This window comes from Delftia sp. K82 (assembly GCF_002193035.1).
GTDB classification, from domain to species: domain Bacteria; phylum Pseudomonadota; class Gammaproteobacteria; order Burkholderiales; family Burkholderiaceae_C; genus Comamonas; species Comamonas acidovorans.
In genome coordinates this window covers 1,342,227-1,567,779 of the sequence record NZ_MYFL01000001.1, presented here as the reverse complement: position 1 = coordinate 1,567,779, position 225,553 = coordinate 1,342,227, and the positions used below count along the sequence as shown (strand labels likewise).

The 225,553-nt window shown below is 65.8% G+C and carries 210 protein-coding genes, 2 tRNA genes, 2 pseudogenes and 1 riboswitch (1 of these 215 running past the window's edge); of the genes and pseudogenes, 70 read left to right on the top strand and 144 right to left on the bottom strand.

Annotated elements, in window-relative coordinates; all coding sequences use genetic code 11:
* From KDK82_RS06775 to KDK82_RS06755, 5 genes are all read right to left on the bottom strand, one after another.
* On the bottom strand, window positions 1–268 hold the beginning of the coding sequence (locus KDK82_RS06775; RefSeq protein ID WP_088164356.1) for an ABC transporter substrate-binding protein. Its footprint begins 1,403 nt before the window's first position; only the first 268 of its 1,671 coding nucleotides appear in the window; the start codon lies at window positions 266–268; the stop codon falls past the left edge of the window.
* A 115-nt stretch (window positions 269–383) separates the two neighbouring features.
* Window positions 384–1,871, bottom strand: a complete 1,488-nt coding sequence (locus KDK82_RS06770; RefSeq protein ID WP_088164355.1) for a M17 family metallopeptidase — start codon at window positions 1,869–1,871, stop codon at window positions 384–386.
* 116 nt (window positions 1,872–1,987) lie between these two features.
* The gene (locus KDK82_RS06765; protein WP_088164354.1) at window positions 1,988–2,377 is read right to left on the bottom strand and encodes a thiol-disulfide oxidoreductase DCC family protein; all 390 of its coding nucleotides are present in this window, start codon (window positions 2,375–2,377) and stop codon (window positions 1,988–1,990) included.
* On the bottom strand, window positions 2,374–2,949 hold the full coding sequence (locus KDK82_RS06760) for a DUF4166 domain-containing protein (protein ID WP_088164353.1): 576 nt from the start codon (window positions 2,947–2,949) through the stop codon (window positions 2,374–2,376). Before KDK82_RS06760 ends, KDK82_RS06765 begins: the two co-directional genes overlap by 4 nt.
* A complete protein-coding gene (locus KDK82_RS06755; protein ID WP_034395709.1) occupies window positions 2,946–4,061 on the bottom strand; it encodes a saccharopine dehydrogenase family protein in 1,116 nt (371 codons plus the stop codon). The genes KDK82_RS06760 and KDK82_RS06755 overlap by 4 nt, the downstream gene beginning before the upstream one ends.
* 145 nt (window positions 4,062–4,206) lie before the next feature.
* Here KDK82_RS06755 and KDK82_RS06750 point away from each other — a divergent pair, with 145 nt between their 5' ends.
* The gene (locus tag KDK82_RS06750; RefSeq protein WP_034395706.1) at window positions 4,207–4,545 is read left to right on the top strand and encodes a DUF6616 family protein; all 339 of its coding nucleotides are present in this window, start codon (window positions 4,207–4,209) and stop codon (window positions 4,543–4,545) included.
* Window positions 4,546–4,600: 55 nt separating this feature from the next.
* Here KDK82_RS06750 and KDK82_RS06745 read toward each other — a convergent pair whose 3' ends face one another.
* Genes KDK82_RS06745 through KDK82_RS06735 form a run of 3 tightly spaced genes read right to left on the bottom strand, consistent with a single transcriptional unit; the run spans window position 4,601 to window position 7,246 of the window.
* Window positions 4,601–5,275, bottom strand: coding sequence for an RraA family protein (locus KDK82_RS06745; RefSeq protein WP_088164352.1), 675 nt, complete (start codon window positions 5,273–5,275; stop codon window positions 4,601–4,603).
* Window positions 5,276–5,315: 40 nt separating this feature from the next.
* Complete coding sequence (locus KDK82_RS06740; protein ID WP_088164351.1) at window positions 5,316–6,302, bottom strand: tripartite tricarboxylate transporter substrate binding protein; 987 nt, start codon at window positions 6,300–6,302, stop codon at window positions 5,316–5,318.
* Between the two features lie 47 nt (window positions 6,303–6,349).
* Window positions 6,350–7,246: an NAD(P)-binding domain-containing protein gene (locus KDK82_RS06735; RefSeq protein ID WP_088164350.1), complete on the bottom strand. Its 897-nt coding sequence runs from the start codon at window positions 7,244–7,246 to the stop codon at window positions 6,350–6,352.
* A gap of 188 nt (window positions 7,247–7,434) precedes the next feature.
* On the opposite strand from KDK82_RS06735, the gene KDK82_RS06730 reads away from it, so the two are divergent.
* Entirely contained in the window at window positions 7,435–8,091 is a 657-nt protein-coding gene (locus tag KDK82_RS06730; protein ID WP_088164349.1) for a GntR family transcriptional regulator, read from the top strand.
* Between the two features lie 6 nt (window positions 8,092–8,097).
* On the opposite strand, the gene KDK82_RS06725 is transcribed toward KDK82_RS06730, so the two are convergent.
* The 6 genes from KDK82_RS06725 to KDK82_RS06700 form a co-directional block, all read right to left on the bottom strand.
* Window positions 8,098–9,351 (bottom strand): MFS transporter, encoded by a 1,254-nt coding sequence (locus tag KDK82_RS06725; protein ID WP_088164348.1) that lies wholly within the window; start codon window positions 9,349–9,351, stop codon window positions 8,098–8,100.
* Window positions 9,352–9,435: 84 nt separating this feature from the next.
* Window positions 9,436–9,873, bottom strand: a complete 438-nt coding sequence (gene aroQ / locus KDK82_RS06720; RefSeq protein ID WP_016451445.1) for a type II 3-dehydroquinate dehydratase — start codon at window positions 9,871–9,873, stop codon at window positions 9,436–9,438.
* Between the two features lie 56 nt (window positions 9,874–9,929).
* Entirely contained in the window at window positions 9,930–10,988 is a 1,059-nt protein-coding gene (locus tag KDK82_RS06715; RefSeq protein WP_063325662.1) for a Gfo/Idh/MocA family protein, read from the bottom strand.
* Between the two features lie 11 nt (window positions 10,989–10,999).
* Window positions 11,000–12,151, bottom strand: a complete 1,152-nt coding sequence (locus KDK82_RS06710) for a porin (protein WP_088164347.1) — start codon at window positions 12,149–12,151, stop codon at window positions 11,000–11,002.
* Window positions 12,152–12,242: 91 nt separating this feature from the next.
* On the bottom strand, window positions 12,243–13,076 hold the full coding sequence (locus tag KDK82_RS06705) for a shikimate dehydrogenase (protein WP_088164346.1): 834 nt from the start codon (window positions 13,074–13,076) through the stop codon (window positions 12,243–12,245).
* A 48-nt stretch (window positions 13,077–13,124) separates the two neighbouring features.
* Window positions 13,125–14,519, bottom strand: coding sequence for an MFS transporter (locus KDK82_RS06700; protein ID WP_088164345.1), 1,395 nt, complete (start codon window positions 14,517–14,519; stop codon window positions 13,125–13,127).
* A 196-nt stretch (window positions 14,520–14,715) separates the two neighbouring features.
* Here KDK82_RS06700 and KDK82_RS06695 point away from each other — a divergent pair, with 196 nt between their 5' ends.
* Entirely contained in the window at window positions 14,716–15,486 is a 771-nt protein-coding gene (locus KDK82_RS06695; RefSeq protein WP_012206241.1) for an IclR family transcriptional regulator C-terminal domain-containing protein, read from the top strand.
* A gap of 17 nt (window positions 15,487–15,503) precedes the next feature.
* Window positions 15,504–15,941, top strand: a complete 438-nt coding sequence (locus KDK82_RS06690; RefSeq protein ID WP_256974402.1) for a nuclear transport factor 2 family protein — start codon at window positions 15,504–15,506, stop codon at window positions 15,939–15,941.
* A gap of 16 nt (window positions 15,942–15,957) precedes the next feature.
* Here KDK82_RS06690 and KDK82_RS06685 read toward each other — a convergent pair whose 3' ends face one another.
* The 14 genes from KDK82_RS06685 to KDK82_RS06620 form a co-directional block, all read right to left on the bottom strand.
* Window positions 15,958–16,983 (bottom strand): aldo/keto reductase, encoded by a 1,026-nt coding sequence (locus tag KDK82_RS06685; protein ID WP_088164343.1) that lies wholly within the window; start codon window positions 16,981–16,983, stop codon window positions 15,958–15,960.
* A 72-nt stretch (window positions 16,984–17,055) separates the two neighbouring features.
* Window positions 17,056–17,952: a sugar phosphate isomerase/epimerase gene (locus tag KDK82_RS06680; protein WP_088164342.1), complete on the bottom strand. Its 897-nt coding sequence runs from the start codon at window positions 17,950–17,952 to the stop codon at window positions 17,056–17,058.
* Window positions 17,953–18,017: 65 nt separating this feature from the next.
* Complete coding sequence (locus KDK82_RS06675; protein WP_012206245.1) at window positions 18,018–18,902, bottom strand: 4-hydroxyphenylpyruvate dioxygenase; 885 nt, start codon at window positions 18,900–18,902, stop codon at window positions 18,018–18,020.
* Between the two features lie 51 nt (window positions 18,903–18,953).
* Window positions 18,954–19,913 (bottom strand): Gfo/Idh/MocA family oxidoreductase, encoded by a 960-nt coding sequence (locus KDK82_RS06670; protein ID WP_088164341.1) that lies wholly within the window; start codon window positions 19,911–19,913, stop codon window positions 18,954–18,956.
* Window positions 19,910–20,782 carry a class III extradiol dioxygenase subunit beta gene (locus KDK82_RS06665; RefSeq protein ID WP_088164340.1) on the bottom strand — a complete coding sequence of 291 codons (873 nt, stop codon included), beginning with the start codon at window positions 20,780–20,782 and terminating at the stop codon, window positions 19,910–19,912. Before KDK82_RS06665 ends, KDK82_RS06670 begins: the two co-directional genes overlap by 4 nt.
* A 1-nt stretch (window position 20,783) precedes the next feature.
* Entirely contained in the window at window positions 20,784–21,239 is a 456-nt protein-coding gene (ligA, locus tag KDK82_RS06660; RefSeq protein WP_034395671.1) for a protocatechuate 4,5-dioxygenase subunit alpha, read from the bottom strand.
* Between the two features lie 135 nt (window positions 21,240–21,374).
* Window positions 21,375–22,292, bottom strand: a complete 918-nt coding sequence (locus KDK82_RS06655) for an amidohydrolase family protein (protein ID WP_088164339.1) — start codon at window positions 22,290–22,292, stop codon at window positions 21,375–21,377.
* Between the two features lie 10 nt (window positions 22,293–22,302).
* Window positions 22,303–22,986: a 4-carboxy-4-hydroxy-2-oxoadipate aldolase/oxaloacetate decarboxylase gene (ligK, locus tag KDK82_RS06650; RefSeq protein ID WP_013801814.1), complete on the bottom strand. Its 684-nt coding sequence runs from the start codon at window positions 22,984–22,986 to the stop codon at window positions 22,303–22,305.
* Window positions 22,987–23,019: 33 nt separating this feature from the next.
* Complete coding sequence (locus KDK82_RS06645) at window positions 23,020–24,048, bottom strand: amidohydrolase family protein (RefSeq protein ID WP_043821249.1); 1,029 nt, start codon at window positions 24,046–24,048, stop codon at window positions 23,020–23,022.
* 37 nt (window positions 24,049–24,085) lie between these two features.
* Entirely contained in the window at window positions 24,086–25,468 is a 1,383-nt protein-coding gene (locus KDK82_RS06640; RefSeq protein ID WP_088164338.1) for an aromatic acid/H+ symport family MFS transporter, read from the bottom strand.
* Between the two features lie 101 nt (window positions 25,469–25,569).
* Window positions 25,570–26,694 (bottom strand): 4-oxalomesaconate tautomerase, encoded by a 1,125-nt coding sequence (locus KDK82_RS06635; protein WP_043782284.1) that lies wholly within the window; start codon window positions 26,692–26,694, stop codon window positions 25,570–25,572.
* A 180-nt stretch (window positions 26,695–26,874) separates the two neighbouring features.
* The gene (locus KDK82_RS06630; RefSeq protein WP_088164337.1) at window positions 26,875–27,393 is read right to left on the bottom strand and encodes a hypothetical protein; all 519 of its coding nucleotides are present in this window, start codon (window positions 27,391–27,393) and stop codon (window positions 26,875–26,877) included.
* A 184-nt stretch (window positions 27,394–27,577) separates the two neighbouring features.
* Window positions 27,578–28,579 carry a tripartite tricarboxylate transporter substrate binding protein gene (locus KDK82_RS06625; RefSeq protein WP_088164336.1) on the bottom strand — a complete coding sequence of 334 codons (1,002 nt, stop codon included), beginning with the start codon at window positions 28,577–28,579 and terminating at the stop codon, window positions 27,578–27,580.
* Window positions 28,576–29,439: an amidohydrolase gene (locus KDK82_RS06620; RefSeq protein ID WP_088164335.1), complete on the bottom strand. Its 864-nt coding sequence runs from the start codon at window positions 29,437–29,439 to the stop codon at window positions 28,576–28,578. Before KDK82_RS06620 ends, KDK82_RS06625 begins: the two co-directional genes overlap by 4 nt.
* Before the next feature lie 121 nt (window positions 29,440–29,560).
* On the opposite strand from KDK82_RS06620, the gene KDK82_RS06615 reads away from it, so the two are divergent.
* The gene (locus KDK82_RS06615; RefSeq protein ID WP_088164334.1) at window positions 29,561–30,448 is read left to right on the top strand and encodes a LysR family transcriptional regulator; all 888 of its coding nucleotides are present in this window, start codon (window positions 29,561–29,563) and stop codon (window positions 30,446–30,448) included.
* A gap of 150 nt (window positions 30,449–30,598) precedes the next feature.
* Window positions 30,599–31,375 carry an SDR family oxidoreductase gene (locus KDK82_RS06610; RefSeq protein WP_088164333.1) on the top strand — a complete coding sequence of 259 codons (777 nt, stop codon included), beginning with the start codon at window positions 30,599–30,601 and terminating at the stop codon, window positions 31,373–31,375.
* Window positions 31,376–31,615: 240 nt separating this feature from the next.
* Here the strand turns inward: KDK82_RS06610 and KDK82_RS33090 are convergent, their stop codons facing one another.
* Entirely contained in the window at window positions 31,616–31,945 is a 330-nt protein-coding gene (locus KDK82_RS33090; RefSeq protein ID WP_088164332.1) for a contractile injection system protein, VgrG/Pvc8 family, read from the bottom strand.
* A gap of 654 nt (window positions 31,946–32,599) precedes the next feature.
* On the opposite strand from KDK82_RS33090, the gene KDK82_RS06600 reads away from it, so the two are divergent.
* Window positions 32,600–33,025: a Fur family transcriptional regulator gene (locus KDK82_RS06600; protein ID WP_012206260.1), complete on the top strand. Its 426-nt coding sequence runs from the start codon at window positions 32,600–32,602 to the stop codon at window positions 33,023–33,025.
* A 114-nt stretch (window positions 33,026–33,139) separates the two neighbouring features.
* On the opposite strand, the gene KDK82_RS06595 is transcribed toward KDK82_RS06600, so the two are convergent.
* The 6 genes from KDK82_RS06595 to KDK82_RS06570 form a co-directional block, all read right to left on the bottom strand.
* On the bottom strand, window positions 33,140–34,504 hold the full coding sequence (locus KDK82_RS06595) for a DUF3526 domain-containing protein (RefSeq protein WP_088164331.1): 1,365 nt from the start codon (window positions 34,502–34,504) through the stop codon (window positions 33,140–33,142).
* A complete protein-coding gene (locus KDK82_RS06590; protein ID WP_088164330.1) occupies window positions 34,501–35,928 on the bottom strand; it encodes a DUF3526 domain-containing protein in 1,428 nt (475 codons plus the stop codon). The genes KDK82_RS06595 and KDK82_RS06590 overlap by 4 nt, the downstream gene beginning before the upstream one ends.
* On the bottom strand, window positions 35,925–36,752 hold the full coding sequence (locus tag KDK82_RS06585) for an ABC transporter ATP-binding protein (protein WP_088164329.1): 828 nt from the start codon (window positions 36,750–36,752) through the stop codon (window positions 35,925–35,927). The genes KDK82_RS06590 and KDK82_RS06585 overlap by 4 nt, the downstream gene beginning before the upstream one ends.
* Before the next feature lie 8 nt (window positions 36,753–36,760).
* Entirely contained in the window at window positions 36,761–38,965 is a 2,205-nt protein-coding gene (locus KDK82_RS06580) for a TonB-dependent siderophore receptor (protein ID WP_088165445.1), read from the bottom strand.
* A gap of 117 nt (window positions 38,966–39,082) precedes the next feature.
* Window positions 39,083–39,469, bottom strand: a complete 387-nt coding sequence (locus KDK82_RS06575; protein WP_088164328.1) for a DUF2946 family protein — start codon at window positions 39,467–39,469, stop codon at window positions 39,083–39,085.
* Window positions 39,470–39,603: 134 nt separating this feature from the next.
* Window positions 39,604–40,218 (bottom strand): TetR/AcrR family transcriptional regulator, encoded by a 615-nt coding sequence (locus KDK82_RS06570; RefSeq protein ID WP_012206266.1) that lies wholly within the window; start codon window positions 40,216–40,218, stop codon window positions 39,604–39,606.
* A 134-nt stretch (window positions 40,219–40,352) separates the two neighbouring features.
* Between KDK82_RS06570 and KDK82_RS31795 the strand changes: the two genes are divergently transcribed.
* Together KDK82_RS31795 and KDK82_RS06565 are read left to right on the top strand one after the other, a co-directional pair.
* Window positions 40,353–40,745 (top strand): hypothetical protein, encoded by a 393-nt coding sequence (locus tag KDK82_RS31795; protein WP_143343402.1) that lies wholly within the window; start codon window positions 40,353–40,355, stop codon window positions 40,743–40,745.
* A gap of 241 nt (window positions 40,746–40,986) precedes the next feature.
* Entirely contained in the window at window positions 40,987–41,265 is a 279-nt protein-coding gene (locus KDK82_RS06565; RefSeq protein ID WP_012206267.1) for an H-NS family nucleoid-associated regulatory protein, read from the top strand.
* 54 nt (window positions 41,266–41,319) lie between these two features.
* Here the strand turns inward: KDK82_RS06565 and KDK82_RS06560 are convergent, their stop codons facing one another.
* From KDK82_RS06560 to KDK82_RS06525, 7 genes are all read right to left on the bottom strand, one after another.
* Entirely contained in the window at window positions 41,320–41,724 is a 405-nt protein-coding gene (locus KDK82_RS06560; RefSeq protein ID WP_012206268.1) for a RidA family protein, read from the bottom strand.
* A 4-nt stretch (window positions 41,725–41,728) separates the two neighbouring features.
* Window positions 41,729–42,181: a thioesterase family protein gene (locus tag KDK82_RS06555; protein WP_088164327.1), complete on the bottom strand. Its 453-nt coding sequence runs from the start codon at window positions 42,179–42,181 to the stop codon at window positions 41,729–41,731.
* Window positions 42,182–42,190: 9 nt separating this feature from the next.
* Window positions 42,191–43,831 carry an AMP-binding protein gene (locus KDK82_RS06550; protein ID WP_088164326.1) on the bottom strand — a complete coding sequence of 547 codons (1,641 nt, stop codon included), beginning with the start codon at window positions 43,829–43,831 and terminating at the stop codon, window positions 42,191–42,193.
* Window positions 43,832–43,872: 41 nt separating this feature from the next.
* A complete protein-coding gene (locus KDK82_RS06545; RefSeq protein ID WP_013801799.1) occupies window positions 43,873–45,042 on the bottom strand; it encodes an acyl-CoA dehydrogenase family protein in 1,170 nt (389 codons plus the stop codon).
* 2 nt (window positions 45,043–45,044) lie between these two features.
* Window positions 45,045–45,902, bottom strand: coding sequence for an enoyl-CoA hydratase family protein (locus KDK82_RS06540; protein WP_088164325.1), 858 nt, complete (start codon window positions 45,900–45,902; stop codon window positions 45,045–45,047).
* Between the two features lie 45 nt (window positions 45,903–45,947).
* Window positions 45,948–46,751 carry an SDR family NAD(P)-dependent oxidoreductase gene (locus tag KDK82_RS06535; RefSeq protein ID WP_088164324.1) on the bottom strand — a complete coding sequence of 268 codons (804 nt, stop codon included), beginning with the start codon at window positions 46,749–46,751 and terminating at the stop codon, window positions 45,948–45,950.
* 204 nt (window positions 46,752–46,955) lie between these two features.
* Window positions 46,956–49,304 carry a bifunctional salicylyl-CoA 5-hydroxylase/oxidoreductase gene (locus tag KDK82_RS06525; protein ID WP_088164322.1) on the bottom strand — a complete coding sequence of 783 codons (2,349 nt, stop codon included), beginning with the start codon at window positions 49,302–49,304 and terminating at the stop codon, window positions 46,956–46,958.
* A gap of 187 nt (window positions 49,305–49,491) precedes the next feature.
* Here KDK82_RS06525 and KDK82_RS06520 point away from each other — a divergent pair, with 187 nt between their 5' ends.
* Entirely contained in the window at window positions 49,492–49,746 is a 255-nt protein-coding gene (locus KDK82_RS06520) for a hypothetical protein (protein WP_017407498.1), read from the top strand.
* Window positions 49,743–50,489, top strand: coding sequence for an enolase (locus tag KDK82_RS06515; protein WP_088164321.1), 747 nt, complete (start codon window positions 49,743–49,745; stop codon window positions 50,487–50,489). The genes KDK82_RS06520 and KDK82_RS06515 overlap by 4 nt, the downstream gene beginning before the upstream one ends.
* 19 nt (window positions 50,490–50,508) lie before the next feature.
* On the opposite strand, the gene KDK82_RS06510 is transcribed toward KDK82_RS06515, so the two are convergent.
* The 17 genes from KDK82_RS06510 to KDK82_RS06445 all read right to left on the bottom strand — a co-directional run bounded on the left by KDK82_RS06510 (window position 50,509) and on the right by KDK82_RS06445 (window position 68,899).
* Window positions 50,509–50,910 carry a hypothetical protein gene (locus KDK82_RS06510; protein WP_088164320.1) on the bottom strand — a complete coding sequence of 134 codons (402 nt, stop codon included), beginning with the start codon at window positions 50,908–50,910 and terminating at the stop codon, window positions 50,509–50,511.
* On the bottom strand, window positions 50,907–51,563 hold the full coding sequence (locus tag KDK82_RS06505) for an RHS domain-containing protein (RefSeq protein WP_218827062.1): 657 nt from the start codon (window positions 51,561–51,563) through the stop codon (window positions 50,907–50,909). The genes KDK82_RS06510 and KDK82_RS06505 overlap by 4 nt, the downstream gene beginning before the upstream one ends.
* Window positions 51,564–51,795: 232 nt before the next feature.
* Window positions 51,796–52,275: a hypothetical protein gene (locus KDK82_RS31790; RefSeq protein ID WP_143343401.1), complete on the bottom strand. Its 480-nt coding sequence runs from the start codon at window positions 52,273–52,275 to the stop codon at window positions 51,796–51,798.
* Window positions 52,276–53,259 (bottom strand): RHS repeat domain-containing protein, encoded by a 984-nt coding sequence (locus tag KDK82_RS06500; RefSeq protein WP_088164318.1) that lies wholly within the window; start codon window positions 53,257–53,259, stop codon window positions 52,276–52,278. It abuts the gene before it with no gap.
* Between the two features lie 396 nt (window positions 53,260–53,655).
* On the bottom strand, window positions 53,656–54,171 hold the full coding sequence (locus tag KDK82_RS31785) for a hypothetical protein (RefSeq protein WP_143343400.1): 516 nt from the start codon (window positions 54,169–54,171) through the stop codon (window positions 53,656–53,658).
* A gap of 9 nt (window positions 54,172–54,180) precedes the next feature.
* Window positions 54,181–54,810, bottom strand: coding sequence for an RHS repeat-associated core domain-containing protein (locus tag KDK82_RS06490; RefSeq protein WP_088164316.1), 630 nt, complete (start codon window positions 54,808–54,810; stop codon window positions 54,181–54,183).
* A 209-nt stretch (window positions 54,811–55,019) separates the two neighbouring features.
* The gene (locus KDK82_RS31780; protein ID WP_143343399.1) at window positions 55,020–55,496 is read right to left on the bottom strand and encodes a hypothetical protein; all 477 of its coding nucleotides are present in this window, start codon (window positions 55,494–55,496) and stop codon (window positions 55,020–55,022) included.
* Window positions 55,483–59,499 (bottom strand): RHS repeat-associated core domain-containing protein, encoded by a 4,017-nt coding sequence (locus KDK82_RS06485; RefSeq protein WP_088164315.1) that lies wholly within the window; start codon window positions 59,497–59,499, stop codon window positions 55,483–55,485. Before KDK82_RS06485 ends, KDK82_RS31780 begins: the two co-directional genes overlap by 14 nt.
* Window positions 59,500–59,553: 54 nt before the next feature.
* Window positions 59,554–60,165, bottom strand: a complete 612-nt coding sequence (locus tag KDK82_RS31775; protein WP_143343398.1) for a hypothetical protein — start codon at window positions 60,163–60,165, stop codon at window positions 59,554–59,556.
* Window positions 60,166–60,194: 29 nt separating this feature from the next.
* A complete protein-coding gene (locus KDK82_RS06480; protein WP_088164314.1) occupies window positions 60,195–60,554 on the bottom strand; it encodes a DUF4150 domain-containing protein in 360 nt (119 codons plus the stop codon).
* 3 nt (window positions 60,555–60,557) lie between these two features.
* On the bottom strand, window positions 60,558–61,667 hold the full coding sequence (locus KDK82_RS06475; protein WP_088164313.1) for a DUF2169 domain-containing protein: 1,110 nt from the start codon (window positions 61,665–61,667) through the stop codon (window positions 60,558–60,560).
* Window positions 61,668–61,678: 11 nt separating this feature from the next.
* A complete protein-coding gene (locus tag KDK82_RS06470; protein WP_088164312.1) occupies window positions 61,679–63,988 on the bottom strand; it encodes a type VI secretion system Vgr family protein in 2,310 nt (769 codons plus the stop codon).
* Window positions 63,989–64,223: 235 nt separating this feature from the next.
* Window positions 64,224–64,937, bottom strand: a complete 714-nt coding sequence (locus KDK82_RS06465; protein WP_088164311.1) for an ABC transporter ATP-binding protein — start codon at window positions 64,935–64,937, stop codon at window positions 64,224–64,226.
* Entirely contained in the window at window positions 64,937–65,731 is a 795-nt protein-coding gene (locus KDK82_RS06460) for an ABC transporter ATP-binding protein (protein ID WP_179217862.1), read from the bottom strand. Before KDK82_RS06460 ends, KDK82_RS06465 begins: the two co-directional genes overlap by 1 nt.
* Window positions 65,728–66,690, bottom strand: coding sequence for a branched-chain amino acid ABC transporter permease (locus KDK82_RS06455; RefSeq protein WP_088164310.1), 963 nt, complete (start codon window positions 66,688–66,690; stop codon window positions 65,728–65,730). Before KDK82_RS06455 ends, KDK82_RS06460 begins: the two co-directional genes overlap by 4 nt.
* Before the next feature lie 2 nt (window positions 66,691–66,692).
* A complete protein-coding gene (locus KDK82_RS06450) occupies window positions 66,693–67,613 on the bottom strand; it encodes a branched-chain amino acid ABC transporter permease (protein ID WP_013801787.1) in 921 nt (306 codons plus the stop codon).
* Between the two features lie 110 nt (window positions 67,614–67,723).
* Window positions 67,724–68,899 (bottom strand): ABC transporter substrate-binding protein, encoded by a 1,176-nt coding sequence (locus KDK82_RS06445; protein ID WP_088165443.1) that lies wholly within the window; start codon window positions 68,897–68,899, stop codon window positions 67,724–67,726.
* A gap of 197 nt (window positions 68,900–69,096) precedes the next feature.
* Between KDK82_RS06445 and KDK82_RS06440 the strand changes: the two genes are divergently transcribed.
* Together KDK82_RS06440 and KDK82_RS06435 are read left to right on the top strand one after the other, a co-directional pair.
* The gene (locus KDK82_RS06440; RefSeq protein WP_088164309.1) at window positions 69,097–70,002 is read left to right on the top strand and encodes an alpha/beta hydrolase; all 906 of its coding nucleotides are present in this window, start codon (window positions 69,097–69,099) and stop codon (window positions 70,000–70,002) included.
* Window positions 69,999–70,487: a MarR family winged helix-turn-helix transcriptional regulator gene (locus KDK82_RS06435; RefSeq protein ID WP_088164308.1), complete on the top strand. Its 489-nt coding sequence runs from the start codon at window positions 69,999–70,001 to the stop codon at window positions 70,485–70,487. Before KDK82_RS06440 ends, KDK82_RS06435 begins: the two co-directional genes overlap by 4 nt.
* 22 nt (window positions 70,488–70,509) lie before the next feature.
* Here the strand turns inward: KDK82_RS06435 and KDK82_RS06430 are convergent, their stop codons facing one another.
* Window positions 70,510–72,135, bottom strand: a complete 1,626-nt coding sequence (locus KDK82_RS06430) for a sensor domain-containing diguanylate cyclase (RefSeq protein WP_088164307.1) — start codon at window positions 72,133–72,135, stop codon at window positions 70,510–70,512.
* Window positions 72,136–72,611: 476 nt separating this feature from the next.
* Between KDK82_RS06430 and KDK82_RS06425 the strand changes: the two genes are divergently transcribed.
* Window positions 72,612–72,842: a hypothetical protein gene (locus KDK82_RS06425; protein ID WP_088164306.1), complete on the top strand. Its 231-nt coding sequence runs from the start codon at window positions 72,612–72,614 to the stop codon at window positions 72,840–72,842.
* Between the two features lie 63 nt (window positions 72,843–72,905).
* Here the strand turns inward: KDK82_RS06425 and dbpA are convergent, their stop codons facing one another.
* Window positions 72,906–74,306, bottom strand: a complete 1,401-nt coding sequence (dbpA, locus tag KDK82_RS06420) for an ATP-dependent RNA helicase DbpA (protein ID WP_013801782.1) — start codon at window positions 74,304–74,306, stop codon at window positions 72,906–72,908.
* Between the two features lie 353 nt (window positions 74,307–74,659).
* Between dbpA and KDK82_RS06415 the strand changes: the two genes are divergently transcribed.
* Together KDK82_RS06415 and KDK82_RS06410 are read left to right on the top strand one after the other, a co-directional pair.
* Window positions 74,660–76,564, top strand: coding sequence for a DUF1800 family protein (locus KDK82_RS06415; protein ID WP_088164305.1), 1,905 nt, complete (start codon window positions 74,660–74,662; stop codon window positions 76,562–76,564).
* 43 nt (window positions 76,565–76,607) lie between these two features.
* Window positions 76,608–78,056, top strand: coding sequence for a DUF1501 domain-containing protein (locus tag KDK82_RS06410; RefSeq protein ID WP_063325694.1), 1,449 nt, complete (start codon window positions 76,608–76,610; stop codon window positions 78,054–78,056).
* A gap of 46 nt (window positions 78,057–78,102) precedes the next feature.
* On the opposite strand, the gene KDK82_RS06405 is transcribed toward KDK82_RS06410, so the two are convergent.
* Window positions 78,103–79,047: an oxidoreductase gene (locus tag KDK82_RS06405; protein WP_256974400.1), complete on the bottom strand. Its 945-nt coding sequence runs from the start codon at window positions 79,045–79,047 to the stop codon at window positions 78,103–78,105.
* A gap of 12 nt (window positions 79,048–79,059) precedes the next feature.
* The gene (locus tag KDK82_RS06400) at window positions 79,060–80,169 is read right to left on the bottom strand and encodes an SDR family oxidoreductase (protein ID WP_088164304.1); all 1,110 of its coding nucleotides are present in this window, start codon (window positions 80,167–80,169) and stop codon (window positions 79,060–79,062) included.
* A gap of 75 nt (window positions 80,170–80,244) precedes the next feature.
* Here KDK82_RS06400 and KDK82_RS06395 point away from each other — a divergent pair, with 75 nt between their 5' ends.
* The 4 genes from KDK82_RS06395 to KDK82_RS06390 all read left to right on the top strand — a co-directional run bounded on the left by KDK82_RS06395 (window position 80,245) and on the right by KDK82_RS06390 (window position 81,793).
* Entirely contained in the window at window positions 80,245–80,634 is a 390-nt protein-coding gene (locus tag KDK82_RS06395) for a MerR family transcriptional regulator (protein WP_071956285.1), read from the top strand.
* Window positions 80,635–80,652: 18 nt separating this feature from the next.
* A complete protein-coding gene (locus tag KDK82_RS32635) occupies window positions 80,653–80,799 on the top strand; it encodes a hypothetical protein (RefSeq protein ID WP_179217861.1) in 147 nt (48 codons plus the stop codon).
* Window positions 80,800–80,871: 72 nt separating this feature from the next.
* Window positions 80,872–81,426, top strand: coding sequence for a hypothetical protein (locus tag KDK82_RS31770; protein WP_143343397.1), 555 nt, complete (start codon window positions 80,872–80,874; stop codon window positions 81,424–81,426).
* Window positions 81,427–81,580: 154 nt separating this feature from the next.
* A complete protein-coding gene (locus KDK82_RS06390; protein ID WP_051940928.1) occupies window positions 81,581–81,793 on the top strand; it encodes a hypothetical protein in 213 nt (70 codons plus the stop codon).
* Window positions 81,794–81,878: 85 nt separating this feature from the next.
* Here the strand turns inward: KDK82_RS06390 and KDK82_RS06385 are convergent, their stop codons facing one another.
* The gene (locus tag KDK82_RS06385; protein ID WP_065347522.1) at window positions 81,879–82,313 is read right to left on the bottom strand and encodes a hypothetical protein; all 435 of its coding nucleotides are present in this window, start codon (window positions 82,311–82,313) and stop codon (window positions 81,879–81,881) included.
* A 306-nt stretch (window positions 82,314–82,619) separates the two neighbouring features.
* Between KDK82_RS06385 and KDK82_RS06380 the strand changes: the two genes are divergently transcribed.
* Both KDK82_RS06380 and KDK82_RS06375 read left to right on the top strand, forming a co-directional pair.
* Complete coding sequence (locus tag KDK82_RS06380; protein WP_034395560.1) at window positions 82,620–83,033, top strand: VOC family protein; 414 nt, start codon at window positions 82,620–82,622, stop codon at window positions 83,031–83,033.
* 126 nt (window positions 83,034–83,159) lie between these two features.
* Window positions 83,160–84,386, top strand: a complete 1,227-nt coding sequence (locus KDK82_RS06375; RefSeq protein WP_088164303.1) for a PQQ-dependent sugar dehydrogenase — start codon at window positions 83,160–83,162, stop codon at window positions 84,384–84,386.
* Window positions 84,387–84,455: 69 nt separating this feature from the next.
* On the opposite strand, the gene KDK82_RS06370 is transcribed toward KDK82_RS06375, so the two are convergent.
* Window positions 84,456–84,689 carry a hypothetical protein gene (locus KDK82_RS06370; protein WP_034395554.1) on the bottom strand — a complete coding sequence of 78 codons (234 nt, stop codon included), beginning with the start codon at window positions 84,687–84,689 and terminating at the stop codon, window positions 84,456–84,458.
* A 175-nt stretch (window positions 84,690–84,864) separates the two neighbouring features.
* Between KDK82_RS06370 and KDK82_RS06365 the strand changes: the two genes are divergently transcribed.
* Entirely contained in the window at window positions 84,865–86,247 is a 1,383-nt protein-coding gene (locus tag KDK82_RS06365) for a PLP-dependent aminotransferase family protein (RefSeq protein ID WP_088164302.1), read from the top strand.
* Window positions 86,248–86,371: 124 nt separating this feature from the next.
* On the opposite strand, the gene KDK82_RS06360 is transcribed toward KDK82_RS06365, so the two are convergent.
* The gene (locus KDK82_RS06360) at window positions 86,372–87,088 is read right to left on the bottom strand and encodes an aspartate/glutamate racemase family protein (protein WP_088164301.1); all 717 of its coding nucleotides are present in this window, start codon (window positions 87,086–87,088) and stop codon (window positions 86,372–86,374) included.
* A 95-nt stretch (window positions 87,089–87,183) separates the two neighbouring features.
* Between KDK82_RS06360 and KDK82_RS06355 the strand changes: the two genes are divergently transcribed.
* From KDK82_RS06355 to KDK82_RS06335, 5 genes are all read left to right on the top strand, one after another.
* The gene (locus KDK82_RS06355; RefSeq protein ID WP_088164300.1) at window positions 87,184–87,978 is read left to right on the top strand and encodes an AraC family transcriptional regulator; all 795 of its coding nucleotides are present in this window, start codon (window positions 87,184–87,186) and stop codon (window positions 87,976–87,978) included.
* 416 nt (window positions 87,979–88,394) lie between these two features.
* On the top strand, window positions 88,395–89,624 hold the full coding sequence (locus KDK82_RS06350; protein WP_088165441.1) for an EAL domain-containing protein: 1,230 nt from the start codon (window positions 88,395–88,397) through the stop codon (window positions 89,622–89,624).
* 293 nt (window positions 89,625–89,917) lie between these two features.
* On the top strand, window positions 89,918–91,027 hold the full coding sequence (locus tag KDK82_RS06345) for an acyl-CoA dehydrogenase family protein (RefSeq protein WP_088164299.1): 1,110 nt from the start codon (window positions 89,918–89,920) through the stop codon (window positions 91,025–91,027).
* 63 nt (window positions 91,028–91,090) lie between these two features.
* Window positions 91,091–91,957 (top strand): phosphate/phosphite/phosphonate ABC transporter substrate-binding protein, encoded by an 867-nt coding sequence (locus KDK82_RS06340; RefSeq protein ID WP_013801769.1) that lies wholly within the window; start codon window positions 91,091–91,093, stop codon window positions 91,955–91,957.
* Window positions 91,958–91,965: 8 nt separating this feature from the next.
* Window positions 91,966–93,219, top strand: a complete 1,254-nt coding sequence (locus KDK82_RS06335; RefSeq protein ID WP_088164298.1) for a ferritin-like domain-containing protein — start codon at window positions 91,966–91,968, stop codon at window positions 93,217–93,219.
* Between the two features lie 54 nt (window positions 93,220–93,273).
* On the opposite strand, the gene KDK82_RS06330 is transcribed toward KDK82_RS06335, so the two are convergent.
* The 3 genes from KDK82_RS06330 to KDK82_RS06325 form a co-directional block, all read right to left on the bottom strand.
* Window positions 93,274–96,132, bottom strand: a complete 2,859-nt coding sequence (locus KDK82_RS06330; RefSeq protein ID WP_088164297.1) for a midcut-by-XrtH protein — start codon at window positions 96,130–96,132, stop codon at window positions 93,274–93,276.
* A 564-nt stretch (window positions 96,133–96,696) separates the two neighbouring features.
* Window positions 96,697–97,101 carry a hypothetical protein gene (locus tag KDK82_RS31765; protein ID WP_143343396.1) on the bottom strand — a complete coding sequence of 135 codons (405 nt, stop codon included), beginning with the start codon at window positions 97,099–97,101 and terminating at the stop codon, window positions 96,697–96,699.
* Window position 97,102: 1 nt separating this feature from the next.
* Window positions 97,103–99,880 (bottom strand): RHS repeat-associated core domain-containing protein, encoded by a 2,778-nt coding sequence (locus KDK82_RS06325; protein WP_143343395.1) that lies wholly within the window; start codon window positions 99,878–99,880, stop codon window positions 97,103–97,105.
* Here KDK82_RS06325 and KDK82_RS32630 point away from each other — a divergent pair.
* From KDK82_RS32630 to KDK82_RS06310, 3 genes are all read left to right on the top strand, one after another.
* On the top strand, window positions 99,806–100,558 hold the full coding sequence (locus KDK82_RS32630; RefSeq protein ID WP_256974493.1) for a porin: 753 nt from the start codon (window positions 99,806–99,808) through the stop codon (window positions 100,556–100,558). The genes KDK82_RS06325 and KDK82_RS32630 overlap by 75 nt on opposite strands.
* Before the next feature lie 294 nt (window positions 100,559–100,852).
* A complete protein-coding gene (locus tag KDK82_RS06315) occupies window positions 100,853–102,337 on the top strand; it encodes a helix-turn-helix domain-containing protein (protein WP_256974399.1) in 1,485 nt (494 codons plus the stop codon).
* A 69-nt stretch (window positions 102,338–102,406) separates the two neighbouring features.
* On the top strand, window positions 102,407–104,200 hold the full coding sequence (locus tag KDK82_RS06310) for a methyl-accepting chemotaxis protein (RefSeq protein ID WP_088164295.1): 1,794 nt from the start codon (window positions 102,407–102,409) through the stop codon (window positions 104,198–104,200).
* Window positions 104,201–104,207: 7 nt separating this feature from the next.
* On the opposite strand, the gene KDK82_RS06305 is transcribed toward KDK82_RS06310, so the two are convergent.
* The 10 genes from KDK82_RS06305 to KDK82_RS06260 all read right to left on the bottom strand — a co-directional run bounded on the left by KDK82_RS06305 (window position 104,208) and on the right by KDK82_RS06260 (window position 115,839).
* Window positions 104,208–105,005: an SDR family oxidoreductase gene (locus tag KDK82_RS06305; protein ID WP_088164294.1), complete on the bottom strand. Its 798-nt coding sequence runs from the start codon at window positions 105,003–105,005 to the stop codon at window positions 104,208–104,210.
* A gap of 1 nt (window position 105,006) precedes the next feature.
* Entirely contained in the window at window positions 105,007–106,029 is a 1,023-nt protein-coding gene (locus KDK82_RS06300; protein ID WP_088164293.1) for an ABC transporter substrate-binding protein, read from the bottom strand.
* Window positions 106,030–106,067: 38 nt separating this feature from the next.
* On the bottom strand, window positions 106,068–106,829 hold the full coding sequence (locus KDK82_RS06295) for an ABC transporter permease (RefSeq protein WP_012206326.1): 762 nt from the start codon (window positions 106,827–106,829) through the stop codon (window positions 106,068–106,070).
* Entirely contained in the window at window positions 106,826–107,602 is a 777-nt protein-coding gene (locus tag KDK82_RS06290) for an ABC transporter ATP-binding protein (RefSeq protein ID WP_088165439.1), read from the bottom strand. Before KDK82_RS06290 ends, KDK82_RS06295 begins: the two co-directional genes overlap by 4 nt.
* 35 nt (window positions 107,603–107,637) lie before the next feature.
* Complete coding sequence (locus tag KDK82_RS06285) at window positions 107,638–109,134, bottom strand: acyl-CoA reductase (RefSeq protein WP_088164292.1); 1,497 nt, start codon at window positions 109,132–109,134, stop codon at window positions 107,638–107,640.
* Entirely contained in the window at window positions 109,131–110,249 is a 1,119-nt protein-coding gene (locus tag KDK82_RS06280) for a long-chain-fatty-acid--CoA ligase (protein ID WP_017406019.1), read from the bottom strand. The genes KDK82_RS06285 and KDK82_RS06280 overlap by 4 nt, the downstream gene beginning before the upstream one ends.
* 67 nt (window positions 110,250–110,316) lie before the next feature.
* A riboswitch (TPP riboswitch) is annotated at window positions 110,317–110,408 on the bottom strand.
* Between the two features lie 28 nt (window positions 110,409–110,436).
* Entirely contained in the window at window positions 110,437–112,185 is a 1,749-nt protein-coding gene (locus tag KDK82_RS06275) for a YncE family protein (RefSeq protein WP_088164291.1), read from the bottom strand.
* A 100-nt stretch (window positions 112,186–112,285) separates the two neighbouring features.
* Window positions 112,286–113,335 (bottom strand): DUF418 domain-containing protein, encoded by a 1,050-nt coding sequence (locus KDK82_RS06270; protein WP_088164290.1) that lies wholly within the window; start codon window positions 113,333–113,335, stop codon window positions 112,286–112,288.
* Entirely contained in the window at window positions 113,332–113,958 is a 627-nt protein-coding gene (locus tag KDK82_RS06265; protein WP_063325956.1) for a TetR/AcrR family transcriptional regulator, read from the bottom strand. Before KDK82_RS06265 ends, KDK82_RS06270 begins: the two co-directional genes overlap by 4 nt.
* A 51-nt stretch (window positions 113,959–114,009) precedes the next feature.
* Entirely contained in the window at window positions 114,010–115,839 is a 1,830-nt protein-coding gene (locus KDK82_RS06260; protein WP_088164289.1) for a CocE/NonD family hydrolase, read from the bottom strand.
* A gap of 354 nt (window positions 115,840–116,193) precedes the next feature.
* On the opposite strand from KDK82_RS06260, the gene KDK82_RS06255 reads away from it, so the two are divergent.
* Together KDK82_RS06255 and KDK82_RS06250 are read left to right on the top strand one after the other, a co-directional pair.
* A complete protein-coding gene (locus tag KDK82_RS06255) occupies window positions 116,194–116,481 on the top strand; it encodes a zf-TFIIB domain-containing protein (RefSeq protein ID WP_012206334.1) in 288 nt (95 codons plus the stop codon).
* Between the two features lie 81 nt (window positions 116,482–116,562).
* Complete coding sequence (locus tag KDK82_RS06250; protein WP_088164288.1) at window positions 116,563–117,063, top strand: MarR family winged helix-turn-helix transcriptional regulator; 501 nt, start codon at window positions 116,563–116,565, stop codon at window positions 117,061–117,063.
* A gap of 6 nt (window positions 117,064–117,069) precedes the next feature.
* Here the strand turns inward: KDK82_RS06250 and KDK82_RS06245 are convergent, their stop codons facing one another.
* Complete coding sequence (locus tag KDK82_RS06245) at window positions 117,070–117,957, bottom strand: 4-hydroxyphenyl-beta-ketoacyl-CoA hydrolase (protein ID WP_013801753.1); 888 nt, start codon at window positions 117,955–117,957, stop codon at window positions 117,070–117,072.
* Window positions 117,958–118,152: 195 nt separating this feature from the next.
* Between KDK82_RS06245 and KDK82_RS06240 the strand changes: the two genes are divergently transcribed.
* The 9 genes from KDK82_RS06240 (at window position 118,153) to KDK82_RS06200 (ending at window position 128,301) form a co-directional block, all read left to right on the top strand.
* Window positions 118,153–119,862: a tannase/feruloyl esterase family alpha/beta hydrolase gene (locus tag KDK82_RS06240; RefSeq protein ID WP_088164287.1), complete on the top strand. Its 1,710-nt coding sequence runs from the start codon at window positions 118,153–118,155 to the stop codon at window positions 119,860–119,862.
* Between the two features lie 182 nt (window positions 119,863–120,044).
* Complete coding sequence (locus KDK82_RS06235) at window positions 120,045–121,193, top strand: porin (protein ID WP_088164286.1); 1,149 nt, start codon at window positions 120,045–120,047, stop codon at window positions 121,191–121,193.
* Between the two features lie 49 nt (window positions 121,194–121,242).
* Window positions 121,243–122,235 carry a tripartite tricarboxylate transporter substrate-binding protein gene (locus KDK82_RS06230; RefSeq protein WP_034395494.1) on the top strand — a complete coding sequence of 331 codons (993 nt, stop codon included), beginning with the start codon at window positions 121,243–121,245 and terminating at the stop codon, window positions 122,233–122,235.
* A gap of 66 nt (window positions 122,236–122,301) precedes the next feature.
* Window positions 122,302–122,787: an Rrf2 family transcriptional regulator gene (locus tag KDK82_RS06225; protein ID WP_063325713.1), complete on the top strand. Its 486-nt coding sequence runs from the start codon at window positions 122,302–122,304 to the stop codon at window positions 122,785–122,787.
* Window positions 122,774–123,673, top strand: a complete 900-nt coding sequence (locus KDK82_RS06220) for an NAD(P)/FAD-dependent oxidoreductase (protein ID WP_088164285.1) — start codon at window positions 122,774–122,776, stop codon at window positions 123,671–123,673. Before KDK82_RS06225 ends, KDK82_RS06220 begins: the two co-directional genes overlap by 14 nt.
* Before the next feature lie 157 nt (window positions 123,674–123,830).
* Entirely contained in the window at window positions 123,831–125,984 is a 2,154-nt protein-coding gene (locus tag KDK82_RS06215) for a TonB-dependent siderophore receptor (RefSeq protein WP_088164284.1), read from the top strand.
* 79 nt (window positions 125,985–126,063) lie between these two features.
* Window positions 126,064–126,336 carry a hypothetical protein gene (locus KDK82_RS06210; protein ID WP_088164283.1) on the top strand — a complete coding sequence of 91 codons (273 nt, stop codon included), beginning with the start codon at window positions 126,064–126,066 and terminating at the stop codon, window positions 126,334–126,336.
* The gene (locus KDK82_RS06205) at window positions 126,317–126,655 is read left to right on the top strand and encodes a hypothetical protein (protein WP_013801745.1); all 339 of its coding nucleotides are present in this window, start codon (window positions 126,317–126,319) and stop codon (window positions 126,653–126,655) included. Before KDK82_RS06210 ends, KDK82_RS06205 begins: the two co-directional genes overlap by 20 nt.
* Window positions 126,652–128,301, top strand: a complete 1,650-nt coding sequence (locus tag KDK82_RS06200; protein ID WP_088164282.1) for a PepSY domain-containing protein — start codon at window positions 126,652–126,654, stop codon at window positions 128,299–128,301. Before KDK82_RS06205 ends, KDK82_RS06200 begins: the two co-directional genes overlap by 4 nt.
* Window positions 128,302–128,374: 73 nt before the next feature.
* On the opposite strand, the gene KDK82_RS06195 is transcribed toward KDK82_RS06200, so the two are convergent.
* The 3 genes from KDK82_RS06195 to KDK82_RS06185 all read right to left on the bottom strand — a co-directional run bounded on the left by KDK82_RS06195 (window position 128,375) and on the right by KDK82_RS06185 (window position 131,374).
* Window positions 128,375–128,593: a hypothetical protein gene (locus tag KDK82_RS06195; RefSeq protein ID WP_013801743.1), complete on the bottom strand. Its 219-nt coding sequence runs from the start codon at window positions 128,591–128,593 to the stop codon at window positions 128,375–128,377.
* A gap of 105 nt (window positions 128,594–128,698) precedes the next feature.
* Window positions 128,699–129,499, bottom strand: a complete 801-nt coding sequence (gene blaOXA / locus KDK82_RS06190) for a class D beta-lactamase (RefSeq protein ID WP_088164281.1) — start codon at window positions 129,497–129,499, stop codon at window positions 128,699–128,701.
* Between the two features lie 180 nt (window positions 129,500–129,679).
* A complete protein-coding gene (locus tag KDK82_RS06185; RefSeq protein WP_088164280.1) occupies window positions 129,680–131,374 on the bottom strand; it encodes a long-chain fatty acid--CoA ligase in 1,695 nt (564 codons plus the stop codon).
* A gap of 238 nt (window positions 131,375–131,612) precedes the next feature.
* Between KDK82_RS06185 and KDK82_RS06180 the strand changes: the two genes are divergently transcribed.
* Entirely contained in the window at window positions 131,613–132,152 is a 540-nt protein-coding gene (locus KDK82_RS06180) for a pyridoxamine 5'-phosphate oxidase family protein (RefSeq protein WP_088164279.1), read from the top strand.
* 1 nt (window position 132,153) lies between these two features.
* On the opposite strand, the gene KDK82_RS06175 is transcribed toward KDK82_RS06180, so the two are convergent.
* The 4 genes from KDK82_RS06175 to hrpA form a co-directional block, all read right to left on the bottom strand.
* The gene (locus KDK82_RS06175) at window positions 132,154–132,657 is read right to left on the bottom strand and encodes a hypothetical protein (RefSeq protein ID WP_088164278.1); all 504 of its coding nucleotides are present in this window, start codon (window positions 132,655–132,657) and stop codon (window positions 132,154–132,156) included.
* Window positions 132,658–132,659: 2 nt separating this feature from the next.
* Window positions 132,660–133,562, bottom strand: a complete 903-nt coding sequence (locus KDK82_RS06170) for a LysR family transcriptional regulator (protein ID WP_088164277.1) — start codon at window positions 133,560–133,562, stop codon at window positions 132,660–132,662.
* Window positions 133,563–133,623: 61 nt separating this feature from the next.
* Window positions 133,624–134,274 (bottom strand): cysteine hydrolase family protein, encoded by a 651-nt coding sequence (locus tag KDK82_RS06165; protein ID WP_088164276.1) that lies wholly within the window; start codon window positions 134,272–134,274, stop codon window positions 133,624–133,626.
* Between the two features lie 259 nt (window positions 134,275–134,533).
* Window positions 134,534–138,613: an ATP-dependent RNA helicase HrpA gene (hrpA, locus tag KDK82_RS06160; RefSeq protein WP_088164275.1), complete on the bottom strand. Its 4,080-nt coding sequence runs from the start codon at window positions 138,611–138,613 to the stop codon at window positions 134,534–134,536.
* A 214-nt stretch (window positions 138,614–138,827) separates the two neighbouring features.
* On the opposite strand from hrpA, the gene KDK82_RS06155 reads away from it, so the two are divergent.
* Complete coding sequence (locus KDK82_RS06155; protein ID WP_179217858.1) at window positions 138,828–139,994, top strand: metallophosphoesterase; 1,167 nt, start codon at window positions 138,828–138,830, stop codon at window positions 139,992–139,994.
* A gap of 27 nt (window positions 139,995–140,021) precedes the next feature.
* On the opposite strand, the gene KDK82_RS06150 is transcribed toward KDK82_RS06155, so the two are convergent.
* From KDK82_RS06150 to KDK82_RS06135, 4 genes are read right to left on the bottom strand one after another with little or no spacing between them, the layout of a single operon-like run.
* On the bottom strand, window positions 140,022–141,131 hold the full coding sequence (locus tag KDK82_RS06150) for a lactonase family protein (protein ID WP_088164273.1): 1,110 nt from the start codon (window positions 141,129–141,131) through the stop codon (window positions 140,022–140,024).
* Window positions 141,128–141,871, bottom strand: a complete 744-nt coding sequence (locus tag KDK82_RS06145; protein ID WP_012206352.1) for an ABC transporter substrate-binding protein — start codon at window positions 141,869–141,871, stop codon at window positions 141,128–141,130. The genes KDK82_RS06150 and KDK82_RS06145 overlap by 4 nt, the downstream gene beginning before the upstream one ends.
* Window positions 141,872–141,890: 19 nt before the next feature.
* Window positions 141,891–142,856, bottom strand: a complete 966-nt coding sequence (locus KDK82_RS06140) for a GntR family transcriptional regulator (RefSeq protein ID WP_034398788.1) — start codon at window positions 142,854–142,856, stop codon at window positions 141,891–141,893.
* Window positions 142,857–142,881: 25 nt separating this feature from the next.
* On the bottom strand, window positions 142,882–145,497 hold the full coding sequence (locus KDK82_RS06135; protein WP_088164272.1) for an aconitate hydratase AcnA: 2,616 nt from the start codon (window positions 145,495–145,497) through the stop codon (window positions 142,882–142,884).
* Between the two features lie 97 nt (window positions 145,498–145,594).
* On the opposite strand from KDK82_RS06135, the gene KDK82_RS06130 reads away from it, so the two are divergent.
* Together KDK82_RS06130 and KDK82_RS06125 are read left to right on the top strand one after the other, a co-directional pair.
* Entirely contained in the window at window positions 145,595–146,608 is a 1,014-nt protein-coding gene (locus KDK82_RS06130; protein WP_179217857.1) for a tripartite tricarboxylate transporter substrate binding protein, read from the top strand.
* Window positions 146,609–146,665: 57 nt separating this feature from the next.
* Entirely contained in the window at window positions 146,666–147,649 is a 984-nt protein-coding gene (locus KDK82_RS06125) for a tripartite tricarboxylate transporter substrate binding protein (protein WP_034395452.1), read from the top strand.
* A gap of 32 nt (window positions 147,650–147,681) precedes the next feature.
* Here KDK82_RS06125 and KDK82_RS06120 read toward each other — a convergent pair whose 3' ends face one another.
* The 3 genes from KDK82_RS06120 to KDK82_RS06110 all read right to left on the bottom strand — a co-directional run bounded on the left by KDK82_RS06120 (window position 147,682) and on the right by KDK82_RS06110 (window position 150,986).
* Entirely contained in the window at window positions 147,682–148,827 is a 1,146-nt protein-coding gene (locus KDK82_RS06120) for an AAA family ATPase (protein WP_088165437.1), read from the bottom strand.
* Between the two features lie 35 nt (window positions 148,828–148,862).
* The gene (locus tag KDK82_RS06115) at window positions 148,863–149,717 is read right to left on the bottom strand and encodes an RNA ligase family protein (protein ID WP_088164271.1); all 855 of its coding nucleotides are present in this window, start codon (window positions 149,715–149,717) and stop codon (window positions 148,863–148,865) included.
* A gap of 411 nt (window positions 149,718–150,128) precedes the next feature.
* Window positions 150,129–150,986 (bottom strand): LysR family transcriptional regulator, encoded by an 858-nt coding sequence (locus KDK82_RS06110; protein WP_088164270.1) that lies wholly within the window; start codon window positions 150,984–150,986, stop codon window positions 150,129–150,131.
* Window positions 150,987–151,101: 115 nt separating this feature from the next.
* Between KDK82_RS06110 and KDK82_RS06105 the strand changes: the two genes are divergently transcribed.
* Window positions 151,102–151,485, top strand: a complete 384-nt coding sequence (locus KDK82_RS06105; RefSeq protein WP_088164269.1) for a tautomerase family protein — start codon at window positions 151,102–151,104, stop codon at window positions 151,483–151,485.
* Between the two features lie 36 nt (window positions 151,486–151,521).
* On the opposite strand, the gene KDK82_RS06100 is transcribed toward KDK82_RS06105, so the two are convergent.
* On the bottom strand, window positions 151,522–152,406 hold the full coding sequence (locus KDK82_RS06100; protein ID WP_088164268.1) for a LysR family transcriptional regulator: 885 nt from the start codon (window positions 152,404–152,406) through the stop codon (window positions 151,522–151,524).
* A gap of 132 nt (window positions 152,407–152,538) precedes the next feature.
* Here KDK82_RS06100 and KDK82_RS06095 point away from each other — a divergent pair, with 132 nt between their 5' ends.
* Both KDK82_RS06095 and KDK82_RS06090 read left to right on the top strand, forming a co-directional pair.
* A complete protein-coding gene (locus KDK82_RS06095) occupies window positions 152,539–153,528 on the top strand; it encodes a tripartite tricarboxylate transporter substrate binding protein (protein ID WP_088164267.1) in 990 nt (329 codons plus the stop codon).
* Window positions 153,529–153,541: 13 nt separating this feature from the next.
* Window positions 153,542–155,173 carry a gamma-glutamyltransferase family protein gene (locus KDK82_RS06090; RefSeq protein ID WP_088164266.1) on the top strand — a complete coding sequence of 544 codons (1,632 nt, stop codon included), beginning with the start codon at window positions 153,542–153,544 and terminating at the stop codon, window positions 155,171–155,173.
* A gap of 15 nt (window positions 155,174–155,188) precedes the next feature.
* On the opposite strand, the gene KDK82_RS06085 is transcribed toward KDK82_RS06090, so the two are convergent.
* Both KDK82_RS06085 and KDK82_RS06080 read right to left on the bottom strand, forming a co-directional pair.
* A complete protein-coding gene (locus KDK82_RS06085) occupies window positions 155,189–156,184 on the bottom strand; it encodes a tripartite tricarboxylate transporter substrate binding protein (RefSeq protein WP_088164265.1) in 996 nt (331 codons plus the stop codon).
* Between the two features lie 26 nt (window positions 156,185–156,210).
* Window positions 156,211–157,095 carry an amidohydrolase family protein gene (locus KDK82_RS06080; protein ID WP_179217856.1) on the bottom strand — a complete coding sequence of 295 codons (885 nt, stop codon included), beginning with the start codon at window positions 157,093–157,095 and terminating at the stop codon, window positions 156,211–156,213.
* Between the two features lie 76 nt (window positions 157,096–157,171).
* Between KDK82_RS06080 and KDK82_RS06075 the strand changes: the two genes are divergently transcribed.
* Window positions 157,172–158,170, top strand: coding sequence for a LysR family transcriptional regulator (locus tag KDK82_RS06075; protein WP_088164263.1), 999 nt, complete (start codon window positions 157,172–157,174; stop codon window positions 158,168–158,170).
* Between the two features lie 51 nt (window positions 158,171–158,221).
* The gene (locus KDK82_RS06070) at window positions 158,222–159,427 is read left to right on the top strand and encodes an MFS transporter (RefSeq protein WP_088164262.1); all 1,206 of its coding nucleotides are present in this window, start codon (window positions 158,222–158,224) and stop codon (window positions 159,425–159,427) included.
* A gap of 12 nt (window positions 159,428–159,439) precedes the next feature.
* Here KDK82_RS06070 and KDK82_RS06065 read toward each other — a convergent pair whose 3' ends face one another.
* The 4 genes from KDK82_RS06065 to KDK82_RS06050 are packed head-to-tail and all read right to left on the bottom strand — an operon-like array spanning window position 159,440 to window position 164,300.
* Window positions 159,440–160,573 (bottom strand): ABC transporter permease, encoded by a 1,134-nt coding sequence (locus KDK82_RS06065; protein ID WP_088164261.1) that lies wholly within the window; start codon window positions 160,571–160,573, stop codon window positions 159,440–159,442.
* Window position 160,574: 1 nt separating this feature from the next.
* Window positions 160,575–161,789, bottom strand: coding sequence for an ABC transporter permease (locus KDK82_RS06060; RefSeq protein ID WP_088164260.1), 1,215 nt, complete (start codon window positions 161,787–161,789; stop codon window positions 160,575–160,577).
* 13 nt (window positions 161,790–161,802) lie between these two features.
* The gene (locus KDK82_RS06055; protein ID WP_016448246.1) at window positions 161,803–162,852 is read right to left on the bottom strand and encodes an HlyD family secretion protein; all 1,050 of its coding nucleotides are present in this window, start codon (window positions 162,850–162,852) and stop codon (window positions 161,803–161,805) included.
* The gene (locus tag KDK82_RS06050; protein ID WP_088164259.1) at window positions 162,849–164,300 is read right to left on the bottom strand and encodes a TolC family protein; all 1,452 of its coding nucleotides are present in this window, start codon (window positions 164,298–164,300) and stop codon (window positions 162,849–162,851) included. The genes KDK82_RS06055 and KDK82_RS06050 overlap by 4 nt, the downstream gene beginning before the upstream one ends.
* 283 nt (window positions 164,301–164,583) lie before the next feature.
* Between KDK82_RS06050 and argA the strand changes: the two genes are divergently transcribed.
* The gene (gene argA / locus KDK82_RS06045; RefSeq protein ID WP_012206372.1) at window positions 164,584–165,930 is read left to right on the top strand and encodes an amino-acid N-acetyltransferase; all 1,347 of its coding nucleotides are present in this window, start codon (window positions 164,584–164,586) and stop codon (window positions 165,928–165,930) included.
* 171 nt (window positions 165,931–166,101) lie between these two features.
* Here argA and bla read toward each other — a convergent pair whose 3' ends face one another.
* Window positions 166,102–167,013, bottom strand: a complete 912-nt coding sequence (bla, locus tag KDK82_RS06040; protein ID WP_012206373.1) for a class A beta-lactamase — start codon at window positions 167,011–167,013, stop codon at window positions 166,102–166,104.
* 109 nt (window positions 167,014–167,122) lie between these two features.
* Here bla and KDK82_RS06035 point away from each other — a divergent pair, with 109 nt between their 5' ends.
* The 3 genes and pseudogenes from KDK82_RS06035 to KDK82_RS06025 all read left to right on the top strand — a co-directional run bounded on the left by KDK82_RS06035 (window position 167,123) and on the right by KDK82_RS06025 (window position 169,498).
* Window positions 167,123–167,980 (top strand): LysR family transcriptional regulator, encoded by an 858-nt coding sequence (locus tag KDK82_RS06035; RefSeq protein ID WP_012206374.1) that lies wholly within the window; start codon window positions 167,123–167,125, stop codon window positions 167,978–167,980.
* A 93-nt stretch (window positions 167,981–168,073) separates the two neighbouring features.
* A pseudogene (locus tag KDK82_RS06030) lies at window positions 168,074–168,744 on the top strand (glutathione S-transferase).
* Between the two features lie 106 nt (window positions 168,745–168,850).
* Window positions 168,851–169,498: a LysE family translocator gene (locus KDK82_RS06025; RefSeq protein WP_088164258.1), complete on the top strand. Its 648-nt coding sequence runs from the start codon at window positions 168,851–168,853 to the stop codon at window positions 169,496–169,498.
* 35 nt (window positions 169,499–169,533) lie between these two features.
* On the opposite strand, the gene KDK82_RS06020 is transcribed toward KDK82_RS06025, so the two are convergent.
* From KDK82_RS06020 to rpiB, 7 genes are all read right to left on the bottom strand, one after another.
* Window positions 169,534–170,490 (bottom strand): sugar-binding transcriptional regulator, encoded by a 957-nt coding sequence (locus tag KDK82_RS06020; RefSeq protein WP_088164257.1) that lies wholly within the window; start codon window positions 170,488–170,490, stop codon window positions 169,534–169,536.
* Between the two features lie 45 nt (window positions 170,491–170,535).
* Window positions 170,536–171,657 (bottom strand): alcohol dehydrogenase catalytic domain-containing protein, encoded by a 1,122-nt coding sequence (locus tag KDK82_RS06015; RefSeq protein WP_034395413.1) that lies wholly within the window; start codon window positions 171,655–171,657, stop codon window positions 170,536–170,538.
* 48 nt (window positions 171,658–171,705) lie between these two features.
* Window positions 171,706–172,686 (bottom strand): ABC transporter permease, encoded by a 981-nt coding sequence (locus KDK82_RS06010; protein WP_012206379.1) that lies wholly within the window; start codon window positions 172,684–172,686, stop codon window positions 171,706–171,708.
* Window positions 172,687–172,734: 48 nt separating this feature from the next.
* Window positions 172,735–173,499 (bottom strand): GolD/DthD family dehydrogenase, encoded by a 765-nt coding sequence (locus tag KDK82_RS06005; RefSeq protein ID WP_088164256.1) that lies wholly within the window; start codon window positions 173,497–173,499, stop codon window positions 172,735–172,737.
* The gene (locus KDK82_RS06000) at window positions 173,496–174,551 is read right to left on the bottom strand and encodes a substrate-binding domain-containing protein (protein ID WP_088165436.1); all 1,056 of its coding nucleotides are present in this window, start codon (window positions 174,549–174,551) and stop codon (window positions 173,496–173,498) included. Before KDK82_RS06000 ends, KDK82_RS06005 begins: the two co-directional genes overlap by 4 nt.
* A gap of 63 nt (window positions 174,552–174,614) precedes the next feature.
* Window positions 174,615–176,117 carry a sugar ABC transporter ATP-binding protein gene (locus KDK82_RS05995; protein WP_088164255.1) on the bottom strand — a complete coding sequence of 501 codons (1,503 nt, stop codon included), beginning with the start codon at window positions 176,115–176,117 and terminating at the stop codon, window positions 174,615–174,617.
* 2 nt (window positions 176,118–176,119) lie between these two features.
* A complete protein-coding gene (rpiB, locus tag KDK82_RS05990; protein ID WP_012206383.1) occupies window positions 176,120–176,593 on the bottom strand; it encodes a ribose 5-phosphate isomerase B in 474 nt (157 codons plus the stop codon).
* A 294-nt stretch (window positions 176,594–176,887) separates the two neighbouring features.
* Here rpiB and dhaL point away from each other — a divergent pair, with 294 nt between their 5' ends.
* Window positions 176,888–178,684, top strand: coding sequence for a dihydroxyacetone kinase subunit DhaL (gene dhaL / locus KDK82_RS05985; RefSeq protein WP_088164254.1), 1,797 nt, complete (start codon window positions 176,888–176,890; stop codon window positions 178,682–178,684).
* 3 nt (window positions 178,685–178,687) lie between these two features.
* Here the strand turns inward: dhaL and KDK82_RS05980 are convergent, their stop codons facing one another.
* The 7 genes from KDK82_RS05980 to KDK82_RS05950 form a co-directional block, all read right to left on the bottom strand.
* Window positions 178,688–179,194 carry a disulfide bond formation protein B gene (locus KDK82_RS05980; protein WP_012206385.1) on the bottom strand — a complete coding sequence of 169 codons (507 nt, stop codon included), beginning with the start codon at window positions 179,192–179,194 and terminating at the stop codon, window positions 178,688–178,690.
* Between the two features lie 98 nt (window positions 179,195–179,292).
* Window positions 179,293–180,420, bottom strand: a complete 1,128-nt coding sequence (locus KDK82_RS05975; protein WP_013801698.1) for a sulfate/molybdate ABC transporter ATP-binding protein — start codon at window positions 180,418–180,420, stop codon at window positions 179,293–179,295.
* A gap of 37 nt (window positions 180,421–180,457) precedes the next feature.
* Window positions 180,458–181,456 (bottom strand): sulfate ABC transporter permease subunit CysW, encoded by a 999-nt coding sequence (gene cysW, locus KDK82_RS05970; RefSeq protein WP_083571227.1) that lies wholly within the window; start codon window positions 181,454–181,456, stop codon window positions 180,458–180,460.
* Window position 181,457: 1 nt separating this feature from the next.
* The gene (gene cysT / locus KDK82_RS05965) at window positions 181,458–182,363 is read right to left on the bottom strand and encodes a sulfate ABC transporter permease subunit CysT (protein ID WP_088165435.1); all 906 of its coding nucleotides are present in this window, start codon (window positions 182,361–182,363) and stop codon (window positions 181,458–181,460) included.
* A gap of 74 nt (window positions 182,364–182,437) precedes the next feature.
* Window positions 182,438–183,439 (bottom strand): sulfate ABC transporter substrate-binding protein, encoded by a 1,002-nt coding sequence (locus KDK82_RS05960; RefSeq protein ID WP_088164253.1) that lies wholly within the window; start codon window positions 183,437–183,439, stop codon window positions 182,438–182,440.
* A gap of 158 nt (window positions 183,440–183,597) precedes the next feature.
* A complete protein-coding gene (locus KDK82_RS05955; RefSeq protein ID WP_088164252.1) occupies window positions 183,598–184,257 on the bottom strand; it encodes an alpha/beta hydrolase in 660 nt (219 codons plus the stop codon).
* Between the two features lie 115 nt (window positions 184,258–184,372).
* A complete protein-coding gene (locus KDK82_RS05950; RefSeq protein WP_016453282.1) occupies window positions 184,373–185,302 on the bottom strand; it encodes a LysR family transcriptional regulator in 930 nt (309 codons plus the stop codon).
* Window positions 185,303–185,478: 176 nt separating this feature from the next.
* Between KDK82_RS05950 and KDK82_RS05945 the strand changes: the two genes are divergently transcribed.
* Together KDK82_RS05945 and KDK82_RS05940 are read left to right on the top strand one after the other, a co-directional pair.
* Window positions 185,479–186,117, top strand: coding sequence for an FMN-dependent NADH-azoreductase (locus KDK82_RS05945; protein ID WP_088164251.1), 639 nt, complete (start codon window positions 185,479–185,481; stop codon window positions 186,115–186,117).
* Window positions 186,118–186,452: 335 nt separating this feature from the next.
* Window positions 186,453–186,941, top strand: a complete 489-nt coding sequence (locus KDK82_RS05940) for a hypothetical protein (protein WP_088164250.1) — start codon at window positions 186,453–186,455, stop codon at window positions 186,939–186,941.
* A gap of 91 nt (window positions 186,942–187,032) precedes the next feature.
* On the opposite strand, the gene KDK82_RS05935 is transcribed toward KDK82_RS05940, so the two are convergent.
* The 4 genes from KDK82_RS05935 to KDK82_RS05920 all read right to left on the bottom strand — a co-directional run bounded on the left by KDK82_RS05935 (window position 187,033) and on the right by KDK82_RS05920 (window position 190,196).
* On the bottom strand, window positions 187,033–187,581 hold the full coding sequence (locus KDK82_RS05935) for an NADPH-dependent FMN reductase (protein ID WP_088164249.1): 549 nt from the start codon (window positions 187,579–187,581) through the stop codon (window positions 187,033–187,035).
* Window positions 187,582–187,687: 106 nt separating this feature from the next.
* On the bottom strand, window positions 187,688–188,518 hold the full coding sequence (locus tag KDK82_RS05930; protein ID WP_013801689.1) for a MetQ/NlpA family ABC transporter substrate-binding protein: 831 nt from the start codon (window positions 188,516–188,518) through the stop codon (window positions 187,688–187,690).
* Between the two features lie 62 nt (window positions 188,519–188,580).
* Entirely contained in the window at window positions 188,581–189,246 is a 666-nt protein-coding gene (locus KDK82_RS05925) for a methionine ABC transporter permease (RefSeq protein ID WP_012206396.1), read from the bottom strand.
* Window positions 189,247–189,314: 68 nt separating this feature from the next.
* On the bottom strand, window positions 189,315–190,196 hold the full coding sequence (locus KDK82_RS05920) for a methionine ABC transporter ATP-binding protein (protein WP_088164248.1): 882 nt from the start codon (window positions 190,194–190,196) through the stop codon (window positions 189,315–189,317).
* A 386-nt stretch (window positions 190,197–190,582) separates the two neighbouring features.
* On the opposite strand from KDK82_RS05920, the gene KDK82_RS05915 reads away from it, so the two are divergent.
* From KDK82_RS05915 to KDK82_RS05890, 6 genes are all read left to right on the top strand, one after another.
* A complete protein-coding gene (locus KDK82_RS05915) occupies window positions 190,583–191,323 on the top strand; it encodes an energy-coupling factor ABC transporter ATP-binding protein (protein ID WP_088164247.1) in 741 nt (246 codons plus the stop codon).
* 17 nt (window positions 191,324–191,340) lie between these two features.
* Window positions 191,341–191,934: an energy-coupling factor transporter transmembrane protein EcfT gene (locus KDK82_RS05910; protein WP_043820550.1), complete on the top strand. Its 594-nt coding sequence runs from the start codon at window positions 191,341–191,343 to the stop codon at window positions 191,932–191,934.
* 70 nt (window positions 191,935–192,004) lie between these two features.
* Complete coding sequence (locus tag KDK82_RS05905; protein ID WP_088164246.1) at window positions 192,005–192,598, top strand: biotin transporter BioY; 594 nt, start codon at window positions 192,005–192,007, stop codon at window positions 192,596–192,598.
* Entirely contained in the window at window positions 192,591–194,087 is a 1,497-nt protein-coding gene (locus KDK82_RS05900) for an AMP-binding protein (RefSeq protein WP_088164245.1), read from the top strand. The genes KDK82_RS05905 and KDK82_RS05900 overlap by 8 nt, the downstream gene beginning before the upstream one ends.
* Window positions 194,084–195,292, top strand: a complete 1,209-nt coding sequence (locus KDK82_RS05895; RefSeq protein ID WP_088164244.1) for a thiolase family protein — start codon at window positions 194,084–194,086, stop codon at window positions 195,290–195,292. Before KDK82_RS05900 ends, KDK82_RS05895 begins: the two co-directional genes overlap by 4 nt.
* A 4-nt stretch (window positions 195,293–195,296) precedes the next feature.
* A complete protein-coding gene (locus tag KDK82_RS05890) occupies window positions 195,297–196,022 on the top strand; it encodes a nitroreductase (RefSeq protein ID WP_088164243.1) in 726 nt (241 codons plus the stop codon).
* 184 nt (window positions 196,023–196,206) lie between these two features.
* Here the strand turns inward: KDK82_RS05890 and KDK82_RS05885 are convergent, their stop codons facing one another.
* The 4 genes from KDK82_RS05885 to KDK82_RS05870 all read right to left on the bottom strand — a co-directional run bounded on the left by KDK82_RS05885 (window position 196,207) and on the right by KDK82_RS05870 (window position 200,978).
* Entirely contained in the window at window positions 196,207–197,025 is an 819-nt protein-coding gene (locus KDK82_RS05885; protein WP_088164242.1) for a MetQ/NlpA family ABC transporter substrate-binding protein, read from the bottom strand.
* A 134-nt stretch (window positions 197,026–197,159) separates the two neighbouring features.
* The gene (locus KDK82_RS05880) at window positions 197,160–197,510 is read right to left on the bottom strand and encodes a single-stranded DNA-binding protein (protein WP_012206405.1); all 351 of its coding nucleotides are present in this window, start codon (window positions 197,508–197,510) and stop codon (window positions 197,160–197,162) included.
* Window positions 197,511–197,740: 230 nt separating this feature from the next.
* Window positions 197,741–197,817 (bottom strand) — tRNA-Pro (locus KDK82_RS05875).
* 107 nt (window positions 197,818–197,924) lie between these two features.
* Complete coding sequence (locus tag KDK82_RS05870; protein ID WP_088164241.1) at window positions 197,925–200,978, bottom strand: FAD-binding and (Fe-S)-binding domain-containing protein; 3,054 nt, start codon at window positions 200,976–200,978, stop codon at window positions 197,925–197,927.
* Between the two features lie 152 nt (window positions 200,979–201,130).
* Between KDK82_RS05870 and KDK82_RS05865 the strand changes: the two genes are divergently transcribed.
* On the top strand, window positions 201,131–202,030 hold the full coding sequence (locus KDK82_RS05865) for a LysR substrate-binding domain-containing protein (protein WP_179217855.1): 900 nt from the start codon (window positions 201,131–201,133) through the stop codon (window positions 202,028–202,030).
* 90 nt (window positions 202,031–202,120) lie between these two features.
* Here KDK82_RS05865 and KDK82_RS05860 read toward each other — a convergent pair.
* The 10 genes and pseudogenes from KDK82_RS05860 to KDK82_RS05815 form a co-directional block, all read right to left on the bottom strand.
* A tRNA-Pro gene (locus KDK82_RS05860) sits at window positions 202,121–202,197 on the bottom strand.
* A gap of 30 nt (window positions 202,198–202,227) precedes the next feature.
* Window positions 202,228–202,638: a MerR family transcriptional regulator gene (locus tag KDK82_RS05855; RefSeq protein ID WP_013801679.1), complete on the bottom strand. Its 411-nt coding sequence runs from the start codon at window positions 202,636–202,638 to the stop codon at window positions 202,228–202,230.
* A gap of 188 nt (window positions 202,639–202,826) precedes the next feature.
* Window positions 202,827–203,159: an integration host factor subunit alpha gene (locus KDK82_RS05850; protein ID WP_088164239.1), complete on the bottom strand. Its 333-nt coding sequence runs from the start codon at window positions 203,157–203,159 to the stop codon at window positions 202,827–202,829.
* Window positions 203,160–203,192: 33 nt separating this feature from the next.
* Window positions 203,193–205,640: a phenylalanine--tRNA ligase subunit beta gene (gene pheT, locus KDK82_RS05845; protein ID WP_088164238.1), complete on the bottom strand. Its 2,448-nt coding sequence runs from the start codon at window positions 205,638–205,640 to the stop codon at window positions 203,193–203,195.
* 75 nt (window positions 205,641–205,715) lie between these two features.
* Complete coding sequence (gene pheS / locus KDK82_RS05840) at window positions 205,716–206,768, bottom strand: phenylalanine--tRNA ligase subunit alpha (RefSeq protein WP_012206411.1); 1,053 nt, start codon at window positions 206,766–206,768, stop codon at window positions 205,716–205,718.
* 110 nt (window positions 206,769–206,878) lie between these two features.
* Complete coding sequence (rplT, locus tag KDK82_RS05835; protein ID WP_012206412.1) at window positions 206,879–207,238, bottom strand: 50S ribosomal protein L20; 360 nt, start codon at window positions 207,236–207,238, stop codon at window positions 206,879–206,881.
* Between the two features lie 26 nt (window positions 207,239–207,264).
* Entirely contained in the window at window positions 207,265–207,468 is a 204-nt protein-coding gene (rpmI, locus tag KDK82_RS05830) for a 50S ribosomal protein L35 (protein WP_012206413.1), read from the bottom strand.
* A 203-nt stretch (window positions 207,469–207,671) separates the two neighbouring features.
* Window positions 207,672–208,289 carry a translation initiation factor IF-3 gene (gene infC / locus KDK82_RS05825; RefSeq protein WP_012206414.1) on the bottom strand — a complete coding sequence of 206 codons (618 nt, stop codon included), beginning with the start codon at window positions 208,287–208,289 and terminating at the stop codon, window positions 207,672–207,674.
* 80 nt (window positions 208,290–208,369) lie between these two features.
* Complete coding sequence (gene thrS, locus KDK82_RS05820) at window positions 208,370–210,301, bottom strand: threonine--tRNA ligase (protein WP_013801676.1); 1,932 nt, start codon at window positions 210,299–210,301, stop codon at window positions 208,370–208,372.
* A gap of 308 nt (window positions 210,302–210,609) precedes the next feature.
* A pseudogene (locus KDK82_RS05815) lies at window positions 210,610–210,840 on the bottom strand (isocitrate lyase); the annotation flags it as partial.
* Between the two features lie 500 nt (window positions 210,841–211,340).
* Here KDK82_RS05815 and KDK82_RS05810 point away from each other — a divergent pair.
* The 3 genes from KDK82_RS05810 (at window position 211,341) to KDK82_RS05800 (ending at window position 213,945) form a co-directional block, all read left to right on the top strand.
* Window positions 211,341–212,237, top strand: coding sequence for a hypothetical protein (locus KDK82_RS05810; protein WP_143343394.1), 897 nt, complete (start codon window positions 211,341–211,343; stop codon window positions 212,235–212,237).
* 191 nt (window positions 212,238–212,428) lie between these two features.
* Complete coding sequence (locus KDK82_RS32625) at window positions 212,429–212,596, top strand: hypothetical protein (RefSeq protein ID WP_156493767.1); 168 nt, start codon at window positions 212,429–212,431, stop codon at window positions 212,594–212,596.
* Between the two features lie 29 nt (window positions 212,597–212,625).
* Complete coding sequence (locus KDK82_RS05800) at window positions 212,626–213,945, top strand: hypothetical protein (RefSeq protein ID WP_061287729.1); 1,320 nt, start codon at window positions 212,626–212,628, stop codon at window positions 213,943–213,945.
* Here KDK82_RS05800 and KDK82_RS05795 read toward each other — a convergent pair.
* From KDK82_RS05795 to KDK82_RS05755, 9 genes are all read right to left on the bottom strand, one after another.
* Complete coding sequence (locus KDK82_RS05795; protein ID WP_255247316.1) at window positions 213,942–214,076, bottom strand: DUF3418 domain-containing protein; 135 nt, start codon at window positions 214,074–214,076, stop codon at window positions 213,942–213,944. The two genes, KDK82_RS05800 and KDK82_RS05795, sit on opposite strands and share 4 nt — an antisense overlap.
* 259 nt (window positions 214,077–214,335) lie before the next feature.
* Window positions 214,336–215,508, bottom strand: coding sequence for a site-specific integrase (locus KDK82_RS05790; RefSeq protein WP_061287728.1), 1,173 nt, complete (start codon window positions 215,506–215,508; stop codon window positions 214,336–214,338).
* Window positions 215,509–215,793: 285 nt separating this feature from the next.
* Complete coding sequence (locus KDK82_RS05785) at window positions 215,794–216,417, bottom strand: DUF3631 domain-containing protein (protein WP_179217853.1); 624 nt, start codon at window positions 216,415–216,417, stop codon at window positions 215,794–215,796.
* 20 nt (window positions 216,418–216,437) lie between these two features.
* Window positions 216,438–217,001 (bottom strand): hypothetical protein, encoded by a 564-nt coding sequence (locus tag KDK82_RS31760; RefSeq protein ID WP_143343393.1) that lies wholly within the window; start codon window positions 216,999–217,001, stop codon window positions 216,438–216,440.
* Between the two features lie 1,035 nt (window positions 217,002–218,036).
* Window positions 218,037–218,513 carry a hypothetical protein gene (locus KDK82_RS05775; protein ID WP_061287725.1) on the bottom strand — a complete coding sequence of 159 codons (477 nt, stop codon included), beginning with the start codon at window positions 218,511–218,513 and terminating at the stop codon, window positions 218,037–218,039.
* A 120-nt stretch (window positions 218,514–218,633) separates the two neighbouring features.
* Window positions 218,634–219,002, bottom strand: coding sequence for a hypothetical protein (locus tag KDK82_RS05770; RefSeq protein WP_061287724.1), 369 nt, complete (start codon window positions 219,000–219,002; stop codon window positions 218,634–218,636).
* A gap of 141 nt (window positions 219,003–219,143) precedes the next feature.
* Window positions 219,144–219,767 (bottom strand): hypothetical protein, encoded by a 624-nt coding sequence (locus tag KDK82_RS05765; RefSeq protein WP_061287723.1) that lies wholly within the window; start codon window positions 219,765–219,767, stop codon window positions 219,144–219,146.
* A complete protein-coding gene (locus tag KDK82_RS05760) occupies window positions 219,764–220,252 on the bottom strand; it encodes a hypothetical protein (RefSeq protein WP_061287722.1) in 489 nt (162 codons plus the stop codon). The genes KDK82_RS05765 and KDK82_RS05760 overlap by 4 nt, the downstream gene beginning before the upstream one ends.
* Before the next feature lies 1 nt (window position 220,253).
* On the bottom strand, window positions 220,254–220,697 hold the full coding sequence (locus tag KDK82_RS05755) for a DUF4177 domain-containing protein (protein WP_223275331.1): 444 nt from the start codon (window positions 220,695–220,697) through the stop codon (window positions 220,254–220,256).
* 79 nt (window positions 220,698–220,776) lie between these two features.
* On the opposite strand from KDK82_RS05755, the gene KDK82_RS05750 reads away from it, so the two are divergent.
* On the top strand, window positions 220,777–221,109 hold the full coding sequence (locus tag KDK82_RS05750) for a helix-turn-helix domain-containing protein (RefSeq protein WP_074931555.1): 333 nt from the start codon (window positions 220,777–220,779) through the stop codon (window positions 221,107–221,109).
* A gap of 938 nt (window positions 221,110–222,047) precedes the next feature.
* On the top strand, window positions 222,048–223,634 hold the full coding sequence (locus KDK82_RS05745; RefSeq protein ID WP_088164234.1) for an NYN domain-containing protein: 1,587 nt from the start codon (window positions 222,048–222,050) through the stop codon (window positions 223,632–223,634).
* A 221-nt stretch (window positions 223,635–223,855) separates the two neighbouring features.
* Here the strand turns inward: KDK82_RS05745 and KDK82_RS05740 are convergent.
* Window positions 223,856–225,553 (bottom strand): ATP-binding protein (locus KDK82_RS05740; RefSeq protein ID WP_143343473.1); only part of this gene is annotated, 1,698 nt, incomplete at its 5' end.

The window sequence follows — 225,553 nt, the reverse complement described above, 5'->3', positions numbered from 1 at the left end:
CCAGGGTGGGCAGCAGCTTGCCATCGGCCGTGCGGATGATCAGCGGCTCGTAGATCTGGTGCAGCAGGTTGTGGTTGGGGCCGTTGTTCAGCGCATGCGGGTCCAGCGTGGATGCGTCGGTGGAGCGCGCCCAGCGCAGGGTTTCGGCCTGGGCGGGCGGTGCGCACAGCAAGGCTGCGGCCAGGGCGGGAAGCAGTGCGGAAGTTCGCAGGGTGCGCAAGTGGGTGCGCAGCAGGGAAAGGCGAGGCAGGAAGCGTCTTTGGGTCATGAAGTGTCCTGGCAGCCGGAACAAGATCGCAGGAAGGCGGCGGCGGGTGCCGCGCCGGCTGCACCAGACGGCCGATTGTGTGGAGCCACCGGCCCGCCGCAAAGCCTGATTGCGCCTATGCAAATGCGCTGCGGGCAGATGCAAAGCGCTGCGACAGCAGGGCGTACAGCGCGCGCAGGCCCTGGGCCTCGCCGCCCCTGGGCCGGCCGGGGCGCTCCTCCAGATTCCAGGCGAACAGGTCCAGGTGCAGCCAGGGCAGCTCGGGCGGCACAAAGCTCTCCAGGAACAGCGCAGCCGTGATGGCGCCGCCCTGCGGCGTGCTGGCGGCGTTGAGCAGGTCGGCCTGGTCGGAGCGGAGCATGCGGCGGTACGGGGCCCACAGGGGCAGGCGCCACAGCGGGTCGGCCTGCGCGCGGCCCTGGGCCAGCAGCGCATAGGCCCAGCCGTCATGGTTGCTGAACAGCGCGGGCAGGTCCGGCCCCAGCGCCGTGCGCGCAGCGCCCGTGAGCGTGGCCAGGTCGATCAGCAGCGCGGGCGGCGTGGGCGCGCTGCGAATGGCGTGGTGCAGCGCATCGGCCAGCAGGAGCCGGCCTTCGGCATCGGTGTTCTCGATCTCCACGCGCCGGCCGTCACCGGCCTCGATGATGTCGCCGGGCCGCAGCGCACCGGCACCCACGGCGTTCTCCACCGCAGGCACCAGCAGCTTCAGGTGGATGGGCAGGCCCGCCTGCATCAGCAGATCGGCCAGGGCCAGGGCGTGTGCGGCGCCGCCCATGTCCTTCTTCATCCAGCGCATGCCTGCGGCGGGCTTGAGGTCCAGCCCGCCGGAGTCAAAGCACACGCCCTTGCCGATGAGCACCACATGGGGCAGCGCGGCATCGCCCCAGGTCAGCTCGGCCACGCGCGGCGCCTGGGCCGCCGCCCGACCCACGGCGTGCACCAGGGCAAAGCCTGCGGCAGGCAGTTCGTCGCCCACCCATTGCCGGTAGCGCGCGCCATGGCGCGCGGCCAGGTCGGCCACGGCCTGGGCCAGCTGTTCGGGACCCAGCTGGTTGGCAGGCAGGTTGACCAGCCGCCGCACCTCGCCAATGGCGGCGGCCATTGGCGCAACAGCGGCCTGCTCATCAGGGCTTGCCACCAACTGAGCGAGTGATGGAGCGGTTGCCGCATCCGACTGCCGCGCCTGGCGGGTCGATGGCAGCGCGCCCAGTGCCCAGCCCAGGAGCAGATGCGGCCTCTGAGCCTCATCCGCATCGGCGAGCGCATAGGTGCCGGGCGGCAGCGCAGCCGGCAGGCCGGCCAGCTGCCACAGCGGCTGGTCCGGGTCCACGCCGACCAGCACGCCAGCGAGGGCAGTGCACTCGCCCTGCCCTTCCCTCTGCACTTCGGCCTGCACTTCAGCCTGCATGCCGGGCAACAGCAGCATGCGGCCCGGCTGCGCATCAAAGCCTGCGGCGCGCGCCCATCGGGCCTGGGTCGGGGGCAGTTGCTCAAGCACAGCCGCCAGAGTGGCGGGCGTGGCACGGTGCAACGCCGTGGCGGGTTGGGGGGAAGTGGCGAATGCGCCGGATGGGGAAGGGGAGCTTGTGGCAGGGCTGGACATGGTGCTGGCAAAGCGCGCCAGCCTAAGGGCCGACTCCGCTTGGAGCAAACACGCCTGTCGCATATGCAAAGCAGAAATGATTGGTGGACGTCTGCGTGCAGGCGGGCCGCAGCCGCTCAGTCCAGAAAGCGCGCGGCCACCTGCGGATCGGGCGCCATGCACTGCGCGCTGCGGCCAAACCAGCGGTAGCGGTTGCGGGCCAGCCAGCGGTACAGCCCATCGCGCAGGGGGCGGGGAATCAGCCACGCCGCCCATGCCAGCCGCCAGGGCCAGCCCAGGCCATGGAGCACGCGCAGGATGGCGTCCGTGTGCTGCCAGGAACGGTCCCCATCCACCAGCAGCAGCGTCTGCAGACCTTCGACCCGCAGGCCTGCATCGGCCAGCATCCTGCCGCCGGCCTCGCCCTGGATGGAGGCAAAGCGGAACCTGCCGCGCCTGTCGTGCCTCAGCAGAAACTGCACCCAGCCATTGCACAGCAGGCATTGGCCGTCGAACACCACAATCATGATTCGCCCTCCTTGGGCACTGAAGTGTCTTGCCGCACCGTGGGCAATTGCAGATGCCCGCTGTAGCTGGCGACCACGCCCACCCAGGGCACGGCTGCCTCGATGTGGAAATGCAGGCGATCCCCCTCGCCGCGCTCCTCGGCCACGATGCGCGGCTCCAGCCAGGCCGGGCAGGCCATGCCCAGAAAGCGCAACTTGCGCAGGCGCATCACCAGCCGATTGCCATCGGCCTCCAACCCGAAGCTCAGCCGCGCTGCGCCCAAGGATTCGATGATCTGCCCGTCCTGCAGGCGCAGGCTGGAACGCATGGTCTGCGCGGGAAAGTGGCGGGTCCAGACCTCACGCTGGGGCTGGGCCTGCAGCGCGAAGCGGATGGGCCCATCGCTGGCGCGCAGCGGCGTGCCCAGACACAGCGCCAGCAGCCGGGCCGCCAGGGACTGCGGCGCCTGGGTGCGGACCCAGCCATGAAGCTCATGGCGGCCCGTCAGGCGGTGGAAGGCCTGCACGGCGGGGTCCAGCCGGGCAAAGCGCTCGCCCATGGCCTGCTCGTACATGGACAGCCTCCGGCTCATGGATGGATCTCCCTCATGCGGATGTCCAGGCCACGGGCCTCCTGCTCGAAATCCTCCAGGGTCAGCAGGCCCATGCAGGGCATGGCGCCCACGGCGGGCAGTTGGCCTGCCGCCAGCTTCCGCGCCAGGGCCGAGGCGGCCAGCGTGGGCACATAGGGGCCGTCGCCCGACCCGGCGACCAGCACCCAGACGCGCTCCTGCACGAAGCCCTGTGCGTCCCGCCCACGCACGCACACATGCATGGCACCCGCATCGCTGCCCCAGTCCTTGAAGCAGTCCGCCGCGCGCTTGAGCCACGCGGCGTGCACCGACCAGTCGCGCACCAGGCCCAGGCGCGCCAGCCAGGCCATGGCATTCATGCCCCTGTGCAGAAATGCCAACTCCAGCCCCGCGCCAAAACGCACGCCAGGCTTGCCCGCATACCGGGGTGCCAGCAGTACCAGATCAGGCACATCGCAGGGCGACAGCAGCCGCGCCCCCACAGGCTCGGGATAGCGGTGGCGCCAGCTGCCCGACCAGCCGAACACCGGCTGCGGGCCAGCGGACGCGAGGCGCTTGCCGCAGTAGCTCAGGATGCCGGCCACCGTGGACAGGCCGCGCTCCGTGCGGTTGCCGGGGCTGATGCCTATGTCGATGGAATCCACGCAGGCCATGCCGCCTGCCAGCCGATCGGCCACCGCCGTGGACAGTGCGGGGACGGAACTGGCCCCGCTGGTCAGCAGCACGCCCCGGGCCAGCGCAGCGGCTTGCAGGGCGGTGATGCCGCCGACGAAGTCGCGGCCATCGGCCAAGTCCACGTAGTGCACACCCGCATGGGCGCAGGCCTGTGCCACGCGATGGTCCTGCCCCTGGAAAGGGCCTGAGGTATGGATGAGGAGATGGATGCCATGCTCCTGGAGCCGGGCCTGCAGCCCCGGGTCCATGGCGTCCACCGCCACGGCGGACAGCCCGGCATGGGCATCGGGCAAAAGCGCATCGACCAAGGCCTGTGCCTTGGCGCCCGAGCGGCCCACAACCACGATGTGCAGCGCCTTCTGCCGTGCCAGCCGGCGCACCAGCCGGCTGCCGAAAAAGCCATATCCCCCGACAACCATCACCCTGAATTCGTGCATGCGCCAGTGTAGGGCCGACCGGTCGCCAGGACGGCGGTGGCAGCATTTCCCTCCAAGGTGTTTCATCAGGAAAATATATGGTTAGCCACCATACAATATGCCGACACCACACCTGGCGCACAGCGCCTCAACCCCAGGAAACACCATGTCCCACTATCTGGTCGAGCTCTATTCCCCCAACCCCGCCTGGCTGGCCCTGCCCGCCGCGCAGCGCCAGCAGTTTCTGGAAGGGGTTGCCAGCGCCATGGGCGGGCTGGCTGCCATGGGCGTGCAGGTGCTGGCCCTGGCCGAGACCGACCGCGGCCTGGACCAGGCCAGCCCCCACCGCTTCCTGGGCATCTGGCGCTTTCCCGATACCGCCGCCCGCGATGCCCTGCTGGCGGGCATCAAGGCCAGCGGCTGGTACGGCTACTTCGACCATGTGAACGCGGCCAGCGGCACCGGTGGCCTGGAAAGCCATCTGAAGGCGCTGGCCGAGGCCTGAGGCGGACGGGCGACGGGTGCTGGATGGGTGCCGGATGGGTGATGCAGCGCCGGCGCTACGGCTGAATCGGGCAGCCCAGACGCTTGAGCGTCTCGTCTATCCATGGCGCGCTGTAGGTACCGGCAGCGATGTCGGCCACCATCCTGGCCTCAACGACCTGCTTTCCGTGTGCTGCATCCAGCAGGGCCTGCGCCTGCGCATACGGTACGCACAGCAAGCCATCGTCATCGCCAATCATGAGGTCACCGGGCTCGATCACCATGCCATCGATGGCGATCGGCACATTGATTTCGCCCGGGCCGTCCTTGTAGGGTCCGCGGTGCGTGACGCCCGCGGCGAATACCGGGAAGCTGCCAGCACGAATCCATGCCGCGTCCCGGATCGCGCCATTGATCACGATGCCGCCCAGCTGGCGACGCATGGCGTCTCCGACCATGATTTCTCCGATGAGTGCGTTGGTGAGGTCGCCGCCCGCATCCACCACGATCACGTCACCTGGGCTGGCCAGTTGAAGTGCCTTGTGGAGCATGAGGTTGTCGCCCGGGCGTGTCTTGATGGTCAACGCAGGGCCGGCCATGCGCCCGCCGCCGTGCATGGGGCGCAGCCGCGCGCCGCCCGCCGTCATTCGGGCCATGCAATCGCTGACGTTGGCAACAGGCACGTCGAGATAGCGCCTGGCAATATCAAGGCTGACAGCGCGTTGCCGCTTCAGAATTTGAAGACCGATCATGGTGTGGTACTCAGAGTGGATGGAATGAAAGCCGTGCTGCTCAATCCAGCGTGGTGCCAGAGCTCTTGACGATGGGTGCCAGGCGGGCGCGGTCGCTGGCGTAGAGCCTGGCCATGTCCTGCGGTGTGCCGGTGATGAGTTCGGCGCCCGAGTCGGCGATCTTCCTGGCCGTGTCGGGTGCGTTCACCACCTTGTTGATGGCTTCGTTGAGCTGCTTGACGATGGCGTCGGAGGTGCCGGCCGGGGCCATCACGCCCCACACGCTGGCCAGCTCCACGCCCTTGATGCCGGATTCGGTGTAGGTCGGCACATCGGGCAGCAGCTTGGAGCGGCTCGCGGTGGTCACGCCAATGGCGCGCACCTTGCCCGACTGGATGTGCGACAGCAGCGTGGGGACGGAGCCCATGTACATGTCGATGCGCCCGCCCAGCAGGTCGGGCATGGCCTGCGCCATGCCGCGAAACGGCACGTGGGTGAACTTCACATTCGAGCTTTTCTGCCAGGCCTCGCTGATGAGGTGCGAAATGGTGCCGGTGCCCGGCGTGGCAAAGCTCAGGCGCCCGGGGTCCTTCTTCGCCGCCTGGACGATGTCGTCCAGGGACTTGTACGGCGAATCGGCATTCACCACGAGCACGGCCGAGCCGGCTGCGACCAGGGCCACGGCGCGCAGGTCCTTGTCGGGGTTGTAGGTGAGCTTGGAGTACAGCAGCGGGTTGAGCACCACGTTGTCGGTCTGCGCCATCACCAGGGTCAGGCCGTCGGCGGGGGCCTTGGCCACCTGGTCCAGAGCCAGGTTGCCACCGGCACCGGGCTTGTTCTCCACCACGATGGGCCACCCATGGGCCTCGGTGAGCTTGGTGCCGACCAGCCGCGTGAGGTTGTCGGTGCCGCCACCGGCCGGAAAGGGCACGATGAACCTGATGGGCCGCTGCGGATAGGTGCCCTGGGCATGGGCCGGGGCCATGGCGGCAGCGGTCAGTGCCAGCAGGCCGGCGAGGGCCAGGCGGCGTCGGGTCGGGGTCGTCATTGCGGATGTCTCCTTTGGTGGTGTCGGTTGGCGCAGGGGTACGTTGATCAGGCTTGGCTGGCGAGCACGTGGCTGCCCAGCCAATCGATGGCCTCGTCGGTGGAGGTGCCGGTGAACGGCTGGGCCGCATGCGCCCGGGCCGTGGCGGCGAACAGCGCCTCGACGGCGGGCAAGGCGATGGGCGCCAGGCCGTTGCGGGCCATCTGCTGCCGGGCATCGGCCACCTCGTTGCGGCGGCGTGCGGAATGCGGGATGTGCGTGCGCACCATGGACTCCATCAGCGTGCGCAGCGGTGTCTCGTCGATGTCCTGCAGCACGGCATGCAGCTGCTCGCGCAGGCCCATCTGCTGGGCCGTCACCAGGCACTCCACGGCCAGTGCCTCGGTCCCCTTGGTGTAGATGCTGCGCAGGAGCTTGAGCGCGGCGGCATCGCCCGGCTGTCCGCCCACCACGCGAACGGAGCCGCCAAGGGGCAAGAACAATTCCTGTACAAAACCGGCCTTGCCACCGGCCACGAGCAGCGGCGTCTTGCTGCCGCCCAGGTTGACCGCGCCGGTGATGGCCACGTCCACGAAGTGCACCGCCCTGCCCTGGGCGACGCGCCGGGCCAGCTCGCCGCATTCGCGCATCTCCTGCGGGTCGGCCGTGGTCATGTCCACATAGACCACGCCCTCGGCCAGATCGCGCAGATCGCGCAGATGAGGCAGGCAGGCCTCGAACAGGCTGCGCGCCACGGTGCCGAACACGGCGCTCACCACCACGTCGGCCTCGGCCAGCCAGGCACCGGGCGCGGTATGCACCTGCGCACCAGCGGCCTGCACGGCGTCGGCCACCGCAGCGTTGGGCTGCAGGTCGCACAGGCCCACCAGGCTGTGCCCCTGCTCCACAAAGGCCTGCATGTAGCAGGCGCCGACCATTCCACCACCCAGTATTGCGAACTTCATAAAAGTACAAATTTAAAACATTGATCGCAGTCTATGGAGTGCAACTCCGATCCACTCATAGAGATTTCCCGTAGAACTGCGGATATTTGTACTTGTTTTGTATTTTTCTGAATGAAGCGCAGCGCGGCGAGCCCTTCCGTCGTCACCTAGAATCAGCGCACCATCCCCACCCACCTGGTGCAAACACAGTGCAAAACGTGAAAGACAAGGCGTACGAGGTTCTGCGGCAGCGGCTCATCGGCGGCCACTACCGACCCGGCGAACAGCTCAAGGAAGAGCCCATTGCCCGCGACCTGGGACTGAGCCGCACGCCGGTGCGCAATGCGCTGCACCGCCTGGTGGAAGATGGTCTGGCCACCGATGGCGCGGGCCAGGGTATCCGCGTGTCGGAGTGGAGCGACTGGGATGTGGAGGAGACCTTCCAGCTGCGCATGCTGCTGGAGCCGTACGCCTCGTTCCTCGCGGCCACGCGCGGCGGCGAGGGGCTGGCCAATGAGCTGGAGGCCAGCAACCAGCGCATGGAGGCCGGCATTGCCGCTGGCCACGACGGCATTGGCGAGGTGCAGTCAGCCAACCGGGATTTTCACCACGCGCTGATCGAGGCATCGGGCTCGCCGCGCCTCAAGACCATGCTGGCGACGATGATCGACATGCCGATCATCAAGCGGTCGTTCTACATCTACACGCCCGAAGAGCTGGTGCAAAGCCTGCACCACCACTGCGACCTGGTGATCGCCGTACGCGCCAGGGATGGCGAGCTGGCACGCCAGGTGATGCAGCTGCACCTGCGCATGTCCTACCACCGGTTCATGAAGCATCGGGGGGAATACCGCGCGGATGCATGAACAGTGTCATGACCGGGGCTGAACCCTTTGCGCTGACCGCACCCGGTACAGCCACGGCAGCCAGACAAAGGCGATGAGGACCAGCACAACGCCTGCCAGCGCCATGGGCAGCACCATCGGCCAGGCACCGTGGCGCATCGTCGGATCGACAAATTGCGCCGCCAGCTGGCCGGCGCAGAAGGCCACGCACATGATCGCGAAGCCCGAACACGACACGGCCCGCCCGGCCAGCTGCGGCGGCAGACCACCCACCGCGCCCGCCTGGCCGCAAGGCTGGTGCAGGCCATGGCCCAGTGCATACACCGCGTGCCCCAGCAGCAGTGGAAAGGGCGAGGCCGGCGCCAGCACGCAGCCGGCGATCTGGATGCACGGCCCCAGCAGACTGAGCGAAGCGCCCAGTTGCACCGTGCGCACCGGCCCGTGGCGCGACAGCAGGCGCCGGCACCATGTGATGCCCAGGATGTAGACCAGCGAGCCGCCCGCTGGAATCCAGCCGTAGAGCACGGGCGACAGGCCGAACAGGTCGACGTACACCATCGGCGACAGCAGCAAAAAGCAGAAGATGCCGCCGTAGGTGGCTGCGGCCAGCGCCGTCCAGGCGCAAAAGCCGGGGTCGGCGATCACCTGGCGCACACCGCCAGCGGATACGGATACGGGTACGGATGCGAGGACCGGGGCAGACTCCGCCGGCACTTGCCGCGTCTCGCTGAAAGTGCGCCAGCACAGTGCCAGCAAAGCCAGCGAGTAGACGCCCATCGCCACCAGCACCCAGCGCCAGCCGGTGGCCTGGACTCCCCATGCACCGGCAATCGGCGCCACCAGGGCCACCAGCCCCAGGCCTGTGAGGCCGCGGGCCATGATGCGCGGTCCTTCATGGGCCGGATACAGGTCGCGCACCGCAGCCCGTGCGCACACCAGGATGGCCGCCATGGCCGCGCCCTGCACGGCGCGCCAGGCCACCAGTGCGTCCGCGCTGCCCGCCAGCGCACAGCCTGCCGCCGCTGCCGTGTAGCAGGCCAAACCCGTCAGCAGAACCGGCCGGCGCCCGAAGCGGTCGGCCAGCGGCCCGCACACCAGCTGGGCGACACCGAACGCCAGCATGAACACGGTCAGGCTGCTGCTGGCCGAGCCCAGGTCGCGCGCGATCTCGGGCAACGCCGGCAGATAGCCATCGGTGGCGACCGGCTGCGCGGCCAGCAGCAGCGGCAGCAGCAGGAGGAAGGAAACGGAGCGGCGCGGGCCGGGATCGGCGAAGTTCATCTCAATGAAGCCTGGTCACTGCATGCAGCGCGTCGAGCGAGGGAGTTCGAAGGACGATACATGGCCAGTTGCGCGCCATGCATCCTATGCGACGGCGGACAGCACGGCCCGCAGGCCCAGCAGATAGCTGTCCGCGCCGAAGCCGCAGATCTGGCCCCGGGCGATGTCGGCAAACACCGAGTGGTGGCGAAAGGGCTCGCGCGCATGGATGTTGCTCATGTGGATCTCCACCACGGGCACGGTGAGCATGGCCAGCGCGTCGCGGATGCCGTAGCTGTAGTGCGTCCAGGCGCCGGCGTTGATGAGCACGCCATCGACGCCGTCCCGAAAGCCCTGGTGGATGCGATCGCACATGGCGCCTTCGCAATTGGTCTGGAAGCTGTCCACCTCGCAGCCCAGCTGGCTGCCCAGGCTGCGCAGCGAGGCGTCGATCTCGGCCAGCGTGACCGTGCCGTATTGGGCAGGGTCGCGCTGGCCGAACATGTTGTGGTTGATGCCGTGCAGCATCAGGATCTTTTTCATGGAGGCTCCGTGGCTTGATGTCATGGATGGAGGATGGCGCGCCGGTGGTGCCCGGGTCACGCCGTGGTGTCGATGGCGGCGCCCATGCGGGCAGCCTCTGCAATGGCCTCGGTGATCTGCAGGTTGCGCAGGCCGTCGTGCACGCTGACCAGCGGCTGTGCCAGGCCGCGCGCCACCTGCGCGAAATGCGCCATCTGGCGCACCAGCGGGTCTTCGCGCTCCACGGCGGCCACATCCAGGTCGAAGGGCTCATTCCAGGAGCGCTGGCCTGCCGATGCATAGGTCTTCAGCCGCATGCTCGGTATGGCCAGCGAGCCGAAGGTGCCCGCCACCAGGTAGCAGTCTTCGTCCTCATAGCTGGCATAGGCCTTGTTCTCCTGCGAGGTCTGCTCCCAGCTGCGCGCGCTGGCGGCCGTGTCCGAAAGCACAAAGCTGCCCAGCGCACCGCTGGCAAAGCGCAGGTTGATGGCCACCGTGTCTTCCACGGCAAAACCGCGCGTGGCATGCGAGGCGAAGGCCTGCACGGCCACGATGTCGCCGCACAGCATGCGCAGGTTGTGGACCTCGTGGATCATGTTGAGCAGGATGGGGCCGCCACCGGCCTCGCGGCGCCAGGGGCCTTCCTCGAAATAGGCGTCCGGCTTGTAGAACAGGGCCGCGCCGGTCACGGCCACCAGGCGGCCCAGCCGCCCCTGAGCGATGAGGGCTGCGGCCCGCGCCATGATCGGGCTGTGGGCGCGGTGGTGGCCCACCAGCACGCGGGCGCCGCTGCGCTCGGCCAGCGCGGCCAGACGCTGTGCCTCGGCCACGGTGGAGGTGACGGGCTTTTCCAGCAGGATGGGCAGGCGCGCATGCATGCACTGCGCCGCCTGCGGGGCATGCAGGCGGTTGGGCGTGGCCAGCACCACGGCGTCGGGCCGGTCATGGGCGATCAGCTCGCCCAGGTCGCGCCACAGCGGCACTCCGGCCCTTTGGGCAAGCTCCCGGGCTGCGGGCGCCGGGTCCACGATGGCGGACAGGCGGCAATCCGCCTGGGCCCCGATGGCGGCGATATGCGCCTGGCCGATCGCGCCGGCGCCGGCCACGGCAATGCGAAGCGGGTGCAGCTGCGCCATGGCATGCCCCCTCAGAAGCGGTGCAGCACGCCCAGCTGCACGCCCTTGATGGTGCGGCCGTTGACGTCGTCGGCCGATGTGAAGTTGGGCTTCATGCCGCCCGAGGCCGCCAGCCTGAAGCCCGCGTTGCGGTCGTTCTTCAACTGCTCGCCCACCGCGTAGAGCATGGTGCGCTTGGACAGGTCGTAGTAGGCCGCGATGGCCCCGCCCGATGCGCCGCGCCCGCTGTCCGAGCCATCCTGTATGCGGCCCCACAGCGCGCCCACGCGCAGTTGCGGCGTCACGCGGTAGTCGGCCGACAGCTGCCAGACGCGGTAAAAGCGCCGCACATCGGCATTCGTGCCCGCAACCAGCCCGCCCACATTGCCCAGCACCGTGCCCGTGTTGTTGCCCGCCGAGCCTGCCGTGCTGTTGTTGGACCGCACAAAGGCCAGCTGGACCTTGCCCTTGCCGTAGTCGTAGTTGGCGTAGAGGTTGTCGTAGCGGACCGCGTCGGTATAGGCCGCGTTCTGAGGCGCACGCGCATACAGCCCGGCATATCCCACGCGGTAGGGGCCGTTCAGGTAGTCCAGGCCCAGCTGGTAGATGGCCTGGCGCGCTGGAGCACCGGTCTCGGCCATGGCGTAGTGGGCCTCGAACAGGAAGCCGGCCATGCGCGGCGAGGTGTAGGAGATGTCGTTGTCGAAGCGCGAGGGCACACCGAAGTTGTTGACCATCGATCCCAACGTGCGCGAGGTGAAGTCGATGTAGTCGCCGCGCCCGAAGATCACGGTGTTCTGCCGGCCCAGCCGCACCTCGCCCCAGCCGCCGCCCAGGCCCACCCAGCTTTGGCGGTCGAAGCCGCGCGTGCTGTCGGCCTGCGTGCCGTTGTCGGCGTTGATGCCCATCTCCAGCTGGAACTTCGCGTACAGGCCACCACCCAGGTCTTCCTGACCGCGAAAGCCCAGGCGGCTGCGCAGCAGGGCACCGTCCTCCAGCGTGGTCATGGATGCGCCCGAGCTGCTGCGCATGTGGTTGACGTACTGGTCCACGCTGCCGTAGATGGTGACCGAGGACTGGGCGTGGGCACCCGCGCCCCAGGCGCCCAGCACGGTGGTCAGGGCCAGGATGCGAAGGGCCCCGCGCTGCGGCACTCGCGGTGTCTGGTGCATTTGCTGTTGCATGGTCTTGTCTCCTTCTCTGTGAAAAATGCTTTTTCGGGCGTGGCTGCGCCCTGCCCTGGACGCATTCAGGGCCGGTTGTCTGTCGACTGGATCAGTAGGAGATGTGGGCGGTGGCGCGCAGCTCGTCGGGCGTGGCGCTGCCGAAGCCGAAGAATTCGAGGTAGGCGGGAATCATCTCGAACAGCATGTCCGTGCCCACCTGGAAGTCGCAGCCCTTGTCGCGCACGGCGCGCAGCAGGGGCGTGAACTCGGACTTCATCACCACCTCGCCCACAAAGGTGGTGGGCGCAATGCGCTGCACATCGAAAGGCAGCGGGTCATCGTCCTTCATGCCCAGCGGCGTGGCGTTGACGACCACGTCAAAGCCCTGCGGGTCCCTGGAGCCCGTGCCCACCGTCATCCTCGGGTAGTAGGCAGCGAGCCGCCCTGCCAGGGCCTGCGCGCTCTCAGCCCGCGTGTCGAACAGCATCAGCTCGCCCACGCCGGCTGCCGCCAGCGAGGCGGCAATTGCCGACCCTACGCCACCTGCCCCGGAAATCAGCACCCGCGCGCCCTGCAGCTGCCGCCCCTTGCGCAGCACGCCGCGCACAAAGCCCGCGCCGTCGAACTGGTCGCCCAGCAGCGAGCCATCCTCGCGCCGCAGCACGGCATTGCAGGCGCCTGCAATGTGCACGGCGGGCGTGACCTCGTGCACCAGGTCCACCACGGACACCTTGTGCGGCATGGTGATCAGCGCGCCGCGCAGGTTGGTGAAACGCATGATGGCCGCGAAGTCCGGCGCGAAATGCGCCGCCTTCACGCCCATGGGCACGACGCAGGCGTCTATGCCCCGGCCGTCGAACCATGGGTTGTAGATCATGGGCGACTTGAAGGTCTCGGTGGGATCGCCGATGTGCGCGATGAGGGTGGTTTTTCCGGAAATCATTCCCTGGGCTTTCGGATGCTTGGGTTGGCGGAATGTGGCGTGTGCAATTCAGCGGCCGGACTGGGCCAGGGCCTGGGTGCGCAGGCGCTCGTACTCGGCTGGGTCCACAGGCTGCGCACCGGCCTCGCCCAGATCCTCCATGCGCACGCGGTAGGTCTCGCGGGCGCTCCAGGCGGCCAGCGCTGCGACCACGGTGATGCCGAAGGCGATCAGCCCCACCGTCAGCCAGATGTTCTGGGATCCCGGAGGCGCCACGGCCGTGAACAGCGCAGGCAGCATGGCGGTGATGGCCGTGCCCACGTTCTGCGAGATGGCCATGGCCGAGACGCGTGTGCGCGTCGGGAACAGCTCGGGGTAGAAGCTGGGGAACACTGCGTTGTAGCCCTGGTAGACCACGCCCCACATCAGGATGGACATGGCGAAGGCCAGCGGCATGTTGCGCGTGCTGATGGCGTAGAGGTAGCCGATGGCCAGCAGCCCGGACAGCAGCGCGCCGAAGATGATGGGCGGGCGCCGGCCGATGCGGTCGGACAGGTTGCCCACCAGGGGGATCACCAGCACCGCGACGATGTTGCCCACCACGGGAATCCACAGGTACATGTCCTTGGCGAAGCCGATGCCGTAGGCGGGCTGCACCGCATAGGCGGCACCGAAGATGGTGGCCACCACGGGGATCACGTTCATCAGCGCCATGCAGACCACGCGCAGCATGTCGGGCGAATGGTGGCGGAAGGCCTCGACCACGGGCGAACGCGGACGCGCCTCGCTGCGGCCTGCTGCCGTGAAGGCCGGGGTCTCGTTGACCTCGCGGCGGATGATCCAGCCCGCGATGATGACCACGAAGCTCAGGATGAAGGGAATGCGCCAGCCCCAGCTGTTGAACTGCTCGGTGGGCATGTAGTGCGCCAGCGGCAGGAACACGGCCGCTGCCAGGATCTGGCCGGCCTGCACGCCCTGCAGCGTGAAGCTGGCGAAGAAGCCGCGCCGCCCGAACGGGGCATGCTCCAGGATCATGGAGCTGGCGCCCGAGATCTCGCCTGCCACCGCAAAGCCCTGGATCAGCCGCATCAGCACCAGCAGCGCCGGTGCCCACAGGCCGACCTGGTCATAGGTGGGCAGCAGCCCCACGGCGATGGTGGAAAAGCCCATCAGGAACATGCACCACACCAGCACCTGCTTGCGCCCGTGCGTGTCGCCCAGGTGGCCCAGCACGAAGGCGCCGATGGGCCGCGCCACATAGCCCACGCCATAGGTGGCCAGCGAGGCGATGATGGCAATCGCCGGATCACCCTGCGGAAAGAAGATCTGCGGAAAGATCAGCGCCGCAGCCGTGGCGTAGATGAAGAAATCGTAGTACTCCAGGGCCGAGCCTATCCAGCCGCTGGTGGCGGCCTTCCTGGGTTGGTGCTGCGTTGACTGCGTATGTACCGGTGTTGCGCTCATGTGTTGTCTCCTCCAGGCAAAAGATCCCCGCTGCGGCACGTGATGGATGCTTGCGGCCAGGCCAGCGGGATGTAAAAAATGTAGTTCCCGCCTATGAATCTGCCCAAGCCAATTTCCAGGGGCATGTGCGCTGATCGCACCGCGCGGTTCGATAATCGCACGCACCCAGGGTTAATACGGAAAACTCAAGCTCGCCATGACAACACCTTCCACCCTCGCCCAGCGCGACTGGATTGCCGGACTGGAACGCGGCGTATCGATCATCGAAGCCTTTGACGACGCCCACCCGCGCATGACGGCCGCCGAGGCCGGCCAGCGCACGGGCATGACGCGCACCGCCGCGCGGCGCTATCTGCTGACGCTGCAGCACATGGGCTACGTGGCGGGGGACGGCAAGCTGTTCTGGCTCACGCCGCGCGTGCTGCGGCTGGGGCAGTCGTACCTGGAGTCGGCGCGGCTGCCGCGCATCGTCCAGCCGTTCCTGCAGCGCGTGGCGGCCGGCACCCATGAAACCGCCTACCTGGCGGTGCTGGACGACGACGAAGTGGTCTATATCGCGCGCAACGGCCCCAACCGCAACATGAACACCGGCTACGTGCTGGGCGCGCGCGTGCCGGCCCAGGTCACGGCGGCCGGCATGCTGATGCTGTCCATGCGCAGCGACGCCGAGCTGGAGCACTGGCTGGACAACCGCGCGCTGACGGTCTTCACCTCGCACACCATCACCTGCCCCGCCGAAATGCGCCGCGAACTGGCCCTGATCCGCACCCAGGACTGGGCGCTGTGCGAGCAGCAGCTCAACCTGGACTCGCGCGGCATTGCCGTGCCGCTGCGCGACCGCCACGGCGCGCTGGCCGGCGCCCTCAACATCACCATGCCCATGGGCCGCGAAACCGGCAAGGACGCCGTGGCGCGCGTGCTGCCCATGCTGCGCGAGACGGCGCAGGCCATGCGGGATCTGATCTGATGGTGAACAACATGGCCATGGCGCAACTTCCTGACCTGGACATGCATGGCGGCGACGACCATCTGCTGCAGCATCTGCAGGCACTGGAAGTGCGGCTGCACGATCCTCAGGTGCGATCGGATGCAGGCCAGCTGCAGGCGCTGCTGCACGAAGACTTTCTGGAATTCGGCCGATCGGGCGGCATGCACGACCGGGCCGCCACCGTGGACGGTCTGGCGGCCGCCTTGCCAGCAGGGGTCCCTGCCCGGCTGGTGTCAGGCGGCTTTGCGCTGGCGCGCCTGGGACCGGACAGCGCGCTGCTGACCTACCGCTCGGCCAGCGTGGCCGAGGATGGAACGGCCGGCCGGCATACGCTGCGCTCCTCGGTCTGGCTGCGCACGGCCCGGGGCTGGCAGATGCGCTTCCACCAGGGCACGCCCACGGCGCCATTCGACCTGGCCGCAGCCATGCCATGAGCGGCCTGCGGCGTGTTCAGACGGTCTCGAACGCGTATTTTTCCGTATCCACCTCGCGTTGCGAGGCCACGGCATAGCGGTCGCCCTGGATGCGCTCGGGCTTGAAGAGGTCGTCCAGTTCGGCCAGCAGGGCCGCATCCAGGCGCACGGCGCCGCCGCGCAGGTCTTCGTGCAGATGGTCCACGCTGGTGGTGCCCGGCAGGGCAATCACATGCTCGCCCTGGTGCAGCACCCAGGCGATGGCCAGCTCGGCAAGCGTGCAGTCGGCGCGCTCGGCAATGGACTGCATGGGCGCGAGCAGCTGCAGGTTCTTCGCATAGGCCTCGGGCGCGAAGCGCGGCATGGCGGCGCGGATATCGCCCTTGACCAGGCCCTCGACCTCCTGGAGCTTGCCGGTGAGGAAGGCGCGGCCCAGCGGGCTGAAGGCCACGTAGGCAATGCCCAGTTCCTTGCAGGCCTGCAGCGTGCCCAGCTCGGCATTGCGCGACCACAGCGAATACTCGCTTTGCAGCGCGGCGATGGGGAAGGTGGCGTGGGCGCGGCGCAGCGCGTCGGCGCCGATCTCGGACAGGCCCAGGGCGCGCACCTTGCCCTCTTCCACCAGGCGCGACATCTCGCCCACCGATTCCTCGATGGGCACGCGGCGGTCCCAGCGGTGCAGGTAGTAGAGGTCGATGACATCGGTGCCCAGGCGCTGCAGGCTGTCTTCGCAATTGCGGCGCAGGGTCTTGGGATGGCCATCGATCACGCGGCGCACCACGCCGTCGTCGCCGCGCACGCCGGCCATGCCGCATTTGCTGGCCAGGGTGATGTGGTTGCGGTGGGACTTGAGCACGGGGCCGACCAGGGATTCGTTGGCGCCGAAGCCATACAGCGCCGCCGTGTCGAACAGCGTGACACCGGCGTCCAGCGCCGCATGCAGCACGGCCCTGCCCTGCTCGGGCGACGGCGGATGGCCATAGGCGTGGCTGAGGTTCATGCAGCCCAGGCCGACGGCGCTGACGGAGAAGGGACCCAGGTGGCGTGTGGACAGGTTGGTCATGGTTTTCTCACAGGGAAAAGAAGCAAGGGAGCGGCCAGCGCTCCCTTGCAATGTCGAAGGCCCATTTTGCCGTCAAACCGACGTGCCCCTCACGCCCGTGCGCGCCCAGGCCGGCAGCGGCACGGGCCGGTGCAGCACGTCGTCGTTGAGCCACAGGGCGCTGCGGCGCGCGCGCTCGGCCACGGTGTCCAGCGGCAGTTGCTGGTAGTCGTCGTTGAAGACCTCGAAGCTGTAGTCGCCCCGGTAGCCCAGGCGGTCCAGACGCAGCACCAGGTCGGCCAGGCGCTCGCTGTGCACGCCCTCGCCCGGGAACACGCGGAAGGTGCGCGCCGTGGTCATGCGCTCTTCGAAGGTGGGAGCGTCGTGCCACATGAAGTCGGACAGCTGCACCAGGAAGATCTTGTCGCGGTCGATCAGCTCCAGCGCGTCCAGCGGCGTCTTGGCAGCCAGGATGTGGAAGGAGTCCAGGCCGATGCCCAGGTTGGACGTGTCGGCACGGCAGACCACGTCCCAGCTGGTGGTGAACTCATTGACGGAGCGACCCCAGGACAGGCCCTCGTAGGCGATCTTCACGCCCAGCGGAATGCCCAGCATGGCCAGCTTGCGCAGGTCGCGCGCAATCACGTCGAGATCGCCCGTGGCATGGCGCGAGGTGGACGAGCAGGCCAGCAGCACGGGGCTGCCGATCTCGGCGCACATCTCCAGCATGGATTTGGCGATGTCCACCTTGTAGTGGTGCAGGTGGTCGGACAGGCCCTCGAAGTCGCGCAGCACCTGAAAGCCCGTGGGCCGCAGGCCGCTGGCGCGCACGGCCGCCGCTGCCGCCTTGACGCCGCCCGGGTGGCCGGCCAGGTCGCGCGCACTGAGCATGACCTGGGTGAAGCCCGCGCGCCGTATGGCGTCGAGCTTGGCCTCCAGCGAGCCATTCAGAGTGATGGTGTCCATGCCATAGCTGTCCAGCAAGCCCATGTTGCCCTCCAGGATCGTTGTGTGTATCGGCGGTTGAATCGGACGGCGGCGCGCCAGGCTTTGCGCTAGGCGTCGCGGTGCACCAGCTCGAACACCACGGTGCCCATGGCGTTGCGCGTGAGCGCGCCGCGGTCATCGGGGTGCAGACGGCTCGATTCCACGAACTCCACGCCGCGCTGGCGCAGCGCCTGCACGGCGCCAGGCACGTCGGTGGTGCCCAGGCCGATGCGCTGCAGGCGCTCGGGCATGTCGTCCCACTCCAGGCCCGGATCGGGCTCGATGAGCTGCCACAGGAAGCGCTTGCAGGGGCTGCGCATGAGCTTGCCCTTGGGCAGGATGCCGAAGCGCTGCGCGTCGGGCAGCAGGTGGAAGTCGAACATGCGTTCGAAGTACGTGATCCAGTCGGCGCTGCGGCCACGCCCTATGTACTGGACCACGCCGAAATAGCCCAGGCCGGCCAGCGCCGGTGGATGTGGATCGGCCCCGGCGATGGGCTTGAAATCGATGTCATAGATGGAGAACTCCTGCCATCGATCGACAAAGTAGAAGCGGCTGCCACCCGGGCCGTGGATGGCCGGGATGTGCAGCTCCATCGCCTGGGCCTGGCTGGGCGCCGCCCAGGCTCCCAGCTCGATGCAGCGCGTATGCGCCTGCAGGGCATCCTGCACGCGCAGCGCCACGGCCGAGATGACGGGCTGCCCGTCCGAGGCGGCATTGGCCAGCGCATCGGCAGCGCCCGCATTGACCACCAGGTTCATGTCCCCCTGCCGGTACAGCGTCACCTCGCGCGAGCGGTGCCGCGCCACGGGGCGAAAACCCAGTCCCTCCAGCACCTGGCCCAGGGCCTGGGGCTGGCTGGTCGTGTACTCGATGAACTCTATGCCGTCGATCCCGAGGCGATTGGACGCCTCGGGCACGTCTTCCCGGCTGCTGGAGGAGGAATCGGTCATTGCGGTACTCCGGATGGAAACATGGTGCGCTGCGACGGCTCGCCGGGCGGGTCAGGCCTGCAGTTGCTGCTCGAGGTCGTGCAGGACCTGATAGCAGGGCAGCACCTGGGCCACGCTGGAATTGGGCTCGCGGCCTTCGCGGATGGCGGCGAAGAACTCGCGGTCCTGCAGCTCGATGCCGTTCATGGAGACATCAACCTTGGAAACGTCGATCTTCTCTTCCTTGCCGTTGACCAGATCGTCATAGCGCGCGATGTAGGTACCGGTGTCGCCGATGTAGCGGAAGAAGGTGCCCAGCGGGCCGTCGTTGTTGAACGACAGGCTCAGCGTGCAGATGGCGCCATTGGCGGCCTTGAGCTGGATGCTCATGTCCATGGCAATGCCCAGCTCCGGGTGGATGGGGCCTTGGACGGCATTGGCCTTCACGATGGGGCTGCCGGCCTGGTAGGCGAACAGGTCCACGGTGTGGGCAGCGTGGTGCCACAGCAGGTGATCGGTCCAGCTGCGGGCTTGGCCCAGCGCGTTCATGTTGGTGCGGCGGAAGAAGTAGGTCTGCACATCCATCTGCTGGATGTTGAACTCGCCGGCCGCGATCTTCTTGTGCACCCACTGGTGGCTGGGGTTGAAGCGGCGCGTGTGGCCGCACATGGCCACCAGGCCGGTCTGCTTTTGCAGATCGGCCACGGCCTGCGCGTCCTTGAGGCTGTCGGCCAACGGGATCTCCACCTGCACATGCTTGCCGGCCTTCAGGCATTCGATGGCCTGGGCGGCATGCATCTGCGTGGGCGTGCACAGGATGACGGCGTCCACCTCGGGCAGGGCCAGGCTGTCGGCCAGCTCGGTGGTCACATGCTTGATGCCGTACTTGTCGGCCACTTCCTGGGTCTTGGCCAGCTCGCGGCCCACCAGGGAGACGACTTCAACACCGTCGATGTTATTGATGCCGTCCAGGTGCTTGATGCCGAAGGCACCGGCGCCCGCCAGGGCGACTTTGATGGTCTTGTTGCTCATTGGGGGTTCTCCAGGATGAGGTGTCCCACGGCCGTATTGGACGCGGGCACATGGTAGAAGCGGTGGTTGACCTTGGGCAGCGGCGCAGGGCCATCCACATCGGCCATGGCACCGCGCGCGATCAGCCACATCACCAGCTCGATGCCTTCGGAGCCGGCCTCGCGCACGTAGTCGATATGCGGCATCTTGGCCAGGCCGGCAGGGTTCTCGATCAGCAGGTCCAGGAAGCGGTTGTCCCACTCCTTGTTGATCAGGCCGGCGCGCGCGCCCTGCAGCTGGTGGCTCATGCCGCCCGTGCCCCAGATCTGCACGTTCAGGTCTTCGTCGAAGCTTTCCACGGCGCGGCGGATGGCGCGGCCCAGATTGAAGCAGCGCTGGCCCGACGGCACGGGGTACTGCACCACGTTCACGGCAAACGGAATCACCGGGCAGGGCCAGGCGCCCGTGCGTGCGTCCTGCTGGCCGCACATCAGCGACAGCGGCACGGTCAGGCCGTGGTCCACGTCCATCTTGTTGACGATGGTCAGGTCGAAGTCCTGCTGGATCACCGACTGCGCGATGTGGCTGGCCAGCTCCGGATGGCCGACGACCTTGGGCACGGGGCGCGGGCCCCAGCCTTCGTCGGCCGGCTGGTATTCAGCGGCCGTGCCGATGGCAAACGTCGGGATGAAGTCCAGGCTGAACGCGGTCGCGTGGTCGTTGTAGACCAGGAAGATCACGTCGGGCTTGTTGTCCTTGAGCCATTGGCGCGAGTGCTCGAAGCCCTTGAACAGCGGCTGCCAATAGGGTTCGTCGGCCTTGCCCAGGTCCATGGCCGCGCCGATGGCGGGCACATGCGAGGTGTAGACGGATGCGGTGATGCGCGCCATGTCAGTTGCCTTCCTTGTTCTTGTTCGCTGCGCCGGCCAGGCCTTGCGGCTGGCGGTGGGCCTGGGCATCGCCCTCCTCGCCCACGCGGCGGTTGCCTTCGGCCGAACGGCCTCCGCCCACCATCATGTTGCGGTATTCCTCTTCGGACATGCCGGTCATGGAGCCTGCCATCTGCTGGAAGCTCTTGCCGTCCGTGGCGCCGATCTTGGCCAGGAAGTAGATGTTGCCGCCCGTGCGCATGCACCAGTTGAGGTCGCGGGCCAGCACGGCCTGCTTCTGCTCCTCGCTCATGGCCCATTCGTCCAGGTAGGCACGCTCGTCGGCCTTGAAGCGCTCGCGGTTCTCGGCCTTCATCAGCGACATGCAGAACTGGTTGAGCCAGTAGCCTTTGCGGGACTGCTCGGCATCAAAAATGATGGTGCCGGGCACGTCCAGATAGGGTTTGTCCAATGCCATGGATCTCTCCTTTTACAACCCTTGTCAATTACAGTTGGCGCCCGTGCAGTCCCTGGTCAGGGACACCGAGCAAGAGCCGCCTCGCGGCGAGGGTGTCGTCCCCTGGGGGAAGGCGCCGAAGGCGACTCAGGGGGATCAAACCTCTTCGGGCCAGTACAGACGCATGGGATTGTCGACCAGCAGCTTCTTCTGCAGTTCGGCCGTGGGGGCGATGTGCGGGATGAAGTCGACCAGCAGGCCGTCATCGGGCATATGGTCCTTGAGGTTGGGGTGGGGCCAGTCGGTTCCCCACAGCACGCGGTCGGGGAATTCCTCGACCACGCGGCGGGCGAAGGGCACCACGTCGCGGTAGGCATTTTGCTCGCCGTCCAGCGCCTTGGGGCCGGTGACGGACAGGCGCTCTGGGCAGCTGACCTTGCTCCAGACGTTCTGGTGCTCGCGCATGAACTTGAGGAACAGCTCGAACTCGGGGCCGTCCACGGGCTTGTTCACATCGGGGCGGCCCATGTGGTCCACGACCACGGTGGTGGGCAGGCTGGTGAAGAAGTCCCACAGCTCGGGCAGGTCCACGGCCTCGAAGTAGATGACCACATGCCAGCCGAGCTTGGCGATACGGCCCGCGATCTCCATCAGCTCATCCTTGGGCGTGAAGTCCACCAGGCGCTTGACGAAGTTGAAGCGCACGCCGCGCACGCCGGCGGCGTGCAGTTCCTGCAGCTCCTCATCGGTCACGCTGCGGCGCACCGTGGCCACGCCGCGTGCCTTGCCGTTGGCGGCCTTGCAGGCATCGACCATGGCGCGGTTGTCGGCGCCGTGGCAGGTGGCCTGCACGATGACGTTGCGCGCAAAGCCCAGGTGGTCGCGCAGCGCGAACAGCTGCTGCTTGCTGGCGTCGCAGGGCGTGTACTTGCGCTCGGGCGCGAAGGGGAATTCATCGCCGGGGCCAAAGACGTGGCAGTGGGCATCGACAGCGCCTGCGGGCACCTGGAACTTGGGCTTGGAGGGGCCGGCGTACCAGTCCAGCCAGCCGGGGGTTTTTTCAAAAGCGCTCATATTCCCTCCTTCAATCGATGTAACGAAGGCCGGCCTTTTCGAGCGGCTCGCGCATCTTGTACATGTCCAGGCCCAGCACGCCGGAAGCCAGCTTGGCGCGCTTCTCGCCCTCGAAGCTCTCGCGCTTTTGCGCGGCTTCCAGCGTGGCGGCGGCCTTGGCGGCGGGCACGCAGACCACGCCGTCATCATCGGCCACGATCACGTCGCCGGGCGTGACCCACATGCCTGCGCAGACCACTGGGATGTTGACCGAGCCCAGCGTGGCCTTGATCGTGCCCTTGGAGGAGATGGCGCGGCTCCACACGGGGAAGTTCATTTCCTGCAGCGTCTTTACGTCGCGCACGCCGGCGTCGATGATCAGCGCACGCGCGCCGCGCGCCTGAAAGCTCGTGGCCAGCAGGTCGCCGAAGTAGCCGTCCGTGCATTCCGAGGTCACGGCCGCGACCACGATATCGCCGGGCTGGATCTGCTCTGCGGCCACATGCATCATCCAGTTGTCGCCGGGCTGCAGCAGCACGGTGACGGCCGTGCCCGAGACCTGCTGGCCCGCATAGATGGGACGCATATAGGGCTTGAGCAGGCCCACGCGGCCCATGGCCTCGTGGACGGTGGCCGAGCCCAGGGCAGCCAGGCCATCGGCGGCCGCGCGGTCGGCGCGCTGGATGTTGCGGTAAACCACACCGAGTTCGTACATGGTGTTCTCCTTGGATCTGTGGTGGAGGCCTGCTTACAGGCCCTTTTGCTTGAGGGCGGCGTCCATGCGCGGGAACACGCGGCGCGCGTTGCCTTCGTAGACCTGGTAGCGCTCCTCTTCGGTGAGGTTGGCCGTGGCCTCGATGTAGCGCTTGGTGTCGTCGTAGTAGTGGCCCGTGGTCGGGTCGATGCCGCGCACGGCGCCGATCATCTCGCTGGCGAACAGGATGTTCTTGACGGGGATCACCTTGGTCAGCAGGTCGATGCCGGGCTGGTGGTAGACGCAGGTGTCGAAGAAGATGTTGTTGAGCAGGTGCTCGTCCAGCAGCGGCTTCTTGAGCTCCTGCGCCAGGCCGCGGAAACGGCCCCAGTGGTAGGGCACGGCGCCGCCGCCATGGGGGATCAGGAACTTGAGCGTGGGGAAGTCCTTGAACAGGTCGCTGGTCAGGCACTGCATGAAGGCCGTGGTGTCGGCATTCAGGTAGTGGGCGCCCGTGGTGTGGAAGCACGCGTTGCAGCTGGTGGAGACGTGGACCATCGCGGGGATGTCGTACTCCACCATCTTTTCGTAGATGGGATACCAGGAGCGGTCCGACAGCGGGGGCGAGGTCCAGTGGCCGCCTGAAGGATCGGGGTTCAGGTTGATGCCCACGTTGCCGTACTGCTCCACGCACTTGACCAGTTCGGGAATGCAGGTGGCAGGGTCCACGCCCGGCGACTGCGGCAGCATGGCGGCGGGGATGAAATGCTCGGGGAACAGCTCGCTGACGCGGTAGCACAGCTCGTTGCAGATGGCGGCCCAGGTGCTCGATGTCTCGAAGTCGCCGATGTGGTGGGCCATGAAGCTGGCGCGCGGGCTGAAGATGGTGAGATCGGAGCCGCGCTGCTTCATCAGCTTGAGCTGGTTGGTCTCGATGGTCTCGCGGATCTCGTCGTCGCTGATCTTCAGGTCGCTGGCCCTGGGGGCCTTGGACGGGTCCTTGAGGCCTGCGATCTGCAGGTCGCGCCAGGCGCCCAGGGCCGCGGGCGCGGTGGTGTAGTGGCCGTGTACGTCGATGATCATCGGATGGTCTCCTGCGTCTTTATGGGGTGGAAATGTGTCAATGAAGGGGCGTGGCAGGCACCGCGCCGCCCTGCGGCTCGGGACTGCTGTACTGCTTGATGATGAGGGCGGCCATGGCGATCACGCCCGGAATGGCCACCACGGCAAAGATCTCGCTGAAACCCAGCTGGCGCGCCGACAGCTCGGCCACCAGGAAGGAGCCCGCAATGCCGCCGAAGCGCCCAATACCCAGCATCCAGGCCACGCCCGTGGCACGGCCCCGCGTGGGGTAGTAGGCGGCGGCCAGCGCCGGCATGGACGACTGGGCGGTGTTCATGATGGTGCCGGCCAGGAAGACGGCCACCACCAGCCAGCCCAGGTGGCCGGCCGTCTGGCCTATCCACCAGATGGAGGCCGCCGTCAGCGCATAGCCGATGGCGATGATGCGGTTGGCATTGAAGCGGTCCATGAGCCAGCCGAACAGCACGGCGCCCACGCCGCCCAGCGGAAACAGCGCGGCCACCAGGGTGCCGGTCTTGGGGTCCAGGCCCGCTTCCTTGAACAGCACGGGCATCCAGTTCATCAGCGCGTAGAAGATGACCAGTCCCATGAAGTAGGCGATCCACAGCATGATTGAGCCCACCCGGTACTCGCGCGACAGCACCACGCCCATGCCGCTGCTGGCCTGGGATTCGGGCTGGGGCTTGGACTCGGTCATCACGAAGCGCTGCACGCCCTGCACGGCATCACCGGCAATGCGCGCCAGCACCTTGCGGATGCGTTCGGCCGGGTAGTTGTTGGCCACCATGTGGCGCACCGACTCGGGCAGCAGCACGACCAGGGCCACCAGCAGCAGCAGCGGCGCGGCACCGCCCAGGATGAGCACGCTGCGCCAGCCGAAATGGGGGATCATCCAGGCCGCCAGGAAACCGCCGAAGGCCGCGCCCAGCGGAAAGCCGCAGAACATGGCGTTGGTCAGCGTGGCGCGGCGCGAATCAGGGCAGTACTCACTCATCAGCGTGACGGCATTGGGCATGGCGGCGCCCAGGCCCAGGCCGGTGACGAAGCGCAGCACGGCCAGCGTCCAGATGTCGGGCGAAAAGCCCGAAGCCAGGCAGGACACGGCAAAGACCGCCACCGAACCCACCAGCACGGACTTGCGGCCCAGCCGGTCAGCCAGCGGACCAGAGAACAGGGCGCCAGCGGCCAGGCCGAACAGCGCCGCGCTGAGCACGGGCGCCAGCGCAGGCTTGCTCACGCCCCACTCGCCGATCAGCGAGGGTGCGATGTAGCCGATGGCCGCCGTGTCAAAGCCATCGAGCAGAACGATCAGGAAACACAGCGCAAAGATCACCCACTGGAATCCCGAGAACGGGTGCTCGTTGAGCAGGGTCTGCACATTGACGCCGGTTGCTGCGGCGTCCTTCTGGACGGATGTCATGACTTGTCTCTTCCACTGTCTCTCAGCCTGGCGGATACCGCATCTGCGCGCGCGACCCGCCCCTTGCACTGCAGGGGCCGGCAAGCCCCTGCGCTGTTTCTTCAGTCCTGCCTGCGGCCGTCCCAGGCCGAGCGCGGCACCATCACTTCGCCGCGCATCAGCAGGCGCGCCGTGCGCAGCAAGGCCGCCTTGGTCACCACCTCGGGATGGGCCGGGTCGCTGTCCAGCGTCACGCTGAATTCGCCCGTGGGATGCTCCACCGACACCGTGAGCGGGCCCGCGCCCTGCGTGAGCTGCGCCACGCCGTCGCACACGGTGCCCGGCATCTTCACGGCCGTGCCGACGGTGACGGCTGCCAGCACGCCGATGGCGTCATGGCAGACGTGGGGGATGAAGCTGCGCGTGGTCAGTGCGCCGCCATGCTGGGGCGGCGCGATCAGCGTCATCTTGGGGTAGTTCTTGGCCGAGACATCGCCCAAGCCCATGGTCCGGGAGATCTGCAGGCGCAGCGCCTCGATGCGGCGCTTGAGATCGGTGTCGGCGTTGAGCTCGGCCACGGTCTCCAGGCCGGTGGCGCCCACATCGGCGGCCTTGAAGATCACCAGCGGCATGCCGTTGTCTATGCAGGTGACGTCAAGCGTGAAGTCTTCGAAACCCTCGCCCGTCACCGTGACCGTGTCCCGGGGCTTGCCCGTGGGCAGCAGGCCCGAGCAGACCGAGCCGGCCGTGTCCAGAAAGCTGATTTCGATGGGTGCCGAGCTGCCCGGCGCGCCGTCGATGCGGGCCGAGCCTTCGTACTCCACCTGGCCGCCGGGCGTCTGCACGGTGATGTCGGCCGCCATGCCGGTGTTCAGCGTCAGCACGCGGAAGGTGCTGGTCTCGCCGCGCGAGGAGACCATGCCGGTCTCCAGCGCAAAGGGAACCACGCCGGCCAGCATGTTGCCGCAGTTGGGCGTGGTGTCCACCGTGTCCTTGTCGGGCTGCAGCTGGGCGAAGAGGAATTCGAGGTCGATGCCTTCCTTGTCGGAGAGGCTGACGATGCCGACCTTGCTGGTCAGCGGATGCGCGCCACCCACGCCGTCGATCTGCCGCTTGTCGGGCGAGCCCATGGCCGCGAGCAGCACGCGGTCACGCGTGGGCAGGTCGGAGGGAAGATCGGTGGCCCGGAAGAAGGGGCCCTTGGAAGTACCGCCCCGCATCAGCAGGCAGGGAATGGCCGTTTGCATGGCTGTCTCTATCAGTATGGGTATGACAGCTATTGTGAGCATGGCGCGGGCCAGGCACCACTGAGCAAGCCCGCTAGCAGCTATAGCAAACCGGCATAGCTCAACGCCAAGCCTGGGCCGCAGGCGGCGACGCCGGGGCGCCGCAACTGCTTGATACAACTTATTGAGGTGCGGTGCCGCTCAATCGCGGTCATGGCCCCGGCCGCGATCATGGCCATGCCCGCGGCCGCGGTGGTCATCACCACGCCCGCCATGGCGATCGTGGCGGTCGTCACGGTCCCAGCGGCGGTCATCGCGGCGGTGTTCCCATTCGCGGTGGCGGCGCTCCTCGCGCCAGCGCGGATCGGGACGCGGCGGCCCGGCATGCCAGTGCGGCGGCGGGTTGCGCAGGAAGTACACCGGGCGGCCGCAGGCGCCGTAGCGGGCGCAGTGCTTGCCCCAATGCTTGGCGTGGCCCGGGGGCACCCACATGTAGACAGGCGGCGGGGCCATGGGGGCCGGCGCAATGATCACGGGGCGCTGGTACAGCAGCGCTGGCGGCGGCGCGTTGCCGATGTCCACGGTGCCGTAGACGCCAGGTGCCAGCTGGCCCGAGACCGAGCCGCTGATGTAGGTCTGCGCCTGGGCCGCAAGGGCCGAGCAGGCCAGCGCAAAGGCGGCTGCGGCGCGCAAGGTGGTTCGCAAGGTGAGCAGGGCCATGTTCTTTTGAAGTGGGTGAAACAGGAAAGGCCCCGTTTCTACCAAGCGCGCGGGGCCGCGTGGGCCGCTGCGCCTGAAAAGGTGTAAGAACCCGTTCAGGCCAGCGCCCGTTCCTGTTCAACGCACCAGGGCTGCCTGCGGTGCACAGCAGACCGCAATGGTCCGCTTTCTGGCCTGCACGCGCTCAGTCCAGCTTGAGCCGGGAATCCTTCACCACCTTCTGCCATTTGGCGATCTCGGCGCGGCGGAAAGTCTCCAGCTCGGCCGGCGTGGAGCCTATGGGCTCGGCGCCTATGCCAGCGAGCCGCTCCACGATGGCGGGCTCGCGCAGCACCTTGGCCAGCACCGTGGACAGCCGGTTCACGATGGCGGGCGGCGTGCCGGCCGGCGCAAAGATGGCGTTCCATTCATAGGTCTCGTAGCCGGGCACGCCCGACTCGGCAATGGTCGGCAGCTCGGGCGCGGCCTTGGAGCGCTCCAGCCCGCCCACGGCCACCGCGCGCAGCTTGCCGGTCTTCACGTGCTGCCAGGCCGAGCCCATGCTGGCAAACATCAGCGGCACCTGGCCCGACATCACATCCATCATGGCCGGGCCGCCGCCCTTGTAGGCCACATGGTGCAGCTGCGTCCTGGCCAGCAGGTTGAACAGCTCGCCCGCCAGGTGCTGGGCCGAGCCCGGGCCTGCGGACGCAAAGTACAAATGCCCGCCCCCTTCGGAGCAGCCGGCCTGGATCAGGTCCTGCACGCTCTTGATGGGCGACGAAGGCGCAACCACCAGCACATTGGGCACGCGCAGCAGCAGCGAGACCGGCGCGAAGGCCTTGAGCGTGTCGAACTGCATGCGCGCGTGGATGGCGGGGTTCTGCGCGTGGTTGGAAGCATCGAGCATCAGCGTGTAGCCGTCGGGCTGGGCCTTGGCCACCTGGGCGCCGCCGATCATGCCGCCTGCCCCGCCCCGGTTCTCGATCACCACGGGCTGGCCCAGCTCGGCAGACAGCCTGGGGCCGATCAAGCGCGCCACCACATCGACGGTGCCGCCCGGCGGATAGGTCACGACCAGGGTGACGGGGCGCTCGGGGTAGTTGGCCGCTGCAGCCGCAGCGGCCGGCGCAGCCATGCCGGCAACAGCCGAAAGCAGGCCTGCTGCCGCCCACAGGCTGGCGGTGCGTCTGGACAGGGAATTCATGGTGTGTCTCCTTGGTTTGGCATGTCGTTTTGGAATCGGAACAGTTCGAAGGCGGTGCGGCCCAGCACGGCCTGCAGGGGGCCGGCATCGTCCAGCCAGTCCTGCAGCCAGCGCACGGCCGCCGGATAGCTGGCCTGGCCGGCGTGCTGCGTGTGCGGCCAGTCGCTGCCCCAGAGCAACCGCCCGGCCGTGAAGGCCTGCAGCAATTGCGCGGTGGCCTGCCGGCCCGAGGCGGCGCAGCCGGCGGCCTGCCAGATGCGGTAGGGCGCGGACAGCTTGACCCACACACGGCCGCTGTCGGCCTGCTGCAGCAGATAGCCAAAGCCCGGGTCGCGCACGCCCAGGGCCGGGTCAGGACGCCCGAAGTGGTCAACCACCACGCGGCAGCCGGCCGCCAGCAAGGCGGGCAGCAGGTCCTGCAAGCGCCGGGCCTGCAGGTGCAGCTCCACATGCCAGCCCAGGGTGTTGGCCTGCTCCAGCACGCGGAGCCAACCGGGCGCATTCAGATCGGGCAAAGGCAGGCCGATCAGGTTCAGGCGCATGCCCACCACGCCGGCATCGGCCAGGGCCTGCAGTTGTTCATCGCCCGTGCTCTCATCCACCACGGCCACGCCGCGCAGGCGCTGCGGCTGGGCGCGCAGCGCCTGGAGCAGGTAGCTGTTGTCCGTGCCCAGAAAGCTGGGCTGCACCAGCACGCCATGCGCCAGGCCGTGCGTATCCAGGTGGTGCAGATAGGTGCCCAGGAGCGCGTCCTCGTCGGGCGCGTAGCGGCGCGCATCCGGCATGGGCAGGCCACGCTCGAAGACATGGGCGTGGGTATCGACGCTGGACGCAATGGCGAACCGGGGCACGGCAGACACGGGCAGAACTCCTTGTGGGTTGCGCCACGCAAGACGCGGCGCGGGGGCATGGGGCCGGATTCTAGGAACGGGGGGTATATATTTCCATTCTTCAAAATGGATTTATTCATACCGGATCAATATGGAAACCCGGCATCTGCGCTACTTTCTCGCGTTGGTGGACCAGGGCAGCGTCAGCCGCGCAGCTGACTGGCTGGGCATTGCACAGCCGGCCCTGAGCCAGACCCTGGCCCGCATGGAAAAAGACCTGGGCGTGCAGCTGTTCCAGCGCTCACGCCAGGGCGCCCTGCCCACCCCGGCCGCCCTGGCCATGCTGGACGATGTGCGCACCAGCGTCGCCCGCATAGATGCAGCCGCCAGCCGCGCACGCGAGATCGCCAGGGGCAGTGCGGGCCAGTTGACCGTGGGCCTGGTGTCCTCGGCGCTTTTCGGCACCCTGCCCCGCGCCCTGCGCGCGTTGCGGCAGCAGGCGCCCGGCGTGCGCGTCATCCTGCGCGAGATGAGCAATGCCGAGCAGGCCGAGGCCCTGCAGACCGGCGCCATCGACATCGGCCTCATGCACACGCCCGTGGCCGTGGGCGGGCGCATGCGCGAGCGCCAGCTGCTGCGCGAGCGCCTGGTGGCCGCCGTGCCCGATGAATTCCAGATCGGCGAGGACGGCCGGGTCAGCCTGGCCCAGATCGCCGAGGCCGGGCTGGTGATGTACCCGCAGGCGCAATTGCCCGTGCTGCATGCCGGCATCCTCGACGCGCTGCGCAAGGCCGGGCACGAGGCCCATGTGGCGCAGGAAGCCAACCGCACCCTCACCGTGCTGGCCTGCGTGGCCGGCGGCTGCGGCGTGGCCCTGCTGCCCAGCTGGATACGCTCCATGGACTTTCGCGGCGTGCGCTTTTCCGAGGTGCGTGACGGCCAGGCCCTGCCCAGCCTGGACCTCAGCGCCATCTGGCCCGCACGCTCCACGCCCACGCTGGCCGACCTGTTCGCGCACCTGGATCTGGGCGACGACTGAGCTCTCCCTAGCCCGCTGCGACCATGTGCAGCCCGGCACAGCCCGGCACCACCGAGCGCGGCCCGGCGCCCGTGCAAGAAGCGGGATGCGCGTCCGCCTGCGCCGCACTACAAACCGCTTTCCCTCATTCACGGAAAGAAAAGGTGCGAGATGCAGCCATCGCCACAGCAACTCCACGGAAAAGTCGCCCTCATCACGGGCGCCAGCTCGGGCATAGGCCGCGAAGCCGCCAGGCTGTTTGCCCGCCACGGCGCCAGGCTGGTGCTCACGGCCCGCCGCCAGCCGGAACTGCAGGCCCTGTTGGCGGAGATAGAGCAGGACGGCGGCCAGGCCATCGCGCTGGCCGGCGACGTGCGGGACGAGCCGCTGGCACAGGCCCTGGTCGAGACCGCCAGGGCGCGCTTTGGCGGCCTGGACATCGCCTTCAACAATGCCGGCATGACCGGCGATCCCTGTGCCCTCCCCGATCTCTCGCTGCAGGCCTGGCAGGACGCCATCGCCACCAACCTCACCAGTGCCTTTCTGGGCGCCAAGCACCAGATACCGGCCCTGCTGGCACGCGGCGGCGGATCGCTGATCTTCACCTCCACCTTCGTGGGCCATACGGCGGGCCTGCCCGGCATGGGCGCCTATGCCGCCAGCAAGGCCGGCCTCGTCGGCCTCACCCAGGTTATCGCCGCCGAATACGGCCCCCGCGGCCTGCGTGCCAACGCCCTGCTGCCCGGCGGCACCGACACTCCCATGGGCCGCGCCAGCACCCCCACGCCCGAGGCGCGCGCCTTCGTCGAAAACCTGCACGCGCTCAAGCGCCTCGCCACGCCCGCAGAAATCGCGGCGGCGGCGCTGTTTCTGGCGTCGGACGCATCCAGCTTCATCACGGGGACGGCCATGGTGGTCGATGGTGGCGTGTCCATCAACCGGACTTGAACGAGACCCCTGACCGGTAGCATGCCCAGGCCAGGGGCCGCAGCGCCTGGACCGCATCTGTCCCTTGCGGCTTACTGGTACGTCCCGGCCATGCCTGCCCGTGCAACTTCGGGGCCATCGCTGCAATGGCGGCCCGGCTTGATTTCCTGCTCCAGCTGCCGGGCGTGGATGTTTTGCGGATCGCCTGCGCCGGCCTTTTCAGGAGGATAGAAAGGAATAGATTCATCCCCAGGCAATGCGCTAGAAGAAGTAGATGCCTTCGTGCTGCATCCACCGCGGGACAAGGTCGCAATCGCTTTCGTTGTATTGAACGCAGCAGTACCCGCTGCGATTGCCGCGCGTGAGTTTCTTTCGCAGCAGATGGCCATAGATGCCCAATACCTGCTCGATGATGTCGGGCACGGTCTGGTTCTGGAGGATGCAAAAGTCGCTCCTGCGCGTGGCCAGCCACAGCCAGGGGCTCAGGCGGGCCTTGCAGGCGTAGCGGCGGTGGTTCTGTCCCTGCATGCCCAGGCGGGCGACGATGCCGTAGATGTAGCGCATTGCGCCGCCCTGGATTTGTATTTCCATGGTGGTGCTTTACCCAATAGGGCCTTGGCGAAGATGCTTTCGCTGAGAATTTCCCAATCGAGGCTGAAAGGCCGGCTGATCTTTTTCCTGCCGCGTAATTCGCGAAAATGCACTTCATGGCCCAATGGCCTGTGGATCTCGACTCGGCATGTCATTGCGCAAACCACCCTGGGCGGCAGTTCCGGGGCGGCCTCCTTTCCCCTTTCAAGGAAACGGATCATGGACAAACGAAGCGCATTGAGGCAATCTACCCGTATTGGCAATACACTGTCCATGTAAGTAATTGCATCTCACCTTGGGCCAGCACCGCCTCTTGCAGCCCTGACGGCAAGCACCCCACACACTCTCATTTCAAGCACTCTTCAATCAATAGATCAATTACATCCCATTACAGCATTGTTGACGGCTATGGCATTTAACCAGCGCATAAGGTCCATCGAATGCTCACCACATATACTCGCGAAAACTGGCAAGAATGGAGCGTCTGGTGTCTGTCAAATGGAATTTCTTCTCCTTGGGGCAGAGATCCATTGCACACACTGCATCTCCATGCTTGTGGGACCCGCAGGTAAACACAGTGTAAATTTCAGCTGTGAGCGCTCGTGAGCACTGATTAATCGCGTCGAGATTGTTATAGTAAATAACGGAACCACCATGACTAGACACACTCAGCCCATCGTGGAGCGCTTGTTCAGGCCTATGGAACGCTCGACCCGTCAACGCAGTTCGATACGCACGGTCATGGAAGAGGCTGGACGCCCCTTGCTTCCGGCCGAGATCCTCGGCGCAGCGCAGCGCGAGGTGCCAGCCATCGGGCTGGCCACGGTGTACCGCAACATCAAGCAGCTGATGGAAGCGGGCGAAGTGCAGGCCGTGGACCTGCCCGGCGAGGCCACGCGCTACGAACTCAGCGGCCGCGCCCACCACCACCATTTCCGCTGCATGAGCTGCAACCGCGTGTTCAACGTGCCCGGCTGTCCGGGCGACATGCAGCGCATCGCCCCCGAAGGCTTTGTGGTGGAGCGCCATGAGATGACGCTGTACGGCGTCTGCAGCGACTGCCACCAGAACGTGCAATAACAGGGAGCCGTCCGCCTCAGGCTCAGCCTCGGGCCCACGGATCCAAGAAGATGACAGCCATGGTGCAGGCCCTGCCTGAACCATGGCTGTTTCTTTTTTCACCCGCCCTTTGCCTCAGCGCCTGCCCGGCCGCACGCGGCCTGCGGCAACACCGCCGGCCAGCAAGGCCAGCGCAGCCACCACCCACAGCATTGCCGTCTGCCCCCAGGCCTGCCGCGCAGGCCGTGGGCTGGCCGTGAAGACGGGCTGGGCTGCAAAATCCTGCGCACCGAATGTGCGGTCCTCAAACAGATAGGGATAGAGGAAGGCGCGCAGGCGTGCGTGAAAGGCGGCGATGTCGTCCTGATAGGCCAGTTGCGCCAGCAGGTCGGTGCCGGCCTGGCGGTGCAGCGCGGCCTGCACGCCCACGCCGGGCAGCAGCCAGCCCAGGCGCCCGGTCCAGGCCTGGCGTGCCTGCAGGCCGGCGCGGTAGGCGGCGAACTGGGATGCGACACTTTCGTCGCCGAGCTGCTGGAAGGCGTAGTACCACTTCCAGTGAAAGCCCGCAGGCAGCGGCGCGGTGTCGCGCCATTCGGGGTGGTTGCGGAAAAAGCGCTCCATGGTCTGCTCGCGCGGCAGGTCCCAGGCGCCATGCACGGTCTGGCGCTGGGCCAGCATCAGCTCCACGCCCTGGCTCACGGGGATGGCACGCGACAGCGCGGCATTGGCCAGCGTGGGCAGCACCAGGGTCAGCACGGCCCAGCAGCCCATGAGGGCCATGGCATTGGCGACCGAGCTGCCGCCCAGCGCGGCAACCACCAGGCACAGGCCGCTCCAGAAAACCACATAGGCCGTGGCGGACAGCAGCACCGTGGCAAGGGCGCCCGCCGCTGCCCCGCCGGCCAGTGCGCCTGCCAGGGCAGGCAACGCCACGCAGGCCAGCACCAGCACGGAACGCAGTCCCGCGCGGCGCAGCCACAGCCGCCGCCCGGTGCCAGGCATGGCCTGCAGCATGCCCAGGCGGCCCGATTCGCGCTCGCCCGAGACCAGGTCGTAGAGCAGCACGATCAGGAACAGCGGCACCAGGTAGACCAGCACAAAGGCGAAGTCGAAGCGGCCCGCCAGCGCCAGTTCCGGGTTGAAGCTTTCGCCTTCATGCAGCTGTGCCTGCAGCGCCAGGGCGCGCACGCGCAGCACATAGGGCGCGGCATCGCGCAGGCCCAGGGCAAGAAAGGCCGTGGACGATGGCGCATCCCAGGTGGCGTGAAAGCCGTAATAGGCCACCGAGCCTGCGTCGCCGGACTGGGCATGCCGGCTTGCCTGGGCCGCCATGTCCTGCTGCTGCAGTTGCGCAAGGCGGTCCAGGGTCAGGCGTTGCGAGGCGATCTCGCGCAGGCCAGACAGCACGGCCAGCGTGGACAGCAGCAACAGCAAGGCCAGGGCACACAGCGCCAGGCGCGAGCGCGTCAGAAGACGCCATTCATGCAGGAGCCAGCTCATCGCGCCACCCTCCCCAGCCGTTGCGTGGCCAGCAGCAAGGCCACTACCAGTGCAGCCAGCCATGCCAGCAGCACATAGGCGGCAGGCGCCGCGCGACGCAGGGCCGCCAGCGGTGGATCGGGCTCATGGTGGAAATCGGAGACGCCGCGCCAGTGCTCGTGGCCGATGCGGTTGTCGCGGCTCGATCGATCGCCCGCATAGCTGAGCTTGTCCACCTGCAGGCGGTTGAGGGCCTGCACCATGCGGTAGCGATGCTGCTCGGCCTGCTCCAGAAAGCGTCGGTAGCCTTGCAGGTCGGTCCCGGCCACGGCCATGGACAGGCGGCGCAGCGCGATCACGGGGCTGATCAGGGCAAATGCGTCAGCCCGGCGCAGTTGCTCGGCCTGCAGATCGAAGCTGGCCTCGGCATGGCGCCTGAAGAGTTCACTCGTCAGCCGCTCGCCTTCCATGCCGACCAGGCCCTTGTAGTTGATGGGCAGATCCTCGACGCGCGAGACACCGTACTGCGCCAGCACCCTGGCGCGGAAAGCGGCGAAATAGGGATCGTCGGGATTGTGGCTGTCGCCCAGCGCCGCCAGCTCGCGCGCGGTGGCGATGTCGGTCTCGAAGCGCGTGGGCAGCGCCAGGGCAGATCCCACCAGCTCAGGCACCAGACGGGGCAGCAGCACCACGGCGATGGCCCAGGCCGCCAGCAGGGCCAGCAAGGCATCGCGCCCGCGCCGCATGAAGGCCGAGACAGCGACGATGCCCACCGCCCAAAGCATCAGCCACAGCACATGGCCTGCCGCCAGCGTGGCCACCAGGCTGATGGGCACCGGCGTGGCCACGGCCATCCAGGCCAGGGCCAGCAGGGCCGGCAGCAGCACCAGGGCCGCCACGCCCGCCAGCGCCAGCAGCTTGCCGGCCACGAACTGCCGCGTGCCCACGCCCTGGGCCAGCAGCACGCGCAGGGTGCCGGCCTCGCGCTCGCGTGCAATGCAGGCATGGCCCATGAAGATCAGCAGCAGCGGCGCCAGCACCTGCAGCACAAAGGCCGGCGTGAGCTGGCCGAACCGCAGCAGCAGCGAGGACTGGCGCACATCGCCGAAGTTGGCGCTGTTCTGGCGGTGGCCCTCCAGAAACAGCGTATGGCCGGTGTAGGCGTCGATGCCCGCATCGAAGGCCGCCAGCGGATTGAGCGGGCGGAACACGAAGTGGCCGTAATGCACCATGCGGTGCGGATGGCGGTCGGGCTGGGCTTCGAACTCGCTGTCCACCTGGGACTGGTGGCGCTCGCGCTGGGCCTGGGCCGCGCTGCGCTGGTCCCAGGCGGTGAAGGCTGCAGCGGCGCTGAGCAGCAGCCACAGCGCCATCCCCAGCACGGCCACGCGGTCGCGCAGCAGCAGGCGCCATTCCTCGCGCGCAATGGTCCAGGCCGCGCTCATGCCGCCGCTCCCTGCGTGTCGGCTTCAATGTGCGTGTGCGTGTGCGTGTGCGTGTGCGTGCCCGTGTCCGTGCCCACCCCTGCATAGTGGCGGTGCAGTGCGCGCACATCGAAGCGCTCCTCTCCGCTGGCCGCCACTTCCTCGACCAGGCGCCCGCCTGCGATGAAGCCTATGCGGTCGGCCACATCGGCGGCGCCCAGCAGGTCGTGCGTGACCATGAGAATGGCCACGCCCTGCCCGCGCAACTGCATGAGCAGCCGGCTGAACTCGGCCGTGGCCTGCGGGTCCAGGCCCGAGGTGGGTTCGTCCAGCAGCAGCGCCGGCACCCTGCGCGCCAGCGCCAGCGCAATCGCCACTTTCTGGCGCATGCCCTTGGAAAAGCCGGAGACGCGCCGGTCGTGCGCAGCGGCGTCCAGCCCTGCGGCAGACAGCGCCTGGCCGATGGCGCCGGCCGCAGCCGGCTGGCCCGCCAGCTCCAGCAGGTAGGCCACGTTCTCGCGCGCACTCAGGTGCTCGTACAGCGCCACGTTCTCGGGGATATAGGCGATCAGGGCACGCGCCTGCGCAGGCGCCGTCACCGGGTCCACGCCCTGCACGCGCACCTGGCCGCTGCGCGGCCGCACAAAGCCCAGGAACAGGCTCAGCGTGGTGGTCTTGCCCGCGCCGTTGGCGCCCAGCAGCGCATAGATCTCGCCGGCATGCACGGCCAGGTCCAGGCCCTGGAGGATGGTGCGCTCGCCATAGTCCACCACGGCGCCCAGCGCTTGGAGCACGGGCGTGGAGGCAGAAGTGGGGTTGGAAGAAACAGGAAGGGATGAATGCATGGCGGGGCTCAGAACTTTGCTTGAAGGCCTACGGTGACGGTGCGGGCCGTGCCCGGCGTCACCCACAGCCGGCTGTACGAGCTGGTGTAGTAGGTCTTGTCAAAGAGGTTGTCCACGTCCAGCGTCAAGCGCAGCGTGGGGCTGATGCGCCAGTAGGCAACCAGCTTGGCCGTGGTGTAGCTGGGCAGCTCGAAGGCGGCCTTGCCGGCATCGGCCTCGGCCTGCGTGCGGGCCTGGCCCAGGCGCTTGCCCATGTGGGTGACGCCGCCGCCGATGCCGTAGCGCTGGCCGTTGGAGAAGGCGTTTTCATAGACGGCCAGCACGCTGCCGTTGACCTTGGGCACGTTGAGCAGGCGCCCGCCCACCTCCAGCGTGTTGTCGCGCGAGATCTCCACATCGTTGAGCACCAGGCTCGCATTCAGGCGCCAGCGCTGCGTGACCTGGCCGGCGAAGTCGAATTCCAGGCCCCGGCTGCGGATCTCGCCGGCCGAGACCGAGTAGCCGGCGTTGCCCGGGTCGGCCGTCAGCACATTGCGCTTGCGGATGTCGAACAGCGCGGCCGTGGCACCCATGCGCTGGTCGGCGCTTTCCCACTTGGCGCCCAGCTCCATCGAACGGCCGGATTCTGGGCTGAAGCCCGCACCGGCCACATCGATGCCCACGTTGGGCCGGAACGAGCGGCCCGCGTTGGCATAGAAGGTCCATTGCGGCAGCGGCAGCCAGCTCAGGCCCAGGCGCGGCGAGGTCGATGCCGGGTCCTGCTGCGTGGTCGCCCCCGTGCGGCGGTTGTGCAGCGACTGGTCGTAGCGGTCCATACGCAGGCCGGCCACCACACGCCATTGGGGCGAGAGCTTGATGGCGTCCTGCAGGTAGAACGCCGTGTTGCGCTGCCGCTCGAAGGTGTCGGTATTGGCCGTGGGCACGGGGCGCGCACCGCCGTAGATGGGGTTGTAGATGTTGATGGCGTAGGGATTGGCCGCCGTCGGGTTGGCGCGCAGCATCAGCGTATCCATCTCGAAGCGAAAGCTCTCCAGGCCCAGCAGCAGTTCGTGCTCGATGGCGCCCGTGCGCACCGTGCCCTGCAGTTCCGCCTGCACGGCGATATCGTCGGACTGGTAGTCGCGAAAGCGCCGCTGGCGCGTGAGGTCGCCATTGGCCAGCAGCGCGTGCGGCTCGGTGGAAAAGCCGTTGATGGAGGTTTCGCGATAGGACAGGCCCAGGCGGCTGCGCCACTGCGCGTTCCACTCGTGCGAGACGATGAACTGGTGGGTGCGGTTTTCCACCGTCACATCGCCGTCGCCCGGCTCGCCCAGGAAGCGGCTGCGCGAGATGGCGCCCAGCCGGTCGCCCACGGCCACCACGCCGCGGTCCAGCGGCGTCTTGTGGCGCAGCAGCTCGCCCGAGTACTCCAGCACCGTATCGCGCCCCAGCTTCCAGGTGAAGGCCGGTGCGATCACCTGACGGCTGGCGCCCACGAAATCGCGGAAGCTGTCGCGGTCCTCCACGGCGATGTTGAGCCGGTAGGCAAAGTTCTCGCCCACCGGTCCCGTGGTGTCCAGCGCGCCACGCCGCAGGCCGTAGCTGCCTGCATAGGCTTCCACGGAATGCGAAGGCGTCCACAGCGGGCGCTTGGAGACCACGTTCAGCGTGCCGCCCGGCTCGCTGCTGCCGTAGAGCGCGGCGGCCGTGCCCTTGAGGAACTCGATGCGCTCCACGCCGGCCAGGTCACGCGGCGCATTGAAGCCGCGCCCCGAGGAAAAACCGTTGAACAGGGTGGCCATGCCCACGTTCTGGTCGCCGGGCAGGCCGCGGATGACGATGTTGTCCCACAGCCCGCCAAAGTTGTTCTGGCGCGAGACGCCGCCCACGTAGTCCAGCACGTCGTCAAGCCTGGTGGCGCCCAGGTCGTCCATGGCCTGGCGCGTGATCACGCGCACCGACTGCGGCAGCTCGCGCAGCGGCAGGTCGGTCTTGGCGCCTGCCGCCTCGTCGGTGTGATAGGCGCCCGAGGCCGTTCGACCCACGACTTCCACGGCAGGCAGCAGCGCCTGCTCCTGCGCGGAAGCGGAAGCGGCGGCAGCGGGGCCGGGGCCGGAGGACGGATCCTGACCTTGGGCCAGCGCAGGCATGGACAGGAAGGCGGCAGCGCTCAGGGCAAGCGGCAGCGGGCGAAGGCGGGGAAGCGGCTTCGCGGGGAAGAAGAAGACAGTCATGGTGAAAACGGGCACAGGCGCATGCCGCCGGCATCCACAGCCGGAGCGCGCAAACACGGACATGCCGCCAGCACCAATGGGCACTGGCGGAAGAGAAGGAGAAAAGTGCTTGCGGGTTCAGCGCGGCGGGTCGCGCGATGCAAAGGCCCAGCGGTTCTGCGAGGGGATGGCGCCGCCCACGGTGCGCGGCGGCACCCTCTCAGGCGGCGCGACCACAGCCAGCGGCAGGCCGAAGTACGGCAGCCAGGCCGCCGCATGCGGTGCATGGCCCATGCACCATGCGCAGACGGCTTCGGCGGCTTCGACGACTTCAGCCTTTTCGCCAGCCTGGCCGCGTTGGCCGGCCTGGCCGGTCAGCGCATCTTCGCAGCCGTTGAGGCCCACAAAAGCCTGGGCAGGCCCGGCCACCGCTTGCCGGATATGCGTTGCGCCGTGAAGGGGCATGCCAATGGCCGTGTTGAAGAACACGGCCAGCAATAGCAGGCGCAAAACAAGCAGACGCATAAGACGGCGATCTTACTATTGACAATTAAATATCATTAACAACCCGCCGCCATTTTCTGCACAGGGCCGGGACAGCAGCGCGGGAATATGCCATCGGCATGTGACAGGCCGATTGGCGATTTTCAGCCTTGCGCCTATTTATCTGCCGGCCCCACGCCCCGGAAGAACATGTCGCAGATCTGGTCTGCCACCTTCTCCAGCGAGCCCTTGCGGGGGTTGAACCAGGACTGTATGGAGTTGATGCTGCCCAGGATCATGATGCGCGCCAGGTGGATGTCGGCGTCGGCCCGCAGGCGGCCTTCGGCACGCAGGTCTTCCAGCAGGCCGCTCCAGAATTTCTGGTGGCGCTCGCGGCGCTTGATCTGGCGCTCGCGCACCTTGTCGGGCAGCTGGCCCAGCAGCCGGCCGTGGGCCAGGGCGAAGTCGCCATGCTTTACCAGCCCCGCCATCTGGCCCAGCACGGCTGCGCGAAAGCGCTGCTCGGCCGTGGCGTCGGCGCCCAGCGCGGCAAGGCGCTCCTGCTGCTGGCTGATGATGCGGTTGCCGCCCTGCTCCATAACCTCGTCCACCAGTTCCTCCTTGGAGGCGAAGTGGTAGTAGATGCTGGCGGCCTCGATCCCGGACTGCTCGGCAATGTTGCGCATGGTGGTGGCAGAGTAGCCCTGCTCACCGAAGGTACGGGCGGCCAGCTTGAGAAGGGTCTCGCGGGTCTCGTTGCCGTCGTGGGCGCTGGTCTGCCTTCTTGCCATGTCTGCCAGGTGGTGGATCGTTGTAGTGCGGCGATCCTAACAGGCTGTTGGTAGCGCGCCAATCAAGCGTTCGGTGCCTGCCGCCCGCCGACTGCCGCATGGCCGGGCCGCGAAATCCGTTTCAAGAATCACCCTTGAAACAACTACAGGCTGCAATGGCTCCGGCAATCGGGAAACCGATGCGCTTGTCCTGTATCGACAGAAGGTGCCGCCATTCACCATTCGAAAAAGCGGTCTTTGACAATAAAAAAAACCTATCCTGCAAATCGATTATTCAAATGAAACCACAGGTATCAATCAATGCATTGAATAACTCGATCAAATCACATGTAATATATTTTATAAATCGCTTTCATAATTTGATTGATAAAATGCAAATGTTGATTGTTTTCCATACCCAAGGCGGAACTTTCGCGGCCAACGCTGCGCACTCCCCTGAAAAAATCATGACAGCACGTCGTCTCCAGAGGAGGAAGCGCCAACCACAGTGCTCTGCAAATGTAACAACGGCACAACAGCTTTTGTAAAGTGCCGGTTATCCAGATTGCCCTGGATATAATGCGGATCGCCTTGGAATATGCCCGGGCATGAGAAGAAGCGCCCTACCCCCCATAGAGCGCCAACATCATCAGTATTTGTACTTACGGTGAGTTCTTCATCCCCACTGCACATGCACCAGAATTGACCATTCTGCAAAGAGTCCTGGGTCCAGGCTCTTGCTGCGCAGTTTTCACACAAATAGCCGCACTTAGAAATTCTTCCATCAAGATGACTACATACCAAGAGCTGATTGCCCAGAAAAAATTGCTCGACCAGCAAATCGACGATGCCCGCAAGCTGGAGTCCAAAGCGGCCCTGGCATCGGTGCAGGAGCTGGTCCGTGAGTTCGGCTTCACGGCGCAACAGGTCTTCCCCTGGAAGCCCGATGGCAAAAAGAGCGCTCCCGCCAAATACCAGGACCCCGAGTCCGGCAAGACCTGGACCGGCCGCGGCAAGCCGCCGAACTGGATCCTGGGCAAGGACCGCACCCTGTTCGAAATCAAGTGAGTCCCTGCCGCGCATGTGCCCGCCCGCTCGGCGGCGCACATGCGCGGATGAGCGTCATGCAGGCACCACCGCCGTGACCTCGATCTCCACCTTGGCCCGGTCTTCCACCAGATCCGCCACCTCCACCGCCGTCATGGCCGGGAAATGCCGCCCGATCAGTTCGCGGTAGTGCTTTCCAATGGCCGGATAGGCAGCCACGTATTCCTGCTTGTCGGTCACATACCAGGTCATGCGCACGATGTGCTCGGGCCTGGCGCCGCCTTCGGCGAGGATGGCGACGATATTGGCCAGCGCCTGCCGCACCTGTTCCGCAAAGTCGTCCGACTCGAATTGCTGCTGGCCGTTCCAGCCAATCTGGCCGCCGACGAACACCAGCCGGGAGCCGACCGTCATCTCGGTCAGGATGCCATTGGCATAGCCTCGGGGCGCCAGCCAGTCCGGGGGTTGCAGAGTCTTCATTGCTTCATCCTGTTCTCGTTGAATCCATAAAACCGTCCTGCGGCACCAGATAGGCGTGCAGGCGCTCGCGCAGATCGGCCGGCAGTGGCGTGGCCTTCATGCTGCGCAAATCCATGGTGACGATGGTCATGCGCGCAGACAGCCGGCGTTGGCCGTCCGGCCCCTCGAAACGCACATCGAACTGGAACGATGCCCCGCCGATGCGGCGCACCTCCAATACCTGGCGCAGCGTGTCGTGCCAGCGGCTGGGCGCCGTGAAATCGCATTGCACCGACACCGTGGGCGTGCCCACCTGGCGCTGTACATGCAAGGTGTGAAAGGGCAGGCCCATTCCCCTGTCGAACCATTCCTCGACCAGGTCGTTGACCATCTCGAAATAGCGCGGGTAAAAGACGATGCCGGCCGGATCGCAATGGCGAAACAGCACCTGCACCTGGCTGAAGAAGGCGGAGGCCATGGCGCGCGCTCACGGCATCTTGCGCAGCACGAATCGCTGCAGCTTGCCGGTCTCGGTGCGCGGCAGGGCCGGCACGAAGACAATGGCGCGCGGGTACTTGTAGGGCGCAATGCTGGCCTTGACGAAGGCCTGCAGTGTGGCCGCCATGTCGTCGCCGGCCGCAAAGCCGGGCTTGAGCACCACAAAGGCCTTGACCACCTGGCCGCGCTCGTCGTCTGCCGCGCCGATCACGCCGCATTCGGCCACGGCCTCGTGGCGCAGCAGCGCATCCTCCACCTCGGGGCCGGCGATGTTGTAGCCGGCCGAGATGATCATGTCGTCATTGCGCGCCTGATAGAACAGATAGCCGTCGGCGTCGCGCACAAAGGTGTCGCCGGGCAGGTTCCAGCCGTTTTGCACAAAGCGCTTCTGGCGCTCGTCGGCAAGATACCGGCAGCCGGTCGGCCCCTTGATGGCCAGGCGGCCGGGCGTGCCGTCGGGCACGGGCTGCATGTCGTCGTCCACCACCTGGGCCACGTAGCCGGGCACGACCTTGCCGATGGCGCCCGCGCGCACCTCCTCGGGCGGGCTGGACACGAAGACGTGGATGAGCTCGGTGCCGCCGATGCCGTCGATCATCTCGATGCCCGTGGCCTGCTTCCACAGCTGGCGCGTGGCGTCGGGCAGGGCCTCGCCGGCCGACACGCTTTTCCTGAGCGACGACAGATCGAAGCGCGCTGCCTGCGCCGCCATCTGCCGGTAGAAGGTGGGCGCGGTGAAGACGATGGTGGTGCGGAAATCCTGCACCAGCTGCAGCAGCCCTTCGGGCGTGAGCTTTTCGGCCAGCACGGTGCTGGCGCCCACGCGCAGCGGAAAGCACAGCAGCCCGCCCAGGCCAAAGGTGAAGGCCAGCGGCGGCGTGCCGCAGAAGATGTCGTCCGGGCCCGGCCGGATCACATGGCGCGGGAACAGGTCGCACATGGCCAGCACGTCGCGGTGGAAATGCATGCAGCCCTTGGGCGCGCCCGTGGTGCCGCTGGTGAAGGCGATCAGGCAGACATCGTCTGCCGCCGTATCGCAGCAGGCGAAGGTGTCGGGCTTGGCTGCGGCCAGGGCATCCAGCGCATCGGCTGCGCCGTCGTTGAAATACAGCACGCGCGAAAGGTCCGGGCAATGGTGTTCATGGCCGGGCTGCAGGCACAGCTGCACCTCGTCCTTGAGGCGCACATCGCACAGCACGGCCTGCACCTGGGCCTTGGCGATGATCTGCTGCAGCTCCTTGGCACGCAGCAGCGGCATGGTTGGCACCGTCACCAGCCCGGCCTTGATGGCGGCCAGCCAGGACGCGGCCATCATGGCGTTGTTGGGGCCGCGCAGCAGCAGCCGGTTGCCGGGCACCAGCTGCAGGTCTTCCACCAGCACATGGGCGATGCGGTTGGTCAGCGCCTGCAGTTCGGCATAGGTCATGGCGGCCTGGTCGGCGCCCTGCCTCCAGCGCAGGGCAACGCGGCCGCCATGGCCGCGCGCCACCATGGCATCGACCAGTTCGGCCGCGCAGTTCAGGCGTTCGGGATAGGCCACGTCCGGCCCGTCGAGCAGGAACTCGGGCCATTGGTCGGGTGGCGGCAGGTTGTCCCGGGCGAAAGTATCGATGTGGGCGGAGGCTTGCATGCGATGTTCCCTGGCTTTGCGTTGAATGGGCAGCCTGCCGCTCAGGCCTTGAGCAGCTCGCGCGCGATGATGAGTTTCTGCACCTCGGTCGCGCCCTCGTAGATGCGCAGCGCGCGGATCTCGCGGTACAGCGTCTCCACCGGCATGCCCGAGACCACGCCCGCCCCGCCGAACATCTGCAGCGCGCGGTCGATCACGGCCTGGGCCGATTCGGTGGCCGTCATCTTGGCCATGGCCGCCTCGCGCGTGGTGCGCGTCTTCTTCACATCGCGCATCCAGGCGGCGCGGTAGGTCAGCAGGGCCGATGCGTCGATGGCAGTGTCCATGTCGCCCAGCGCCGCCTGGGTCAGCTGCAGGTCGCCCAGGGTCTGGCCGAACATGCGGCGCGACTTGGCGCGTGCCAGGCCTTCATCCAGCGCGCGGCGCGCAAAGCCCAGTGCGGCGGCGGCCACCGAGGCGCGGAAGATGTCCAGCGTCATCATGGCCAGCTTGAAGCCCTGCCCCGGCTCGCCCAGGCGCTGCGACACGGGTATGCGGCAGTTGTCGAAGCGGATGGTGGCCAGCGGGTGCGGCGCGATCAGTTCGATGCGCTCGCCGATCGAAAAGCCCGGCGTGTCCGCATCGACCACGAAGGCGCTGATGCCGCGCGCCCCGGGTGCCTCGCCCGTGCGGGCGAACACGCAGTAGAAGTCGGCAATGCCGCCGTTGGAGATCCAGGTCTTGGCACCGTTGAGCACATAGTGGTCGCCTTCGAGCCGCGCCTCGCAGGCCATGGCGGCCACGTCGGAGCCCGCATCGGGCTCGGACAGCGCAAAGGCCGCAATGGCCTCGCCGCGCGCCACGCGCGGCAGGTAGCGCTGGCGCAGCGCATCCGACCCCATGAGCGATATCGCACCGCTGCCCAGGCCCTGCATGGCAAAGGCGAAGTCGGCCAGGCCTTCATGGCGGGCCAGGGTCTCGCGCAGGATGCAGACCGCACGCGAGTCCACCTCGGGCAAGGCCCCGCCCCAGGCGCCGCCGGGGCCGGACGGCACGGCATAGCGCAGCCAGCCGGCCTGGCCCAGGGCCTTCACCAGTTGGCGGCAGGCCGCATCGGCATCGTGGTGGTCCACATCGCCCAGGGATTGGGCGCACCAGGCATCGGCCTCATGCGCCAGCGTGCGGTGGGCGTCGTCGAAGAAGGGCCAGTCCAGCCAGGAGGAATCACGCATTTTCAGTTTCCTTCAAAGACAGGCTTTTGCTTGGCCACGAAGGCCTCGTAGGCGCGGTGGAAGTCGCGCGTCTGCATGCAGATGGCCTGGGCCTCGGCTTCGGCCTCGATGGCCTCGTCCACGCCCATGTTCCATTCCTGGTGCAGCAGCTTCTTGGTCACGCCATGGGCAAAGGTGGGGCCGGCGGCCAGCTGGGCGGCCAGCGCATGGGCGGCTTCGCCGATCTGTTCGGCGCCATGCAAGGCATTGAAGAAGCCCCAGGCAGCGCCCTCCTCGGCCGTCATGGCGCGGCCCGTGTACAGCAGCTCGGAGGCGCGGCCCTGGCCGATCATGCGCGGCAGCAGCGTGCAGGCGCCCATGTCGGCACCGGCCAGGCCCACGCGGGTGAAGAGAAACGCCGTGCGCGCGGCCGGCGTGCCCAGGCGCATGTCGGCAGCCAGTGCCACCATGGCACCCGCGCCGGCGCAGATACCGTCCACCGCCGCCACGATGGGCTGCGGGCAGGCGCGCATGGCCTTGATCAGGTCGCCCGTCATGCGCGTGAAGTCCAGCAGCTCGGGCATGCTCATCTTGGTGAGCGGGCCGATGATCTCGTGCACATCGCCGCCCGAGCAGAAATTGCCGCCCGCGCCCGTGACCACCACGGCCTTGATGTCGGTGGCATAGACCAGGGCGCGGAACAGGTCGCGCAGCTCGGCGTAGGAGCCGAAGGTCAGCGGGTTCTTGCGCTCGGGCCGGTTCAGGGTGATGGTGCCGATCTTGCCGTCGGCCGATACCTGCCACACAAAGGTCCTGGCCTCGTAGCCGGCCAGGGGGCGCTTGTGGTGCTGCATGCTGTGTTCTTCGGGCTGGGTGCTCATGGTGTCTCCATCAAGAATTCAGAAAACGGGGGGAGTGGACCGGGTTCAGCCGGTCATCACCTCGCCGCCGTCGACGGCAATGGACTGGCCGTTGACCGAGGCCGATGCCGGCAGGGCCAGCCAGGCCACGGTCTCGGCCACTTCCTCGGGCTGGACCAGGCGGCCCTGCGGGTTGCGTTCGGCCAGCCTGGCGCGGGCCTCATCCGCCGTCATGCCGGTCTTGTCCACGATGTTGGCCACGGCGCCGCGCACGATGTCGGTCTCGGTATAGCCGGGGCAGACGGCGTTCACCGTCACGCCCTTGCCCGCCGTCTCCAGCGCCAGCGAGCGCGTGAGGCCGATCACGCCATGCTTGGCCGCGCAATAGGCGCTGACATAGGCATAGCCGATCAGCCCTGCCGTGCTGGCCACATTGATGATGCGGCCCCAGCGCGCAGCCAGCATGCCCGGCAGCGCGGCCTGCATGCAGTGGAAGGTGCCTGTGAGATTGACGGCCAGCATGGCCTGCCACAGTGCGGCATCGGTGCGCTCGAACTTCTGGCTGCTGGCCTGGCCCGCGTTGTTGACCAGCACCTGCACGGGGCCGAAGGCCGCCTCGGCCTGCGCGAAGGCCTGGCGCACCGAGGCCTCGTCGGCAATATCCGCCTGCACGGACTGCACCATCTGTGCTGTCTGGGCCGTGCCGTCCAGCTCGCGCACGGCAGCCTCCAGCGCCGCACCATCGCGTCCCAGCAGCGTGACCCGCGCGCCGCGCGCCAGCAGCGCCCGCGCACAGGCCAGGCCTATGCCGCGCGCCCCGCCCGTCACCAGGGCATGGCGCCCTTCAAGAAGATTCAAAGATATGGTCATTTCAATCACCCGTGGCGATGCGAGCCACCCGCAACCCATGAAACCGGTGCACCACACAGCGAGGGACGCCGAGGAAGGGCCTGGGCCGGCCGCGCCGCCCCGCACCGACGGTGTCGCCGGTGGCCCGTATGCCCCCCTCCCGCGAAGCGAGAGAGGGCGCCGTGCACACGGGGGAAGGCGCGAAGCGACTCAGGGGGTGTAGTTTCATTTCGCGTCCAACTGCGCCATGGCGGCGGCGCGTTCGAAGTTGGTTTCCAACTGGCGCTTGCCGGGCTGGTACTGGTTCGGCCAATCCACATCCTGCGCACCGAGGCGCGCAGCCTCGCGCAGCGTCCAGGCCGCATCGGCCAGGTGCGGACGCGCCAGCGCGCACAGGTCGGCGCGGCCCGAGGCAATGATGGCGTTGGCATGGTCGGCCTCGAAGATGGCACCCACGGCAATGGTCGGTATGCCGGCCTCGTTGCGCACGCGGTCGGCAAACGGCGTCTGGTACATGCGGCCGTACACCGGCTTCTGGTCGGGGCTGACCTGGCCCGAGGAGCAGTCGATCATGTCGGCGCCCGCCGCCTTGAAGCGGCGCGCGATCTCCACCGCATCGTCGGGCGTGATGCCGCCCTCCACCCAGTCATGGGCCGAGATGCGCACCGACATGGGCTTGTCCTGCGGCCAGGCTGCACGCACCGCCTCGAACACCTCCAGCGGAAAGCGCAGGCGGTTGTCCAGGCTGCCGCCGTATTCGTCGTCGCGCCGGTTGGTCAGCGGCGAGATGAAGCTGGACAGCAGGTAGCCGTGCGCGCAGTGCAGCTCCAGCCAGTCAAATCCCGCTGCCGCGGCGCGCCGCGTGGCGGCCACGAAGTCCTCGCGCACGCGGTCCATGTCGGCGCGGGTCATGGCGGCGGGCACTTGCGAGAGGCCCTCGATATAGGGCAGGGCCGATGCCGACAGCAGCGGCCAGTTGCCCTGCTCCAGCGGATGGTCGATCTTTTGCCAGCCCAGCTGGGTCGATCCCTTGCGCCCCGCATGCCCCAGCTGCACGCCAATGTGCGCACCGCCCTGCGCGTGCACGAAATCGACAATGCGCCCAAAGGCCTGCGCCTGCTCGTCGTTCCACAGCCCGGGGCAGCCGGGCGTGATGCGCGCGTCGGGCGAGGTGCAGGTCATCTCCACCATCACCAGGCCCGCGCCGCCCATGGCGCGCGCGCCCAGGTGCACCAGGTGGAAGTCGCCAGGCACGCCGTCGGTGCAGGAATACATGGCCATGGGCGAGACCACGATGCGGTTCTTCAGCCGCAGGCCGCGCGCCTGGTAGGGCGTGAGCATGGGCATGGGCGGGCGGCGGCCTTCGGGCACGGTCTCGCCCGCATGCTCGGCAATCCAGCGCTCGAAGCCCTGCAGCCAGGCGGCATCGCGCAGGCGCAGGTTCTCGTGCGAGATGCGCTGCGAGCGCGTCAGCAGCGAATAGGCGAACTGCTCCGGCTCCAGGCCCGCATAGCGCTCCACGTTCTCGAACCATTCCGTGGAATTGCGCGCCGCGTTCTGGATCTTGAGCACCTCCACGCTGCGCACCTCCTCGTAGTGGCGCAGGCCGGCCTCGATGCCCCCCGCAGACCGCAGGCTGCGCGCCAGCTCGATCGCATCCTCCAGCGCCAGCTTGGTGCCCGAGCCAATCGAGAAATGCGCCGTGTGCGCCGCATCGCCCATCAGCACCACGGGCACGCTGCGCGGGCCGCGCGGCGTGTCCAGCGCGTTCCAGTGCACCCAGGTATTGCAGATCACGCGCGGAAAGCGGATCCAGATGGCCGAGCCGCGCAGGTGCGTGGCATTGCTGACCAGGGCATGGCCGTCCAGCCAGGGGGCGAACAGCTTCTCGCAATAGGCAATGCCCTCTTCCTGGCTCATCTGCTCGATGCCGGCGGCCTGCCAGGTCTCCTCGGGCGTCTCCACGATGAAGGTGGACATGCCGTCTTCATAGCGGTAGGCATGGGCCTGGAACCAGCCGTGCTCGGTCTGCACGAAGGCGAAGGTGAAGGCATCGAACACCTTGGTCGTGCCCAGCCACACGAAGCGGCAGCGGCGCTGGTCGATATCGGGCCGAAAGGTATCGGCATAGCGCGTGCGCACCTGGCTGTTGATGCCGTCCGAGGCGATGACCAGGTCGGCGTCGTACTCGCGCGCCATCGCCTGGTCGTCCTGCACGAAGTTCTCGAACACCAGCTTCACGCCCACGTCCTCGCAGCGCGCCTGCAGGATGTTGAGCAGCTTCTTGCGGCCTATGCCGATGAAGCCATGGCCGCTGCTGCGCAGGCTGCGGCCCTTGAAGTGGATGTCGATATCGTCCCAGTGGTTGAAGGCGTCACCAATCGTGCGGGCCGACACCGGATCGGCCTCGCGCAGGTTGTCCATGGTGGCGTCCGAGAACACCACGCCCCAGCCAAAGGTGTCGTAGGGCCGGTTGCGCTCCACCACCGTGACCTCGTTGGCGGGGTCCTGCAGCTTCATCAGCAGGCCGAAGTACAGGCCGGCGGGACCTCCACCGATGCAAACGATCTTCATACCGCAAACCCTTTTCTCGCAGGGCGACGGCACAGGACGCCCCAGGTTCAGAATCCAGGCCCAAGAACTTTAAGCCTGAATAGTTTAGGTTTGAAATATATAGACGAAACGCCGGCACGAACCTAGGGAGAACACGCATGAGCTCCCCGACAGCCGCTACGATGCCGGATCGCCAGGAGGATCTCCCTTGGAAAAATACCGGTTCAATGTCTTCGGCCGCATCATCGCCATCGAACGCGCGCAGGCCCAGTGGCGCTGCTTCAACGTCGGCGCCGACGGCAAGCGTGCTCCCGCCCTGCTGGCCATTCCCTGCGATGTCACCCACGCCGAACTGGCGCAGTACCTCTACGACATCTACCACGAGAGCGCGGCCGCATCGGACCAGGACATCTTCGAGATCACCCCCGGCACCACTATCCCCTCACCCAGGAGTTCCTCTTGACCCAGCAAACCGAAGTCCGCGAACTGAAGCCGGGCCTCAGCCCCTTTCCCGCCGCCGCCGACATCTTCGTGGCCGACCAGCCCTGGCTGGCCGAGCACCTGCTGCCGCTGATCTCCATCGACCTGGGCTTGGTGCGGCCCGAACTGGCCGGCACCGTGGTCCACATGCTGTGCCCCGTCGAGCCCTTCGAGGGCTGCATCGGCGATGAGACCGAAGACCACCACAACGCCTTCACCGCGCCCAACTGGTTTGCGCTGGAGCTGACGCCCGACAACCGCTACCGCTTCCTGGGCAACGAAGGCTTCTTCCAGCGTGCGCCGCAGCATGGCGGCCAGTTCACCAAGGACGCCTTCGCCTGCGAGCACACCGACGAAATGCTGGCCAGCCACGCCAAGGCCAGTGCCTACTACGCCGAGCACGGCCGCCTGGCCAGCTACTCGCGCTACGGCAAGGGCGAGCCCATGGAGCACGACTACCTGGACAGCCTGGGCGGCGGCATCTGGTACGGCAACTGGACCAGCCACCCGCCCATTCCCCCGGCCTTCCAGCTGGACGAAGCGGAAAACGCCGGCATGGGCGATGAACTGGAAGACGACGGCATCCGCATCACCCGCGACGGCAAACCCTTCTTCCACGTGGCCAACGTGGCCGGCTACAACTGGTGCGCCACGGGCGCGGACAGCATCCTGCTGTTCTACGAGCCGGAAAGCCGCACGGTGCTGTTCACGTTCGACTGGACCTGAGTCGGCCGAGCAGCGCCGCTCAGACTCGCCCCGGCTCGGGCGTGACGATCAGATGCGCCAGCAGCGGCCGGATGCGATCGTCCTGGTAGTAGCCGCCGTATTCCGTGTAGCGCAGAAAGGCGGCATTGCAATGGTGGCAGCGCCAGAGCGTGCAGCGGTTGTACGGGTGCCAGCCCAGGGCGATGGGGGCATCCGGCGACCACTGGTTCGTGCCCTGGGGGTGGTATTCATCAAGCAATTCCCGTGTCTCCGGCGTGCCCAGCGCACCAACCTGCTGCAGATGCGAAGTCCTGTCCGCTCCCGACAAGGACTCCCAGCCCGGCCTCCACAGCACAGCGCAGTCTGCGCATCGCTGCTGCTCGGCCGCCGCCGCGGCGAAGGCTCTCAATTCGGGTTCGGGAAGGGGGGTTGAAGTTGTCATGGAACGGTGCCTCGGTTTCCATGGATTGTCCGGCAGGTTTGGGGGCGGGTTTGGCAGGGGTTCATATTCCGGGGCAAAGCGCTGCAGCGGGTGCTGCCCGTCTCAACGTCAAAATATTGGCCCTGGAATCTCAGGCGCTGCTCAGGCCGGCTGCCCTGGTCCTGCTCCACGCAATGCTGGGTCAAGGTATTGCCCATGCGTACCGTCTGCAGCACGGCGGGGTAGTCAATGCTGGCCGTAGCGCCCCAGGCCTTGTAGCTGGCGGCCCAGACGATGTGGCGTTCCGCGTTGGTCAATTCCCGCGGAGTGCCCAGATGGTCCGTGTGCACATGCAAGGTACGGCTTTCCAGCGCCTTGGGGGGTGCTTCCTGCGGCACCACGCCCTTCAGGCGCGATTGCAGTTTGCGCTGCAGCGGCAGGACCTTGGTGTTCCAGACCTTGTCGTCATTGCGCGCTTCGTGCAGGGCCTGCTGCACAAAGGGGTTGCCCAGGGCCTTGTCGCGCGCCTCCTGGTCTTTGTTCCAGAGGCTTTGTACCTGGGCCAGCGGCACGAAGCTGTCGGGCTCGTAAAGGTAGAGCCTGTGGCTTGTCGTGTCCTTGCCGTCCTTGTGCTGCAGGGCGTGTTCGGCCAGCAGGCGGTTGCCATCCCACAAAAAGTGGGTGATGGGGGAGGCCGTCCCTGTGCAGAGGCCGGACGCAACCTTTTCTTGTTGGGGCGCTTCCTGCCATTTGGCTATGCACCGGCCAAAGGAGTCGTAGGCATAACGCCAGGACGCCTGAGCGCTATTTTTGGCTTACACACATCTCCACAATCAAAAAGATATCTCTACAAGATTTTTGTAGAAGCCAAAAGAAAGTAAGCCACTCAAAAATATTATATTTTTATTATATTTTTGATATCTCCATAAAAAATTCTTCTAGATTGTCATATTTATAGTAATCCGACTGAGCGCAATGCCAGATCGTAGGCTCTTTCCTGGAATCGCTCCAGTCAATATATATCTCTTCTGGTTCATAAGGATTGAATGAAAAAATAGAGCAGAAAGAATCCCCCACACTTTCCGGAGGCACATGATCCCAATTTTCTTTTCTCAGACTTATCCACTCCACCAACTTCGCATTGTATGGGAAACTATTTATCTCATCCAAAGATAGCATATTTTGAGAAAGATAAAAATCATCCCATCTGTCGCAAAAAATAAATCGATCTCTCAGCATTGGACTTAGATCATATTTGGTAACTCCATCAATAGCATATATTTTATTTTCGTTAATAACTTTAGCTGCAGATGGGAAGCCAATCATTTCTCCTATATTTTTCATTTCCCTCTGGTAATTCAACATCAGAGAATGAATATTGGTCATTTAGCAACCTCCTAAACTGGAAACAATCTTAACAGTATCATATGAATATCCAACAGGTAATTTCGATACTATACCTCCAACATAGCTGTTTGTACTTGGAAGTTGCGCCATCCAATCTTTAGGAATAGCGGATCCGCCTGCCGCCGCATCTGGTACGTGACCAGCCACTTTGGTTGGACCACATTGGCATCGCATAGACCTCTTCCATTTATCAGAGTCCCTTTGCTCTTGTGCACTAAGTTTTCTTCTGGTAATGGAGCCACCATTACTATCAATTTGATTTTGCCATCGCTTGCCAAACTCCCTAAGTTCATTAGATTCTGGCGATCCTGCTGGAAATTTGTCTTTAATACAAAGAGTCTTTCCATTCATTTTATATGCTTCAGGTGCCAACCCCCAGGGATCTACGAACTCTGTAGGATTTGCAGCATAGCTATAAAAATTCAAGCTTCCAAGTAATTTAACAGGATCTTGATTAATAAACCTCCCCACATCCGGATCGTAGTACCTGAAGCGGTTGTAATGCAGCCCTGTCTCAACGTCAAAGTATTGGCCCTGGAATCTCAGGTGCTGCTCAGGTTGGCTGCTATGGTCCTGCTCCACCCAGTGCTGGGTCAAGGTATTGCCCATGCGTACCGTCTGCAGCAGGGCGGGGTAGTCAATGCTGGCCGTGGCTCCCCAGGCCTTGTAGCTGGCGGCCCAGACGATGTGGCCTTCCGCGTTGGTCAATTCCCTCGGAGTGCCCAGATGGTCCGTGTGCACATGCAAGGTACGGCTTTCCAGCGCCTTGGGGGGTGATTCCTGCGGCACCACGCCCTTCAGGCGCGATTGCAGTTTGCGCTGCAGCGGCAGGACCTTGGTGTTCCAGAGCTTGCCGTCATTGCGCGCTTCGTGCAGGGCCTGCTGCACGAAGGGGTTGCCCAGGGCCTTGTCGCGCGCCTGCTGGTCCTTGCCCCACAGGCTTTGCACCTGGGCCAGCGGCATGAAGCTCCAGATTTATAGAGACCTAAAAATATAATCTCTATCACTCAATTGATCTAATTTAAGCCTCTCCTTAAGAGACTTGATATATCCAACTTCCTCGCCCCTTTTTTCTCACATTCACCAGCTTCGCCTCATATCGATAATTATTTACCTCATTCAAGGAATGTATATTTTTAGAAAGCAAGATTCATCCCATCTGCCGAACAAAGCAAATCGATACTGAGCGATGAGCCCATACCATATCTTATAAATACATCAATAATATAAATTTTTCTTCAATTATTTTCCCGAAAATCGGGAGCAGCGAATTTACAGATTTAGGCGAGCAACATCAACCATCTGAAACCTTAGAATATCGGCAGAAATAATATAAATTGATCGACATATGAAATATCACTAAAGTACCTCCCTAACAGTATCCGTATCCTCCATCATCCCATTGATATACAATAGAAACCTTCTGAAAGAATTAAATCTATAGAATTCGGCACCAACATAATGCCACACCCTGGGCTCCAATCTACCCTCATCCCACACCAAATAGATCTCTTCGGGCTCATATGGGTTGATAGCAAAAATAGCCAAATTTCTCATTGGATAATCTTCCAAAGGATCTCCATCGTAGGAATTTTCTTTCCTCAGATTTACCCATTCATTTATTTTTTCATCATTTTCCCAATTATTTATTTCATCAATAGAAAGCCATTTCTGCGATAGATATGCATTCTCCCATGTCGAACAAAATTCAAATCTCTTTTTCAACATAGGACTTATCGGCCTAGAGAAACCTGGCTCAAAAGTCATTATACCTCCTGAGTAAGGAATGGATTTTTCAATCCTATGTGGACCAAGTTTTGGAATTTCAGCATCTCTTATATTTTTATATTTTCTCAAAAGATCTAGAACGTTCATATCTTCTCCTTAGCAGTTTGCTAAATCCGCAACAAGCTTCACATTGTCATAGGAATATCCAACAGGCAAATGTCGAACAAGTCCGCCTACATATCCGTTGGTTGCAGGGAACTGCGCCATCCAATCCAAAGGAACTGCCGGCCCACCAGCTGCAGCATCTGGAACATGTCCCGCGACCTTACCTGCCAGACATTGACACCGTATTTTTCGTTTCCACTCATCAGAATCTTTCTGCTCCTGAGAAGAAAGAACTCTTCGAGTCATACTGCCTCCATTGTTTTTTATTTGTTTATTCCATCGATCAACAAAGTTTTTTAGCTCTTTGGATTCAGGAGAGTTTGCCGCGAATTTATCTTTAATGCATAAAGTCTTGCCATTTCGTTGATGCGCAATCGGTGCCATCCCCCAGGGATCAACAAATGCAATAGGATTAGCTGCATAGAAGTAAAAATTTATACCGCCAACTAAGCGAACGACATCCTGGCTAACAAACCTCCCCACATCCGGATCGTAGTACCTGAACCGGTTGTAATGCAGCCCCGTCTCAACGTCAAAGTATTGGCCCTGGAATCTCAGGCGCTGCTCAGGTTCGCCGTCCTGGTCCTGCTCCACCCAGTGCTGGGTCAAGGTATTGACCATCCGTACCGTCTGCACCACGGCGAGATGGTCACTGCTGGCCGTGGCGCCACAGGCCTTGTAGCTGGCTGGCGGCCCAGACGCTATGGCCGTCTGCGTTGGTCAGTTCCCGAGAGGGCGCCTAGATGGTCGGCGTGTACATCTTTGCAGCGCCTTGGGGCTGATATTCCTGCGGCACAACGCCACCCTTTAGGTGCGATTGCAGTTTGTGCTCAAAGTCTATTATCCAGTCCAAAGCGCGTCCTAGAGAAATTCAAGAAACCATTTGCATACTCAAGATCGACCTTAGCCAAACTAATAATCATAAGATCCAGCAAATCCGTAGCCACATATTCTGGATAATTACTATAAGCCAGCATCTCCTGCTCGGTAGTTAGCGCTGTTATCAACAATCTAATAATTGATTTTATATTCTGCGGACTACCATCATTTTCCCGCCACAGCTCTTCTTTTAATTTTTTGTTTTTTTCATCAGAAAGTAATCTCTTCGAATTCTGTTCAGCATATTGCAAATATTTTTTAAAATCAAAATTGGTTAAAATGCTTATTTTTTCGTTAAACTTCGGCTTCTCATATAAATCATTCAAATATTTAACATATAGATCTATAATACAATAAAATCCAACATTTTCCCAATCGAGAATTTTATATATTTCTGCAATTATATCTTTTACATTAAGGTTTTCCATTTAATAACCTCGTAAAGCAACCCACACCCTGCTCATCAAGCAAATATTGACAACTAGAGCAAGGGTTCATTAACTTTCCTTTCTTGTCATTTCTGTGCGCTGAAATCTGCGACCCTTTGTTCATATTCTTTAGCTCCTCATCAGTTTTTACACCCGCTAAATTTGCAGCCTTACTCATTCCATTTGGCTCCGCACAATCTCCATGGAATGGTGAACGGAATTTTTCGGGCACCCTGTCCATTGCCCGCTGCACCGCTTCGTTGGTAATTCCTTCCCCTCCTTCCCCCGTACTCAATCCAGAAACCGTCCCCCCAGGAATATTGGGACCAGTTTGTATTGATCGAGCACCAGTCAAGCCATATGGATCGCTCCAGTTAATCGGATTAGGTGCATAAAAATAGTGATTCACGCCCCCAACCAACCCAATCGGATCCTGACTAACAAACCTCCCCACATCCGGATCGTAATACCTGAACCGGTTGTAGTGCAGCCCTGTCTCAACGTCAAAGTATTGGCCCTGGAATCTCAGGTGCTGCTCAGGTCGGCTGTCCTGGTCCTGCTCAACCCAGTGCTGGGTCAAGGTATTGCCCATGCGTACCGTCTGCAGCACGGCCGGATGGTCGATGTTGGCCGTGGCGCCCCAGGCCTTGTAGCTGGCGGCCCAGACGATATGGCCATCTGCGTTTGTCAGTTCCCGGGGGGTGCCCAGGTGGTCCGTATGTACATGCAAGGTCTGGTTTTGCAGCGCCTTGAGGGGAGCTTCCTGAGGCACCACGCCCTTCAGGCGCGATTGCAGTTTGCGCTGCAGCGGCAGGACCTTGGTGCTCCAGAGCTTGTCGTCATTGCGCGCTTCGTGCAGGGACTGTTGCACAAAGGGGTTGCCCAGGGCTTTGTCGCGCGCCTGCTGATCCTTGTTCCAGAGGCTTTGCACCTGGGCAAGCGGCACGAAGCTGTCGGGCTCATACAGGTAGAGCCTGTGGCTTGTCGTGTCCTTGCCGTCCTTGTGCTGCAGGGCGTGTTCGGCCAGCAGGCGGTTACCGTCCCACAGGAAGTGGGTGACTTGGAGGGCGGACTTTTTCTGTTCAGGCGTTTCCTGCCATTTGGCTATGCGCCGACCAAAGGGATCGTAGGCATAGCGCCAGTGCGCCTTCTCACCTTGGCGCTGGTTCTGGTTTTCCGTGTGGACGGCAATGAGCTGGTGCTCCGCATCCCAGGTGTAGTGCTGTATCTGGTGCTTGCCGCTGCGTTTGTCGGTGCAGTTGCCCCAGGTGTCGTACTCGTAGCGGTGCTCCTGCCAGACCTTGAGCCGGTTGCCCGCCACGCGATCCCATTGCGCAGGGTCGGCGCTGGCGATGAGCGCGTCGTCCCTCGCCTGGAGCAGGTTGAAGTTGGGGTCTGAGAGGTGCCCCCTGACGTAGCGCGCCCATTGTTCGTCCGGAGTCTCCGTGCCTGGCGGGCGCGGGCTGGCAGGGCTGGCTTGTTGTGGCGGCGGCTGATCGGGGTCGATGAGGTTGTGCGCCGGGTCGAAGGCGAAGCGCTCCGCCGCATGGCCCGCCAGGGCTTGGGTCAGGCGGCCGATGGCGTCGTACTGGTAGAGCGTGCGGCCCGTGCGACTGTCGTCGATGCTTTGCAACTGGCCTGCGGCGTCGTAGCTGTAGCGCCTTGCGATGCTTTGGCCGCTGGTAGTGTTGTGGGTGCTGGCAGCAGGCGCTGTGCTTGTCCCGTCTGAGGCGGGCCCGGCCTGGCTGGCCAGCAGGCGTCCCAGGGGGTCCAGGTGGTAGCGGCTGCGCAGGGTGCCTTGGCTGCGCTCGATCTCCCGATGCAGGGCGTCGCGTTCAAAGTCGCAGATGACTTCACCGTCGATATGGATCTGATGCACGTGGCCCGATCCATAGGTCAGCGTGTGGATGGTCCGGCCATCGGGCAGGCAGGTGGAGATGCGGTTGCCCAGCAGGTCGTAGCGGTGCGTGAGTGCACTGTGCTGGCCCAGGCGGGTGTGCAGGATTTCGCTGGCGATCTGGCCCACGGGGTTGTAGAGCAGTTGCACCCGTGCATTGGCATTGCGTGCCATGGTGAGCTGGCCCGCGGCGTCGTAGGCCAGGCGGGTGCGCGTGGATGGCTGCCCGCGCTTGTGGGCCCGGCGCTCCAGCATGCGCCCCACGGCATCGCGCTGGTAGTAGGTACGGATGGCTGATGGATCGCGCCCCATCCATGTGGCGCCCTGGGACAGTCCATCGACCATTTCCAGCAGATGGCCGACACGGTTGTAGCGGTAGTCCAGGCGCCGGCCATCAAAGCCCTGCTCCGCCAGGAGACGATCCAGGGCATCCCAGGCAAAACGGTAGTGGGCCCCGTTTTCGTTGATGAGGCGCGTAAGGCGACCGAAGCCGTCGTACTCGTACTGCAACGAATGGCCCAGCGCATTGGTGCGGGCGAGCGGGTTGCCGTAGACGTCGAGCTGGTAGCGGGTGTTCTGTCCCAGTGGGTCCTGGTGCGCAATCAGGCGGCCTGCCGGGTCATAGGCGAAGCGTTCCTCGCTGCCATCCGCTGCGCGCAGCAAGGTCAGGCGCCGGCCACGGTTGAGGCGCGTGTATCCGTGCAGCGTCTTGTGGCCCAGTGCGTCGGTGATGGACAGCACGTTGCCCTCAAGATCCCATAGCAGTTGCGTGGGCTGGCCGGAGCAGTCCGTGTATTGGACGAGCTGGCCCAGCGCGTTGTATTGCAGTTGCCGGGATTTGCCCAGGGCATCGGTGATGGTGACGGGCAGGCCGCGCTGGTCGTAGCGGTAGCGGGTGGTACTGCCGTCCGCAGCCGTGGTGCTCAGAAGGTTTCCGCGCTCATCCCATTCGAAACGGGTGGTCCGCCCCAGGGCATCGGTGATGGCGACAGGCTTGTCCTGGCCCTGCAGCCACTGCGTGGACTCCTGGCCGCCGTCAGGCAGGTGTGCCAACGTGGTCCGGCCCCGCGCGTCGTATTGGTAGGTGGTGATGTTGCCTTGGGCGTCGGTGTGTGAAAGCACGTTCCCATAGGCATCGCGTTCGAGCCGGGTAACGCCGCCCAGCGCATCCACCAATGCAAGAAGGTGGCCATCCGCATCGAAGCGTTGCTCGAAGCTGCGGGACATCGTGCCGCTGCTGTGCGTGACCTGGACCGTGTGCGCCGCGTCGTCATAGCGCATGTGCCACTGCGCGCCTGTGGAGTGCCGCATGGCCAGTACCTTGGCCTCTGGCTGGAGGGAACTCCATTCGTAGCGGACAACCAACCCACTGGCTTCCTGGCGCTCCACCAGTCGGTGGTCCACGTACGTGAACCGCTGGCAGACGACACCGGTGTCATCCACGACTTCGCTCAGGTCGCCATCCTTGCTGTAGCGGTAGCTGACCAACAGCGGCGCCTGTGCAGGCGCCGGCGCCTCTTCCTCGAGCTGACCATGCCATAGCACCTGCACCAGCCGGGGACTGCCCGGGACGATGGACCAGTCATAGGCGAAACCCACTTGGACGCCGTCCGTCCTGCGCAGTGTCACGGGCAGGCCGGCGGCGTCGTACTGCAGGTGGAAGCCGTTGCCGTTGCTGTCCTCCACTCCCGCCAAGGGGATATAGCGGGTGGCGGCCGCTGCGGCGGCCCCAGGCGCTTCGCCGCCACGGCCGAACAGCAGGCGCGTGCCATCCTGGCTGACCACTTCCCAGCTTGCACCCTCTACACACCGCAGCGTGATGTGCTCATACCGGGAGTAGAACTGCTGGCCTGCCTCCAGACGCGGAAACGAAATACGCCGGCCCTGCGCATCGATGAGGACCACTTCCTCGGGCATTGCGAGCAGATGTAGCGACATGGGCACAGTCCATCCCCTGCCAAGGAGGCCTGCATGCGCGTTGTCGGACAGGTAGGTACGCTGCCAATGCAGGGGCATGGCCCCGTCGATCACGAAGTCTCGCTCGTTGACCCCATTGAGCACGCATGCGCCATAGGCCAGTTGAATCGTTTCAGGATTGGCGCTCATGCGTTTTCCCTCTCTTTTTATCTATTTGTCTATTTTTTGCACTGCAGAATTTTTCTAGCAGGCGCAGTTCTTGTCGGATTTCCCCTTGCCCCTGCGCCGAATAAACGCCCCGGACAGGGAGGCAGCAAATACCGTAGTGAGCTGGTTGCGTGCATAGCTTCCCAATTCAGGGACATCCTTGGGATCAATGCTCTCCTTGCTGGCCCTTTCTTTGAAAAGTTCCAAAGCCACTTTCAGCTGCTCGCGGCGCGCATATTGTTCAGGCCCCCCACCAGGAATGGATCGCCCTGACCCATAGTCGCCAAGCTCAGTAAGAATCGCAGAAGTTTCCCCTCTTATCTTTTCACGAGGAACGCCATCGACATAGTTCTTCAGCCCATCGATGCCTTTTTCCCAGTCGGACAATGGTGGCAGCCCCGGCTTTGGTTCTGTCTTCTGCTGCGCAGGCGCTGAGCCTTGATATGTCTCGGTTTTTGGCGTGATGATCCCCGGGGCATTGGCATGGGTGCCAGGCTGCGGGAATCCGTTCGCTTTCTTCGTCGCGCGTTTGTAGACCTTATAGCTTTCATCGGGCTTGACCACAACTTCATGAAGAACCCATCCATCACCTTTTGGGCTTCTTGAATATTCGTAGCCATCACTGACTCGATTGCCGGAGGTGGTCATTTGCAATAATCCATTATTATCATGTCAGGTCAGGGTTTCTTGCGATTCATCCAGACCTTGTCACCGGTCCGCACCACATGGCGTTGGTTGACAAAAACGGTGGCGCTGTGCTGCTCGCTGCGGCTGATAGCTACATGCGTGCCGGAAACGATTCCCTTGCCTCCACCTGGCTCATCACCTTTCACGTTGTCCACGTAGCTCTCTTCGTGCAGGTAGGCAGGCTTTCCTGCAAAAAACACATTGGGAGAGCACTGCCCACTCTGATCCATGCTATGCATGATGGGATAAGGGATGGGTTTCCCTTTTTTGTTGGGCGTCAGGCATACATCCGGCAGTGTGTTGATCAAGACAAACTGGCCATCCTGGGCTGTTCCCATTTCCTTTGCCATAAATCACTCCTGGGTGCGCTGAAGAACTTCGATCATCTTTATTCCTGCATTGGCCGCGATGTTGGTGCGGTGCACGCAGGTCAGTGTCATCTTCTGCATGTCGAAAATCAGCGTATCTAGATGCATGGGGCGCTCCAGTACCGGGCCCGCGTGAAGCCCCACCAATGAATAAGGATGATTGCCTGGGACCTTTGCGCGCAAATATCCTCCGCCTGGCGTCAGTCCGAACAAGGTAATGCTCTCGCCACCTTTTGGATAATCAATCTGCTGGTCCGCAGGTGTACAGTTCCAGTAGGAAAAATCAAAATCCTTGGGCAAGGCAGGCCAACGGCTTTCAAGCCATTTGTGGTCATAGCTGCCTGTCAGCTGCACACGTGGCTGCCACCAGCGTCCGATAGGCCCCAGCCCGACCACAGGATAGTTCTGGCCGCGGAGCCATCCATCATCGAAGGCCTTGTTGAACACTTCGATCTGTGGTGCACGAAATTCATTTTTCCCGGTTTTTTTGACCCATGCCTTGTCCAGGAATCCGCATCCAATCGGATTGAGTTCATGACGCGAAAAAATCTCGGGATCGGCGTCTTCATCGTTTTTTTCCGGCCAACGACAGGTTCCACCAAACGCAAGTTCATGGCAGATAGGTACACGAGTGGCCTTTTCTGGCTCACTGAGCTGCCAGCCCAATAAACCGGAGCGTATGACGCGCGGGCCGCAAACCATCAACACCTTGTCCCATTTATCGATCTTGACACCGGCAGTCCAGCGATTGAAGGGCTTCTCCTCCGGAGAATATGCAAAGGCATGCGAGAAGATGACATCGCAGCGGGGCTTGTAGGGCGAAAAATCGCTCTCCTGGACAATCGAGCTGGTATGACGCCCGGTATAGAACTCGTCGGTTTGCACCAGTTCAACTTGCTGTTTTGCAAGACGTGGAAACCCGTTTTCATCCAGTCGATTCAGGTCATAGGTAATCCGGGTGACCATGACGTGAAATACGTGGTCATCGGTATCCAGCATCTGAAAATACTGGCTCGGGAAGCGGGTGCGATTTCTGACTTCGGGCAAGTCCGCAGTGGGCGTCGAAGATTCCAGAACATAGGAGGGGCTGCTCATTGCACCCCCCCTCAGTTCAGGTCTATCCGGTCGGATTCCATGCCTATGTGCTTGGACCCAACCACATCGATGGTGTTTCCATTGACGACAATGGTCCCATCCTCCTGCATCACGATCAGGCTTTTGCCCACCTTCAACGTAATGCTCTTGCAGTCCATGGTGATGGATGACCCGGCCGCGCCGCCGCCTTCCGAATTCGCGCTGCTGGGCGCGGTGATGTTCATCGCCATCCCGGAAGATGCACTTCCACTGCCGCCTCCTCCACTGCCCGCCCCGACTTTGAGCTCGTACTTGTCGCCCACACTGACATCCTGTGTCTTGCCGATCGTGTCCTTGCGGCTGCTGCCCACATTGGTGATCATGGTCATGCCCACGTTGAGGTTGTAGGCCACGCCAATATTCACCATCTTGGCGACACCCACGTTCTGCATGTAGGCGATGCCTATGGTCTCGGTCTTGAACCGGCCCACAGTGATGGACCAGTTGCGACCTATCTTGTCCTTCTCGTGTTTGCCAACGGTTTTGTTGCGTGACTGCCCGATCTTCACGGTCTCGTTCAGATCCACGGTCCGTTGGCGGTTCTGGTGAACGGTCAGCGTCTCATCCAGGTCCACCACTTCAGTGCGCCAGCCGTGGACATCGATCTTCTCGTTGCGGTCCACGGTCTCGGTGCGGTCCCGGTGGATGACGTTGGTCTCGTCCCGGTCCACGGTCTTGCGCCGGTCGTTGCCCACCCATTTGTCCTCGTCGTTCTCGACTTCGGTGAGCTGGTCCTTTTGCGCGTGCAGCCACAGCTGTTCGGCGCCAGCCTTGTCCTCGAAGCGGATGGCGTTGGCGTCGCCCGGGCCGTTCTTCATGCCCGCGCCTGCGGCCCCGCCCTTGCTCGATCTGGTCTTGATGCCCGATTGCGTGGCGTTGGCCGGCAGCGCCCAGGGCGGCATGTTGGCTGCGTTGTAGACGCAGCCCGTGACCAGCGGATAGTCCGGGTCGCCATTGAGGAAGTCGACGACGACTTCATGCCCTATGCGGGGAATGGAGATGGCCCCGAATCCCGGGCCTGCCCAGTTCGTGGCCACGCGGATCCAGCAGCTGGAGTTCTCGTTCATGCCGCCCAGCCGGTCCCAGTGGAACTGCACCTTGATGCGGCCGTATTCGTCGGTCCAGATTTCTTCTCCGGCCGGGCCCACGACGACGGCGGTCTGCGGGCCCGTGGTGCGCGGCTTGGGCGTGGTGCGCGCGGGCGTGTAGGCAAGACTCGTGGGTTGGGCCTGCAACTCGTAGCGCTGGAAGGAGCCGTCTTCCGCGGCGCTGCCCTTGGCGCCCGGGGCCACGGCGCTGACGCGGGGGTTCTCCTTCAAGTGGTAGCTCAGGCCCGTGATCAGGTACTGCTGGTTCTGGTCGCCGCGCGGGTAGTTGTAGAGGCTGAAGGTGTAGCCCGTGGCCAGCGCCCGGTGGCAGGACTGGCCCCGCACCCGGCTTTGGCCCGTGAGGCTTTCCTTCAGGCGCACGCGGATGTAGTCCTCGCCGTCGCTCAGCTGGGTGTAGCCGCCCGGCCATTCATAGATTTCGTGGCCGTCATGGGCGTGGCCCGGTGGGTCGCGCCGCAGGTGGGTGAGGTCGGCCCGGGGTTTCTTGAAGTCGTAGTCGTCGCTGTAATGGCGGCCCGATTTGATTTCCTGCTCCAGATGCCAGGCGTGGATGTTTTCCTGATCGCCTGCGGCGGCTTTTTCCGGGGGATAAAAGGGAATGGAGGCGCCCCCGGGCAATACGCTGTGCGAGGCAATGATGTCGTCGCACAGCACCAGGGTGTGCTGGCCCGAGGCATGCTCGAAGAAGTAGTAAATGCCTTCGTGCTCCATCAATCGCGAGACAAAGTCGCAATCGCTTTCGTTGTATTGAACGCAGTAGTCCCAGCTGCGATAGGCGCGCGTGAGTTTCTTTTGCAGGGGATGGCCATAGACGCCCAATACCTGCTCGATGATGTCGGGCACGGTCTGGTTCTGGAAGATGCGAAAGTCGCTCTTGCGCGTGGCCAGCCACAGCCAGGGGCTCAGGCGGGCCTTGTAGGCGTAGTGGCGATGGTCCTGGCCCTGCATGCCAAAGCGGGTGACGATGCCGTCGATGAAGCGCCTGCCGCCGCCCTGGGTTTCTATTTCTATGGTGGCGTTTTTGCCCAATAGGGCCTTGGGATCGATGCTTTCGCTTTCGCTGAGCATTTCCACATCGAGGCTGAAGAGCTGGCTGATGTTTTCCTGGCCGCGCAATTCACGGAAATGCAGCTGCTCGCCCAATGGCGTGTGTATGGTGACTCTGCGTGTCATAGTGCGCGCCGCCCTGGGGGCGGCCTCCCTGCTCTTGGTGAGCGGGGATCATAGACAAGCCGATGGCCATAGGGCAATCAAATGCAGGGCCAGATACATCCTGTAAATGTAAGCAATTGCCTATCTTGGATACAGGCATGTATTTGAATGGCATGCCACCCATTGATCTTCAATGCCATTCAACCCTCCATCGCGCCTTGAATTTCGCCTTGAACCGCGAATGCATTGCGCGTGCTCACACTCCCAAATACCGTTCCCACAGCGCTCTGTCCCCATCCAGCGCGGCCGAGTCTCCGCTCCACACGACCTTGCCTCGCTCCAGGATGAGGTGGCGGTCGGCCAGGCCCAGCAGGCGCTCCACGTATTTGTCGATGACCAGGATGGTCTGGCCGGCGGCGCGCAGCTGGGCCAGGCAGGACCAGATCTCTTCGCGGATGCGGGGGGCCAGGCCCTCGGTGGCTTCGTCCAGGATGAGCAGGCGCGGGTTGGTGACCAGGGCGCGGCCTATGGCCAGCATTTGCTGCTCGCCGCCTGACAGCTGGTGGCCCATGTTGGAGGCGCGCTCGCCCAGGCGGGGGAACAGCGCGAACACGCGCTCGGGCGTCCAGGGCTCAGCCGCGCCGGGGCTGCCCGAATTGCGCTGGGCCACAAAGGCCGTCAGGTGCTCACGCACCGTGAGATTGGGAAAGCACTGGCGGCCTTCGGGCACGATGGCCACGCCGGCGCGGGCGATGCGGTCGGTGGCCCAGCCGGCAATGTCCTGCCCGGCAAACACCATGCGGCCGGCGCGCAGGGGCAGTTGGCCCAGCAGCGTGCGCAGGAGCGTGGTCTTGCCCATGCCGTTGCGGCCCAGCAGGGTGACGACTTGGCCTGCCTCGATGCGTAGATCCACGCCGAACAGCACCTGGCTGGGTCCGTAGCCGCTTTGCACGGCCTGCATTTCGAGCATCACGCGCCCTCCTTCACTTCTTCGTCTCCCAGGTAGGCCTGGCGCACGTCGGCGTTGCCACGTATCTCTTCGGGCGTGCCGGTGGCGATGATGCGGCCGTAGACCAGCACGGAGATGCGGTCGGCCAGGCGGAACACGGCCTGCATGTCGTGCTCCACCAGCAGCATGGCGGCACGGCCGCGCAGCGATTCGATCAGCTCGGTCAGGCGCAGTGTTTCATCAGGGCCCATGCCGGCCATGGGCTCGTCCAGCAGCAGCACGCCGGGGCGCGCGGCCAGGGCCAGCGCGAATTCCAGCTTGCGCTGCTCGCCATGCGGCAGCGTGCCTGCGGGGCGCTGCAGCAGGCTGGCGTCAATGGCGCATTCGCGCGCCAGCTCGCGTGCCTGCTCATAGAGCGCGGTCTCGGCCGCGCGCGGGCGCCAGAAGCTGAAGCTGCTGCCCGCATGCGCCTGCACGGCCAGCACCAGGTTGTCCAGCACGCTGGACTGCTTGAAGATGTTGGTGATCTGGAAAGACCGCGACAGCCCCGCCGCCACGCGCTGGTGGGCGTTGAGCGCGCTCACATCGCGCCCCGCCAGCACCAGCTTGCCCGCATCGGCCGCCAGCGTGCCGGACAGCAGATGGATGAGCGTGGACTTGCCCGCGCCATTGGGGCCGATCAGCGCATGGATCTCGCCAGGCGCCAGCGACAACGAGACATGGTCGGTGGCAAGCAGCGCGCCAAAGCGGCGCACCAGGCCCTTGGCTTCCAGGGCCGGGGTGGGGATGGAGATAGGTGTGGCCGCGCCGCTCATGCCTGCCTCCCGCGTGCGGGCCACAGGCCCATCAGGCCGCGCGGCGCACCGAACACCACGCACAGCAGCAGCAGGCCCAGCGGCAGGTGCCAGTACTCGGTCCACATGCGAAGCACTTCCTCCAGCGTCAGCATGACGACGGCGCCGGCCACGCCGCCCCAGCGCAGGCCCACGCCCCCCACCAGCACCATGATCAGCAGGTTGGCCGACTGGGTCCAGTGCATGAGGCTGGGGGAGATGAACAGGTTGTGGTTGGCCAGCAGCGCGCCCGCCAGCCCGGCCACGGCGCCGCTGAGCACAAAGGCTGCCAGCTTGATGCGATAGACCGGGTAGCCCAGCGACTCCATGCGCGACTCGTTCTCGCGCACGCCCTGCAGCGCCTTGCCGAAGCGCGAATCCACCAGCCGCCCGAACACGGCCATCAGCACCGCGAACAGCGCCAGCACCACGTAGTAGAAGGACACATCGTGGCCCAGGTCCAGCCCGGGCAGTACGGAATGGCCGGGCAGGTTCAGCCCGTCCTCGCCTCCGTACTGGCGCAGCGAGATGAAGATGTAGAACAGCATCTGCGCAAAGGCCAGCGTGATCATGATGAAGTACACGCCGCGCGTGCGCAGCGACACGGCGCCCGTGGCGGCGGCCAGCAGCCCGGCCAGCAGCGCGGCGGCCGGCCAGGCCACCAGGGCCGAGGTCACGCCGTTCATCGCCAGGATGCCCACCGCATAGGCCCCCGCACCGAAGAAGGCCGCATGCCCCAGCGCCACCATGCCGCCATAGCCCAGGATGAGGTTCAGGCTGGTGGCGGCCAGCGCGTAGATCAGCACGCGGCGCACGAAGGAGATGTAGAAGTCCAGCCCCAGCGCCGGAGCCACCAGCGGGAACACCGCCAGCGCCAGCAGCACGAGCACGGTCCAGAAGAACCGGGCCTGGAACCTGCCTTGTAATGTGCTGTGTTCCATGCTCAGCCTCGCGCAGGGAAAAGGCCGGAAGGCCGGTACACCAGCACCACCGCCATCAGCACATAGATGGAAATCGCCGCCAGCGTGGGCCCCACGCTGGATGCCACGGCCGGGGAGAACACCTGGCGCAGCAGCATGGGCAGAAAGGCCCGCCCCGCCGTGTCCACCATGCCCACCAGCAAGGCGCCAACCAGGGCGCCGCGTATGGAGCCTATGCCGCCGATGACGATGCACACCAGCACCAGGATAAGGATCTCTTCCCCCATGCCGACCTGCACCGAAGTGATGGGCCCCAGCAGCGCACCCGCCACCGCCGCAAGCATGGCACCCAGCGTGAACACGCCCAGGAACAGCAGCGGCACGCGCACGCCCATCAGCGTGGCCATCTGGCGGTTGGAGGCGCCTGCCCGCACCAGCACGCCGGCGCGCGTGCGCGTCACGAACCAGTACAGGCCCAACGCGGCGGCCAGGCCGAAGACGATGATCATCAGCCGGTAGGCCGGGTACATGAGATCGGGCAGCAGCTGCACCGGGCCGGACAGCGCGGCCGGCATGTTGAGCATCACCGGCGCCGGGCCCCAGACCATCTTGACAAGGTCATTGGCAATGAGGATGACGGCATAGCTGCCCAGCACCTGGGCCAGATGGTCGCGCACGGCAAGGCGGCGTATCAGCACCAGCTCCAGCACCACACCCGCCACGCCCGTGGCCACGGCAGCCACCAGCACGGCCGCGGTGAACGAGCCCGTGCGCTGCATGGTCTCGGCCGCCACATAGGCGCCCGCCATGTACAGCGAGCCATGGGCCAGGTTCATGATGTCCATGATGCCGAACACCAGGGTCAGCCCGGCCGCGATCAGAAACAGCATCAGCCCGAACTGCAGGCCATTCAGCAATTGCTCCAAGAGCAGCGTCCACGTCATCCACACGCCCCCTGCCGCAGGCGCAGTGGCCCGCGCGCGGTCAACAAATCATCCGGCTTTGAAAATCAAGATCAAGGCACGCCGCCCCCGACGGGGGCGCGGCGGCGGGGTCACATCTTGCAGTCGTTGACGTAGACGTCTTGATATTTATCGAACACCTTGCCCACCAGCTTGTTGGTGATGCGGCCGCTGCCGTCCTTCTCGATCACGCGCTGGTAGTAGGCCTGGATGGGATAGTGGTTCTTGCCGTACGTGAAGGGGCCGCGCACCGAGGCGTAGTCGGCCTTCTCCAGCGCCTTGACAATGGCCTGGCGGTCCGAGGCCTTGCCGCCGGATTGCTTGACCGCCGCATCCATGGCCATGATCACGTCATACGCCTGGGCCGCATAGACCGAGGGGTTGCGGCCCTTGTACTCCTTGCGGAAGGCCTCGACGAAGGCCTTGTTCTGCGGCACGTCCAGGTCATGCGCCCACTGCGCGGTATTGACCATGCCCAGCATGGGCTCGCCCACGGCCTGGATCACGTCCTCGTCGGCCGAGAAGCCCGGGCCGATCAGCTTGACGCTTTGCGACAGCCCCGCGGACACGAACTGCTTGACGAAGTTGATGCCCATGCCGCCCGGCAGGAAGATGTAGACCGCATCGGGCTTGGCCGCGCGGATCTGGGCCAGTTCGGCCGCGTAGTCGATCTGGCCCAGCTTGGTGTAGACCTCCTCGCCGGGCGCGGTCTTGTAGCCGCGCTTGAAGCCGACCAGCGCATCCTTGCCCGCCGGATAGTCGGGCGCCATGATGAACATCTTCTTGAAGCCACGGTCGGCGGCCAGCTTGCCGGCTGCCTCGTGGAAGGCATCGTTCTGGTAGGACGTGCCGAACCAGAACGCATTGCACTGCGCGCCCGCGAACTGGCTGGGGCCGGGGTTGTTGGACAGGTAGGGCACCTTGGCGCCAAACAGCGCCGGGCCCACGGCCAGGGCCACGTTGGAGCCAATGGGGCCGGTGAAGAAATCCACTTTGTCGCGCTGTATGTAGCGCGTGACCAGCTGGCGCGCCTGGTCGGGATTGCCGCCCATGTCGGTCTGCAGGAACTCGGCCGGCTGGCCGCCCAGCTTGCTGCCCAGCTGCTTGATGGCGAGGTTGAAGCCATCACGCGCCTCGGCGCCCAGCGCGGCAAACGGCCCGGAAATATCGTTGGCGATACCGACCTTGATGGTGTCCGCCTGCGCGAGCGCGGGAACAAAGGCAGGGGCCAGGGCCGCTGCGGCCAGGAAGGGGGTGAGGAAACGCATGCTGCTGTGCTCCTTGCGCGGGCCGCGCGGATGGCAATCGGTGGTGAGGCAGTCTTCCGTCACGCTGGACGGGAAACTCTGTAAGGGCTGGAACGGTTGGCGCAGGTCTTAGTTTAGGTTTAAAGTATTTTGCAGAACAAGTCTGGGACTTGTACCAATACCTGCCATACAAACCATTTCGCGCCATCTCCGTTCCAATGCCCGCACTCTACCGTCACTACGACCGCGCCGGACTCGATGTCCAGTACAACGCCCGCGCGACGGTACCCGACATCACCCCCATCATCAAGGCCTATGCCGACGACAGCCGGGCCGCGCGCCAGCGCCTGCCCTGCGCGCTGAACGTGGCCTACGGCGATCATGCCGACGAGCTGCTGGACATTTTCCCGGCAGCAACCGGGGCGGCAGGCGCCCCTGTTCTCTTCTTCATCCACGGCGGGTACTGGCGGCTGCTGTCCAAGGACGACTCCAGCAGCATGGCGCCCACCTTCACGCGCGCCGGCGCCGTGGTGGTGGCACTGAACTACTCGCTGGCGCCCGCCGTCACGCTGGACCGCATCGTGGACCAGACACGCCGCGCACTGGCCTGGGTGCATGCCCACATCGCCCGCTACGGCGGCGACCCGGGCCGCATCCATGTCTGCGGCAGCTCGGCCGGCGGCCACCTGGCGGGCATGCTGCTGGCCGCCGGCTGGCATGCGGACTACGGCGTGCCCGAAGACGTGGTGCGCGGCGCCGCACCGCTGTCGGGCCTGTTCGACCTGCGCCCGCTGGTGCACACCCACATCAACGAATGGATGCGCCTGAGCGAACAGGACGCCATTCGCAACAGCCCCGCTCTCCTGCCGCACGGCGTGGCCTGCCCGCTCATCGTCAGCTACGGCGAGAGCGAGACCGATGAATTCAAGCGCCAGAGCGACGACTACCTGGCCGCCTGGAACCAGCGCCGTGGCCCCGGTCCATCGTCAGGCCAGTACGTGGCCATGCCCGGCACCAACCATTTCGACATCGTGCTCACCCTGAACGACCCGGCCAGCCCGCTGACGCGCGCCATCCTCGCGCAGATGGGCTTGAGCGCCCCCACACCGCAGAACCAGCCATGACCCACGCTCCCGACCTGGAGTCGCGCGCCGCGCCCGACGACCACCATGCGCTGCGCCTGTGGCTGCGCATGCTCACCTGCTGCAACCTCATCGAAGGCGAGATCCGCAACCGCCTGCGCAGCGAATTCGACACCACCCTGCCCCGCTTCGACCTCATGGCCCAGCTGCAGCGCGCGCCCGAGGGCATGAAGATGGGCGAGCTGTCGCGCCACATGATGGTGACCAACGGCAACATCACCGGCATCACCGACCAGCTGGAGAAAGAGGGCCTGGTGGTGCGCACCAAGGTGGAGTCCGACCGGCGCAGCTCCGTGCTGCACCTCACCCCGCTGGGCCGCAAGACCTTTGCGCGCATGGCCAAGGCGCATGAGTCGTGGGTCATGGGCATGTTCGGCGACATGCCGCAGGCCAGCCGCAACGACCTGTACCAGGCGCTGGGCGACCTCAAGCAGCAGGTGGTGACCCACCGCTCGCCCATGGACTGAGCGCGCGCAGACCCAACCCCATTCAGCCCTGCACGCAGTTGCGCCCTGCGGCCTTGGCGCGGTACAGCGCACGGTCGGCCGCTTCCACCAGCGCCACGGCGGCACCTTGGGTGGTGCCTTGTGTAGCGCCTTGGGTCGCGCTTTGTGTCGCGCCTTGGGTGACGCCAGCCTCATCACCCTGCGTCGTGGCCACGCCAATGCTGGCCGTCACATGGCCAAAGCGGCTGATGCGGTGCTCCAGGGCCAGGCCCTCGATGCGCGCGCGCAGCCGCTCGGCCACCTGCTGCGCGCCGGCCTTGTCGGTATTGGGCAGCACCACGGCCAGCTCTTCCCCGCCATAGCGCGCCGCCATGTCGCCGGGCCGTTGCACCGCCTGGGCCAGCGCGCTGCACACGGCCTGCAGGCAGGCATCGCCCGCCACATGGCCGTAGGCATCGTTGTAGCCCTTGAAGTAGTCCAGGTCGATCAGCAGCAGCGACAGCGGCGTGCCCTCGCGCGCAGCGCGACGGGCCTCGCGCTCCAGCACCTCGTCAAAGCGGCGGCGGTTGGCCAGGCCCGTCAACTGGTCCTGGGCGGCCAGCACTTCCAGCCGGCGATTGGCGTCCAGCAATTCCTCGCGCGCGCTGACCAGGGAGCATTCGGCGCGCGAACGCAGCCGCATCGCGGCCGTCAGGCGCCAGCCGATCAACGCAATCGCCAGAAACAGCCCAAGCACCACAGCCAGCGTCAGCAGCGCCTGGCGCCGCCAGGAGCTCAACGCCTCATCGCGGCCCAGGGCCACCGTGGTCACCAGCGGATAGCGCTCGCTGCGCAGGAAGGCATAGATTCTTTCCGTGCCATCCAGGGCCGAGCGGAACGACGCCGTGCCCGACATTGCCCCCACGTAGTGGCGCAGGAAATTGGGCGACTGCGAGAAGTCCCGCCCCAGGTCCTGCTCGCGGAACGGGTGGCGCACCAGCAACTGCCCGCCCGGCGTGCTCAGTGCAATGGCCCCTTTCTCGCCGATATCGATCTTGCCGAACAGCCGCAGGAAATTCTCCACACCCAGCGCCACCACCACCGCGCCTGCAAACTGGCCCTCGGCGTCCGTATAGCGCCGGCTGATGGTGATCACCCATTCGCCCGTGGAACGGCTGCGGATCGGCGGCCCGATGTAGATGCCTGACGATGCGTCGTCACGGTGGTGCGTGAAGTAGTCCCGGCCGGAGCTTTCCGATCCTTCGGGGAACGCCCCCTTGGACGACATCAGCCAATAGCCCTGCGCATCCACGATCAGCAGCTCGTTGAGCTGGTTCAGCAGCTGCTCCTGCCGGTTGACCAGATACAGCACCCGCTCCAGGAGCGCGGGGCTGGTGCCATCCACCTCCAGCCGCTCGGCAATGCCCAGCAGCAGCATGGAGCTTTGGGTGATCACGCCCTCGGCATAGGTGTTCAGTGTCTGGGCCAGGTTGCGGTTGCTGGTATCGACCTCGGCCAGCGTGCGCTGGCGCGCCGCCACCAATTGCCAGACCGTGGCAGCAGAAACCGATACGAACACCACCGCCAGCAACCAGGCCACCAGGCGGGCATCACGCTTCACGGGCCGGCCTCTGCCCCCGCACCAGGCCTTTGTCCACCAATCCCTCTCCATCACATGCACCTGCGCCATCTCGGCAGTCCTGCTGCCGTCCGATCTTGGGTTTTCTGCATCCGGCTCAGCACCTGGGCAGCGTCTTTGCGCGGGCATTTCCGGCCTTGACTCAAGTCAAGCCGGAAAAACCCGCGAACCCGGTATTGTCCCCGGCTTCGGAAAAATCGGCCGGACGGGCAGGGATTGGGGGGTGCTGCCGGCTGGGTAGGCAACGTATTTGCGATAACATTTCGCCGTCCCTCAGCGGACACGGGCTTGGCGGCCCGGACACAGGCGCAGCAGCCGCCCCCTCTTGATGGTGTGCGGCTTTCAGTTTTCCCAGTGCTGCGCTGGACATGGCTTCATTTCAATGCAGCCATGCGAAACATCCATGCACAGGAGCCGCCATTGACCGACACCACCCTCCCCCGCACAGCGCATGCTGGCGCGCCAGTTCTCATTCCTGTCTCAAGGCACCAGCAGGCCGTGCTGGCTCATCGCTGAAAGGGACAGGCATGTACTACCCGATTGCCGAGGAAGAGCTGCAAGTGGTTCAGGATTGCATGCAGCAGATATCGCTGCTTGTGGACCTGGGCTGCGGGATTTCTGCCGTGCAGACCACGGTCGGGACTGAAGCGTTGTTGAGCTTCTTGATTGCACAGCGGGAGGCGCTGCAGGGGGCTGTTGAGGCGGTGCAGGCCCGGGAGGTCATGAAGGGGGCCTGCGGGTTAGGCCGGGCCGCTTGAAGGACCGGAGCGCGTTCAGCCCAGTGCAGACATCCGCACGCCGACTGATGCGCCTGAAACCCCTCAATCCTTGAGCAAGCGCGCCTTCACCGTTCGCCCCTTGATCTTCCCGCTATTGAGCCGGGCAACCACGTCATGCGCAATCTTGCGGTCCACGGCCACATAGGTTGCGAACTCGTTGATGTCGATCTTGCCCACTTGCTCGCGGGTGTAGCCCAGGTCTGCGGTGAGCGCGCCCAGCACGTCGCCCGGGCGGATCTTGTCCTTGCGGCTGGCATTGATGTGGATGGTGGCCTTGGATGGCAGGAGCCGGCCCCCGGGAGCCGGTGTCAGCTCGTCCAGCGGGTACCAGACGGATGGGCTGCCCTGCATCTGCTCGATGTTTCCGACCGCGCCCATTTCGTCCATCGTCGCGAGACTCAGGGCCAAACCTTTCTGGCCGGCGCGGCCTGTGCGGCCGATGCGGTGCACGTGCACTTCAGGGTCGGGTGTGATGTCCACGTTGATGACGGCGCCCAGATTGGTCACATCCAGCCCGCGAGCCGCCACATCGGTGGCGACCAGCACGGAGCAACTGCCGTTCACGAAGCGCACCAGCACCTGGTCACGATCACGCTGCTCCAGATCGCCGTGCAACTCCAGCGCGCTGTAGCCCTGGGCCTGCAGCAGCTCGGCAAGGGCCCGGCAGCGTGCCTTGGTATTGCAGAAGGCCAGCGTGCTCTCGGGCCGGAAATGCTCCAGCAGGCGAGCCACCGAAGGCAAGCGCTCTTCCTTGTCCACCTCGTACCAGCGCTGCTCGATCTGCTCGCCGCTGTGCTGTGCGGCGACCTTGACCGTGACCGGGTCACGCATGAAGCGTGCGGCCAGCTTGGCGATGCCTTCAGGGTAGGTGGCGGAGAACAGCAAGGTCTGGCGCTGCGGGGGGCACTGCTTGGCGACTTTGGCGATGTCATCGACGAAACCCATGTCGAGCATGCGATCCGCTTCGTCGAGCACCAAGGTGTTCAGTGAATCAAGGTTCAGATTGCCCCGGTCCAGGTGATCGATCACACGGCCGGGCGTGCCCACGATCACGTGCGCGCCGTTCTCAAGGCTCGCGTTCTGGCCGCGCAGCGGAACGCCGCCGGACAAGGTCACCACCTTGACGTTGTCTTCCGCACGCGCCAGGCGGCGAATCTCGGTCGTCACCTGATCGGCCAGCTCGCGGGTGGGGCAGAGCACCAGGCCTTGTACCGAGAAATTGCGCGTATCCAGCTTGGCCAGCAGCGCCAGGGCAAAGGCTGCGGTCTTGCCGCTGCCGGTCTTGGCCTGAGCGATCACATCCTTGCCTTCAAGCGCAGGGGGCAGGCTGGCGAGCTGGATCGCCGTCATTTCAAGGTAGCCGAGCCGCTCAAGATTGGCGAGCGTTGCCGGCGAAAGCGCAAGTTTGTCGAAGGAATGGGGGGAAGCCGAGGGAGGAGTCATGGGGGGCATTTTAAAGTTGGCGATTCCAAGACCGAAGCGCACACGCTGGTCACTGAAAAAGAACAGGAGGCATGCTGGCCAATTGCCAGCATGTGCGAGAGGACGGCCAGCGGGGGGGGTGAAGCCATGGATGGCAAAAGACGCGTCAACCGGCGACGGCCCCGGGCGAGACCCATGCGTCTTGGCCCAACGCTGTGTTTCTGCATGCCGCCCCTGCAACGCATAACATCTTGACACGCTTTAGGGCTGCAAAGTGTCCGCTCACATCCGAAAACCTTGGAACACTCTGCGCCACGCGCCGAGGAGCGGGGCAGTCCGTCACCCCGCCCCGGCCGCCGCCTGAAAGCCCCGCAATGCACCCCACACCACAGGCTGCAGCCTCCACGTTGCAGCCGCCCGACCGCGCGCCCGCGAACTCCTTGCCTGCCTGCGCAGAGCCCGGCCACCTCGGCCACGGACCGAAGAGCTCCCTGATCCCTCCCGCCATGGCCGCCTCCCTGGCGGCCGCGCTGCTGGTGGCCTGCGGAGGCGGTGGGGGCGATACGGCACCCGGTACCGGAAATGGAGGCAACGGCGGCACGGGCACCGGCCCTGGTGGCGGAACCGGTCCCGGTACGGGCACCACGGCCACCCCCGCCAGCGACGAGGAAGCCGCGCGTTTCCTGCTGCAGGCGCAGTTCTCGGCCACCGACGAGGAGATCGCAGCGCTGCGCGCCAAGGGCTACGGTCCCTGGCTGGCCGAGCAGTTCGCGCTGCCCGTGGACACCACGGGCACGGCCTGGCTGATGCAGCGCGGCTACGGCGTGGCAGAGGCCGGCACACGCTACGACAACGTTTCGTATCCCTCCGACTTCATGCTCTGGAGCCAGCTTTTCACGGAGCGCGACGCGGTGCGCAAGCGCGTGGCATTGGCGCTGTCGGAGATCATGGTGGTCTCCACCACCGGGCTGGAGCAGCCGTGGAGCATCTTCCTGGCCTCCGGCTACTGGGATCTGCTGAACCAGCACGCCTTCGGCAACTTCCGCACGCTGCTGGAGGCCGTCACGCTCAGCCCGGCCATGGGCATCTACCTGAGCACGCGCGGCAACCAGAAGGAAGACGCCCGCAGCGGCCGCCAGCCCGACGAGAACTACGCCCGCGAGGTGATGCAGCTGTTCACCATCGGCCTCTACCGCCTCAACCCCGACGGCACCGAGCAGCGCGACGGCAGCGGCAACCGCATCGACACCTATTCGGCAGCCGATGTGAGCAATCTGGCGCGCGTCTTCACCGGCTACGACTACGACACCAGCAAGAACCAGCCCACCAACCTGAGCGGCAGCACGGTGACGGGGCTGCAGCAGGCGCTGCTGCCCATGGCCTTCAACGCCGCGCGCCATTCCACGCTGGCCGCCACTTTCCTGGGCACCACCGTGGCTGCGGGCACGTCAGGGCCAGCGGCGCTGAAGGCGGCGCTGGACACGCTGTTCAACCACCCCAATGTCGGGCCCTTCATCGGGCGCCAGCTGATCCAGCGCCTGGTCACCAGCAACCCCAGCCCCGCCTATGTGGGGCGCGTGGCCGCCGCCTTCGCCGACAACGGCAGCGGCACGCGGGGCGACCTGCGCGCCGTGATCGCCACCGTGCTGCTGGACCCGGAGGCGCGCGGCGCGGCAGGGCTTGCCAGCCCCCAGTACGGCCGCCTGCGCGAGCCCATGGTGCGCTTCGTGCAATGGGGCCGCACCTTCGGGCTGCGGTCGGCACGCGGCACCTGGAAGATCGACAACCTGAGCGACCCGGCCACCCGCCTTGGCCAGAGCCCGCTGCGCTCGGGCTCGGTGTTCAACTTCTTCCGCCCGGGCTACGTGCCGCCCTCCACGCCCCTGGCCACGACGGGCCAGGTGGCGCCGGAGTTCCAGATCGTCACTGAAACCAGCGTGAGCGGCTACCTGAACTTCATGCAGAACGTGATCCGCTTCGGCTACTACGTGAACGCGCCTGACCTGCCCCAGGGCGGCAGCAGCGCAGCCAACGGCTTCGACATCACCTGCAGCTACGCCAACCTGCTGCCCCTGGTGGCCGACGCCGCCGCGCTGGTGCGCAAGGTGGCGCTGCTGCTGTCGGCAGGGCAGGTATCGGCCGCCACACAGGCGCGCATCGTGGCAGCGCTCAATGCCACGCCGGTGACGGTCACCAGCAACACCGCCACCCAGCTCAACCGCGTGGCAGCCGCCGTGCTGCTGGTGATGGCCAGCCCCGAGTATCTGGTGCAGAAGTGACCGAACAGGTGACCGAACGTCTGCAAAGCAAAGCGATATCGCCATGAATTTCATCGACCCCGCCCGCCACACGCGCCGCGCATTCCTGCGCCGCAGCACGCAACTGGCCGCCGCCGGCACCGCCCTGCCCTTCGCCCTGAACCTCGCCGCGCTGGGCGAGGCCGCCGCCTTCGAGGCGAACGACTACAAGGCGCTGGTCTGCGTCTTCCTCTACGGCGGCTGCGACTACGCCAACACCGTCGTGCCCTACGACAGCACCCGCTACGGGCAGTACTCCGCCATCCGCGGCGGCAACAGCGATGGCACGGCCGGTGGCATTGCCCTGGCCCGCGCCGCGCTGGGCAATACGCTGCTGCAGCCGCGCACGGCGCTGGCCGGTGGCATGCAGTACGCGCTGCACCCGTCCATGACGGGCCTGGCCGGCCTCTTCAACGCGGGCCGCGCGGCGGTGCAGCTGAACGTCGGCCCGCTGCTGGTGCCGCTCACGCGGGCCCAATATGCCACCGGCGACCGGCGCAGCTACCCGCTGCCGCCCAAGCTTTTCTCGCACAACGACCAGCAGTCGGTCTGGCAGTCGCAGGGCGCCGAAGGCTCCACCGTGGGCTGGGGCGGCAACCTGGGCGACCTGGCGCTGTCGTCCAACGCCACGTCGCTCTTCACCTGTATCTCGGCCACAGGCAACGCCGTGTTTCTCTCGGGCGACCAGGCGTTGCAGTACCAGATCAGCCCGGGCGGCGCCGTGCCCATCAACGCCGTCAAGGGCGCCAACGTCTATGGATCGACCGCCGTGCGCGGCCTGCTGAGCGAGCTGGTGCAGACGGCCGGCAGCCACGCAATGGAGGCCGAGTACGCCCGCGTCACGCAGCGCTCCATCAGTGCCGAGGGGCAGATCTCTTCGGCCCTCTCCAGCGGCAGCCTGTCCACCGCCTTCCCTGCCAGCAACCCGCTGGCCGACCAGCTCAAGGTGGTGGCCCGGCTCATAGCCGGACGCAACGCGCTGGGCACGCGCCGGCAGGTGTTCTTCGTCTCGCTGGGCGGGTTCGACCTGCACGACAACCTGATCGCCAACCAGCCGCAGCTGCTCGACAAGGTAAGCAGCGCCATGACGGCCTTCTACAACGCCACGGCCGAGCTCGGCGTGGCCGACAAGGTCACGGCCTTCACCGCGTCGGACTTCGGCCGCACGCTGACTTCCAACGGCGACGGCTCTGACCATGGCTGGGGCAGCCACCACTTCGTGGTGGGCGGTGCGGTGCGTGGCGCGTCCTTCTATGGCGCGCCACCGCCCATCAGCGTGGGCAACGGCAGCGGCAGCGAAGACCAGTGGCATGTCGGCCAGGGGCGCCTGTTGCCCAGCACCGCCGTGGACCAGTACGCCGCCACCCTGGCGCGCTGGTTCGGCGTGGCCAATACCGAGCTGGCGGGGGTGCTGCCGCACATCGGCAACTTCGGCGGCTCGGCGTATCCCATCGATCTGGGGTTCATGGGCTGAAGCCTTGCTTTTGCGATCGAGGGCTTTGTGGTCAAGGCACGAATGATCAGCCGGGGCCGTCGCTCGCTGCGGCGAGAAGCGGCACCAGGACATCACCAATCGGTGTCGGAACTCCGCGCGCCCGGCCTCGGCGCGCGATGACACCGTTGCGGATATCCCATTCGAGCGGCCGGCCTGCTTCGCGATCCGCCAGTATGGACGTGCCCAGGTCGGCCGGAAATGCCTGGAACTTGTCGAGGATCGCCTGAGGGACCTCATCGCCCAGTTCAGCACCTTCGGCGCGTGCGACGGCCAGGCACTCCCTCAAATAGTCCAGAGTGAGCTTCGAAATGTCGTGCCGGCCGAACATGCCTGAGCGGCGATGCGTGAGTGCCATGAGCCCGGCCGCTGCGTTCTGCAGCAGCTTTTGCCACGCCAGGGATTTGAAATTCGAAACCAGGTCTACCGAACATCGGGTGCCTTGCAGTGCCTGCGCAACCACTAGGGCAGCGGCCTCGTCAGGCAGGCTGATCCGGGCGTCGCTGCGCAGGAGCACCGACCCGTCGGGTTGCGCCTGTGCAGGGAACCACACGACTGCGGGAACGATTCGCCCCTGCGGGCACAGCGGGGTGACACTCTCCACCTGCTCAACCCCGTTTTGCAGGACACATACCACGGTTTGCGGACCGCTCAACGCCGCCAGCCAATGCGCAACCGCAGCAGTTTGAGTCGCCTTGACCGCGAGAAAAACGAGGTCCGCCGGACCTTCGACCTGGGCCGGATCCGTTCTGACCGGGCCGGGAACCACGATGCGAAGACCGCTGCCGTGCAGCGTCAGGCTGTCGCGCGGCGTACGACCGCACAGCAACGGCGTGCGACCGACTTCATGCAGCGCAGCAGCAACCGTTGTCCCGATTGCCCCGGGCCCCAGCACCGCGATGCGTGGATGGGTTGGTTGATTCACTGAAACGAGCTCCTTGACTTTGGTGCGCAGCGGCAACTCGGGCACCATTGAAAGCGGTGATTATGATGTTCTGCGAAGTGGAGGGGCAAGTCGACGGGCCTTGCCTTTTGGAATGCAATATGAGTTGACATATATTGCAGTATTCCTCAACGACTGGCGCATATCCGGCTTTGTGATTCCGTGCCTTTGGGAAAATTGCTCCACTTCCGTCGTGTCAAAACGGGTTGTCTGGATAAAATCCAGGGCCTCGGCGCTGGTATTCAAAAACCTCGCCATGGGACGAATACCCAAAAGCCATTTCAGCAATCGCAGCGGAATATGATGCCCGGGCGCCTTCAGACCAAGAGGTTGTGCCACCTGCTTCAGGAGCTCCTGCAAGCCGGGGCTCTGGGCATCGAGGGCCAGCAGTTCCTGGCCCACCATGGAAGGATCAAAGGCGCAAGCCGCCACCAACTCGACCAGATAATCCACAGTGACCAGTGGCAACCAGTGCGCGGCAGTACCGGGTACTGCAGCCAGCTTTCCCTGCACCAGATTGCGTATCAGATCCACCAGCGGCTGGCCATCCGCGATATGCCCCGTGCGGCTATGACCGCAAACCGTGGCGGGGTGTACAACGGTCATCTCTCCACCCTTGGCATTCATGAAGTTGAGGGTCGCGAAATGCGCCTCCAGTTTGCTCGCCTCGTAAGCACCGACTTGGCGATAGATGGCAGGCCAATCCGTCAGCTCCGGATGGCCGGGATCAATCCCTATGCGTTGCAGATGTTCATTGTTTTTCAGCATGTAGCCACCGATCATCACCAACCGGCTCTCTTGCTCGGCCGCCAACTGCGCCACACGCCTTGCCCCTTCCACATTCACTGCACGTGCCTGCTCCATCGAAAGGCCCCAGGCGAAGTGGGCTCCCAGATGGAATACGACCTTGGCCTGCCGCAGGACCTCTCTATCCGCAAGGCTCAGACCAAGGTTTTCTTGCTCCAGATCGCCGGCTACGGCAAAGACGCGGGCTGCAACGCCACCCAAACCATCGACCTGCTGGCGCAGTTCAGCGAGGCGCTCCGGGCGACGCATCAGCACCCGAATGGTGTGACCTTTCGCGCTCAGGTACGACAGCAAATGCTGACCGATGAAGCCCGTCCCTCCCGTAACAAAGCACTCCACGCTCATTTTTCTGCTCCTTGGCACGATGAAAAAACCAAGTGTAGACTGTCGACTCAACTCTACAGTCAAGCGATTTTTTCCATGAATATCGGGGAACTTGAGGTCCGCAGCGGCGCCACGCGCCATACTTTGCGCTATTACGAGAAAATCGGTCTTATTTCACCCTTGCGGCGAACCAACAATTATCGCGTTTACACACCGCAAACCCTGCAAGACCTGGACTTTATCCAGCGGGCACAAAGCATGGGATTTTCTCTTGGGGAAATAGGCGAAATTCTGAATGCTCAGAGAAACAAGTCAATAGATTGCGCCGGGGGTGCAAGACTGATTGAAAAGAAGATGGCGGAAATCAAAAAGAAAATCACTGACCTCAAAAGCATTTATCGGTATTTGGATGCGGAGCGCGCAAACCTTGAAGCCAGTGCGGCCAGGCAACTTGAGCTTCAGCGACTCAATGGCTCTTCCAATTAATTGAACAGGAATTGGAGAATGGATGTCACCACCTTGCTGGTGCCGCTGTATGCGGTGAGCCAACTGACGCGCCGGCTGATTTCGGTCGGAATGGCCTTTGTGGACATCGGCTATCGGCATGTCCTGGCACTGTCCACAACCTGCCAGTGCCGCCTCGTTCTGTAGGTCACCTTCTGGTCCAAATACGCATCACCCACGTCGTGCGAATTCCACCGGTTGATGCGAAGGAAGAATCCCATGATGAATCCTCGAAATCTTGTCGGACGTAATGGGTTGCGGATGTGTGCTGCGGCCGCACTGTTCACCGTGTCGTCCATTCTTGCTGTGGTGGCGGCTGCCGAGGATGCTCGGACCCGGCGGTTGACACTTTGGGAGGCGGTTGATGCACTTGCCGCGCAAGTGCCATTCAGCCAGCGAAATATCGAGGCAACCCTTTCCCTTCCACTTCGTGAACGTGACGTGCCGGGCAACCCGCTGTCGAATTTTTTCGAGGGTGCAGGGCTTCGCCTTCGTGACAGCCAGCTGGTTTTGAACGTGGATTTGCGAGTGAGGAAAGACGATCCGCGGTTTGCCGTGTTGGTTCTGGACATCGCAGGCGGCTGCGTCAGGATTGCCGACGTGCGTGCTCGTTACGGAACGTTAGAAATTACCGGCTCCCCTCGTGGGCATTCACTGGAAGAGTCGACTTGGTTTTCGTCGGCTCAGCGATGGGGCGAGCTTTCGTTTGGCTTCAAGGAACGCAATCCCGACTGCCTGGCGCAGATAGTGCTTAAAGCGACAAAGCCCGCCTGAGGACGCATGCCGAACGTAGCAAGGCAGCCAAGACCAATCACTCTCCCGCACGGCAGAACCTAGCTCGATGACAAGAACCAGACCCCGAAAAATCCCGCTGGCCACCCTCGAAGAGGCAGCGCGGCTCGCAACCCGAACTGCGCTTGAGCCATTCATGCGCATTCCCGACGGTGTCGAGCTGACGTTGGGAACGTTCTGGGAGGAAGATGAGGTTGTTTTCGAGCTGTACATCGCGAAGGACCAACCCAGGGACGCGGTGGTGCTCACGCAGGCTCGTGTGAATCAGTATGACGGGCAGGTGCGGTCCGTCCGCGTTTTTGAGGAAGCAATGGCAATCATGGCGGCGAAGCGGAAGGCAAAGACTTAAGTCGCCCAGCAGCAGTCGCACCGTGCCATGCCCACAACGCACGTCCTTGAAGATGACGCTGCAATCTGAAAAGGATTCGCGTAACTCACCCTTCCCACTCGGATGCGCAGGCCACCTTGCCGGTCGGTGAATTTCGCAGACGGTTCAGGAAATCCAACTGGCTTCTGGCCGTTTGACTCCCCTTTGCGACGGCTTGCCGCAGCCAGTGAACTGCTTCGCAGCGATTCGCTTTCACCGCGGTACCGTACAAGGTTGGGCCTGCCAGAAGAACCCATGCCAGCGTTTCCTGCGCTTGTGCCTCGCCATCACGGGCCGCCTGGCGCAGCAACGCGAGCATGGGGGCGTAGTCACGTGCCGTCTGGGCTTCCAAGGCCAGTTGATATCGCTGTTCGGCGGTGGTTGCCATGTCGAAGGGCAATGGTGTCGCCTGCGCCAGCGCGCCAGCCAGAGTCGCCGCGATGAACAAGCCATTCCCTGCATGTCGTGCCAGTGCAGCCATCAGACGGAATTTGAATCGCATTTTTGTCTCCACTTGAACTGAGTGCAGCCATCGTCGTAGCAATCCCGATTACTGAAAATGCGGAATTTTCGAAGGCGCCCTCAGGACCACCCAGAGGCTGATTCAAGCTGACGTATCGACACAGTAAAGAACCTGCACAGGATGGACCTCACCGGGTTTTGAGGAGGCTTTAACTCTCAAGAACAAGCGCCCCACACCAGACACCCCCTTGATCAATCTACCCCCTGGTGGCGCATGATCACCCTGGCGGCCGCGCTGCCCTGCACTCGCCGGTACGCAAGACACAACCACCCCACGGAGCCAAACATGACCAAGTCCCTCTTCATCAGCCTCCCCGTGACCGACCTCGGCGCCTCCACCGCCTTCTACAAGGCGCTGGGCTTCAGCCAGAACCCGCAGTTCAGCAGTGAGGATGGTTCCGCCATGGTCTGGAGCGAGGCGATCCAGGTCATGCTGGTCACGCATGCCAAGTGGCGCACCTTCACCCAGCGCCCGTTGCCGCCGGCCGGCTCCTGCGGGTTGATGCTGTCCCTGGCCCTTGAGAGCCGCGCCGCCGTCGATGCGATGAACGAGGCCGCTGCGGCCCATGGCGGGCAGGCCGACGTGAATCCGATGGAGGACCACGGCTTCATGTACACACGCGATCTGGCCGATCCTGATGGACACATGTGGGCGGCACTGTGGATGGACCCGGCGGCCATGCCTGCATCCGCTGGGTGAGCGAGGCTGAACGCGGCTGGACGCAACTTCAGGCCTGCCGCGCAGATAGCCCGGAATTCGGCGGTGCATTCTGCGGTGCGGCGGTGATGCGCGGATACTGTCCCGTCCCCCACTGCGGAGCAAAGCATGCGATTGCCGAAGTCTGGACTCATTCCCTGGTTGCTCATGGTTGCAACCCCTGTGTTGGCGCAGATCAATGCGGGAACGCTGCCTGCCACTGCATCGCCTCCGTTCAAGGTCACCAAGGTCGCGCAATTCGATCTGCCCTGGCGCATGGCCTTCCTGCCAGACGGGCGCATGCTGGTCACCGAGAAGGTTGGCAAGCTGTTTCTCGCGGCCCAGGACGGGCAAAAGCTCGAAGTCACCGGCGTGCCGCCCGTGCTGCATGAAAACCAGAACGGCCTGCTCGGTGTCTACCTGGCCCCTTCGTACGCGAGCGACGGGGCCATCTACCTGACCTATTCGGAGCCCGGAGAGATCCGCGGCACGTCGAGCCTGGCGCTCGCGCGCGCCACGCTCAGGATCGGTGCCGGCACCGCTGCGCTGGAAGACCTCAAGGTCATCTGGCGCGACCCGGTCAAGGGCAAGGGCGGGCAGGTGGGTGCCGCCGTGGCTTTTTCGCCGGACCAGAAGTTTCTGTTCCTCACGGCCGGGGACCGCCAGCGCTTCACGCCTGCCCAGGACCCGAATCAGCCGGCCGGCAAGATCCTGCGGCTGACCTTGGACGGCAAGCCCGCGCCCGGCAATCCGATGCAGGGGCAGACCGGCGCAACGTCGGTTCCTGTGATCGATCCGCCCAAGGACACCGAAGCCGCCAAGACCGCGCCGGTGTTGCGCACGTTTGTCTTTGACGGTCCGAATCTGACGCCGTCCGAGACCTGGTCCACGGGGCATCGCACGCCCTACGGCCTGGCGTTCGCGCCGGATGGGCGTCTTTGGGAGCTTGAGCATGGGCCGCGCGGCGGCGATGAGCTCAATCTGATCGAGCCGGGCAAGAACTATGGCTGGCCGCTGGTTTCCTATGCGGTGAACTACAACGGCGTGCCCATTGCCAGCCCGGATACGCGAACGGACCTCACCAAGCCCGTGATCTACTGGACACCTGTCTTCGCGCCGGGCAGCCTGATGTTCTACAGCGGCGAGATGTTTCCGCAGTGGAAGGGCTCAGCGTTTGCGTCCGGCCTGCTGACCCGCGCCCTGCACCGGATCGAGGTGAACGGCGCGAGCGCCACGCCTGCCGAGCACTGGACGGTAGGCTTTCGCGTCCGCGACGTGGCGCAGGCCCCGGATGGTGCGCTGTGGCTGATCGAGGACGACCGCAAGGGCGGTCTGTATCGGCTCACACCGAAGTAGGCAGCTGGGGGATGGTTGCCGCGCTGGGCACGGCCTGCGGGCGCCCGGTGCTGGCAGCGCCACCTGCCATCAAAGGCTCAGGTCCATGCCCAGCATGGTGGCCAGGCCGAAGGTGAAGAGCAGCACGCACAGCAGCAGCAGCGTGAAGACGGCAACGATCTTGCCACTGGCAACGAGCAGCTCGCGCCTGCTCGCCCCCTTCTTCTTGCCCTGGTCGTAATGCCACTTGATGGCGAAGAACATGGCCGTGCCGAACACGAGCACCTTGAAGGTGACGAAGACTATGGGGACCCAATCGATCATTTTGAGAGCTTCCAGCCAATGACTTGGCACTGTCCATGGTGAGGAGCCTCCCTCCCGGACATGGGAGGCGAGAGCGTCAGCGACGGCCATGCAAGCACGGTGCTGCCACACCTTGTGGCGCATACTACCCAAAAGCAATTTCCATACATGAGCCCATACGTCGCCGCTTAAATCCATGCAAGATGAGCCTTTGCCCCTCTGGTTGCCGCAACTGGCCGTGCAGGGCGGCCCCCGATTCCTGCAGATCGCCGATGCCTTGCAGGCAGCCTTGGCAGACGGATCGCTGAAGCCCGGTGACCGCCTGCCTCCACAACGCCGGCTGGCGGCCCAGCTGGATGTGGACCTGACGACGGTCACGCGCGCCTACGACGAAGCCAGGCGCCGCCAGCTGCTGGAGGGACGCGGCGCCAGAGGCACCTATGTCGCGGCGCCCAAGGTGGAGCTGAACGCCGTGCTGGACCTGAGCATGAACACCCCGCCACCGCCGGCTGGCGTGGACCTGGACGACATGTTGAAGCAGGGCCTGTCGCAAGTGCTGATGGGTGCGGATGCCCAGTTGCTGATGACCTACCACCTGGGCGGGGGAAGCGACTCCGACCGCAAGGCGGGCGCCAGGTGGCTGCAGCCCATGTTCGGAGATGTGGATGCCCGGCAGCTGGTGGTCTGCCCGGGCGCGCAGGCGGCGATTGCCGCCCTGGTGCTTGCGCTGACGGAGCCTGGCGATGTGATCCTGACCGAGCCCACCAGCTATCCCGGCCTGCGTGCCGCAGCGGCCCAGTTCGGCCGGCGCATCATTGCGGTGCAAGCAGACAGCCAGGGGATCATGCCCGAGCGGCTTGAGCAGGCATGCCGCCAGCACAGGCCCGGGCTGATCTACCTGAACCCGACGCTGCAGAACCCGACCGCCATCACGCTTGCCGAGGACCGGCGCCAAGAGATCGCCAGCATCGCAAAGCGCTGCCATGTGCGCATCGTCGAGGACGATCCCTACTGGCTGCTGGCCGATGCCCCGCCGCCGCCGATCGCCAGGTTTGCCCCGGAGCAGGTGTACTACATCTCCACCCTCTCGAAGTGCCTGACGCCCGGTTTGCGGGTGGCCTTCGTGCTCCTGCCTGACCCGCACGAGCGCCAGCGTTTCCTGGTCGCGCTGAGATCGTTTGCGCTGATGGCCACGCCGCTGACGGCCGCCCTGGCCACGCAGTGGATCCTCGACGGCTCGGCCGGAAAATTGATGGAAGGCGTGCGCAAGGAGGCGCGCCTGCGCCACCGGATGGCCAGGGATGTGCTGGCCGGCCGGTACAGCGGCGCGGGAGACGGCCTGCATGTATGGCTGGAGCTGCCGAGTTACTGGAGCCCGTCGCAGCTTGCACGTGCGGCCGACAGCGAGGGCATCGCCGTCACGCCGGCGCAGGCCTTTGCCACCGGCGGCGAATCCGTGAATGCCATCCGCATTTCCCTGGGCAGCATCAAGGACCGTGGACGCCTGCAGGCGGGCCTTCAGCAGCTGTCGCATCTGCTTGCGCGCCTGCCCGAGTCGTTCAGCGCCGCCGTGGTTTAGCGGTTCAGCGCGCATCGAGGCGTGAGGCGTTGTGCCGATGGGTTGCCGCAACGGCTCAAGGGGCCCCGGCAACCCGGGGGGTGCACGCCCTTGAAAGCAGGCCTGGTCATGGCTCGCTGGCCGCTCAAGGCTCCAGAGCAAAGTCCACCGCCGCCTGCGCATGCAGGGCGGTGGTATCCAGCACGGGCACAGGGCAATGCTCCTGCTGCACCAGCAGGCTGATTTCCGTGCAGCCCAGCACCATGGCCTGCGCGCCCTGCCCGGCCAGCTGCGCCATGATGCGCTGATACGTGCGCCGCGACTCTTCAAGAATCCGGCCCGCGCACAGTTCCTCGTAGATGATGCGGTGCACCTCGGCGCGGTCTGCCTCCTGCGGCACCAGCACCTCCAGACCCTGCTGCTGCAGCCGCTCGCGCATGAAGGGCTGCTCCATGGTGAAGCGTGTGCCCAGCAGCCCCAACTTCCGGTAGCCGCGTGTGCGGGCTGCGTTGGCTACCGGGTCGGCAATGTGAAGAAAAGGGATGCGCACCGCTGCCGCAATGCGGTCTGCCAGCTTGTGCATGGTGTTGGTGCACAGCAGCACGCCGTCCGCCCCGCCCTGCTGCAGCCGCCGCGCGGCATCCTCCAGCAAGGCGGCGGCGTCGTCCCATCGGCCTTCATGCTGGGCCTGCTCGATGGGGCCAAAATCCACGCTGTACATGAGCAGTTTTGCAGAGCGCAGCGGACCCAGCCTGTCACGCACGCCTTGATTGATGAGCCGGTAGTACTCGGCGCTGGACTCCCAGCTCATGCCACCGATGAGACCGATGACGCGGTGAATTTCCGTGTGGTTTGAGTTCATGCCCGCAGTGTGGGCAGCGGCCGATTTCGCGTCTATCAGGAAATTTCAGTTCAGGAACGCAAGGCAAGGCAAGGGCCATACAAGGCACTACAGCAATGACAGATCACGAACCACCGGGCTTCGAGGTGCAGCTGCTGGGCCGCACGCCCTACAGCAGCCATGACCCGACCCGCCTGCATTCGCTGGGCATCGCGCTGGAGCGCCAGCAAGGCGTGCATGCCATTGCCAGCGATCGCCGCGTCGACTTCGATACCTGGCCCGGGACGGTGGCATGCACGCCGCCGGGCGTCGACGTGTTTTCCGAATCGGCCACGGGCGGCGAGTACCTGGTGGTTCGCTGCACCCAGGCGCATTGGGAACAATGGCTCAGCGAGGGAGCGTCTGCAACCCAGGCACGGCGCGTTGTGACGCCCGGGCAGCGCAGCGCCTTGCAGATGGCGCACCAACTGCGCCAGCTGCTGCTGAGCACCGAACCGGACACGCTGGCCATCGAGCAGGCCGCGCTGTGCTTCATGGCCGGGCAATGCCATGCGCCCACCGCCCGCGTCGAGGCCTTGCGCCCGGTGTACCGCCCTGTCCTGGAGCGCATGGCGGCCGAGTTTGCGCAGCCGTTGAGCATTGCCCAGTTGGCCCGGATGGTCCATCGCACGCCGCTGCAGTTTCTGCGCGAGTTTTCCCAGCTGCTGGGCATGACGCCGCATGCCTTTCTTGTGGAAACCCGCGTACAGGCGGCCCGCTCCATGATGCTGGCAGACACCCATTCCCTGGCGGGTATCGCCCTCGATTGCGGCTTCAGCCATCAGTCACACATGGGCGCCGCTTTCCGCAAGACTCTGGGGTTGACGCCCAGCCAGTACCTGGCCCGCATTCGTCACACGGGCAAGCAATGACCGATGGAGCACCTGAGACAGCCACAGCCAGGACATAGGGCTTGACGGGCTTTCCAGGGAGTGCCGGGCTCTTTCAGCTGCCCGTGTTGGATTTTCATAACTATTGTCAATCCGAACAGACGGACTCGACCTGCTCACTTCAACCGCGCATACTTAAGTCTGTTCTTCTCACTACTGCTTTGGGTTGCAAACGGGGTTGCCACTGAGATTGCAACTGGAGATGCGATTGGGATTTTCTATCGCGCGCAACCACGATTTGCCGCATATCGGTCAATGGAGCTGGTTAATGATAATTCATTCCTTTTATCAATTCATATCGCACCGCTTGGCCATCGCACTCGGAACCGAGGATAGCCAGCCCGCAGGCAGCGTGTGAATTCAATGTGCGTACACATCTGATAGAGCAGATCAACGAAATGACCCTTCGTAAATCCACATTCGCACCTTTGAGCAGAATTTTCGCTTTTGCCATTGAACTGGATGGAGTCGACCGTGTTCTGTCTGTCGTTCGTCGGCATCTCGGCATGGATGTCGCCTTTGTAGCCCGATTCCGGGAAGAGGATCGGGTGCTGGAGCATGTGGACGAGAGCACTGCCGGAGTGATTTTCCAGCATCAGAAGATTCCATTGAGCGAGGGCTATTGCCAGAAAGTCGTCAATGGCGAGTTGCCAGAGTTGATTCCCGACACCTCCCTGTTGGCCGCTGCCCAGGAGATACCGGAAACGCACACCATTCCTATCGGCTCGCACCTGAGCGTTCCCATCCGCCTGGATGACAACCAATTGTTCGGCACCTTGTGCTGCTTCAGCCACCAGCCCAATCCTGCGCTGAATGTGCACGATATGTCACTGCTGCGGGCATTCTCCGATTTATTGGGACTTCATTTCAGTGCGACTTCTGCCGTCCGGCATGCAAGAGACAAAGTGACGCACGAAATTCGACTTGCAATGCAAGGCAATGCGCTGCGCCCCGTATTTCAGCCCGTATACACCATCGCGACCGGCAAGCTGCATGGCTTCGAATGTCTGTCACGCTTTGACCTGGAGCCACGTCGCCCGCCCGACCAGTGGTTCAAGGCAGCGCACGAGGTGGGGCTGGGGCTGGAGCTGGAGCGCCATGCGATCGACACAGCGCTTGGCGCACTTGGCAGCCTGCCCACCGACTGGCTGCTCGCCGTCAACTGCTCGCCGCAGCTGATCCAGTCGGGGCAGTTGCCCAGGCTTCTGGGTTCGGACCGGGATCTCTCGCGCGTGACGCTGGAAATCACGGAGCATGCCGCCGTGGATGACTACAGGGCTTTGGCCGATGCACTGGCGCCGCTGCGGCGCCGGGGCGCGACCTTGGCAGTCGACGATGCGGGTGCCGGCTACTCCAGCATGCGGCACATCCTGCATCTGCAACCAGACATGATCAAGCTGGACATGAGCATCACGCACGATGTCGATACCGACCGCAGCCGCCGTGCGCTGGCCAAGGGCCTCACGAGCTTCGCGCACGAGATAGGAAGCGTGGTGGTTGCCGAGGGTGTGGAGACAGCCGAGGAATTCAACACTCTGGCGAGCCTGGGCGTGGATTTGGCCCAGGGCTACTTTTTTGCCAAACCGATAGGGCCGCAAGAGGCGCTGGCAATGGGCGCTGCAATATAGACCACGATCTTCCTGCAGGCCTCCTCGTCTGGCTGTCGGCCGCCTGTTGGCCGAAATCGCCGAAGGCAGTACCCAGCCACCAATTGACCGAAATCAAGCGCCACCGGCAATTGCGCCCGGCCGTCGCGCACCCGGCGCATAATCTTTCGCATTCTTTCCCCCAGCCCATCCGCCATTGCAGGTCTGCATGCGGCAGGCGCGTCCAGCGGCCATCGCGGCGCTCCAGCATTTCCCCAGACTTCCAGCAAGTGCCTCTCGGCAGGCGGCCATGGGCATGCCTACGGTGAACCCAGATGGAAGTTTTGCAGCAACTCGAACCCCTCATGCGCGAGATCATCGCGCCCCAGGCCGCGCAGATTGACGAGCAGGCGCGCTACCCGCGCGCTGCGCTGGATGCGCTGGCCGCAGCCGGCCTGCTGGGCCTGATCAGCGCCAGCGAGGTGGGCGGCCTGGGCAAGGGCCTGGCCGAGGCGGTACAGGTCATCGAACGCATTGCCCAGGACTGCCCCTGCACGGCCATGGTGCTGACCATGCACTACTGCGGCGTGGCGCTGATCGAGCCCTTTGCCGATGACGAGGTGCGCCGCGACATTGCCGCCGGCCGCCACATCACCACGCTGGCCGTGTCCGAGGCCGGATCGCGCAGCCATATCTGGGCACCCACGGGCACGGCCACCGCCGCTGAAGATGTCATCCACCTGAATGCGCTCAAGAGCATGATTACCTCGGCCGGCGAGGCCGATTCCTATGTCTGGATCTCGCGCGCCACGCAGGGCGATGGCAATACGCTGTGGCTGGTGGACAGCCGCCTGCCGGGGCTGTCCATTCCCGGGCGCTTCAACGGCATGGGGCTGCGCGGCAATGCCTCCTCGCCCATCGAGGCGCGCGATGTGGGCGTGCCGCGCGCCCGCATGCTGGGCGCCGATGGCGAGGGCGAGGCCGTGAAGGGCCGCCACCTGATGCCGTTTTTCCCCACGCTGATCGCCACCACCTCCATCGGCCTGATGCAGGGCGCACTGCGCCGCGCCGTGGCCCATGTGGCGGGCACGCGCTTTGCGGAAAGCGGCAGCTCGCTGGCCGACCTGCCCACCATCCGCGCCTACCTGGCCCGCGCCCAGCTGCGCCTGGAGCAGGCGCGCCTGCTGCGCGACGACACCGTGGCCGCCGTGCAGGCCGCCCGCCCCGACACGCGCACGCGCCTGCTGCAGACCAAGGCCGCCGCCGCCGAAGCCGCGCTGGAGGTGACCGACATTGCCATGCGCGTGTGCGGCGGCGCTGCCTTCCGCAAGGAGCTGGGCATAGAGCGCCTGTTCCGCGATGCGCGTGCCGCCTCGGTCATGGCGCCCACCACCGACGTGATCTACGACATGCTCGGCAAGGCCATGTGCGAAGCCGCTGCCTGAACCTGCGCCGCAGATCCTGTCGATAGCCTCAACCCCCCTCCCCATCCAGCAAAGGACTTCCGAATGACGACAACCGCCCCCGTGATCAAGCTCGGCGCCGTGGCCTACGCCCCCAAGGTGATCACCATCTGGGAAGGCTTCAAGGCGTATTTCATCGAGCGCGGCTACTACTTCGACTACGTGCTCTATTCCAACTACGAGTCGCTGACCGAGGCGTTGATCGCAGGCGATGTGCACCTGGCCTGGAACTCGCCGCTGGCCTTTGTCCGCGCCGACCGCATGGCCCGCGCGCGCGGCCTGCGCGTGGAGTCCATCGCCATGCGCGACACCGACCTGGACCTGCATTCGCTGCTGGTCGTGCCCGCCGACAGCCCCATCCAGAGCGTGCAGGACCTGCGCGGCAAGACCGTGGGCTTCGGTGCGGTGGACTCGCCCCAGGCCACGCTGATCCCGCTGGACCATCTGCGCCAGGAAGGGCTGGTGGCCGGGCGCGACTACACGGCGCGCCGCTTTGACGTGCTGGGCGGCAAGCACGGCGACCACATCGGCGGGGAGCGCCTGGCCGCCGCCGCCATGGTGGCCGGCGAGATACAGGCTTCATGGATGGTGGGCAAGAACTACCAGGCCTTTGCGCGCGAAGGCACGCTGCCGGCCGGCGGCACGCGCGTGCTGGCCACCTCGGGCGCCTTCGACCACTGCAACATGACGGCCGGCCCGCACATCGATGCCGAACGCGCCGCCGCCTTCCGCGACATCCTGCTGGCCATGTCCTGGGACGACGCGGCCGTGCGCCCGCTGCTGGAACTGGAAGGCCTGAAGGTCTGGCACCCGGGCCGCGGCACGGGCTACGGCCTGCTGGAGCGCGCGGTGACGGACGAGGCCTTCTACGACGCCGAAGGCCGCATCACCGTGCAGGACTACCGTTACTGATACGCGCCATGGCCATGCCTGATTTCGACAGCGGCGCCCTGCCCGCCTCCACCCTGCCTGTCATCGACCTGCAGGGCCTGGGCTTCGATGCCGGTGCCCATCTTCTGGTCAAGCACGCGCTGGCCGCCCTGCCCGTGGGCGGGCAGCTGCGCGTGACCGGCAGCGCGCCGGGCTGGCAGGCCCAGCTGTCGGGCTGGTGCAGCGACCAAGGCCACGGCCTGCGCTGGGAGGACGGCGCGGGTGCAGCACAGGCCATGGCCATCGTGGCGCGCGGCAGCGCGCAGTCCGGGCGCTGGCGTGGCGCGGCGCAGACGGGCCGCAGCGATGCACGCGCGGGCGGCGATGCCGTGGCCGCGCAGGCCCAGCCTTTCTGGGGCCTGGCCGCGCGTGGCGCGCAGGTGGAAGCCGGGGCGCCGGCCTTCCATTTCCGGCTCAGCGACAAGCTGCAGGTCTGGACCGACAGCGCCGCCGACCTCTACGCCCAGGCCGTGGCCGCGCAGTGGAATGCCGATACCGACATCGACTGGTGCGATGCACCCGAGCTCCCCGCACCCGTGGAAGACGCCATCGTCCAGCTCATGACCTACATGGTGGAGAACGAGAACGCGGCCCTGCTGGTGCCTGCGCGCTTTCTGGGCCAGCTGCACCCGCACTACCGCGAGCTGCAGGCGGCGCTGGCCATCCAGGTGGCCGACGAGGCGCGGCACATCGATGTCTTCACGCGCCGCATCCGCCGCCACGGCCGCGAGCCCGCCCTGTCCACGGCGGGCGGCCAGGCCTCGCTCAAGAGCCTGCTGGACGAGACGGATTTTTCCGTGGCGGGCTTTTTGCTGTCGGTGCTGGGCGAAGGCACCTTCGTGCACCTGCTGCAGTTCCTGCAGACCGAGGCGCCCGACCCCCTCACACGCCAGATCTGCCGCCTGGCCGCGCGCGACGAGGCGCGCCATGTGGCCCTGGGCATGTCCCACCTGCTGTACCGCCTGCAGCACGAGCCCGGCTTCCAGCACCAGCTGGCCCAGGCCGTGGAGCAGCGCTTCGACAACCTGGCCGGCACCTCGGGCCTGAACGAGGAAGTCTTCGACGCCCTGATCCTCATCGCCGCCGGCGCCCTCACCCCCGAAGCCCTGGCCCGCGGCGCCGCCCGCGTGCAGCAGCTCATGCGCGACATGGCCGACGGCCGGTTTTCCAAGCTGCTGCGGCTGGGGTTTGAGCGTGGGCATGCCGAGCGGCTGGCTTCGCTGCATACGCGCAATTTCATGTAGGCACGAGAAACGGACCCGATGCCCGGTGCCCGATCGCCACAGGAACAGCGCCGGTCAATCCACGATCAATTTGCTGTTGTTCAGCAGCTGCGTGATGATCTGCTCGTCCGTGGTGGCGCCGGAGTACAGCGCCTGCAGATTCACGCCTTCCAGGATGATCTGCTGTGTCTCGGCCGATGCCGAGTAGCCTGCACCCACCGCATGGGAGTCTGCACCGAAGCCGCCCGTGTGGCTGACATGGACCCATGTATCGCCTCCCGTGATCTCGAAGTGCAGGTAGTTGGCCAGGTTGCCTGCGGCATTGCTGGGGCCTGCGGATTCACCCTGCAGCAGGTCGCGCAGGTCCAGTACATCACCGCCTGCGCCGTTGGTTCCCGCTGCCGCCGTGGAGAAGTTCTGGATTCGGTCCAAGGCCGGCGTTCCCGCCGCCCCCTGATCTCCCAGCGACCAGACAAAGACATCCACAAAGCTCTCGCCCGCATCGCCGCCTATCAACAGGTCGTCGCCGGAGCCTCCGGCCAGCAGGTCCGTGCCCGATCCCGCGTTGAGGGTATCGTTGCCGCTGCCGCCGATCAGCACATCGGAGCCCGCGCCCGCCGACAGGTTGTCGTCGCCAGCGCCCCCCATAACGATGTTGTTTCCGCTGCCGGCGTTGATGGTGTTGGCGCCGTTGCCACCGGTGATGTATTCGTTGGCCGAGCTGCCCGTATAGCTGCTGCTCTCGGTCGTGGTGATATCCACGGTCGTATATGAGGCCTTGAGCGTGACCACGGTGGATGTCGATGCCGTGAAGCCGCCGCTCACCTCCGTCGCCGTGACCTGGACCGTGAGATGCGTGGCGCTCGTGGTGTAGCTGCCAGGCAGATTCAGGATGAGATTGGGCAGGTCGGCCTCGGTGAATTGCCAGACACCACCACCCAGGTTCGTACCCGCATTGAAGGACAGATTGGTGGGCAGTCCACTGATCCTGACCGACAGGGTTTCCGAGCCATCCGTATCCACCAGCTTCGTGGTTATCGGAAACCTGACGCTGGTCCCGCCTGTGCCGTGTGCGATGGCCAGCAGGGACTTCAGGACAACGACCGAAGGAGCGCTGGCCGCTCCAACCGACAGATTGACCGTGCCGATACTGGTGCCGCCGCGCCCATCGCTGACGTTGTAGAGAAAGCTGGCCGGTCCTTCGTAGCCTGCAGCGGGCGTGAACAGCACCCCGCCCGCCTGCAATGCAAGGCTGCCATTGACCGGCGAATGAGCCAAGGTGATGGTCAGGCTGTCGCCGTCGGCATCCGTGTCATTGGCCAGCAGCGTGGCAAAGCTGATGCTCCACGGGATGTCCGTGGCAACCATCAATTGATCTGCCACGGCAACCGGTGCATCGTTCACGGGAGTGACCGTGATGGAAACGGTGACGATGTTTCCCATGGCCTGCCCGTCGCTGGCACGGTAGGTGAAGCTATCGGAAACCGTCTCGCTGCCGTTGTGGATATAGGTGAAGGTGCCATTGCCGTTCAGCGTCAGGGACCCGTTCGCCGGACCCGTCACCAGCACCGCGACGAGCGGATTGCCGTCAGGGTCCGTGTCGTTGGCCAGCACGCTGGTTGCACCGCTGGCAAGGACCGTGGCCACAGCGCCCTCGGCCACCACTATCGCATCGGAGACAGACACTGGCGGTTGATTGCCGGAGGGCGCAGCAGCAACCGTCACCGACACGCTGGCCGTGGCAGAACCGCCCCTGCCGTCGCCAATGGTGTAGGTGAAGCTGTCGCTGCCGGTGAAGTTGGCGTTCGGCGTGTAGACCGGATTGCCCGTGACGGCATCCACGACCACGGAACCGTGGGTGCCCTGGGTGATGCCGGAAACGGTCAGGCTGTCCCCATCCGCATCGCTGTCGTTCCCGCGCACGGCGATGGTGACGGATGTATCGGCATCGGTGGTGGCCGTATCGTTGCCGGCCACGGGCACCCGGTTCACGAAAACACTCAGCGTGCTGGACGCGCCGGTCTGCACGGTGTAGCCGATGGCCAGCGGATGGCCGCCGCTGTAGTTCGCATCCGCCTGGAAAGTGAAGCTGCCGTCTGCCTGCAGCGCGAAGGTCCCGCGCCCCCCCACGTTCCGGGAGCTGCCGGCCGCCACGGTCTGGCCTTCATAGGTGAAGCTGGCGACCACGAGCGCCCCATCGGCATCGGAATCGTTGGACAGCACATTGCCCGTGCGCTGCCCGGCCGTGTCCACCTGCACGCTGTCGGGCGCAAGCACGCTGGCATGGCTGCCGTGCGCGGTGGCCGCCGCGTTGGCGCACAGCTGCGCCACATCCACCCAGCAGGAGCCGCCCGCCTCCAGCGTGGTGCCAACCGCGCAGGCGCTGCCGGGACGCGCGGCCGTCGTGGGAATCGTGCCCGGCACGCCCAGCGGAAAGCAGGTGTTCCACACAGGGTCCGTGATACCGGTGATTTTCAGCCGCACCGACGTCTGGTTGCGGTAGACCACGGGCAGGAAGCCCTGCGGCGCGCCATCGGCACCCACCGCTGTCGTCTGCACGGGAACGGTGAGCGTCTCGCCTGCGGCCTGGTTGAAGGCTTCCTGCAATTCCTGAATCTGGGCCTGCACCCGCTCGCCCCAGACCGCCGTGGCTGCGGTCATGACAACAGCACCGCCCATGGCCCAGGCACGCAGGCCGACCAGGGAGATCCGCCCTTTTTGCACACCCCGCACAAGGCAGGCCCCCAAGGCCAACGCCAGCAGCGCAAGAGCGCCAGGGTGGTCCACAGGAATCGCCGCCGGCGCCACGGCTGCCAGCGGTGCCACCGTGATGCTCTGCGCCTGGGCTGCCGGCACGGCACAGGCCACAGCCAAGGCGCCCAAAGCCTGTGCGAGCCCCGTGCCACGGGCAAGGAATTGGATAAGTTGCAGCATGGGTCTGGCCTGGAAGAAAAGATCCGAAGATCCGAACAGGCGGGGAGCGGTCCCCGCCACTGCCTTCAGGCAGGCCACAAATGACTGCGCTGCTGACAATTTCTTACTCTAGACGACGGCCTGCGCAGCGCATATCCCTGAAAGCAGGTAATTGGCAGCTGAGAAGCCTTCCTGGTACACGCCACTTGAAGGCCGTTGGCGTATTGCGTGCGGTTGAACAGCCAGGGGGCGGTGTTGCCAGCCAGCACGGCTGCGTCGGTGTCGCTGTGCAGGGTCTGCGGTTGTCGGCGCCGCTGATCTCGAAGCTGCGCCGGGCGTGCAGATCCCACTGGATACGCTCATAGGCCAGCGGGCTGTAGGTGGCCGCGCTGCCCTGCGTGGCCTTGTTCAGGCCCGCGTTGCTGAGGAATTTTTCTGCACGCAGGTTGCCTGCGTTGTAGCGGTATTGCCGTGATCCTTATCTACGCTGACTAGCTGGTCAGGGCCGCTGTCGCGATAGTTCAGCGTAGTTGCAGCACCAGTGTCCAGATTCTGTGGCTTTTTGCCAGCACTCGATTTACCCCTCTACTTCCTCAAAGGTAGCAAATCTCGACCATCAATTTCATAAATATCGGTACTGAAAACAACTGAGAAATTTTCAGAATTTATGTCAACAACAGCCTTAAAAATAACAAAAACCTCATTTGACGCATTAGATATAACATAACGCTTCGCACCAGTATCAGGATCGGTTTTGACGAGAATATATCCACCATTCCTCTCTTCCCAAGAGTCTCCCGCGCCTAGTACTGACGAAGGAATTCCTGTAAAACAAAATTCCCAAACTCCTTCACTTTTTTTGCAACCTCCATAGTTAGTAGAAGTTCTAAACCAAGAAGGCCAAGTCTCTTTTGGATAAATTCCCAGAAAACCTTCAAAGAACAGTTGAAAAGCCTTATCAAATTCACTAGTCAAATTATCTTTCTTCACTCTAATTTCCCCCATAGATTCTTGACCATTGCTTACGCATAATTTCAGACTGAATGATTGCGTCGTCTGATGGAAGCTGACCGAACGTATGATGCCCGCCGTCACCCCATATAGCGCTACGCTGCTGCCCCATCTGTTGAAGAAATGGTCTATCCGCTGGATCGGGGTTAATAGAATAGCCAGGCGGGTGAGTGTGACCCGACCATTTCCCATAATTACCCGCCAAAAGACCATCTAGCATTTCTTGAGAAACTGATATTTCATTTCCATATCCTCTTATAACTAGTCTCCTGCTGCCCAAAGTGAACATACTATATTCATCACCAGTAACTTGACCAATTGCCCGCAAGTCGTTCATTGAGACGTTTTTCTTTGAGAATTCCCCAATACTTCCTTGCGTCGCTAACTTCTCATGAATTTCAGCTTGACGCCGAGAAAGCATGGTTCCCGGTCGCAACTCGGCCAACTGGCCAGAACTAGCCGTAGCTATTGTATTTTTGGGACCAGATGCGCCTATAGGATCCCTCGCATCGGGCGCCGCATCATTTCCGTCGAACCCCGCCGTCTTGCTCGCCGGCTGCATTTCCATCTTTGCAGCAGACGTCAGCGTATCCGGTTCTTTCAGAATTCTGTGCGTTGTGTCTTTTTGCACATCGACGGTGCGAACTTGCGGCGCTTCTGGCGCCTTCGCCGCCAACACAGGTTCCGCAGCCTGCAACTCCCTCGCCAGCGCCCTGGCAACCACTCGCTCCTTCGCCGCAGCATTGCCCGCACCCGCCAGACCCTTGTCCGCCAGGCTCGCCGCACTCCGGGCCGCTTGGGGCAGGCCTGCGATGGCCAGACCAATTTCACCGGCATAGTTGCCACGCAGCATCGCTGCCGTGAAGGTGTTGCCGTTGGCGTCTTCCGCTTGCGCCTTTTCATCAATGTTGGCGATGGCTTGCCTGACTGCAGAGGGCAGTTGGCCTGCGTTGTCTATGACACCATTGATCAGGTCCAGCCGCTCACTGTTTCTTCTCTGCGCTGCTTCACTGCCAAACAGGCCCAGGTAGCCGTCACCGATGAACCTGGCGGTGTCCAGCGTGCCTTCCACCGCCTTGACGGCGGTGAGCCCGATACCGCCAACCAGGCCACCGGCAATCTTGGTCCCGCAGTCACGCCAGCTGTCGCACTCTCCATTGGGGTCTGTATACCGATACGGGTTGTACCTGCCGTACTGGTACGCACCCCAGGTGATCGGCAGCCTCGCCTCACCCTCCACCGGGTCACGGCTGATGAACTGGCCGCTCGCCGGGTCGTAGTAGCGTGCCCTGGCGTACAGCAGGCCCGTTTCCGGGTCTGCGTAGTAGCTGCCGAAGCTGTGGCCGTTGCTCTTGAGGCCTACGCCCGCGTTGCCGCTGGCTTCGCTGTCCACGCTGCCGTAGGCGCCGTACAGCAGCAGGCTGTCGGCCTTGGCCGTGCCGCCTTCGCTGGCAACGGTAGCCACCAGGTTGCCGTTGCTGTCCGCATGCAGTTGCGTGGTGCTGCTGGTGCTGCCCAGGCCGTTGGCGTATTGCGTGCGGTTGAACAGCCAGGGGGCGGTGTTGCCAGCCAGCACGGCTGCGTCGGTGTCGCTGTGCAGGGTCTGGGTGTTGTCTGTCCCGCGAATCTCGAAGCTGCGGCGGGCGTGCAGGCCATCCCACTGGATGCGCTCATACGCCAGCGGGCTGTAGGTGGCCGCGCTGCCTTGCGTGGCCTTGTTCAGGCCCGCGTTGCTGAGGAATTTTTCTGCGCGCAGGTTGCCTGCGTTGTAGCGGCACTGGGCCAGGGTCTGCGCGCCGCTGCCGTGGTCCTGGTCCACGCAGATGAGCTGGTCCTGGGCGTTCCAGTGGTAGCTGGTGCTGGAGGTGACGGCACCCTTTGTCTGCGCCTGCGTGAGGCGGTTGCCGTTGGCGTCGTAGGTGTAGCTGGTGCTGGCCGCGCCGCTGATCTGCACGAGCTGGTCACGGCCGTTGTAGCGGTAGTCCAGCGTGCCTTCAGGTGCGGAGGCACCGGTTTCCAGGCCGTTGGGGCTGCCGACAGGCGGACCCGTGGCACCGACGGTGGCGACCACGTTCTGCTGAATGCGCCGGCCTCCCGCATCCAGTTGCCAGGTGGTGCGGCGCTCGGGCGTGGTGTGGCTGGTCAGGCGGTCCTGGGCGTCGTAGGTCCAGCTTTCCACGCGGGTGCGGTTGTGGCTGGCGCTGTTGCTGCCTCCGGGCAGATGGGCGCTTAGGGCCGCGCTGCGATTGGCGGCAGACAGGGATTCCGTTCTGCTGCTGCCGACGCGGTTGCCGTTGACGTCGTAGGTGTAGGCGGTGTCCAGGATGGTGTTGCCTGCGCCTGCCGTGGCCTGGGTGCTGCTGGTTTCGCCAGCCACGCGACCGGCCTTGTCGTAGCGGGTGCTGGTGCTGCTGCCATCGGGGTGCAGCAACTGGGTGACACGGCGGGATTTGTCGTAGCTGATGCGGGTGGTGCCGCCTGCCCCGCTCTGGCTGGTGCGGCGGTTCAGGGCGTCGTACTCGATGGTGGTGACGCTGCCGCCCGGGGCGGATGCCGTGGCGGCCGTGGTGCCGATGCGGTTGCCCTGGGGGTCGTAGCTGTGCGTGAGGCTGTTGCCCCAGGCGTCGGTGGCCTTGACGGGCCGGTTGAAGGCGTCGTAAGTGGTGGTTTCGGTACGCGTGCCCTGGCTGTCTGCCTGTGCCTGTGCCTGTGCCTGTGCCTGGGCGGCAGCTGGGGCCAGCTCACGGCCGGGCGCCACTACACCACGCTGCACACCTCGCTGGCCAGTTATGCGCTCACCGGCCTGATCTGGGGCAACGCGGCCAACTATTTCCGCGACGGCACGGTGCTGCGCGCCAGCAATTCGCTGCGCTACCAGTCGCCGAACATGGGCGGCTTCACGGTGCGCGGCATGTATTCGTTCGGCGAGGCGGCGGGCTCCAGCGTGGCCAGCCTGTACGGCGGCTCCGTGGACTATGCGGCCGGGCCCTGGGCACTGGGTGCATCGTGGATGCAGCGGCGTACCACGGCCGTGAATACCGACCGCTATGCGCTGCTGGGCGCAGCCTATGACTTCGGCGTGGCGCGCGCGGCGCTGCTGCTGTCCACGCGGCGCGACGACCTGCCTGCCGCCGCCAGCAGCCAGGGCCGTTTCTACGAGGCCAGCGTGACCGTGCCCATGGGCATGGCGGGGCAGTGGCTGCTGTCCTATGGTGCCTACCATGGACAGGCTCGCGCCCAGAGCGATGCGCGTGCGCTGAGCGTGCGCTACGACCACTCGCTTTCCAAGCGCACCAAGCTCTATGCGGGCGTGGGCCGCATCCACAACGAGGCGGGTGCCGCCTTCACCATCAACACCGCCAGCAATGCGGGGCCGGTGGTCCAGGCAGGCAGCCGGCCCAGCTCGGTGGTGCTGGGCATATCTCACGCATTCTGATTGCCAGCGCCTGCCATGCCGACAGGGCGGCCTGGCGGGAGTCTGGCCGTTGTAACAACCCCATGGAATCCAGGGAATATTTCGCCTATTTGAATGGATTTTTCCAATCAGAAAAAGTCTGTCCAATCAGCGAATTAGGCGATTTGCAAGAGAGAAAGTTTCGCAAAAAGACAAGTGCCTGCGTGATCCGGCAAGAAAAATAAAATCCAAATGTAAACAATTGTTTTTCTGGCCTGTAAGATTCTTCCAGTCAATCAGTGTTTCCCCAGGAGGGTGTTGTGAAGCACCTTGCCGATGCATTCATCTGGAAAATGCATCGCACCCGCCTGGCCATTGATTTTTTCATATAAGCATTCTTACTCATTCAATCTTTTGACGCACCACATCCACGGCCACCAAGATGAGAGCGCATCCAGATTATGGAGAATAATATCCGCCCATCACCAGCAAGCCGATACTGGATATAACAAAATCAGCCGGGCCGAGGAATTGCTACAGGCCTGCAAATGGCCAGAGCCTTCCGTATATCCCCTGCTGGTGCTCAGATATGTGCAGGAAGCACAGGCCATTTTCGAGCTGCACCGCATGCCTGACCGCGTGGTCTCATGCCGTATTGCAGCCGCCTTCATCCATTGCCAGCTGGGCGAAGAGCGCAATGCGATTGCACTGGCCACTGCGGCAATGGCCAATCCCGCGCTGCTGCAGCCGGAATCCATGGCCTGCGCCACCTATGTGAGGGCGCTGGCGCACAGCCGGCTGGGCGAGCTCGATACCGCCTTGCAATTGATCGAAGGCAAGGACCATGATTTCGCATTGATGGCGCCGGGCATCACGCCCTGGCTGTCCGCCCTGATCAATTGGGCCAGGGCGCAGATCCTGTGGAAGATCTATCTCTACAAGAATCACCAGAATCTGTGGTGCGGGCCGCCCCCGGATTCAGGCCTGGTCCAGCTCGGCGCCGCGGCACCTGACAGCGCCGACCTGCAGGCGCTGCTGGAGCGGGTCGGCCGCCAGCTGCCAACGGGCCTGGCCTGGCCCTACAGCGATTTGCTGCAGCTCTCGGTCAAAGGGCTGGATGCGGGCCGCCGCGAGGCCGCTTGCGTGATCCGTGCCATTGAACGCATCGGCGTCCGTCACCAGATCAAGAACCCGCCGATTGCCGGCTGGGCCTGGCTGAGCAGCGCACTGGTGCACTGCAGCAAGCGCCAATATGCCCAGGCCCTGCAGGCGGTGATGCTGGCAAAGTCCACGGCCCAGACCTACCAGCTGGAAGGCCTGTGCCGCAATGCCCTGGTCTACGAGTACCACATACAGGAAACGCAGGGCGATTTTGCAGGCGCCCTGTCCACGCTGAAGGCGCTGAACATCATGCGGCTCAAGAGCATGGCCATCAGCCCCTATCTGGAGAAATCCAGATTCACGGCCATGGACGAGGCACGGCTGCACGATCTGGAACCCGCCTATGTCAAGCGCGCCCTCCAATACATACAAGAAAACCTGGACAAGAAACTACCGATCCAGACCATTGCCGACCATTGCCGCGTCAGCCGGCGCACATTGGAGGTTTCCTTTCGCAACAGCCGGTCGTGCAGTATCGGTGAATATATAAGACAAAGCCGTATCCATCTTGCGGCCGAATCGCTGCTCACCACCGACCAGAGCATAGGACAGATTTCCTCGCAGCTTGGTTATTCCTCGCTCTCATCATTTTCCAGAGATTTCTCCGGACATTATGGAATACCGCCGTCTGTCTGGGTGCGCCATCATCGATTGGCGTGATCCGGATTTTTATGCGATGCAGCCCGATTACGTGGCACGCAGCCATATTGAATACTGAAAGGAATACGCATGAAATACCTGAAAAACATGAAGACGGGCTCCATGTTGGGTCTGGGATTTTCGATTCTGATTGCCATCGCGCTGTCGATTGCGCTGTATGGCCGCGCCCAGCTGGTACAGGCCTCCGATGATGTGGCCTACCTGGCCGACAAGCGGATCACCAGCTTGCTCCGGCTGGTGGAGATCAAGGGCTCGGTGGAGTTCATCTTTCGCGGCGTGCGCAGCATGGCGCTGATGGAGGACGCCGGGGAAAAGAAGCTGGCCAAGGCCGCACTGGATGCACAGCGCCAGAAGATCAGCCAGCTGATGGAGAAATTCCGCGAAGGCCTGAGCACACCGCAGGGCGTTGCCCTGTACGACAACATGAAGAACGCGCGCATTGCCTATCTGCCGCTGCTCGACCAATTCATGGAGGCGGCCACGCGCCACGACCTGCAGGCCGTCTCGGCCATGCTTGGCGAAAGCGGGGAGTTCCGCAAACGCCAGGACGCGTTCTTCAACTCCATCAATGACATCCTGGCCCACCAGCAGGTGCGCGCCACAGAAACGGCGCAGGCCTCCGAGGACAAATCCCTGGCTGCCGGGCGGCTGATGCTGTCCCTGGCGCTGGCCGCATTGGCCATAGGCGCGCTGGTGGGCTGGGCCATCACGCGGCGCATCACGGGCCTGCTGGGCGGGGAGCCCGCCTACGCGGCGCAGATCACGCAGGAAGTCGCCAGGGGCAACCTGGCGGTGGCCGTGGCGCTGCGGCCCGGTGACACCACCAGCCTGCTGGCTGCGCTGAACTCCATGCGCGCCAGCCTGGCAGACATCGTCAGCCAGGTGCGCCACAGCAGCGAATCGATTGCCACGGGTGCCAGCCAGATCGCCTCGGGCAATGCCGACCTGAGCGTGCGCACGGAGGAGCAGGCCGCCAACCTGGAGGAAACGGCTGCCTCCATGGAGCAGATGACCGCCACCATTCAGCAGAACGTGGACACGGTGCGCAGCGCCTCGGGCCTGGCCCGGTCGGCCAGCGCCACGGCGGTGCACGGCGGCGAGGTGGTGCATGGCGTGGTCAGCACCATGGAGGACATCACGCACAGCTCGCGCAAGATCGAGGAAATCATCGGCGTGATCGACGCCATTGCGTTCCAGACCAACATCCTCGCGCTCAACGCCGCCGTGGAGGCCGCGCGTGCCGGGGAACAGGGCAAGGGCTTTGCGGTGGTCGCCTCGGAGGTGCGCTCCCTGGCCCAGCGCTGCGCCAACGCGGCCAAGGAGATCAAGGGCCTGATCAGCGAGAGCGTGGGCAAGGTCGCCGCCGGCTCCCGCCAGGTGGCCGAGGCCGGCAGCACCATGAACGACATCGTCACCCAGACGCACCGCGTGGCCGAACTGATCTCCGACATCGGTGCCGCCACGCAGGAGCAGTCCCAGGGCGTGACCCAGGTCAGCGACGCCGTGCAGCAGCTCGACCAGGTGACGCAGCAAAACGCCTCCCTGGTGGAAGAGTCCGCCGCCGCTGCCGACAGCCTGAACAAGCAGGCGGCGCAGCTGGTGCAGCTGGTCAGCGTGTTCCGCCTGGATGAAAGGGAGGCCCGGGCACAGGCCGTGTCCGCGCCGGTGGCAGCGGCCGGGCTGGCGCGCGCACAGACCGCCAGGCCGTCTCCTGCGCTGGCCCCTGCCGTGCCCCGCCCCGCCAAGCCCTTGCGCGCGGCAGCGGCGGCGGCTTCCAGCGCACCTGTGGCGCTGCCCGCCAGGACCACGGCACCCCGCCGCGCCACGGCAGCCGAGCTGGCGGAGGAGTGGGAGCAGTTCTAGAACAGGCTCAGCGCATCACCAGGCCGCCATCGACGAACAGTACCTGCCCCGTCATGAAGCCGCTCAGTTCCGAGGCCAGGAACAGCACCGGCCCTGCCACGTCTTCGGGGCTTGCCAGGCGGCGCAGCGGCGTGGCGGCCATCAGCGATTCGCGGAAGGACTCGCGCGTGTCCTGCGTGCCCTGCGTGGGATAGACCAGGCCGGGCGCCACGCAGTTGACGCGTATGCCCGCGGGCCCCAGCTCGCTGGCCAGGTTGCGGCTGAAGGCCACCAGCGAGGCCTTGGCCGTGGTGTAGTCGTGGTAGGGCACGACGGGGTGCTCCACCAGGTTGCTGGCAATGTTGACGATGCTGCCCCGCGCGCGCTGGCGCATCTGCGGCAGCACGGCGCGGCAGACGTTGAAGGCCGCGCCCACGGCACCGTCGTACTGGGCCTGGTAGTCGCTCCATTGCAGGTCGTCGAAGCGGCAGCGGCGCTCGGGGTCGAAGGCGTAGGGTTTGAAGGCGTTGTTGACCACGATGTCGATGGCGCCCGCCTCGCGCGCAATGGCCTCTGTCATGGCCTGCACCGCAGGCTGCGAGCCCACATCGGCCTTCACGGCCCAGGCGTCGCCGCCTGACATCTGGCCCGCCGCCTGGCAGGCCGCCACGGTGCGGGCGGCGGCTTCGTCGTTGGACAGGTGGTTGACCACCACGGTGGCACCCTCGCGCGCAAAGGCGATGGCAATGGCCGCGCCTATGCCGCGGCCAGCGCCGGTGACCAGCACCACCTTGCCTTGCAGGCCCAGGGAAGACGGCTGTGCCATCTCAGGCCCCGGGCAGCAGGCTGGTGTCCACCACGTCGGACACCTTGATCTGCCTTTGCACCATGCCCAGCGCGCGGTAGGCGTCGGCGCCCTTTTGCAGGGCGGCCAGGTCGAAGCTGCCCAGCGGCTTGCCGGCCTGCAGCGGCTGGGAAGACGCATTGCGCAGGCGGATCACATCCAGGTTGATGTCGCGCTGCGTGCCGTCGATGGCGTGCTTGCCGGCCAGCGTGGCGGCCTCATCGGGGTTGGCCATCATCCAGGCGGCGCTGTCGCGGTAGCCCTTGAGGAAGGCGCGCAGCAGGTCCTTTTTGTCGCGCAGCGTGTCCTCGCGCACCACGAACATGTCGCTGGAGATGTTGAGGTGGTCGCGCACCTGCATCACATCGACCTCGCCAATGCCTTTGCGCAGGCCCACGGCCAGGCCGGTGTCGGTGGCGGCCGTGGCATCGACCTGGCCCTGCATCAGCGGCGCGAAGTTGAGCAGGCCGGTGACGACGATGGTCACGTCCGACTCCTTGAGGCCGGCCTGGTGCAGCATCACCAGCAGGTTCTGGCGCGTGCCGCTGGACAGGCTGTAGACGCCGATCTTCTTGCCCTTGAGGTCCGCCGGCTTGCGGATGCCGGCCGACTTGAGCGAGACCACGTTGAACACGTTCTGCGGGTAGATGTCGTAGATGGCGACCAGCTTCTCGCCCTTGTCCAGCGCCATGAAGAAGGAGCCGGGGTCGGTGAAGGCCACATCGGCCTGGCCGCTGAGCATGTTGCGGATGGCGTCGCCGCCGCCCGCGCCGGGCAGGTAGGCCAGCTCCACGCCCTGGGCCTTGAAGAAGCCCTTGTCGGGCTCGGCCAGGATGTTGGTGATCTCGCTGATGGGCTTGCTCCATCCGGCCAGGCGGATCTTGCCCTGGGCAGGCGCGGCCGCTGCCGAGGTGCCGGCCAGAGTCAGGCTTGCCAGGCCTGCCAGGCCAGCGGTGGCGCCCAGCAGGCTGCGGCGGGTGAGGAAGGGGGATTGCGGAGTGTGCATGGCGCTTGGGGAAAAGGTTTCGGAAGTGTTCAGGGTGGTCAGGCGGCGCGCGAGCGCAGCAGCCGGCGCTCCAGCACCAGGCAGGCCTGGTACAGCAGCAGGCCCATGGCGGCGATCAGCACCAGGGCCGCAAACATGAGGGTGGTGTCCATCATTCCCTGGGCGGCAATGACCACGGCGCCCAGGCCGCGGCTGGCGCCCATGAATTCGGCCACCACGGCGCCGACCAGGGCCAGCACCACGGCCACGCGCAGGCCCGCAAGAATGGCGGGCAGGCCAGTGGGCAGCTTCAGGCGCAGCAGCGTCTGCAGCCGCGTGGCGCCCAGCATGCGAAACAGCTGCAGGCGCTGGGCATCGACCTGGCGCAGGCCGGTCAAGGTGTTTTCCATCAGCGGGAAAAAGCAGATCAGCGCCGTGATCAGCACCGTGGGCAGCATGCCGAAGCCGAACCACAGCACGAACAGCGGCGCCAGCGCCAGCTTGGGCACGACCTGGCTGACCACCACATAGGGCTTGAGCACACGCTCGAGCAGCTCGGATTCAGCCAGGGCCATGCCCGCCAGCAGGCCGATCGCGCTGCCGGCCGCCAGCCCCAGCAGCAGGGCCTGGAGCGTCGCCCGGATGTGCGGCCAGAAATAGCCCGTGGCCAGCCCCGTCCACAGCGATGCCGCAATGGCCGAGGGCGCCGGCAGCACCAGGGCGGACAGGCCCCATTGCCGCACCAGCAGCTCCCACAGGCCCAGCAGGACCAGCGCCAGCGCGGCGGCCAGCAGGCGGGCATGGAACAAGGACACCGTCATGCCGCCGTCCTGTCCATGGCTGCGCGCACGCGGGCGCAGTGCTCGTTGAACGCCGGCCCGTGGCGCATGGCCTGGGTGCGCGGCGCGGGCAGATCGACCGCCATATCGGCCACGATGCGCCCGCCGTGCATGAGGGCGATGCGGTCGCCCAGGTAGACGGCCTCGTTGATGTCGTGGGTGACGAAAAGCACCGTGGTGCCGCGCTCGCGGCAGGTGCGCAGCAGGTCGTCCTGCAGCTCGGCGCGCGTGATGGCGTCCAGCGCGGCAAAGGGCTCGTCCAGCAGCAGCAGCGGCGGATCGAGGACCAGCGCCCGTGCCAGCGCCACGCGGCTTTGCTGCCCGCCCGAGAGATGGCGCGGATGGCGCTGCGCGTGGCTGGCCAGGCCCAGCTGCTCCAGCAGCGCCAGGGCGCGCTGCTCGTCCTGCGGCGCGGGGCGCCTTTGCAGCGACACGGGCAGCAGCACATTGCCCAGCGCCGTATGCCAGTCCAGCAGCGTGGGCGCCTGGAACATGAAGCCCAGTTGCGGACCGGGCTCGGCCAGCTCGGCGCCACGCAGCAGGATGCGGCCCGACTGCGGCCTGAGCAGCCCCGCCGCCAGCTTGAGCAAGGTGGTCTTGCCGCAGCCGCTGCGGCCCAGCAGGCAGTGGATCTCACCGGCCTGCACGCGCCAGTCCACGCCGTCCACCACGGGCGGGCGGCCCGGGTAGGTGAACACCACCTGTTCGATATCGAGAAACGCCATGCCGTCAGCCCCGTCTGTGATGCCCGTCATGCCCGTTGTGCCCGTCGTGCCGGTGTGCATGGATGTCAATCCGCATACGGGGCGAACGGCTGCGCCGCCGCCTCGGCAGATTGCTCGATCTCGGTCATGCGCACCAGGTCCAGCAGGTTGAAGCGGCCGTCATGGTGCCAGCCGGCCTCGGGCATGCTCATGGAGCCGATGGCGCTGATGCGCGTGACGCCGGCCGCGCCCAGCAGGCCCGCCAGCCGGTACAGCTGCTCGGGCGAGGCGGCAATGCCGGCCGTCTGCAGGTATTCGCGCTGCGCGGCCACCACGGGCACGGCGTCATCCAGGCGGTCCACACCTACCACGGCAATCGTGCGGTACAGGGCCGTGGGCGCCAGCGGCTGCAGGCTGTCGCTGTACGCCACGCTCCAGGGTGCGTCAACGGGGCCCAGCAGCTGCTGCGCGTCGCCCGACCATTCCACGGACTGCTGCCAGCGGGCCACCGCGGCGCCCTCCTCCAGCTCCAACGGCCGGCGCGCAAAGCGCCGCTGCAGGTTGGCCAGCTCGGCCGCCAGATAGTCGGCAAAGGCACGCGCAGAGACGGGGGCGCCGCGCTCCACGTAGAAGACATGGGGCGAGTAGCAGCCCTGCTGGTCGTAGCGCATCACGTCCCAGGCCGCCAGCCGCGCCACGGCGGGCGCCTTGAGCGTGTCCAGCGCGGCAGCGCCCACCATGCCAAAGCCCAGCTTGTGGCCGTGTGGCAGAAAGCGCGTGGTCACGGGCAGGCGCTGGCGCAGTGCCTGCAGCGTCTGGTTGCCGCCGTAGGCGAGCACGGTGTCGGCCTCGGCATGGAGCGCGGTGGCTCCACCGCCATCCGCCCCACCCACACCCCCCGCGCCATCCACACCCCCCGCACCGCTCCACCACACCACGGCCAGGCAATCGGCCAGCGGCGGATGCACCTCGGCCAGCAGCCGTGCGAACCAGCCCGCGAACAGCGGCTCGGCGCTGGCCAGCTTGCCAATGGCGGGTGCCTTGACCAGCAGGCCGCAGACCAGGCTCCACAGGGACAGCGCAGGCACATTGCCGGCCCAGCTGTGCATCAGCAGGTCGGGGCCGAAGGCACGCACCGCGCCGCCCTTGGGCGCGGGCTGGAAGCCGTCGAGCACGGCCGGGTTGGCAAAGTCCTCGGCCACGAAGCGCCGCAGCTGCGCGGCGCGAAAGGTCTTGAAGAAGCCCGTCAGCCCCAGGCGCACCATGTCGGCGTCATAGCCGCTGACCACGGGCAGCCAGGTCTCGGCCTGGCGCCGATAGGGATCGCTGCGGTCCAGCAGGCGGGCAATGGCGCGGTCGATGGCATCGATGATCTCGGCCACGGGCATGGCCCTGAGGTGGCGGTCGGCGGCACGGCGCACATGGGCTGCCAGCGCATGCATCTGCGGGCCGGTCAGCAGGGGCACGGAGACTTCCAGCCGCACGCCACCGCGTTCGAAGGGCAGCACATGCCACTGCACCTCGTCCTCGCGCAAACCAGGCAGTTCGGGCAGGTAGCCAGCCGTGATCCGCTCGATGTTCATGCAGCAGCGGCCTTCACGAATTCATCGACCGCCAGCGAGCAGCCCTTGGCCGCTGCGCCCTCGGCACGCCCCAGCAACAGGAAACCGCTGTTCTCGCCATGGCCGGCCCACAGGCCCACGTCCTCGGTGAGGATGGTGGTGACCGCGTTGTAGTTGGCCAGGTCGCAGTGCACGAGAATGCCGCGCTCGCCGGGCGCCACACTGCGGCCGGTGACGGGTTCGACCAGGCGCGAGCGTATCCAGTGCGGCCCCGACTTGACCGAGGGCAGCGTGGCATTGCCGTCGTCATAGAACTGCGTGCTCAACTCGGTCATGCCGTACATGTTGATGCAGTGGCTGCGCGGCACGCCCAGCAGCCGGGACAGGTCGGCGTAGAAATCCTCCAGCGGCAGCTCGCGCGACTGGCCCTTGTAGCCGCCCGTGTCCAGGATGCGGCTGCCCGGCGGCAGGCAAAAGCTGCGGCCCTGCTCGCGCAGCGCATCCATCACATGCACCAGGCTGAAGCTGGCGCCCAGCAGCGCATAGGGGCGGCCGCTGCGCTCGGATTCCTCCAGCACGGCGCACAGGCCGGGCATGTCCAGGCCGTCGGGGGTGAGGAAGTAGCGGCTGTCGGGAGTGCCGAATTCCGTCTTGGCCAGCGCCAGGTAGTGGGCCAGCGAAGAGTTGGGCATGGCCTGCTCGTCGGGAAAGAGGATGCCCATGGGCAGGCGCTCGTGTCCGGCCATGAAGCGCTGCGCGAAGTTGCGCGTCATCGACGCATCGTAGACATCGAGCGCGGGATGGAAGTGGCGCCCGCGCGAAGACAGTCCCTTGGCCTGGCCCGTGGTGCCGCTGGTCATGAACACGCGCTCCGTGGGCGAGGCCGGCTCGCTGCGCAGCTCCATGGCCTTGAACGCGTCAATCGGCACGGCGGGAATGTCGCTCCAGGTCTTCACATTGCGCAGCGTGGCGCCGCGCCGCTGGCAGAAGCTGCGAAACGGCGCATTCGATTCGTATTGGTAGGCGAACAGCCGCAGGGCCAGTGCGTCGAACTGCTCGTCGGTGCAGCCGTCCATGGCAATGAATGCAAGCAGGTCTGCGACCAGAGAAGCCGCCTGGGGCCGGGCCTTGTCCATGGAATTCCTTCGAGAGCTGGGACGTGATGCTCCGAAGGCTCCCCCGCCCGTGGCGCATGGGCGGCCACGCAGGGGTGCAAGCTCTTCTTCCGCCGGAATGACCCGGTTCAAGTTCTCGGGTGTGGATCTCAGCACTGGCGTGCACCCCGGAGCGGAGGGCTATCTTACAGCAGGGTCGCCAACCCCGTCAGGCCAGCAGGCGAACCCCAAAACCCAACAAGGTCGCGACATACAGCAGCACCAAGGCCTTGCCCAGCACACCACTGTTGGACCAGAAGTGGCGTGCCACGGCGAAGTCCCAGGCGCCATCGCGCACCTGCAGCTGCGGCAACCGCGCCAGGATCTCGCGCCTGAACGCGGCCTCGTCGAACAGGGGACTGCCATTGAGTCGCAGGGGAATGGCGCGAAGGCCCATCCACAGATGCTGGCGCGTGCAGGTGACGCGACTGGCATCGAATTTGCGGGTCCTGCGTGCCATGCGTACCGCGATCCGATGCCCGTCCGTGGCTATGCGCATGGTCTCCAGCTGCTTGAGCTTGCGCCAGAGCCATGCATACAGACTCAGCGGCAACACGGCCAAAAGCACCAACAGGACACCGAGCATGCCCGTTGGATCGCACGATTTGTCCGGACCGCAGTCGCGCTGGTGCAAAAGCGGCAAGAACCAGTAGACCATCCCGCCAGCGACCAGGCAATGCAGAACGCCAACCATGGCAAGCGCACGCCTGCGCTTCACGGTGCTGCCCGCAAGCGCCGTGACCGAAGTGACCAGCGGCTTTCCTTCCGAGGCTTGAGAAGCCTGCGCGGCGTGCTGGGACGGTGAGGAAACCACGACCGCGCTGGAGGCTTCGGTGTCGCCCACTTCCTGCCAGCGCTTGCCGCCCAATTGGCGCAATTCCCCCGCCTTCCAGGCAAGCCACAGTCCCAGAGCCATCAATACCCCGATGCTGCCCAGCAGGAACGAAGGCAACCGCCTGCCCCATTCATAGGACGAGCGGGCAGACGCCAGTTCGCCGCGGAATGGAGCATCCCCGAAAGGCTCCAGCACGCGGCCGTCCAGATCCACGCGATGGACGGTGAATTGGGTCATGTCCGGCAGCAACAACTCCTGACCCACCATGGCGATGGCGTTCGGGTCCTGGTCGGGCGAAAGCGGCATCACCCGGTCAGGCCTCAACTGGGAATCCATCAACAGCAGATCTGCTCCCCGCATGCTCGAGTCTGCCACCAGCACCCACAAACGCTGCTGGCCATCCAGCTGCATGGCGAACGGGAAGCGGCGCCCGGAACGCAGGCCCGCATATTCCACGGGAAATACGGCAGGCGCGGCCTGGGTGCTCTGTGCCGTATCGATTTGCGCAATCTGATGGCGGTTGGTATTGGCCACCCACATGCGCTCGCCTACCTGCAGCGTCTGATTCGGAAAGCGCAGGCCTTCGCTGTAGGTCCTGAGCAGCACATAGGCTTGCGCTGCACTGGAAGCGGCGTCGCGCTGGTAAACGAGAACGCGGTGATTGGATGCGTCGGAGACCACAATCTGCGCTTCATCGGCCGTTACCCGCATCCAGCGATAACCACCGCGTGTGGACAAATCGGGCAGATCCAGCGCCACGCAGCGCTGCATTGCCAGATCGCAGCGATGCACACGTCCCTGGTCATGCGCCCAAAGCGTCTTCTCGCCAATGAACTGAAGGCTGCTGACCGATGGGGTCAAACCCAATTGCGCCAACTCCAGACGCTGCAGGCGTGTGCCCTGCCGATCAAACTGATGCAAAGCGCCATGGCTTTGAATCCACACTGTATTGCCTTGGATTGAGGGAAGCCTGGGGCCCAATGGGTCGGGCAACAGCCAACCCCGAAAGACAAAGGCCAGGATCAACAGGCATTGCAGGCCGATCACAGCCCTGAGCCATTTCTTGTAAACCGCCTCAGCCATTGAATCTCCCCCATTTTTGAATGGGGGCAAGTGTAGACAAACAAGGCATTGCGGCCATCAAAACGATGACTTCATTCGAGCGCAATTTCCAAACTGTGGATCAATCCAGTGCCGTCAGCCGCCGCATCACCCACTCCACGGGCCCCTGCGCCACCTTCTTGCTCCAGGCCCAGGCGGCCAGGCTGGCGATGATCACGTACAGCGCGGCGGCCACGGCCACTTCGCGCAGGCTGCGTGAACCGTCCAGCGCGCCCATGGCTTCCAGCAGGCCCATGCCGATGAGGATGTGTGCCAGGTACAGGGTCAGCGTCATGCGCCCGGCCGGCAGCAGGCCGCGCCACGGTCCGGCGGGCCAGCGGTCGGCCAGCCGCAGGCAGGCGCCGATGGCAATGCTGGCGCAGCCCAGGCCCATCAGCAGGTAGGCTGGGCCGGGCGGCATGGGGCCGGTGGCCAGCCAGGCAGCCCATTCACTCTGTGCCGCAAGTGCCGAGACGGCGCAGGCCAAGCCCACCATCGCTACACCAGAAGCTACCAGGCCCCATTGCACGCGCGGCTCGGCCAGCGGCAGGCGCGCCAGCAGCATGCCGCAGAGGAAGAACGCAAACCAGGGCAGCACCGGATGGAAGCCGTTGAACAGCAGGTTGCGCGCAAAGCCGGCCGGCTCCCACAGACCCTGGTAGGACAGGCTCGCCCAGTCCCAGCCCTGGCTGTAGTCCAGCTGCAGCAAGGCCCATGCGGACAGCACGGCCACTGCCGCCATGCCGGCCAGCAGCGCCCGTGCGCCGGCCTGCAGCCAGGCGATGGCCAGCACGAAATACACCGCGTAGTAGTGAATGATGTCGGCCGGAAAGATCAGCAGGTTCATGCCCCCGGCCACCAGCAGGAACAGCGCGCGGCGCAGTGTCCAGAGGCGCGCCGTGGCCGGCTCCAGCGAGCGCGTGGCCAGCACCAGGCCCAGTCCCGCCAGCACCACGAAGGTGGCCGAGGCCTTGCCCTCCAGAAAATGGAAGAACGACAGCAGCCAGCCCGGCTCCTGCAGCGCGGGATGCATGGCCTGCTTGAAGTTGACGAACACCATGCCTGCCAGCGCCAGGTAGCGCGCCAGGTCCAGCCCCGCCAGGCGGGCGCCCCTGCCGGTGGCGTGCCTCATGTCGCGTCCCCCCGTGCCTCGCCTCCAAGAAGGCAGGCCAGCAAGGCGGGATGCAGCACATCGACCCCTTCATCCGCCCCCGCGTCTTCTTGCGGCGTCACCGCCAGCGCAAAGCGCAGCGCATCGCTTTCCACGGCATCCAGCAGCAGCTGCGCGGCCAGGCGCACGGGCACGGCGGGCCGCAAGAGGCCCTGCTGCGCCCCGCGCTCCATGAAGCCTGCCAGGCCGTCGAGCATGCGCCTGCGGTTGGCCTCGAAGGCCGGCGCCAGCCCGGGCGAACGCGCGATCTCGGACAGGCATTCGGCGCTGAGCACGGCCCATTCCCGCTGGCGGCACAGCGCCTGGTAGGCGGCCAGGAATTGCGCCACCACAGGCAGCGAAGGGGCTGCGGCCCGCTCCAGCGCCTGCAGCAAGGGCAGCAGCTCGGTCTGCTCCTGCGTGGCGACCTCGGCAATCAAGGCCTGCTTGCTGTCGAAGTGGTTGTACAGATTGCCCAGGCTCACCGAGGCAGCCTGCGCGATGTCGCGCATGCTGGTGCAGTGAAAGCCGCGCTCCACGAAGCACTGCAGGGCGGCCTCCACGATGACAGCCCGGCGCTCGCTGATGTCTTCTTTCTTTTTCATGCTCCGGATGATGAACGAACGTTCATTCATAGTCAACGCCGGGGCATGAAATCACAGCGGCGGCAGTGGGCCCACGCCGGAAGGAACGGCCTCCTCGTTGGGCCTGCAGGGCTGGCGCAGCATGCGCCGGCAGTCCGGCAGCTGCCGCTCATGGGCATAGGCGATGTGGCCCAGCACGATCTTCGACGGCCGGCTGCGGTCCAGCCAGACGGTGTTGGTCGAAGGCGTGGACAGATGGTCGAAGGCCCAGTACCCGGTCTGCGAAGGCGTGTCCAGGGTCACGCGCAGGCTGGAGCCCGCGCGGAACACATGGGCGAATTTCTGGATTTCCACGCGCATCAGCGTGGGCTCGCCGGGGCGCAGCGGGCGCACGGCGGCCTCGGTGAAATCACCCCAGGGCCGCAAGGCGGTGGAGCGCTGGCCGTCCAGCGCGCGCATGGAGGCACGCAGCCAGCCACGCTGCACGAACATCTCCTGGCCGTCGGGACGCACCTCCGAGACGGTGACCTGAACATCGGTGTCGCCGGCCGTGGCGCTGAGCCACAGGTCCAGCGAGGCCTCGCCATAAAAGCTCAGCGCGCGCGGCAGCGGGGCCGTGGTGAAGCGCAGCAGGCCCTGCCCGGCGGGGCTGGCCGTCCATTGGCCCGCGCCGGACTCGGTGTCCGCGTCGGGATGGTTGGCCTCGGCGCCCGGCAGCGGGTAGCGGTAGCTGGCCGACTGGCGCTCGGCCTGCGGCGGCGCATCGCCCAGCCCGCCGCCCGGCTGCAGCCACAGCGTCATGGGCGTGACGCGCACGGGCAGCCGGTCAAAGCTGGCCACGGCCGAGGGGCGCAGTTGCCCATAGTCGCCCCCACCGTTCATCCACTGCATTTCCTGCGCCAGCAGCACGCGCGGCGTGTGCTCGAAGCCGTTGTTCTCACCCTTGAGAAAGCGCGCGTAAAAGCGCTTCATGGTCTCGCGCAGAAAGGGGGCGTTGTCGGTGTGGTGGTCGCCGTTGGAGCTGATCAGCCACATCTTGTCCGGGGCGATGCTGTCCTCGTAGTAGCCCATGCGGGTGCCCACCTGCTCGTCCTGCCAGGACTGGGTGCCCAGCGTGGGGATGTCGATGCGGTGCGTGGAGTACATGGCGCTCTTGCGCGCGTAGCGGGCGCCGAAGAAGCGGTCCTCGTCCAGCCAGCGCGCCATGTCCAGGTCGGGGCGCTGGATCTTGCGGATGTTGTCCTCCACGACCTGGGCGCATCCGGTATCGCCGTCCAGCGCCTTGGCGTCCTCGGCGGCCTTGCGCCATATCGCGGGGAACTGCCCCCACCAATTGGCGGGAAAGCCGATGTTCTGGATGCCGCCCGGATAGGCCACGTCGCGGTAGGGATCGGCCACGTTCTTGCCCGGCGCGATCGCCTTGAGGCTGGGCGGACGCTGGGCCGCCACCCACAGCTGGTCGTAGCCCGAGTACGAATAGCCCACCATGCCCACCTTGCCCGTGGACCACGCCTGGCGCGCAGCCCACTCCACCGCATGCGCCCCGGCCGCGCCCACGGAGGCGTCGGCCCACTGGTTCTCGCCCGTGGAGCAGCCCGTGCCGGGCACGTTCAGGCCCATCACGGCATAGCCTTCCTTGGTCCATTCCTGGGTGGTCTGGTCCGTGACCGAGCCCGATCCGTAGCCGTCGTACTCCATCAGCACGGGAAACGGCCCCGGCCCCTTGGGAAAGACCACCGAATAGCGCATCTTGTTGCCGTCAGGCAGCTGGATGTAGCCCCAGATGCGCGGCCCGGGGTTGGTGCTGCCCGAAGAGCCCCCGCCGCAGGCCGCGAGGCCCAGGGCAAGGGTGGCGATGCCGGCCGCGCCGAGCCACGCGCGGGAATGGCGAAAAGTCATCATGGATGGTCCTCCTGGTTGCTGATGCAGTCATGCCCGCAAGGGGGCAGGCCGCAATTTAGGACCGTCCGGGCACGTGGCGCATGCACAGGCTGAAGGGGGGCTGAAGGGGCGCTGAAGTGGCGCTGAAGCGCGCCTGAAGACAGGCTGAAGGCGAACGCGGCCAGTCGCCACGGCCTTCGGCCCCGGGGGCGGCATGAACTGGCACGAGATGGTGATGGCGCTTGGAGCGACGGAACTATCCATCGCCACCGCAGTCGAACGGCCTTCGCTGGAGACCTCAACGCATAACAGCCCGGCCCACACTCCATCGTTGCCGATGGAGCCACTGCCTGAACAGGCAAAGGTGAAACTGTCATGCAATGTCCCGCCTGCCGAGATGCCACGCTCATCATCTCCGAGCGCCAGAACATAGAGATCGACTACTGCCCCCAATGCCGCGGCGTCTGGCTGGACCGCGGAGAGCTGGACAAGCTCATCGAGCGCTCCGCCGCCCAGGCACCCACAGCGCCAGCAGCCTATGAACGCCCGCAGGAACGGCGCGCGGGCCCTGACGGATCCCATGACCGGCGCGAGCACTCCAGCCACGATGGCTACCGCCGCAAGAAGCGCGAAGGCTTTCTCTCCGATCTTTTCGACTTCTAGCACCAGGGCAAGTCCGCTGCGCCGGCATCGGGACATGGCAGCCGCGCCCCACTATGATTCGGCTTTCAGTTCCTTGTCCCCATGCCCCGCGCCCGCACACCCAAGCCCGCTCCTGCCGAAGAGAACACGGCCCCGTCCAACACTGCAGCGCCGGGACCGTCCATCGACGCCTCCTTCCTGCACACCCTCGTGGGCTACAACGCCCGGCGTGCCTCGCTGTCCATCATCGAAGTGTTCGTGGAGCGCATGGCCACCCACGATCTCAAGATGGTGGAGTTCTCCGTGCTGTCCCTGGTGTCCCACAACCCCGGCATCACCTCGCGCCAGCTGTGCGCGGCGCTGGATGTGATGCCGCCCAACCTGGTGGGCCTGATAGCAGCGCTGGAGCGCCGCAAGCTGATCGAGCGGCGCACCCACCCCACCGACCGCCGCGCCGTGGGCGTGCACCTGACGCCCGCGGGCGCCGAGCTCACGGCCCGGGCGGAAAGAACGGCTGCGGAATTGGAAATGGATGCCACCTACCGCCTGACCGACGCCGAGCGCAGGACGCTGATCCAACTGCTGCAGAAGATCTACAACTGAGCGCGCTCAGTCCGCCTTCTCCGCTGCCGGCTGCTCCAGCCCCAGCAGCCGCACCGCGTTGCCCTTGAGGATGCCGGGCATCACCTCGGGTTTGAAGCCGGCTTCCTGGAAATCCTTCATCCAGCGCTCGGGCGTGATCAGCGGATAGTCGCTGCCGAAGAGCACGCGGTCCTTGAGCAGGGTGTTGGCGTACTGCACCAGCTGCCGGGGAAAGTACTTGGGGCTCCAGCCCGACAGATCGATCCAGACATTGGGCTTGTGCAGGGCCACGGACAGGGCCTCGTCCTGCCAGGGAAAGCTGGGGTGGGCCATCACGATCTGCATGTCGGGAAAGTCGATGGCCACGTCGTCCAGGTGCATGGGATTGCTGTAGGCCAGGCGCAGGCCGCCGCCGCAGCGCATGCCGCTGCCAATGCCGCTGTGGCCCGTGTGGAAGATGGCCGGCAGTTGGTACTCGGCCACCACCTCGTAGATCGGCCAGGCCATGCGGTCGTAGGGATGGAAGCCCTGCACCGTGGGGTGGAACTTGAAGCCCCTGACACCCTCTTCCTCGATCAGCCGCCGCGCCTCGCGCGCACCCATGCGGCCCTTGTGCGGATCGATGCTGGCGAAGGCCACCATCATGTCGCTGTTGGCCCGCGCGGCCTCGGCGATCTCCTCGTTGGGAATGCGGCGCCGGCCCAGCTGCGACTCGCTGTCCACCGTGAACATCACCAGGCCCAGGTTGCGCTCACGGTAATAGGCCACGGTCTCGGCGATGGTCGGGCGCCGGCCGTTGCCGAAGTACTTGTCGGCGGCGCGGTCGTACTCCTCGCCGTAGTTGTCGAACGGGTTCCAGCAGCTCACCTCGGCGTGCGTGTGGATGTCGATGGCAATGAGTTTTTCGTGGTCCATGTCTGTCTCCTGTGCGGCCTGCTGCCTGCCCCGGCATCAAGGGGAAGTCCCAATAAGAAATTCGCAAAGGCCGCTTGAATTGGTTATTAAATATAACCAAAATCGCGGCCATCAGAAAGCGATGCGGATGCGGGCAACGGCTGCCATGCAACGGTTTCGCGCTGAGGCTTCACACCACCTTCCGAGGAGACAGACATGGACAGAAAGATCCAAAAGACCCGTTCCCGCGCCTTGCCGGCCACGCTGGCCGCCGCCCTTCCCGCCCTGCTGCTGGCCGCCTGCGGCGGCTCGAGCGACGGCATCGCGCAGCTGGCCGAGGCCCGCCCCGCCACGCTGCTGTCGTGCACGGACCTGGCCGCGAAAATATCCTTCCCCAACACCCGCATCACCGCCGCCGAGACCGTGGCCGCCGGCACGCTGACGGTGGCAGGCAAGCCCATTGCCGAGCACTGCCGCGTGACCGGCCGCATGCACGAGCGCGTCAGCACCGTCGACGGCCAGAGCTACGCCGTGGGCTTCGAGATACGCCTGCCGCGTGACTGGAACGGGCGCTTTTTCTACCAGGCCAACGGCGGCCTGGACGGCAGCGTGAGCACGGCCGTGGGCGCGCTGGGCGGCGGGCCGCTGGGCAATGCGCTGCAGATGGGCTTTGCCGTGCTCAGCTCCGACGCCGGGCATGCAGGCAGCCTGGGTCCCTTCTTCGGCCTGGACCCGCAGGCGCGGCTGGACTACGGCTACCAGGCCGTGGGCAAGCTCACGCCCATGGCGCGCAGCGCGCTGCAGACGGCCTATGGCAAGGGCCCGGACCGCTCCTACCTGGGCGGCTGCTCCAACGGCGGGCGCCACGCCATGGTGGCCGCCTCGCGCTATGCCGACCAGTACGACGGCATCATTGCCGGCAACCCCGGCACGCGCCTGCCGCTGGCGGCCATTGCCAACATTGCCGGCGCCCAGGGCTATGCGAAGCTGGCCACCACGACACAGGACCTGGGCACGGGCTTCACCCAGGCCGAGCGCCGCCTGGTCAGCCAGGCCGTACTGGCCCGGTGCGATGCGCTGGACGGCGCCACCGACGGCATGGTGCAGGCCGGCGCAGCATGCCAGGCGAGCTTCGACCTGGTGCGCGACGTGCCCACCTGCGGCGGCGCGCGCGACGGCAGCTGCCTCAGCGCCGAGCAAAAGAGCACCATTGCCGGCCTGTTCAAGGGCGCCACCACCAGCGGCGGCAGCCGCATCTACAGCAGCTTCCCGTATGACGCGGGCCTGGATACGGCCGGCTGGGCCGGCTGGAAATTCTCCAACTCGCTGAACCTGGACACCGGCGCCGTGGGCCTGGTCTGGCAGGCGCCACCCGAGAGCCCGGCCAGCTTCAACGGCCCGCAGTTCGCGCTGACAGGCAGCGTGGACAGCATGCTGGCCAAGGTCCAGGCCACGACGGCGCTGTACACCGAAAGCGCGCTGTCCTTCATGCTCCCACCCGACTACGGCAAGCTGCCCGTGCTGCGCAACCGGGGCGCCAAGCTCATGGTCTACCACGGCACGGCCGATCCCATCTTCTCCAGCGACGACACCGTGCAGTGGTACGACACGCTGCGCCGCAACCATGGCGATGCCGCCGACTTCGCCCGCCTGTACCTGGTGCCCGGCATAAACCACTGCAGCGGCGGCCCGGCCACCGAGCAGTTCGACATGCTCAGCTCCCTCGTGGCCTGGGTGGAGAAAGGCCAGGCGCCAGACCGCGTGATCGCCAGTGCGCGCGGCGCAGGCAATGCGGGCGGCGTCAACGCCGACCTGCCCGCCACCTGGTCGCCCACGCGCACCCGGCCGCTGTGCCCCCATCCGCTGGCCGCCCACTACAACGGCAGCGGCGACATGGAAAGCGCTGCCAGCTTCAGCTGCCGCTGACCATGCACTGAAGGCGGGCGGCGCCTGAACGGTCACCTGAACGGCCCGCCCCCTCCGCCCTCATCCACCCCTTGTCCGCAGTCCCGCCCCCGGCGGGGCCGGGCCCCGCTGCGCCCGAGAAAAGGCGTGCGGACACCCACGCCAAGACGGCAACGATTTTTCAAACCAGAGGAGACATCACCATGCAAAAAACCCCTTCCCCGCTGACCCTGGCGGCCGCCGCCGTGCTGGCCCTGGCCGGCTCCAGCACCAGCTTCGGCGCCTTCGCGCAAGGCACCTCCAGCGTCACGCTCTACGGCATCGTCGATGTGGGCGTGGAGCACGTGAACAATGTGGCGGCGGGCGGCGGTCTCAGCCGCATGCCATCGACCACCAGCCTGGTGCCCTCGCGCTGGGGCCTGCGCGGCAGCGAGGACCTGGGCGGCGGCCTCAAGGCCATCTACACGCTGGAGTCGGGCTTTGCGCCCGACCAGGGCACCTTCAACCAGGGCGGGCGCGGCTTTGGCCGCCAAAGCTGGGTGGGATTGGGCGGCAACTGGGGCAGCCTGACCATGGGCCGCCAGAACTCCATGCTGTTCTGGTCACTGCTCGATTCGGACATCATCGGCCCGGCCGTCTTCGCCATGGGCTCGCTGGACGCCTACATTCCCAACTCGCGCGCCGACAACATGCTGGCCTGGCGCGGCAACTTCGGCGGCCTGGCGCTGGGCGCGGGCTACAGCTTCGGGCGCGATGCCGTCAACGCAGGCCCCAGCCCCGCCGGCACCAACTGCCCGGGCGAGAGCGGATCGGACACGCAGGCCTGCCGCCAGTGGTCGCTGTATGCCAAGTACGACACGCCAGTCTGGGGCGTGGCGCTGGGCTACGAACAGCAAAACGGCCGCACGCCGGCCTCGTCCACCGACCCGGTGTTCGGCGGCATGACCTCCAGCGCCAAGCATGACGAGCGCCTGCACCTGGGCGGCTACTTCAAGCTGGCCGGCGTGAAGGTCGGCGGCGGCCTGCTGCGCCGCGACAACGATGGCGACGCCGTCAAACCGCGCAGCAACCTCTGGTACGTGGGCGCCTCGTACCCGGTCACCGAGGCGCTGGTGCTCGAAACCCAGTGGCTGACGCTGCGCTACCGCGGCGTGTCGGGCTACGACTCCGACCTGCTGGTGGCACGCGCCATCTACAACCTGTCCAAGCGCACGGCGGTCTACACCCAGCTCGGCCACATCCGCAACGACCGCCTGGCCACCGTCTCGGTCAGCGGCGGCGCCCCGGGCAGCAACACCGCGCCGGGCCGCTCGCAGACCGGCATCAACGTCGGCATCCGCCACATGTTCTGAGCCTGTTCTTTCCAGCTTTACCTTTTTTCGATTTCACCAGGAGACATCCATGCAGATGCATCGCCGTCATTTCGTCCAGGCCCTGGGCAGCGCCGCCGCCCTGGGGTCGCTGTCGCCACTGCAGGCCCTGGCCCAGGCACTGGACCAGGTCAAGATCATGTACGGCTTTCCGGCAGGCAGCTCAGGCGACAGCGTGGCCCGCCGCGTGGCCGAGCGGCTGGGCGGCACGCCCTACAGCAAAGGGCCCGGTTTTGTGGAAAACAAGCCCGGCGCCGGTGGCCGCATCGCGGTGGAGGCCCTGAAGAACGCCCCGCCCAACGGCTCGGTGCTGGCGCTGGCGCCCGTGTCGGCCTTCTCGGTCTACCCGCACATCTACCCCAAGCTGACCTACAAGCCCGAGGATGCGATCCCCGTCTCCATCGGCGCCGTCATCTACCACGGCCTGGCCGTGGGGCCTGCCGTGCCGGCCGAGGTCAAGACCCTCAAGGACTTCCTGGCCTGGGCCAAGGCCCACCCCGACCGGGCCAACTTCGGCTCGCCGGGCGCGGGCTCCATGCCGCACCTGCTGGGCGCGCTGCTGAGCCTGCGTTCGGGGGTGGAACTCAAGCACGCGCCCTATCGCGGCACCGTGCCCAGCATCACCGACCTGGTGGGCGGCCAGGTCGCGGCCACCATGAACCCCAGCGGCGACTACCTGCAGTACCTGAAGGCGGGCCGCCTGCGCGTGCTGGCCACCTCGGGCAAGCAGCGCTCGCCCTTCCTGCCCGACGTGCCCACCTTCACCGAACTGGGCTTCCCCGATGTCACGGTGGAGGAATGGTTCGGCTTCTACGCTCCCGCCAAGACCCCGGCCACCACCATTGCCAACGCCAACGCGGCCATCACGGCCGCGCTCAAGGACAAGGCCGTGATCGACGGACTGGCCGCCCTGGGCCTGCTGGCGCGCGGCAGCACACAGCAGGAAATGGCGGCCGACCAGCAGGCCGAGTTCGAGCGCTGGAGTTCGCTGGTCAAGCAGATCGGGTTCACGGGCGAGTCCTGATCAGTCGGCGGCAGGCCCATTCCCCTTCACGGGACAAGGCCACACTCATGCAACAAATAATGTTGCATGAAACAGAACAGCCAATTCTCGGACGTCCTCCATGTGCTGCTGCACATGGCCGAGGGCGATGGACCTGCCACCTCCGACATGCTCGCCGCCGCGCTGCAAACCAACCCGGTCGTGCTGCGCCGGCTGATGTCGGGCCTGCGCGATGCAGGCCTTGTCACCTCCGCCAAGGGCCATGGCGGGGGCTGGGTGCTTTCTTGCGAACTGGACCGCACCACGCTGCGCGACGTGCATGAGGCCCTGGGCGCGCCCGGCCTGGTGGCGCTGGGCTTCAGGGAAGACCGGCCCGAATGCCTGGTCGCCCAGGCCGTGAACGAAGCCCTGAGCAACGCCGTGCAGCAGGCCGAGGCCGCCCTGCTTGCACGCCTGGGCACGGTGACGCTGGCTGCCCTGTCCCATGACTTCCACGCCCGCCTGGCCCGCCATCGCGCAGCAGGCGGCCAGGGTTGGCACCAACTGCAGGAGCACTCGCATGAAACACGTTGATTTCGCCGTCATCGGCGGCAGCTATGCCGGCCTGTCCGCCGCGCTGCAACTGGCGCGTGCGCGCCGCCAGGTGCTGGTGGTCGATGCCGGGCTGCGGCGCAACCGCTTCGTGGACCAGGCCGGCGAGACATCGCACGGCTTTCTCACCCAGGATGGCGTCGCCCCCGCCCAGATCGCCGCCCAGGCCCGGCAGCAGCTGATGGCCTATCCCACCGTGCAGTGGCTGGACGGCACGGCCGAAGACGCCCGCGTGGCGCCCGATGGCCGGCTGGAGTTCCGTGCAGCGGGCACGGCCATCAGCGCTGCCCGCCTCGTCCTGGCGCCGGGCGTGCATGACAGCCTGCCGCCCGTGCCGGGACTGGCCGAGCGCTGGGGCCGCAGCGTCTTTCACTGCCCTTACTGCCACGGCTACGAGATGAATGCGGGCCGCATCGGCATCATCGCCAGCTCGGCCCTGGCCCACCACCACGCCGTCATGCTGCCCGACTGGGGCCAGACCACGCTGCTGCTCAACGGCGCCTACACGCCCGGCGCCGAAGAACTTTCCACCCTTGCGCGCCGGGGCACCCAGGTGGAGACCACGCCCATCGCCCGCCTGGAAGGCCGGGCCGACGTGGTGCTGCAGGACGGCCGCCGCCTGGTGATGGACGGCCTGTTCACCCAGCCGCGCACCCGCATCGCCAGCCCCGTGGCCGAGCAGTTGGGCTGCGCCCTGGAAGAAGGCCCCATGGGCACCTTCATCAAGGTCGCGGAAGGCCAGGCCACCAGCGTCCCCAACGTGTTCGCCTGTGGCGACGCGGCCCGCGCGGCCGGCAACGTGGCCATGGCGGTGAGCGATGGCGCCATGGCGGGCATTGGCGCGCACCGGTCGATGATGGGGTGGTGATGGGGTGGTGATGGGGCGGGCCTTGGGCCCGTGCATGGAAGTAGATCAACGGCCCAACGGACGATGCGTGGATACAACAACTTCCCATGCTAACTAAATCCGTAAATATAATTAAGACTGATTCTCATTGACATCTACAACATCAAGAGTCCAGTCCATGCACACCACCAACGGCCGCGCGCTGCGGTTCAACTCCATTGTTCTGGCCATGCTGGCCGCCGGCGCCGGGTCCACGGCGATCGCACAGGATGCAGCGCAGGCGCCGACCGCAACGACGCCGACGCTGTCGCAGATCGACGTGCGCGACAAGTACGAGCGCGAGGACCTGCCCACGCTGGCACCGGGGCGCAAGGCCGCCAAGGGTGCACGCCTGGGCATTCTGGGCGCCACCTCCATCGTGGACGCGCCGGTGCATGTCAACGCCTACACCCGCGAGCTGGCCGAGGACTGGTCCGCCCTGTCGCTGCAGGATGTGCTGGAAAACGATGCGGCCGTGGTCTTCACCACCAACAAGGGACACCTGCTGCAGAACTTCAACCTGCGCGGCCTGGATGTGACGGCCATGGACATCGCCACCAACGGCCTGTACGGCGTGGCGCCGGCCAATTCGGTGCCCATCGAGATGTTCGAGCGCGTGGAGGTGATGCGCGGCCCCAACGTGCTGCTGTCCGGCATGCCGCCGCTGGCCAGCGTGGCCGGCTCCGTCAACATGGTCACCAAGCGCGCACTGGCCCAGCCCATGGCCGACCTGACCGCCACCTACGTCTCGGACTCCTACCTGCAGATGCATGCCGACGTGGGCAGGCGCTTCGGCCCCGAGCAGCGGCTGGGCCTGCGCTTCAACGGCGTCTACGGCTCGGGCGACATGGGTGCCAAGGATGAGAGCCAGAAGCGCCGCGTGGGCGCCATGGGCCTGGACTACCTGGGCGACAGGGCCCGCTTCTCGCTGGACCTGTACAACAGCATCACCAAGATCGACGGCGGCAGCCCGGGCATGTTCAGCTTCCTGGGCAGCGCGGCCATCCCCGGCGTGGGCCGGCTGCTGGCACCGCCCAGCGGCGACGTGAACATGTTCCGCGGCACCCACGGCCAGTACGACAACAGCGGCCTGCTGGCGCGTGCCGAGGTGGACTTCACGCAGAACTGGCAGGGCTATTTCGCCTTCGGCGCCTCCGAGGCGCAGGGCAAGGGCCTGCTGTTCGGCACCCGCGCCATCGTCACGGGCCTGGACGGCACCACGCGCGGCGCCATCTACAACGTGCATACCGAATCCGAGCGCCGCACGGCCGAGGGCGGCGTCATCGGCAAGCTGAGCACGGGCAGCGTGCAGCACCGGCTGCAACTGTCGTTCAACATCCTCAAGCACAAGGAAGGCACCTACAACACGGCCTGCAACTACTGCTATACCACCAACATGTACGAGCCGACGACGCCCACCTTCCCGGGGGCGCCGCAGTGGAAGGGCTACACCACCGAGAACGAATTCCGCTCGCTGGCCCTGGCCGACGTGATGAGCTTCGCCAACGACAAGGTGCTGCTGACGCTGGGCGCACGCCACCAGACGGTGAAGACGCCGCTGGTCAACGGCGTGTCGTCCAACTACAGCAAGAGCCGCGTCTCGCCCATGGCCGGCCTGGTCGTGCGGCCCTGGGGCGACAGCGTCTCGCTGTACGCCAACTACACAGAAGGCCTGGAGCCCGGCCGCACCGTGGGCGCGGGCTTTGCCAACACCGGCGAGACCCTGGCGCCCATGCAGACCAAGCAGGGCGAGGTGGGCGTGAAGCTGCAGGCGGGCCAGACCACGCACACGCTGAGCGCCTTCCGCATCGAAAAGCCGTCCATCATCACCAACAGCGGCAATGCCCAGGTGCTCGATGGCGAGCAGCGCCTCAAGGGCCTGGAATGGAGCGCCTTCGGCAAGCTCACCCAGACGCTGTCGCTGCTGGGCGGGGTGGAGTACATCAAGTCGCGCCAGATCAACTCCGGCCGTGAGAACTACGGCGTGCCCAAGCTGCGCGCGCGCATCGGCATCGACTGGGAAACGCCCGTGCAGGGCCTGTCGGTCGGCGGCCGCGTTCTGTACACCGGCTCGCAGTGGGTGGACTCCGGCAACAAGCTGCGCGCCCCGGCCTGGAACCGCTTCGACCTGATGGCCAAGTACGAGACCAGGTTCGGCGCCACGCCCGTGCGCTTCAATGCCAGCGTGGAGAACGTGACGGACAAGAACTACTGGATCGGCATGTTCACCGACGGTTTCGTCATGCCCGGCGCACCGCGCACCTTCAGGCTGTCGGCCACCGTGTCGTTCTGACCGCCTGACGCACTGCGCAGGCCACCCGGCGGGGCGCATGTGTCCCGCCGGGTCTTTTGCTTCCCACGATCGAATTTCCATGCCGCTCTTCACCGTCGCCGGCCTGCTTGCCACCTCGCTGGCCTGCCTGTGCATCTACGCCGCCTCGCCCAACCAGAGGCTATGGGCGGCCGCTTGGCCGCGCCGGCCTGCCCTCCTGGCCGGTGGCGGCCTGCTCGCAGCGGGCTGGCTGGCATTCGCCCAGGACATGCGGATGCTGGCCGCCACGTTCACCTGGCTCACCCTGCTGATGCTGGCCTTTGCCCTGCTGCCCTATATCGGAGCGCTGTTCCATGGCCGACGCACACCCTGAGGCCCGCCCGCGCAAGCCAGCCCCAATCCGGCCGGACTGGATCTCCAAGACCCTGGCCGGCCTGCTGCTGGGCCCGGGCCTGGCGATCAGCGCCAGTGGCCTGCTGGCCGCCCTGCTGCACGGCATGCCGCTGGCAGTGAGCGGGCAGCTGGTCATGTGGCTGGTGCCGCCGGTCTGGCTGCTGGTGCAGTCCCTGGTGTATTTCTTTTCCAGCGGCCTGCGCGCCTGGGCCTGGCTGGGCGGGGCCAACGCGCTGGCCCTGGCCGCCTGGTGGCTGGTGCGCGCGGCAATGCACAGCAGCGCAGGAGGCCTGTCATGAGAGCCGACTACATCCGCATCTACAAATCCGTACACACCTGGACGGGCATCCTCAGCGGCATGGCCTTGTTCATCGCCTTCTACGCGGGTGCGCTGACGGTGTTCAAAGAACCCATCCGGCGATGGTCCACGCCGCCTGCCGCCGTGGTGCAGGCCGTGCCCATGGACGAGGTGCAGCCGCTGATCGCCCGGACCCTGGCCAGCACGCCGGCGGCCGCGCGCGGCGCCATCGTGCAGCTGCAGGGCGACAACGCCATACCGCGCCTGCAATGGCAGGTGCGCGATCCCAAGGCAGACGACCATGACGAAAGCGCCGTACGCCACTACACGGCCCAGCTGTCGGCCGACGGCAGCGTACAAGTCGATGAGCAGCGTCCGTCCCGCCTGGTGGAGTTCATCGACGTGCTGCACCGCGTGGTCGGCCTGCCCGTGGACTCGGACCCCAACCGCTGGATCATGGGCGCGATCTCGGCCCTGTACTTCCTGGCCCTGGTGTCGGGCGTGGTGATCCTGCTGCCCTCGCTGGTCAAGGACTTCTTCGCCCTTCGCGTGGGCAGGAACCTCAAGCGCATGTGGCTGGACGCGCACAACGTGGTGGGCATCGTCAGCCTGCCCTTTCACATCGTCATGGCTCTGAGCGCCGTGGTCTTCGCCTACCACGACCAGATCTTCGACGTGCAGGACAGGCTGATCCACGAAGGCCATTGGGCCCAGACCTTTGCGCGCCCCTCGGGCAAGGCCCCGGACGCGCCGGCACGCAATCCGGCCGACATGCTCAAACCCTCGCAGCTGGTGGAGATCGTCAAGGCCGCCGCGCCCGGCTTCGAGCCCGAAAGACTGCAGTACGCCCAGATCACCGGCCCCAAGCCCACCGTGCGCGTCTGGGGCAGGAATCCCCAGGCCGTATCGCCGCGCGCCGTGGGCGGCTTTGCCATGCTCGATCCCTACAGCGGCAAGCTGCTCTCGGCCGACTACCTCCCGGGCGGGCAGAGCACGCCCAACCTGTTCATCAGCAGCTTCTTCGCGCTGCACATGGCCTCCTTCGGCGGACTCGCGGTCTGGTGGCTGTACTTCCTGCTGGGCCTGGCCGGCGCGTGGCTGTTCTACGGCGGCAATCTGCTGTGGGTGGAGACGCGGCGCAAGGCCCAGCGCAAGGGCGCAGACTTGCCCGTGCAGCGGCGCGACACGGCCCTCATGGCCTCGGCCACCGTCGGCGTCTGCCTGGGCTGCGTGGCCGGTATTTCCGCCACCATTGCCGCCGCCAAGTGGCTGCCGGGCCGCGTCGATGACCTGGCCGCATGGCACATGGGCATCTACTACGCCGTGTTCTTCACCAGCATGGCCTGGGCCTTCGTGCGCGGCGCGGCACGCGCGGCCCCGGCCTTGCTGTGGCTGGCCGCCGCCTGCACGGCCGCGATCGCGCTGTCATCGCTGCTGGGCTGGCTGGCGCCAGGCACCGGCGCGTGGGTGGACACCTCGCTGATCGGCCTGGACCTGACGGCCGTGGCCGGCGTGCTGGCCCTGGCCTGGATGGCGCGTGCCACGGCACGGCGCACGCGCAGTGGCCCGCGGGACAGTGTGTGGTCCGCGCCGCGCGACAGGCCAGCGCATCAGGACACCAAGGACTCACCGGCACCGGCCAGCTGACTTGGCCGACACGCCATGGGAGTGCGCAGGTGGGCCGGTTGCCTGGTGGGCCGGCCCATCCCCGCTGCTGTGTCTATCCGAAAATGGCGCCGCCCGCATCCAGCGAGGGCGGCCGCAGAAGATCGGCATTGACGCCCATGGCCTCGCTGGCCCGCTCCACGGCCTGCCAAAGGGGGGCGGGCATCTGCAGTATTTCTTCGGGGGAGTTCGCGCGGGCAATCCAGTCGCTGATCTCAACGTGCTGCTCGGGGGTGAGCAGGTCCAGGTTCAGCATTTCGTCAATGGTCTTCATCGGGTGTCGGTCTGTCGCTCTTGTGCGGGAGATATGCGGGAGAGGTGCGGGAGATGTGTGGGAGATATATGGGCGAGGTGCGGAAAGGAAAACGCCCGTGCATTGTCAGCGGTCCGCGGCAGGCAGTCGCTGCAGCAGGGCATCGCGTGCGCGCAGGCCGGCATTGGGCTTTTGCGCCTGCTCATCCTGGATCAGCGTGGCGAACACCAGCCTGCGCTGGTCCTTGGTGGCCCAGCCCACATACCAGCCGTAGGCCCGGCTGGCATCGTAGCGGTTGTCGCTGCCGGGCGACCCGGTGCCGGTCTTGCCATGCACGGTCCAGCCGTCCACAGGCACGGGGTGCCGGGTGATGCGCGCAGTCATGTCGATGGCCTGACTGCTCACAGACAGTTCCCGGCGCACGATCTTGCGCATGAAGGCCACCTGCTCGGCCGCCGAGATGCGCAGCGAGGACACCACCCACGCGCCGTTGTGGCCGGCATGGGCCACGGCAACGGCGGAGACATCCTCGTTGCCGTACTGGAAGGCCCTCACGTAGGCGCCAAACCGCTGCTGGCCCAGCTCCCGCGCCACCTGCTGCGAGTACCAGAACACCGAGTCCTTCATCCAAGCCTGGGGCGTGATCTCGCGCCGCCAGGCATCGCCGCCCCAGTCCGGATACTCCGGTTGGTACGGCCACGCGGGCCGGGATTCGTCCTGCAGGATGCCGGCGTCATAGCCCATCAGGCTGATGGCGATCTTGAAGGTGGAGGCCGGCGTGACCCGCTCGGCGCACGCCGGGCCGCTGTGCACCAGGGACTGCCCCGTGTCGGCGTCGGCGACGAGGGTGCACAGTTCGTGCGCGCAAGCGGGAAGGCAAAAAAATGCTGCCACGACCGTGGCAGCGGACCCAGGAAATCCATGCATGTGCTGTGTACTGTGTGCTGTCTGATGCAGTGTTAGTGTCTGGCGCGCGATCATAGATGCGCGCGCAGCCTTCGCAACGCCCATGCAGCAAACATCCCCCACAGCGTCCTCGGCGGCCGCGTCAGGAACGCGCCGAGGGCAAGGGCTTAGGGCTTTAGCCTTTGAGGCCCTGAGGGCCGGTCAGCCAGCCTCCGCCTCCTGCAGCTGCCGCCACATCACCTTGCCGCTGCCGCTCTTGGGCAGGGCCTTGACGAACTGCACGATCTTGGGCGCCTTGTAGACGGCCATGTTCTCGCGGCACCACTGGATGATGTCCTCGGCCGTGGTGTCTTCCTTGCCGGCACGCAGCACGACGACCGCCTTCACCGACTCGCCGCGGTAGGCGTCGCGCGTGGAGATCACGCAGGCTTCCTGGATGGCGGGGTGGCGGAACATCAGCGATTCGACCTCGGCCGGCCAGACCTTGAAGCCGCTGGCGTTGATCATGCGCTTGAGGCGGTCGGTGATGAAGTAGTAGCCGTCCTCGTCCACGTGGCCCAGGTCGCCGGTGCGAAAGAAGCGCTTGCCGTCGATCTCCATGAAGACCTGGGCCGTGGCGTCGGGTCGCTTCCAGTAGCCGTCGAAGACCTCAGGGCCGTGGACGACGATTTCGCCCTGCTCGCCCTGCGGGACATCGGCGCCGGTTTCGGGGTCGATGACACGCGCCTCGGTGCTCATGAAGGGAATGCCCAGGCATTGCTGCTTGGGATGCTCGAACGGGTTGCTGTGCGTGGGCGCGGCCGTCTCGGTCAGGCCGTAGCCCTCGCTGAAGCGCAGGCCGTATTGCTCCAGCAGGCGCTGGGCCACGGCCTGTGGCATGGCCGCACCACCACCGCCGATGTACTTGAGGCTGGTGAGGTCGAATTGCGCAAAGTTGGGGCTGCCCAGCAGGTCGATGACCATGGTGGGGATGTTGGTCCAGCTGGTGACCTGGTAGCGAGAGATCAGCCGCCCCGCCAGCTCGCGGTCCCAGCGTGGCATGACGACCAGGGTGGCGCCCACGAAGATGGCCGTGTGCAGCACCGAGACCATTCCCGTGATGTGGAACATGGGCACGACGGCCAGGACCACGGTCTCGCTGGTGCCGCTGCCCCAGTAGCTGCCCGCCACGGCGTTGTGGTTGATGGAGCGGTGCGGGTGCATGCAGCCCTTGGGATGGCCCGTGGTGCCGCTGGTGTAGGGCAGCACGGCCATGTCGTCGCGGCCCACCACATGGGGCGGCGCGGCGTCGGTACAGGCCAGGGCCTGCTGCCAGGTGTGGACGCTGCCGCCATCGAGCACGGCCGGCTCACGCCGGGTGAGCAGCCAGTCGTGCCACTGCACGGGCGGGGCGTCGTCGCCCTGCACCCCGGCATCGAAGGCGTCCGTGAACTGGGTGACGACCAGGTGCTCCAGCCGCTGGCCGGGCGCCAGCGCATTGCTGGCCTTGGCCAGTTCGGGGGCCAGGTCGGCCGTGGTGATGGCGACCTTGGCGTCGGCGTCGGTGATGTAGTGCCTGAGCTCCTCGGCCATGTTCATGGGATTGACCGGCACCACCACCGCATTGGCGCGGAAGATGGCGTAGTGCGCCAGGATGAGCTGAGGCGTGTTCTGCATCAGCAAAATGACGCGGTCGCCGCGCTGCACGCCCAGGCTGTGCAGGTAGGCCGCCATGCGCTCCGTGCCCTCGCACAGCTCGCGGTAGCTGATGGAGCTGCCGAAGTAGCGGATGGCTGCCTTGTCCGGGTAGCGTCGCGCATTGACGGCCAGGTTGCCCCAGACGCTGGTGGCGGGCACGGTGATGGAATGGGGCAGGCGGCTGGGCCAGAAAGCGTGGTGCGCGGGCTGGGAGGGCATGGGTGGATGGGCTTTGAAGTGTCGGTGAGTGGAAGGGACGGCGGCAATCCGCCTTGCCAGCGAGGCTAGGCCCACACCCGCTTCCCGGCATTGGGGAAGGCCCCAGGAGATCGTCGCCAAAGTGACGCTTGAGCGCCCATGGCATACCGATGCCACCGCAACTCGCCTTGTGCTTTCGCAAGCCGGCCACGGGCACGCCACGGACACGCCACAAGTACGCCACAGGTACGATGGCGCCATGCCCTCCACGCCCGCCATGCCCCACCTGTCCCGCCTGCAGCTGTCGCTGCGCGATCTGCTGGCCCGCCACCGCAGCGCGGCCCTGGCCACCCAGCCCGCCGACTCCCCTGCCCCCGGGGCTGGCGATGCACTGCCCGCTCCCCGGCTGTCCATGGTGCCCTGGGCCTGGAATGCGCAGTTTGGCTGCTTTGTGCTGCACGTCAGCGCACTGGCAGCGCACACGCGGGCCATGGAGCTGCACCCGGCCGTCAGCCTGCTGGTATGCGCGGCCGAAATGGACGGCGAGGGCGTGCATGCACTGGAGCGCGTGGCCATTGAAGGCGTGGCCAGCACACCTCCGCCCGGCAGCGTGCTGGCCGATGGCGCGCGCGACAGCTATGTGCTGCGCTTCCCCGAAGCCGCGTTCATGACCGATCTGGGCGACTTCCGCTTTGTCTGCATCACGCCATCCATCGCCCGGCACGTGGCGGGTTTTGGCGCGGCGCGCGATGTGTCGGCCCATGACCTGATCGAAGCACTGAGCATCCAGGCCAGCTGACTCACTCGCCCCGCACGTGGGCCGCGATCAGGGCGCCCGCCGCATCGCCCTGCCCCGCCACGCAGGCGTGCACATGGTCTTCCCACATCTGGCCCTGCTGCTCCACCTGGGCATGGACAAAGCGCTGCAGCATGCGCCGGGGATCGTCGCAGCGCTCATAGGCATACGGATCGCCACGCGTGCACAGCGCCTTGAACTGCAGCCAGGCCGCCTGCCGCGTGACGGGCATGCCCTGCAGGCGCTGCCACTGGTGCAGCAGCTCATGGGCAAAGATGCCTGCGATCTGCGGATGCGACAGGCGCAGCGGCTGGCGCGGATCGGACTGCGTGAAGAAGGCGCGCGGCATGAAGATGCGCCCGCCATTCATGGACAGCGCCCTGCGCGTATCGCCCAGCCGCCGCTGGTACAGGCGCAGGCGCGGCAGCAGCGCATCGAGCGAGGCGCCGAAATGCGTGCGCACAAAGGCCTGCTCCTGCGCATCCAGTGGCCGGCTCCAGAAGACCATGCTCAGCCGCCCGGCCCCTGCCGATAGCGCCGCGCCATGAAATCCACAAACGCGCGCACGGCCGGGCGCAGATGCCGCGTGCGCGGATACAGCGCGTGGTAGCTGTACTGCCCCAGATGAAAACAGGGCAGCACCCGCACCAGTTGGCCGCGCTCCACGGCCGAGCGCACGGTATGCCAGGTCAGCGCCGCAATGCCCCGGCCAGCGCGTGCGGCCTCGAAGATGGTGGCCACCGAATCGGTGCGCAGCGCCGTGTGCGGCTGCACCTCGGTGACGGCGCCCTGCCCGGACACCACGCTCCAGCGCAATGGGGCCGGGCCCGCCGCAAAGGCCAGGGCGCGGTGCTCGGCCAATTGCTCGGGCGCCTGCACCACGCCCTGGCGCATCAGGTAGGCGGGCGACGCCACCAGCACCAGTGGCGAATGCGTGAGCAGGCGCGCCTGCAGCCCGCTGTCCGGCAATTGGCGGCTGATGCGCACGGCCGCATCCACGCCCTCAGCCACCAGGTCCACCAGCCGGTCGGTGCACAGCAGCTGCAGCTCCAGCTCGGGGAATTGCTGCTCGAACTCGGGCAGCCAGTCGCCCAGCTCGATGGCGCCCACGGCCAGCGGCAGCGTGATGCGCAACACGCCCGCCACGCGCGCACGGCGCTGTGCCAGCGCGGCCTCGGCCGCATCGAGCTGCTCCAGCAACTGCACACAACTGAGGTAGTAGCTGCGCCCCGCATCGGTCAGGCTCAGCCCGCGCGAATTGCGCTGCAGCAGCTGCGTGCCCAGCTCCGACTCCAGCCATTTGACATGGCGCGACGCCGTGGAATGCGTCATGCCCAGCCGGTCCTGGGCCGCCGTGAAACCCTGCGCGTCCACCACGCCGCAGAACACCCGCATGGCTTGCCATCTGTCCATTGCTCATGCACTCCTTTGGCGGGAATTGTGGAGCATGGACCGCCGATGCCGCCCAGCCCGCTCAGCGCAGCGCCAGCTCCAGGATGCCGTCCGTGGACAGCACATCGCCAAACACATCCTCGATCTCGGCCAGCGCGGCACGGTGCAGGCTGTCGGCGTCCACGGATTCGCCATTGCTGCGCGTGATGGCACGTGTGGCCACGGCATCGCTGGCCACGACGACCTCGAAGCCCAGCGGCGCGGCATCGCGTGCGGCGCCGGCCACGCAGGCGTGGGTCATGAGGCCGCAGATGACCACGGTGGTGATGCCACGCGAACGCAGCTGGTCGGCCAGGTCGGTGCCGACGAAGGCGCTGACGCTGCGCTTTTGCACCACGGTGTCGCCCGCGCGCGGCTGCAGGCCGGGGTGGAACTGGACGGCGCTGCCATTGATGGCGAACACGGGCGCACCTTCAGGGGCAATGTGCTGGATGTGGAACACGGCAACCTGCCCGGCATCGGCCCATTGCAGCAGGCGCCGGGCCTGCTCCAGGACCTGCGGGCCGCGCGGGATGGGCAGGCGGCCGCTGAAGTACTCGTTCTGGAAGTCGATGACCAGCAGCGCCGTGGCACCCCGTGGCAACTGGCTGCGCCCCGGCGCGCCGGACAGGGCGCGGAGGGTGGGATGGCTGGTGGATTGGATGGCCTGGCTGGCCTGTTCTGCGAGGGACATGCAGTGCTCCTGAAAACGGGAAGTGGTTGATGCCTGCAGTCTAGAAACGCACAGGGCCCGCCGCAATGCCATGGAGCGGCCAGCATCTGTGCAGGTTCTGCACAGATCACCCATGCTTTGAAAAATGCCCCATCTCAGTGATGGCGCAAACGGCCTTGCATCGCTCCAACCGGCCGCGTGCCGGTGAAGGTGGCGATGCCGCATTGAAACATGGCCTGCGGCCCTCCCGCTCAAGAAAGGGCCGCAGGCCGGCACGGCGCTAGTTCTGCAGCTGCTGCCAGACCTTGTCCAGCCGCTTGATGCTGACCGGGTACGGCGTGCGCAGCTCCTGGGCGAAGAAGCTCACGCGCAGCTCCTCCAGCATCCAGCGGTACTCCTGCATGCGCGCATCGATGTGGCCCTTGCGCTCGGCCACCAGGCGCCAGTAGCGCTGCTCCAGCGGGCGCAGCTCGGTCAGGCGGCTGGCGTCACGCGCAGGGTCGGCGCGGTACTTGTCCAGGCGGCTGGTGATGGCCTTGAGGTAGCGCGCATAGTGCTGCAGCTGGGTCCAGGGCGCGGCCGCGATGAAGTTCTTGGGCACCAGGCGCTGCAGTTGCTGGGCGGCGTCGGCCGTGGCGTCAGACGCGTTCTTGGTGTCCTTGATCTTGCGCTGCGCCGCCGCGTACTCGACCAGGATGGTGGAGGCCATGCGCGCCACCTCGTTGGCGATCAGCGTCAGCCGGCCGCGTCCGTCCTGCACGCGCTGCTTGAATTGCGCGTCGTTGGTGGGCAGCGGCTCCTGCAGGAAGGCGCGGTCTATGGCCACGTCGATGATCTGCTCGCGCAGTTCCTCCTGCGTGCCCAGCGGCATGTAGGCAACGGCCATCTTCTGCAGGTCTGGAATGTTCTTTTCCAGGTACTTGAGTGCATCGCGGATCTGCAGCGCGAACAGGCGGCGCAGGCCCACGCGGTGGCGTGCGGCCGCAACCTCGGGTTCGTCGAAGACCTCGATGCCGGCGGCATCGCCGTGGTCGATCAGTGCCGGAAAGCCGATCAGCGTCTGCCCGCCCCGGCCGATCTCCATCAGCTCGGGCAGCTCGCCAAAGCTCCATTCCTTGTAGCGGCTGTCGGCGGGCTGGCTGGGCTTGGCATTCCTGGCAGGCGTGGCCTGGTCGGGCTTTTCCGCCTTGGCAGCGGGCGCAGGCTTCCTGCCGGTTTCGGGCGCGGTGGCAGCGTTGGCAGCGGGTGCAGGGGCCTCTGTGACCGACGCCACCTTCAACGCGGCCAGCGCCTGGAAGGCGCCGCGCGCCTTGGCGCCCAGTTCGGCCTTGAGCGCGCCCAGGTTGCGGCCCTGGCCCAGCTGGCGTCCATGCTCGTCCGTGATGCGGAAGTTCATGAACAGGTGCGGGCTGAGCATGTCCAGCTTGAAGTCGGCGCGCTTGACGTCCAGCGAGGTCTCGTCGCGCACCTGCTTGAGCAGGGCATCGATGAGCGATCCCTGGCCCCAGCGTTCGGGCGTGGTGAAGAGTTCGGCCAGGCGCTGGGCGCTTTCGGGCAGGGGCACGAAGCGGCTGCGCGGGCGCTGCGGCAGGCTCTTGAGCAGGGCCTGGAGCTTGTCCTTGAGCATGCCGGGCACCAGCCATTCCACGCGCTCGTCGCTGACCTGGTTGAGCACGAACAGCGGCACGGTGACGGTGATGCCGTCGCGCGCGTCGCCCGGGCTGTGCAGGTAGCTGGCCGTGCAGTCCACGCCGCCGAGCTTGACCACCTTGGGAAAGGCCTGGGTGGTGATGCCGGCCGCCTCGTGGCGCATCAGCTCGTCGCGCGACAGGCGCAGCAGGTCGGCGTTTTCCTTGGCCGCCTCGCGGAACCAATGGTCGAAGGTGGCGCCGCTGAACACGTCCTTGGGGATCTGCTGGTCGTAGAAGGCGTAGATCAGCTCGTCATCGACCAGCACGTCCTGGCGGCGGCTCTTGTGCTCCAGCTCCTCGACCTTGCGCACCAGCTTGAGGTTGGCGGGCAGGAAGTGCCAGCGCGTATCCCACTGGCCCTCCACCAGGGCCTGGCGGATGAAGATCTCGCGCGCGGACTGCGGATCGATGCGGCCATAGCTCATGCGCCGGCCGTTGTAGACCACCAGGCCGTAGAGCGTGGCGCGCTCCAGCGCCACCACGTCGGCCTGGTTCTTGGACCAGTGCGGATCGAGCAGCTGCTTCTTGAGCAGGTGGGCGCCGACTTCCTCCAGCCACTGCGGATCGATGGCGGCGATGCCCCGGCCGTACAGGCGCGAGGTTTCCACCAGTTCGGCCGCCACGATCCAGCGCCCGGGCTTCTTGGACAGGTGGGCGCCCGGGTGCGGGTAGAAGCGGATGCCGCGCGCGCCCAGGTAGGCGTCGCTTTCATCGCCCTTGTAGCCCAGGTTGCCAAGCAGGCCGGACAGCATGGACAGGTGCACGGCGTCGTAGCCTGCGGCCTCGGTGTTGATCTTCCACTTGTGCTCGTTGACCACGGTCAGCAGCTGCGAGTGGATGTCGCGCCATTCGCGCACGCGGCGGATGTTGATGAAGTTCTGGCGCAGCAGCTGCTCCCACTGGCGGTTGCTGAGCTTGTGCGAGGGCTCGTCATCCGTACCGGGACCGGTGTCCTGCGGATGGAAGGCCGCCAGCGCCTCGGCCGCCGGGGCGGCCACGCTCTGCCCGCCGCTGCGCTGGGCCACGGGCAGGAAGGCGGCATTGCGCGCCGATGGCTTGGCGGCCGGGGCCTGGGCGCCGGCCATTTCCTTGCGGCTCTTGGCCACCACCTTGCCGCCGCGCGCATCCTGCAGCCATTTCCACAGGCGCAGGTAGCCGCTGAATTCGCTTTTCTCGTCGTCGAACTTGGCGTGCTGCTGGTCGGCCTGCTGCTGGGCCTCCAGCGGCCGGTCGCGCACGTCCTGCACGGACAGGGCCGAGGCAATGACCAGCACCTCGGCCACGGCGCCGCGCGTGCGCGCCTCCAAAATCATGCGGCCCACGCGCGGGTCCAGCGGCAGGCGCGACAGCTCGCGGCCCATGGGCAGCAGCTCGCCGCGCTCGTCCACGGCGCCCAGCTCGCCCAGCAATTGGTAGCCGTCGGCAATGGCGCGGCCCGAGGGCGATTCAAGGAAGGGGAAATTCACCACGTCGCCCAGGCCCAGCGACTTCATGCGCAGGATGACGCCGGCAAGCGAGGAGCGCAGGATTTCAGGGTCGGTGAAGCGCGCGCGCGTGCCGAAGTCAGCCTCGTCGTACAGGCGGATGCAGATGCCGTTGGCCACGCGGCCGCAACGGCCCGCGCGCTGGTTGGCCGCTGCCTGGCTGATGGGCTCGACCAGCAGCTGCTCAACCTTGCTGCGGAAGGAATAGCGCTTGACGCGCGCCGTGCCCGCATCGATCACATAGCGGATGCCGGGCACGGTCAGCGAGGTCTCGGCCACGTTGGTGGCCAGCACGATGCGCCGGCCCGTGTGGCTGTCGAAGATGCGGTCCTGCTCGGCCTGCGACAGGCGCGAGAACAGCGGCAGCACCTCGGCATGGCGCAGCACGGGCTGCTGTGCCAGGTGCTTGCGCAGGTGGTCGGCAGCCTCGCGGATCTCGCGCTCGCCGGGTAGGAACACCAGGATGTCGCCGCTGACGCCGCCGGACCACAGCTCGTCCACGCCCTCGGCGATGGCGTCATTGAGGTCGTGGTCGCGCTTTTCCTCGAAGGGGCGCCAGCGCATCTCCACGGGGTAGGTGCGGCCCGAGACCATGATCACCGGCGCAGGCCCCTTGGGGCCTTCGAAGTGCCTGGCAAATCGCTCGGCATCGATGGTGGCCGATGTCACCACCACCTTGAGGTCGGGGCGCCGGGGCAGGATCTGCTTGATGTAGCCCAGCAGGAAGTCGATGTTGAGACTGCGCTCGTGGGCCTCGTCGATGATGAGGGTGTCGTAGGCCTTGAGCAGCGGGTCGGTCTGCGTCTCGGCCAGCAGGATGCCGTCCGTCATCAGCTTGACCGAGGCGTCCTTGGACAGCCGGTCCTGGAAACGCACCTTGTAGCCCACCACATCGCCCAGCGGCGTGTTCAACTCCTCGGCAATGCGCTTGGCCACCGAGCTGGCGGCAATGCGGCGCGGCTGCGTGTGGCCGATCAGGTGGCCGCGCACCTGGCCCTTGTCGTCGGGCGTGGCGTTGACCTTGCCCCGGCCCAGCGCCAGCGCGATCTTGGGCAGCTGCGTGGTCTTGCCCGAGCCCGTCTCGCCGCACACGATGATGACCTGGTGCCGGTCCATGGCCTCCATGATTTCCTCACGGCGGGCGGATACGGGCAGGGATTCAGGGAAGCTGATCTTCAAAGGCATAAGGGGCTGGATTATCCCCGCGCCATGCCGACGGCGCCACGCGGCTGCAGATTTCCATACGCCTGCCCTGTGCCGCCCGCATGAAAACCCCCGCAGGCCAGGGCCTTCGCCAGTGCGGGCCGGCCGCATGCAAGGCATTGCGCACAATCGGCGCTCGCCTTGCCGCCCGCGCCCGGCGCTGGCCACCTCACCCGCCTTCCTCGATCTGCTCCCCATGGTTTCTCTTGCCGCCCTCGTCATCCCGCTATTGGCCCTGTGGCTGTGGTGGCCCGTCCGCCTGATGCCGCGCCGCGCACGCCTGATGGCGGCCGTCGCCACGGCGGCCCTGGGCTGCACGCCCGCCCTGCTGCTGGTGCTGCTGCGCGAGGGCACGGTCGAGTACCGCACGCTGGCCTATCTGCAGGTGCCGGGCGGCTGGGTGCTGGCCCTGCTGCTGATGCTGGCCGTCTTCATCGTGCTGCGCGACGGCCTCTGGGCGCTGGCCGCCGTGGCCCGGCGCGAGGACTGGAAGCAGCGCCTGCACGCGCCGCTGCTCACGGCCGGCGCCCTGGCCCTGGCGGGCCTGCTGTCGGCCTGGGGCGTGGCCAATGCACTGCGCCCGCCCGAGGTGCATGAGCGCACGCTGCGCCTGCCCGGCCTGCCCACCGGCCTGGAAGGCCTGCGCGTGGCCGTGCTGGCCGACATCCACGCCAGCCCCATCAACGACGCGCGCTATGTGCAGACCATCGTGGATCGCACGCTGGAGGCGCGGCCCGACCTCATCGTGCTGCCCGGCGACATGGTGGACGGCGACGTGGACAGCGGCCGTGCCAACGTCGCGCCGCTGGCGCAGCTCAAGGCACGCTACGGCGTGTGGGCGGCGCCCGGCAACCATGAGTACTACAGCGGCTACGACGCCTGGATGGCCGAATTCCGCCGCCTGGGCCTGAACCTGCTGGAAAACCGCATGCAGCTGATCGATGTGCAGGGCGCGCGCCTGGCGCTGTCGGGCATCGGCGATCCGGCCTATGGCCGCCTGTCGCGCCAGAACACCGACCCCTCCGTGGCCGAAGGCGTGCCGCCCGACATCGACACCGTGGCCCGCCAGGCCAAAGAGGCCGGTGCGCAATACCACCTGCTGCTGGCCCACCAGCCCAAGACCGCCCGTGACAACGCTGCCCACGGCGTGGGCCTGCAGCTGTCGGGCCATACGCACGGCGGCCTGATCCTGGGCATGGACCAATGGCTGGTGGCGCCCGCCAACGACGGCTTCGTGCGCGGCGAGTACGAAGTCGGCGCCATGAAGCTCTTCGTCAGCGCCGGCGCAGGCCTGTGGGCCGGCTTTGCCGTGCGCCTGGGCGTGCCGGCCAGCATCGACCTGCTGGTGCTGCGCGGCGCCTGATCCTACCCCGGAGGGCGGCGTGGACGGCTACCGCGCGAACACCATGCACACCGGGCTGGCGCAGTGGGTGCTGGCCAGCGGGCGCCAGGCGTCATCCCGGGCATGGCAGACGATGCTGTCGCTGTCCTCGTTGAGCACATAGAGCAGGCGCCCATCCGGCGAGGACGTGAAAAAGCGCGGCGTGCGCCCGCCCGAGGCGAAGCCGCCACTGGCGTGCAGCAGCCCCGTCAAAGGATCGACATCGAAGACCGCAATGCCGTCAGCGCCGCGATTGGACACCAGCACCTGCCGGCCGTCGCGCAAGACCTCGATGCCTGCCGCCCGGCTGTTGCCCACAAAGCGCTCCGGCAGGGTGGACAGAATCTGCAAGCCCTGCAGCGCCCCCGTGGCCGCATCGAAGCGGCAGGTGAGCACGGTGTTGTCCAGTTCGTTGACCACATAGGCGCAGGCCAGCGCAGGATGGAAGGCCATATGCCGCGGGCCCGAGCCTTCGCGGCAGTCCAGCCATGGCTGGGGCGCAGGCACCAGCCGCCCGTGCTCGAAGGCGAAGATGAAGATCCGGTCCTGCCCCTTGTCAGGCACCAGCACGAAGCGCCCGTCCGGCGAGAAGGGGTTGAAGTGCGGCTTGGCAAACGGCTGCTCCTTGCGATGCGGCCCGGGTTGGCCTGGTAGCGCAAGCCGCTGCTGCACGGAGCCCAGGCGCCCGTCCGGTGCAATCGGCATCACGGCCAGCGTACCGCCTGGCCCGCCATACCCCTGGTGGCCATCGCTGGCAGCCGGCTCGCCCAGATGGTCGGAGACCACCAACTGCCGTCCGCCCGGGGCGATGGCCAGGTGCACCGGGTTGCGCCCGCCGCAGTCCCGGGTCTGCAGCAACGCCAGGCGGCCCGTTGCGGTATCGCGTGCGAAGACGCTGACCTCATGGCCATCGCCATGCACGGTGTAGAGCCGGGTGCCGGCTGCATCGAGCGCCAGGAACGAGGGGTTGGAAAGCCCGTCCACGGTCTGCAGATGCTGCAGGACGCCCGTGGCTTCGTCCACGCGATAGACGGTGATGCCCTCGCCACGTGCGTCGCGCTCGCGCGTGGTGCGCGAACCCACGTAGGCGTACAGGGGGCGCGACGCTGAGGTGCTCATGCCGATGCGCCCGCCAGCGGTGCGACGGCCGCGCCCTGAATGCCATGGCGCTGCAGCGCCTCGGCCACAAAGCCGCAAGCCTTGGCCTCCTCCACAAAGGCCGCCAGCACGCGCAGGGCCTCATCGCCCCGCCCCTTGGGCAGGCCCATGGCCTGCTGGATCACCATGAAGCGGCCCGGCAGCAGGCGCAGGCCGGGCAGGCGTGCGGCATCGGCCTCCAATTGCTGCTTGACTCCGGCGGCCACGTCGGCCGTCGATTCCACAAAGGTCTGCACCACGGCGGGCGAGGAAACGGCGCGCTCTATCTGCGCATGCTTGAGCTCGCGGCTCAGGTACAGGTCATAGGCGCTGCCCTTGCCGACCACCACGGTGTGCCCGGCCCGGTCCACCTGGGCGTTGTCGGTCAGCGGCGAGTCCTGGCGCACCAGGTAGCTGCCCTCGATCAGCACATAGGGCGCGGTAAAGCCGATGCCCGCGCCACGCACGGGGTCCACGGCGAAGAAGCCGAAGTCGGCCTCCTCGCGCGTGACGGCATCCACCGACTTGGCGGCCGTATCGAAGACCACCAGTTCCAGCTCCAGCCCCAGCTGCTGCGCAAGGCGCCGGGCCAGGTCGATGGACACGCCTGCGGGCTGGCCATCGGCCTGCAGCCGCGCAAGGATGGGATTGCCGGTGTTGATGGAGGCGCGGATGCGGCCAAGCGGCGCGAGGGTGGACAGCAGCTGGGAGGAAAGGTTCATGGATGGCTCGCTTCAAGGGTCAACGGGATGCCCGCCGGGGCGTGGAAGAGGTACGCGAAGGGGTACGCGAAGGTTCTGGGGACGCTGCGCCAGGACCGAGGAGATCGCTGATGCTGGCCAGGTTGCGCAAGGTGCTCGCCAGGTGCTCGCGCATGGCGAGGGAGGCTTCTTCGTTGCGCTCGCGCCCCAGCAGTTCCAGGATGTTCAGATGCTGCTCACAGTGCTCGCGGTAGCGCGCCCGGTCCTGCATGGAGCGGTAGGACAGCAGGCGCCGCACGCGGTTGACGCGGCGGATGGTGTCGATGAAGAACACGTTGCCCGAGGCCTCGACCAGGGACTCGTGGAAGTTCACCCCCCGGTCGTGGATGCGGTCGGCCGGGTCGGTGGCGATGCCGCCTTCGAGCAAGTGGATTTCGGCCGCGCGGCAGCGTTGCAGCACGGCGCGGTCCAGCCGGTAGCCGGGCTCCAGCAGCGCGGCCGGCTCCAGCGCCATACGCAGGCGGTAGGACTGCAGCAGGCTGTCGGGCGTGGTCAGCATGGCCGCAAAGGTCCAGCCGTAGCCGGGCTTGCGCTCGATCCAGCCCTCCTGCGAGATGCGGTTGAGCACGGCCGCCAGCTGGGCCTTGCTCAGGCCGTAGCGCGTGCGCAGCGCGGCCTCGGTGACGGATTCGGGCAGGCTGGCGCGCAGCCGGTCCTCGGCGATGCGAAAGTAGATGGCCTCGGTCAGGTCCTGGTCGCCGACCGCCGCCTCAGCCAGCAGTTCGGCCGAAATCCGGTCATGCGGCAGGGCCAGGAAAAACCCCCGGTTGCGCTCGCGCCGCACCACGCCCTGCTCCTGCAGCTGCTGCAAGGCCTCGTTGACGGGCTGGCGGGAGACGCGCAGCCGGTCGGCCAGGCCCTGGGCGGCCAGGTGGGTTCCGCTGTCCCATTGCTCGGAACGGGCCAGTGCCAGGATTTGCGAGCACAGCTGGGTGGAGGTCTTCATGCCCCCATTGTCATGCCATGCCACATCAGCGCCCGGCCGCCTGCCGCAGGATGGAAGGAATCACGCCGCCGCTGCGCAGCAGCCCGGCCTCCAGCTGCGTCTCCACGGCGGCCGTGGCCTGCAGCGCCTGCACGCTGCCATCGCCGCGCAGTATGCGCACGGGCACGGCGCAGCGCGGCGCCAGGGCGTCGGACGGTGCATCGATCTCGATACGGTCGCCCGGCTGCAGCGCCAGTTCCTGCGGCCCCATGCCCGCAGGCAAGCGCAGTGGCACGATGCCCATGCCGATGAGGTTGGAGCGGTGGATGCGCTCGAAGCTCAGGGCCAGCACGGCACGTATGCCCAGCAGGCGCTGGCCCTTGGCGGCCCAGTCGCGCGAGGAGCCCGTGCCGTAGCGCTCGCCGGCCACCAGCACCACGGACTGGCCCGCCTTGCGGTAGCGTTGCGCGATGTCCCACAGCGGCGCGATCTCGCCCGATGGCGCATGCAGGCCATGGGCCACGGGGGCACCGGGCGCCAGCAGGTTCTTCAGCGTCTTGCTGTGAAAGGCCGCCCGCACCATCACCTCCCAGTTGCCGCGCCGCGACGCGAAGACGTTGAGATCACCCCGGTCGTCGCCGCGCTCCACCAGGAAATCGGCCACCAGGCTGTCGGGCGGGATGGCGCTGGCCGGCGAGATATGGTCCGTGGTGATGTCGTCGCCCACCACCAGCAGCGGGTGGGCCTGGTAGCGGCCCAGCTGGCTGCCCTCGGACAGCGCGGCAAAGGGCGGGCGGCGCAGCGCGGTGGACCGCGCGTCCCAGGGAAACAACGGCCCCTCGGGCGCCTTCAGCGCATGCCAGGCCGGGTTGAGCGTGGCCCGCGCGAAGTCGCGGCCGAAGTCCTGCGGGTGCAGGCCCAGCGCCAGCGCCGCCTGGACTTCCGTGCGGGTGGGCATGAGGTCGGCCAGGAACACGGGCCGGCCATCGGCCAGGTGCTGCACGGGCTCGAGGCGCAGGTTGCGGGCCGCGTCGCCGGCCAGGCCGAAGGCGATGACCAGGGACGGCGACATGATGAAGCTCAGCTCGATGTCCGGATGCACGCGGCCCGGGAAATTCCGGTTGCCCGACAAAATGGCCACGGCCTTGGCCTGGCCGGCGCGCTGGGCCTGGCGCACCGGCTCCGTCAGCGGGCCGGGGTTGCCGATGCAGGTGGTGCAGCCGTAGCCCACGATGCCGAAGCCCACGGCCTCCAGGTCCTGCAGCAGCCCGGCGCGCGCCAGATAGGAGGCAGCCGCCGGCGAGCCCGGTGCCAGCGATGTCTTGACCCATGCGGGAACCTTCAGCCCCAGCGCCCGCGCCTTGCGCGCCACCAGCCCGGCAGCGACCAGCAGCGCGGGATCCGAGGTATTGGTGCAGCTGGTGATGGCGGCCAGCGCCACGGCATGGCGCGGCAGCCCGGTCTGCGCGCCGGACGCAACAAAGCCCACGGCCTGCAGCGCGCGGGCGCTGTCGCCATAGTCCAGCAGGTCCTGCGGGCGGCGCGGACCGGCAATGTGCCAGCCCACGGTGTCCAGGTCGATCTCGATCTGGCGTGTGTAGCGCGGCTGGGCCTGCGGATCGAACCACAGGCCCTGGGCACGCATATAGGCCTCGACCAGGGCGACGCGCTGTGGGCTGCGGCCCGTGGCGCGCAGGTAGTCAAGCGTCTGGCCATCGACCGCGAAGTAGCCCGTGGTGGCGCCGTACTCGGGCGCCATGTTGGCCACCACGCTGCGCTGGCCCGCCGTCAGCGTGGACACGCCGGGGCCGAAGTACTCGACGAACTCGCCGGCCACGCCCAGGGCGCGCAGCCGCTCGGTGGCGACCAGGGCCAGGTCGCTGGCCTGCACGCCGGGGCGCAGCGCGCCGGTCAGCCGCACGCCGATGACGTCGGGGATGCGCAGCATGGTGGGCATGCCGAACATCACGGTCTGCGCCTCCAGCCCGCCAACGCCCCAGCCCAGCACGCCGATGCCGTTGACCATGGGTGTGTGGCTGTCCGTGCCCAGCATCATGTCGGGCACGGCCCAGAGCCTGCCGCCGCGCTCCTCGGTGGTCACCACGGTGGCCAGCTGCTCCAGGTTGATGGTGTGCATGATCCCCGTGCCCGGCGGGTGGATGGTCACATGGGCCAGGGCCCTGGAGGCCCAGCGCAGAAAGCGGTAGCGCTCGGCATTGCGCCGTATCTCGTGCTCCAGGTTGGCCTGGGCGGCGCCCGGCACTGCATAGGCCTCCACGGCCAGCGAGTGGTCCACCGACACATCGACGGGCAGCACCGGATTGAGCACGGCCGGATCCACGCCCTCTTCGTGCAGCGCGTCGCGCATGGCCGCGATGTCGACCAGCGCCGGCGTGCTGGTGGTGTCGTGCATGAGCACGCGGCCCGGCTGGAAGGCGATCTCGGCCTCGCTGCTGCCGTGATCCAGCCAGGCCCGCAGGGCAGCCACGGCAGCGTCCCTTTCCTGCCCCTCCATGTGGCGCAGCACGTTCTCCAGCAACAACCTGAGCACCACGGGCAGGCGCGGTAGGCACTCGCCCAGCACGCCCGGCACATCGGCGGCGTGGTAGCGGACTCCGTCCAGTTCAAGGACGCGGGAAAAGGGGTTCTCGGTGTTTTCCATAGCTGATATTTTGCATTTTGAATTTCTAAAATGCAATAAAACGCCTCATCTCGCTTTCCCTGAAACCCCGGCTAAAAGGCCGCCAAGGAGTTTTGACATGTCCGCTCCCTCCCGCCGCAGCTTGCTGCGCAACCTGGGCAACGCGCTGCTCGCCGGCCTCATTGGCCTCATTGGCCTCATCGGCAACCTGCCCGCTGCGGCCCAGGACGCGCCGCAGCGCAGCATCACTCTCGTGGTTCCCTTCACGGCAGGTGGCGGCGTCGACGCCATGGCCCGGCTGCTGGCCGAGCGGCTGCGCGTGACGCTCAAGCAGCCGGTGGTGGTGGACAACAGACCCGGCGCCAGCGGCATGCTGGGCGCAGGCGCCGTGGCACGCGCGGCGGGCGACGGCCACACGCTGCTGCTGGGCTCGGCCGGCGAAACCGCCATCGCCCCGCTGGTGCACCAGGGCCGCATGCCCTATCAGCCGTCCCGCGACCTGGCGCCCCTGACCCTGGTCGCGCGCGTGCCCAACGTACTGGTGGCCTCGCCCGGCCTGCCGGCCGGCAACATCGATGAACTGGTGCGCCTGGCCAAGGCCAGCCCCGGCAAGCTCGGCTACGCCACCAGCGGCGTGGGCAACCCCCAGCACCTCAATGGCGAGCTGCTGCAGTCGCTGGCCGGCATCCGGCTGAACCACGTGCCCTACCGGGGCGCGGCCAACCAGCTGGTGGACGTGTCCTCGGGCGTGGTCGAACTGGCCTTCGTCAGCTACGCGGGGGCCGCGCCCTTCATCAAGAGCGGCCGTGTCAAGGCGCTGGCGGTGACTTCAGCGCAGCGCGCCAGCTTCGCCCCCGGCATTGCCGCCATTGCCGAGTCGACGGGCCTGGCCTCCTACGACCTGGACAACTGGTTCGGTCTCTTCGCGCCCGCCTCCACGCCGCCGGCAGTCCAGGCGCGGCTGCATGCGGCGGTGGTCAATGCGCTCAAGGATCCCGCGCTGGCGCAGCGCCTGCGCGAACTGGGCGGCGAGCCCGCCCCCATGTCCCAGCAGCAGTTCAGGGACTTCATCGCCGCCGAGACCGCCAGGTACGCCGCCATCGTGACCTCGGCACGCATCGTGGCCGAGTGAGGGCGCGCGCCCTTTCCCGGCATTTGCCTTTCCCTTCAGAAAACCACAGGAGACGACATGCAGCTTCATCCCGCGCTGGCCGCCACGGCCGCCGCCATCCTGGTCCTGGCTTCCGCCACGGCCCGGTCCCAGACCGCCCCCGACGGCTACCCGGTCCGCGCCGTCACCATCGTCGTGCCCTTCGCGGCCGGCGGAAACACCGACGTCAAGACACGGCTCGTGGCCAGGCAGCTGGCACAGATACTGGGCCAGCCCGTGATCGTGGACAACAAGCCCGGCGCCAGCGGCAACATCGGAATGGAGTTCGTGGGCCGCGCCGCAGCCGACGGCTACACCATCGCCATGGGCAGCTTCGGGCCGCTGGCCGTCAACCCCTGGATCTATCCCAGGCTCAACTTCGATCCCAAGACCTTTGTCCCCATCATCCTGCTGGAGAAAAGCCCGCTGGTGCTGGTCACGCCCGCCGACAAGCCCTATCGCAGCGTGGCCGATGTGGTGACGGCCGCCAAGGACAGGCCGGGGCAGCTGAACATCGCCAACGCAGGGCCGGGCGGCGCGCACCATCTCTCGGCCGAGCTTTTCGAGGCGGCGGCAGGCCTGGACATGGTCGGCGTGCCCTTCAAGGGCGGTGGTCCCGCCGCCACCGCCCTGCTGTCGGGACAGGTGGACCTGATGTTCGAGCAGACCGGTGCGGCCGCGCCCTCCATACAGGCGCGCAAGATCCGCGCGCTGGGTGTGACCTCGGCACAGCGTCTGGCCATGCTCCCTGACGTGCCCACCTTCGCCGAATCCGGCTTCCCCCAGGTCACCGTCTCCAACTGGATGGGCTATGTGGCACCCAAAGGCACGCCGCCCGAGATCGTGGCCCGGCTCAACAAGGCGTTCGCCAAGGCCATGGAGCACCCGGAAGTCCGGGAACGCATCGTCTCCCAGGGCAACGAGTTCGGCGGCGGCAGCAGCCAAGAGTTCGCCGCCTTCATCGACAGCGAAGCCGCCAAGTGGGGCCGGCTGGTGAAGGAACGCGGAATCCGAAGGGATTGAGCGAAAGGCGTGTCCTCCCCCCCACCCTCGACCTACCCCTCATTGACCACCAACGACAGCGCATGCGCCTCGGTAGGCAAAGGCACATCCCAGCGCTGCAGCAGGCTGAGCAGGGCCGCGTTGGTCAGCGTGGTGTCGCGCGCGCGGTTGCGGGCCAGCAGGGTCGGGCGGCTGGCTTCCAGGTGCACGAGTTCCACGCGGGCGCCGTAGGCCAGGCACAGGTCCACGGTCTTGCCGCGCATCTGGCGCGACAGGTGGGTGGCGTTCCAGACGAAGGGCCGGCCCGCGCGCAGCAGGGCCTTGGCCTTGTCCACGGCGTGGTGGGCGGCCGCGCCCTCGTTCTGGCCGTGGCGCAGGCCCAGCTCCGTACGCGCATCGTCGAAGGAGACCACGGGCAGGTCGCCATGGTGGACGGCCACCCAGGTGTTCTTGCCGCTGGCCGGCAGGCCGCACATGACGATGGCGCGCGAGCCGGCCTGCTCGTGCAGCGCATAGTCGGGATGCAGCTGCGCGCCGCGGAAGTAGCGCACCGCCGTCTCGGCCGAGGCAAAGCGGCGTGGCGTGCGCAGGCAGCCCTCTTCCAGCGCGAACTCGCGCACCAGCTCGATGTTGACCAGCACGGACGCAATGTCCGGGCAGATGCGCCCGCGCATGTCGGCGCGCGCCAGCAGCGTGAGCAGGTGCAGGTCCGTCTGCCAGGACAGCTCGCGCACGATGAACTCGGGCGAGAGGCCGCGGCGCGAGTCGGCAAAGGCGAAGAACGGCACCTGGTGCACGGCGATCAGCCGGCAGATGGCTTCGCGCTGGTCCACGGGCGCGCCAGCCTCCCAGAGCATGAGCCGCGCATCCAGCGCACCCCGGCGCGAGTGGCCGGGCTGGCCGATGCGGCCGTCCTCGCCCACCACGGTGGTCGAGCACTTGGCCACGTCGTGCAGCAGCGCGGCCAGGAAGACCGTCTCGCGCTCGGTGGCGGTGAGCGCCGCATGGCCGGGGTCGGCCAGCAGTTCGCGCACCACCATCTGCGTATGCGTCCAGACATCGCCTTCGGCGTGGTAGACGGGGTCCTGCGGCGTGGTTTTGGCCTGCTCCAGCTGGGGGAAGGCGGCCAGGCAGGCCGCGAAGTCGGGGTCGGCGCCGGGCTGCGGCACCAGGGACTGGATCTGTTTCCAGTTCGTCATGGAAATCTCCTTGCGATGGGCCTGCGCTGCAGGCCTCACCAGCTTTTTGAAATATCGGCCGCAAAGATGTCTGCGCCTTCGCGCAGCCCGTTGGGGACGATGGGCCGCTCGCTGTGGTGCGAGCCCGAGTCGAGGATGACCTGCACGAAGTCCGGCCGCACGAACTTGTAGCGCGCCACGGTCTGGCCGCCCTCCTCCACCTTGAGGTAGAGGCCTTCGGCCAGCTCGGAGCCGTCGGTCTGCCGCCAGCACAGCGGCAGGTCCAGCTTCTGGCGGGCCACCACCTGCTCGAAGGCCTGGCGCCAGCGCGCGCTGCGGCCCAGCGAGGGGGCCAGCAGCGCCAGCAGGTCCTGCATGCGCCGGGGCGCCACCCCGCTGTAGAGCACGGGCACCGAGACCACGGGCACGCCGGCCAGCAGGGCATGGCGGCGCGGCGTGTCCAGGAAGCACTGCGCCGAGCGGTCCCAGATGTCGAACTCGCAGAACCAGTGCGGCAGCGCGTCGTAGAACAGCGAGTGCTTGGCATACATCCACTCGCCAAACACCTGGTAGCGGTCGTCCAGCAGGGACAGCAGCGCGCCCTCATGGGCCTGGGCCCATTGCTTGAAGAGGTTGAACTGGCGTTCGCGCCCGCCGGGCCGCTCGCTGTCCAGGTAGTGGCCGCGCGACTGCAGCAGCAGTTGGCCGTCGCCGGCAAAGCTCAGCGCGGCGTTGGCGCCGTCGAGTTTTTCCTCGACGACGATGTGCTGGCCGGCCAGCCGCTCATAGGGCACGGCGTCGTCCTGGTCACCGGACTGCAGGCGCGAGCCGCGCAGGTGCGGCGTGCGGGGGTATTTGAGGATCTCGACGCTCGAAAGAAAGTGAGCGCCTTGGGCAATGGATGGGGTCATGTCGTGCTTTCCGAAAACGATGCAGCACCCCACGGCGACATGCCGTGGAGCGGGAAAAGCCGACGACGACGCCAGGCGCCGCAATGCAGGGGATGCAGCGACAGCGCGACCTGGCCCGTGGTGGCCGGGCCGGCAGGCTGTCGAAGGGGAAGATGGCAGGACTGTCGGCACCGTCCGCAAACCGGACGGTCAGCCGCAAGCCCTCAAAAGGCCACGCACCGCAGCGCACACGCAAAAGACATCCGGGGCAAGGCCAGGATCAGCGTGTGACGAAGTCGTTCAGCAGGAAGCTGTGCGGCGGGGCATGGTGCACCTCGAAAGGGTGAGGGTGGATGGGAGGGGTGCGAGTCTATCGCCCGTTGCCCCGCAGGCACAAGCGGCTGCGCACCATGCCGGGCCGATTGTTGGCTGCTAGCCACGCACGGCGGACTTGAAGGCGGCGCCCAGCGCATCCAGCGCCGCGCGCGGCCGGCCTTCGCGCACGCGGGTGTGCAGCAGCACGGGCAGGCGCGGCAGCGTGGGCAGGCCCAGGCGCGGGCCCACGTCCACGGCGCCCAGGGCCAGCATGCGCGGCGCCAGCGCGGCCACGCCCAGCCCCGCCATGACGGCGGCCGAGACAGCGGCCACGCCGCCGCCCACGAACACCTCGGTCCACGGCATGCGCGCCGTATCCAGCAGTTGCCCGGCCATGGCGCGCACGCCGCAGGGCTCGGCCAGCGTGGCCAGCGGCAGGGGCTCGCCCGCGCGGTGCTGCCAGCCGGGCGCGGCAAACCAGCCGAAGGGCTCCTCGGCCAGCAGCTCGCCGTCGTCACGCCCGGCATGCGTGCGAACGATCACCGTGTCGTACTCGCGCCGGTCAAACCCCTGCAGCAGCGGGCCGGACGATGCGATGCGGATGTCGATCAGCAGCTGCGGGTCCTGCGCATTCATGCGGGCGATCAGGGCCGGCAGCTCAGGCCCGGCCACGTGGTCGCTGATGCCGATGGTCAGCCGCTGGCGCGTGCTGACGGCCAGCGCCAGTGCGCGCTCATGGGCCTGCAGCAGTTCGCGCGCATGGGGCAGGAAGTCGGCACCCAGCGCCGACAGCTGCACGTGGCGCGGCGTGCGCTCGACCAGCCTGCAGCCCAGCCGCTGCTCCAGCCGCTTGAGCTTGAGGCTGACGGCGGCCTGCGTGGTCTGCATGGCTTCGGCCGCGCGCGTGAAGCTGCCCAGGTCCGCGATGTGCACGAAGCTCTGCACGGCATCCAGGTCGAGGGGTCGTTGAATCATTTCAATCCATTATTACTGATATCAGCAATCATGGCTTTTCAAAATAGCTGGCACGGCCTACCTTCGAGGCTCCCACAACGCAAAGCAACGCAATTCAACGCAACGGAGCCACACCATGCCCATGACCCGGATCAACATGCGCGCCGGCAAGTCCCCCGCCTACCGCCAGGCCATCTGCGACAGCCTCTACCGCGCCATGCGCGAGACCTTCAACGTGCCGGAGGACGACCAGTTCATGACCATCACCGAGCATGACGGCGACAACTTCCGCTATGGCGCCTCCTACCTGGGCGTGGCGCGCAGCGACGATCTGGTGCTGGTGCAGCTCACGGTCAGCAACACCCGCAGCCTGGAGCAGAAGAAGGCGCTGTTCCGCCGCATCGCCGAGCTGCTGGTCGAAAGCCCCGGCCTGCGGCCCGAGGACGTGTTCGTCAACCTGGTCGAGGTGGACAAGGAGAACTGGTCCATGGGCCATGGGCTCGCGCAATACGCAGCTTAAGACACGCGGATCGGCGCAACACCCACAGCGGCGCGCTCAGGCCGGCACCGCCAGCGCCGCCACGAATTGCTGGCCCACGGCGGTGATGATCTCGGCGCGCGCCGCCGTGCGCAGCTGCACCAGGGCGATCTGGCGGCTCTCGGCAGTCTGGGCAAGGGGCAGCACGCGCAGGCGCGGGTCGCCCTCCCAGCCATGCCGCGCCAGATTGGGCAGCATGGCCACGCCCATGCCGTCGCGCACCAGCTCCACGATGGTCTCGATGGAGTTGAGCTCCAGGAACTCCTGGGGCTTGGCGCGCAGGCGGCGCAGCGTGCGCTCCACCAGCTCGCCCGTGTGCTCGGTGCGGTCGAAGCGGATGAAGGGATAGCGCTCCACCATGTCGGCGGGCGCCGCGGGCCGGGCGGCGCGCGGCGCCAGCAGCACCATGGGCTCGGCATACAGCGGCGTCCAGACCAGCGAGGGGCGCTTGATGGCCGGGTTGTAGACCACCACGGCCGCATCCAGCTCATGGTTCTCCACCTGGGCGATCAGCCGGTTGGACTTGCCCGAGACCACATGCAGGTCCACCGCCGGATGGTGGCGCTTGAGCTCCAGCGTGGCGCGCACCAGCTGGCTCAGCGCCGAGACGATGGAGCCGAACTGCACGGTGCCGGCCAGCGGTGCATCGGCCCGCGTGCCGTGCTTGGCCTGCTCGTACAGCGCCACCAGCTGGGTGGCAATGGGCACCAGCGCCCGGCCCTGCTCGTTGAGCGTGACCAGCTTGCCCTGGCGCGCGAACAGCTTGCGCTTGAGGTCGTTTTCCAGCGTGCGCATCTGCAGCCCCACGGCCACCTGGGTCAGCGCCACGCGCTGTCCGGCGGCGGTGAAGGAGCCCTCGGCCGCCACGGCCAGAAAAGTGCGAAGAATGCGCAGGCTTGGCATAAAAGTTCTGCTTTCAAGATTCGTAAGAAATTCCAGCTTTCACCAAACAGTTTCTATCATCAAAATCGCTGGCAACCGATAGCCGATCGTCCTGATCGCACCCTCCCACTTCCCGGATTTCTGGAGATCTCCATGCCTGCACCCGTGTCCCGCCGCCTGCTCGTCTGCTGCGCCGCCCTGTTGACCTGCGCCACGCCCGGCTGGGCCGCGCCCGCCGCCGATGCCTGGCCCTCGCAGCCGCTGAAGATCATGGTGGGCTTTGCCGCCGGCGGCGCCAACGACATCGTGGCCCGCATCCTGGCCAAGGAACTGCAGCAGCGCCTGGGCCAGAGCGTGGTGGTGGAGAACCGCGGCGGCGCGGGCGGCCTGATTGCCAGCGAAGTGGTGGCCAAGGCGCCCAAGAACGGCTACACGCTGCTGCTGGGCTCCATCGGCAGCAACACCGTGGCGCCCGTGCTGGCCAAGAAGCTGTCGTTCGACCCGCGCAAGGACCTGGAGCCCATCACCCTGGTGGCCGAGTCCGGCAACGCGCTGCTGGTGAACGCCGCCCTGCCCTACAAGACGGTGCAGGAAATGATCGAGGCCGCGCGCAAGGCGCCGGGCAGCATCAACTACGCATCGTCGGGCAACGGCTCCACCCTGCACCTGGCCGGCGCGCTGTTTGCCCAGCAGGCCGGCGTGAACCTGGTGCACGTGCCCTACCGCGGCAACGGCCCGGCCATCACCGATGTATCGGGCGGCCAGGTGCAGGCCATCTTCTCGGGCATTCCGCCCGCCATCACCTCGGCCAAGACCGGCCAGACCCGCATCCTGGCCGTGACCACGAAGCAGCGCGTCAAGAACCTGCCCAACGTGCCCACCATCGCCGAGGCCGGCCTGCCCGGCTATGCCTTCACGTCCTGGTACGGCCTGTTCACCACGGGCGGCACGGACCCGGCCATCGTCGAGCGGCTGGCCCAGGAAGTGCGCAAGATCATGGAGCGCCCCGAAGTGCAGGCCCAGTTCGAGGCCCAGGGCCTGGACCCCGAGACCAGCGACCCCAAGTCCTTCAAGCAGCAGATCGACCGCGAGCTGACGCGCTGGAGCCGTGACGTGAAGACCATGGGCATCACCGCCGACTGAGGCAGGTTCTTTCATGCACGCCTCTTCCTCTCCCTTCACTCCCGGCAACCCCTACGACTCCAGGCGGGTGCCCGTGTTCGCGCGCAATGCCGTGTCCACCTCCCACCCGCTGGCGGCGCAGGCCGGCCTGCGCATGCTGTGGGCAGGCGGCAACGCGGTGGACGCGGCCATTGCGGCGGCGGCGGCCATGACCATCGTCGAGCCGGTGAGCAACGGCCTGGGCTCGGACGCCTTCTGCATCCTCTGGGATGGCAAGGAGCTGCACGGGCTCAACGCCAGCGGCCGCGCACCGCAGGGCTGGGCGCCCGAGTACTTCCACCAGCGCTATGGCCGCCAGGACAAGCCGCCGCGCCGGGGCGTGGACTCCATCACCGTGCCGGGCGCCGTCAGCGCCTGGGTGGCCCTGCACGAGCGCTTCGGCAAGCTGCCCTTTGACGCGCTGATGGAGCCGGCCGCCGAGATCGCCGAGCGCGGCTACCTGGTGCCGCCCGTGGTCCAGCAGAAATGGGCCGCAGGCGCGCCCGAGCTGCAATCGCAGCCGGGGTTCAGGGAAAGCTTCCTGCCCCGGGGCCGCGCGCCGGAAGTGGGCGAGCTGTTCCGCTTTCCCGCCGCAGCGCGCGCCCTGCGCGCCATTGGTGCCACGCGCGGCAAGGCCTTTTATGAAGGCGAGATTGCCCGGGCCGTGACCTCGTTCGTGCAGCAGCACGGCGGCTGCCTGGGCATGGCCGACATGGCCGCGCACGAGGTGCAATGGGTGCAGCCGCTGGCCAAGGACTACCGCGGCCACACGCTGCACGAGATCCCGCCGGGCGGGCAAGGCATTGCCGCGCAGATTGCGCTGGGCATTCTGTCCAACTTCGACCTGGCCAGCCTGCCCGTGGATGGCGTGGCCTCCCAGCATCTGCAGATCGAGGCCATGAAGCTGGCCTTTGCCGACATCTACCGCTACGTGGCCGACGCGGACATGGAGGTGACGCCCGCACAGATGCTCGACGACGCCTACCTGGCCTCGCGCGCCAGGCTGATCGATCCGCGCCGTGCCCAGGACTTCAAGGCCGGCAACCCCGTGCGCGGCGGCACCATCTACCTGACGGCAGCCGACGAGAACGGCATGATGGTCAGCTTCATCCAGAGCAACTTCTCGGGCTTTGGCTCGGGCGTGGTGGAGCCGACCTTCGGCATCAGCCTGCAAAACCGCGGCCACGGCTTCGGCACCGACCCCCAGCACCCCAACCGCGCCAACCTGGTGGGCCCGGGCAAGCGCCCCTTCCACACCATCATTCCGGCCTTCCTGACCCGCGACGGCCAGCCCGTGATGAGCTTCGGCGTCATGGGCGGCAACATGCAGCCCCAGGGCCACATGCAGACTGTGGTGCGCATGCTGGACTACCGCCAGTCGCCCCAGGCGGCCTGCGATGCGCCGCGCTGGCGCGTCAACGAAGGCCTGGCCATCAACGTGGAAGGCGGCATGGACCCGGCCACCATTGCCGGCCTGCAGGCGCTGGGCCACCAGGTGGAGGTCATCCACGACCCCTACCAGGACTTCGGCGCCGGCCAGTTCATCTGGCGCATGGGCGATCCCGCCGTGGAGGGCTACCAGATCGCCAGCGACCCGCGCCGCGACGGGCTGGCGGCCGGGTACTAGAAGTGCGCGCGGCGGCTACTCCGCGCGCAGACGCCCCTGCCGGGTCAGCCGCGCCGCCAGCGCGGCCTCTTCGCTGACCAGGCGCTGCAGCACGGCCGCGCTGGCCGGGAAGGGCTCGCTGCCCAGCTCGCGGATCAGGCGGCTGAACTCCGGGTCGGCCACAGACTGGGAGATCCAGCCATACAGGCTGTCCACGCTGGCCGTGGGCGCACCCTTGGGCGCGAACACGCCCACGAAGGTGGTGGCATCGAACACCGGCAGGCCCAGCTGGGCCAGGTCGGGCACATCGGCCAGCCCGCCCCCGGCGCGCGGCCCCAGCACGAACAGCGCGCGCAGGGCGCCGCTCTTGATATGCGGCGTGGAGCTGGTGATCTGGTCCACCACGGCGTCGATCTGCCCGCCGATCAAATCGACCAGGGCCGGCCCCGATCCCTTGTAGGGCACGGGATTGACGCGCACCTTCACGGCATCTTCCAGCTGCAGCACGGCCAGGTGATTGGGCGAGCCCGGGCCGGCATGGCCCACGGTCACGCAGCCATCCCTGGCCTTCATCGCCTTGATGAAATCGGCAGCGGTCTTGAAGCGCGCGTCGTTGGCGCGCACCACCACGACCACGGGCGTGCGGCTGACCACGGCAATGGGCGCAAAGCTGTCGGCGCGGTAGGGCAGCTTGATCATCTCGGGCAAGGTGCCCAACTGGCCCGGCGTGGCCACCAGCAGCGTATGCCCGTCCGGCTCGGCGCGCGCCACCCAGCCCGAACCCACGGCACCACCGCCGCCCGCACGGTTGTCCACGATCACGGACTGCCCCGCATGCCGGGCCAGCGGTATGCCCAGCGTGCGGGCCACGATGTCCACGTTGCCGCCCGGCGCAAAGGGCACGACCAGCGTGAGCGGCTTGGCCGGAAATGCGCGCGCCTGCACTGCAGATGCAGCCGATGCCGCAGCCAGCGCCGCGAAAGATACCGCCGTGCGGATAAAGCCTCTGCGGCCCGATGTGATTCGATTCATTTTCTCTGTCTCCTGCTATTTGAAAATCAATGACCCCAATACAGGCGCACGGGGTTATCGACCAATACCGTATGCCTGTATTCCTCTGGAACCCAATCCACCAATGCCTGCGCCAATTCGCCAGCGGAATTCGAACGGGCCTTTATTCCGGGATGCGGCCAGTCCGACCCCCATACGATCCGGTGCGGATTGGCCTGCACCAGGGCATGTGCAATGGGAATCACGGCCGGGTCCACGGCCGATGCCGTTGCCGATATCCGGTAGGCGCCCGAGAACTTCACCCAGGCCCGGCCTTCCTTCATCAGCGCCTGCAGGTTGCGGCTGCCCGGCCCGCCGGCGCCCAACTGGCGCGACGGGTGGCCGAAGTGATCCACCACCACGGCCACACCCATGTCGGCCACGCGCTGCGCCAGGCCAGGGTCTTCATCCACGTTCACCAGCAATTGCACATGCCAGCCCAGGCCCCGGATACGGTCGGCCACGGCCTGCAGGCTGGAGACGGAGACTCCGCCCGAAAACAGCGCATTGCACCGCGCGCCCCGCACGCCCAGGGCGTGCAGCGCTTCGATCTCCGTATCCGGCGTGTCCTCGTAGATCACGGCCACGCCACGCATGCGGCCCGATTCGGCATGGCGCAGCGTCTGCTTGAGAAGGCCGTGATCGCGGCCATACACGCTGGGCTGGACCAGAACGCAGCGGTCCACGCCCAATGGGCGAAAGGCCTTCCAATAATCGTCCATGGACGCGACAGCCGGCGTATAGGCGCGTTCCGCAATCAACGGAAAATCATCGGAACGACCAAATACATGGAAATGGGTATCGCAGGAATTTTCTGGAAACAGATATTGTTCCGCTGGATTTTCTGCTGCGTCGCAATCACCGGCACAGCGGTTGAAACTGGGTGAATTCATGGGCATTCATTTCAAAGCTGGTGCATTGTCGTGACGCACGTAAAATTCAGTCAAGCTCATCTTTGTCATCATCAAAATGAACAGCATTCAACATGCAGACGGCGCGCCCCGGGCTCCGGTCAACCTGCGCAGCATCGACCTCAACCTGCTGGTGATCTTCGAGGCCCTGGTGGAGGAACGCAGCGTGGGCAAGGCCGCCGCGCGGCTGGGCATCACCTCCTCGGCCGTCAGCCACGCGCTGCGCCGGCTGCGCACCCAGTTCAACGACCCGCTGCTGCTGCGCACGGCAGAAGGCATGTCGCCCACGCCCGAGGCCGTGCGCCTGGCGCGCAGCTTCCGCAAGGCCTTCAGCGAGATCGAAAGCGCCATCGAGGTCAGCAAGGGCTTCGATCCGGCCACGGCGCGGCGCAATTTCCACCTGCGCCTGTCCGACTACGTGGGCGTGCTGCTGCTCCCGCAGCTGTGCATACATCTGCGTGCGGTGGCGCCGGGCATCAGCCTGTCGGTGCAGTCCTTCGACGGCCGCCAGCCCTCGGACCGCGTCGAGTACGAAGGCGTGGAAATCCGCCTTTCCGTCTCGCGCGGTCGCTCGGTGCTGTCGGCGTCACGCCGCCTGCTGGACGACCAGTGGATGGTGCTGATGCGCAAGGACCATCCGGCCGCCGCCTCCCCGCTCACGCTGGAGAAATACCTGGAGCAGGGCCACCTGAAGGTCACGGGCGTGGGCAGCAGCATCGTGGACGAGCTCCTGGCCGAGCGCGGGCTGGCGCGGCGCGTGATGTTCCAGGTGCCCACCTGGCTGGGCATGGTGCCCGTCATCGAATCCACCGACCTGATGGCCGCCATGCCCGCGCACTGGATGCACAGCGTGCTGTCCGGCTCCAACTGCGTGGCGCGCCCCATGCCCCTGCCCGAGCTGGCCCTGTCCATCGACGCCGTCTGGCATCCGCGCAACGACCATGACGCGGGGCACAAATGGTTCAGGGAGCTGATCCACCAGATCTTCCAGGAGGCGTACAGCAAATCCCTGCTCCAGCAGCGCCTGGACAGGGCGGGCACACGGAACAACGCTTAACCCAGCCCTCATGCTTTTCGGTGAAGATGCGGTCTTTCCGCCGCACAAGCCATGACACCAGAACAACACACTCCAGCGCTGCAGCGCCGCAACCTCGGCCTGCTCGTGGCCGCGCAATCGCTGGGGGGCGCGTCGCCGCCCATCATCATTTCGCTGGGCGGCCTGGTCGGCCAGCAGCTGTCCACCAATCCCACGGCCACCACGCTGCCGGTCAGCATCTACCAGCTGGGCCTGGCGCTGTCCACGCTGCCCGCAGCCTGGCTGATGCAGCGCATGGGGCGGCGCACGGCCTATGTGCTGGGTGCCATCCTGGGCGTGGTCTCGGGCGTGATCGCCGCCCAGGGCATTGCGCACTCCGATTTCGTGACCTTTTGCATCGGCACGGCGCTGGCGGGCTTTTACGCGGCCTGCGTGCAGAGCTACCGCTTTGCGGCCACCGACGCCATGACCGACCCCGCCGAGCAGGCGCGCGCCATCTCGCGCGTGATGATCGGCGGGCTGATCGCGGCCATCATCGGCCCGCAGGTGGTGATCTGGACGCGCGACGCCCTGCCCATGACACCGTTCGCAGGCAGCTTCTACAGCCAGGCCGTGCTCGCCCTGCTGGCCCTGCCGCTGCTGCTGGGCCTGAAGCTGCCGCCGCCCCAGGCCCGCGCCGTGGCGGGCGAGGCCCGGTCGCTGGCCGAGATTGCGCGCACGCCGCAGTTCATCGTGGCGGCTTCGGCCGGCGTGGTCAGCTACGGTCTCATGGCCTTTCTGATGACGGCCGCGCCCATGGCCATGGTGGGCTGCGGCCACACGGTGGGCGAGGCGGCGCTGGGCATCCAGTGGCATGTGCTGGCCATGTTCGCGCCCAGCTTCTTCACGGGCCGGCTGATCGCGCGCTTCGGCAAGCGCCGCATCACGGCGCTGGGGCTGGTGATGATCGCCGCCTCTGCCCTGATGGCGTTGATGGGGCTGGAGCTGCTGCACTTCTGGGGCTCCCTGGTGCTGCTGGGCGTGGGCTGGAACTTCGGCTTCATCGGCGCCACGGCCATGGTGACCGAGTGCTACCGCCCTGCCGAGCGCGCCAAGGTGCAGGCCCTCAATGACTTCCTGGTCTTCGGCACCGTGGCCGTGGCCTCGTTCGGCTCGGGCCAGCTGCTGCACACGGCCGGCTGGGACGGCATCAACACCTGGCTGCTGCCCATCGTGGGCGTGGTGCTGCTGATGCTGGCCGTGCAGGGACGGGGTCGCGGCGCGGGCGCGCCGGCCTGAAGCCCCGACCGGTCAATCGCCAGGGTCCGCACGGCGGCTTCCCAGCCAGAGCACGGCCACCCAGCCCAGCAGCGCCAGGGCCAGCAGCACGGACAGATGCCATAGCGCCGCCTCCAGCGGCGCGCCGGCCTGGTTCAGTCGCAGCGAGGCCTGGATGGCGGCCGTGCTGGGCGACAGCCAGCGCAGCGCCTGCAGCAGTTGCGGCAGGGCCTCGGCCGGCCAGCTGAAGCCGCCGACGAAGGCCAGCGGGATGGAGGTGAACAGCACCACCTGCATGGCGCGCTCGCGGTTGGCCAGCCACCAGCCCAGCAGCGCCGCCGTTCCCGCCACGGCCGGGACGAAGACGGCCAGCAGCGCCAGCGCACCCCAGGGATTGCCGCCGCGCGGATAGTCGTGCCAGACGAAGATCCAGCCGAAGTAGTACAGGCCCGAGAGCCAGCCCAGCGTGCACAGCGCCAGCAGCCGCGCCAGCCAGGTGCGTGCCGGCGCCCTGTCCAATCCCTGCTCGCGCCAGGTTCCCACCAGCAGCGCGCCGCCCATGAGCAGTGTCTGCTGCAGGATGATGATGGCCACGGCGGCGACGACGAAGCTGCCGTAGCCTTCCGTCGGATTGAACAAAGCCTGCATCTGCAGGTTGACGGGCGAGCGGCTGGCCTGGGCCTGCAGTGCGCTCTGTCCGCCGGCCGTCAGGCGCCGCAGCTCCACCCCGGCCGAGACCGTGCCGAAGGCTTCGGCAAAGCCGTACTGCACCTGCTTGGCGGCCAGCGGGTAGGCACCGTTGGCATAGACGGGGACCACGGCCTCTTCGCTGCGCACCACGCGGCGCTTGAGGTCGCGCGGCAGCAGCGCGTAGCCCATGACGCGGCCATCCAGCAGGGCCTGCTGCGCCTGGGCCTCGTCGCCCGTGACCAGGGTCACCTCGATGCGCGGGCTGGCCTGGGCAAAGCGCAGCATCTGGCGTGCCAGGCCGCTGCCGTCGTGCTGCACCACGGCCACGGGCACGCGCTGCACGACCTCCTGCCCATAGAACCAGGGATAGAAGAAGCCGTAGAGCACGGGCGCGCCCACCAGCAGCATGAGCACGCCCACGTCGCCGAACACGGCACGCAGGGCGCTGATGAAGTCTTGCGCAAAGCCCCTGGCCATCTCAGCGCCCTCCCCATTTGTCGGGGCGGGAAAGGCCGCGCGCCAGGCCTGCCGCGGCCAGCAGCAGCAACACCAGCGCGGCCAGCAATAGCCCGGCCACCACGGGCAGGCTCTGCACGATGGGCGCGCCCATCTGCAGCTGCTCTATCTGCAGCCGCGCATAGTGGGTATAGGGCATGGACAGGGCCCAGGCACGTGCCGAATCGGGCATGGCCAGCAGCGGAAAGCCCACGCCGCTGAACGCAAAGGCCGGCGCCGACAGCAGGCCTGCGCCCGACAGCGCCGTGCGCAGCGACAGCGTGAGCGCCGCCAGCAGCGCCCCCGCCGCCAGGCTCACGGCGATCAGCAGCAGCAGGGCCAGCGCCACCCAGGCCAGGCTGGCAGCGCCCTGCCCCGGATGCCAGCCCCGTCCGGCCGTGAGCCACAGCATGGCCAGCGTACCGCCCAGGCCCAGGCTGGCCCAGGACAGCGCCAGCTTGCCCGCCAAGGCGCCCGCAATGGCGCTCCAGCCGGGCTTTCCCGGGCCCGCAGCCTCGGCCATCCACTGGCCCAGCGTGCGGTCGCGCAGCTCGCGCCCCACGGACCAGGCGCCGGCCGTCATGCCCAGGATGTGCAGCAGCGCGGGAATCAGCGCCGCCGCCAGGAACTGCTCGTAATTGGTGGAGATGTTGAACAGCGACACCAGGTTGGTGCGTATGGGCTCCATGCGCACGCGCAGCGCCTGGGCCGGGTCGCCGCGCTTGGCACGGGCCTGCATTTCCACGCCGGCCGACAGCGTTCCCACCACCTGGCGCAGGTCGCGCTGGATCAGGCTGGAGTGCGTGGCCAGCTGGGCGTTGTGCATGAGCACCACGTCGGCCCCCTGGCCCCGCTTGATGTCGCGCGCAAAGCCGGGCGGGATCTGCACCACGGCGTAGGCATTCATGGACTGCAGCGCCCATTGCGCCTCCGAGGCATTGAGCGCCTGCGACTGCACGGCCAGGCCCGGCGTGGCGCCCAGCATGCGCACCAGCTGGCGCGACAGGGCGCTGTGGTCCTGGTCCCAGACGGCGACGGGCAGGCGCTGGACCAGTCCTGCCGAGAAGATCCAGACCATGAGCAGCAGCGCCAGCAGCGGCACCCAGCTGACCATGGCCAGGTCCCAGGGCCGCCCGCGCAGCAGCCGCCATTCGCGCCGCAGGCTGGCGGCAAAGGCCGTGGGCGGGTTCGCGCTCACTGCCGCCGGCCGCTCAACGGCCGCCTTCCACGACCACGCTCATGCCGGGCCGCGCGCCTGCAATGGGCTGCTGCGGCCGCGCGCGGACCTCGAAGGTGCGCGCATCGAAGCCCTGGCCGGCGCGCGTGGCGCGCCAGGTGGCGAAGTCGGGCAGCACACCCAGGTAGTAGACCTCGAAGCCGGCCTCGCGGTTGTCCAGGCCCGGCAGGCGGCCGGTGAAGCGGCTGCCCTGGGCAAAGCGTGCAAGCTGGTCCTCGCGCACATTGAGCACCACCCACTGGTCGGCCAGATCCACCACGGTGACCACGGCCACGCCCTGCGGGGACAGCTCGCCCTGGCGGGCCAGCACCTGGACCACCTCGCCGCCCACGGGGCTGCGCAGCTCGGTCTCGGCACGCGCGGCCTCCACCTCGGCGACCACGCCCTGCACCTGGCGTGCCTGGGCCTGGGCAGCGCTGCGATCCTCCTGGCGCGCGCCCGATGCCGCCATTTCATACTGCGCACGCGCGGCCAGCGCCTGGTCGCGCGAGGCGCGCCAGTTGGCATCGGCTTCATCGCGTTTCTGGGCCGCAACCAGTCCCTGGTCGAAGAGGCTTTGCACGCGGCGCAGCGAGGTCTGGGCCAGGTCGGCGGCCGTCTGGGCGCGCTGCCAGTTCAGGCGCGCCATCTGCACTTCCTGAGGGCGTGCGCCGGCCTGCGCCTTGTCGGCCTGGGCCTGGGCGGCATCGCGCGCGGCCTCGGCCTGGGCCAGCTTGGCGCGCACCTCGGGGCTATCCATCTCCACCAGCAGATCGCCGGGCTGGATCTTCTGGCCTTCGGTGACCCGCACCTTGGCGATGCGCGCCGTGACTTTGGGCGCGATGTCGGTCTCGCGTGCCTCCATCTGGCCCTGGAAATACAGGGGGGCGGGCTGCGCCGCACGCCAAAAGCCCCAGGCCACGAGCAGCAGCACGGCCAGCACGATGGCCAGGGCCAGCCAGGGGCGCCTGCGCCCCGGCGGCACGGGCGCGGGGCCGGGTGCTTCGGTGGCGCTGCGGGGATGGTCGGGCGTGGCTGTGCTCATGGTGCGTCGGGTGGGATCTGTATGTCGGCCTGGGCCATGAATCGGTCGAATTCCTCGCTCTGGCCCGTGCTCTCCAGCAGTGCGGCCAGGGCCTGCACATACTGGTTGGCCAGTTCGGCACGCTGGGTCTGGACCTTGGCGAGATTGAGGCTGGCATCGATCAGGTCCAGCGTGGTGCTGGTGCCTTCCCGCAGGCCGGCCTCGCGCAGCCGCAGCAGCTCGCGCGCAAGATCCTCCTGGGCCTGCTGGGCCTGGTACTGGCGGCGTGCCTGCTCCACGCCCAGCCAGTTCTTTTCGACCAGCAGCGCGATGTCGCTGAGCGCCTGGGCTTGGGTCAGCTCGGCCTGCTCGATCTTGCGCTGCGAGGAGGCGGCCAGCGCATCGCGGTCGATGCTGTCCCACAGCGTCCAGCGCACGGCCACGCCAGCCACCCAGTTGGGCTTGCCGCTGGTATTGACCTCGCGCGAACCGAAAGCCAGCAGCTGCGGCCGGCGCAGCGCCTCCTGCGCGTCGTGCAGGGACTCGGCCTGGCGCTTCTTGGCCTGCACCTTGTCCAGACCCGGATGGTGCGACTGGGCCGTGGCGACGAAGCCGTCCAGCGGCGGCAAGGGCCGGCTGCTGACGAACAGCGGCGTGCTGGGCAGCACCTGCCGCTGCGCCTTGACCGTGCGCGCCAGCGCCGCTGCGGCCAGGTCTGCGTCGTCGCGCGATTTGCGCGCCTGCTGCTCGGCGTCGGCCAGCGCGGCACGGGCCTGCAGGCGCTCCAGCCGGGAGATCACGCCGGCCTTGAGCATGCTTTGCGCCGCCGCGTCATGCACGCGCACGCCTTCAAGCGCTCGCTCGCGCAGCCGTGCGGCCCGCTCGGCCAGCTGGGCGCCGAAGTAGCGCTGCACCAGCAGCGAATGCAGGGCGTGGCTGCTGGTGGCGGCATCGGCCAGGGCTTCGTCGGTGGCAGCGTCCAGGCCACTGCGCACCGCATCGGACAGGCCGCCCAGGTACAGCGGCCAGACCAGGGACAGGCTGGCCGAGGCGTTCGTGCTCTTGCGCTGCAAGGCATAGGAGGTGGGCAGTTGCGGCAGCGAGGGAATGGCCGGCCCCACCGAGGGCGGCAGCTGGCCGAGGACGCCGTCCAGGGTGCGCCGCGCAGGATCGAGATCGATGTCGGCATTGGCCGAGTAGCGGTAGCCCAGGCCCGTGATGGCCACGGAAGGCCCGCCCAGCCCCTGCGTACCCTGGCGTCTGAGGCGCGCGCTTTCAACGGCCTTGGCCGAGGCGGCCAGCTGGTCGGAGCCCTGCAGCAGCGCCTGGCGGGCCTGCACGAAGCTCATCGCGGCGGCAGCCTGGGAGGCCGGAGCCTCCCCTGCCGCCTGGGCTGCCCCTGCGACCATGCCCAGCGCCGCCAGCCACGGCACAAGGCGCGCGGGCCGCGCAAGCAACGGAAAAAACATGGAAGCGCTCAATGGCATGAATGGGGGCGCCTTGCGTGGTTCACCGATGGTGGCGAAGCTTACACGGGCTTGCAGGCGGGCCCCCGTCGGACAAGGTCCTGTGCCTTGTGCCCCCGGCACTGTGCAGCAGGGCCGATTTGCGTGGCGTTCCATCCCATTTCTGTGCGCAGGTGCCGCGCCATGCCGCTACACTGGCGCCTGCCTGCGCGAGCATGTCCTGGCGGACCTGTCCGCAGGCCTTTTTTTTCTGCCCGGCATCGGCCCGATGCCACGACTGACCACCATGTCCACCGTCTTCAACTTCACCTTCGTCCCCTGGTTCCGGTCCGTGGCTCCCTATATCCACAAGTTCCGACACCAGACCTTTGTGGTGGGACTGACGGGCGAGGCCATCGCATCGGGCAAGCTCAGCTCCATCGTCCAGGACCTGGCCATGATCCAGGCCATGGGCGTGAAGATCGTGCTGGTCCATGGCTTCCGTCCCCAGGTCAACGAGCAGCTTGCCGCCAAGGGCCACGAGGCCCAGTACTCGCGCGGCGTGCGCATCACCGACTCCGTGGCGCTGGACTGCGCCCAGGAAGCAGCCGGCCAGCTGCGCTACGAGATCGAGGCCGCCTTCAGCCAGGGCCTGCCCAATACGCCCATGGCCGGCGCGCGGGTGCGGGTGATCTCGGGCAACTTCCTCACGGCGCGGCCCGTGGGCATCGTGGACGGCGTGGATTTCAAGCATTCGGGCCTGGTGCGCAAGGTCGATGTGAGCGGCATCCGCAGCGCCCTGGACATGGATGCCATGGTGCTGATGTCACCCTTCGGCTTCTCGCCCACCGGCGAGGCCTTCAATCTGAGCATGGAAGAGGTGGCCACGCGCGTGGCCATCGAGCTGAAGGCCGACAAGCTGATCTTCATGACCGAGGTGCCGGGCATCCGCATGGACCCCACGGGCCCGGCCGACGAGACCAACCCCATCGACACCGAGCTGCCGCTGGCCACGGCCCGCCGCATGCTGGCCGAGCTGCCCACGCCCGAGCAGCCCACGGACACGGGCTTTTACCTGCAGCACTGCGTGCATGCCTGCGAGCACGGCGTGGAGCGCAGCCACATCCTGCCCTTTGCGATCGACGGCGCCCTGCTGCTGGAGATCTATGTGCACGACGGCATCGGCACCATGATCATCGACGAGAAGCTGGAAGAACTGCGCGAGGCCACGCCCGACGACGTGGCCGGCATCATCCAGCTGATCGAGCCCTTCGAGAAGGACGGCACCCTGGTCAAGCGCAGCCGCACCGAGATCGAGCGCGACATCGCCCACTACACCATCATCGAACACGATGGCGTGATCTTCGGCTGCGCCGCGCTCTACCCCTATCCCAGCGCCAGGACGGCCGAGATGGCGGCCGTCACCGTCTCGCCCAAGAGCCAGGGCACGGGCGATGGCGAGAAGCTGCTCAAGCGCATAGAGCAGCGCGCCAAGGCCCAGGGCCTGGACAGCCTGTTCGTGCTGACCACGCGCACCATGCACTGGTTCATCAAGCGCGGCTTCCAGCCCGTGGACCCCGACTGGCTGCCCGAGGCTCGCAAGGCCAAGTACAACTGGGACCGCAAAAGTCAGGTCCTGGTCAAGAAGTTGTAACCCCCTGAGGCGCTGTGCGCCTTCCCCCTCACGAGGGGGGCATACGGGCGGCCGGCGACACCCTCGGTGCGGGGGCGGCGCGGCCGGCCCAGGCCCTTCCTCGGTGTCTCTCGTCTTCAGGCCACGCCAATTTTTTGAAATCGCCCAAATCAAGCGACATGGTGGCGCAACTTAGCCTTGCACTGCTGCCTGCCAGCGTGCGGCTGCCTTGCCGGCCGCTGCCAGCGCCGCATCGCGCTGCGGCGCATCGGCCGGGCATTCGGTGAGGTAGCCGGTCACCAGCAGCGGTGCGCTTTGCGGCGTGGGCCAGGCGATGACGGCATCGTTGGCCGTGCCGCGATCGCCGGTGCCCGTCTTTCCACCCACACGCCAGCCGGCCGGCATGCCCGCGCGCAGGCGCTTGTCGCCCGTGCGGCTGGCCACCAGCCACTGCTGCAGCAGGGCGCGGCCATGGCCGTCCAGCACCGATCCCAGCAGCAGGCGCTGCATGCTTTGCACCATGGCCAGCGGCGTGGTGGTGTCGCGCTCGTCGCCGGGCAGGCCTTCGTTGAGCTCGGGCTCCATGCGGTCCAGGCGCGTGGTCTCGTCGCCGCTGGCGCGCAGCCACTGCGTCAGCGCCTGCGGGCCGCCGCTGGCGTCCAGCAGCAGGTTGGCGGCCGTGTTGTCGCTGAGCACCACGGCGGCCTCGCACAGTTCGGAGATGGTCATGCCGCCGCCATCACCGGCACGCGGGCCGCTGGCCGGCGAGTAGGGAACCAGCCGGGAGCTGGCGTAGTGCACGCGGCGCGACAGGCGCTCATCGCCCTGCTGCACGCGGTCCAGCACCTGGGCGGCCAGCAGCAGCTTGAAGGTGCTGCACATGACAAAGCGCTCGTCGCCGCGGTGGTCCACGCTGGCGCCCGACTCCGCCTCCAGCACGGCCACGCCGAGCCGGCCGCCCACACTTTTCTCGATGCGCGCCAGCTCGGTCCTGAAGGCCTGGTCGGCAGCCCCCTGTTTTTTTGATGGCAGGGCGCAGCCGGCCAGCCCGGCCGCCATCCAGGCGGCCGCGCCGCCCGTCATCAGAAAATCGCGTCTTTGCATTGTTTTTCCTTTTCAGTTGCAGATCGACAACCGCAACGATAGCGCCGCGCCCAATCTGCGACCAGCGTGAATAATTGGCAGCATCCCTTAGAAAAACTATTGGCTCACCATGCAACTGCCCCTCAATGCCCTGCGCATGTTCGATGCGGCCGCGCGCCATCTCAACCTGACGCGGGCGGCCGACGAGCTGTGCGTGACCCAGGCCGCCGTCAGCCAGCACATCCGCAACCTGGAGGAGCGCCTGGGCAAGCCGCTGTTCCGGCGCCTGCCGCGCGGCCTGGCGCTGACCGACGAAGGCCATGCGCTGTGGCCTGCCGTGGCCGAGAGCTTTGCGCGCATAGAGCATTCGCTGCAGCAGGTGGCCGAACCGCGCCCGCGCGAGGTCCTCACCGTGGGCGTGGTCGGCACCTTCGCCATCGGCTGGCTGATTCCCAGGCTGGGCCAGTTCCAGCAGCAGCACCCCTACATCGACCTGCGACTGCTGACGCACAACAACCGCGTGGACCTGGCCGGTGAAGGGCTGGATGCGGCCGTGCGCTTTGGCGACGGCGCCTGGCAGGGCACGCGCGCCGAGCTGCTGCTGCGCGCGCCGCTGACGCCCATGTGCACCCCGGCCCTGGCCCAGCGCCTGCGCCAGCCGGCCGACCTGGCCGGGCAGACGCTGCTGCGCTCGTACCGCCTGCAGGAATGGGAGAGCTGGTTTGCCACGCTGGACCAGAGCGCGCCGCTGGCGCGCGGGGCCATGTTCGACTCCTCGCTGACGCTGGCCGAGGCGGCGGCCCAGGGCGCGGGCGTGGCCCTGCTGCCGGCGCGCATGTTCCAGCACCTGCTGCAGCAGGGCCGGCTGGTGCGCCCCTTCGAGCAGGAGGTGGACACGGGCGCCTACTGGCTGACCCATCTGCGCTCGCGCGCACCCAGCGCGGCGCTCAAGACCTTCAGGCAATGGCTGCTGGCGCAGCTGCAATAGCCACGGACCGCCGCGGCAAGACCCGCAGGCCGCCTGACTTTGGCCCCGGCGCTATCATCTGCCGCTTTTGGCCCCTAGCCCCGTCCCCGCTCCATGACCCAGACCCTGCCGGTTCTCTACTCGTTTCGCCGCTGCCCCTACGCCATCCGCGCCCGCCTGGCGCTGGCCCATGCCGGCCTGGCCTGCGAGCTGCGCGAAATCAACCTGCGCAACAAGCCGCAGGCGCTGCTCGATGCATCGCCCAAGGGCACGGTGCCCGTGCTGGTGCTGGAGGACGGCCGCGTGATCGAGCAGAGCCTGGATGTCATGCTGCACGCGCTGCGCGCCAATGACCCGGACGGCTGGCTGGCACCGACCAGCGGTTCGCTGCCGGACATGCTGGCGCTGATCGAGCGCAACGACGGCTTTTTCAAGCACGCCCTGGACCGCTGCAAGTACCCCGAGCGCTATACGGCCGAAGAGGTCAACCACGCCCAGGCAGATGCCCTGACCTGGCTGGCCGAGCTGGACGACCAGCTGGAGGCCACCGGCTACCTGTTCGGCCAGAACCCCAGCCTGGCCGACATGGCGTGCGCCCCTTCGTGCGCCAGTACGCGCGCATCGACGAGTCGCAATGGAACGAGCAGCCCTGGCCGCACCTGCAGGCCTGGCTGCAGCGCTGGATCGACTCGGCCCTGTTCGCCGAAGTGATGGAAACCTACCCGGGCTGGGTGCCCGGCACGCGCGGCCCGGTCTTTGCCGCCGGTGGCGTGGGCAGCGACTGACGCCTGCCCGCCCCGTTTGCCCTGCCCCGGGTCGGCAGGGGCTGCGCAAGGCAGGCAAAGCTGGCACAGTGGCAGGCTGTTGCCAACCGCCTGAGCCTTCGCCGACATGACCCTCGCCACCCTGCTCGTCTTCTCCCTGGTCGCGCTGATCGCGATCATCACCCCCGGTCCCACCGTGCTGCTGGCCCTGGCCAATGGCTCGCGCCACGGCGTGCGCCGCGCCCTGCCGGGCATGCTGGGCGCCGTGCTGTCGGACTTCGTGCTGGTCGGCGCTGTCGCGCTGGGCCTGGGCGCACTGCTGGCGGCCTCGGAGTTCTGGTTCTCGGTGGTCAAGTGGGCGGGAGCGGCCTACCTGGCCTGGCTGGGCCTGCGCATGCTGCGCAGCCAGGGCGGATCGCTGTCGGCACCCCAGGGTGACGGCAAGGCAGAGGCCGGCGCCGACGGCTACAGCGCCCGCACCGTGCTGCTCAAGTCGTTCCTGGTCGCCGTGACCAATCCCAAGGGCTACCTGTTCTGCTCGGCCCTGCTGCCCCAGTTCATCGACCCGGCGGCCGCCCAGGCGCCGCAGTACATCGCCATTGCGCTGGTGTTCGCACTCATCGATTTCCTGGTGATGCTGGCCTATGCCTTCGCCGGATCACGCGCCGCGCGGCTGCTGCGCGGGCGGGCCGTGATGTGGCTGGACCGCCTGTGCGGCGGCATGCTGCTGGCGCTGGCAGGCTCGCTGGCCTTCTATCGCCACGCGTCGAACTAGGCGCACTGCCCAACAGCCGCGCCTCCCCCACTGCGTCAGCGCGTCGCCCCCATGACATCGTCCAGCTGCAGCACGGCAGCGGCGTTGGCCGTGGTGGTGGCCAGCGTGTCGATGGCGCCCGTGCGCAGCGCGCCCAGGATGGCCGTGACCTTGCTGGATTCGGCCGCCACGGCGATGACGTTGGGTATGCGCAGCAGGTCCTCGCGGCTCAGGCCGATGACGCGGTCCTGCATGGGGGTTGCGGCCGGCTGGCCGTGGATGTCGATGAAGTCGTAGCCCATCATGTCGCCCACCGTGCCCGCGCGGCGGGCGTCCGAGATCTCCTGCGCGGAAAACCAGCCCATGCGGGCCATGTTGCTGTCCACGCTGACATCGCCCACGCCGATGAGGGCGATGTCGGCACGGCGCGCCTTGTCCAGGGTGTGCCTGACGGTGTCGTTGTCCAGCAGCGCCTTGCGCAGTTGCGGATCGCCCACCAGGGCCGGCGCATAGAGCGATTCGGACTTGCCGCCAAAGCGCGCGGCCAGGCGGCGCGCGATGTGGTCGGCGTTCATCGCCTCCCCGCCACGGTAGGAGCCGCCGATGGCGCTGACGAAGTGGCACTCCCGCCGTGTGGCGGACAGGGCGTGCTCGGAGACCGAGGACACGTTGCGCCCCATGCCCACGGCCACGATGGAGCCATCGACCAGGATGCGCTCCAGCTCGCTGGCCACCAGCCCTGCCAGCAGTTCGCGCTGCCGGTCGGCATCCTTGTGGTCCACCGCGATCAGCGCGCGCTTGATGTGAAAGCGCTCGGTCAGCTGCCGCTCCAGGTCGGCGGACACCAGCGAATGCGGCCGCACGCGGATCTCGACAATGCCCTCTTCCTGCGCCCGGCGCAGCAGCCGCCCGACGGCGGCGCGCGAGATGCCGAACTCCTTGGACAGTTGGTCCTGCGTGCATCCATCGACGTAGTAAAGGGTCGCCAGTCGCGTCAGGTCGCTTTCAGTCAAGGGTGCCTCCAAGGGTGCCGGGAAAGGCGCGCAGTGTAGCGCCGCTCACCGGGCCTCGCCAGCGTGGGGCAGCAGCAGGACCTTGACCGAGTCCATGGAATCGGCCACCCGGATGGCGCTCTCCCAGTCCGACAGCGCATAGCGGTGGGTGACGATGCCCTCGGACGTGACCAGCCCGCGCGCCAGCAGGTCGATGGCAATGGGGTAGCAATGGGCGCTGAGGTGGGCGCCGCGCAGGTCCAGCTCCTTTTCCTCGCCGATGATGGACCAGTCCACCGTGGTCTCGCGCCCGAAGACGCTGAACTCCACGAAGCGGCCGAGCTTGCGCACCAGGTCCAGCCCCTGCGTCACGCCCGAGGGCGCGCCCGTGGTCTCTATGTACACATCGCAGCCATAGCCGTCGGTCAGTGCGTGCACGATGGCGCGGGCGTCCTCGCGCGCGGGGTTGATGGTCACGTCGGCGCCGCAGCGGCGTGCCAGCGCCAGGCGCTGGTCCGACAGGTCCATGACCACCAGCCGGCGCGGCGTCTTCAGGCGCGCCACCTGGGCCATGAGCAGGCCCAGCGTGCCCGCGCCGGCGATGACCACCACATCATCGAGCTGGATGTCGCCGCGGTTGACGGCATGGATGGCGCAGGACAGCGGCTCGGTGATGGCCGCATCCTCGAAGTCCACACTCTCGGGAATCCGGTGCACCACGGCGCGGGCGGACAGGCGCATGTACTCGGCCATGCCGCCATCGGCCACCTGGCCCTGGAAGCCGTAGACATCGTGCACCTCGCACATCCAGCGAAAGCCGGTCCTGCAATAGCGGCAGGCGTGGCAGGGCACGATCTGCTCGGCGATCACCCGGTCACCCAGCTGCACGCCGTGGTGCTCCTGGGCGCCCTCGCCCACCTCCACCACATGGCCCCAGAACTCGTGGCCCGCGATCACCGGCGGGCGCACATAGGCGGGGCGGCCTTTCTCCGGATCTCCCCAGAAGCGCGGCGCGCCAGCCCAGCATTTGCAGTCGCCCGCGCAAATGCCGCAGGAAGCCACGCGGATGACCAGCTCGCGCGGCCCGGCCTGCGGACGCGCGACGCGTTCGAGCCGGTAATCCCTGGGGCCGTGGCAGACCACGGCCAGCATGTTCGTATCGGCGGCGTCAGGCAGGGTGTTTTGCATGGAACTCTCCCGGGTTGCAGATGGTGGACAGGACGTGGGCGCAGCGCTTCATGCCCTGCGGCGCGAACTGTCAAGCAGCACGGCGCCGACGATGATCACGCCCTTGATCAACTGCTGGTAGTACGAGGACACGCCCAGCAGGTTCAGCCCGTTGTTGATCACGCCGATGAGCAGGGCGCCGACGACCGTGCCGCCCAGGCTGCCCGTGCCGCCCGACAGGCTGGTGCCGCCGATCACCACGGCCGCAATGGCGTCCAGCTCGTAGGACACGCCGGCCTGCGGCAGCGCCGCCGTGGTGCGCGACGCCAGCAAAATGCCGGCCAGCCCCGCAAGCAGGCCGCTGACCACATAGACCAGCAGCACGATGGCGCGGGTGTTGATGCCGCTGGTCTTGGCGCTGCGCAGGTTGCCGCCCACGGCGTAGATGTAGCGGCCATACACGGTGTAGCGCAGCACGAAGGCGAACACCGCGACGGCAACGGCAAAGATCACGATGGGCATGGGCACGGGTCCCAGCTGGCCGGCGCCGATGGCAAGAAAGCCGTCGGGCAGCTCGGACACCGGCATGCCGTCGTTGTAGATGTAGGTCAGGCCGCGCGCCGCACTGAGCATGCCCAGCGTGGCCACGAAGGGAGGCACCGCGAACCAGGCCACCAGCAGGCCGTTGACGCCGCCCAGCAGCATGCCCACGCCCAGCCCGGCGCCCACGCTCACCGCCAGCCCCTGGCCATCGGCCGCCAGCCAGGCGCCCACCATGCCGGCCAGCGCCAGGATGGCGCCCACCGACAGGTCGATGCCTGCCGTCAGCACCACGCACGTCATGCCTATGGCCAGGATGCCGTTGATGGAGGTCTGGCGCAGGATGTCGGCCCAGTTGCCCCAGGTCATGAAATGGGGGTTGGCCAGCGCCAGCGCCGCGCACAGTGCAATCAGCGCGATGACCACGCCGTAGCGCTCGCGCAGGCTGCGCAGGTCCAGCGCGCGCCGCCCCAAGAGCGGCGGCGAAGATGCGGCTTGAAGATTCGTCATGGAGGACTCCCGCGTTGATGGAAGAAAGGCGTGGGGCCGGCAGGCCGCTCACTGGATGGAGTAGCCCCCGTCGATGACGATGTTCTCGCCCGTCAGCATGCCGGCGTGCATACCGGCCAGGAACACGGCCAGCCGCGCCACCTCCTCGGGCTGCGCAAAGCGGCCCGTGGGGATGAGTGCCCGCATGGCCTCCCCCACCTGCCCGGCCCAGGCCTTGCGGCCCAGCGGCGTGTCCACCACCGTCGGCGAGATGGCGTTGACGGTGATGCCGTCCGATGCCCATTCCAGCGCCAGCACGCGCGTCAGCCCCACCAGGCCCGCCTTGCTCGCGCAATAGGCGGCATGGCGCCTGAGCGCGACCACGCTGGCCTGCGAGGCCAGGTTGATGATGCGTCCGTGGCGCTGGCGGCGCATGGCCGGGGCCACCGCCTGGGCCAGCAGCAGCGGCGCCGTGAGGTTGACGGCCAGCGTGCGCTCCCAGGCCGCCTCGCTGATTTCGCCGGCCGGCTCCAGCAGCGCCACGCCGGCGCTGTTGACCAGGATGTCGATGCGGCCCGTGGCCTCCAGCACGGTGGACACCGCCTGCTCCACGCCCTCGGGCCTGGTCACATCCACCGCCAGCGCCAGGTGGTGCCGGGGCTCCGCCAGGCTGGCAGCGGCCACGTCCAGTGCCTGCCGCTCCAGGTCCACCAGGACGACACGCGCACCGCCTTCGGCGAGCTGCCGGGCAATCGCCAGGCCGATGCCGCCCGCGCCGCCGGTGACCAGGGCCGTGCGGCCGTCGAAGTCCCGCTCCAGGCTGTCGGCGCTCATTTGCGCACCTTCTGCAAGAAGGCGTCGGCATTGGCGGGCACGATGGCGGTCCAGGGCACCTCGTAGGATTTGGCCGTGCCATCGCCCCAGGGCATGGCCTGGGCATACTCGCTCCATACCACCGAGCGCGGCCGGTAGGACGGGCCGACAAGCTGGCGCAGCAGCACATCCAGTGCGCCCTGCGCCTGGGCCTGGGCATCCTGGAAATTGGTGGTCATCTCGCCGCGCTTGACGGCCGTGATGGCGGCGGCCACGCCGTCCACGCCCACCACCGGGATGGTCTTGATATCGATGCCCTTGGTCTTGATGGCCTGCACCGCGCCCAGGGCCTCGTCGTCGTTCTGTGCGATCACGCCCTGGATCTGGCCCGGGAATGCGGTCAGCCAGTTCTCCATCAGGCCCATGGACTCGGCGCGCGACCAGTTGGCGGTCTTGCGCGCCAGCACCTTCACGTCCTTGTGGCGGGCCAGCACCTCGTCATTGCCGCGCGCCCGCTCGATCTGTGCCGACTGGCCTATGGGCCCCTCGATGACGACGATATTGCCCTTGCCGCCGATGGCCTTCATCAATGCCTCGGCCTGCATGCGGCCGGCCACCACATCGTCATTGCCCACGCAGGAAGTCAGCACATCGCCCTGCACGCGCGTGTTGGAGCCCACCACGGGAATGCCGGCCTTCACCGCCTTCTGCACGGGCGCCGCGCCCGCCTTCAGGTCGATGGGCACGAAGAGGATGCCGTCGTACTTCTGCGTGATCATGGTGTCGAACTGGTTGCTCTGCGTCAGCGCGTCGTAGTTGCCGTCGAACACGGTGATCTGCACCGTGCCGTCCTTCACGGCCGGATGCGCCTTCAGCTCCTTGGTCCACATCTGCATGAACTCGCCCTTGAGCCCATAGACGGCCGCGCCTATGCGGTAGGGCTTGCCCGGTGCTGGTACTGGGGCTGGTGCCGACAGCGGGGCCGGAGCCTGGGCCCGGACCTGCGCTGCGGCCAGGAACAGCCCACCGGCAAGCGCGGCGGCAAGCACGGTGGTGAAGCGGAAAAACGGCATGGTCATGTCTCCTGTGTGTTGTGAAAGGCAAGGGGAAAAACGCAGCACAGGCATCGCCCGGGCTCAGGACGCGAGGTGCATCAGCGCCTCCTGCGTGATGCCGTGGCCGGCCACCACGCGGTCAAGCCGGCCTTTGCGGAAGATGGCAATGCGGTCGCTCAGCTCCAGCAGTTCCGGCGCCTCGGAGGACACCACCACCACGGCATGGCCCTGCGCGGCCAGCGAGGCCAGGAAGGCGTACACCTCGCGCTTGGCACCTTCGTCGATGCCGCGCGTGGGCTCATCGCACAGCAGGCAGACGGGGTTGGTGGCCATGCAGCGGGCCAGCACCACCTTCTGCTGGTTGCCGCCGCTCAGGCCGGAGACCGGCATGGCAGGGCTGGCCAGCTTCACGCGCAAGCGCTGCAGCAGGCCGCCCACCAGCACGCGCTCTGCCGCGCCATCCACCACCCCGGCGCGCTGCAGGCCCGGCAGTGCGGGCAAGCTGGTGTTGAAGCGCACCGAGGAGTTCATCACCAGCCCCGTGGCCTTGCGGTCCTCGGTCACCAGGGCCAGGCCCGCCTTGATCGACGCCGCCGGATTGCCGCGCGGCAGGGGCAGCCCGCCCAGGCTCGCCTGCCCCTGGTCGGCGCGCGTGAGGCCGTACAGGCAGTTGAGGAATTCGCTGCGGCCCGATCCCATCAGTCCGTAGATGCCCAGCACCTCGCCGGGGGCAACGTCCAGGCTGATGTCCTCGAACTCGCCCCGGCGCGTAAGCCCCTGCACCGACAGCAGCGGCTCGCCCGGCGCCGCAGCCCTGCGCTCGCTGGCGGCAGCGCGGACTTCCCGGCCCACGATGAGCTTCACCAGCTGCCGCCGGTCGATATCGGCCAGCGCGCCGGTCTGCACGAAGCCGCCATCGCGGAACACCGTGTAGCTGTCGGCAATGGTGAAGATCTCCGTCAGGCGGTGCGACACGTAGAGGATGCCGGCGCCCTGCGCGGTCACGCGGCGTATCGCGTCGAAGAGAATGGCGGTCTCGCTTTCGCCAATGGCCGAGGTGGGCTCGTCCATGATGATCAGCTCGCTTTGCCGGCTCAGGGCCTTGGCAATCTCCACCAGCTGGGTCTGCGCCAGGCTCAGGCGGCCCATCTGCGCGCGCGGATCGATATCGAAGCCCAACTGCCTGAGCAGCGCATCCGCCTGCTCCAGCAGCGCGGCATGGCGGACCACTATGCCGGCGCGCCGGGGCTCGCGGCCCAGGAAGATGTTCTCGGCCACGCTCATGCCCGGGATGGGCGACAGCTCCTGCGTGATGATGGACAGGCGGTGCGCCAGCGCCTCGTGCGGCGTGGCGAAATCCACCGGCCGGCCCTTGAGCAATATCTCGCCGGCATCGCGCCGCAACAGGCCCATCACGATGTTCAGGAAGGTGGATTTGCCTGCGCCATTGCCGCCGCACAGCGCGTGCACGCTGCCCGCCTGCAGCTCAAGGCAGCCGTTGCGCAGCGCAGGCACGCCGCCGAAGCTCTTGGCCACGCCGCGCGCCTGCAGCAGTGCGGTGCCGGTGCCGGTGCCGGTGCCCATGGTCACGCGCCCTGCCCGCGCCCGGCCGCGGCGGCCTGCGAGCGCTCGAAGCCGGTGATGGCATCCACCTTCAGGGCCGAGCTGCCGCCATCGAAGCGCGATGCAAGGAAGCGGTCCACGATGGCCTTGGCCAGCTCCACCCCGATCACGCGCGAGCCCAGCGTGATGATCTGCGCGTCGTTGCTGCGGCTGGCGCGCTCGGCCGAATATGTGTCATGGGCCTGCGCGGCGCGGATGCCCGCCACCTTGTTGGCGGCAATGGCCATGCCTATGCCCGTGCCGCACAGGAGAACGCCGCGCTCATGGCGGCCCTGGACGATGGCCTGCGCCACCGCGATGCCGATGTCGGGGTAGAGCACCGGCTCGCCGTCGTGCGTGCCGAAGTCGGCCACTTCGTGGCCCTGGGCCAGCAGATGCTGCTTCACGGCGTTCTTGAGGTCGCAGGCGGCTTCGTCGCAGCCGATGGCCAGCTTCATGGCATCCCCTTCATTACAAAAGACCATCACATGATCATTTGATCAATGTTTTTTGAGAGTCTTCTCAATTGAAGAGCAGTTGTCAAACAACGAAAGCTATGTGAATCGGCAATGTGGAGACGTAACCTGTTGAATTTTCTACAAAATCCATCAAATCCTATCGTTTTCCCTTGGCTATTGAATAGCCAAAAGGCATTGACATGCCAATTTCAACAAATCAAAAATGACCACTCAATGATCATATGAACGGTCTTCGGCACACCCGCCGGGACCGCACCTGGAGGAGACAAAGGCATGACGACCAACCGCGTGATCAACGACCCCGACCGGGTGGTGGAGGACATGCTCCAGGGATGGATCGCCGCCCATGGCGACACCCTGCGCATCGACGCCGGCAATGCCCGCGTCGTGCGCCTGCATGGCGCGCCACGCAGGGGCAAGGTGGGCATCGTGACGGGCGGCGGGTCGGGCCACGAACCGGCCTTTCTGGGCTATGTGGGCGCAGGCCTGTGCGACGCCGCCGCCGTGGGCGAGGTCTTCTCGTCCCCCACGGCCAGAAGCTTCTACGACGCCATGCGCGCAGCCGATGGCGGCGCCGGCGTGGCCTGCCTGTATGGCAACTACGCAGGCGACAACATGAACGTGGCCATGGCCGTGCAGATGGCCGCGGCCGAAGGCATGGCGGTCAGGACCGTGGTGGCCAACGACGACGTGCCTTCTGCCGCGCGGGGCGACGAGGCCAGCCGCCGCGGCGTGGCCGGCGAGATCCTGATGTGGAAGGTGGCGGGCGCCCGGGCGGCCATGGGCGCCAGCCTCGACGAAGTGATCGCCCTCGCCCGGCACGCCATGGCCCGCACGCGCAGCATCGGCATCGGCCTGTCGGCATGCACCATTCCCGCCGTGGGCAAGGCCAACTTCCATATCGAGCGCGGCAGCATGGAGGTGGGCATAGGCCACCATGGCGAGCCCGGCATGTCCGTGCACCGCACGGCCACGGCGGCCGACATGGCCGAGCGCATGCTGGACACCCTGCTGCCCGACCTGCCCTTCTCCCCGGGCGACCGCGTGGCCGTGCTGCTGTCCGGCCTGGGCGCCACGCCGCTGATGGAGCAGTACATCCTCTATGGCGAGGTGGCCCGGCGCCTGCAAGAACGCGGCATGCAGGTGGCCTTCCGGCTGGTGGGCAATCTCTTCACGTCGCTGGAGATGATGGGCATCACGCTCACGCTGATGCAGCTGGACGACGAGCTGCTGGCATGTCTCGAGGCGCCCTGCCAGTCAGTCGCCCTGACCCTGGCCGGCGGGCTGCCGCCCCAGCCGCAGGACGCCATTCCAACGTCGCCCTCTGTTCCGGCAAGGACGCCGGCACAGGCCCAGGAACAAGCACAAACCGCCCGCCCCCAAGCCGCAAGGCGCACCAGCCAAGGGCCGGCCATTGCGCTCGATGGCGCGGGCAGCATCGTGCGCGAGCTGATCACGGCCATCGTCGGCCACCGGGAGTTCCTGAGCGAGATCGACGGCCTGATCGGCGATGGCGATCACGGCATCAACATGGCCAAGGGCTTTTCCGGCTGCGGCGCACGGCTCGATGCCATGGAGGCCAGCCAGGCGGCGCAACTGCCTGCGGCGCTGCAGCAACTGTCCCAGGCCTTGATGGACGATATCGGCGGCTCCATGGGCCCGCTGTACGGCAGCTTCTTCCAAGGCTTCGCCGATGTTCTTGGGCCGGAGCAGGAGATGGATGCCACCCTGTTCGGCCAGGCGCTGGCGCGGGCCTTCGCCGAAGTGCAGGAGATGGGCAAGGCCCAGGTGGGCGACAAGACCCTCATCGACACGCTGGCCCCGGCCCTGCAGGCCTACCGGCAATCGCTGCAGGCAGGCGCCGGTTTCCGCGAGGCGCTGCAGGCCATGGAGGCCGCGGCCGAAGCGGGCAAGGAATCCACGCGCCACCTGCAGGCCCGCATCGGGCGCTCGGCCCGGCTGGGGCCGCGCTCCATTGGCGTGCTGGACGCGGGCGCCACGTCCTGCTGGCTCATCCTGAGCACCATGTCTCAGTCGCTGCAGCGGCGACTGGCGCAAGCCTCAGCCTAGGGCTCAGCGCCTGCGGGCAGCGCCGCGCACCAGCAGCACCAAGACGGCCACGCTCATGATGGCGAAGCAGATGAAGGACCAGTTGGCGATGGAGCCGCCCAGGAAGCTCCAGTCCACGGCGGCGCAGTCGCCCGAGCCACGGAAGATCATGGGCACGGCACGGCTGATGGAGTAGTTCTCGATCATTCCGTAGAAGTCGCGGCCGCAGGTGGCGAACTCGGGCGGATACCACTGCAGCCAGCTCTGGCGCGCGGCGACGAAGGCGCCAAAGCCTGCAGCCACCAGCGCCAGCACGCCCCAGCTGATCAGCCAGCCACGACCGCCGCGCACACTGCCCAGGCCCGTGAAGAGGGCCACGCCGATCAATGCATAGCGCTGCACGATGCACATCGGGCAGGGCTCCAGCCCGACCACATGCTGCAGATACATGCCGAAGGCCAGCATGGCCACGCAGGCCAGGCTGATGAGCGCCAGGATGCGGCGCGGAGCGTTGTCAAACCATTGAAGCATTCTTGTCTTTCGTCACCCGGTTGAATGAAATCAGGGCTGCGGCGCCGGCCCGGCGCTGCAGCCCTGTTCAGCGGGTGCAGGAAGCCGTTGCCGCGCCGTCAGATGCCAGCCGCCTCGTCCAGAAACACCTTGGCACGGCGCGGTGTCACCACCAGGGTTTCCCCCTCGCGCAGGGCCATGTCCCTGAACTGCTGCGCAGGAATCTGCGCCTCGATCAGGCCACCCTCTTCGGCATTGTCCGTGCTTTCGGTGCTCTCCGAGGGAATAAGTTCCAGGCGCGCAATGGGCCCCACGACGATGGCGCGGGCCAGCTGCACGACGATGCCCGTGGGCCGTCCCTGGACGTCCAGGTTCTGCCCGGGCGAGTAGCGCTCCACCTCCAGATCGTGCGGGCGCACATAGGCGAAGGCCTTGCTGTCGCTGGCGCCCTTGGCGTCGTGGCTGTCCAGCTGGGTGCCGTCGTCCAGGTAGACACGGCCATCGCTGGCGCGGCCCTTGAACAGGTTGACATCGCCCAGGAAGCCGTAGACGAAGGGCGTGGCCGGGTTGTCCCAGACCTGCTGGGGCGTGCCCTCCTGCTCGATGCGGCCCTGGTTGATGACGACCACGCGGTCGGCCACCTCCAGTGCCTCCTCCTGGTCGTGGGTCACGAAGATGGAGGTCACGTGCAGCTCGTCATGCAGGCGGCGCAGCCAGCGGCGCAGCTCCTTGCGCACCTTGGCATCCAGCGCGCCGAAGGGCTCGTCGAGCAGCAGCACCTTGGGCTCCACCGCCAGGGCGCGGGCCAGGGCAATGCGCTGGCGCTGGCCTCCCGACAGCTGGGACGGGAAGCGCTCGGCAATCCAGTCCAGCTGCACCAGCTTGAGCAGGCTCATCACCTTCTCGCGGATCTGGGCCTCGCTGGGCCGCTGGCTGCGCGGCTTCACGCGCAGGCCGAAGGCCACGTTCTCGAACACGGTCATGTGGCGGAACAGCGCGTAGTGCTGGAACACGAAGCCCACGTTGCGCTCGCGCACATGGACATCGGTGGTGTCTTCGCCGCTGAAGTGGATGCTGCCCACGTCGGGCGTCTCCAGGCCCGCGATGATGCGCAGCAGCGTGGTCTTGCCGCAGCCCGAGGGGCCGAGCAGTGCGATGAGTTCGCCGGACTGGATGTCCAGGCTCACATCGCGCAGGGCCTGGAAATCGCCGAACTGCTTGCTGACGTTGCGTATTTCAATGCTCATGGTCTTGCTCTTGCTTTTGTCTGGTCGGGGCCGAGGTTCAGGACACCTGCGGCACCTGGGATGCCTGGGAAGACGCCGTGGGGCGCTCGGGAGGCAGGTCGGCAGCGGCCTTGGCCTGCTGCTCGGCACGCCACTCGGCCACCGACTTGATGACCAGGGTCACCAGCGCCAGCAGGGCCAGCAGCGAGGCGGCAGCGAAGGCGGCAACGGACTGGTACTCGTTGTAGAGGATCTCCACATGCAGCGGAATGGTGTTGGTCTGGCCGCGGATGTGGCCCGAGACCACCGACACCGCGCCGAACTCACCCATGGCACGCGCATTGCACAGGATCACGCCGTACAGCAGGCCCCACTTGATGTTGGGCACGGTGACCTTCCAGAAGGTCTGCCAGCCCGTGGCACCCAGCACGATGGCGGCCTGCTCCTCGTCGCTGCCCTGCGCCTGCATCAGCGGGATCAGCTCGCGGGCGATGAAGGGGAAGGTCACGAAGATGGTGGCCAGCACGATGCCGGGCACGGCGAAGATGATCTTGATGTCATGCTCAGCCAGCCAGGGGCCGAACCAGCCATGGGCGCCGAACACCAGCACGTACATCAGGCCCGCCACCACGGGCGAGATCGAGAACGGCAGGTCGATCAGGGTGATCAGAAAGGCTTTGCCCCGGAACTCGAACTTGGCGATGCACCAGGCCGCCGCCACGCCGAACACCAGGTTCACCGGCACGGCGATCAGCGCCGTGATCAGGGTCAGCTTGATGGCCGACCAGGCATCGGGCTCCTGCAGGCCGGCGACATAGGCGTCCCAGCCCTTGCGCAGCGCCTCGGTGAACACGGCCGCCAGCGGCAGCACGAGGAACAGGCCGATGAAGATCAGCGCAATGCCCGTGAGAATCCAGCGCACGGCGCGCGGCTCGGTGGTGGTGAGCTTTTCGCGCCGGCCCTTCGGGGGCGCCGTGAGCCTGTACAGCACCAGCACGGCGACCAGCACCGCGCCAATGATCTTGAGAAGCAGGGCTTCCTGTGGAGACAACGCCATCTCAAACCCCTCCCGAATGCTTGCGCTGCCATGCCTGCAGCGCGTTGATGACCAGCAGCATCACGAAGGAGAACAGCAGCATCACCACGGCCACGGCCGTGGCACCTGCGTAGTCGTATTGCTCCAGCTTGCCAATGATGATCAGCGGTGTGATCTCGGAAATCATGGGCATGTTGCCCGCGATGAAGATGACCGATCCGTACTCGCCGATGGCGCGTGCAAACGCCATGGCAAAGCCCGTGAGCAGCGCGGGCGTGATGGCCGGCAGGATCACCTTGTAGAAGATCTGCCAGCGCGAGGCGCCCAGGCTGGTGGCCGCCTCTTCCAGCTCCTTCTCGGAGTCTTCCAGCACCGGCTGCACCGTGCGCACGACAAAGGGCAGGCCGATGAAGATCAGCGCAATGACCACGCCGTTCGGGTTGAAGGCCAGCTGGATACCGTAGGGCTCCAGGTACTGGCCCACCCAGCCGTTGCCGGCCAGCAAGGCGGTCAGCGAAATGCCGGCCACGGCCGTGGGCAGGGCAAAGGGCAGGTCCACCAGGGCATCGACGATCTTCTTGCCCGGGAACTTGTAGCGCACCAGCACCCAGGCGATCAGCAGGCCGAACACCAGGTTCACGCAGGCCGCCGCAAACGAGGCGCCAAACGTCAGCCGGTACGAGGCCAGCACGCGCGGCGAGGCCACGGCCTCCCAGAACTGGGGCCAGGTGAGCGAGAAGGTCTTGAACAGCAGTGCCGACAGCGGGATCAGCACGATCAGGCTCAGATAAAACAGCGTATAGCCCAAGGTCAGCCCGAAGCCGGGCAAAACGCGCTTGGCGCCGCGCCCCTTGCGCGCCGCACCGGACGGTGCGGGCACAGGAGCGTCGGCGCCAGGCCTTGGGCTGGTCGGAACGGCAGACACCATGTTGGATTCCAAATCAGCCAGTGTGGGGAGGGGGCCTCAGGCGGACTGCGCCGCCTTCATGCCTGCTTGCGTGCTTACTTGCCGGGGACGTAGATCTTGTCGAACTGTCCGCCGTCGTTGAAGTGCACCTTCTGGGCTTCGGACAGCGAGCCGAAATACTTGGCCACGGTGAACTGCTTGATGGGCTTGAACACGTCGGCGTGCTTCTTGAGCACGGCCTCGGAGCGGGGGCGCAGCGCGTGCTGTGCGGCGATTTCCTGGGCTTCGTCGGAGTACAGCCAGGCCAGGTAGTCCTGGGCCAGTTGGCCCGTGCCCTTCTTGGCAACGGTGCGCTCGACCACGGCCACGGGGTTCTCGGCCACGATGGACACCGAGGGATGGACGGCATCGACCTTGCCCTTGCCGAATTCGCGGTCCACGGAGACCACTTCGGATTCGAAGGTGATCAGCACGTCGCCGATGTTGCGCTGCAGGAAGATGCTGGTCGCGTCGCGGCCGCCCTTGCCCAGCACGGGCACGTTCTTGTAGAGCTGCTGCACGAACTCGGCCGCCTGCGCATCGGTGCCGCCCTTCTCGCGCACCGAACCCCAGGCCGCCAGGTAGGCGTAGCGGCCATTGCCACCGGTCTTGGGATTGACCACCACGACCTTCACGTCGGGGCGGATCAGGTCGCTCCAGTCCTTGATGTTCTTGGGATTGCCGTTGCGCACCAGAAACAGCATGGTCGATGTGGTGGGCGAGGCGTCATTGGGGAATTTCTTGGCCCAGTCCTTGGCGACCACGCCGCTGTCGGCCAGGAACTGCACGTCGGTGGTGGTGTTGAAGGTCACCACGTCGGCGGCCAGGCCGTCGTTGACGGCACGCGCCTGGGCGCTGGAGCCACCGTGCGACTGGTCCACCTTGATGTCCACGCCCTTGGTCTTCTTGTAGTGGGCGACGAAGGCGGCGTTGTAGTCCTTGTAGAACTCGCGCGCCACGTCGTAGGAAACGTTGAGCAGCTGGTTCTGCGCCGATACCGTTCCCGCGGCGGCCAGCGCCAGGGTGGCCAACAAAGTCTTGAGCTTCAAAGAATGCATGGTTCGCTGCCTTTTATTAGTGGACATCTCTGCGTTGTATTCACAGACAGTCACATTGTGCGAACGCTGACTTAAAACTCAAAAGAATATATTTTTGTTTGTTAATGGCCTGCCACCATATAAAGAACCTGCCCTGCCTGCGGCCGAGCGCCTGGCCATCACAGACCGGCAGCCCATGGCGCGCCAGCGCCAGTGCCCACAGAGACGGAGGCATGCGCAGCCGCCACACGTGGCGAGCGCGGCGAACGCGGCGAACGCACGGCAGGCCGGGGCTGGGCCGGCTGCCAGCTGTCGCCCTGCATCAGCGACTGCAGCAGCGCCAGGCCCAGGGGCCAGTCGCCAAAGCCTGATTCGACATTGATGTGCCCCGCGTTCTGCAGCCGCACGAACTCGCTTCCCCAGGCCCGAGCATAGGCACCGGCCCGGCGGATCGGACAGTAGGGGTCGTTGCTGCTGGCCACCAGCACGCTGCGGTACGGCAGCGGCGCATAGGGAACGGGCGCAAAGTCGGCCAGCTGGGCACGGCGCTCGGGATCGGCCGGCGCCACCAGCAGCGCACCGCGCACGCGCGCACTGGCCTCGGGGCCCAGATGCGCGGCCGTGATGCAGCCCAGGCTGTGGGCGGCCAGCACCACCGGTTCGGGCCGGGACAGCACCAGTTGCTCCAGCGCGGCCACCCAGGGATCGCGGTGGGGCACCAGCCAGTCGTCCTGCTCCACGCGCTCGGCATGCGGCAGCTGCTGCGCCCACAGGCTTTGCCAGTGGTCAGGACCGGAGTTGCGCCAGCCGGGCACGATGATGATGCGGTGGGGATTCATGGGTTCTCCTGGACTGTCCATTGCTGGACATGGGCCCCGATTGTGGAGAACACCGCCAACTATCCCAACGAACGTTTTGTTGTTTTCTTATGGCGTGGCAAGGTGCAACCCAACCCTAGCGTACCGCCGGCTCGCGCGTGGCATGGCTGTTGCGCCCCGGCACGGTCTCGCCGAGGAAGTCCAGGAAATGCCGCACGGCCGGCGCCAGGCCGCGCCGCGAGGGGAAGACCGCATGCACGATGCCCTGGGGCGGCTCCCAGCCCGGCAGCAGGTGCACGAGCCGGCCCTCGGCCAGTTCCTCGTGGCACATGTAGTCAGGCAGCCAGCACATGCCGCTGCCGGCCAGCGCCGCGAATTTCAGCGTGAGCAGGTCATCCACCACGTAGCGCGGCTGCAGTTGCAGGCGTTGCTCGCGGCCTTCGGGGCCGACCAGCAGCAGGCTGGACTGGCCATCCACCGCCGACATGGACATGCTGTCCAGGTGCTGCAGGTCGGCCAGTGCACGCGGCGTGCCCTGGCGCTCCAGCAGCTCCGGGCTGGCCACGAGGATCTGGCGCGCCACATCCAGCCGCTTGACGACCATGGAGCCGCTGTCCTCCAGGCTGGGGCGCACGCGCAGCGCCACGTCGATGCCCTCCTCCACCAGGTTCACGGGCCGGTTGGTCACCTGCATCTCCACATGCACCAGCGGGCAGCGCTGCAGGAACTGGGGCATGAGCTCGCCCAGCACGGTCTGGGCCAGGGTCACAGGGCAGCTCACGCGGATGGTGCCGCGCGGCTCGGTCTGCACCTCGGCCACGGTGTCGGCGGCGGCCAGGGCCGCATCGCGCATGGCCTGGCAGTGGCGCAGATAGGCCTCACCCACCTGGGTCAGCGAAAGCTTGCGCGTGGTGCGCTGCAGCAGGCGCACGCCCAGCCGGGCCTCCAGCTCCGCCACGCGCCGCGACAGCCGCGACTTGGGTATGCCCAGCGCCCGCCCGGCAGAGGCAAAGCCGCCGCGCTCCACCACCTCGGCGAAGTACAGCATGTCGTTGAGATCCATCATGTCGCGCGTCCCTCCCCTGTGCTCATTGACTGCAAATTCAGGACAATCTATCGCAATTTCGGTGGCTTATCAAAGACTCTGTCCAAATTCACAATTGATCCCATCGTCGGCCCTACAAGCTTTCCCGAGTGGCCGATCCCAACCGCGATCCCAACCGACATCCCAGGAGCTTTTCCATGCAAGTGCTGCACATCGACTCTTCCATCACCGGCGCCGCTTCGGTGTCCCGCCAGCTGACCGCCCAGACCGTGGCTGCACTGGTCGCCGCCAACCCCGGCGCCAAGGTCGAATACCTGGATCTGGCCGTGAACGCCCCCGACCACCTGAACGCAGTGTCCATGGGCTTTCGCACCGGCCAGGCCGCCACGACGGAAGCCGAGCGCGCACAGAACGCCATCTCCGAAGCCCTGGTGAGCCAGTTCCTGGCGGCCGATGTGGTCGTGGTCGGCGCTCCGTTCTACAACTTCACCATCTCCAGCCAGCTCAAGGCCTGGATCGACCGCATCGCCCAGGGCGGCCGCACCTTCCGCTACACCGCAGCCGGCCCCGAAGGCCTGGCCAAGGGCAAGAAGGTCATCGTGGCCTCCACGCGCGGCGGCGTGTACTCCACCAGCGAAATGGGCCAGGCCCTGGAGCACCAGGAAAGCTACCTGAAGACGGTGTTCGGCTTCCTGGGCATCACCGATGTGAGCATCGTGCGCGCAGAAGGCGTGGCCATGGGCGATGAGTCCAAGGCCAAGGCCCTGGAATCGGCCCGCAGCGACATCGTGCGTGCAGCGGCTGCCGCCAATCAGGAAACGGCCATCGCCGCCTGAGGGCCATTGCAGCCCGCAGGGGCTGCATGCTCAATGAATGGACAAGCGCCTGGGTTTCGGCCCAGGCGCTTTTGCTTTTGGAGAGGCAAGACAGCGGACGTGCCGGGCCGTCCGGAATGCTCCCAATGGACTGTGGCGAATAAAAGAGGTATCCGCCTCTGCACCTCCTTTGAAAAAAGCAATGCGCGATGGGCTTTCGCAGACACATGAAGCTGGTAGGCTGAACCATCACCGCCCTATTCGCGGCTTTGTCCGACACGAACCGTCTGTATTTCAGAAAGACGGCGGACCTGCCGATATCCAGGCAGCCTTACTGCATTCACTGCCTTCCATCCATGCCAGCCACAAGCCACCGTCCCCATGCCCGGCCCCGCGGCCCTGTCCATGTCCATGTCCGCCCGCCGTCCGATGAAAACCTGGTGATCACGGTGATTGCCGTGTCCCTGCTGGCCATTACCGTGCTGGGCATCGGCGTCTACCAGTTCATGCAGTACCAGCGCGAGCAGGACCAGGAGCAGCTCAATTCGCGCGTGTACCGCAGCTATGTGCGCAACACCGACGAGACACCTGCGCCCGAGGAGCCCGAGCAGCCTGCCGCCACGCCCCCCCCCGCCAAGCCCAGCCAGCAGCAGCTGAACCAGGAAATGACGCGCAAGCTGCTGGCCCATCCCGGCGTGACGCCCGGTGCCGGCTTTTCGGCGCCCGGCGTCAAGTCGACGGGCGTGGTGATCATCGACGCCATCGACCAGGCCCAGGCGCGCGAGAAGGCATCGTCCGCCGCACGCCCTGCTGCGGCGATTGCCAACACTTCTCCCGCCTCTTGACGCTTCCTGACCTCTGCGCCCACAGGAGCCGCAACGCAAAAGCCCGGCATTGCCGGGCTTTTTTGTGTCTTGAGCGGCCTCGCCGCACCGCTCACTGGTGCTTGCGCGCCCAGGCAGCGAACTTTTGCACAAAGCCGCTCACGAAGTCGCGGCTGCCGGCGCCGATGGAGCCGTCTTCGGCAAACAGGCCGTCCTTGGCCTGGATGAAGATTTCGGGCTGGGCCAGCGTGGGCATGTCGAGGTAGGCCAGCACATTGCGCAGGTGCTGCTGCGCCAGCGCCGTGCCGATGGCACCCACGGAGACGCCGGCCACGGCAGCGGGCTTGCCGGCCCAGACGCTCTTGCCGTAGGGGCGCGAGCCCTGGTCCAGCGCATTCTTGAGCACGCCGGGAATCGAGCGGTTGTACTCGGGCGTCAGGAACAGCACGGCCTGGGCCGTCTGGATCTGGGCGCGGAACTGCTTGACCACGTCCACCTCATTGCCGTCATGGTCCTGGTTGTACAGGGGCAGGCTGTCGATGGCGACCTGCTCGAAGACCAGGCCTTCGGGCGCCAGGCGCGCAATGGCGTCGGCGAATTTGCGGTTGAAGGAATCCTTGCGCAGGCTGCCCACGATGACAGCGACCTTGATCTGGCTCATGCATTGCTCCTGGAGGAAATGGCGGGAAACGGGCGGGAAAGAGGCGGGAAAGAGGCGGGAGGGGCACCTCCCGCAAGCAGCCATTATGTGGCCGCGTTCAGCAGGCTCACTGTAGGAAGGAGGGCTTGGCGTAGCCCTGGAACTTGCTGTCCACCACGGCCTTGAATTCGGCGGAGCGGTAGACCTCGGCCAGGTCCTTGGCCCATGCCGTGCCCTGGTCCTTCTTCTTGATGGCCACCACGTTCAGATAGTGGTCGGGGGTCTTTTCCAGCGAGACGGCCTCGGTCAGCTTCAGGCCCGAGGAGATGGCGAAGTTTCCGTTGATGATGGCGTACTCGGTGTCGCCCAGCGAACGCGGCAGCTGTGCGGCTTCCAGCGGGATGAACTTGAGCTTGCGCGGATTCTCGGCCAGGTCCTTTTCAGACACGCGCAGCGGATCGATGCCGGGCTTGGCCTTGATCAGCCCGGCCTGCTCCAGCAGCACCAGGGCACGCGCCAGGTTGCTCGGGTCGTTGGGCAGGGTCACGCGGTCGCCCTCCTTGGCCTCGGCCAGGGTCTTGCGGGTCTTGGAATACACGCCCAGGGGGGCGATGGGGCCTTGCACCAGCTCCACCAGGTCCAGCTTCTGGTCGGCCGCGAACTTCTGCAGGTAGACACGGTGCTGGAAGAAGTTGGCGTCCAGCGAGCCCTGGGCCAGCGCCAGGTTGGGCTGCACGTAGTCGTTGAACTCCACCAGCTTGACCTGGTAGCCCTTCTTTTGCAGCAGCGGCACGATGCCCTGCTTGAGCTGGTCGATGTTGGAGCCTGCCGTGCCGCCGATCACCAGCTGCTTCTTGTCGGCCTGGGCGTGGGCGGGCAGCGCCAGCACGCTGGCAGCGGCAAGGGCGGCGGCCGAGGCCAGCAGATGGCGGCGCACGAAGGAAAGGGATGCGGTCATGTCGGAATCCTTTTTTTGGGAGAGAGCGGGAAGAAAGAAGAAAGCGGGTCCGGACAGCGCGCTCAGCCGCGCTTGTCCAGGCGGCGGGCCGCCGTGTTGCCCACGAACTGGATGACCTGGACCATGGCCACGAGGATGGTCACGGTGAGCACCATCACATCGGTCTGGAAGCGGTAGTAGCCGTAGCGGATGGCCAGATCGCCAATGCCGCCGCCGCCCACCACGCCGGCAATGGCCGAGTACGACAGAAAGCTCACGGCCAGCACGGTCAGCGCCAGCACCAGGCCCGAACGCGCCTCGACGATGAGCACGCGCCAGACGATCTGCAGTTCCGATGCGCCCATGGCGTGCGCGGCCTCGATCACGCCGCGCGGCACATCGCGCAGGCACTGGTCCACCAGGCGTGCCAGGTAGGGAATAGCCGCCACGGACAGCGGCACGGCCGCAGCCAGCGGGCCGATGGAGGTGCCGGCCAGCCAGCGCGTGAAGGGCACCAGCGCGACCAGCAAGATGATGAAGGGGAAGGACCGCACGGTGTTGACCGTCCAGTTCAGCACGGCGAAGGCCGGGCGGTTGTCCAGCGACTGGCCGGGACCCAGCAGGAACAGCAGCACGCCCAGCGGGCCGCCAATGAGCACGGCGGCCGACAGGCCGATGCCCAGCATCAAAAGGGTCTGGCCCATGGCCAGCCACAGCTCGGGCAGGATTTCGACGATGTTTTCAGACATGGGAATGCGGAATCGAAAAGAAGGGGAAAACGGGAAGAGGCGAAAAGCGGGAAGGGGCGAAAGCCCCATCAGTGCTCGGAGCCGCCCACGGCGCGCAGCACCACGGGGCGGGTGGCGCCGCGCTCGCGCAGGGCCTTGTCGGCGCGCTCCACGCGCAGGGCCTCGAGTTCGCTGCCCAGCAGCGTGGCGCGCTGCGGCGCCTCGTAGGCACGGCCCTGCGGCAGGGCGGGCAGCGTGAAGCGTTCGGCCACCTGGCCCTGCTCGATGATGGCCACCTCGCTGCACAGCGCATCGACCACGGCCAGCTCGTGCGTGACGATGACGATGGTCACGCCCAGGCGGCTGTTGATGTCGGCCAGCGTGGCCAGGATGGAGCGCGTGGTCTCGCTGTCCAGCGCCGAGGTGGGCTCGTCGCACAGCAGCACCTGCGGGCGCGGGGCCAGGGCGCGCGCAATCGCCACGCGCTGCTTCTGGCCGCCCGACAGCTGGGCAGGATGGCTGGCCGACTTGTCGGTCAGGCCGACGATGTCCAGGCACTCGCGCACGCGCTGCTCGATCTGGGCACGCGAATGGCCGCCGTGGATGCGCAGCGGAAAGGCCACGTTCTCGAACACGGTGGCGTTCTGCAGCAGGTTGAACTGCTGAAAGATCATGCCGATGTTCTGGCGCGCCTCGCGCAGCGCGCGGCGGCCCAGGTCGGTCAGGCGCTGGCCTGCCACCACCACCTCGCCGCTGTCGGGACGCTCGAGCAGGTTGATCAGGCGCAGCAGCGTGGACTTGCCCGCACCACTCTTGCCGATCAGGCCGAAGACCGTGCCCTGGCCGATGTCCAGCGATACCGAACGCACGGCATCGAAGTGCTTGCCATCGGCTGTTACAAATTTCTTTTGCAGGTCGCGCAGGCGGATCAGCGCGTTTTCCGGGGCCAAATGGGCGGTCTGGACGGTCATGGAGTCTCGGTTCGGCAGTGAAAACGGTCCTGGGATCGGCAACGGCAGCCTTTGCACCGCCATCTCCAGGCAATGGCGCGCAATTTCCGGGCCCTGTGCTGCGCAGTTGGACGCAGTTGCAAGCCGATCGGCATGCGTTGTCTTGCGTCGTCGCCAAGCACAGGCGAATCCCCAGGATCTGCCGTCATTAGTGTTCTAACGAGTGTGTTGCAAAACGTTGTTCAAACAAAAGAATAAAAAATACGGTGCTTATATCGATTGCCGTCTTTCAAGCCTTGATGTACAGCCTGGACGGCATTGCTAGAATCCGCCCCCGACAGGCCTGTACAACGGCAAGATCCCTTGCGGTTGCGTGCATTACAGGTAAGTGCCCGCTTTCCTTTGCCATGCCCGAATCCTCCCGAACTGCCGACCGCCCTGCCAGCACCGCCAGCCTGCGCGTGGAAGCCGTGCGCCTGCGGCGCGGCATCACAACAGTCTTTGACGGCCTCGACCTGCGGCTGGACGAGCCGCGCGTGGGCCTCATAGGCGACAACGGCGCCGGCAAGACCAGCCTGTTCCGCCTGCTGTGCGGCCTGGATGCGCCCGAGGCCGGGCGCGTGCTGCTGGACGGCACCGAACTGCACGAGGCCCGTGCACAGCGCCCGGGCCAGGTCGGGCTGATGTTCCAGAACCCCGACGACCAGATCATCTTCCCCACCGTGGAGGAAGAGCTGGCCCTGGGTCTGCGCCCTTCGGGCATCTCGCGGCGCGAGGCCACGGAGCGCGCCCGCGCCCTGCTGGCCAGCCGGGGCCTGGCCGACTGGGCTCCGCGCGCCGTGGCCGGGCTCAGCCAGGGCCAGCGCCAGCAGGTGTGCTGGCTGGCCCTGCTCATTGCCGCGCCGCGCGTGCTGCTGCTGGACGAGCCCTTCGCCAGCCTGGACCTGCCGGGCCAGGCGCGGCTGGCCCGGGACATCGCGGCCGCCGAGCAGCAGGTGCTGGTCTCCACCCATGTGCTGGACCACGTGCGCAGCTTTGGCCGCGTGCTCTGGCTGGAGCGCGGCAAAGTGCGCGCAGACGGCCCCGGCCATGAGGTCTGCGCGGCCTATGAAGCCGACGTGGCCCGGCGGCTGCAAGCGCAGGACTGACGCAGGAGCCGGCCGCCATGGGAAGCCTCTACAGCGAATACACCAGCTGGCTCCATGCCTGGAGCGCGGGCCGCAAGCTGCTGCTCATGGCGCTGCTGGGAACGGGCCTGTTCCTCATCGATTCACCGTGGCTGCTGGCCCTGGCCGGCGCCGCCTGCGGCCTGCTGTGGCTGTCGCTGGGCCGCGCCACCGAGGGCGCACGGCGGCTCATGCTGTCGGTCACCGTGGCCGCCCTGCTGGTCGCTGCCTTCCATGTGTGGATGCAGCACTACGCCCTGGCCGCCGCCAGCGCGCTGCGCCTGGTCTGCGCCTCCACGCTGGGCATGGCGCTGACCGTGAGCACACGCCCCAGCGATCTGGTCGATGTGCTGGAGCGGTTGCTGGCGCCGCTGGAGCGCATCGGCATCTCCCCCGAACAGGTGGCCCTGCAGCTGGCATTGATGCTGCGTTTCACCGAGCATTTCTTCGTGCAGTGGAAGCGCATGGACGATGCCCACCGGCTGCGCACGGGCCGCGCCGGCGGCCTGCGCCTGATTGCGCCGCTGACCATCCACATGCTGCAGGCCACGCGCCGCGTGTCCGACGCGCTGTGGGCGCGCCTGGGCCGCTGAGGCCTGCCCTGCCCCATTTCCCGACCGATCCATACGCAAGAGCCTTGCGAGAACCTTCCGAGAACCGTCCATGACCGCCCCCTCCACCGTCTCACGCGCCTCTGCGCGCTCCATGGCCCAGGTCTCGCTGTTTGCGGCGCTGATGGCGGTCATGGGCCTGATTCCCAAGATCGACCTGCCGCTGGGCGTGCCCATCACCATCCAGTCGCTGGGCGTAATGCTGGCCGGCGTGATGCTCGGCCCCTGGCGCGGCATGCAGTCCATGCTGCTGTTCCTCGCGGCCGTAGCCGTGGGCCTGCCCCTGCTGTCGGGCGGGCGCGGCGGCATTGCCGTCTTCATGGCACCCTCGGCCGGCTACCTGCTGGGCTACCCGCTGGCGGCCTGCATTGCCGGCCTGGTCATGCGTGCGCTGCCCCAAGGGTCTCCCCGGCGCACGGCGTTCAGCGCCTTTGCAGCCTCGGCGCTGGGCGGGCTGGTGGCGCTGCATGCCTTTGGCGTGCTGGGCCTCATGCTGATGGCCAAGCTCAGCCTGTCGCAGGCCTTCATGGCCACCTTGCTGTTCGTGCCCGGCGATCTGATCAAGTGCGTGCTGTGCGCCCTGGTGGTGCACACGGTGGCGCGCGGCATGCCGGACTGGCCCTTCGGAGGCCGCCAGCATGGTTGAGCCGCTCGCGCCCCACCCGCTGGCCGCGCCGCTGCAGCACCCGTGGACCCTGGTCCATGGCCCGCTGGAGCATTGGGCCCGGCAGCGCCCCGACGCGATGGCGCTGCAAAGCGAGGCGGGCCAATGGAGCTTTGCCGCGCTGCATGCCGCCGTGCTGCAGCGCTCGGCCGCGCTGGTGGCCGGCCAGGCGCCAGAGATGCTGCTGGTGGACACGGGCGGCAGCGCCAGCACCGTGGATGCCATCGTCGAATTCCTCGCCATCCTGCACAGCGGCCGCTGCGCCGCCGTGGCCGACCCCGATTGGCCCGAGGCCGTGCGCAGCCGCATCGAGGGCTGGCTTCCCACGGCGCCCAGCGCTCTGGCCGAGGCCACCGCCACCGGCGCCTTCTATACCGGCTTCACCTCGGGCAGCACCGGACTGCCCAAGGGCTTCATGCGCCATCACCGTTCGTGGACAGAGAGCTTTCGCGTCTGCCTCGAGGACTTCGGCGCCGTGGCCGCGCAGCGGACCATGGCGCCCGGGCGCATCTCGCATTCGCTGTTCCTGTTCGGCGTGATGCAGGGCCTGTGGTGCGGCGAAGGCGCCGTGGTGCAGGAGCGGTTCTCGGCAGCGCGCTGCCTGGCCTCGCTGGCGCGCGGCGAAGCCCCCTGCCTGGTCGCCGTACCCAGCCAGTTGCTGCTGATGCTGCAATGGGCCGCACACCGCGCGCTGGCGCCCATCCCCGAGGTGGAGCTGATCATGATCAGCGGCGCGCGCTGGATGCGCGCCCAGACCCCGGCCCTGCGCGCGCTGTTTCCGCGCGCACGCATCATCGAGTTCTACGGTGCCTCGGAGGCCAGCTTCATCGCCTGGATGGAGGCCGACGAACAGGCCCCGCCACAGGCCGTGGGCCGGCCCTTCAGCAATGTGCAGTTGCAGATCCGCCCGGCCACGCAGCAGCCCGGCGACCAGCCCCTGCAGCCGGGAGAGGACGGCCTGATCTACATGCGCAGCCCCATGCTGTTCATGGACTATGTAGGCGAGGCGCGCGACGGCACGGCCGCGCTGCGCGACGGCGAGTGGCTGTCCGTGCGCGACATGGGCCATATCGATGCCGGCGGCCAGCTGTGCCTGGCCGGGCGCCAGAGCCGCATGCTCGTCACCCAGGGCAAGAACCTGTTCCCCGAAGAAGTCGAGACCCTGCTGGCCGCGCACCCGGGCGTGGCCCAGGTCTCCATCCAAGGCCTGCCCGATGCCCTGCGTGGCATGCAGGTGCACGCCGTCGTGCAATGGCACGGCGCCGCGCCCGCAGGCTCCGCACAGGCGCTGGCGGCCTGGCTGCGCGAGCGGCTGGAAAGCTACAAGCTGCCGCGCCAATGGTGGATCTGCACCGACTGGCCGCAGACCGCCAGCGGCAAGACCGACCATGGCCGGCTGGCGCGCGCTCTGGCGGCCACGGCCACTGGCCAGGCACTGCCCGGCGAACCCGCGCTGCTGCCCCTGCCATGAACCCGCAAGACGCCCCCGTCATCCTGGCCTGGGCGCGCAGCCCCGTCGCCCCCGTGGGCGGTGCGCTGCGCGAGCTTGCCGCGCACGAGCTGGGCGCGCCCGTGCTCCAGGCCTTGCTGGCCCGGGCCGGCCTGCCTGCCCGGGCCGTGGATGCCGTGGATGCCGTGGTCTTAGGCAACGCCCTGGGCGCAGGCGGCAACCCGGCCCGCATGCTGGCCCTGGCTGCGGGCCTGCCGGAGCGCTGCGCGGCCCACAGCGTGGATACCCAGTGCTGCTCGGGCCTGGACAGCGTGGCCCTGGCTGCGGGCCTGCTGATGTCGGGCCAGGCCAGCATTGTGGTGGCCGGTGGTGCCGAGGCCTGGAGCCGTGCCCCCATCCGCCAGACGCGCCCGCGCCATGCAGGCGAGCTGCCCGTGCCCTTTGAACGCCCCGCCTTCGCCCCCGACCCCGCACGTGACCCGGACCTGCTGCAATCGGCCGCCGACCATGCGCTGGCCCATGGCATCACCCGCGCCGTTCAGGAGGCCCATGCCATCCACAGCCACGCGCTGGCGCTCGCGCACCGCGACCGGCTGACCCAAGAGATCGTGCCCCTGGCCGGGCTGGACCACGACGCCTATCCGCGCGCCCTGAATCCGGCCCGCGTTGCCCGCATGCCCGTGGTGGCCGAAGCGGGCGGCGCCGTTGACGCCCAGACGCGCCAGCGCCATGCGCTGAGCACACCCACCATCTCGCCCAAGGCCGATGGCGCCGCCCTGGTGCTGCTGGCCACGCCGCAGGCCTGTGCACGCCTGGGCCTGCAGCCACGCGCCCGCTGGGTGGCCAGTGCCTCGCTGGGCCATGCACCTGAAACACCGCTGGTCGCCGCCGCACTGGCGGCCCAGCAGGTGCTGGAGCGTGCAGCCGCAGCGCTGCAGCTGCCTTGCCTGATTGCGGCAGAGCTCCAGGCTGTGGAGCTGCACGATGCCTTCGCCGTGCAGGCCCTGGCCTTTGCCGAAACCCTGGGCCTGCCACTGCAGCAGCTCAACACCGGCGGCGGTGGCCTGGCGCGCGGCCATCCCATAGGCGCATCGGGCGCGGTTGCGCTGGTGCGCATGCTCTCAGACCTGCACCGCACGCCAGCAGCCCACAGGCCGGCCCTGGGCCTGGCCGCCATTGCCGGTGCGGGCGGCATAGGCGCAGCCTGCCTGGTGCAGGCGCTTTGAATCCATGGACTCCGCATTTCCTATGTCCGCCAACCCACCGCCCGACACTCTTCCCTTTGGCGATGCGCATGAGGCCCTGGTGCACGCGCGCCGCTCCGTGCGCGCCTACCGGCCCGATCCCGTGCCGGATGCGCTGCTGCACCAGTTGCTGCAATCGGGCCGCCGCGCGCCCAGCGGCGGCAACCTGCAGCCCGGCCAGTTCATCCAGGTGCGCGGCAGCCTGCGCGGCGCACTCACACAGGCGCTGCTGGCAGACTGGCAAGGCGGAGCACCTGAGCGCGAGGACTACGGCTACTTCCCCCGCCCCATGCCCATGGCGCTGCGCAAGCGGCAGGTGGCGTCGGCCCAGGCCCTGTACAGCGCCCTGGGCGTGGCCCGCGAGGACCGCGCAGGGCGCGACGCGCAGTTCGGCCGCAACTACCGCTTCTTCGATGCGCCCGTGGCCCTGGTCGTGAGCATTGACGCCCGCTTCGGCGCAGGCGGCTACATGGACCTGGGCATGACCCTGTACGGCCTGCAAATGGCCGCAGCCGCCCAGGGCCTGGGCAGCTGCGCCATCGGCGCCCTGGCCTCCTACCCCGACACCGTGCGCCGCGTGCTCGACCTGCCGCCCGGCGAGCACATCGTCTGCGGCCTGGCCCTGGGCTGGCCCGACGAGGCCGCCCCCGTCAACCGCACCCAGACCACCCGCGCACCGCTGACCGAATACTTCAGGGTACTGGGAGAATGAAAAAAAGCTGCCAATGGCAGCTTTTGCAATTCAGCCCTCGCTAGCACTGAATACGGCGACCGAAACCGGCGCAACCCAAAGCGAGGGACACCGAGCAAGGGCCGCCCCGAAGCGAGGGTGTCGTCCCCCTCCCGCGAAGCGAGAGAGGGGGAAGCGGCGTCAGCCGCTCAGGGGGTGCTTCCTATCAAAACGCAGGGATCACCGATCCCTTGAACTGCACATCAATGAACTGGCGCACTTCATCGGAGTGGTAGGCCTTGATCAGCTGCGCCACCCAGGGCTTGCCCTTGTCGGCATCGCGCGCGACCAGGATGTTCACATAGGGGTTCTTGGCGTTTTCCTGCGCAATGGCATCGGTCTTGGGGTTCAGGCCCGCCGAGATCGCGAAGTTGGTGTTGATGGCCGAGGCGTCCAGGTCATCCAGCGAGCGTGGCAGCTGGGCTGCGTCCAGCTCCACGAAGCGCAGCTTCTTGGGGTTGGAGACCACGTCCAGCGGCGTGGCCTTCAGGCCCGCGCTTTCCTTGAGCTTGATCAGGCCCTGGGCCTGCAGCAGCAGCAGCACGCGGCCACCGTTGGTGGGGTCGTTGGGGATGCCGAACTTGGCGCCCTGGGGCAGGTCGGCCAGCTGCTTGATCTTCTTGGAATAGATGCCGATGGGGAAATTCACCGTGTCGGCCACCCAGCCGATCTTGTAGCCGCGGTCGCGCACCTGGGCGTCGAGGTAGGGGCGGTGCTGGTAGCTGTTGGCGTCCAGGTCACCGGCAGACAGCGCGGCATTGGGCTGCACGTAGTCGCCGAATTCCACGATCTGGATCTTCAGGCCGTTCTTCTCGGCGACCTTTTTGACCTGTTCCATGATCTGGGCGTGCGGGCCGGCCGTGACGCCGACCTTGATGGGCTTGTCCTGCGCCTGCGCGGGCAAGGCCAGCAGGGTCATGGCGGCGGTGCTGGCAATCGCGGCGGCCGTGAGCGTGCGGCGGAGGAAATGGCGCTTGGTGGGCATGGATGCGGTTCCTTGTAACCTGTCAAAAACACAGGCGCACACTGTAGCGCCAACACAGCGCGCGGCGGCCGTACCGGCACACTGCGGCTAGACAGTTTTTTCAGTAGCTCACAACCGGCGCCGCAGCGCGGGCGTCAGCGGTCCTGGAACTCGGGCGTTGCCATCACCTGGTGGGCCACGACGTCCAGCACAGGGTGGGGTTGTTCCTGGCGGTCTATCCAGACCTTGGGCGTGAAGCTGCCACGCAGCGCCACGGCATCGCCTTCGATCAGATTGCGCAGCACCTCGCAGGCCTGGGCATCGAATGCAACCACGTTGACCGGGATGGAGGTGCCATCGGATGCCTCGGAACGCACGCGGGCCACCATGAAGGGGCGCCGATTGCGGTCGCTGCGGTGTTCGGGCGTACCGGTGAGTCTGCCGGTAATCAGTCCATCCATCATGTGCGAGACCAGGAAGAAATCGTCAGTTACAAAAGACGCCATTGTAGGTGCAGGTTTTACGTGCCCAGACCGGGACGCGCATCTTCGCGGTGCATGGACTTTTCATGCGCTGGCTGCCCTCGCCATCCGTGATGGACCTGCCTGGCGAAGCTGCACTTGTCCTTGCCCTTGCTCTTCGCGGCAAGGCGCCATCGCGCGCAAAATCGAACGCGCAAAAAAACGAACGCACAAAGCAAAAAGCTCCTGACGTTTCCGTCAGGAGCTTTGCGTTTTGGTCGGCGTGGCGGGATTCGAACTCGCGACCCCTTGCACCCCATGCAAGTGCGCTACCAGGCTGCGCTACACGCCGAAGCATTGAATTATAGGGACTAAAAACAGGCCTTCAGGGAAAACGCAGAGATTTTTCAAAAATGTCTGCAAATTCCTGAAATGGCGACGATCAGCCCACGCATCTTCTCACCCCTGATGCGTAGCGCGCACGTGGTCCAGCAAGGCCTCCAACGGATGGCGCACCTGGCGTGCAGACAGTCGCTTGACCTGGCTGCGGCAGGAGTAGCCGGTGGCCAGCGGCTCGCCCAGGTTCTGCTTGCTCTCGATCTGTTTCTCCCATGACTGGGCGTAGATGGTCTTGGAGGTTTCGAGGTTGCGCGCCTCATGCCCGTAGGTGCCCGACATGCCGCAGCAGCCCGTGGCCTCCACGCTCAGCCGCAGCCCCCGTCGCTCGAAAAGCTGCGTCCACTGCTTGCCGCTGTCGGGCGCATTGGTCTTTTCAGTGCAGTGCGGCAGCAGCCGGTAGGCCACGCTGGCCACGCTGGTCACTGCCTCGGGCAGCACCTGCAGCAGCCACTCCTGGGGCAGCGCGACCTTCGGCACCTCGCCCATGCCCGGCACCTTGAGGTATTCCTGCCGATAGGCCAGCGTCATGGCCGGGTCCAGCCCCACCAGCGCAACGCCGGACTGCGCCAGTTGCGCCAGCTGCGCGGCATTGCGGATGGCGGCCCTGGCAAAGGCGCCCATGAATCCCTGCACATGCAGCGGCTTGCCATTGGGCAGCAGCGGCGCCAGCCAGACCTGGAATCCCAGGCGCGCAGCCAGCTCGATCAGCACCTGCAGCTGGCCGGTCTCGAAGTAGCGGGTAAAGCTGTCCTGCACGATGACCACGCTGCGCGCGCGCTGCTCGGGCGTGAGCGCGGCCAGCGCCTGCGCATCGGCCGCGCGCACCTTCCATTGCCGCAAGGTGGCTGCCAGGTCCAGCCGGCTCAGCAGCGGGCCATCGACCATGCCGATGCGACGGCTGAGCACATCGCGCATCCATGGCGAGCCCATCACCCCGTTGTAGAGCGCGGGCATGCGCGCCAGCCACGGCATGGTGAACTCCAGCGAGCCGATCAGGTAGTCGCGCACGGGCCGCAGGTAGCGGCGGTGGTACAGCTCCAGAAAGCGCGAGCGGAATTCGGGCACGTTGACCTTGACGGGACACTGCCCGGCGCAGGACTTGCAGGCCAGGCAGCCGGCCATGGCGTCATAGACCTCGTGCGAGAAATCGGCCTCGCCGCGGCGCGCCGCGCGGCTGTTGCGCCAGCGCGCGGCCAGGCTGGACAGAAAGGGCTGGGGCCGCTGCGCAACCTCCAGCACGTTCACGCCGGCCTGCCCCTGCAGGCGCAGCCATTCGCGCATCAGCGAGGCCCGGCCCTTGGGCGAATGCACGCGCTGGCGCGTGGCCTTCCAGGACGGGCACATGGCGTCGTCCGGGTCGAAGTTGTAGCAGGCGCCATTGCCGTTGCAGTGCATGGCCGCGCCATAGCTTTGCCATACGCGCTCGTCGATCTGCCGGTCCAGCTCGCCGCGCGTGGTGACGCCGTCCACCTTGAGCAGCAAGGTCTTGCTGGCCGGCGGCGTGACGATCTTGCCGGGGTTGAGCTGGTTGTGCGGGTCGAAGGCGGCCTTGAGCTGCTGCAGCGAGGGATACAGCTCGCCGAAGAAGGCCGGCACATATTCGGAGCGCAGGCCCTTGCCGTGCTCGCCCCACAGCAGGCCGCCATGGCGCTGCGTGAGTTCGGCCACCGCGTCGGAGATGGGGCGCACCAGGGCGGCGTCCACGGGGTTCTTCATGTCCAGGATGGGGCGCACATGCAGCACGCCGGCATCGACGTGGCCGAACATGCCGTACTGCAGGCCGTGGCTGTCCAGCAGCGCGCGGAACTCGGCAATGAACTCGGGCAGGTTCTCGGACGGCACGGCCGTGTCTTCGACAAAGGGCTGGGGCCGCGCCTCGCCAGCCACGTTGCCCAGCAGGCCCACGGCGCGCTTGCGCATGGCATAGACGCGGTGCACCGCCGCATTGCCGGCCGCCAGCGTGTGGCCCAGCCGCTCCACCGAGGCGTCGGCGCCCAGGTGCGCGAGGAAAGCCTGCACGCGGCCATCGACCTCCTGCGGATCGTCGCCGCTGAATTCCACCAGGTTGATGCCCAGCGTGGGGCGCTGCCCGTCCTGCGGGAAGTACTCGGCCACGCTGTTCCAGACGAAGTCCTTCATGGCCAGCAGCAGCACCTTGGAGTCCACCGTCTCGATGGACAGCGGCCGGTGCGCCATCAGCGCGCGCGCATCGCGCAGCGCATCCATGAAGCCCGCATAGCGCACGTTGACCAGCACCGAATAGCGGGGAATGGGCAGCACGTTGAGCTTCGCCTCCACCACGAAGCCCAGCGAGCCTTCGGCGCCGCACAGCACACTGTTGAGGTTGAAGTGCCCGTCGCCTTCGCGCAGATGGGCCAGGTCATAGCCGGTGAGGCAGCGGTTGAGCTTGGGGAATCTGGCCTCGATCAACTCCGCCTGGTCCTCGCTGATGCGCCGCGCCGTGCGGTGCACCTTGCCGATGCGGCCCGAATCGGCGCACATGCGCTCCAGCGCCTCGGCATCCAGCGGCGCGCTGTGCAGGCGCTCGCCACCGAGCAGCACGAAGTCCAGCGCCAGCACGTGGTCGCGCGTCTTGCCATAGGTGCAGCTGCCCTGCCCGCTGGCATCGGTGTTGATCATCCCGCCGATGGTGGCGCGGTTGGAGGTGGACAGCTCGGGGGCAAAGAACAGTCCGTGCGGCTTGAGCGCGGCGTTGAGCTGGTCCTTGACCACACCGGCCTGCACGCGCACCCAGCGCTGCTCGGCATTGATTTCGAGGATGCCGTTCATGTGCCGCGACAAGTCCATGGTCACGCCATGCGTGAGCGACTGGCCATTCGTGCCTGTGCCGCCGCCGCGCGGTGTCAGCACCACATCGCGGAACTCAGGCCGCGCCAGCACCTGCGCCGCCCTGGCCACATCCTCGGCGTGACGCGGGTAGATGGCCGCCTGCGGCATGCGCTGGTAGATGGAGTTGTCCGTGGCCAGCACGGTGCGGCTGGCATGGTCCGTGTCCACGTCGCCCTCGAAGCCGGCGGCCTTCAGCGCTTCAAGAAACTCAAGGTAATGAGCAGGCACGGGGGCGCCGGCGTGGGGCAGTGGGGCAATCGACATGGAAGGCAAGGTGGGGAGTTTTGTTGCAGGCGATCAGCCCAGGAAACCCATGCATGCAATACACGATTTCAGGCCGACCATGGCCGCAAGTATCTCTACACTCTTCCTCTGGAACAAACGAAAATTGCTGCCGTAAACACTGCATAAAACTCATGAATTACCGACGCCTGACGCCCTCCATGTCCTTGCTGCTGGTCTTCGAGGCAGCCGCGCGCCACGAAAGCTATGCGCGTGCGGCCGAGGAGCTGTCGCTCAGCCAGAGCGCCATCAGCCGGCAGGTGCAGACACTGGAGGCGCAGCTGGGCATCAGCCTGTTCCGCCGCGAGGGGCGCACGGTGCGCCTGACCGACGTGGGGCGCCGCTACTTCATCGACCTGGGCGCCGCGCTGGGCCGCATACGCAGCGCCACCCTGCAGGCCATGTCACGCCAGTCCGGCGGTGGCACCCTCAACCTGGCCACCCTGCCCACCTTCGGCTCCAAATGGCTGCTGCCGCACCTGCATGGCTTCTACCAGGCGCAGCCCGGGGTGACGATGCACATCCACTCGCGCATCGGCGATATCGATTTCGACAGCGCAGAGATAGACGCCGCCATCACCGTGGGCACGGGAGACTGGCCCGGGCTGACAGCGCATCGCCTGTACCACGAGTTTCTGGTGGCAGTGACCAGTCCGCAGGCGCTTGCCCAGGCCGGGCAGGCAGCAGCCTCGCCGGACTGGGCGGGCCAACAGGTGCTGCTCACGGTGGCCAGTAACCGGCAGGCCTGGAGCGAGTGGTTCACGCACTATCGGCTCGATCACCGGCAGATGCGGATAGGGCCGAGCTTCGAGCTGACCTCGCACCTGATACAGGCAGTGCTGGCAGGCATGGGCGTGGGCCTGGTGCCACGGGTACTGGTGGAAGAGGAGATGGCGCGCGGTGAGCTGCACGTGGTGGGAGACGCCATCCCCAGCCAGCGCAGCTACTACCTGGTCTATCCCGAGAGGAACGCGACACTGCCGGCGCTGGCAGCCTTCCGGCAATGGCTGCTTGAGACCTGCGCTCAGGGTTGATTCCTGCGCAACGGCCGCTCCCCTTCAGCGGTTGGCGACGGCACAAAGAAAAACGGACCACAGCCAGAAGCTGTGGTCCGTATTCATTTATGGTCGGCGTGGCGGGATTCGAACTCGCGACCCCTTGCACCCCATGCAAGTGCGCTACCAGGCTGCGCTACACGCCGAAGAATTCAATTATATACAGCTTTTTGCTCTCAAATAGAAAGCAGCGCACGAATCTGCAAAAGCTCCTCGCGCACGGCCTCCGGCTCCAGCGGAACGCTGGCCGCGGCATCGCCACCGAGCAGCGGCGCGGCAGCCGGCGCCGACACCACGACACCTGCCTGCAGCGCGGGAACCACGGCAGACCCCGAGGCTTCGCGCAGGCGGTTGCGCGCGCCGTTGATGGTGAAGCCCTGTTCGTACAGCAGCTCACGGATGCGCCGGATCATCAGCACTTCGTGGTGCTGGTAGTAGCGGCGGTTGCCGCGCCGCTTCATGGGACGCAGCTGCGTGAACTCCTGCTCCCAATAGCGCAGCACATGCGGCTTGACGTCGCACAGATCCGCGACCTCACCGATGGTGAAGTAGCGCTTGGCGGGAATCTGGGGCAGAAGTGAAGCCATGGCAAATGTGGATGAGGTCAGGATGTGCAATGCCGCTGGTGCGCGGACGCCGATCCGGGAAGAAAGCCGAGCCTACTGCACAGCTCGCTTGCAGGCCAGCACCCTGTCATAAAAACAGCCCATCCACCGCAAGGCAGACAGGCTGACGACAGCTGGGCCACGGCAAGCCGGGCCCCGGGGACGACCCTTCAGGACGTGGAGCCCGTCGTGCCTTCCTGGATCTGCTCCTTGAGCTTGCTGCTCGCATGGAAGGTCACGACGCGGCGTGCCTCGATCGGAATGGCCTCGCCCGTGCGCGGGTTGCGCCCCGGACGCGGCGCCTTGGTGCGGATCTGGAAGTTGCCGAAGCCCGACAGCTTCACATCCTCGCCCGTCACCAGGCTTTGCGAGATCAGCTCGAAGAACGCATCCACCATTTCCTTGGATTCGCGCTTGTTCAGGCCGATCTCGTCGAACAGCAGGTCCGCCAGCTGCGCCTTGGTCAGCGCGGGCGAATCAAGACTTTCCACCGTCAGTTCCATCACGGGATCTCCTTTCACGGCATGGGCCTTCCATCAGGCGCGCAGGCGCGCGCCCAGGCGTTGCTGCAGCTGCTCGAGCACGGCCTGCACGGCCTGTTCGATCTGCACATCGGTCAGCGAGCTGTCGTCATGGCCCAGCGTCAGGCGCACGGCCAGGCTCTTTTCGTCTTGCGCCAGCGCGCCCGGTGCCGCTGTCTCGCCGGCCTTGAGCGCCTTGGGACGGAACACATCGAACAGCACGGCGGAGCGCAGCAGGCCGCCGGTCTGGGCAGCCTCCACCGCCTGCATGAGCTGGGCATGCGTGGTCTTTTCGTTCACGACCACGGCAATGTCGCGCTCCACGGCCTGGTGCTTGGCCACGGGCTTGAACACCGGCACCTCGCGCGCCAGCACGGCATCGAGCTCCAGCTCGAACAGCACAGGCGCCTGGGCCAGATCCCATTGCTGGCGCCACTGGGGATGCAGCTCGCCGATGAAGCCGATGGACTGGCCATCGAGCAGCACGCGCGCGCAGCGGCCCGGGTGCATGGCCGGATGCTCGGCCGGCTCGAACACGGGCTTGCGCGGCGCCAGCAGCGCCTCGACATCGCCCTTGACGTCGTAGAAGTCCACCTTGGCTTCGGCGCGGCCCCATTGCAGCTGCTCTCCAGCACCCCAGGCCAGGCCCGCCACGCGCATGGGCTGGTAGAAGCCCTTGACCGTGGTGTCGCTGTCAACAACGCTGTCATCCTTGAGGAAGACACGGCCCAGCTCGAACACGCGCACGCGCTCGGCCTTGCGGTCGGCATTGAACTTGAGCACCTGCATGAGCGAGCCGATGAGGCTGGAGCGCATCACGCTGAGCTGGCTTGCGATGGGGTTGAGCAGCTGGATGGGATTGGCGTTGCCGGCCAGATCCTTCTCCCACGCGGCTTCCACAAAGCTGAAGTTGATGGTTTCCTGGTAGCCCAGATCGGCCAGCGCGCGGCGCACGGCGAACTGGCTGCGGCGGTTTTCGGCGCGCAGCTTGGGCGCAATGGGCGCCAGCGGCTTGGTCGTGGGCAGGTTCTCGTAACCCACCATGCGCGCCACTTCCTCGATCAGGTCTTCCTCGATGTTGATGTCGAAGCGGAAGCTGGGCGGCGTGACGGTGAGCACGCCATCGCCCTGCTCCACCGGCAGGCCCAGGCCGGCCAGCGCATCGTGGCACTGCTGCTGCGTGAGCGGCATGCCGATGACCTTGGCCGCACGCGCCACGCGCAGCGTGACGGGCTTGGACTGGGGCATGTTGGACTTCTGGTCGTCAATGGGGCCGCAGACGGTCTCGGGCGTGCCGCAGATCTGCAGCACCAGCTCGGTGATGCGCTCGATGTGCTCGACCGTCAGTTCGGGATCGACACCCCGCTCGAAGCGGTGGCCCGCATCGGTGGAGAAGTTGTAGCGGCGCGAACGGCCGGCAATCGACTTGGGCCACCAGAATGCGGCCTCGATGTAGATGTGGCGCGTGTCGTCGGACACGGCCGTGGCGTCGCCGCCCATGATGCCGGCCAGCGACTCGACTTCGCGGTCATCGGCGATCACGCCCACCTGTCCATCCACGGTGACGGTGTTGCCGTTGAGCAGCTTGAGCTGCTCGCCTTCCTTGCCCCAGCGCACCTGCAGGCCGCCGTGGATCTTGTCCAGGTCGAAGATGTGCGAAGGACGGCCCAGCTCGAACATCACATAGTTGGAGATGTCCACCAGCGGCGCCACGCTGCGCTGGCCGCAGCGCGCCAGGCGATCGACCATCCACTGCGGCGTCTTCGCCTGGGTGTTGACATTGCGCACCACGCGGCCCGAGAAGCGGCCGCACAGGTCGGGCGCCTCGATCTTCACGGCCAGCTTGTCCTGCACGCCCACGGCGGCAGGCGTGAACGACTGGGGCTTGAGCGGCGCGCCGGTCAGCGCAGCCACTTCGCGCGCCACGCCGTAGACGCTCAGGCAATGCGCCAGATTGGGCGTGAGCTTGAGCGTGAGCAGCGTGTCATCCAGGTTCAGGTACTCGCGGATGTTCTGGCCCAGGGGCGCGTCCAGCGGCAGCTCCATCAGGCCGCCATGGTCCTCGGACAGCTTGAGCTCGCGTGCCGAGCACAGCATGCCGAAGCTCTCCACACCGCGCAGCTTGCCGATCTTGATCAGGAAAGGCTTGCCATCTTCACCGGGCGGCAGCTCCGCGCCCACCGTGGCGCAGGGCACGCGGATGCCCACGCGCGCGTTGGGCGCGCCGCAGACGATGGTCAGCAGCTCGGGTCCGCCCACATCGACCTGGCACACGCGCAGGCGATCGGCATTGGGATGCTGCTCGGCAGCCTTGATCTCACCGACGACGATCTTGGTGAATGGCGGCGCCACGGGCTCCAGCTCCTCCACCTCCAGGCCGGCCATGGTCAGGGTGTCGGCCAGTTCTTGGGTGGTCAGCGGCGGATTGCAGAACTCGCGCAGCCAGGATTCGGGAAATTGCATATCAGACTCTTTGGCGTTGGTTCAGTCCGCGCGCCGTGGCGCTGGCGGACTCTTTGGCGAAGGCTTGCAGCCGGATCAACGGAATTGCGACAGGAAGCGGATATCGCCGTCAAAAAACAGTCGCAGATCGTTGACGCCATAGCGCAGCATGGTCAGGCGGTCAGGCCCCATGCCAAAGGCAAAGCCGATGTACTTTTCGGGGTCCAGCCCCATGTTGCGCACCACGTTGGGGTGCACCTGGCCGGAGCCGGCCACTTCCAGCCAGCGGCCGGCCAACGGACCGCTCTGGAACTGGATGTCTATCTCGGCGCTGGGCTCGGTGAAGGGGAAGAAGCTGGGGCGAAAGCGCAGCACCAGGTCGTCGCTCTCGAAGAAGGTCTTGCAGAAGTCGGTGAAGACCACCTTCAGGTCCTTGAAGCTGACGTTCTCGCCAATCCACAGGCCTTCGCACTGGTGGAACATGGGCGAGTGCGTGGCATCGCTGTCCACACGGTAGGTGCGGCCCGGCGCGATCACGCGGATCTCGGGCATGCCCTGGCCGGCGTCCAGCCGCTCACGGTATTTCTTGACGTGCTGCACGGCGTGGCGCACCTGCATGGGGCTGGTGTGCGTGCGCAGCAGATTGGGAGCCTGTTCCGTGCCGCCTTCCACATAGAAGGTGTCGTGCATGGAACGGGCGGGATGGTCTTCCGGCGTGTTCAGCGCCGTGAAGTTGAACCAGTCGGACTCGATCTCGGGGCCCTCGGCCACATCGAAGCCCATGGAGCCGAAGATGCCCTCGATGCGCTCCAGCGTCAGCGACACGGGGTGCAGGCCACCCTGGCCACGGCGGCGGCCCGGCAAGGTCACATCCAGCACCTCGGCCTTCAGGTGGGCCTGCAGTTCGGCATCGGCCAGGGCCTTGCGGCGCGCGGTCAGCGCGGCCTCGATGCCTTGCTTGGCCACGTTGATGGCGGCTCCGCGCGACTTCTTCTCTTCGACGGAAAGCTGCGCCATGCCCTTCATGAGCTCGGTCACCTTGCCCGACTTGCCCAGAAACTGCGCCTTGGCGTTTTCCAGATCAGCGGGGGTTTGTGCCTGCGCGAACAGCTGCTGCGCGCTCTCGACCAGAGAATCCAACTCGTTCATATCGACTCTTTATCGACTGTGAAAAGAAACAAGGGCTAGCAGCCTTTTCAAGCCCTAGCCCTTGCTGTTTGCGCTGCAGACCATCACGAGGATGGCCGCAGACCGTTATCTCAAGCAGCCAGCTTGGCCTTGACTTGATCAACGATGCTGCTAAACGCAGCCTTGTCGTGCACCGCGATATCGGCCAGCATCTTGCGGTCGATCTCGATGGCTGCCTTCTTCAGGCCGTTGGCGAACTGGCTGTAGGTCAGGCCCAGTTCACGTGCAGCGGCGTTGATACGGGCGATCCACAGACGGCGGAACACGCGCTTCTTGGCACGGCGGTCACGGTAGGCATATTGCCCAGCCTTCATCACCGCCTGCTTGGCGATGCGGAAGACATTGCCGCGGCGGCCGCGGAAACCCTTGGAAAGGGCCAGAACTTTTTTGTGACGGGCGCGGGCCGTTACACCACGTTTGACGCGAGGCATGTGTTTTCTCCTTGTTCGTCAGTGAATTACAGGCCAGCCATCGGCAGCATTTGTGCGATAGAGCCCATGTTGGTCTCATGCACAGACACTGCACCACGCAGGTGACGCTTGTTCTTGGTGGTCTTCTTGGTCAAGATGTGACGCTTGAAGGCTTGACCGCGCTTGACGGTGCCACCGGGACGAACGCGAAAACGCTTCTTCGCGCTGCTCTTGGTCTTCATTTTGGGCATTTGAATGCTCCTGTTGTTTGTGCTCGTGAGGCGGCTCGCAACACTGCGCGCACTTGCTGGCCCCGAGACACTTCTGTGCCAGCCCGGAGGCCGGCAAGAACAAGGGACATGGAAACCATGTCCCTTGCATCGCACGCCCCGCGCAATCAACTCGCGCACGGCCTGCAAATTCTGTCGCCCCTCAACGAAGGGCGAAACCGCGATTATGCCTTATCAGCCACCGCAGGTGCAGCAGAAACTTCTGCCGGCTTGCCGCCAGCGGTAGGCTTCTTGCGCGCAGGGGCGATCATCATCACCATCTGACGGCCTTCCAGCTTGGGGAACTGCTCCACCTGGATGGAATCCGCCAGATCGTCACGCAGACGGTTCAGCAGGTCCAGACCAATCTGCTGGTGCGTGATTTCACGGCCGCGGAACCGCAGCGTGATCTTGCACTTGTCACCATCGGCCAGGAAACGGCGGATGTTGCGCAGCTTAATGTTGTAGTCGCCGTCGTCGGTACCAGGGCGGAATTTCACTTCCTTGATTTCGATGACGGTCTGCTTGGCCTTGGCTTCGGCAGCCTTCTTCTGTTCAAGGTACTTGAACTTGCCATAGTCCATCAACCGGCAGACAGGTGGAGTGGCAGTGGCGGCAATTTCCACCAGGTCCACGTCCAGCTCGCCCGCCATGCGCAGCGCTTCCTGCAGAGGCACGATGCCCAGCGGCTCGTTCTCCGGGCCGGACAGACGCACTTCAGGCGCCATGATTTCACGGTTGAGACGATGCTTGCGCTCTTCACGGTGGCGCCGATCACGAAATTCAGTAGCTATGGTTCTCACCCTTGGATTTAAGTTGCTACAACAACGTAGCCGCTTGTGTGCAGTACACGCAAGCGGCTACCGCCTTTGGAGATGCTCCATCAGGCCTTCGCCGCGATGTCCTTGGCCACGAGTTCAATGAACGCATCGACCGACATCACACCGAGGTCCTTGTTGCCCCGTGCGCGCACTGCCACTGCACCAGCGGCCTTCTCCTTGTCGCCAGCAACAAGGATGTAAGGCAGCTTTTGCAACGAATGCTCCCGTATTTTATACGTAATCTTTTCGTTGCGCAGATCTGTCGCCACCCTAAGGCCTTGATTCGGAAATGCTTTTTGCAGCTTTTGTGCGACTTCCCGCACATAGTCCGCCTGCGCGTCGGTGATATTGAGCACGGCGGCCTGCACGGGAGCCAGCCACGTCGGCATGGCGCCAGCGTGCTGCTCGATGAGAATGCCGATGAAACGCTCCAGGCTGCCGACGATGGCACGGTGCAGCATCACGGGGCGGTGGCGGTCGCCATCCTCGCCCACGTACTCCGCATCCAGGCGCTCGGGCATGGAGAAATCCACCTGGATGGTTCCGCACTGCCACTGGCGGCCGATGGCGTCCTTGAGCGTGTACTCGATCTTGGGGCCGTAGAACGCGCCATCGCCGGGCGAGATCACGTACTCGCAGCCCGAAGCCTCCAGGCTGTTGATCAGCGCAGCTTCTGCCTTGTCCCAGCTTTCATCAGAGCCAATGCGCGCCTCGGGGCGCGTGGCGACCTTGTAGATGATGTCGCTGAAGCCGAAGTCCGCGTAGACCTTTTGCAGCAGCGTGGTGAAGGCCAGCACTTCGGGCTGGATCTGGTCTTCCGTGCAAAAGACGTGGCCGTCATCCTGCGTGAAGCCGCGCACGCGCATGATGCCGTGCAGGCCGCCCGTGGGCTCGTTGCGGTGGCACTGGCCGAATTCGCCGTAGCGCAGCGGCAGGTCGCGGTAGCTCTTGATGCCTTGCTTGAAGATCAGGATGTGGCCGGGGCAGTTCATCGGCTTGAGCGCGTAGTCGCGCTTTTCCGACTCGGTCGTGAACATGTTCTCGCGGTACTTGTCCCAGTGACCCGTCTTCTCCCACAGGGTCTTGTCCAGGATCTGCGGACCCTTGACTTCCTGGTAGCCGTTGTCGCGGTACACGCGGCGCATGTACTGCTCGACCTCTTGCCACAGGGACCAGCCCTTCGGGTGCCAGAACACGGTGCCCGGCGAATGCTCGTCGATGTGGAACAGATCCAGTTCGCGGCCCAGCTTGCGGTGGTCGCGCTTTTCAGCCTCCTCCAGCATGTGCAGGTACTGCTGCAGGTCGTCCTTCGATGCCCAGGCCGTGCCGTACACGCGCTGCAGCATCTCGTTGCGATGGTCGCCACGCCAGTAGGCGCCAGCCACCTTCATCAGCTTGAAGAACTTGAGCTTGCCAGTGCTGGGCACGTGCGGGCCGCGGCACAGATCCTCGAAGCTGCCTTCGCGGTACAGGCTCACATCCTCATTGGAGGGAATGCTGGCGATGATCTCGGCCTTGTAGTTCTCGCCGATGCCCTTGAAGTACGCAACGGCCTCGTCGCGCGGCAGCACGCGGCGCACCACGGGCTCGTCCTTGGCGGCCAGTTCGGCCATGCGCTTTTCGATGGCGACCAGGTCCTCGGGCGTGAAGGGGCGCTTGTACGAGAAGTCGTAGTAGAAGCCGTTCTCGATCACGGGACCGATGGTGACCTGGGCCTCCGGGAACAGTTCCTTGACGGCATAGGCCAGCAAGTGGGCCGTGGAATGGCGGATCACCTCCAGGCCATCGGCGTCCTTGGCCGTCACGATGGACAAGGGCATGTCCTTGTCGATGACGAAGCTGGTATCCACCACCTTGGCGTCGTCGCCCGTGCCAACCTTGCCAGCCAGTGCAGCCTTGGCAAGGCCCGTGCCTATGGATGCGGCCACTTCGGCCACGGTGACCGGGCCGGGGTACTCACGTTGCGAACCATCGGGAAGCGTAATGTGGATCATGGGATTCCTAAAATATTTCTCAGGGGGCGCGCATCCCCCAAAAGCAAAAAGCGCGGAGCCAGGTCCGCGCTTTCTTGGGGTCGAGTGAATCTCGTGCAGGCGCGAACCGCCAGCCGCTAGCGGCCGGTGTACATCTCCGATGTAGTTCGCGGTGTCATAACCATGATGCCTTTCTCGCCCTTGTCAGTTGTTGTCAATTGAAAACTTCCGCCATTTTAACCCCAGCAAAGAAAAAGCGCCCGAAGCACAAGGCCCCGGACGCTTTCTCACCCCTATCTACCTGAAGTTGCACTCACCGAAGCCGCGCTTCAGTGGAATTGCTCCTCTTCCGTGGAGCCGGTCAGCGCCTTCACGCTGGACGAGCCGCCCTGGATCACCGTGGTCACGTCGTCGAAGTAGCCTGCGCCCACTTCCTGCTGGTGCGACACGAAGGTGTAGCCTTGCTCGCGGGCTGCGAATTCGGGCTCCTGCACCATGTTCACGTAGTGCTTCATGCCTTCGCCGTTGGCGTAGGCGTGGGCAAACTTGAACGTGTTGAACCTTCCAGCAATACTGTAAGTAGCAGATTTTCAACGGGTTTTTCCATTTTTCGTGTCTGCTCTTCACACCCACCCAACAATGCCCCAAGCCGCCAAGGTGGCCCGTTGCCGGTTGAGCGACTGCTGCACCCTTGCCCTGCCGATAGTGGGGCAGCCCAGCTCCCACGCCCCTCCCAACCCCATACGATGGGCAGGTGATCGCGTCCGGGGTGCGCCACTTCTGCCTAAATTTTAGGCAGTTTTTTTAGACACTGGGTCTCCAACTTGTTTCCATCACTTTTGCCGCTGCATCCCATGATGCCCGCAGTCTAGTAACGCACAGGCTGCGCCACAACGCCATCGTGCGGCCTGCATCTGTGCAGGTTCTGCACAGATGCCCCCTCCTTTGAAAAATACCCAATCTCAGTGATAGCACAAACGGCACTGCATCGCTCTAATGGGCCGCGCCGATGCTTCAGGTTTTGAGGGCATCGCACCTCTCTTTGGAGCTGCGCAGGCAGATGCATCAGATGAGACACATGGGGAGCCAGGTGGGACAGACGGATTTCTTCACGCGACTAGGGCCGATGCGGCCGGCGCAGCAGTTGCGGCAGCTGCTGTGCTGCAGCCTGCTGTGTCTTTCACCGCTTGCGCAGGCTGCGCAGCTGCAGGTGGGAGCAGGCTCACGCGTGGACTTCGGAGATGCCACGGTGAGGCTGGGCTGCGCGGACCTGCATGTGAACGGATCGGCCGCAGCATCGGCATCGACATTGAACGGCATCGCCACTCTGAACATTGGAGCTGCAGGCGGGCTGCAGGCCGGAACGGCGCAGGTGGCGCTGTCCGGGGATTTTGTGCGCAGCGGCAGCTTCGATGCCGGGGGTTCCACCGTGTCCATCATGGACAGCTGCGCGCACAGCATATCGCGCGTGAGCGGTGGCACGGTGTTCAACCACCTGTCCGTGACCAGCGGCACGGGCAAGACCCTGGAGCTGGCGGCAGGCCAGAGCACGACGGTGCTGGGCCAGCTCACGCTGCAGGGCGCACAGGGCCGGTTGCTCAGGCTGCGCAGCTCGGCCGCAGGGACGGCGGCACAGCTGTCGGCCACGGCCCAGCAAAGCGTGCAGTTCGTAGATGTGGCCGACAACCGGGCCACGAGCGAGGTATTGGCCTTTGGCAAGCCGGACCAGTTCCAGTCCCAGGCCAGCGGCAATCTGTTCCGCTGGTTCCAGTTCGATGCGCAGGGACAGGACCAGGGCGGCGGCAGCGGCGGCAGCGGCGGCAGCGACATACGGCGCGTTCCTTCCCTTTCCATTGCGTGGACCGCCACGCTGGGAGCGCTGCTGGCACTGGCCGGCATGGCACGCATGGCGGCCCTGCGCCGCAAGCCACAGCGCAGCCCCCTACGCCGGTTCTAGCCCACACAACGGCGCCACAGCGCTGCAGAAAGATTTCCATGCATTGCATGCCATCCCAGGCCATCGCGGCGCTAATCCTGTTCATCGGGGTTTGCGCCAGCCCAGCGGCCTTTGCCCAGCCATCCGGACTGCTTGCCTCCGAGCAGGCACCCGCAGAGCACCCATACACAGCGCAGGCCGCACAACGGGCGGTGAACGAAACATCGCAGGAATCCAGCGTGCTGGCATCGGAGCAAGGCCTGGAGACCCTGGACAGCGAACGCGCCCGTGCTCGGGTCGAGGCCCGGAGCATGCCCCGGCTGATGCAGGCGCCCCAGCCACTGGCCTCAGACAGTCCCGCCGAAGCGACGGGGCAATGAACCCCCTACCCAGAAAAAGGAAGACCAACATGCCCTTGAACACCTCACGCACCACTCCACCGCTGGTGCTGGCCCTGGTTTGCGCAATGGCCTCGGCATTCGCTCCTGCACAGGCGGCCGATGTAGTGGTGCAGCCGTCCGCAGGCAGCTCCCTGATCGTCACCGACAGCGCGGGCGGCGCGCAGCGGCTGCGCGTGCAGGAGGACGGGCGCATCGCCCTGCCCGGCTGGCAGGGTTTGGCCCAGCAGACGGGGCCCATGTGCATCGACGTGACCCTGGGCTTTGTGGGGCCCTGCCCGGCGACCACGGGCTTTTCCCTGCCCTATTCCGCCACGGTCGGTTCGGTGGTGCCGCTGTTCGCCCTGAACCAGTCGGGCAGCGCCGGCGGCATCAGCGTGCAACTGCCAGCAGGCAATTCGGCCGCCGCCATCAGGGTCCAGCACACAGGCAACGGGGCCGGCATCCAGGTCGATACAGGATCAGGATTTTCCGTCCATGGCAGAACCGATGTCCGCACCTCGGCGGCCTTCGTGGGCGACAACTCCTCTGGAGAAGCCATTGTCGGACGGCAAAGCGGCACCGGCTGCAAAGATGTCCTGCCCGATAGGTGCAAGGGCATTGGCGCCGTCGTGGGGCGCCACGATGGCCCGGGCGGCTACGGCGTGCGTGGCTTCGTCACCAGCGCCGACGGAGCCATCGGCGTGCTGGGCCAGGTGGGAATCAATGGGGGCCAGGGGGTTGCAGGCCGCTTCGAGAACCAGAATGCGGCGAACACCTTCAACACCCTGGAGGTCTCGACCACGGGCAGCGGCGCTGCGGTGCATGTGACGGGCGGAGCCAACACGCAGGACCTGGCGGTGCTGACCTCGTCCGGCACCAAAGTGGCGCGCATAGACAAGACCGGCAGGGGCTTTTTCAACAACGGCACCCAGACCGGCGGCGCCGACATTGCCGAGGTGATCGACACCCAAGGCCCGCTGCCCCAGCCCGGCGACGTGGTGGAGATCGACCCCGACCACCCCCTGCACTACCGCCTGTCCAGCGGCGCGCAGAGCCCGCTGGTGGCCGGCGTGGTGACCACGCGGCCCGGCGTGCTGATGAATGCGGATGTGCAGGACGCCACGAACCTGCCCGCGCTGGCGCTGGCAGGCCGCGTGCCGGTGAAGGTGACGCTGGAGGGCGGCCCCATACAGGCCGGCGACCTCCTGGTGTCGGCCAGCATCCCGGGCCATGCGGCCAGGGCGCCGACCCCTCCGGTGCCGGGGACGGTGATCGGCAAGGCCATGCATGGACATGACCAGCCCCAAGGCCAGACCGGCGTGGTCGAGATGCTGGTGATGCTGCGCTAGTTCTGCAGTTGCTGCCAGACTTTGTCCAGCCGCTTGATGCTCACCGGGTACGGCGTGCGCAGCTCCTGGGCGAAGAAGCTCACGCGCAGCTCCTCCAGCATCCAGCTGTGCTCCTGCATGCGCGCATCGATGTGACCTTCACTACTGCCAGAGCGTGCAGGGCGCGCTCAATCTTAATGGACCTGCCCGCGACTGTATTGACCCAGTGAAAACCTGCTCAGGCGTTAACGTCGAGAGGAAGACGCCATGCCCACACAGTGACCTGTTGCCGGTTGATCAACTGTGGCACCGTTGCCCGCAGCCCAGTCGCCACACCTCTCCCAACCCCATGCGATGGGCAGGTGATCGCGTGCGGGGCGTGTCACTTCTGCCTAAATTTTAGGCAGTTTTTTAGACACTGGGTCTCCAACTTGTGTCCACCACTTTTGCAGCTGCATCCACAGCAGACATCAGCGTCTCGTCTGCCAAGTGGCTGTAGCGCGCCGTGGTCTTGATCTGGGAGTGGCCAAGAAGTTTGCTCACCACATAGATGGATTGCCCCGAGTTCACCAGGTTGCTCGCGAACGTGTGGCGCAGGTCATGCATCCGCAGGTCTGCGATCCCCGCCGCCTTGCGGACCTTGTCCCAGAGATAGAACAGGTTGCCAAACGGCCGCTTGGTATCCGGGTTGGGAATCACATAAGGGCATCCGCTCCAACGTGGCAGCCCCCGCAACACCTCCAGAGCCCTGTCAGAGATCGGAATGCATCGGGCTTTCCCGCTCTTGGAAAGAGGAATGCGCCAGTTGCGCCGCTCCAGATCAACGTCTTCCCAACGTGCATCCAGCAGCTCACGCTTGCGGCATCCGAGCAGCAGCAAAAGAGCAACGATGCTCTTCAACTGGGGAGAACCACGCTGGGACAGGGCCTCGTGCAGGCGCTGGGTTTCAGCCGCGCTGAGATACCGCTCCTTCGCGTTGTTCGGGTTGAACAGCACCACACCGTCGGCAGGGTTGGACTCACTTCCCGGGATGCCTTTCTTCCTCGCCAGATTGAACATGATCTTGAACAGGATGGGTATCTTGTTGGCATGAGCCAACGCATAGCCCTTCGTGCGCAGATCCTGGTGAGCCTCGGCCAGCATGTTGGTCGTGATTTCGTCCAGGTGCTTGGCTCCAAAACGCGGCAGGACATGGCACTTGATGAAGCTCAGCGTGGACTGAAAATTCCTCCGGTGCAGGTGGATGTGCGGCACATAGGTATCGCGGATGAACTCGGCCAAGGTCGGCACCGCACGCAAGGCTTGGCGCTCCTCCAGCGGATTGCCGCCCAGCTCCACCTCCGAGCGCAACCGCATGGCCTTCTGCCGGGCCTTGTCGTAGCTGACCGCAGCAGCGTCACCGATCTTGCATTGGCGCAGCTTGCCGTGGCTATCGTGATAGCGCAGGTAAAAGGTTTTGCCACCTGAAGGTCGAGCCTCCAGGATGAACCCTTTGAGTGCGTTGTCGTAATAGTCCACCTTGGATTTTCCGGGCGGGCAAACCGCTTCACGCACGAACTGCGCACTGAGTTTGACAATGGGCATACAGCCTCTCCTTTCATGAAGTTGATTGATAAAGATCCGCGCCCATGGAGATCGGCGCCTAAGCAATAGACGCACGAACGCCTCTCCACATGGGCGTGGCCATTAACAAGACAATGGGTTAATAAAGATGCGGAACAGTCCCGCAGAGACCATCACCGCAGGAATCGACGATGATCAAAATCATCGGCTTAGGAAAACTCACTTGAAAACTCCAGGAAACGGCCACCACTGGTTTCACAAGTGAGCCCACCACCTTTCACTGTGACGGCACCCCCGATCACTATTTCAGAACTCTGGAATCGGCGGCTTTCCTGCACGCAAAGGCTTCTCTTCTTCCGGGGGCAGCTCACTTGGCAACTCTGGCAGATACCGTGCAAAAGCATCAGCAAAATCACGCACCTCATAGCCCTTGGGCGTATAGTCCGCATTCATGCGCACAGTCTTGGTTTTTATTCCATAGGCACTCATGAATTTTGCCAGCTGACGCGCCGAAAGCGGTTTACCGCCATTGTAGGTGCCCCAGTCCATATCATCATCGTCATGGAGCTCTTGCAACAAATATGCCGACGGAATGTACTTTTCCGAATAGTCAGACAAGACCTCGCGAATATCCTCCAGCAATTGATTGGAAGATGCCTTAGGCGGCGCTGTTTCTTCACAGTTTTTCAGGGCTGCCTCACACGCTTTTTGATACCACTCTTCGCCAAGGCACTTTGCAATGGCCAGCAAGGGCTCCCAATTATCTTGCTGGCGATCACTGAGTTCCTGTGGCATCTCATCCCAGCCTTTCGCTAAGGCGTCCTTGTTATCTATAACAAATTTCAGAATACGAGAACGCAGGCCTTTAAAAACCTCTGGATCGGCAGAACGTAAGCGCTGAACATTGTCGCCCTTGGTCTTGCGCCTCATGGGAATCTGAATACCTCGACTCATTGTGGCGCTCGGCAAGTGCCGCTCAAGCATGATTCCGGCCATGACTTTAGGGCCATAACCACATAGGCACGCTCGACAAGCTCTTTCCCCACGGCCTCTACCCGCAAGACAAATCCTCCTTTTTCGTAGCCCTTGTTCACTACCCCAGCAAATTCTGTTTTTCCCTCCATAAATGTGTCTGCTTCATCGATCAGTAGCGTGGGCATGAAATTAGTGATCAACCTAAAAAGTGCTGCCAAGGTAATATTGGCTGACTCCATTGGTCGAAACACAAATTTCTCCACCACCTTTAGCAGCTGAGTTTTCCCACATTCTTTCTCTGGAGCATTAATCAGCAACAGAGGGCAACGCTGAAAATCCCTATAGCACCATGTATTAATAGACCATAGCCCCACAATCAAGGCATCATGATCCGATATGATCACGTGATTTTTAATGGCACGCATAATTTCAGTCATCAGCATGCCGCAATCGATCGCACCCTCAAACGGCTCGACATTATTCGCGTCCAGGCTCTTTGAAATGATCGACGAAGTTGAACTCACAGGCTTAGTTTTCATGATCCATCCTTTGAAATTTTTCGGTTGCTTTGAAATTACGCGGTTGAGAAGATGGATTGGCCAATCCGTGGTTCGCTGAGTGCAGGCAGCGATCCAGGACTGAATTCTTCATAAAAACCGCATCCTCGCAACCCACGCCACTTAACCCTCCATGGCGCTCCCCTTAAAATTCATGCCAACTCTCGGATCACGGTAATCAAAGCACTAAGGATGGAGGCACAGCAAACAAGGAAATTAAAATATATAAGCCTTAACGTACTTCTGTATGGGATTGAATTTTCTCTAGAAATAGAGCGCCTTCAAGAAGCGAGTCGCAAAAATCTAAGGAATGGAGGCACACCAAACAAGGAAAACAAAATTCCTTGGCTTGGAAGCACTTCTAGCTGGGGATTTTTTTGAGCTTAGGAAAGAAGTACTTCTGCGAAGGAGCAAAGAAGGCAAGAAGCCAACCATCGCACTCCAAATGTACAAAATTTGAAACTCTTGTAACCAATGACAATAATTCTCTTGCTTACAACATCACTGCTTTTCAGGCAACATATTGGGCAGCACCCCCTCTGCCCCGCCCCGATACGCAACATCCGCAACGCCGCAACGTTGTTGCAGGGCATGGCCCGATGGGTGGCGCCGTGGCAGATGTGGCGGAGTCCGGGGAGGGCAGCCCCCGGGGGCCGGGGGGGCCGGGGGGCTGGGCAGCACCGCGTCGCCCCGGCTGGTGCCCAGGTTGCCCCCAGGCGAGCCCGGCAGGGGTCCGGGATCACCCCCCTCATGGAGCGGCCGTCGCGCGCCGCCCTGGCCCAACCCCCGCCCCCCAGGGCGCAGAGGCTGGAGCGGACTTCCTCCGGGAGCTTGGCTCAGGCTATTTCCGAAGGTAGCCCACCCACAGGGCAGCCCCCGCACCAACCAGAATCACGATCAGCAACAGGGGATACATAAAGGTCAGCGCAGCGGCAGCAGCTATGGACATGGGGCGTGTAGCGTTGAACCACATTCCCAGTACCAATACCGTAACCAAGGCGGCCTGTATGCCCGGGGTCAAGCCCCCTCCTTTGCCTTCCGGCGCGACTTCCCTGCCATGCTGGCGGCACTGCCCTCGTCCTTCGCCTTGGGCGGGTTGCGCGTGATCCCCTCCAGCGTGGCTCCGGGCACATGCTCATGGAGCCGCGTGTTCACCTCGCCCGGCCGGATGAGCCCAAGATCCCGTAGCGCAGCCAGCACGAAGCCGCCTGTGTTGATGGACTTGCCTGGATGCAGGCTATGGAAGCTCTTGGCGGTCAGCTCCTGCGCTCCCGAAACGATCGCCTCGATGGCCGAGGCTGGCGCCCAGTCCTTGCACCACACGCCGTTGCCGGTGCTATCGGCGATACGCAGGTACAGCGCGTTGTCGCCCTTGCCCTGGCCCACCGTGTAGGTGAGCGTGCTTCGGCCCGACACTGACAGGCACTTGCCGTTGTAGATGCTGTCGATCGATACGGGTTGCTGCCCGTTTTCTGTCGCTTCGAATTCACTCATAAAGTTCTCCTTAGTAGATCGATGCAATAGGCAGGTGGCCTATCAGATAAGGTGGCAAAACGCCCTCAGACAAAAAAAAGCCGCCTCGATGGGCGGCAGGTGGTGGGCGATGAAGGCAGGTCACTGTGATCTGGCCCTCACTTGGCTGGCGCAATAGGCCGTGAGCAGGGGATCAAGATCCGCATGTTTGGGCACGTAGATCACGACACCGAAGCCGTCATCACTGAGCACCAGGGTCAGTTCGAACCAATCCCGATGGCTTTCGGCGACATCGCAATGGCGGCCAAGAAGTGAAAAACCCAGTTCCGCATCAATAGTAGTCAATGCGTCACTGGGCTCCAGAACCAGGATTTTGATGAGACTGGACAGGTCATCCACCTCATATTCGGCCAACTCTTCAATACGCAGGCTGATCAGTTTATCCAGCTCGATGCACCGGACTTGACCGCAGGCTTCATGAATAGATAGGAAATCCGCATAAACGCGCATAAAACTCCTTTCTGTTAGAAAAATAAAGCCCGCCGAGGATCTCTCCAGGGCGGGCCAACAAGGAAACAACCAAACAGCTACTCTTATTCAGTCAATAAATACCCTTTAAATGGTTAGCACAAGAAACATGGCCATTAAATTTCACTTTGACTTGAGTGCAGAAAAAGTGACACCTCCGATTGACACCAGCAAAGGCACTCCGAGCATTACGGCAAACAAAGGCAGCAAACGTCCCGTTCCTATCAGAGAGACCCCCTCCGATATCAACCCCAGCGTTAACGCGTTGACACCTGTGCTGAACAAGGCGATCAAGTGCCAGGTCGCCATTCCCACCGCCAGCAACAATGTGCCTATCCAGACCCGCTTGAGCACGGTGTAGGTCGCCTGCGGAAGGAACGAGCACCAAGCCATAGCAGCAAGCAGCGCAGCCGCCACGCTCGTCTTGGGCCAGAGATACATGAGCAGCAGCACCCACACGCAAGCAGAGGACAGGATGGCCGTGGCCCAACGGGCGAAGTACTCACTCGCTGGCAACTGGTCAATGGCCTGCAGATAGGGCCCTGACAGCTTCTCCCCGAACAGCTTCAGCAGCAGACCGCCCAGGATCAAGGTCACGCTCAGGATGATGTTGACCAAGCGGTCATGCATCAAGCCGTTGTTTGTGATCCTTCTGCCGCCCATGCCATCAACAGCAACATCGCTGCCCAAGGCGAGGATGAGCATGACGATCCCCACAAGCATGATCGCGGTTGAAACCCTCTTCATTCGTTGCTCCCTTCTTTGGATTGAGCCAACTCGGCCCTGATCTCGGTTTCGTGGCGATTGCTTACCTTGGTGACGTAGTAGCACGTCCAAATCAGCATTCCCAGGCCAAACCACCACGCCATAAAGAAACCAAGGGCGGTGCCCAGCATGAGGAGGCCAAATGCCCAGTTTTCTCCTTTCGTGAATCGTTTTCCGGCAAGTGCGCTGATATGCGCATCTACCTTCTTCTTGGCCTCCTGGCTTACTCGCTCATCCAGCACGGGAGCTGTATCAGTTGATACTTGGTCCTTGGTGCCGTGCAGTTGGGCCTCGATCTCTTGAATCTTCTGCGCCGCCTCCTTCTCGGCAGACTCTTTGATCGCCCTCTCGCGCGCTTGCTCCTGTTGCCTCTTTTCAAGCAACTCCTGCCGCTTGAGCGCGTCCTGCGCCGCCTCTTCCTTCTGCAATTGCGCCCTTCTCTCGGCAATTTTTTGGTTCAGATCCAATTTATTCCTCGCTCAGTAGACTGCTCAAAGCCGCTCCTGCGGCAACCATGCCCGCTGCCCCAACGGCAGCTCCACGCCCCTTGCGCTTGGCTGCGTCTTCAGCACGAATCACTTCGTCAATGCACCTCGCGGCTCTTGCGGCACGCTCGGATTCCGGCACTCTCCTTTCAAAAGTAATCATCAAGGTTTCTCTGTCTGCAACGACGAGATGTCTTTGCATGACCTTTTCCATAAAAACCAGGCGCCATCCTTCCGACGCCATGGCATTTATATAGGCCTCTAGGACTTCAGTTTCTATTCTCCCTTCTCCTAGTAATAGCGAGCTGATCGCCCCATCTGCCACGTCAATGACCTTGTATTCGTAATCCATATAATCCTCCAAGTTGAAATAAATATATACACGGACAAATTTTTTCGCCACCTCAATTAGTTTATTGAAACCCATTAATAATCAATCAACCACCTTTTAATGATGTAACGTTTTTCGTGACGACAGAATATCACAGTGTAACGAAACTCGCTACATGAATTCCGTCTCTCTCGAGCCTTCCAATGTCGTAGGACGCCGTATGCGTGCCCAGCGTGAAGCCCTTCAGTGGTCCCAGGAAAAAGTGGGAGTACTGATCGGCATTGATGAGTCCTCAAGCCGTGCGCGCATCAGTAGGTATGAGCTGGGGACACACGAACCCCCTGTGAAAACCGCTCGACAGATCGCCGAAGTACTAAACGTCCCCTTGGCCTATCTTTATTGCGAGGATGATGAGATCGCCGAACTTCTTTTGGTGCTGTTCAAGCTCAGTTATCCACTTCGCCATCAGATCGTTGCTTCATGGATAAATCAAGCAAATGAAATATAGCGCTGTTGCGTGCGATCTGCATATGCATCAATGGACCGCAATTTATGTCCGATACCATTTTTCAATTTATTCACAATTGGCTAAATAAATTAATCAAGAAAACTCAAAACCCCCTACGTTCAACATAATAATTTTGAAAACTTTAATTCACCAAAACCCCAATTAAATAAGAAAACCAACCGGGTTAACACTCATAAGCAAGAGCGCACTCCGGCGTCACCGCACAGACTGCAAGGAAGTGACTCGGCAAACATCTAACTGGTGGCGAAGCTACCCTGGCCGATTCGTACTCCAGGCCAGCGCACCAGCCCTAGCGCTATCGAAGAGTCCACGCTGATGCTCTTCAGCATCGAATTGCGCCACCGTCGGATGCTGTAGTCGCGGATTGCCAGCTATGGGAGGCCCCCCCCCACTGCCGACAGTATTCTGATTAGTACTGGCTTGTCTCACCCCAGCGACGTACAGCCCACTGAGTCGGTGATTTGCATGAGCATGAGGCACTTGGTGACATACTGCACATTGACACCTAGAAGCTCGGCCGCGTCATCAGACTCATCGAGTAACGGGCAACCCGCGCGACTTGGTCGAGGTATAGTCTGAAGACCTTTTTATGTGACTATCGAAGATGGTATGCGAATCACCTTCACTGCTATGCATCCCGACAAGAAGAGTCATGATTCTTTCGTACTCCCTCAGAACACAGTGGCGTAGGAGATGCCTGTCAAACGAGGGGATCACTTGAGACTCGCTTGCCGATGTATGCTGCATGGCGAATTGCCATCGTACTTGCGAAGTCTTTAAGCCAAATAATGCACAAGACTTCCTAGAACCATATCGCTGAAATAGGAAATAATGGGATAGAAATTCCGGAACTTAGATATTTTTTCTGTTAATTTTCAGCATCGGTCACCGCATCACCAAATCTTGGGAGAGAGACTTTGAAAACAGCTTTGTTTGTTGATTTCGATAATGTATATTCCGGCCTACGGCGTATCAGTACACTGGGGGCGGATCGATTAGCCCGTCAGCCTGCAAAGTGGCTGCAGTGGCTCACTGACAACCTTCCGACGACAGTGTCGGAGTCAGAAGCGATTAGAAATCGTAGAGTACTGGTGCGCCGCTGTTACTTGAACCCGGTTATGTTCAATCAGTTTCGACGTCCTTTTCACGAGGCGGGATTTGAAATCGTCGACTGCCCACCTACAACTGCTTCTGGAAAAACCAGTACAGACATACACTTGGTGCTAGACACTATCGACGCTTTACAGGATGCTACACACTTCGATGAGTTCGTCGTTTTCTCCGCCGACGCCGACTTTTCACCATTATTGCGTCGTTTGCGAAGACATGACCGGCGCACCATCATTTTTGCAGCGGGTGCCATGTCAGAGTCCTACAAAGCTGCTGCAGATGCCGTGATAGATATCTCGACTTTCATTCGGGAAGCCCTTCAGCTAATCGAGGACGAAATAGACATAGAAACCGATCAAGTTGTTGGCAACAGCATGCCATCCTTACGCATGGTTGAACTCCGAAAGAAAGCTGAGGGATCAATACGTCGCCTGGTCCTTGACGCAGCAGATCCGGTCCCGCTACCAAGGCTAGCACAACAGTTACAACGCGAAATTCCTGGACTGAAGGAATCTATGTGGGCAGAAGCCGGCTCTTTTAGCAATTTGATACGTCAGCTGTCTCCCGCAGGCGTCCAATTCGACTTTAAGGATGAAATGGCATTCGATATAGTTAGGAAAGAGCAAGCCAATTTCAGACAACCAAGCTCTGCATTAATAACATCGACCCCTGCAGAAAAAAATAGAGCACCCAACAACTCGCTCTCAGCTGAAATGCAGGAATTATTACCCATATCAAGTGATCAAATCGATGAAGCTGCAGTCCGTATGATCCGTCAATGGATAGGGGCAGCCACGCGTCCCATGCTATTCTCGACTCTTGGAACCGAGCTCAGGAAGGCGCTTCCGCAACTAGCGGATGGATGGAACGGTGCTCCAACGCTGGCTGCATATCTTCAACGGCTTCCCCTAGAGCCACTAATGCGGGGATCGCTGGAAGATGGTTCAACATTCGTTCTCTACGACCCAGAGCAACATCAAGCACCGGCCGGGGTTGTCGGGGACTCAATGGTTTCAGCGATGCTCCGAGCAGCAGAACTGCCAGTTATCCGCGCACAGGACTTCGTACGCATACTGCATCAAGCACGTGTGCATATGGGCCAACAAGAACCTTTTGAGATTGCTGCAGTCAGTCGGAAAGTTTCAGAGTCGCTTGGTGCCGAAAACCGACATATTCCGATCAAACGCATTACAGCCACCCTTCAAGCCTTAATATTTGGAGGCCTTGACACCACTCAGGCATTTTCTTCTCCGCAAGCATTAGTTACTGCAGCAATGGGCGTGATCTTGGCATCTTGGTCGCGTGAAACCCAAGTCCAAACAGACGATGAGGCAAGGAATCGTCTTATTTCATGGCTTACCAGAACCAGCCCTTCTACCGCTAACGAAAAATGAAATAGCACTCCTGATTCACAGCTCTGCCCTGTCGCTTATCTGTGAATCGCTCATCCACAAAGTGAGAAACATACCGCCGGCCACAAAGAAGTTGGCACCTTGGTTGGAGCAACTCAATTCCCTACGATCAGCCAAAACGTGGTTGCCGTGGCGTAGGCGCCCAATATGTTTAGGAAAACCTGAGCTATCACGGCATGATGGCATGGGTGGGGCAGTATATTTTATTCGGTAGGAACTTTAGAAGTATTCATGGTCTGTTTACGCCAACCGTCGACTGCAATCGAGAGGTCAGCAACCGCCTCGCCCGAAGCCCAGCGTTCCCAGAATTCCACAGTGCCACTGTTTGGTCGATGCTCCGGCATTGAAACCCGGATCCGAGTAGGCAGCAGACTAGCATCCCCAACCACCAATGCTTCACCAGTGTCAAGCACCGGTAGGAGGTCGCCGAATCCCGCCAAGCTGTCTGGGAGCAGCCTACGCACCACTGACTGGTCGTCGCCATTAGTGAGACGCATAGCAACCAAGTTGTTGCACTGACTCAGGACGGTACGGTTGACCTCGGAGGGTCGCTGGCTGATTACGACCAATCCGACGCCATACTTGCGGCCTTCCTTAGCAATCCTCTCGAATATCTCAACAGATATCTCTCCAGCTCCACCGGACTGTTGCCGCTCAGGAATATAGAGATGCGCCTCATCGCAGAAGATCGCTATTGGGTGGCGCATACAGGCTTCGGTCCACTGCTGCACAGAAAAGGCGAGCTTCGCAACCAGACTTACCATCAAAGGCAAAACATCTGATGGCACTTCGGAAAAGTCGATGATCTTCACACCACCTCCGCCATCCTTCTGGTTAATCGAACCAGCCAACAGTGCCTTGACCAAACGCTCAAGCCAGTCAAACATGTGCGTTTCAGTAGTGCCTTGGAACAGGAAGCCAAGTCGCCGGTCCGTGCGTTTATTCTCCAACCGCTGAATCATCCGGCTCAGCTTTCCATTGAATTCACCAGCCTTCTCTGAACCGGCGCGTGCGCCCGGTACCATTTCATCGTTGAGCTTGCCCAGTTCGTCTATAACACAATTGAGATCAAATGGAATCGGACTATCAATCGTGAAGTTATCGAGCACGTCTTTGCGGCCGTGCGCCTCAAGATAGGCCTGCTTGGCTGCCAGGATGGCACGGGACATCACCATCGCCTGGTTCGGCGCGTTCTGATCGGTGCGCTCGACAAACATTGATGTCATGGCTTCGTAGCCGAGCAGCCAGTAAGGCAAAAATATTACGCCGTTGTCAAGTGATGCCTTACCGTCCAGATCAGCAGGGCCTGCGACGCGAAAATGCTGGAACCCTTTCGCGTTCAATGGCGCATATTCGCCATGAATATCGAAAACGACCGCATTGGCGTTTGGCAGTGCTGCTACCTGTTCAAGGATCCTGGCTGTAGTCCAGGACTTGCCAGATCCCGTGCTGCCAACGACGACTGCATGGCGTTGAAAGAATTTATTGCCGTTCAAAAATGCATCGGCACTCGCATCAAGAGTGTAGTGCCCGAGCGTGAGTTTCTGCCCATCTCCCGAAATATTGGCGATGACGCGCATGAAAGCTGTCAGCCGCTCACCCTCAAGCGCAAAGCAGTTGGCATCAATCTCCGGAACTGTTTCCAACGTGCGCAGGAAGACGTTGCTGCGATTCCCAACCTTGTCTATCAGCGTGCCGATGAGTGCGATCCGCACAACATTGAGTTCCGCCACTTGGTCGCCATCCGTTGTCTCCTCCGTGTCCACCGAGCTTCCAATGCCGTCGACCGCTGTACGCGTAATCTTCTGAATGATACCGATCAGGTACTGACCAGCACGGCTGCTTTGCAGCACTGCCAAACGGTTTACCTGCAGCTTGCGTAGCTGTCGCATCCCGGACGA

Bases quoted from the DNA above. Each gene is read 5' to 3' on its own strand.
- KDK82_RS06120 (WP_088165437.1), bottom strand. From the start codon at position 148,827: ATGACGAACTGGAAACAGATCCAGTCCCTGGTGCCGCAGCCCGGCGCC.
- KDK82_RS06665 (WP_088164340.1), bottom strand. From the start codon at position 20,782: ATGGCGCGCATCACCGCATCCGTCTACACCTCGCATGTGCCCGCCATC.
- KDK82_RS06370 (WP_034395554.1), bottom strand. From the start codon at position 84,689: ATGATCGATTGGGTCCCCATAGTCTTCGTCACCTTCAAGGTGCTCGTG.
- KDK82_RS06215 (WP_088164284.1), top strand. From the start codon at position 123,831: ATGCACACCACCAACGGCCGCGCGCTGCGGTTCAACTCCATTGTTCTG.
- KDK82_RS06315 (WP_256974399.1), top strand. From the start codon at position 100,853: ATGCATTCATCTGGAAAATGCATCGCACCCGCCTGGCCATTGATTTTT.
- KDK82_RS06275 (WP_088164291.1), bottom strand. From the start codon at position 112,185: ATGGCTGAGGCGGTTTACAAGAAATGGCTCAGGGCTGTGATCGGCCTG.
- dbpA (WP_013801782.1), bottom strand. From the start codon at position 74,306: ATGACTCCTCCCTCGGCTTCCCCCCATTCCTTCGACAAACTTGCGCTT.
- KDK82_RS06280 (WP_017406019.1), bottom strand. From the start codon at position 110,249: ATGGACAAGGCCCGGCCCCAGGCGGCTTCTCTGGTCGCAGACCTGCTT.
- KDK82_RS05930 (WP_013801689.1), bottom strand. From the start codon at position 188,518: ATGACCGCATCCCTTTCCTTCGTGCGCCGCCATCTGCTGGCCTCGGCC.
- KDK82_RS06250 (WP_088164288.1), top strand. From the start codon at position 116,563: ATGCCCCGCGCCCGCACACCCAAGCCCGCTCCTGCCGAAGAGAACACG.
- KDK82_RS06550 (WP_088164326.1), bottom strand. From the start codon at position 43,831: ATGCAAGCCTCCGCCCACATCGATACTTTCGCCCGGGACAACCTGCCG.
- KDK82_RS06510 (WP_088164320.1), bottom strand. From the start codon at position 50,910: ATGACAACTTCAACCCCCCTTCCCGAACCCGAATTGAGAGCCTTCGCC.
- KDK82_RS06675 (WP_012206245.1), bottom strand. From the start codon at position 18,902: ATGACCGATTCCTCCTCCAGCAGCCGGGAAGACGTGCCCGAGGCGTCC.
- KDK82_RS06700 (WP_088164345.1), bottom strand. From the start codon at position 14,519: ATGAGCGCAACACCGGTACATACGCAGTCAACGCAGCACCAACCCAGG.
- KDK82_RS05870 (WP_088164241.1), bottom strand. From the start codon at position 200,978: ATGTCGATTGCCCCACTGCCCCACGCCGGCGCCCCCGTGCCTGCTCAT.
- KDK82_RS31770 (WP_143343397.1), top strand. From the start codon at position 80,872: ATGATGAATCCTCGAAATCTTGTCGGACGTAATGGGTTGCGGATGTGT.
- KDK82_RS06125 (WP_034395452.1), top strand. From the start codon at position 146,666: ATGCAGCTTCATCCCGCGCTGGCCGCCACGGCCGCCGCCATCCTGGTC.
- KDK82_RS06560 (WP_012206268.1), bottom strand. From the start codon at position 41,724: ATGAAGACTCTGCAACCCCCGGACTGGCTGGCGCCCCGAGGCTATGCC.
- KDK82_RS06705 (WP_088164346.1), bottom strand. From the start codon at position 13,076: ATGATTTCCGGAAAAACCACCCTCATCGCGCACATCGGCGATCCCACC.
- KDK82_RS06050 (WP_088164259.1), bottom strand. From the start codon at position 164,300: ATGTTTTTTCCGTTGCTTGCGCGGCCCGCGCGCCTTGTGCCGTGGCTG.
- KDK82_RS06225 (WP_063325713.1), top strand. From the start codon at position 122,302: ATGAAACAGAACAGCCAATTCTCGGACGTCCTCCATGTGCTGCTGCAC.
- KDK82_RS06635 (WP_043782284.1), bottom strand. From the start codon at position 26,694: ATGCAAACGGCCATTCCCTGCCTGCTGATGCGGGGCGGTACTTCCAAG.
- KDK82_RS05785 (WP_179217853.1), bottom strand. From the start codon at position 216,417: ATGAGGCGCAAGACCAAGGGCGACAATGTTCAGCGCTTACGTTCTGCC.
- KDK82_RS06450 (WP_013801787.1), bottom strand. From the start codon at position 67,613: ATGACGTGGACGCTGCTCTTGGAGCAATTGCTGAATGGCCTGCAGTTC.
- KDK82_RS06340 (WP_013801769.1), top strand. From the start codon at position 91,091: ATGACGACAACCGCCCCCGTGATCAAGCTCGGCGCCGTGGCCTACGCC.
- KDK82_RS05905 (WP_088164246.1), top strand. From the start codon at position 192,005: ATGACCGCCCCCTCCACCGTCTCACGCGCCTCTGCGCGCTCCATGGCC.
- KDK82_RS31790 (WP_143343401.1), bottom strand. From the start codon at position 52,275: ATGACCAATATTCATTCTCTGATGTTGAATTACCAGAGGGAAATGAAA.
- KDK82_RS06425 (WP_088164306.1), top strand. From the start codon at position 72,612: ATGTACTACCCGATTGCCGAGGAAGAGCTGCAAGTGGTTCAGGATTGC.
- KDK82_RS06415 (WP_088164305.1), top strand. From the start codon at position 74,660: ATGCACCCCACACCACAGGCTGCAGCCTCCACGTTGCAGCCGCCCGAC.
- KDK82_RS05945 (WP_088164251.1), top strand. From the start codon at position 185,479: ATGCAAGTGCTGCACATCGACTCTTCCATCACCGGCGCCGCTTCGGTG.
- KDK82_RS33090 (WP_088164332.1), bottom strand. From the start codon at position 31,945: ATGGAAATACAAATCCAGGGCGGCGCAATGCGCTACATCTACGGCATC.
- KDK82_RS06590 (WP_088164330.1), bottom strand. From the start codon at position 35,928: ATGAGCGCGGCCTGGACCATTGCGCGCGAGGAATGGCGCCTGCTGCTG.
- KDK82_RS06525 (WP_088164322.1), bottom strand. From the start codon at position 49,304: ATGAAGATCGTTTGCATCGGTGGAGGTCCCGCCGGCCTGTACTTCGGC.
- KDK82_RS06460 (WP_179217862.1), bottom strand. From the start codon at position 65,731: ATGAGCGGCGCGGCCACACCTATCTCCATCCCCACCCCGGCCCTGGAA.
- KDK82_RS06615 (WP_088164334.1), top strand. From the start codon at position 29,561: ATGGAAACCCGGCATCTGCGCTACTTTCTCGCGTTGGTGGACCAGGGC.
- KDK82_RS06135 (WP_088164272.1), bottom strand. From the start codon at position 145,497: ATGGAAAACACCGAGAACCCCTTTTCCCGCGTCCTTGAACTGGACGGA.
- cysT (WP_088165435.1), bottom strand. From the start codon at position 182,363: ATGGTGTCTGCCGTTCCGACCAGCCCAAGGCCTGGCGCCGACGCTCCT.
- KDK82_RS06770 (WP_088164355.1), bottom strand. From the start codon at position 1,871: ATGTCCAGCCCTGCCACAAGCTCCCCTTCCCCATCCGGCGCATTCGCC.
- KDK82_RS05850 (WP_088164239.1), bottom strand. From the start codon at position 203,159: ATGGAACTGACGGTGGAAAGTCTTGATTCGCCCGCGCTGACCAAGGCG.
- KDK82_RS05925 (WP_012206396.1), bottom strand. From the start codon at position 189,246: ATGTCTGAAAACATCGTCGAAATCCTGCCCGAGCTGTGGCTGGCCATG.
- KDK82_RS06240 (WP_088164287.1), top strand. From the start codon at position 118,153: ATGGACAGAAAGATCCAAAAGACCCGTTCCCGCGCCTTGCCGGCCACG.
- KDK82_RS06765 (WP_088164354.1), bottom strand. From the start codon at position 2,377: ATGATTGTGGTGTTCGACGGCCAATGCCTGCTGTGCAATGGCTGGGTG.
- KDK82_RS06105 (WP_088164269.1), top strand. From the start codon at position 151,102: ATGCCCATGACCCGGATCAACATGCGCGCCGGCAAGTCCCCCGCCTAC.
- KDK82_RS06335 (WP_088164298.1), top strand. From the start codon at position 91,966: ATGGCCATGCCTGATTTCGACAGCGGCGCCCTGCCCGCCTCCACCCTG.
- aroQ (WP_016451445.1), bottom strand. From the start codon at position 9,873: ATGAAAAAGATCCTGATGCTGCACGGCATCAACCACAACATGTTCGGC.
- KDK82_RS06200 (WP_088164282.1), top strand. From the start codon at position 126,652: ATGAGAGCCGACTACATCCGCATCTACAAATCCGTACACACCTGGACG.
- KDK82_RS05980 (WP_012206385.1), bottom strand. From the start codon at position 179,194: ATGCTTCAATGGTTTGACAACGCTCCGCGCCGCATCCTGGCGCTCATC.
- KDK82_RS05890 (WP_088164243.1), top strand. From the start codon at position 195,297: ATGGACTCCGCATTTCCTATGTCCGCCAACCCACCGCCCGACACTCTT.
- KDK82_RS06175 (WP_088164278.1), bottom strand. From the start codon at position 132,657: ATGGTCTTCTGGAGCCGGCCACTGGATGCGCAGGAGCAGGCCTTTGTG.
- KDK82_RS06545 (WP_013801799.1), bottom strand. From the start codon at position 45,042: ATGCGTGATTCCTCCTGGCTGGACTGGCCCTTCTTCGACGACGCCCAC.
- KDK82_RS32635 (WP_179217861.1), top strand. From the start codon at position 80,653: ATGGATGTCACCACCTTGCTGGTGCCGCTGTATGCGGTGAGCCAACTG.
- KDK82_RS06305 (WP_088164294.1), bottom strand. From the start codon at position 105,005: ATGGCACAGCCGTCTTCCCTGGGCCTGCAAGGCAAGGTGGTGCTGGTC.
- KDK82_RS06585 (WP_088164329.1), bottom strand. From the start codon at position 36,752: ATGCATTCATCCCTTCCTGTTTCTTCCAACCCCACTTCTGCCTCCACG.
- hrpA (WP_088164275.1), bottom strand. From the start codon at position 138,613: ATGCCTTTGAAGATCAGCTTCCCTGAATCCCTGCCCGTATCCGCCCGC.
- KDK82_RS06385 (WP_065347522.1), bottom strand. From the start codon at position 82,313: ATGCGATTCAAATTCCGTCTGATGGCTGCACTGGCACGACATGCAGGG.
- KDK82_RS06205 (WP_013801745.1), top strand. From the start codon at position 126,317: ATGGCCGACGCACACCCTGAGGCCCGCCCGCGCAAGCCAGCCCCAATC.
- KDK82_RS06670 (WP_088164341.1), bottom strand. From the start codon at position 19,913: ATGAGCAACAAGACCATCAAAGTCGCCCTGGCGGGCGCCGGTGCCTTC.
- KDK82_RS06610 (WP_088164333.1), top strand. From the start codon at position 30,599: ATGCAGCCATCGCCACAGCAACTCCACGGAAAAGTCGCCCTCATCACG.
- KDK82_RS06025 (WP_088164258.1), top strand. From the start codon at position 168,851: ATGACCCTCGCCACCCTGCTCGTCTTCTCCCTGGTCGCGCTGATCGCG.
- KDK82_RS06625 (WP_088164336.1), bottom strand. From the start codon at position 28,579: ATGAATTCCCTGTCCAGACGCACCGCCAGCCTGTGGGCGGCAGCAGGC.
- KDK82_RS06265 (WP_063325956.1), bottom strand. From the start codon at position 113,958: ATGAAAAAGAAAGAAGACATCAGCGAGCGCCGGGCTGTCATCGTGGAG.
- KDK82_RS06210 (WP_088164283.1), top strand. From the start codon at position 126,064: ATGCCGCTCTTCACCGTCGCCGGCCTGCTTGCCACCTCGCTGGCCTGC.
- KDK82_RS06055 (WP_016448246.1), bottom strand. From the start codon at position 162,852: ATGAGCACAGCCACGCCCGACCATCCCCGCAGCGCCACCGAAGCACCC.
- KDK82_RS06010 (WP_012206379.1), bottom strand. From the start codon at position 172,686: ATGACGAATCTTCAAGCCGCATCTTCGCCGCCGCTCTTGGGGCGGCGC.
- KDK82_RS06310 (WP_088164295.1), top strand. From the start codon at position 102,407: ATGAAATACCTGAAAAACATGAAGACGGGCTCCATGTTGGGTCTGGGA.
- KDK82_RS31780 (WP_143343399.1), bottom strand. From the start codon at position 55,496: ATGGAAAACCTTAATGTAAAAGATATAATTGCAGAAATATATAAAATT.
- KDK82_RS06475 (WP_088164313.1), bottom strand. From the start codon at position 61,667: ATGAGCAGCCCCTCCTATGTTCTGGAATCTTCGACGCCCACTGCGGAC.
- KDK82_RS06260 (WP_088164289.1), bottom strand. From the start codon at position 115,839: ATGATGACTTTTCGCCATTCCCGCGCGTGGCTCGGCGCGGCCGGCATC.
- KDK82_RS05770 (WP_061287724.1), bottom strand. From the start codon at position 219,002: ATGCGCGTTTATGCGGATTTCCTATCTATTCATGAAGCCTGCGGTCAA.
- KDK82_RS06230 (WP_034395494.1), top strand. From the start codon at position 121,243: ATGCAGATGCATCGCCGTCATTTCGTCCAGGCCCTGGGCAGCGCCGCC.
- KDK82_RS06220 (WP_088164285.1), top strand. From the start codon at position 122,774: ATGAAACACGTTGATTTCGCCGTCATCGGCGGCAGCTATGCCGGCCTG.
- KDK82_RS06485 (WP_088164315.1), bottom strand. From the start codon at position 59,499: ATGAGCGCCAATCCTGAAACGATTCAACTGGCCTATGGCGCATGCGTG.
- KDK82_RS06595 (WP_088164331.1), bottom strand. From the start codon at position 34,504: ATGAGCTGGCTCCTGCATGAATGGCGTCTTCTGACGCGCTCGCGCCTG.
- KDK82_RS06470 (WP_088164312.1), bottom strand. From the start codon at position 63,988: ATGACACGCAGAGTCACCATACACACGCCATTGGGCGAGCAGCTGCAT.
- KDK82_RS05995 (WP_088164255.1), bottom strand. From the start codon at position 176,117: ATGGGCACCGGCACCGGCACCGGCACCGCACTGCTGCAGGCGCGCGGC.
- KDK82_RS06070 (WP_088164262.1), top strand. From the start codon at position 158,222: ATGACACCAGAACAACACACTCCAGCGCTGCAGCGCCGCAACCTCGGC.
- KDK82_RS06380 (WP_034395560.1), top strand. From the start codon at position 82,620: ATGACCAAGTCCCTCTTCATCAGCCTCCCCGTGACCGACCTCGGCGCC.
- ligA (WP_034395671.1), bottom strand. From the start codon at position 21,239: ATGGCATTGGACAAACCCTATCTGGACGTGCCCGGCACCATCATTTTT.
- KDK82_RS06035 (WP_012206374.1), top strand. From the start codon at position 167,123: ATGCAACTGCCCCTCAATGCCCTGCGCATGTTCGATGCGGCCGCGCGC.
- KDK82_RS06000 (WP_088165436.1), bottom strand. From the start codon at position 174,551: ATGCCGTTTTTCCGCTTCACCACCGTGCTTGCCGCCGCGCTTGCCGGT.
- KDK82_RS06755 (WP_034395709.1), bottom strand. From the start codon at position 4,061: ATGCACGAATTCAGGGTGATGGTTGTCGGGGGATATGGCTTTTTCGGC.
- KDK82_RS06075 (WP_088164263.1), top strand. From the start codon at position 157,172: ATGAACAGCATTCAACATGCAGACGGCGCGCCCCGGGCTCCGGTCAAC.
- KDK82_RS06710 (WP_088164347.1), bottom strand. From the start codon at position 12,151: ATGCAACAGCAAATGCACCAGACACCGCGAGTGCCGCAGCGCGGGGCC.
- KDK82_RS06140 (WP_034398788.1), bottom strand. From the start codon at position 142,856: ATGAAGACCTCCACCCAGCTGTGCTCGCAAATCCTGGCACTGGCCCGT.
- KDK82_RS06570 (WP_012206266.1), bottom strand. From the start codon at position 40,218: ATGGCAAGAAGGCAGACCAGCGCCCACGACGGCAACGAGACCCGCGAG.
- blaOXA (WP_088164281.1), bottom strand. From the start codon at position 129,499: ATGCATGGATTTCCTGGGTCCGCTGCCACGGTCGTGGCAGCATTTTTT.
- KDK82_RS06145 (WP_012206352.1), bottom strand. From the start codon at position 141,871: ATGAACCTTTCCTCCCAGCTGCTGTCCACCCTCGCGCCGCTTGGCCGC.
- KDK82_RS06300 (WP_088164293.1), bottom strand. From the start codon at position 106,029: ATGCACACTCCGCAATCCCCCTTCCTCACCCGCCGCAGCCTGCTGGGC.
- KDK82_RS06110 (WP_088164270.1), bottom strand. From the start codon at position 150,986: ATGATTCAACGACCCCTCGACCTGGATGCCGTGCAGAGCTTCGTGCAC.
- KDK82_RS06455 (WP_088164310.1), bottom strand. From the start codon at position 66,690: ATGGAACACAGCACATTACAAGGCAGGTTCCAGGCCCGGTTCTTCTGG.
- KDK82_RS06410 (WP_063325694.1), top strand. From the start codon at position 76,608: ATGAATTTCATCGACCCCGCCCGCCACACGCGCCGCGCATTCCTGCGC.
- KDK82_RS06270 (WP_088164290.1), bottom strand. From the start codon at position 113,335: ATGAGGCACGCCACCGGCAGGGGCGCCCGCCTGGCGGGGCTGGACCTG.
- KDK82_RS05750 (WP_074931555.1), top strand. From the start codon at position 220,777: ATGAATTCCGTCTCTCTCGAGCCTTCCAATGTCGTAGGACGCCGTATG.
- KDK82_RS06655 (WP_088164339.1), bottom strand. From the start codon at position 22,292: ATGAGCGCTTTTGAAAAAACCCCCGGCTGGCTGGACTGGTACGCCGGC.
- KDK82_RS05810 (WP_143343394.1), top strand. From the start codon at position 211,341: ATGCATCAGATGAGACACATGGGGAGCCAGGTGGGACAGACGGATTTC.
- KDK82_RS06690 (WP_256974402.1), top strand. From the start codon at position 15,504: ATGGCGCAACTTCCTGACCTGGACATGCATGGCGGCGACGACCATCTG.
- KDK82_RS06575 (WP_088164328.1), bottom strand. From the start codon at position 39,469: ATGCGTCTGCTTGTTTTGCGCCTGCTATTGCTGGCCGTGTTCTTCAAC.
- KDK82_RS31760 (WP_143343393.1), bottom strand. From the start codon at position 217,001: ATGAAAACTAAGCCTGTGAGTTCAACTTCGTCGATCATTTCAAAGAGC.
- KDK82_RS06155 (WP_179217858.1), top strand. From the start codon at position 138,828: ATGGTTTCTCTTGCCGCCCTCGTCATCCCGCTATTGGCCCTGTGGCTG.
- KDK82_RS06375 (WP_088164303.1), top strand. From the start codon at position 83,160: ATGCGATTGCCGAAGTCTGGACTCATTCCCTGGTTGCTCATGGTTGCA.
- KDK82_RS06290 (WP_088165439.1), bottom strand. From the start codon at position 107,602: ATGACGGGCATCACAGACGGGGCTGACGGCATGGCGTTTCTCGATATC.
- KDK82_RS05895 (WP_088164244.1), top strand. From the start codon at position 194,084: ATGAACCCGCAAGACGCCCCCGTCATCCTGGCCTGGGCGCGCAGCCCC.
- KDK82_RS06430 (WP_088164307.1), bottom strand. From the start codon at position 72,135: ATGGCGCAGGTGCATGTGATGGAGAGGGATTGGTGGACAAAGGCCTGG.
- KDK82_RS06080 (WP_179217856.1), bottom strand. From the start codon at position 157,095: ATGAATTCACCCAGTTTCAACCGCTGTGCCGGTGATTGCGACGCAGCA.
- KDK82_RS06285 (WP_088164292.1), bottom strand. From the start codon at position 109,134: ATGAACATCGAGCGGATCACGGCTGGCTACCTGCCCGAACTGCCTGGT.
- KDK82_RS06185 (WP_088164280.1), bottom strand. From the start codon at position 131,374: ATGCCCTCCCAGCCCGCGCACCACGCTTTCTGGCCCAGCCGCCTGCCC.
- KDK82_RS06195 (WP_013801743.1), bottom strand. From the start codon at position 128,593: ATGAAGACCATTGACGAAATGCTGAACCTGGACCTGCTCACCCCCGAG.
- KDK82_RS05855 (WP_013801679.1), bottom strand. From the start codon at position 202,638: ATGGCTTCACTTCTGCCCCAGATTCCCGCCAAGCGCTACTTCACCATC.
- argA (WP_012206372.1), top strand. From the start codon at position 164,584: ATGTCCACCGTCTTCAACTTCACCTTCGTCCCCTGGTTCCGGTCCGTG.
- KDK82_RS05900 (WP_088164245.1), top strand. From the start codon at position 192,591: ATGGTTGAGCCGCTCGCGCCCCACCCGCTGGCCGCGCCGCTGCAGCAC.
- KDK82_RS06540 (WP_088164325.1), bottom strand. From the start codon at position 45,902: ATGAGCACCCAGCCCGAAGAACACAGCATGCAGCACCACAAGCGCCCC.
- dhaL (WP_088164254.1), top strand. From the start codon at position 176,888: ATGACGACCAACCGCGTGATCAACGACCCCGACCGGGTGGTGGAGGAC.
- KDK82_RS06480 (WP_088164314.1), bottom strand. From the start codon at position 60,554: ATGGCAAAGGAAATGGGAACAGCCCAGGATGGCCAGTTTGTCTTGATC.
- KDK82_RS06095 (WP_088164267.1), top strand. From the start codon at position 152,539: ATGCCTGCACCCGTGTCCCGCCGCCTGCTCGTCTGCTGCGCCGCCCTG.
- KDK82_RS05950 (WP_016453282.1), bottom strand. From the start codon at position 185,302: ATGATGGATCTCAACGACATGCTGTACTTCGCCGAGGTGGTGGAGCGC.
- KDK82_RS06535 (WP_088164324.1), bottom strand. From the start codon at position 46,751: ATGACCATATCTTTGAATCTTCTTGAAGGGCGCCATGCCCTGGTGACG.
- KDK82_RS05880 (WP_012206405.1), bottom strand. From the start codon at position 197,510: ATGGCGTCTTTTGTAACTGACGATTTCTTCCTGGTCTCGCACATGATG.
- KDK82_RS06645 (WP_043821249.1), bottom strand. From the start codon at position 24,048: ATGATCATCGACGTACACGGCCACTACACCACCGCGCCCGCGGCCCTG.
- KDK82_RS06100 (WP_088164268.1), bottom strand. From the start codon at position 152,406: ATGCCAAGCCTGCGCATTCTTCGCACTTTTCTGGCCGTGGCGGCCGAG.
- KDK82_RS05755 (WP_223275331.1), bottom strand. From the start codon at position 220,697: ATGGGTTTCAATAAACTAATTGAGGTGGCGAAAAAATTTGTCCGTGTA.
- KDK82_RS06170 (WP_088164277.1), bottom strand. From the start codon at position 133,562: ATGGACAGATGGCAAGCCATGCGGGTGTTCTGCGGCGTGGTGGACGCG.
- KDK82_RS06565 (WP_012206267.1), top strand. From the start codon at position 40,987: ATGACTACATACCAAGAGCTGATTGCCCAGAAAAAATTGCTCGACCAG.
- KDK82_RS06245 (WP_013801753.1), bottom strand. From the start codon at position 117,957: ATGGACCACGAAAAACTCATTGCCATCGACATCCACACGCACGCCGAG.
- KDK82_RS06180 (WP_088164279.1), top strand. From the start codon at position 131,613: ATGCCCTCCACGCCCGCCATGCCCCACCTGTCCCGCCTGCAGCTGTCG.
- rpiB (WP_012206383.1), bottom strand. From the start codon at position 176,593: ATGAAGCTGGCCATCGGCTGCGACGAAGCCGCCTGCGACCTCAAGAAC.
- KDK82_RS06015 (WP_034395413.1), bottom strand. From the start codon at position 171,657: ATGCAAAACACCCTGCCTGACGCCGCCGATACGAACATGCTGGCCGTG.
- KDK82_RS06445 (WP_088165443.1), bottom strand. From the start codon at position 68,899: ATGCGTTTCCTCACCCCCTTCCTGGCCGCAGCGGCCCTGGCCCCTGCC.
- KDK82_RS06365 (WP_088164302.1), top strand. From the start codon at position 84,865: ATGCAAGATGAGCCTTTGCCCCTCTGGTTGCCGCAACTGGCCGTGCAG.
- KDK82_RS06005 (WP_088164256.1), bottom strand. From the start codon at position 173,499: ATGAGCGCCGACAGCCTGGAGCGGGACTTCGACGGCCGCACGGCCCTG.
- KDK82_RS06295 (WP_012206326.1), bottom strand. From the start codon at position 106,829: ATGACGGTGTCCTTGTTCCATGCCCGCCTGCTGGCCGCCGCGCTGGCG.
- KDK82_RS06065 (WP_088164261.1), bottom strand. From the start codon at position 160,573: ATGGCCAGGGGCTTTGCGCAAGACTTCATCAGCGCCCTGCGTGCCGTG.
- KDK82_RS06435 (WP_088164308.1), top strand. From the start codon at position 69,999: ATGACCCACGCTCCCGACCTGGAGTCGCGCGCCGCGCCCGACGACCAC.
- KDK82_RS05865 (WP_179217855.1), top strand. From the start codon at position 201,131: ATGAATTACCGACGCCTGACGCCCTCCATGTCCTTGCTGCTGGTCTTC.
- KDK82_RS06115 (WP_088164271.1), bottom strand. From the start codon at position 149,717: ATGACCCCATCCATTGCCCAAGGCGCTCACTTTCTTTCGAGCGTCGAG.
- KDK82_RS05975 (WP_013801698.1), bottom strand. From the start codon at position 180,420: ATGAGCATTGAAATACGCAACGTCAGCAAGCAGTTCGGCGATTTCCAG.
- KDK82_RS06165 (WP_088164276.1), bottom strand. From the start codon at position 134,274: ATGTCCCTCGCAGAACAGGCCAGCCAGGCCATCCAATCCACCAGCCAT.
- KDK82_RS05920 (WP_088164248.1), bottom strand. From the start codon at position 190,196: ATGACCGTCCAGACCGCCCATTTGGCCCCGGAAAACGCGCTGATCCGC.
- KDK82_RS06715 (WP_063325662.1), bottom strand. From the start codon at position 10,988: ATGGCGCAGCTGCACCCGCTTCGCATTGCCGTGGCCGGCGCCGGCGCG.
- KDK82_RS06725 (WP_088164348.1), bottom strand. From the start codon at position 9,351: ATGAACTTCGCCGATCCCGGCCCGCGCCGCTCCGTTTCCTTCCTCCTG.
- KDK82_RS06745 (WP_088164352.1), bottom strand. From the start codon at position 5,275: ATGATCGGTCTTCAAATTCTGAAGCGGCAACGCGCTGTCAGCCTTGAT.
- KDK82_RS06350 (WP_088165441.1), top strand. From the start codon at position 88,395: ATGACCCTTCGTAAATCCACATTCGCACCTTTGAGCAGAATTTTCGCT.
- KDK82_RS05960 (WP_088164253.1), bottom strand. From the start codon at position 183,439: ATGCATTCTTTGAAGCTCAAGACTTTGTTGGCCACCCTGGCGCTGGCC.
- KDK82_RS06630 (WP_088164337.1), bottom strand. From the start codon at position 27,393: ATGGCCCTGCTCACCTTGCGAACCACCTTGCGCGCCGCAGCCGCCTTT.
- KDK82_RS06640 (WP_088164338.1), bottom strand. From the start codon at position 25,468: ATGACATCCGTCCAGAAGGACGCCGCAGCAACCGGCGTCAATGTGCAG.
- KDK82_RS06760 (WP_088164353.1), bottom strand. From the start codon at position 2,949: ATGAGCCGGAGGCTGTCCATGTACGAGCAGGCCATGGGCGAGCGCTTT.
- KDK82_RS06390 (WP_051940928.1), top strand. From the start codon at position 81,581: ATGCGCATTCCCGACGGTGTCGAGCTGACGTTGGGAACGTTCTGGGAG.
- KDK82_RS05765 (WP_061287723.1), bottom strand. From the start codon at position 219,767: ATGAAGAGGGTTTCAACCGCGATCATGCTTGTGGGGATCGTCATGCTC.
- pheT (WP_088164238.1), bottom strand. From the start codon at position 205,640: ATGCAATTTCCCGAATCCTGGCTGCGCGAGTTCTGCAATCCGCCGCTG.
- KDK82_RS06090 (WP_088164266.1), top strand. From the start codon at position 153,542: ATGCACGCCTCTTCCTCTCCCTTCACTCCCGGCAACCCCTACGACTCC.
- KDK82_RS31775 (WP_143343398.1), bottom strand. From the start codon at position 60,165: ATGACCACCTCCGGCAATCGAGTCAGTGATGGCTACGAATATTCAAGA.
- KDK82_RS06235 (WP_088164286.1), top strand. From the start codon at position 120,045: ATGCAAAAAACCCCTTCCCCGCTGACCCTGGCGGCCGCCGCCGTGCTG.
- KDK82_RS05775 (WP_061287725.1), bottom strand. From the start codon at position 218,513: ATGAGTGAATTCGAAGCGACAGAAAACGGGCAGCAACCCGTATCGATC.
- bla (WP_012206373.1), bottom strand. From the start codon at position 167,013: ATGCAAAGACGCGATTTTCTGATGACGGGCGGCGCGGCCGCCTGGATG.
- KDK82_RS06735 (WP_088164350.1), bottom strand. From the start codon at position 7,246: ATGAAGTTCGCAATACTGGGTGGTGGAATGGTCGGCGCCTGCTACATG.
- KDK82_RS05935 (WP_088164249.1), bottom strand. From the start codon at position 187,581: ATGAGCCAGATCAAGGTCGCTGTCATCGTGGGCAGCCTGCGCAAGGAT.
- KDK82_RS06400 (WP_088164304.1), bottom strand. From the start codon at position 80,169: ATGAGCGTGGAGTGCTTTGTTACGGGAGGGACGGGCTTCATCGGTCAG.
- KDK82_RS06150 (WP_088164273.1), bottom strand. From the start codon at position 141,131: ATGAGCACCTCAGCGTCGCGCCCCCTGTACGCCTACGTGGGTTCGCGC.
- KDK82_RS05940 (WP_088164250.1), top strand. From the start codon at position 186,453: ATGCCAGCCACAAGCCACCGTCCCCATGCCCGGCCCCGCGGCCCTGTC.
- KDK82_RS05885 (WP_088164242.1), bottom strand. From the start codon at position 197,025: ATGCCCACCAAGCGCCATTTCCTCCGCCGCACGCTCACGGCCGCCGCG.
- KDK82_RS06345 (WP_088164299.1), top strand. From the start codon at position 89,918: ATGGAAGTTTTGCAGCAACTCGAACCCCTCATGCGCGAGATCATCGCG.
- KDK82_RS06465 (WP_088164311.1), bottom strand. From the start codon at position 64,937: ATGCTCGAAATGCAGGCCGTGCAAAGCGGCTACGGACCCAGCCAGGTG.
- KDK82_RS06330 (WP_088164297.1), bottom strand. From the start codon at position 96,132: ATGCTGCAACTTATCCAATTCCTTGCCCGTGGCACGGGGCTCGCACAG.
- KDK82_RS06395 (WP_071956285.1), top strand. From the start codon at position 80,245: ATGAATATCGGGGAACTTGAGGTCCGCAGCGGCGCCACGCGCCATACT.
- rplT (WP_012206412.1), bottom strand. From the start codon at position 207,238: ATGCCTCGCGTCAAACGTGGTGTAACGGCCCGCGCCCGTCACAAAAAA.
- KDK82_RS06580 (WP_088165445.1), bottom strand. From the start codon at position 38,965: ATGACTGTCTTCTTCTTCCCCGCGAAGCCGCTTCCCCGCCTTCGCCCG.
- KDK82_RS06500 (WP_088164318.1), bottom strand. From the start codon at position 53,259: ATGCCGCTGGCCCAGGTGCAAAGCCTGTGGGGCAAGGACCAGCAGGCG.
- KDK82_RS06750 (WP_034395706.1), top strand. From the start codon at position 4,207: ATGTCCCACTATCTGGTCGAGCTCTATTCCCCCAACCCCGCCTGGCTG.
- KDK82_RS06600 (WP_012206260.1), top strand. From the start codon at position 32,600: ATGACTAGACACACTCAGCCCATCGTGGAGCGCTTGTTCAGGCCTATG.
- KDK82_RS06695 (WP_012206241.1), top strand. From the start codon at position 14,716: ATGACAACACCTTCCACCCTCGCCCAGCGCGACTGGATTGCCGGACTG.
- KDK82_RS05790 (WP_061287728.1), bottom strand. From the start codon at position 215,508: ATGCCCATTGTCAAACTCAGTGCGCAGTTCGTGCGTGAAGCGGTTTGC.
- KDK82_RS05800 (WP_061287729.1), top strand. From the start codon at position 212,626: ATGCCCTTGAACACCTCACGCACCACTCCACCGCTGGTGCTGGCCCTG.
- KDK82_RS05910 (WP_043820550.1), top strand. From the start codon at position 191,341: ATGGGAAGCCTCTACAGCGAATACACCAGCTGGCTCCATGCCTGGAGC.
- ligK (WP_013801814.1), bottom strand. From the start codon at position 22,986: ATGTACGAACTCGGTGTGGTTTACCGCAACATCCAGCGCGCCGACCGC.
- KDK82_RS06680 (WP_088164342.1), bottom strand. From the start codon at position 17,952: ATGGGCTTGCTGGACAGCTATGGCATGGACACCATCACTCTGAATGGC.
- KDK82_RS06555 (WP_088164327.1), bottom strand. From the start codon at position 42,181: ATGGCCTCCGCCTTCTTCAGCCAGGTGCAGGTGCTGTTTCGCCATTGC.
- KDK82_RS06685 (WP_088164343.1), bottom strand. From the start codon at position 16,983: ATGACCAACCTGTCCACACGCCACCTGGGTCCCTTCTCCGTCAGCGCC.
- KDK82_RS06085 (WP_088164265.1), bottom strand. From the start codon at position 156,184: ATGAATCGAATCACATCGGGCCGCAGAGGCTTTATCCGCACGGCGGTA.
- KDK82_RS06355 (WP_088164300.1), top strand. From the start codon at position 87,184: ATGACAGATCACGAACCACCGGGCTTCGAGGTGCAGCTGCTGGGCCGC.
- pheS (WP_012206411.1), bottom strand. From the start codon at position 206,768: ATGAACGAGTTGGATTCTCTGGTCGAGAGCGCGCAGCAGCTGTTCGCG.
- rpmI (WP_012206413.1), bottom strand. From the start codon at position 207,468: ATGCCCAAAATGAAGACCAAGAGCAGCGCGAAGAAGCGTTTTCGCGTT.
- KDK82_RS05955 (WP_088164252.1), bottom strand. From the start codon at position 184,257: ATGAATCCCCACCGCATCATCATCGTGCCCGGCTGGCGCAACTCCGGT.
- KDK82_RS06440 (WP_088164309.1), top strand. From the start codon at position 69,097: ATGCCCGCACTCTACCGTCACTACGACCGCGCCGGACTCGATGTCCAG.
- KDK82_RS06405 (WP_256974400.1), bottom strand. From the start codon at position 79,047: ATGGTGCCCGAGTTGCCGCTGCGCACCAAAGTCAAGGAGCTCGTTTCA.
- KDK82_RS06255 (WP_012206334.1), top strand. From the start codon at position 116,194: ATGCAATGTCCCGCCTGCCGAGATGCCACGCTCATCATCTCCGAGCGC.
- KDK82_RS31785 (WP_143343400.1), bottom strand. From the start codon at position 54,171: ATGAACGTTCTAGATCTTTTGAGAAAATATAAAAATATAAGAGATGCT.
- KDK82_RS06740 (WP_088164351.1), bottom strand. From the start codon at position 6,302: ATGACGACCCCGACCCGACGCCGCCTGGCCCTCGCCGGCCTGCTGGCA.
- cysW (WP_083571227.1), bottom strand. From the start codon at position 181,456: ATGGCGTTGTCTCCACAGGAAGCCCTGCTTCTCAAGATCATTGGCGCG.
- KDK82_RS06130 (WP_179217857.1), top strand. From the start codon at position 145,595: ATGTCCGCTCCCTCCCGCCGCAGCTTGCTGCGCAACCTGGGCAACGCG.
- KDK82_RS06360 (WP_088164301.1), bottom strand. From the start codon at position 87,088: ATGAACTCAAACCACACGGAAATTCACCGCGTCATCGGTCTCATCGGT.
- thrS (WP_013801676.1), bottom strand. From the start codon at position 210,301: ATGATCCACATTACGCTTCCCGATGGTTCGCAACGTGAGTACCCCGGC.
- KDK82_RS06490 (WP_088164316.1), bottom strand. From the start codon at position 54,810: ATGGTCAATACCTTGACCCAGCACTGGGTGGAGCAGGACCAGGACGGC.
- KDK82_RS05915 (WP_088164247.1), top strand. From the start codon at position 190,583: ATGCCCGAATCCTCCCGAACTGCCGACCGCCCTGCCAGCACCGCCAGC.